This is a genomic window from Micromonospora sp. NBC_00362, assembly GCF_026342155.1.
GTDB lineage: Bacteria > Actinomycetota > Actinomycetes > Mycobacteriales > Micromonosporaceae > Micromonospora > Micromonospora hortensis.
Genome location: NZ_JAPENH010000001.1, coordinates 1205809 through 1431523, shown reverse-complemented (window position 1 = coordinate 1431523; position 225715 = coordinate 1205809). Strand labels below are relative to the sequence as shown.

Below are 225715 nucleotides of genomic sequence, written 5' to 3'. Positions count from 1 at the left end.
GTCATCGACGTACCCGACCCGAAGATCATGAACGCCCGGGACGCGATCGTCCGGATCAGCACCACAGCGATCTGCGGCTCTGACCTGCACCTCTACCACGGCTACATTCCCGCGATGCGCAAGGGCGACATCCTCGGCCACGAGTTCATGGGCGAGGTGGTGGAGGTGGGCCCGCAGGTTCGCAACCTCGCTCCCGGCGACCGGGTGGTGGTGCCCTTCCCGATCGCCTGCGGGCACTGCTCGTCCTGCCAGCGCGGCCTCTACTCGGTCTGCGAGAACTCCAACCCGAACGCCGGCATCGCCGAGAAGATCATGGGGCATTCGCCGGCCGGCATCTTCGGCTACTCGCACCTGCTCGGCGGCTACGCCGGTGGCCAGGCCGAGTACGCCCGGGTGCCGTTCGCCGACGTCGGCCCGGTCAAGGTGCCCGACGAGATCAGCGACGACCAGGCGGTCATGCTGGCCGACGTCTTCCCGACCGGCTACATGGGCGCCGAGATGTGCGACATCAAACCCGGGCAGGTGATCGCCGTCTGGGGCGCCGGGCCGGTCGGGCTGCTCGCCGCGGCCAGCGCCCGGCTGCTCGGCGCGGAGCGGGTGATCGTCATCGACCGGTTCCCGTACCGGCTGCGGCTGGCCGAGGAGCACATCGACGCCGAGACGATCAACTACGAGGAAGCCGACGTGCTGGACACCCTCAACGAGATGACCGCCGGTCGGGGCCCCGACGCGTGCATCGACGCGGTGGGCCTGGAGGGCCACCACGGCAACACCGCCATGTACGCGTACGACAGGGCCAAGCAGGCCGCGCGCGTCGAGACGGAACGGCCGTTCGCGCTGCGGCAGGCGATCCTCGCCTGCCGCTCCGGCGGGGTGGTCTCGGTCGTCGGCGCGTACGGCGGCTTCGTCGACAAGTTCCCGATGGGCGCGTTCATGAACCGCTCGCTGATCATGCGGACCGGTCAGTGCCACGTCCAGCGCTACACCCGGCCGCTACTGGAGCGCATCCAGCGCGGCGAGATCGACCCGAGCTTCATCGTCAGCCACCGGATGCCGCTACGCGACGCGCCCAAGGGCTACAAGATCTTCCAGAAGAAGCAGGACGACTGCACGAAGGTGCTGCTCAAGGTGTGACTGGCGGCCAGGCCCGCCGGCGGGGGAGTGCGTCGCGCGCTGCCTGTGGAGTTGATGTCGCAAACGATTCAGCTCCACAGGAGCCGACCACCACCCCGGGTCGCACTGCGCGAGGGCGGCCTACCAGCCCGACCACCGTTGCGATCAATGCACTAGTCGGGACCAACCAGGAGGACGAAGGCGCGTGCCAGGCCGAAACGGTCGGTACGCGGCCAGTCCAGGGCGGCGAGCGCCGCGGCGGACGGTTCGTGCCGCTGGCCGTTGATCCGGACCTCGCACTCGGTGGAGTCACCGCCCTGGCCGAGGAGCATGCGAACGCCGTTGAGGTACGGGCGGTCGAGCCCGGCCGCGATCACCGGCGCCAGGGTGGACCACGGCATCGCCTCGGCGAACCACTCCTGCTTAGCCTGCGATCCGTCAACGGACCACCCGGTCACGCTGCCGACTATCGCGTGCCAGCCGGCGAAGCCGCCCTGGTCACCGGACCTGAAGTGGTTCGCCAGTCGCCCTTGCTGCTCGATCATCTCCAGGACCGTCACCAGGCAGGTCTCAATCCACGCCTGGATCGCCTGACGGGCCGCCTCGACCGGATCAGCCGCGAGGCCAAGCGTGCAGTCGACGACCGTTGGCACGTCCGGCCGGTCGACGTTCAGCAGGATCTCCAGGTCCAGGTGGCGGTAGTCGTCGCTGTCCGACGGAAGAACCCGGACACCCAACGATCCCGACCGCAGCATCGGCCCTTCGGTCAGCAGCCACTCGCCACCGACCTCGGCAAGCATCGGCGCGGCAAGCTCCAGCACACGCTCGGCAGGGAGGGGCTGTGGGGTCGGCCGCTGGTCGATCATGGATGCACAGTACCGGGCCGGCTGCGGCCGGTTGCCGAGCCCGACCCGGCGCGACGGCTACCCGCACAGCCGGTTGCGCGACGACCCGCCCCCCGGGGACCCACGCCGCTGGTCTGAGGCCTAGCGCGGGCGGACCCCCGGCTCCACCGTCAGGGTGCCTGCCGTGGCGTCGATAGTGGCGCGCGAGCCCAGCGGAACGGTGAGCTGCCCGTTGCCGTGCCCCAGCCGTAGCCCGCCCAGGACCGGCACGCCAAGGTCGTACAGGCGGTCCTTGAGCACCGCCGCCGCGTCCCACTCGCCCGGTTCACCGACACTGTTGGTGATCTGGCCGATGACCACACCGGCGACCCTGTGCAGCACGCCCACCCGGCGCAGCTCGGTCAGCATGCTGTCGATGCTGTACGGAGCCTCGTCCACGTCCTCGAAGAAGAGGATCGCGCCGTCGAACTTCGGCGAGTCCTCCGCGCCGAGCGAGGTGGAGATCAGCGTCAGGCAGCCGCCGAGCAGGGGCCCCGATGCCCGCCCCGGCACCACCACGGAAGCGGCAGTCTCGGCCGGGTCCCGGGAGATCGTGACCGGTGCGGTGGTCATCACCGCCCTGCGGAGCGCCTCGGCCGACTCGGGGCCGGTGCGGGCGTCACTCCAGTTGACCATGGGGCCGTAGAAGGTCACCAGGCCGGTGTCGCGCCAGAGCTTGCCGTGGATGCTGGTGATGTCGCTGAAGCCGACGACCACCCGAGGGTCCCGGCGCAGAACGGAGACGTCGATCCGGTCGACGATCCGCTGGGTGCCGTAACCGCCACGGGCGGCGAAGACGGCCCGGATGCCCGGGTCGGTGAGGGCGGCGTTCAGGTCGGCCAGCCGCTGCGCGTCGGTGCCGGCCAGATAGCCGTACTTGGTGAAGACGTGCTTGCCCAGCTCGACCTCCAGGCCCCAGCTGCGCAGGATCTCGATGCCGCGGGCCATGTTCGTGGGGTCGGGCGTACTGCCGGGCGAGACGACCCGGACCCGGTCGCCGGCTGCCAGCGCCGGTGCCCGCAGGACGCGCTTCGCGCCAGCCGGCGCAGCCTGCGCGGACGTGGCCCCCGCCGAGCCGACGAGCACCGCGCCACCGGCCGCCGCTCCCATCCGCAGCATGTGTCGACGGGACAGGGGCAACCGCGCGGGCCCCTCGATCGCGGCTGGGTCTGTTCCAGAAGTGGCCACCGGCGTCCCCTCATCGTGATCAGACGATGCGTGCGAGCTGCCACAGCCTACGACGATCGCCGATCCCGATGGGGGTCCACAAGGGACACTGCCAGCCGACCGAGTACGCGTGCCCCTGCGGCAGCGGGCCGGGCTTCCGACCTGGCCCGATCTGACTCAGCTCGCGACCCGAGTGACGTGACTGGCATGTTTGTGCGGCCCCGCCCACCGATGGCGAAAAGTCCGAATCCGCCCGTGACCCCGTTTGTCGCCAGGGAGCCTGGGAACTCGCCCCGTTCGTCCGCAGGCAGGCCTGACGGCTGGCCGACGAGACCGAAGGAGCGGGGCATGGAGTACGAGCAGATGATCGCCACGGTACGACAGCGCGCGGGCCTCGGTGAGAACGAGGCCGTACGGTCCATACAGGCCGTCCTGTCGGTGCTCGGTGAACGGCTCGCCGGACAGGAGGCGGACCACTTGGCGGCACAGCTACCGGAGCGCCTGAACGGGTCCGTCACCCGCAACGCGCAGGGCCGCCGGTGGGACGTCGGCGAGTTCCTGAAGCACGTCGGGGACCGCGAACAGGTCGCGAACGCGGACCAGGTGCGTCAACACGCCCAGGCGGTGTTGCGTACCGTCGCCGAGGCGCTGAACGACGACGAGCGACACGACCTGCTCGCCCAGCTTCCCGGCGGCATCATCGACCTCTTCGGTGTGCCCACCCCGCGAGGCTGAGCCCCACGCCGACCGGGCCGACCATCCGGTGTGGTCAGGGGATCGGCCACTCGTGCACCGGCCGGTTGCTGTGCATCAGGTCGACGTAGTGTCGGACCACCTCGCGCAGCGCCTCCGGCCGGTCCAGGTGGTCGGCCGACTCCAACCGGTGCAGCGTCTCCACCTGCCAGGTCGCGCCGTTGCGGCCGGTCAGGCAGCGCTGCTCGATGATGCCGAGCAACCGGTCACGCTCGGCCGGGTCGAGCCCCCACCGGTCCAGACCGTGATGCGCCATCGGCAGCAACCGGCGCAACACCAACTCGGTGACGGGCAGGTAACCGAGACCGGGCCAGAAGACCTGGGCGTCGATGCCGTGCCGGGCGCAGCTGGTGAAGTTCTCCTCGGCGGCGCTGAACGACATCTGCGACCACAGTGGCCGGTCCGACTCGGCGAGGGCACGCACCAACCCGAAGTAGAAGGCGCCGTTGGCGATGGTGTCCAACACCGTCGGGCCGGCGGGCAGCACCCGATTCTCCACCCGCAGGTGCGGCCGGCCCCGTGACACGTCGTACACCGGGCGGTTCCACCGGTAGACGGTGCCGTTGTGCAGGCGCAACTCGGCCAGATTGGGCACCTCGCCGGCCGCCAGGGCCTGCGCCGGGTCCTCCGGATCGCAGACCGGCAGCAGCGCCGGGAAGTAGCGCACGTTCTCCTCGAACAGGTCGAACACGCTGGTGATCCAACGTTCGCCGAACCAGACCCGGGGGCGTACCCCCTGGGCTTTGATCTCCTCCGACCGGGTGTCGGTGGCCTGCTGGAACAGTGGAATGCGGGTCTCGCGCCACAACTCCCGCCCGAAGAACAGCGGCGAGTTCGCGCCGACCGCGACCTGGATGCCGGCCACCGCCTGGGCGGCGTTCCAGTAGTCGGCGAACTGGGCCGGACTGACCTGGAGATGGAACTGGGTGCTGGTGCAGGCCGCCTCCGGGGTGATCGTGTCGGCGGTGACCGCCAGACGTTCCACCCCGCTGATGGCGATCGGCAGGTCCTCGCCGCGGGCCGCGAAGATCTGCTCGTTGAGCAGCTTGTAGCGGGGGTTGGCCGACAGCGTCTCGGCGGTCAGGTGCTCGGGGCGCAACGTCGGCAGGATGCCGATCATGACCATGTGCGCGCCGATCGCGCGGGCCTTCACCTCGGCGGCGTTGAGGCTGGCGCGCACGTACTCCTCGAAGTCGGCGGTGCCGGTGCCGGTCAGCCGGCGCGGCGGCACGTTGATCTCGACGTTGAACTGGCCCAGCTCGGTCTGGAAGCTCGGGTCGGCGATGGCCGCCAGCACGTCGGCGTTGCGCATCGCCGGATTCGACGCCTCGTCGACCAGGTTCAGCTCGATCTCCACGCCGGTCATCGGCCGGTCGAGGTCGAAACGGGACTCGCGCAGCATCTCGGCGAAGACATCCAGGCAGCGGCGGACCTTGTCGCGGTAGCGGGCTCGATCCTCTCGACTGAAGGTTCGTACGCCGACGTCCTCGCCCATGGTCACCACCCCGTCACCGCTGGTCCCCCTAACCTCGCACGTGATCGGCGGGCGGGGGAAGACCCGAGGACCCTTTCCTACCCAACTGCCCGCCCCGTTAGCCCAGCCAGAGCGGACCGATAGCATTGCGGGCCGAGAGGTGGTGGCGTGCGGATGCGCGAGAAGGTGACCCGGCTGTTCGTCGCGGCGGCGATCGCCGAGGCCTGCTCCTGGCTGGCCCTGCTGGTCGGCATGCTGGTCAAGTACGGCCCGCCGGACAACGAGCTGGGCGTCAAGATCTTCGGGCCGATCCACGGCGGCCTGTTCGTCGCGTACGTCCTGCTGGTGCTTGCCGTGGCCCGGCTGCACCGGTGGAGCCTGCTGGCCACCGCGGTGGCCCTGGCCAGCGCGGTGCCGCCGTTCGCCACACTGGCCTTCGAGCGCTGGGCTCGCCGCCGCGGCATGCTCGGCGTCGACCGGCAGCCGGCCCGCGAGCCCGCCCCGGTCGGCTGAACTCGCCGACCCGTCGGCGCACCCCGTTGAGCTGAACCGCCGGGGCCGATCAGGTCAGCGCGGAGCAGGCCACGATGCCGGCCACCAGCAGCGTGCCCAGGAACGCCTGCAACAGCAGTGGCGGCCCGAGATGCGACCAGAGCGTCGCCGTGCGTGGCGTCAGCAGCTGCCCGGTGGTGAGATTGACGATCCGCTCGATCCGGGGCGGTAGCTCCGGGTCGCGTTGCGCGCGCAGGGTGAGCTGCACCTGGTCCGCCGGGTGTAGGGCGCTCTGCGGCAGGTGACCGTGCAGCTCCACCTCGCAGAGCTGACCGGCGGTGTTGCGGAGCCGCACCGGGGTGACCAGGTACTCCGGACCCTGCTTCAGCTCCTTCCAGCGACGGCGGGTGCCGCCGCCGCCGAACGAGAAGAGCGAGCGCAGCAGCAGGGCGGGTAGCCGGGCGAAGGCCGCCGCCGCGAGCACCGCCACCAGCACCGGCTGACCGATTCGTACCTCACGGGTGTAGCCGTCGAGCAGGCGGATCAGCCGCCCGGTGACGATTCGTTCCGTCGGGTGCACGATCCGTCGGGTATCAAGTCCGCTGTCCATCTCCACCACCGAGAGTCCGCTTGCGTTCACAGATCGTATCGACGTCCTCGGTTGAACGACGTGAATGAAACCTGGTCACGGGCTCACGGCCGCGAGGTGACATCCCCGGCGACCCGGGTAAGCGGGGGGCCGAGCTGGAAAGGGGTCGAGCATGCAGCTGTCCTTCCTGCGCCCGCTCTACGACCGTCCCGGGCCGTGGTGCTCGGTGTATCTGGACGCCTCCGCGGACACGGAGGACGCCCATCCCGCGTTGGATCTACGCTGGCGTGCCCTGGAACGCAGCCTGGCCGAACAGGGGGCGGACGAGGCGAGCATCGCCGCGCTGGACCGGGTGGTCCGAGGTCATGATCCGATGGTCGGGGACTACGGCCTGGCGCTCTTCGCAAGCCATGGACAGGTGGTGCTCTCCGAGTACCTGTCCGCGCCGCCACTGCGGGACCTGGCCCACGTCGGCCCGTTGCCGCACGTGATGCCGCTGCTCGCCCAGCGCGGCGAGCAGGTCGCCTGGGTGCGTGTGGTCGCCGACCGGCTCGGCGCCGACGCGATGGCGGTCAGCGCCGGCGGGGTGCCCCGACGAGCGCACGTCGCCGGCCGGGACGAGTACCCGCTGCGACGGGCGAAGCCCGGCGGCTGGTCCCAGTCGCGCTACCAGCGGGCGGCCATGGAGGCGTGGCACCAGAACGCCGGCGACGTCACCGCGGCGACAGTGCAGCTGGCCGACCGGGTTGGCGCGGACGTGGTGGTGGTCGCCGGTGACGTCCGGGCCACCGGAATGATCGCCGCCCAGATGCCGGAGCGCTGGCAGGACCTGGTGGTCCGTACCGATGCCGGGTCACGGGCCGGCGGCGCCGACCAGACGATGCTGGACGACCTCACGGTGCAGACCATCGCGGAGATCGCCGACCAGCGGATCAGCGACGCGCTGGACAAGTTCGGCGTGCAGGAGGACGTGGGCGGCGGGCTTGACGCCGTCGTCTCGGCCCTGCAACGCAACCAGGTCGACATGATGCTCATCGTGGACGACCCGTCGGCCAACGGTGAGCTGTGGATCGGCGCGCAACCCACCGAGATCGCCGTCGACCCGGGGCAGCTGGCCGCCATGTCGGTGGCCGACCCGCAGAAGGTACGCGCCGACGCGGCGCTCGTCCGGGCGCTCGTCGGCACGGACGCGGCACTGACAGTGCTCGGCGCCGACGAGGCGCCCGACCTCACCGACGGCGTCGGCGCGGTACTGCGCTACGTCGACCCCAGCACACCGGGGCGGGGCAATGGTTGACCGAACGGTCGCGGATGTCGTGGTGGAGCGGTTGCTGGCCTGGCGGGTGCCCCGCGCCTTCGGGTACCCGGGCGAGGCGATCGCTCCGTTGGTCGACGCGCTGGACCGCACCGGCGGCGAGCCGGCGTTCATTCCGGCCCGACACGAGGAGACCGCCTCGTTCATGGCCACCGGGCACGCCAAGTTCACCGGCGGCATCGGGGTCTGCCTCGCCACCCACGGGCCCAGCGCCGTCCAGCTGCTCAACGGCCTCTACGACGCCAAGCTGGACAGCAAGCCGGTGGTGGCCATCGTCGGGGAGGACATCTCGGGGCCGCTCGGCGGCGCGCACCAGGAAATCGGGCTGAGCCGGCTCTTCGGGGACGTGTGCAACCAGTTCGTCCGGTACGGCCGCAGCCCCGATGAGGTGGGGGCGCTGCTGGACCAGGCGTTCCGGACGGCGGCGGCGACCCGCAGCCCGACGTGCGTGGTGCTGCCCCGGCAGTTGCAGGAGGCGCTGGTGCCCGACCTGCAGTCGTACGGTGCCGGGGTGATCACGGCGACCCCGGGCGAACCGCTGGCCCGGGTCCTGCCGCACGAGGTGGACCTGGACGCCGCCGCGCAGCTGCTCGGCGGCGGCCAGCGGACGGCGATCCTGGTGGGCCAGGGCGGTCGGGACGCGGCCGCCGAGATCATCGAGATCGCCGACCGGCTGGGCGCCGGGGTGGCCACCTCGCTGCTCGGCAAGCCGGTGCTCGACGAGCGGTTGCCGTTCCACACCGGGGTGCTCGGCGAGGTCGGCACCCCGGCGGCGGCCGAGCTGATGGGTGGTTGCGACACACTGCTGATGGTCGGCACCAACGACCCGTGGACCGACTACTTTCCGATGCCCGAGCAGGCGCGCACGGTGCAGATCGACATCGACGGTCGCCGGATCGGCACCCGCTACCCGGCCGACGTGCCGCTGGTCGGTGATGCCGCCGAGACGCTGCGGGCGCTGCTGAGCCGACTGCGCGGGCGGCCCGAACAGCAGTGGCGCGCCACTGTGGAGAGTTCGGTGGACCGCTGGCGGGAGGTCGCCGCCGAGCGCGCGGCCGCCGCCGCGGACCCGGTCAACCCGCAGCTCGTCCTGCAGGAGTTGTCGGCCCGGATGCCGGGCACCGGCGCGGTCGCCGTCGACGTCGGCTCGGTCCTCTACTGGTACGCCCGGCACCTCACCCTGCCGCCGGGGGTCAACGCGCAGCTGTGCGGAACCCTCGGCTCGATGGGCTGCGCGCTGCCGTACGCGGTGGCGGCCAAACTGGCCGCGCCCGACCAGCCGGTGGTCGCGCTGGTCGGTGACGGGGCGATGCAGCTCAACGGCCTCGCCGAACTGATCACCGTCTCGCACCTCTGGCAGCAGTGGCACGACCCACGGCTGGTGGTGCTGGTGCTCAACAACCGGGACCAGAACGGCATGGGCGGCGGGCGACAACCGTCGTCCGACCCGACCCACCGCCGCCCCGACGTGCCGTACGCCGGGTGGGCCCGGCTGCTGGGGCTGCACGGGGTGCGGGTGGACCGTCCGGAGCTCGTCGGCGCGGCCTGGGACGAGGCCCTCGCCGCGGACCGTCCCTGCGTACTGGAGGCGGTCGTCGACCCTGCGGTGTCGCTGGCGCCGCCGGAGCCCGCCTTCGCCGACCTGCGGGGCCTGTACGCCGAGGGCGCTCCGGCCCGGAAGGTCCGCGAGCAGGTGGAGGTCACCGCGAACGCCGACGACCTCGTTTAACCACCCTGGACCAGGGCATCAGTAGCGGCCCGACGACGCTGGAGGTCTTATGTCCGAGCCCGCCGACCGCCGCTACGGTCCCGCGACCCTGCCGACGGCCCGGGGTCCGCTCTCCGCGGCGGTCGTGGCGGCTCTGCGGCACCCGCCGCATGACCTGCCGGTCGATCTCGGCGTTGACCTCTACCCGACGGACCCGTTCACCGACGAGGACCTGCAGCTGACGCTGTTCCTCTGCTACGAGCTGCACTACCGGGGCTGGCGCGGGGTGGACGAGTCGTGGGAGTGGCAGCCGACGCTGCTGGCGCTGCGGGCCCGCTGCGAACGGGTCTTCGAGGCGGCGCTGCGTCGGCTGGTCGGCGCGCCGTCGGTGCCCGCCGCCGGGGTGGCGGCCGGCCTGGCCGACCTGGTCGCGGCCGACGACGGGCCGTCGCTGGCCGCGACGCTGCAACGCCGCGCCGACCTCACCCAGTTCCGCGAGTTCGTCACCCACCGCTCCGTCTACCACCTGCGGGAGGCGGACCCGCACAGCTGGGCGCTGCCCCGCCTCGGCGGTCCGGCCAAGGCCGCGCTCGTGGAGATCCAGACCGACGAGTACGGCAACGGGCGGCTGGACCGGATGCACGCCGAGCTGTTCCGGGGCACCCTCGACCGGCTGGGCCTGGACACCGCCTACGGCGCCCACGTCGACGTGGCGCCGGCGGTGACGTTGGCGACCAACAACCTGATGTCGCTGTTCGGGCTGCACCGACGGTTGCGCGGTGCGCTGCTCGGGCACCTGGCCGCGTTCGAGATGACCTCCTCGCTGCCGAACCGTCGCTACGGCAACGGGTTGCGCCGGCTCGGCTTCGACGAGGTGGCCACCCGCTTCTACGACGAGCACGTCGAGGCCGACGCGGTGCACGAGCAGATCGCCGCGCACGACATGTGCGGTGGCCTGGTCCGCGTCGAGCCGGCCCTCGCCCCCGATGTGCTCTTCGGCGCGGCGGCCGGGCTCGCCGTGGACCGGCTGTTCGCCGTGCACCTGCTGAACAGTTGGGCCGCCGGCCGTAGTTCGCTGCGCGCAACCGCAACGCCGGCCGTGCCGCCCACGGTCTCGATTGTCGCGTCGCCCGAGGTGGCCCCGCCCGCGCTCGTCTGATCCGAGGGGCTTGGCGCATCCGGGAAGCCCTTCGGATCACGCGCGGGTGTGTGGGGTCGGCAGGCATAGACGCCCGACTGTCGGGTGGGGCGTGCCGTGCCCGGTCCGTCCTTTGCTCTGCACCCGCCCGCGCACCACGCACGGTCCGTAACTGGCGCATGGGCGGGTGCAGAGCAAAGGGGACGTGCCTCTGGTGTGGCCCCTCCGCGTCCTCCCGCACGCTGCCGCGGCGACGTGGGGTCAGCCCTCGCGGGTGGTGCCCGCGCGGAAGTTGATCGCCTTGTGGGTGCCGTCGCAGAACGGCTTGAGCGCCGACTTTCCGCACCGGCACAACGCCACAGTGCCCCGCCGCGCGTCGATCTGCTCCCCGTCCGGGGTGACCAACGCGAAGTCGCCACGGACCAGCAGCGGTCCGTCCTCGTACGGGGTGATCGTGGCGGCGGCTGGCTCGCTGGTGTCGTCGGTGCGCATGGCCCCGGAAGTGCCCGTCCTGACCCTGGCGAAACCCGCGCCGCCGAACGCCGGTCATGACCGGGGCACCCCGCTGACCAGCGGAATGTGCCGCCGGGTGGGTGATGCCCCGTTTGAACCCCATCGGGACGGGAAGCCGGGCCGCGTGGTGAGCGAACGAGGCAAGGTGGGGCCGGTGCACAAGGTGCACAAGGGGCTCACGGCCGATGGCGCCGGTCTCGCCGGCGACCGGGTCGTGGCCGCGGGCAGCTCCGCCCGGGTGCTGGTCGCCGCCACCGCCCGGGCGCTGCGCGGGGTCGACTGCGCCGACCTCGGGCACACCGGGCCGACGTCGCGGTTCCCCGGCGCCCCCGAGCCCGTACGCCGTGCCGCGGTCACCCGCGCCGCCGGCCGGGTCGCGCTCACAGTGGCCCAGATCGACGAGGTGGACGCCGCACGGGTGGCCCGCTGGTTCGTCGACCAGTACCCCCGTCGCCGCTACCCCGGGGTGCTGATCGGCTCTCCGCACGGCGCGGCCGCGCACCTCGCGGTGGCCCTCGGCGTGCCGTGGCTGCCGGCGGGCTTCGAGATGACGGCGCACTGGTCCGACGGCGGGGTGGACCGCCCGGCGGACGCCGCGGAGCATGGCGCGGCACTCGCCACCCGGTTGCTCGCCGGCAACGCCGACCTGCACCTGCGCCAGGTGCACTGCCCGGCCAGCCGGGGCGCGCTGACCGGGGCGACCGTGTCGCTGACCGCCGCGTGGAGGGCCCTACCGGCCGCGTACGCGCGGTTCCTGGCCGACCTGCTGCTGCCGGGTGCCCCCGTGCTGCTGGTCCGCGACGCGCGCACCTGGCCGGTGCTGGAGCGTGGACCGGGGCACAGCTTCCAGGTCGGCTGCCCGGGCAGTGGGCTGGACCCGGTGGACTTCCACCCGGACAGCCACGCGTTGCGGCAGGTGCTGCGCTCCGCCGGCGGCGACGCGACCCGGTGGGAGCCGCCGGAGGTGACAGTGCCCTCCGCGTACGCCGAGCACGGCGTCGACTCGGGCTTCGAACTGGCCGCGCGGGACTGGTCCACCCGGCACCAGCACCCGCTGCACCGGGTGTTGGTGCCCCGGCCGGCGGCGCTGAGCGCGGGCGTGGCCGACCTGTACCGGCGGTGGCTGCGGCGCGCCGGCAAGACCGGTGACCGGTTGGTGGTGGAGTGCGGTCGACTGCTCGACCCGTGGCAGGTGGTGCGGGCGGGGCTGGTGCCGTACTGGTGTGAGAACGCCACCCGCCGCAACGTCGACGAGGCCGAGTGGTGGCTCGCCGGCAGCGAGGCGTTCAGCTCGGTGGACGTGCTGCCCGAGCCGCCCGGGGTGCGCTCACCCGCGCTGGCCGGGCTGCCGCAGTGGCTGGCCGTGGCCGGGTTCGGCCGGCGGCGTCGGGCGCTGGACCGCACCACCGCCCGGGGTTACCCGGTCACCTCGGTGCCCACCCGCCGGGCCACCGAGGTGCTGCGCGCCCAGCCGTACGACCTGCCCGCGCCGCCCCCGCTGGGGGTCGCCGAGGCACTGGCCGTGCTCCGCGACAGCGGCGGTCACCAGGGGTTGTTGGTCTCCTGAGACGGAGCACGCCGAAACATCCTCGCGAACCCGGGGTCCCGTGATTGAGTACCTACGGAGCGGGAACATCGCTGGCTGCGACGGCCTGATTGCGCTGCGTAGATGCGGTGTCGCCCGCTGGCATCCCAGTCACTGACCCACTTTCCGGCCCGGTGCGTGGCTCGACCACGCGCACGACCGGTTTCCCGATCCGGGCGGGGGACCTTCCTGAGGGAGGCGCGGATGTTCGGACAGACGAGCACGACCACGACCACGACCCCACCACCACCCAACGATCGAGGTCTGGAGGATCTCGACGCGGCGGCGATGGCGTACGCGGCGCGGATCGCCGGGCTGCCGCCGGAGCGGCGGGGAGAGGCCCGGGACGACCTGGTGCGCTTCGCGCTGCCGTTCGCCGGCCGGCTGGCACGCCGCTACCGGGGGCGGGGGGAGCCGCTGGAGGACCTGGAGCAGGTGGCCCGGCTGGGGCTCGTCAACGCGGTCGACCGCTATGACCCGGAACGGGGCTCGTTCACCGCGTACGCCGCGATCACCATCGTGGGCGAGATCAAACGGCACTTCCGGGACCGCACCTGGGGTGTGCACGTGCCCCGCCGACTGCGGGACCTGATCCTCGAGGTGGGGCAGGCCACCGCCGCCCTCACCAGCGAGCTGTCCCGGGCCCCGTCGGTGGCCGAGCTGTCGGCCCGACTGGAGACTCCGCAGGAGGAGATCCTCGCCGCCCTGGAGTCGGCGGCCGGCTACAGCCCGGCCTCGCTGAACGCGCCGGTGGGTGGGGAGAGCTCCGCCGAGTTCGGGGACCTGGTCGGCGAGTCCGACAACGCCCTCGAATCCGTCGACGACCGGGTGACGGTGAGCGGCCTGCTGCACCGACTGCCCTGGCGTGAACGCCGGATCCTCGCGATGCGCTTCTACGGCAACCAGACCCAGGCGGAGATCGCCGCCCGGTTCGGCATCTCGCAGATGCACGTGTCCCGGCTGCTGTCGCGGGCACTCACCTGGCTGCGCCAGGCGATGCTCGCCGACGCGCCGCCGCCCTGGCAGAACGGCGCCGCCGAACCCGACCCGGGCAAGACCCGGATCTCGGTCAAACAGAACGGCGACTCCGTGGTGGTCGAAGTCGGCGGCGAGATCGACCGCGACGGCGCGGACCAACTGCGCCGGGCCATGCTGGAGGCGGTCACCGGCCAGCCCAGCGAAGTGGTCGTCGACCTGGTCGGCGCGGGTGGCTTCGACGCCGGTGGGATCGCCGCGCTGATGGCCGGTCGGGACGCGGCGGAGCGGACCGGGGTGCCGCTGCGGCTGACCCGGGTCCAGCCCGCGGTACGCCGCTCGCTCACCGCCGCCGGCCTGTCGCCGGCCCGGGACTGACGCACACGGACAAGCGAAGGGCCGACACCCCGTTGGGTGTCGGCCCTTCCGCGCGTACCCCCGGTCAGTGCTCTTCGGGGTTGCCGTCGCTGTGCGGGTGGCGCCAGCGCTCGTGCGGCTTCGGCGCGTCCTCGGCGTCCTGCGGTGGGTCGCTCTGCTCGAAGCTCGGCCGGCGAACGCCCTCGGGCTCCGGCACGTCCACCGGCCGGGCGCCGGAGCGCGGCGCCGGCTGGTAGTCGACAGCGTCGCGGGCGCCGTGCGCGCCCTCGGCGGACGGCGACTCCGGGGCGTGGTGCTCCATCCGGAACTCCTCGGCGAACTGCTGTGGCGGCTTGGTGGTGCGCTGCGGTAGGTCGCGGCCCAGATCGGCGACGAGCGGGCCGTACTTCAGGTCGAAGGCGGGGCGCTCGGAGCGGATCCGGGGCATCCGGTCGAAGTTGCGCAGCGGCGGCGGGCAACTGGTGGCCCATTCGAGGGAGTTGCCGAAGCCCCACGGGTCGTCCACCGTCACCACCGCCCCGTACCGCCAGGACTTCCAGGCGTTGTAGATGAAAAAGAGGGTGGACAGGCCGAGGATGAACGCGAAGATGCTGGAGATCGTGTTCAGGGTGGTGAAACCGTCGGTGGGCAGGTAGTCGGCGTACCGACGCGGCATGCCCTCGCTGCCCAGCCAGTGGTGCACCAGGAAGGTGCCGTGGAAGCCGATGAACATGGTCCAGAAGTGCGCCTTGCCGAGCCGCTCGTCGAGCAGGCGCCCGGTCATCTTCGGCCACCAGAAGTAGTAGCCGCCGAACAGGGCGAAGACCACTGTGCCGAACACCACGTAGTGGAAGTGCGCCACCACGAAGTAGCTGTCGTGGGTGTGCCAGTCGACCGGCGGGCTGGCCAGCAGGACGCCGGTGAGGCCGCCGAGCAGGAAGGTGACCAGGAAGCCGATGGCGAACAGCATCGGCGTCTCGAAGGTGAGCTGGCCCTTCCACATGGTGCCGATCCAGTTGAAGAACTTCACGCCTGTGGGCACCGCGATCAGGTAGCTCAGGATGCTGAAGAACGGCAGCAGCACCTGGCCGGTGGCGAACATGTGGTGCGCCCAGACCGTCATGGACAGCACGGTGATCGCGATGGTGGCCAGCACGATCCCCGTGTAGCCGAAGAGCGGCTTGCGGGAGAAGACCGGGATGATCTCGGTGATGATGCCGAAGAACGGCAACGCGATGATGTAGACCTCGGGATGGCCGAAGAACCAGAACAGGTGCTGCCAGAGCATCGGGCCGCCGGTGGCCGCGTCGTACACGTGCGCGTTGAGCAACCGGTCTGCCGAGAGCGCCAGCAGCGCGGCGGCCAGCAGCGGGAAGACGAGGATCACCAGCACGCTGGTGAACAGCATGTTCCAGGTGAAGATCGGCATCCGGAACATGGTCATGCCGGGCGCGCGCAGGGTGAGGATCGTGGTGATCAGGTTGACCGCGCCGAGGATGGTGCCGAGCCCGGAGACGACCAGGCCGAGCACCCACATGTTCGCACCCACGCCGGGGCTGTTCTCGACGCTGCTCAGCGGGACGTACGCGGTCCAGCCGAAGTCCGCCGAGCCGCCCGGGGCGAGGAACCCGCCGACGACCATGAGGCCGCCGAAGAGGTACAGCCAGTAGGCGAGCGCGTTGAGGCGGGGGAACGACACGTCCGGCGCGCCGATCTGGATCGGCACGATGTAGTTGGCGAACCCGAACGCCGCCGGCGTGGCGAACAGCAGCAGCATCACCGCGCCGTGCGAGGTGAAGAGCTGGTTGTACTGCTCGGAGGAGAGGAACTGCATCCCCGGGCGGGCCAGTTCGGCCCGGATCAGCATCGCCTCCAGACCGGCCAGCAGGAAGAACCCGAAGGAGGTCAGCAGATACAGCAGGCCGATCTGCTTGTGGTCGGTGGTGGCGAGGAACTTGATCAGGGAGTTGCCGGGGATCGGCGCCCGTACCGCTCCCGGGAAGCCCCCGAAACGTGCCGGTGCCAGGATCGCCGGGCCCCGATCGCGACCGGGTTCCGTGGTTACCCGCTTGGGCATGGCTGCTCACCCCGTCGTGACGGCAGAAAGGACGGGCGTGCCTACCCGACCCTCGCACCATGTAACCAGGCCAGAGCGGTAAATTCGGTCAGAACGCTGGTACCGGGCGCAAGCGCCTCGAACGCTCAGGTTGCCGGCAGCATCGCCCAGACGGCCTTGCCCTGACCGGCCGGCACGCTGCCCCACCGCTGGGTCAGCTCCCGGACCAGCATCAACCCTCGCCCACCCTCGGCGTGCAGGTCCGTCCCGCCCGCACGGGCCTGGGCGCTGCTGCCGTCCACCACCGCCAGGTGCAGATACGGCCGGCGCAGGGTCACCGTCACGTGCATCGGCGTGCCGGCGTGGCGCACCACGTTGCCCACCAGCTCACTGAGCACCAACGCGGCCGGGCCGGACGCGTCCGGCAGGTTCCACCGAGCACACGCCTCGGTGACCAGCTCCCGGGCCCGTCGGCAGGCCCCGGCTACCGGCTCCAGCCGGGCCCGCATCCGCAACGTGGACGTCGTGCCGGCCAACCGGGTCGCCTCCGCGCAATCCGCGGAGACCGAAAGCACCCGGCACGCGGTCGACTCGGCCAGCCATCGTGCGGCGACCGGCGACGGGGAGCAGAGCAGCACCGGCACCGCCGGCCACTCCTCGGCCCGGCGGGCGGTCGCGGCGAACACGGACAGCGCCAACCGGTCCTCCACGCTCACCCCGGCCATGTCGACGACCAGCGCCTCCGGCTGGTCGACCAGCGCGTCGCTGAGCGCCCGGTGCACCGAGCGCATCGTGCCCAGGTGCAGCGGGCCGGTGAGCCGGACGACCGCCACCGGTGCCGTGGTACGCACCTCGCAGGTGATCCCGCTCGACATCGGCGCCTCAATTCGCTGCTGGGTCGGGATCTGCCAACTACCCGAGGCCGCTCCCGACGAAACCGGGACCGACGGCGGGGCGACGCAGGTCACGGTGCGCAACACCCAGGTCACGGACGCGATCGGCCGGTCCGGCAGGGGCTCGGCGGTCAGCGACGGGGCCGGCCGGTCAGGAGGCCCAGTGCGATCATCCCGACGCCGAGACCCAGGTGCAGCCAGCCGTCGGCGTCGTTGACCGGAAGCACGTTCGCCCCGGTGTCGTGATCCACCGCCAGCCCGTAGAGCCACAGCACCAGGTAGACCGCGCCGCCGCCGATCAGGAACGCCCGAGCGCCGGTGACCGTCCGGGCCAACAGCAGACCCACCACCCCGTACGCCAGGTGCACCAGGTTGTGCAGCACCGACACTTGGAAGACGCCGAAGAGGAACGCGCCCGAGTCGTGGCCGGCGAAGCGCAGCGCGTCCATGCCGGTGGTGATCCCCGGCACGAAGCCGAGCACGCCGACCAGCAGGAACAGCACCCCCACCGTCGCCGCCGCGCGACGGACCGGCGGTTTGCCGTCGGCCGGGTTCGGTCGGGCCCGCGAGTGCGCCATCGGTCCGACCATTCCCGGCTCCTCGTCGCGCGGCGGGCATGAGCGCAGCCGCCTACCCGCTGGCGCGACCGGCAAACCGGCCGGCTCCGCCGTCGGTCAGGCCGGCAGCAACCTCGGCGCGCTCGCCGACTGCCGGACCCGCTCGTACAGCTCGACGTAACGCTGCGCCATGACCGCGGGCGTGAAACGCTGCGCGGCCACCCGCCGGCACTCGTCGGGGTCGAGCAACTCGGCGGCGAGGACGAGGTCGCCCAACTCCTCCTCGTCGGTGGTGAGCAGCCCGGTGCGGCCGTGCTCGATCAGCTCCGGCAGGCAGCCCCGGGCGGTGGCCACCACCGGCGTACCCAGGGCCAGCGACTCGACGACCGCAGTGCCGCCCGGCTCTTCCCACCGCAGCGGGAACAACGACGCGCGGGCGCTGGCGAGCAGGTCGTCGCGCTCCTGGCCGGCCACGGTGCCGACCCAGCGGACCAGGTCACCGTCGACGTGCGGTGCCACCTCGTCGAGGAAGAACCGCACGTCCGGGTTCTGCCGGGCCTCGTCGCCGGCCGCGGCCAGGTCGGCCGGCCGGTGGTACGGCCCGACGGGGCCGGCCAGCACCAGCGGAATACCGACCCGGTGCGCGAGCCGGGCGCCCACGTCCTGTCCCTTGCCCGGGTTGATCCGGCCCAGGATGAGCAGGTGCTCGCCCTTGTCCGGTCGGGGCCGCCGGTCGGCGTCGACGGCGAGCGGCGTGGACAGGTGCACGTGCCCCACCGAGTGCTCCCGCAGCGCCAGTGGGGCGCGAGCCAGCTGCGACGCGGAGACGCCGTTGACCCGGACCCGGTCGCCGCCGTCCAGGCTGCCGTAGAGCGCCGGATGCTTGGCCAGGTCCCAGTGCAGGGTGTGCAGGGTCGGCGGTCCGGCCGGCCCCATCGCGGCGAGGGTGGCCAGGCCGACCGCCTCGACGTGATCGTGCACCAGGTCGATGTCGTCGCGGGAGTGCAGCTCCCGGACCACCCCGGCCAGGTGTGCCTGGGCGATCCCGCAGACCTGGTTGTACGGCCGCTGCAACGCGGCGAACTGCCCGTCGGCGAACACCGAGAGCTGCTCGTCCACCGGCAGGGTGCTGCTGCCCACCGAGGCGAGCACCACCCGTACGCCGAGTCGCCGCAGCTCCGGCACCAGCGTGGCGATGACGTTCTCGATGCCCCCGTAGCCGGGCGGTGGCACCGACAGCCACGGGCCGGCGTTCATCAGCACGGTGAGGCTCGTCGCGCTCACGCGGCGGCCACCCGGCGGCGGGGCACCCGGTGGCGCAGTTCGGCCAACGGCGGACGCTCCTCGATCGACACGTCGCTGACCACGATCTCGCGGTCCAGGTTGGGCAGGGTGTCCGAACCACCGCGACGGAACTGGGTCAGCAACGCCTCCGGCGTGAACCCGGGGGTCGCCCACCCGCGCCGCTGCAGCCGGGACCAGGCGGTCAACATGATCTGCGCGGACATCCGACCCAGGGCGGCGGTGTCCTGGTGGCGGTGCTTGCGCTCACCGAGGTCGACCTGCGCCAGCGCGTCCAGACCGACCAGGTCCAGCAGGTCGATCATCATGGCCGTCTCCACCCCGTACCCGGAGACGAACGGCACCTGGGCCAGCACGTCCCGGCGAGCCGCGTACTCACCGGCGAGCGGCTGCACGAAGCCGGCCAGCTCGGGCCAGAAGAGGTTGAGCAGCGGCCGGGCCATCAACTCGGTCACCCGGCCTCCGCCGTCCTGCTCCACGCTGGCGGTGCCCACCAGGGGCCGGTGGTAGAAGCCCTTCACGAAATCGACCGACGGGTCGGTCAGCAGCGGGCCGAGCAGCCCGCTCACGAAGTGCGGTCGGAACTCCCGCAGGTCGGCGTCGATGAACGCCACCACGTCTCCCTCGGCGGCGGCCAGCCCGGCCCAGAGCGCGTCGCCCTTGCCGGTGAGCCGGGGCAACCCCCGGGTCATCGCGTCCTGACTGACCACCTCCGCGCCGGCGGCGCGGGCCACCTGGGCGGTCCGGTCCGTCGAGCGGGAATCCACCACGATCAGCTCGTCGACCAGGGCCACCCGATCCATCAGGTGCTCCCGGATGGTCGACACGATCGCGCCGACCGTGGCCTCCTCGTTGCGCGCCGGCAGCACCACGCTGACCCGGGTCTCACCCTTGGCGCGCATCAGCCGACGGGTCGGCCAGTCCGCCGCGGATGTCGTCCGGTACGTGGCCCACGCCTCCACCACCGGCGACACACTCGATGTCATATCCCGCACGGGCACCCCTCCGTTCGTGCGTGGAAAAACCGAATTTGGTTGTTCCCATTTCTCGTCACGCGCTAACCGCATTCTCGGCAACAGCTTGATCACAGAGGTGACGACAATTCGTTCCCGGGGGATGAACGTTTGATTGCGCACAGCCCAGGGGACTGCTCCCATCGCACATGAAACGTCTTCGAAGGGGTGTCGGGATGCGGAAATGCCGGGTGGGTCTGGTCGGGGCCGGCGGCGTGGCACAGCGTCACGCGCGGGTGCTGACCGGGTTCGACGACGTCGAGCTGGTCGGGGTCACCGACGTCGCGCCGGAGGCCGCGTCCGCGCTGGCCGCACAGCACGGCGGGCGGGCCTGCGCCGACGTCGCCGAGCTGCTGGCCGTCGATCTGGACGCCGTGTACGTCTGCGTGCCACCGTTCGCGCACGGTCCCGCTGAGGAGGCGGTGATCGAGGCCGGGCTGCCGATGTTCGTGGAGAAGCCCGTCGCTGTCGACCTGAGCACCGCCGAGCGGATCGCCGACCTGGTCGCGCGGCGTGGGCTGCGCACCGCCGTCGGCCACCACTGGCGCTATCTGAGCGTGCTCGACCAGGCCCGCGACCTGCTCGCCGACCGTCCGGTACGGATGGTCAGCGGCGCCTGGCTGGACAAGGTGCCGCCGGTGGCGTGGTGGTCGCGGCGGGACCGCTCCGGCGGGCCCGTGGTCGAGCAGGCCGCGCACGTGCTCGACCTGATCCGCGTGCTGGCCGGAGAGGTCACCGAGGTCACCGCGTACGGCAACGGCACCCCACCGCCGGTCGACGGCGCCGACATCGACTCGGTGACCACCGCCGCGCTGCGCTTCGCCGACGGCGCGGTCGGCACGCTCAGCGCCGCCTGCGTCCTGGGCTGGAAGCACCGCGCCGGCCTGGAGATCCTCGCCGACGGGCTGGCCCTCGCGATCACCGAGGACGGGCTGTCGATCCGCGACGCCGACGGCGAACGGCACGTCCCGGCCGACCCCGAAGCCGCCCGGGTGGCGGTGGACCGCGCCTTCGTCGACGCCGTCCGCGGCATCGGCGACGACGTGCGAGTCCCGTACGCCGAGGCCCTCGCGACCCAGCGCCTGGCCCTCGCGGTGTCCGACTCGGCCCGTACCGGCACCACGGTGCGGCTCGCCACCGCGACCGCGCCGGCGGCGCTCGCGACGGGGGTGACAGTCGATGCGTGACAAGGTCGTGGTGGTCACCGGTCCCGGCCGGGTCGACCTGATCGAGCAGGACGCCGCCCCGCTGCGCCCCGGCACGTTCCGGGTCGAGACGCTGTTCAGTGGTGTCTCCGCCGGCACCGAGCTGAGCTACGTCAAGGGCACGAACCCCTACCTGAACGTCACCTGGAACGCCGACCTGGGGCTGTTCCAGCCGGGCGCGGCCAGCACGCCCTACCCGGTCACCCGACTCGGCTACATGCAGGTCGGCCGGGTGGTGGAGAGCGAGACCCCGGCCGTCGCGGTGGGAACTGTCGGCGCGATGACGTACGGGCACCGCACCGGCTGGCTGGCCGACCCGGTCGCCGAACGGTTCGTGGCGCTGCCCGACGACCTGGACCCGCTGCTCGGCGTCTACGTCGCGCACATGGGGCCGATCTGCGCCAACGGTCTGCTGCACGCCGCCGCCGACCTGCACGGCACCGACGTCCGCACGCTCGGCGACGGGGTACGCGGCCGACGGGTCGCCGTCGTCGGCGCCGGTGTCGTGGCGCTGCTGACGGCGTTGTTCGCCCGGCGTAACGGCGCAGCGTCGGTGGTGGTGCTCGACCCCACCCCACACCGCCGCCAGGTCGCCGAGGCGCTCGGCCTGGAAACCCTCGACCCCGACGCTGACGACCCGGCGGTGGTGCTCAAGACCCGTTGGGCGCACACCGCCGGCGACCGGGGCGCCGACGTGGTGTTCCAGTGCCGGGGGCAGGCGTGGGCGCTGCACCTCGCCCTGCGGCTGCTGCGGCCCCAGGGCACCGTCATCGACCTCGCCTTCTACCAGGGCGGCGCGGACGCGGTCCGCCTCGGTGAGGAGTTCCACCACAACGGGCTGTCGCTGCGCTGTGCCCAGATCGGCCGGGTTCCGCGCGGGCTCGCACCCACCTGGGACCGCGAACGGCTCTCCGCCGAGACCGTCGACCTGCTCAGGACGTACGGCGATGGGATCCGCAAGCACCTCGTCTCGGCAGTGGTGCCGTTCGACGAGGCGCCCGCCCTCCTGACCGGCCTGGCCGACCGTCGTCGCCAGGAGCTTCAGGTGGTGCTCGCCGTCTGACCCGCCGTCGCCGCGTGCCGGGGGCGGCTACCGTTCGCGACATGAGCACCGTGCAGGACCGGCCGGTTCCCGGCGACACCTCGACCGACCGACCGGCCGGCGACAAGCCCGCGGGCCGGTCGGTCGGCCTGGCCGCGTTGCTGCCGTACCTGCGGGAGCATCGCGGCACCCTGGTGGTGGTGGGCGCGCTGTCGCTGATCGGCTCGGCGGCGTCGTTGGCGCAACCGCTGCTCACCCGCTCGGTGCTCGAGCGGATCGGCGCCGAGCAGGGCGTGTCCCGGCTGGTGGCGGTGCTGGTGGCCCTGGTGGTGCTCGGCGCGGCGATCGGTGGGCTGCGCGACTACCTGCTGCAACGCACCGCTGAGGGAGTGGTGCTGGGCACCCGGCGTCGGCTCGCCGGTCACCTGCTGCGGCTGCCCATCGCCGAGTACGACCGCCGACGTACCGGCGACCTGCTCTCCCGGGTCGGCTCGGACACCACACTGCTGCGCGCCGTCGTCACCTCCGGGCTGTTCGAGACGGTCACCGGGGCGGTGACGGTGGTCGGCGCCGGCACGGCCATGGTGCTGCTCGACCCGCTGCTGTTCGGCGTCACCCTGCTCGGGGTGGCGCTGGGGTTGGTCTTCGCCGCCACCTTCGCCCGCCGGGTCCGGGCGCTGGCCCGGGTCGCCCAGGAGCGGATCGGCGAGATGACCTCGGCGGTGGAGCGGGCCATCTCGGCGGCCCGGACCATCCGCGCCAGCCGCGCCGAGAGCCGGGAGACGGAGACCGTCACCGGCAGCGCGCGGGAGGCCTACGCGGCGGGGCTGCGGGTGGCCCGGGTGCAGGCGCTGGTCGGCCCGATCGGCTCGGTCACCGTGCAGGGCGCGTTCCTGCTGGTGCTCGGCATCGGTGGGGCGCGGGTCGCCGCCGGGGCGATCTCCGTCGGGGACCTGGTCGCGTTCGTCATGTACCTGTTCCTGCTGGCGCTGCCGTTGGGTCAGGTGCTGCGGGCGTACACCCAGTTGCAGTCCGGCCTGGGCGCCCTGCAGCGGATCGAGGAGATCCTCGACGTGCCCGCGGAGGGCGCTGACGACCGCCCGGCGTCCGCCGCCGCGACGGCGACCCCGCGCCGCCCGACCCCGATGATCGAGTTCGACCGGGTCGGCTTCGGCTACCCAGGCGGCGAGCCGGTGCTGCACGAGGTCAGCTTCGCGGTCCCCGCCGGCACCCGGACCGCCCTCGTCGGTCCCTCCGGCGCCGGCAAATCCACACTGCTGGCCCTGGTCGAACGCTTCTACGAGGTGAGCGCCGGCGCGGTCCGACTCGACGGCACCGACGTACGGGACCTGCCCCGCGACGCGCTGCGGGCCCGCCTCGGCTACGTCGAGCAGGAGGCTCCCGTGCTGGCCGGCACGCTGCGGGAGAACCTGCTGATCACCACCCCGGACGCCACCGACGACCGGTTGCGCGACGTCCTCGACGAGGTCAACCTGGGCCACCTGGCGCAGCGCACCGCGCTGGGCCTGGACGTGCAGGTGGGTGAGGGCGGCGTGCTGCTCTCCGGAGGTGAACGGCAGCGCCTGGCCATCGCCCGAGCGCTGCTCGCCGGCCCGCCGGTGCTGCTGCTCGACGAGCCGACCAGCAACCTCGACTCCCGCAACGAGGTCGCGCTGCGCCGCGCCATCGACGCCGTGGCCGTCCGCCGGACCCTGTTGATCGTGGCGCACCGGCTCGCCACGGTGGTCGACGCCGACCAGATCGTCGTCCTCGACGGCGGCCGGGTGGTGGCCGTCGGCACCCACGCCGAACTGACCGCCACCGACCCGCTGTACCGGGAACTCGCCAGCCACCAGCTGCTGGTCGGCTGACCGCGCCCCAGGAAGGCCGACTTGCCGGGCGGCCGGGCCGCGCGCGCCGCCCGGAATCGCGTACCGTTGCCGCTCATGGGTGTGTCGCAACGGTTCAAGAGCAAGTTCCGGCGGTTCCTCCAGCGCCCCGGCTCGACCGTGGATCTTGCTCCACTGGAGAAACTGCTCCCGGCGATCGAGGCGCGCGAGGCTGAGCTCACCGCGCTCGACGACGCCGAGCTGACCGCGGCCGCGGGTGCCGCCGTCGGTTACGAGGAGATCTGCGCCGTCGGCCGTGAGGCCGCCCGCCGTGGCCTCGACCAGCGGCCGTACGACGTGCAGCTGCTCGGCGCGATGTCGCTGCTCTCCGGCAAGGTCGCCGAGATGGCCACCGGTGAGGGCAAGACACTGACCGCCACTGTCGCCGCGTACGGGCACGTCCGGCTCGGCAACGGCCCGGTGCACGTGCTCACCATCAACGACTACCTCGCCCGCCGCGACGCCCAGTGGATGGAGCCGGTCTACACCCTGCTCGGTCTCACCGTCGGCTGGGTCAACGAGGCCTCCACCCCGCAGGAGCGGCGCGACGCGTACGCCTGCGACGTCACCTACGTCTCGGTCAGCGAGGCGGGCTTCGACTACCTGCGCGACCAGCTGGTCACCGACGTGGAAGACCGGGTGCAGCCCGCGCTGACCACCGCCATCGTCGACGAGGCCGACTCGATCATGATCGACGAGGCCCGGGTGCCGATGGTCCTGGCCGGCGCCGTGCCGGGCGAGCAGGACCCGGTGCACGCCGCCGCCGCGCTCGTGCGCGGCCTGCGCAAGGACAAGCACTACACGGTCGCCGAGGACGGGCGCAGCGTGGCGTTCACCTCCGCCGGCCTGGCCGCCATGGAGGCCAAGCTCGGCATCGACCTGTACGACGAGGAGCACGTCGCGCAGCTCTCCGCGGTCAACGTGGCGCTGCACGCGCACGCCCTGCTGCACCGTGACGTGGATTACATCGTCCGGGACGGCTCCGTCGAACTGGTCGACGAGATGCGCGGCCGGGTGGCCCAGCGCCGCCGTTGGCCGGACGGTCTCCAGGCCGCCGTCGAGGCCAAGGAGGGGCTGGACGCCACCGCCGAGGGCGAGGTGCTCGGCACCATCGCCATGCAGGCGTACATCGCGCTCTACCCGAAGGTCTGCGGGATGACCGCCACCGCGGTGCTGGTCGGCGACCAGTTGCGGGAGTTCTTCGACCTCGAGGTCGCGGTGATCCCGCCGAACACCCCGTGCATCCGCGAGGACGAGCCGGACCGCATCTACGCCACCCGGGCGGAGAAGGACGAGGCGCTGATCGACGAGATCCAGCGTTGGCACGCCAAGGGGCGGCCGGTGCTGGTCGGCACCCTGGACGTCAAGGAGTCCGAGGGGTTGGCCGCCGGGCTGAACGCCGCCGGGGTGCCCTGCGTCGTGCTGAACGCCAAGAACGACGACGAAGAGGCCGCGATCATCGCCGAGGCCGGCGCGTACGGCGCCGTGACCGTCTCCACCCAGATGGCCGGCCGGGGCGTCGACATCCGCCTAGGCGGCAGCGACCAGACCGACCAGGAGCGGGTCGCCGAGCTGGGCGGGCTCTACGTGATCGGCAGCGGCCGGCACGACAGCCGCCGGGTGGACGACCAGCTGCGCGGTCGGGCCGGCCGGCAGGGCGACCCGGGCGGCTCGGTCTTCTTCGTCAGCCTGGAGGACGACCTCGTCGTCCGGCACGCCGCCGACTCGGTGCCGGCCTCGCCGCGGATGAACGCCGACGGTCTGGTGACCGACGAGCAGGTCGACTACGCCGTGGAGCACGCCCAGCGTGTCGCCGAGGGCGTCAACCACGAGATCCACCGCAACACCTGGCGCTACAGCGTGGTGATCGAGCAGCAGCGTAAGGCGCTCGCCGCGCGCCGCGAGCGGTTGCTGACCAGTGACGTGGCCGCGGTGATGCTGCTGGAGAAGGAGCCCGAGAAGGCCGGCGAGATGGACGAGGACCTGCTCGCCCGTGCCGCCCGGTCGATCGCGCTCTACCACCTGGACCGGCTCTGGGCCGAGCACCTGGCCGAGCTGTCGGAGGTCCGCGAGGGCGTGCACCTGCGCGCGCTGGGCCGGCTCGACCCGCTGGACGAGTTCCACCGGGCCGCGGTGCCGGCGTTCAACGACCTGATCCCGGAGATCGAGGCCCGCACCATCGCCACCTTCACCGAGACCGAATTCGATGAGGACTGGCAGCCCGACGACGGCACCCTGGTCCGGCCCACCGCCACCTGGACGTACCTGGTGCACGACAACCCGTTCGGGTCCGAGCTCGACCGTCTGATCGCGTCGATCGGGCGGCGGCTCAGCGGCGCCTCGCGCTGACGTATCGACCATCGGGGCCCCGACCGCGCCTCCGCGGGCGACCGGGGCCCCGATTTACGCCGTTTCGACCCAGGTTTCCCAGGGTAGTAGGGCTGGTCGGTCGAGTCGGGAGAGAGCAGACGATGACACAGGTGACGATGCGTGCCGGGCAGGCGCGAGACGGCACGGAGGCTGCGAACCGGTGAATCTCGACACGCGCGAACCGGTGGTGCACACCCTCGGCGTCCTGGAAGCAGCCGCGCTGTTACGGGAGCTGACCGCCGGGCTGATCGCCCTGACCGACTTTGATGAGGCGCTGCTGGCCCTGGTCCGGGTCACCCGGGACGCCGTCGCCGGGGTGCGCTGGTGCGGGTTCACCGCCCTGCGGGCCGGCGAGCCGGCCGGGGTGGCCGCCTCCGACGAGGGGCTGGCCGGCCTGGACGACCTTCGACACGGGCCGGACACGCCCGCGCTGAGCGCGATCCACCGCCGCGAGATGATCCTCGCCGCCGACCTGACCGGTGAGCCCCGCTGGCCGGCCTGGACGGCGCACGCCCGCGACCTCGGCGTACGCGGGGTGATCTCCGCACCCGTCGACATCGACGACCAGGTCATCGGGGCGATCAACCTGTACGCCGCCGCGCCGGACCTGTTGACCCCGCAACACCAGTTGACCGCCATGCTGCTCGCCGAACACGCCGGCCTGCTGCTCGCCGCCGTCCGCGACCGCAACCGACAGCTCACCCTCGCCGGTGAACGGGACGCCTCACTCCTGCACGACGGGGTGGTGGGCCAGGCCGTCGGCGTGATCATGACGCAGCGCGGATGCCCACCAGCCGAGGCCCTCGACGTGCTGCGTACCGCCGCCTCGTCGCTGGACATCCCGCTGCGCGAGGTAGCCGAGCGCCTGGTCCGGACGGTCTCCCGCCAACGCGACAACTGACCCCGGCGGCGTCCTTCCCGTGGCCCCCGTCGGCTGGTCGGCCCGCCGGCCGCGTGGGCCCCGTGGGCCGTTGAGTCGCGTCGACGGGGTGACCGACTCGGTTTCAGCAAGTCGGGGTGTCACGCCCCGACGTCCTGAAACCCGAATCGACTGCCCCTCCCGCTGGCCCCACCCTGAACGGTTGATCATGAAGTTATTGCCCTCCGCTGCGGCGAGTCGCGGCAATAACTTCATGATCAACCGGGTGGGCGCCGGGGGGTGACCTTCCCGGAGACGTTTACAGCTATCGGTCTGGCCGTCCGGCCTTGGCAGGCGGCCGTGGTGCCCGTTCTCCCTGCCGGCGGCGAGTCGGGCGGCATCGTTTCGCCTCAACCGGCCCCGGGTAGCACTCTGGTCAGGTGAGCTGCGCCGACCCGGGGGAGGACCGATGCAGAGCCGGCTGCGGGTGCAGGGGCAACCGATCCAACCGATGCTGGTGACGTTCCCGCTCGGGCTCTTCGTCAGCGCCACCGTCTTCGACCTCACCGACGTGATCGGGGGGCCCGCGTTCCTCGGGGAGGTCGGCTACTGGACCGGCGTCGCCGCCCTCGTCGCCGCCGCGCTGACCGCCGTGGCCGGCATGGTCGACCTGTGGGACGTGCCGGGCGACCGTACCCGCCGCACCGCTGTCGCCTTCAACCTGGTGAACGCGGTGATGGCCGCGATGTTCCTGCTCACCTGCCTGGTCCGGTCGCACTCCCCGCAGCGCGGCGCGTCGGTCGCGATCCTGGTCACCGAGCTGGTCGCGCTGGCCGTCGGCGGGGTCGGCGTGCACCTGGGTGCCCGCCTGATGCGTCAGTTCGACAGCAGCCGCGCCGAGACCGGCGGCCTGGAGGCGCTGGCCGGCTCCACCGGCGAGATCGCCCGCCCCTGACCGACCTGCCGCCCTGGCCCGACCCACCCGTCGGGCCTGCTCGACCTGCTGCCCGCCCTGCCGCCCTGGCCCGACCCGCCTGTAGGGCCTGCTCGACCTGCTGCCCTGGCCCGACGCGCCCGTAGGGCCTGCTCGACCCGTGAGCCGGGCGGTCGGCCGGTCGGCGGGCCTGGTGCGCGGGGCCGGTAACCGTGCGACTGGTCGGTTTACCATCCCCGGATGACCTCCTCTCTGGACACGCTTCCGAAGATCGGCGCGCCCGCCACCCGGGCCCTGCACGGCGCCGGCTACACCGCGCTGCGCCAGCTCGCGGGCGTTCCTCGGACGGACCTGGCCGCGCTGCACGGCATGGGCCCGAAGGCGCTCGGGATCCTCCAGGCCGCCCTCGAGGAGCACGGGCTCGGCCTCGGCTGAGATCCACCGCGGACGCCCCGGCCGGACGCAGGCAAATGGGTTGCCGGCCGGGTGAGCGGCCGCAAGGCTGAGCGCCATGACCGCTGAGCGTGACGCAGAGGACTTGATCGCGGAGGCCGCCGCCGCGCCCGTCGATGGTTGGGGCTTCGGCTGGCTGGCTGGCCGGGCCACCGAGGAGCGTCCACACTGGGGGTACGCCCGGCTGGTCGCCGACCGGATGGCGCGGGCCGACGCGGCGCTGGACGTCGACACCGGCGGCGGGGAGGTGCTCGCCGAGGTGCCTCGTCCACCGAAGCTGCTGACGGCGACCGAGGCGTGGCCGCCGAACGTGGAGGTTGCCCGACGAACCCTGCGCCGGGTCGGCGCGTCGGTGGTCGCGGTCGCGCCGGACGGGCCGCTGCCGTTTCGTGGCGCCTCATTCGACCTGGTGGTCAGTCGGCATCCGGTGCGTACCGACTGGGTTCAGACGGCGCGGGTGCTGCGGCCGGGCGGGACGTTCCTGTCGCAGCAGATCGGGGCCGGCACCATGCGGGAGCTGAGTGAGGCGATCCTCGGGCCGCTGCCGCCTCCGACCCAGCGGCACCCCGAGCACGCGGTCGCCGCCGCCGAGGCCGCTGGCCTGCGGGTGGTCGACCTGCGTCGGGCCACGCTGCGGGCGACCTTCGCCGACATCGGCGCGGTGGTCTGGTTCCTGCGCAAGGTGATCTGGACGGTGCCCGGGTTCACTGTCGACCGCTACCGCGCACCACTGCGCGACCTCCACCACCGCATCGCCAGAGAGGGACCTTTCGTCGCCCACGCCCAGCGCTTCCTCATCGAGGCCACCCGCCCCTGACGGCCCACCCCCACCCGTCGATCTTGCACTTTCGGCACTCGCAAATGCCGCTGAACTGGGCAATTCGACAACCGAAACTGCAAGATCGGCGGAGAAAGGGCGAGGGCGTGGGTGGGGCGGGGCGGGGGTGAGGGCGGGAGTGAGGGTGAGGGTGAGGGCGGGGTTAGTGGTGGTGGGTTTGGTGGTGGGTTGCTAGGACGTCGGCGCCGAAGTCGCTGGCGGGGCGGCGCAGCACGGTGTGGGCGTGGTTGCCGTCCGCGGTGGTGTTGTCGTACTCGATCAGCAGGTCGTCGCCCTGCACCCGGTAGTAGTGCCGCCGCCCGGGGTGGGTCGGGCCGGCCCAGGCGAAGTGCAGCGGGCCGGCGTCCAGTCGGGTCGCCTCCCGGATGGCCAGCTCGGGCGGCAGCCGGTCGAGGTAGAGGGCAACCACCTGGTCGAGTAGCGCGCGGCCGGTCGGTCCCAGCCGCTCCGCCGGTACGCCGAGGGGCTCCAACGGCGCGTCGACCCGCCCACGGGTGGCGCTGATGATGTCCGCCGGCGCCTCGTCGGCGATGATCGCGGCGGCCCGCTCGGCGGGGCCCAGCGCGTCGAGCAGGGCGCGGGCCAGGTCCTCCTCCACACCGAGTGGGCGGGAAACCGGCCGGCCGGCGTAGCGGACCGCGGCCGGGTTGGCGCCGAAGAAGATCGGCGCGGGGGAGACCTGGCCGTCCACCACTGTCATGTTCACCGACAGGTGGTGCCCTTCGAGTCGCCACGCCCAACGGTCGTCGCGCGCCGGGTCACCGAACACGGCCACCCAGTAGTCGGCACTGTGTCGCCCGCGCTGCCAGCCCTCGGCCCGGTCCAGCACCTCCTCCAGCGAGATGATCGCCATCGCCTGTGCGTACGCCGAGGAGCTGAGTGCGGTGGCCAGCAGCCGGTGGGCGGCCTTGCGGGCGGTGACGTCGAGCTCGGCGAGGCAGACGCCCGGTCGGGGTCGGGGCCGGTATTCCAGCCAGCGTCGGGCCGCCTCGTCGTCGAACGCGTGCACGGCGCTCTCGCGGGCGGCGGGGTCGAGGGCGGTCAGCAGTGCGGTCGCGGCGGCCCGCATCTGCTCCGGCAGAGGATCTTCCACCGACCCTGTATACCGGCCGGCCGTGCCGGTGTCAGCCGACGCGCAGCAGCTCTGTCATCTCCGGCAGGTCGAAGAAGCGCGCGGTCTCGACGGCCGACGGGTTGCCGTGTGCCGGATCCGCGCCGGCGGCGAGGAGCGCGCGGACCGCTTCGGTGCTGCTGCGGAAGACCGCCGCCGCCAACGCTGTCTGACCTCGGTCGTTGGCCCGGGTGTGGTCGGCGCCGCGGCTGAGCAGGGCGGCCACCGTGTCCGGCTGGGAGTGGTACGAGGCCAGGATGAGCAGTGTGTCGCCCTTGTCGTTGGTGAGGTTTACCGGCAGGCCGGCGTCGATCTGCGCCGCCAGTTCGTCGGTGGCGCCGGCTCGGGCCAGGTCGAACATCCGGTGCGCGAACGCCAGCGTCTCGGCGTCGAGGTTCTCGGTCACCGGTCCAGGATAGGACGTGTCTTTCGGATCTTCGCCGGCCTACGACGGGCGCGGACGACGCCGTCCAGCCGCCTTGCCGGATCGCCGTCGGGGCCTCGTCTCGGCTCGACCAGATCCGGGAGACACGCCCCAGCCACACCGGTCCTGATAGGTTGCTCGGCCGGTGCGCTGGGGGAGGGTCCGATGGGTGAGACGGTGTACGTGGGCAACGCGGGCGTCGACGGCGCCACCAACGCTGGTTGGTTGCTCGGGCACTTCGCGCCGCCGGGGGAGATCCGGCACAGCACCGACGTCGAGGTGAAGTGGGGCGTGCATCCGCCCGGGCAGGCCCGGTCGCGGTGGGCGACCGGTGAGGTGCGCACCACTCTGCTCGTACTCGTCGAGGGGTGTTTCCGGGTGGAGTTGCCGGACCGGACGGTGCGGCTGGCCGCGCCGGGCGACTACGTGGTGTGGGCCCGTGGGGTGGACCATTCCTGGTTCGCCGAGCGGGCGTCGGTGGTGTTGACGGTGCGTTGGCCCTCGTTGCCGGGTTACCGCGCGGACCCACCGGTGCTGCGCTGATTCACCCGAGCGGCTGACCCTGCGTCCCATCAGACGGAATTACCTACTAAACCTATAGGCTTTGCCGTCTAGAGTACGAGGGCACCCCGCCGAACGACCCGCGAGGAACCGCCATGACGCACCACCGTCCGGAGCCCGACCTGCTCACCGTTGCCGCCGGATGGGCCGAACCGGCTTGCTGGCCAGTCGCGCTGCGTTTCGACCCCGCCGAGCGTTGGTACGCCCGCCTCGCCGTCACCGACGAGCACGAGGTGTGGGCGCTGAGCTGGCTGCCCGGGCAGGGCACCGACCTGCACGACCACGGCGGCTCCTCCGGGGCGTTCCGAGTGGTCAACGGCGCGCTCACCGAGGAGACGGTCAGCGCCGGTCGACTACGCCCCCGACTGCTGCCGGCCGGCGCGGGCCGCCGCTTCGGCCCCCGGCACGTGCACCGGGTGACCAACCGAGGCGTCGATCCAGCGGTCAGCGTGCACGTCTACCGGCCGGCGCTGCTGCGGATGACCCGCTATCACCTCCTCGACGGGCGGCTGCGGGTCGCCGAGGTCGCCGAGGCCGGCCGGTCCTGGTAGCCCGCGCACACCGAGAACCCCTGTCACCGGAAGGAACCGATAATGCAGACAACCGCCGAGCACTGTCCCGCCCCAGTGCCGCCACCGGGCTCCCGGGGCATCGACGAGATCCTGGCCGCCGCGCGGGCCCGGCTGCGCCGGCTGGACCCCGAGCGGGCGCACCTGGCGTACCGGGCCGGAGCGCTGCTGGTCGACATCCGCCCCGCCGCGCAACGGGCCGCGCACGGCGTGGTGCCGGGCTCGCTCATCGTCGAACGCAACGTGTTGGAGTGGCGCTTCGACCCACGCTGCGCGGCCCGGCTGCCGCAGGCAGTCGACTACGAACTGCCGGTGGTGATCCTCTGCCAGGAGGGCTACACCTCGTCGTTGGCAGCCGCCGCGTTGCAGGACGTCGGCCTGCACCGGGCCACCGATGTGGTCGGTGGGTTCGCGGCCTGGCGGATCGCGGGCCTGCCGGCCCTCGGCCCGACCCCACTGCACCACCCCTCTCCCCTCGCGTCCCCGGTCAACGCCGGCTGGGCGCGCCGCTGACCGTCACGCCACACCCGGCGTGGCGCGCGTACCGCCACTCAGGAGGCACCATGTCCGTCGTCGCCATCCCCACGCGCCGCCACCCCGGCGTGCGCCCGCCGGCCCGTCCGCGCACCAGCCCGACCCTGACCATCACCCTCGACCTCGTCCCCGGGCCGCTGAGCCCTCGGCTGGCCCGGCTGGTGCAGCTGCTCGGCGAGCTGGCCGAGTCGGGGGAGGGCCAACTGCGTGCCGTCGAGGACCCCGCGTCGGGGCCGCGACCGGCCCCGCGCCCCGCCGCGCCGCCCGCCGCACCGGACCACGTCCGCATCCTGGCCGGCTCGCGGATGGTCCGCCAAGGCGACCAGGTCATCGCGCTGACCCGCATCGAGTACGAGCTGCTGCTGTTCCTGGCCGAGCGGCCCCGCCGGGTCTTCACCCGCCTGCAACTGCTCTCCAGCGTCTGGGGCTACGAGCACGCGGTGGCCCGGACGGTGGACGTGCACGTCCGCCGGCTGCGGGCCAAGCTGGCCGGCTCGGAGGTGGTCACCACCGTCTACGGCGTCGGCTACCGGCTGGCCGACGAGGCGCCGATCAGCGTGGATCACAGCAGCTGAGCCCTGGTCCGGCGGCGATGTGACCGCCTGGTGAACCGGTCGGGGACCCCCGTAACGGGGCATCTCGACGACTCTGCTGTAATCATCAGGCCTCGTACGCAGAGCGAGCATTTGGCTCCGATGTGTTCGTCAATTGTCACATTCATGCAACGTAGCCGCCTCTTGACCCTCGCCCAGGCGCCGGGAAGCATCGATGAAGCGGCGTCCCGGGCCGTGGGGAGATACCCGGACCAGCCCAAGGAGGACCATGTCGGTCAGCCCCGCCTCGTCGCGCGCCGGATGGCATACGTCCCAACCCGCGGTGCCCGGTCGACCTCCCGGCGGCCAGCGTCGCCCGGCGAACACCGCAGCGCCCGTGCTCACCGTGACGCTGTCCATCCCACTGGCCTGTGAGGAGTCGCTGACCCCGGCGGCGCGCCGGCTGTTGGAGGCCGCTCGCGAGATGCTCGAGCGCGGCGAAGGCGTGATCATCGGCTCGGTCCCGGCCGAACGCCGCCCCGACCAGGCGCCCGCCAACCGGTCGCCGTCCCGCCCGATCAGCCCGACCATTCCCGCCCTGCACATCCTCGCCTCGTCGCGCTCGGTGCTGCGTGACGAGGAGCCGCTGCCGCTGACCCGGCTGGAGTTCGACCTGCTGCTGCATCTGGTCGCCCACCCGCGCCGGGTGTTCACCCGGCTGCAACTGCTCAACGCCGTCTGGGGCTACGAGCACGCCGGCGTGCGTACCGTCGACGTGCACGTGCGTCGGCTTCGCGGCAAGGTCGGCGTGGACGTCCCGCTGGTCACCACCGTCTACGGCGTGGGCTACCGGCTGGCCGACGACGCGCGGGTCACCATCGACCGCAGCGGCTGACCGGCGGCACCGCCGTACCCGGGCGCGGGGCAGGATGGTCCGGTGCGCATCCGCCCCATCTCGCCCGACCTGCTCGTCACCGAGCTGACCGGCCGGCTGGCCGACGCGGCGACCCGCGCCGCCGCCGGTCCCGCGCGGCTGCGGGTGGCAGTGGACGGCGCCCCCGCCGCCGGCGTCGACGACCTGGCCGCGGCGCTGGTCGACCCGCTGCGCGCCCAGGGTCACCCGGTGCTGCACGTCCGCGCCACCGACTTCCTGCGCCCCGCGTCGCTGCGCTTCGAGTTGGGGCGCACCAACCCGGACTCCTTCTACGAGGCCTGGGTCGACGAGGCCGGGCTGCGCCGGGAGGTGCTCGACCCGGCCGGTCCGGGCGGCAGCGGCCGGCTACTTCCGTCGCTCTGGGACGCCGACGCCGACCGGGCCAGCCGCGCCCGCTACGTCGACCTGGCCCCCGGCGGTGTCGTCCTGGTCAGCGGCTCGCTGCTGCTCGGCGGTGGCCTGCCCTTCGACGTGACCGTCCACCTGGAGGTGTCCCCGGCGGCGCTGCGCCGGCGCACCGAGCCGGCCCAGCAGTGGGCGCTGCCGGCCTTCGACAGGTACGCCGAGGAGGTCGTCCCGGCGAGCTTCGCCGACGTCGTGGTACGCGCCGACGACCCCCGCCGACCGGCGCTCGTGGAGCCCGGCGGGAACGACTGACAACAACCGAGAATTTGTCGGTTTGCACTGCTGATTCGGCGGGTACTCGCCCGGCTCACAGAGCGCGGGTGACCGCCCGCGCACCGAACGCGACAGTGACCGGGGCCCCGCGCCGCCGGCACCCGGTTCACCTTGAGCCACAGGCCCAGGAAAGGCAGGCAGCGATGCTCGTCCACGACACGGTCGGTACGACCCGGTCCCAGACGGAGATCGATCAGATCCGACAGTCGCTCCAGGCGCGCTACGACGAGCTGACCGCGGAGTACGACCAGGCGGTGCTCCAGAGCCAGGTGCTGCGGCTGGTGGAGGTCGGCGACACCGCCGGCGACGACCAGGCCGACAGCGGCACCAAGACCGCCGAGCGGGACACCGCCCAGTCCCTGTTGCGGACCATCCTCGACCGCCGCGCCCAGTACGAGCACGCCCTCGGCCGGCTCGAGGAGGGCACCTACGGCTGGTGCGAGGGCTGCTCGGCGGCGATTCCGGTGGAGCGGCTGGAGATCTTCCCGTCCGCCACCACCTGTGTGACGTGCAAGCAGACTCGCGAGCGGCGGGCGGCCTGAGCCACCCCAGCGGTTGCCGGTCGGTCCGCGACGCGATGGACTTCAGCCATGGGTGACATCCTCGTGGGCACCGCGTCCTGGACCGACCGCACACTGCTGGACTCGGGGTGGTATCCGCAGACCGCCGACACCCCGGAGAAGCGGCTGGCCTACTACGCCAAGCAGTTCCCGCTGGTCGAAGTGGACGCCACCTACTACTCGCCGCCCGCCGAGGCGACCGCGCGGCTGTGGGCCGAGCGCACCCCGGCCGGCTTCACCTTCAACATCAAGGCGTTCAGCCTGCTGACCGGGCATCCCACCCGGGTCAGCGCGCTCTACAAGGACCTGCGCCCGGAGACCGACAAGAAGAACGTCTACCCCGACGACCTGCCCGCGCAGTCGTACGAGGAGGTGTGGACGCGCTTCCTGTCGGCGCTGGACCCGCTGGTCGAGGCCGGCAAGCTGGGCGCGCTGCTGTTCCAGTTCCCACCCTGGTTCACCATCAAGCGGGCCAACAAGCAGTACCTGCTGGAGGTGGCGAAGCGCTGCGCGCCGCTGCGCCCGGTGTACGAGTTCCGGCACGCCTCCTGGTTCGACGGCGACAACGCCGACGAGACCCTGGCCTTCCTGCGCGAGCACAAACTGCCGTACGTCTGCGTGGACATGCCGCAGGGCCACCGCTCGTCGCTGCCTCCGGTGCTGGCCGCCACCGCGGACCTCGCCGTCATGCGCTTCCACGGGCACAGCGACAAGTGGACCAGCAAGGACATCCACGAGAAGTTCGGCTACCACTACTCCAAGCGGGAGTTGGCCGACTGGGCGCCGAAGCTGCGCGAGCTGGCTGACGAGGCCGGGCAGACCCACGTGCTCATGAACAACTGCTACCGCGACTACGCGCAGACCAACGCGAAGACCCTCGCGGGCCTCCTCGACGCCAACTGACCTCACCCGATCCGGGTGGGGCCGCCTCACCCGCTGCGCGGGCATGGTGGACGCGGTGGGTACGGCCGTCCGTCGACGGCCGACGCCGGAGACGACACGGAGGTGACGGGGATGACGGCTCGAGTGGTGACGGATCGACGGCGTGGTGCCGTCCTGCACGTGGTCGGCACGGCCGACAACGCCCGGCGCGCCCCGCAGGGCAGCCCGGTGCGGGCCCGCCGTGGGCCGGTGGGGCCGCCCCGCCGCGCCGACGACCGACGGTGGGACACCACGGAACGGGGGTCGACCGATGGCTGACGCGATGATCTCGGCGTTCGAGTCCTCGCTGGACAAGACGAACCTCATTCTCAAGGACATCGAGAACGCCTACGGCTGGCCGAAGGAACGGCGCAACCAGTCGTACGCGGCGCTGCGCACGGTGCTGCACCTGCTGCGCGACCGGCTGCCGGTGGACGAGAGCGTGGAGTTCGCCCAGCAGTTGCCGGTGCTGGTGCGGGGCATCTACTTCGACGGCTGGGTGCCGTCGGACGTGCCGATCAAGCTCAACCGCGACGACTTCCTCTACGAGGTGCGGCAGGGCTTCCCGTACGACGCGGAGGGTGGCCCGGAGCGGGTGACGCAGGTGGTGCTGGACACGCTGCGCCGCCACGTCACCCAGGGTGAGTGGCAGGACGTGAAGGACACCATGCCCAAGGACCTCGCCACGATGATGCCGTGACAGCCCGACACCGCGAGCCCGCCCGACCGACGTCGGGCGGGCTCAGTCGTCGGCGACGGTCGTGGGCACCCGCGACACCGGGTGTCCGGCCTGCCGGGCCAGCGCGGCGAACGCCACGGCGTCCACGATCGCGGCGCCGCCCGGATCGTTGTTGAAATAGACGTACGTCGGCTCGTCCGCGCCGAAGGCGTCGGTCAGACGACCGACCCAGGACCGCAGCGCGGCCCGACCGTAACGCGGCCACGGCCGTGCCCGCCCCTCGTGCAGCCGCAGGTAGCCGAAGTCGGTGGTGCGCCATCGGGGGGCGATCGGGCGGCCCAGCCGGTCCGCCCAGACCAGCGCGGCCCGACGCCGCTCCAGCACCGCCCGGGTGGCGTCGGTCCACCAGGAGGGGTGCCGGGGCTCGACCGCTACCCGCACCTGCGCCGGGAACAGTCGCAGCGTCGCGTCCAGCGCCTCGACGTCCGCCCGCAGGTTCGGTGGCAGTTGCAGCAGCACCGGGCCGAGCCGGTCACCGAGCGCGGTGGCGCGGCCGAGGAACCGGGCCACCGGCTCCGCCGGGTCACGCAGTCGCTTGATGTGGGTGAGGTAGCGGCTCATCTTCACCGCGACGCAGAAATCCGCCGGGGTGCGTGCCCGCCAGGCGGCGAAGGTGTCCCGCTCGGGCAGCCGGTAGAAGGCGTTGTTGACCTCGACAGTGGCGAACCCGGCCGCGAAGTGCTCCAGCCAGAGCCGCTGCGGCAGCCCCTGCGGGTAGAAGCGGCCGCGCCAGTCCCGGTACTGCCAGCCGGACGTGCCCACCAGGATCACCACCCCATCCTGGCACTCTCCGCCGCCGCCCGCGAACTGCCCGTGTCGCCCCGGTTCGGCGTCTACGGTGAGGGTTAGAGAAGATCGCGCGTGGGGTACCACCCGCAGCACGACGGACCCCGGCGTACGGCGGGGCGGCACACCCGAGGGAGTACCGATGGCACTCAACGATGACGACATGCAGACCACCGGCGGCGGCGGCGCGGAGGGCCCGGCCGACGGCGGCGCGACGCCCGGTCAGCACGACGGTGGCGCCGATGGTGGCGCGGAGGGTCCCGCCGACGGTGGTGCCACCCCGGGTCAGCACGATGGTGGCGCCGACGGCAGCGCGGAGGGTCCCGCCGACGGCGGTGCCACCCCCGGTCAGCACGACGGTGGCGCCGATGGTGGCGCGGAGGGTCCCGCCGACGGTGGTGCCACCCCGGGCCAGCAGGACGGCGGCGCTGACGGCAGCGCCCGGTAGCGGCTCGCCATGACCTACCTCGACCCGCCGGGCGGCCACCACGGCCGCCCGGCGGTTCCGTCCCCCGAGGCCACTGCGGCGCTGGCCCGCTGCGTCTCGGTCGAGCCGGCCAAGTTCGCCGCCGCGCACTGGGGGCACACCCCGTTGCTGTCCCGAGCCGCCGAACTACCCGACCCGGCCGGCTTCACCGACCTGCTCAGCCCCGCCGACGCCGACGAGTTGCTGAGCCGGCGCGGCCTGCGTACCCCGTTCCTGCGCGTCGCCAAGGACGGCCAGTTGGTCGCGGCGTCGCGCTGGACCGGCGGCGGTGGCGCGGGCGCCGAGATCGGCGACCAGGTGCTCGACGAGCGGGTCCTGGAGCAGTACGCGTCCGGGGCGACCCTGGTGTTGCAGGGGCTGCACCGGATCTGGCCGCCGCTCGTCGACTTCGCCCGCGACCTGGGCCTCGCGCTCAACCAGCCGTTGCAGATCAACGCCTACCTGACCCCGGCCGGCAGCCAGGGCTTCGCCACCCACTACGACACCCACGACGTGTTCGTGCTCCAGGTCGACGGCCGCAAGCACTGGCGGATCCACCAGCCGGTGCTGCCCGACCCGCTGGAGAAGCAGCAGTGGGGTGGGCGCGCCGACGAGGTCGGTGCCACCGCGCAGGGCCCGGCCGCGCTGGACGTGGTGCTCGCCCCCGGTGACGCCCTCTACCTGCCCCGGGGGTGGCTGCACAGCGCGCAGGCGCAGGACGCCAGCTCGCTGCACCTGACAGTGGGCATCCGCGCGCTCACCCGTTACGCCCTGGTCGAGGAGTTGTTGACGCTGGCCGCCGAGGACCAGCGGCTGCGGGCCAGCCTGCCGTTCGGCACCGACGTCGCCGACCCGGACGCCATCGAGCCGGAGCTGACCGAGACCGTGGAGGCGTTGCGGGACTGGCTGCTGCGCGCCGACCCGGCCACCGTCGCCGCGCGACTGCGGCAGCGGGCCTGGCCGGCCGCCCGCCCGGCGCCGATCCGACCGCTCGCCCAGGCCGACGCGCTGGCCACCCTGGACGCCGACACCCGGGTCGCCCTGCGTCCCGGCCTGCGCTGGCAGTTGGTGCCGCACGACTCGGACACGGTGGCGCTGCGGCTCTTCGACCGCACCATCACCCTTCCGGCGACCTGCGAGCCGGCCGTCCGCGCAGTGCTCACCGGCACTGTCACCCGGGTCGGTGACCTGCCCGGCCTGCCCGATGACGCCGACCGGGTCACCCTGGCCCGCCGACTGCTCCGCGAGGCTGTCCTGGTTCCGGCCTGAGCTACCCGGCGGTGGCCGCGACCAGCTCGATCCTGAGCGTGTTCGTGATCTCGTCGGTCAGCTCGCCCTCGGCGCCGACCGAGATCGTGCCCTGCTCGGTGACCCCGAAGACGAGTTCCACAGCGCCGGCCTTCAGCACCAGCGGGTCGTCACCGCCGCTGCCGGCGGCGACCACCGCGCGGATCGTGGTGATCGCGTCCACCAGGGTCGCCGCGACCGCGCTGTGCCGCAGCTCGTGCCGATCCTGGAGATCCTCCGCGACGAGCGTGATGTCGATCGTGTGGGTCTTCTGGTGGGAGCGGCTGCCACCCACCTTCACCTTCCAGCCGATCACCGGGACCCGGAAGTCCACGCCACCGCCGGCCTTCGTGGTGACGACCGCGCTCAGGATCAGCTGAACGGAGGCGACCCGAAGATCCCGGCCCTCGTCGGTCGTGGAGATGCCGGCCTGCTCCACCGCGTACTTCACCGCCGACACCAGTTCCGCGACGGGCACGCTGTAGTCGGTCACGTCCATGCCGCAACACCTTTCTGCACGAGTTGACTTGCCGGCCGCTCAGACGGCGGCGGTGGCGAACGGGTCGCCGTACACCGTGTAGGCCAGCCAGGTCGGGTCGAGCGGGTCGTCCTGCTGCTCGATCCGTGCGGCGAGGGCGGCCGCCCCGAGCGTGGCGCCGTCGGCGAGGGAGCGGTAGAACGCTGTCGCGAAGCGCGCCGAGCTGTCCGAGCGCACCGCCCAGAGCGTGCCGACGAAAGCGCCCGCTCCGGACGACATGAACTGCTGCGCCCAGCCGAGCATCTTGGTGTACGTCGGGGCCACGCCCGCGCTCCGGCACGCGTTGATGAACACGAGGGGACCGGTCTCCGCCAGCAGTTTGCGAATGCTGGCCTCGGCGAGCAGGGTCGGCTTGAACCGGCCGCCGTCCATGTCGATGTATGAGCCGTCCGCCGAGAAGGTGTTGTGGCAGGCGAAGTGGGTCGCTCCCAGCGCCCCCGAATTGATCAGGGTGAGGAGTTCGTCGGCCCTGGTGATGGGCTCGCTGTGGGCCGCGCCGAGGATGGCGCGGATCGCGGTGACCTCCTCGTGCGCGCCGGTGGGAGCCTTCGCCGGCACGACGAAACGCGGGTTGCGCAGGCCGACCTTCGCGTTCCGGTGTTGACCGTAGGTGCGACGGACCACGGGGACCTGCTCGACCAGGAAACCGGCATCGCGTTGGGCGCTGAGCGGATAGAGCAGTTCCCACGGGACCACGTCGTGGTCGGTGGCGATCGTGAAGGCGCTCATGTCGCCGCCGACCTGCCAGAACTGGTCCTGCACGTCGGCCGGCACCAACTCCGACCACAGCTGGATCCCCGCCGACCGGATGACCTCGCGGGTCATCGCCGCGGTGTAGCGGGAACCACCGCCGGCCAACTGCTGCATCTCTCGGATGGCGTTCTCCACCGCGGCGTTGGGCGTGTTCGTGACCGACTCGACGACCGGGGCGAACAGCGCCGCGTCGGACCGCAACTGGAACGTGTACCGGCTGCCGTCGAACCGGACCTCCATGGTGACCTCGCCCGGCCGTGCCCGCGGGGCACCCAGTGGCGCGACCTTCGGTTGTCCGTCGCGGAACGGCCCACCGTCGGCGACCGAGACCTCGACCGAAACCTCGGTGAGGAACGTGCCGCCGGCCCAGGCGGTCACGTCGACGCGATGCAACCCTGGGGTACGCGCCCCGAAACCGAACCGGATCGGGTCCGGATCGTCGTCCGGCGTGACCAGCACGGTCTGCTGGAGTGGGCCCTCGGCGTGCAGGCCGGCGGGCGCGTGGACGGTCACGGTTACCGGTGTGCCGGCCTCGGCGACGAGGAAACTCCGCATCCGTGCCGCCACGGCGTCTGCGGGAACCGATCGTCCCTCGGTGACGAGCCGGACCTCGACGCTCAGATCCTGCCCCGCCGGGACCTGCGTGGGTGCGCGTGCCACCAACAGCCGCTCTGCTTTCGGAATGGTCTCCGAGGAGGGAGGTCTCGCCCCTGGCTCCGATCCCACGCTCTGCCAGGGCGCGGCGCTGCCCGCCGTGTGGGGCAAGGTCGGTGGTCCGGTAAACGTCGGTGTCGCCCCGATTTCGACGTTCACCGCACGGTCCGCCTGGACATTCGCCCAGAGGCTCAGCCTCCGCGCCTCCCATCGCTCCAAGGGGTGCTCGGCGCGTTCGCGCATGGCGTCTGTTTGCCGCTTCGACGTGCGCTCGCGCACATAGCGACTGGTGCGGTCGTCGAGGGACAGCCGGGTGCTGCTCAGGTGGAGGGTGATGCCGCCGAGCGCCGAGGCGTCGTCGGTGAGCCGTCGGTCCAGGGCGGTCTGGGCCGCGAAAATCTCGTCGATGGCGTACTGCGCACTGATCGGCCGGCAGGTGTCCAGCAGGAACTCGCGGACCAGGACCCCGGCGTCCGTGATCGCGTGTCGGACGATCAGCGCTGGGTCGGTCACCCGGAGGCCGACGGTGATCGACGCCTCGAAGTGGTACGCGGCGGTCCCGGCCGGGAGCCGGAGGTTGACGACGATGGAGTGGTCACTGGTGTCCACCTCGTAGCGCGTCGAGTAGTGGGCCACGAACCCGGGGTGCCACCACCTCAGCCGGTCACTGTCGGCGGCCTCCAGATCACCCGTGCGGGTCGAGTAGACGATCGCCGCCGAGGGCCCGTGGCTGGGGGGCGGCATGAACCCTCGCACCGGCTCTACGCTGAGGATCAGCGGGATCGCGGGCCCGGCTGGTGCGGCCTCCCGACCGAAGGCCGTCGCGAGGTCGTCGACCAGGTGGTCGATGTCCGCTTGGACGCTGCTCGTATGGATCCGCCGGTAGTGCTGCTGGCCGAGCGGTCTGCGCGCTTCGGGCAGGGGCCCCGCGGATGGCAGTTCGGCGTCGTCCACAAGCACCGGAATGACCGGAACCTGCTGTCTGAAGGCGGCGGCGATCGTCCGGCGGCTGAAGCCCGGTAGGCGCTCCACGCGGCCTGCCGACTCGCCGCGCGAGGGAGTTTCGATCACGACGATGAGCGCCGCCGAGGCAGACAGGCGGCGCCCAAGCTCGGCGAAGGGCAGGATCACGCGGGGATCGTCGCGAACGACACTGTCGCTGCCGAATCGAGTGGTCAGCACGTCATCGAGCAGGCGCGCGACGGGGTGATCGTCGTCGGAGCGGTAACTCATGAAGAAGCTGACCATTTGACGTACCGTATCGAAGATCGCGCCCTGATTTTCGCCGCGCCGACGGTCGGCTTCTCGACAACCCTCTGTGGACGCTCCGACCGGCTCAGCGGCCGAGTGCCAGCAGCAACGCGGTGGTCAGCAGGCCCGCCCCGAGCACCACGGTGATCGGTCGGGGGCCGAGCACCGCGTGCCGGCGGTCGGCCAGCACCCGCGCCGGCGCCAGCCCGACCAACGGCCCGAACAGGGTCACCACCAGCGCCAGCACCGGCAGTCCGACCGCCAGGTCGCCGCCATACCCGACGCCCAACGCCCGCGCCCCGACCCCCAGCGCGTACGCGAGCACCGCGCCGCCCACACCGCAGAGCGCCAGCAGGGGATTTACCGAGCCCGGCAGCTCGCCCGGTTGCCCGGCCCGGTCGAGCAGGTCACGGGCCTTGGCGAGCAGCGGCACAGCGTCGGTGGCGCCCACCCCGTTCGCCGGTGCGGGCGGGCCGCCGAGGCGGCGGGCACCGAGGCGCGAGCGGACCTGCTGCCACAGGTGCGCCACCTCGGCGTCGACCCGTTCCTGCTGCTCCCGGGCGGCGACGAGCTCCTCCTCGGCGCTCTGGAGCTGCTCGACCGCGTCGGCGACGGCCCGCTCGGCGGCGGCGCACTGCCGCTCGTGCCAGGTGTGCGCCTCGGCACGCTGCTCACCCACCCGCGCCGTCAGCTCGGCCAGTCGCCGCAACTGCGCCGCGTACGTCTCACTGGCCACCGGTTCGTTCATCGCGTCGGTCCATAAGGGATGATCACCTGTCCGGTGCGGTGCACCGCCCGGTCGAAGAAGAGCCCCCGCCAGGGGCGGGGATACCAGTCCGGGCCGCCGGTGCCCGGGTAGAGCGACGAGCCCAGCTCGCCGCCGTGCGCGTCCAGGGCCACCCAGGCGCCGATCTGGTCGGTACGGGCGGCCGGCCCACCGAGATCGGCGCGCATCCGGGCCACACCCCGCCACCAGGCCAGCACGTGGGTGCGTCGTTCCGGCCCGTCGTGCATGATCCGGCGCAGCTGCTCCAGCCCGGTACGCCGACCCGCGCGGACGGCCAACGCACCCGCTGCCGCGTCGACAGCGAACAGCAGCAGGTAGTGCGGGCTTCCCGGGCCGCCGAGCCCGTCGGCCGTCTCGGCCATCAGCTCGCCGACGGTCTCCTCGTCGTACCAGGCGGCGTCGTCGGCCAGGTCGTCGTAGAGGGCGCGGGCGATCGGGTCGGCGTCCGGGTCGAGGCAGGCGATGGAGAACCGGGCGGTGCCCGGCGGGTGCTGACGGGCCAGCGACCGGGCCGCCGCGTCGAGCACCGCGCACGCCTCGTCGACGCGGGTGCCGAGCACAGCGAGGTTGCGGCCCGGTGCGCGCGGCAGCCGCAGTGACGCCGAGCGGGACTGCACGTCGATGATCTCGCCGAGCAGGGCCACCGGGTTGCGCGGCACGGTCCCGTCCGGCGGTACGGCAAGCGCCCGGTAGTCCGGGGCGTCCGCCAGTCGGGGGATCGCGTCACCGTCGAAGAGCCGGGCCGGTGCCGCGTCGGGGGCTCGCATCCGCCACAGCCGGTGCTGCAACCCGCTCCAGGTCTCCCAGTCGCTGGCCGACGGGATGCGGGCCACCTCGTTGCCCTCGACCATTCCCGACTCGGCGTTGACCACCGCGTGCCAGCGCGGCAGCGACTGCGCCGCGTCGTTGCGCTCGGCGAGGATGCGCAGCGCCTTGGGCAACGCGATGCGGAGGGTGAACTGGGCGACGAGCGCGGGGCGGCCCCACAGCGCCTCGATGCCCCGCACGTCCTGCGAGGCCAGGACCAGGTGGATGCCCTGGGACCGGCCGCGGCGGGCCAGGTCCTCCAGCAGGTCGGCCGCCTCGCGGGCTACCACGTCCCGGCCGGCCAGCAACATCTGGAACTCGTCCACCACGGCGACGATGCGTGGCCAGTGCCCGGTCGGGTCGACCGCCCGCAGCTCGGCCAGCTTGGTCACCTCGTGTTTCTTGGCCGCGTCGGCGCGTCGGCGCAACTCGTCGGTGAGGAAGCGCAGCAGCGCCAGCCCGAACTCCCGGTCGGTGTTGACGTTGATGCCGACCAGCCGCATGTGCGGCAGCCAACTCGGGTCACGCCGGCCCTGCGCGAACCGCGCGAAGGAGACCCCCTCCTTGAAGTCCAGCAGGTAGAACTCCAGCTCGGCGGGGGAGTAGCGGGCGGCGAGGGCGCCGATCCACGCGAAGATCAGATTGGTCTTGCCGGTGCCGGACGGCCCGCCGATCAGCGCGTGCGGTGGGTAGTCGCCGAGCGTCAACCGCACCGGCCGGCCCTGTGGGCCCTCGCCGATCGGCGCGGTCAGCCCGTCGGCGGAGTCCTCCCGCCACATCAACTCGGGCGGGGGCAGCAGGTCGGTGAAGGGGGTCGGCGGCGGGCCCGCGTTCACCCGGGCGGCGACGTCCCGGCAGGTTTCGGTGACCAGCGCCGCCGGTGGCTGTGGGTCCAGTCGGACCGGCAGCCCGGCCGAACCGCCGATCCGCGCGCCGGACACCCCAGCCACCACCCGGGTCACCGTCGGATCCTCCGGCAACGGCACACCGTGCACCACAAGGTGTACGCCGCAGGCGGCGCCGGCCCGCACCACCCGGTCCAGTTGCCCGCGCTCGTGCCGGTTCAGCTCCTCCCCGCCGAGCAGCACCGCCACCCGCCACGGCTCGGGTCGTCGGCCGGTCGCCGCCGCCAGTTCGCGCAGTGACGCGTACTCGCCGGCGAGGACCGTCTCGTTGATACGGCGGATCTGCTCCACCAGGTCGTCCAGCAGTGGGCCCAGTCCGCCCGGGCCGACGAAGGTGAGCAGCCCGGCAGTGCCCAACGGGGCGAACCCGGCCAGTCCGCCGCCGAGTTGGTCCGGGTCGTACCCGATGAGTCGTACCGCCCCGGGGTTGGCGCGGCCGACGGCCCGCAGCAGCAACGCGGAGACCACCGCGTCGCAGCCGGCGCGGTCGTCCCCGGAGAGGTGGACGTGCCCGGCGTCGAGCAGCGGCACCAGCGCGGGCACCGGGTCCACGCCGTCGATCCCGACCGTGCCGACCCGCAGCGCGCCGGGCGGCTCGGCCCGGCGGGCGGGCGTCGGCGCCCACCCGGCCCAGTCGGCCCCCGCGCAGCCGGGCGCCTCCTGCCGGGCCGCGTCGGCGGCCCTCCGGGCCAGCTCGGCGATCCGGGTGGAGTAGCGGGCGTCGATCTCGGCGATGCGGCGGTCCCGTTGGGCGTCCACCCGCTCCGGCACGGCGGCCGCGGCCCGCTGGACCCGAGCCAGTCGTTCCCGCCCGGCGGTCAGGTCGGCCTGGGCGGCGGACAGCCGGGTACGGGTGGCGCCCAACGCCTCGGCGAGGGTGTCCCGGACACGGCTGGCCAGTTGACCGCGCCGGTCAGCCATCGGAGCCCCGACGCGTCGGCGCGTCCCGCCAGGGGCTGCCCGAGCGCGGTGGCAGCCCACCGGGGCGCGGCGGCAGCCCATCCGAGCGCGGCGGCGGCAGGCCACCGGAGCGCTGCGTGGTGGCGGTGCCCGGCCGCTGTGCCACACCGCCTGCGCGGGGAGCCGTGCTCGGCCGCCCGGCCCCGCCCGGTTGCTGAGCGCCCGCCGGTTGCCCGGCCCGCGCTGGCTTTCCCGCGTCGCCACGCTGCCCCGAGCCCGCCGGTTCTCTCGCTCCCGCTGGTTCTCCCGCGCCGCCGGCCGGCAGGTCCCGGCCGAGGCGGGCGAGCAGCAGCCCGGTCGCCACCCCGGCGGTCACCGCGGAGTCGGCGGCGTGCGGTGGTTCCCCGGAGGCGCGTGGCGGCGGCATCCGGCACACCCGGGTCAGCAGCGTCTCCAGTACCGGCGGCGGCAACCCGGGCAGCAGGTCGCGGACGCGTCCGTCCAACTCGCCGCGCAGCCGCCCGAGGTCGGTGGCGCGCGGCGGGTGCCCGAGCAGCTCGCCGGCCAGTTCGCGCAGCAGCGGCGGCGCCAGCGCCGCCATGCCCAGCCCGACGTCGGCCGGGGCCCGGCGCAGCTCCTTGCGGAGCCGGTCCCGGTCGCCGGAGCGGACACCACCCACCACTCGGCGCAGCAGTTCCTGGGAGTCGTCCACCCGCTCGTCGGGTTCGTCGTCGGCGCCCTCGCGCCCGCCGGTCAGCTCGGCCACCCGCACCGACCACCAGCGGCGCATTCGCACCTGCTCGGCCGGCTCCGGCGCGACCTCGGCGGGCCCGGATGCCGGTGGCGTGTCGTGTCGGGGTGCGCGTTGCTCAGGGCGGGGCGCCGGGCCGCCGTCCGCGCCGAGGCCGATCGCCGTCAGGTAGGCCGACAACTGCTCCTGTGCCACCCGCAGCGCGTAGCCGGCGCTCTCGGCGTGCTCGGTGGCGGCGGACAGCTCGGGCACCCCCATGGGGTTGGCCGACTCCTGTCGTACCCAGCGCAGCCGCTCCGCGGCCAGGCCGAACTTCTCCAGCGCCTGCCCGAGCAGCGCCACCGGGAACTCCTCGGTGGCGGCACGGACCTGCCCGCCGACATCCTCGATGATGGACATGGCGGCCTACAGGGTGGAGACGTAGAGCTGCGCCTGCTCCACCGCGACAAGTGTCGCGGCGAGACACTCCTCCAGCTCCTGGCTGGCCTGGGTCAGCGACGCCTGGGCCGCCTCCACCGTCTCGTGCCCGCTGCCCTCCAGCGCCCCGGCCAGGGTCTGCTGTGCCTCGGAGAGCTTCTCGCCGGCCGCCTGCACGGCTGTCTGCCCGTCTCCGATCTGTTGGAGGGCGACATCGATGGCAGCCTTCAACTCGGCGACGCTCGCCACGGCGGAACCTCCTGGGGGCGGGGAGATCTCCATTAGAGCCTATCGGCGGTTCCGAAAGAACATCCGCCCTGTCGGTGTTCCTGCCCGCCTGTCCGGAAGGCCCTCGGAAGTGCCGGGAGTCCGATCTGTGGGAGTCCCAGTGCGAGAATTTCTCAGTTGCTGGTCGGATTCTCGCGGAGCCAGCGCGGGCCGTACACCTCGGCGCCCAGCGCCGTCACCCGCCCGCGCAACTCCCGGTCGGCGGTGACCACCAGCCGCCGACGCCGCGGCGCGCCCTCCACCAGCTCGACCACCGTGTCGTCGCCGGAGCCGGCGGCGGAGACCACCCGGACCCCGTCGGTGCCCGGCACGTCCCGCGCGGCCCCCTCGACCACCAGGACCACCTCCACCGGGGCGGTCAGCCGGGCCGGCAACCCGATGGTCGCCACCGGGGCGAGCGAGTCGCGCAACCGGGCCGCGGCGCCGGCACGGTCACGCCACCACCCGTTCGGGCGCGAGCCCACCACGTTGGCGCCATCCACGATCAGCAGCGGGGTCTCATCCATCCCGTCAGCCTGCCACCATCGCCCGGCCCTGACCCGACGCCACTCCCGGAATGCCGGTCCTCCGCCACCTGCCGCGTTTGTCGGGGCGCGCGCCGGGTAGCCCCTGCCGACCGTGCCGAGCCCTACTGCGGAGGACAGACATGATGGGACCCGGTGACATCGGCTCCGACCCGTGGGACGAATTCCTGGCCAGGTACTTCGGCCGGGGCGAGGGAGGGCGCCGACCGCCGCACCGGGTCGACATCACCCGACTGATGACGGCCGACGCCCGGGAGATGCTCGCCGACGCGGCCCGGCGCGCCGCGCAACGGCAGAGCAGCGACCTGGACACCGACCATTTGCTCTGGGCGGCGCTGCAACGCGAGCCGCTGCGTGATTTGGTACGCCGGGCCGGTGCCGACCCGGACACCCTGCTCAACGCCTTGGGCGGAAAGGGCGACGGCGCGCCGCGCGGGGAGGTGCCGCCGAACCTGTCGTTGACCCCCGCCGCCAAGCGGGCGCTGCTCGACGCCCATCAGCTGTCCCGGGCGATGGGCGCGAACTACATCGGCCCCGAGCACATCCTGATGGCGCTGCCGCTCAACCCGGAGTCGCCGGCCGGGCGGATGCTGGCCGCCGGCCGGATCCAACCCGAGTCGTTGCAGGCGGCCAACGCCGAGCGCGGGCCGATGACCGGGCCGAAGCCGGACCGGGGCACCCCCACCCTGGACCAGTACGGGCAGGACCTCACCGACCTGGCCCGCAACGACCAGATCGACCCGGTGATCGGGCGGGCCGACGAGATCGAGCAGGCAGTGGAGATTCTGTCCCGGCGGACCAAGAACAACCCGGTGCTGATCGGCGAGGCCGGCGTCGGCAAGACCGCCATCGTCGAGGGGCTGGCCGAACGGATCTGCGACGGCGATGTACCGCAGACCCTGCTCGGCAAGCGGGTCGTCCAGCTCGACCTGGCCGGTCTGGTCGCCGGCACCCGCTACCGGGGCGACTTCGAGGAACGGCTGAAGAAGGTGATCGACGAGATCCGGGCGCACCGGGACGAGCTGATCATCTTCATGGACGAGATCCACACCCTGGTCGGTGCCGGCGGCGCCGGCAGCGAGGGCGGGATGGACGCGTCCAACATGCTCAAGCCCGCTCTCGCTCGCGGCGAGCTGCGGGTGATCGGCGCGACGACGCTGGACGAGTACCGCAAGAGCATCGAGAAGGACGCAGCCCTGGCCCGGCGCTTCCAGCCGGTGCTGGTGCCCGAGCCCAGCGTCGACGACACCATCGCCATCCTGCGCGGGCTGCGCGACCGGTACGAGGCCCACCACCAGGTGCGCTTCACCGACGAGGCGCTGGTCTCGGCCGCCGAGCTGTCCGACCGGTACGTCACCGACCGCTTCCTGCCGGACAAGGCCATCGACCTCATCGACCAGGCCGGCGCCCGGGTGCGGCTACGGACCCGCACCCCCGCGTCCGACGTGCGCGAGCTGGAGCAGGAACTCGACGAGGTACGCCGGGACAAGGAACAGGCCGTCACCGACGAGCAGTACGAGCGGGCCTCCGCGCTGCGCGACCGGATCTCCGAGCTGGAGGAGGACATCCGACGCGCGAACGGCGACGACGGCTCTTCCGGATCCCAGGTGCCCGAGGTGGGCCCCAAGGAGATCGCCGAGGTGGTCTCCCGGGCCACCGGCATCCCGGTCAGCCAGCTCACCGAGGAGGAACGCGACCGGCTGCTGCGTCTGGAGGGTCACCTGCACCAGAAGGTGGTCGGCCAGGACGACGCGGTCACCGCCGTCGCCGAGGCCGTGCGCCGTTCCCGGGCCGGGTTGGCCGACCCGGAGCGGCCGATGGGCAGCTTCCTGTTCCTCGGCCCGACCGGTGTCGGCAAGACCGAGTTGGCGCGGGCCCTCGCCGAGGCGTTGTTCGGCGAGGCGGACCGGATGGTCCGGGTCGACATGAGCGAGTTCCAGGAGCGGCACACCGTCAGCCGGCTGGTCGGCGCGCCGCCCGGATACGTCGGCTACGAGGAAGCCGGTCAGCTCACCGAGGCGGTGCGTCGCCGCCCGTACGCGGTGGTGCTGCTCGACGAGATCGAGAAGGCCCACCCGGACGTGTTCAACATCCTGCTCCAGGTGCTCGACGACGGCCGGCTGACCGACAGCCAGGGCCGCACTGTGAACTTCAAGAACACCGTCCTGATCATGACGAGCAACCTCGGTTCCGAGCTGATCACCGGCGCCCAGCGCTCGGTCGGCTTCGGCACCGGGGACGTGGGCAGCGAGCAGGAGAGCAACGAGCTGCGGGAGCGGCTCATGCGTCGCCTGCAGGAGAACTTCCGCCCGGAGTTCCTCAACCGCATCGACGAGGTCATCATCTTCCGCCGGCTGGAGGCCGAGCAGCTGCGCGACATCACCGCGCTGCTGCTGGAGGAGACCCGCCGCCGGATGCACGCCCAGGACCTCCAGGTCGAGTTCACCACCGCCGGCATCGACTGGCTCGCCGAGCACGGCTACCAGCCGGAGTTCGGTGCCCGTCCGCTGCGCCGGGTGATCCAGCGGGAGGTGGACAACCACCTGTCCCGGATGCTGCTGGAGTCGGCGATCTCGCCGGGGCAGAAGGTCACTGTGGACGTCCGCGACGGCGCGCTCACCTTCGACGTGACAGCGGGCGAGCGGGGGTACACCGCCGCCACGACCACACACCCGCGATGAGCGGGCCGGCGCGAAGGGACGAACACGAGGACCCGCACCAGCACGCGGAGTCCGCGAAACCCCGGGACGAGGACGACCATCCCGACCCGATCCTGGCGCCGCCCACCGCGAACCCCCGCCGCACGCGGGTCCCCGCGGAGGGCCTGCATCCGAAGACCGACCAGGACGACCCGGAGACGTCCGGGCCGCCGCCCGGAGAGGAGACCTGATGGTACGCGAAGCGCGGCTCGACCCCGAGGTGGAAGTGCTCTGGGAGGACTTCCACGCCGAGGTCAACGTCCCGTCGGAGCAGTTGCGGACGTGGCTGCTGACCAGAGGTTCGGGGGAGGAGTCGTTCAGCCCGAACCCGAACCTCGACCTGCCCCAGCCCGGCCGGGAGATCCTCAAGGTGCTCAACAAGCGCAAGGTGGACCTCACCCCGGAGGACATCGAGGTGATGCGGGAGGCGGTCGAGCGGATCCGCGAGCTGATGGACGCCAAGCCGTCGCGCGGCAACGCCGACGACAGCTGGCGGCACTCCCTGCTGGACCTGGGTCACGACCCGCTCGTCGAACGCTGAGCGACCGCACGACGGTGCCGTCCCGGGCAGGGACGGCACCGTTCGGCGTCCCGCTACTGGCCCTTGTCGGATTCCAGGCTCGCGATGGTCAGACCCGCCGCGTCGGCGGCGGCGTCCCGGTCGCCGCGGGTCTGGTCCTCCCGGGTGAGCAGGTTCGCGTACTCGGTCACGTCGGCCGGGTCGGGCACCGTCGGCAGCCGGCGCAGGAACGCCTCCACCTCTCGGGTGGCGGCGGTGTGCGCGGCGGCCGCCTGGCGCAGCAGTTCGCGGTCGTCGGCGGGCGGGTAGAGGTCGGTCATGTCCGCCAGATACCCGGCCCACGGCGGTTCGCACCGCCAACGGCCGGGAATACCGGCCGCTCAGCCCGGCCGGACCCCGGTGGGGTGCCGGACGCCGAATCCCGGGTTGCGGGGCAGCCAGGCCAGGTACGCCGGGTGCGGCACCAACGAGTCGACGTACGCCGCCTTGGCCGTTCCCAGCACCAGCTCCGCGCCCTGGGCGGCGGGGGAGTCCGGATGCCAGCCGAGCAGCAGCCGCCAGCGCAGCGGCGTCCCGGCGAGCTGACGGGTGACCAGACCGCTCACCGGGCGGAACGTCGCCTGGCACAGGGCCACCGCCACGCCGGCTTCCACCAGGTCGACGCAGCCGCGGATGTCGGTCTCGTACACCTTGCGGGGGGTGAACCCGGCGCGGGCGCACGCGGCGGCGAAGCAGTCGGCGAAGCAGCCGTCACCCGGCGCGGCGACCCACTGCTCGTGGCGCAGATCGGCCAGGCGGACCTCGTCCTGCGCCGCGAGGGGATGGGTCTCCGGCAGCAGCACCAGCACCGGGTCGACGGCCACTTCCTGCCAGCTCAACCCGAACCCGGCCGACGGACTGGCGTCGCCGCACACCCCGGCCAGCGCGAAGTCCAGCCGACCGCCGGCCACCAACTGCGCCAACTCGTCCACGGACCAGGACGCGTACGTGGTGATCTGGGCGGGTGGCTGCTCGGCCGCCAACCGGTGCACCAGCCGACCCAGGATCGGGCTGTTCACCCCACCGAACCGGTAACACGGCGGCGTGTCGCCCGCCCCGGCCAGCCGGGCGGCCTCGTCCTGCAGCCCCTTCATCGCCGGCAGCAGCACCCGGGCGCGGGCCAGCACCAGCTCACCGAGCGCGGTAGGTCGAGCCCCGCGCCGGTCCCGGTCGAACAGCGGGCCGCCCAGCGTCCGTTCGATGCGTTGGAGCTGGGCGGTGAGCGCCGGCTGAGCCAGGCCGAGCGCCGAGGCCGCCTTCGTCACACTTCCCGTCTCCGCGATCGCGCAGACCACCCGCAGGTGACGCAGCTCCAGGTTCATAGGGTGACGGTAGGACTACGCGTCTGCTGGCGGAATAGCCCAAGCGGATCGGTGATAATGAATGCATTGCCGGCGGTCGCCGGTCACCGGTCGCGCGGGGGCTCCGGCAGGTCCGTCAGGTACGTCGGCCGCCGGGTCACCGCGTCGAGGACCTTGTCCACCACCCCGACCGCCGGCTCCACGATCCGGTTCCACGGAGGCGTGGCCGGCGTGCCCGGGTGCGGTCGTGTCGGCGCGGCCTCCTCGGCGATCTCCAACCGGTTGCCCAGCCGGATCAGCTCCTCCTCGGTCGCGACAGCGCGCAGCTCGGTGACCAGCGCGCCCACCCCCTCGACATGCCGCCGGACCCGCTCGGCGACATCGGTCAGCGCCTCGTCCGTCAGCCCCTTCAGAGCGCTCAGCAGGGCCGCGTCGGCGTTGATCTCCGCATCCACCCGCTCGGTGGCCGCCGGCAGCGCCGCGCGGGCCGCCGGCAGCAGGTACTGCTCCTCGGCGGACAGGTGCCGCGACAGCGCTGCGGTGAGCACCGCCAACCCCTCCTGCGGCGTGGTCTCCGGGCCGGAGAACTGGTCCAGCAGCTCCAGCAGTTGCCGGTGCTCCCGGTCGACGATGTCGGCGATGCTGCGACCGGCGGGTCGGTAACCCTCCTCGGGTGCGGGCGCGGGCGGCAGCGGCGGCAGGGGAACAGCGGACATGGTGCCCTCCTCGACTGGCGGGCGGAAGCTCCGGCAGGGACGTACGGTCGTGGGCGGCGGTACCCGCACGCGGCAACGGCGAAACCGACCCTCGCCGGGGCTGCCAGTTCGGTCTCGACGAACGGCAGTGGCGCGCTCGGTCGGGCGCCGGAAGTCCCTTCCGGAACAACGGAAGGTCAGGTGCCGCAGCCACAGATCCGCAGCGCCTTGGCGAGGTCGGTGGCGGTGACCTCCCGGACTCCGCGGCCCGACAGGTTGTGCAGGGTGACGGCGGCCGCACGACGGAGATCGGGCGACGCCGTCGTGGTGTCGATGGTGGAACGCAGATCCGCGACGACCGCGCGCCGCACCGCCTCGCTCGCGTTGGCGGTGTCCGTGAGGGCCCTTTCGTGGGTGTTCCCCTGGAGCAGTTCGGTGAGCAGAGCGGCCCGCGCCGTCGACTGCTGACGCCTGGCCGTGAGGGCCGACAGGGTGTTCTGCGCGGCGGTGACGGCCTGCCGCGCCTGATCGGCGTACCGGCCGGCGATGGCGGGGATGTCGATCGTCGCCGTGAGGTCGCGGACCGCCGTGCTCATGGCCGCCTGCAACTCGCCCGACCGGGCCGAGATCTTCCTGACGAGCGGCGGCACCTGGGCTCGCAGCCGGTCCTGCACCTGGGTATCGAACGCTTCGGCGACGGCGTCGATCAGTGGCTTGGCCGCCGGGTGGTGGTCCTGGGCCCAATCGCCCAGTCGCTTCCACGCTGCCAGTTCGGTCGCGACCTTCGGCATCTGTACGAGGACTTCCTTGCCCCCGGCAGTGGCGACGCTGGTCGCCGCGACCGGCGTCGCCGTATCCGCCCAGCGTCGCGCCGTCTCGGCGTCCTCGCCGGTCAGATCGCCGGGAGTCGGCAGCGCCGGGGCGTCACCGGAGACGGTGATGACCGACTGGTCCGACAGGCCGCCCCGGCGGGCGACACGATCCTCCTCGGTGGCGACGACCGGGTCGTCGCGGGACCGGTCGCCGTCGGCCGCCCGGATCCGCTCCAGCTCGCTGATCACCTGGGCTGAGACGGTGCCGGCGAGCACCTGCTGGTAGTCCGTCGGCAACTGCTCGCGCAGCGCGCGGACCACCTGGTCGAGGACCTGGCCGGCCAGCCGCTCCTCGACCGCCGCGGCGGCGTGCCGGTAGTCGTCCGTCGTCCACTCGGCGGCCAGTTTTACCCGTCCACGGAGGGTGGCCACGGTGCCGGTGAGCAGGGTGAACACTGACAGCGCGGTAACCGTGGCAACCGCCGGCCCGCTGTAGCGTCCGTAGCCGCGGACGATCCCGTTGAGCCAAGCCCCCGCTGCACCGGGAGTGCCGGCCGCCGTCAGTAGGGAGGTCAGCAGCCACGTCCCGAGCAGCACGAGGGCCAGGCCCCACTCGGGCAGTTTCAGCTTGCCGACCATGTCGGCGGCGTCGTCCAGGACGTTCTGCGTGGCCAGGATCGTGTCCTGCGTCGCGGTCGGAACGATGAGCGATCCGAGCACCGCCGCGGCCACGAGGTACAACGCGAGCACCGCGCCCAGCGGCAACAGGTACAGTCGGGCGGTGCCGGCCAGGTTGTCGCGCAGCGCGGCCGCGAAGCCGCGCCGCACCGCCGGATCGAACCGGTCGACGTCGTGCAACCGGGCGTGCGCGCCGCTGACCGCCAGCGCCGCGCAGATCAGGGCCAGCGCGAACGCGTACAGCCACGCCTCCGCGATCAGGCCGGCCAGCACGCAGAGCGCGGCCAGGGCGTAGCGCCACCGCCAGTCGGGCACTGTGATCCGGACCAGTTGCTCGTCCGGCCAGTCGCGGCCCGGATGCTTCTTCTCGAGAGCCGCCCGGGTCAGCCGGAGCGATCTCCGGCGGGACGCGCCACCCGGGGGGATGTCGCACCGGACGACGAGGGTGGCGCCGCCGACGTCGGTGACCGCGACGCGGTGGCCTCGGACGCCAGCCCGGGCCTGGTCACGGGTGAGAACGGTGTGGGTTCGGGGGCGGCGCGGCGCGGACTCTGTCACATCGCATCCCTGCGTAGAGCGGCGGAGAGGCAGGCGCATCCAGTCGTCGCCAGAGCCTCGACTGTACGGTTCGTCAGTGGCTGAGCCGAGGTCCACACGGCGGCTCTTGCGACGTGTTTCCGACTGAGGTCCGAGGCGGTCGCGCGGAGCGGGGCCGGGAACACCTGTCGATGCGTCAGCCGAGGGGCGCGGGCGCGCCGGTCCGGCCGCACACCCGCGCCAGACCGTCCGCGTCGGTGCGCCGGCCCGTCGACCACCTCGGGCTGGTATGAAGAGGCGATGACGAGCGATGCCGCCTCCGCCCTTCCCGACCCCACCGCAGAGGTCGTGGACCTCTGCCGCGACCTGCTGCGCATCGACACCACCAACACCGGTGACAACGACACCAGCGTCGGCGAGCGCCGCGCGGCCGAGTACGTGGCGGAGAAGCTCGCCGAGGTGGGCGTGGAGTCCGTCCTGCACGAGTCCGCGCCGGGCCGGGCGAACGTGGTGGCCCGCATCCCGGGCACCGACCCGAGCCGGGGCGCGCTGCTGGTGCACGGCCACCTGGACGTGGTGCCCGCCGACGCCGACGAGTGGTCGGTCGGCCCGTTCTCCGGCGAGCTGCGCGACGGCTACCTCTGGGGCCGGGGCGCCATCGACATGAAGGACTTCGACGCGATGGTGCTCGCCGTGGTGCGGCACTGGCAGCGCACCGGTGTACGGCCCCCGCGCGACATCGTGCTCGCGTACACCGCCGATGAGGAGGCGGGCAGCGACTACGGCGCGCGCTTCCTGGTGGACAACCACCGGGGCCTCTTCGACGGCTGCACCGAGGCGATCGGTGAGGTCGGCGGCTTCTCCTACTCGGTCAACGACAGCCAGCGGCTCTACCTCATCGAGACCGCCGAGAAGGGCATCGACTGGCTGCGGCTGCACGCCAAGGGCCGCCCCGGCCACGGCTCGATGATGCACGACGACAACGCCGTCACCGCGCTCGCCGAGGCGGTCGCCCGGATCGGTCGGCACCGCTTCCCGGTGGTGGTCACCGACACCGTGCGGGCCTTCCTGACCGAGGTCTCCGACCTGCTCGGCATCGAGTTGGACCCGGACGACCCGGAGACGGCCATCGCGAAGCTCGGCCCCATCGCCAACATCATCGGCGCGACCATCCGCAACACCGCCAACCCGACCCGGTTGAGCGCCGGCTACAAGGACAACGTCATCCCCGGCCGGGCCACCGCCACCATCGACTGCCGCAGCCTGCCTGGCCAGTCCGAACTGCTGGAGCGGCAGCTGCGCGAGCTGGTCGGCCCGGACATCGCGATCGAGTACGTCCAGCGGCAGCCGGCGCTGGAGACCACCTTCGACGGTGACCTGGTCGAGGCCATGTCGGCGGCCCTGCGCGCGGAGGACCCGGGGGCGCGACCCGTCCCCTACATGCTCTCCGGGGGCACCGACGCCAAGGCGTTCTCGCAGCTCGGCATCCGCTGTTTCGGGTTCGCCCCGCTGCGGCTGCCCGCCGACCTGAACTTCTCGGCGTTGTTCCACGGCATCGACGAGCGCGTTCCGGTGGACGGACTACAGTTCGGCGTGCGGGTTCTCGACCGGTTCCTCCGCACCTGCTAGTCGTGTCCGGCGGTGGCCGCCGGCGCGCAACCTCCCAACGTGAAGGGACTGCCCCACATGACCGACCAGCATGGTGAGCTGGACGCCGCTCTCGAGCGGGTGATCGAAGCGGCCCGCCACCACCTGGCCGCCGTACGCGCCGCGCAGGGCCGCGTCGACGACGACGACGTCTGGCAGGCGTACGTGGCGTTGAACAACGCCTCCTTCGCGTACGACGAGCGGCTGCTCGACGCCTTCGGCGAGGTGACGCCGTGGGATGTCGACTCGATCGACCCGGACGAGGCCGACGAGCGTTTCGGCGGCGGCGAGGGCGCCGAGGCCAGCGACCCGCACCCCAGGGTGATCTCGGTGCGTCAGCGTCGTGACTACCGGGTGCCGAGCGTCGCCGCGCTGCTGCGGGTGGCCGAGGCTGCCCGCCGCGAAGGCACCCCGGAAGACGACGAGCCGGCGCCGGTGGAGGGCGTGGGCGAGGCGGTGCTGGAGCTGCTGCAGAGCGGTGACGGCTCGCTCGGCGCGTTGGACGTCCCCGAGTTGGAGCCGCTCGACGGGGTGGTCATGGTCAGCGAGGTGGGCACCCCGGTCGACCTTGAGTCGTTCGACGACGACGACGCGGTCGGCCCGTTCCAGCCGGCTGCCGACGACCGGCTGGTCGGTCGGCTCGACGAGCACCCGTTCCTGGAGCTCGACGACGACCACGACCACGCCGGGCACCAGCACTAGGCCGGGTGCCGCCCAAGGCCGACTCCGGCCCTGGGCGGCACCGCCCGGTCGTCAGTACGACAGACCCGGCTGCGGCTGGTTGACCCGCCGACGACGCAGCACCACCTGCCGCGTGCCGTCCCGGTACAGCCGCACCCGGGCCAACTCCCATCCGGAGAACTCCGCCTGGATCGCCAACTGCGCCGTGGCGGTCAACCGGTCGACGTTCGGCGGCAGCCGCAGTGGCGCGTACTCGTAGTCCATGCCTCCATGCTGCCCAGCCCAGCGGCCGTTCGCCACCCCCTCCGGAGTGACCAACGACGCCACCGCGGGCGGTTCGTGCCGCCCCGTGCCCCGTCGCGCCGATCTCGCGTTTCGGTCGCCGAGATGCCCCAGGTGGGAGGGCAGATCCTGAAGATGCCGGCCCAGTCGGGTCGATCATGGAGTTTTGGTGCCTGATTTGGCCCTGTTGCGGCGACCTTGTCGCTCACCACACCTCCGTGATCGACGAGGGGGTGCCGTGCGCTTCGTCGTCGCCCCGCCTTGGCGCGAACTCAGCCCGCGGGGGCGTTGGCCGTCAGCAGGGCGGCGAGGGCCGGGGCGGCCAGGGCGACCGCTCGGGCGCTGCCCGGGTCGACCGCCAGCCCCCAGGACGGGTCCGGCCAGTCCTCGAACAGCTCCGCGCAGGGCAGCGCGACGAACGGCACCCCGTCTCCGCTGAACGCGGCGAGCGCCCCCGGCGAGGTAAAGACTGGCAGCAGCGGCGCACCGGTCGCGTCGCCGACCACCGTCCACGGGAAGTCGGCGTCCGGCGTCGGCTCCCCGGCCAGGGGGACGCACACCGTGGTGCCGGCCAGCGCTCCGAGGTAGCCGGGCAGGTCGCGCCGGCCGACGGCCGCCGCGAGCACCGCCACCACCGCCGGCTCCGCGTCGACGGCGGACGCCGATCCAGGTCGCGTAGCCGGCACCGCTGGTCCAGGCTGAGTGGCCGGCACCGCTGGTCCAGGCTGAGTGGCCGGCGCGGTCGTTCTGGGCCGCGCGGCTGGTGGCAGCGCCCGGCAGGAGAGCCTTCCCGGCTCGTCGGTCAAGACCTCGGCGGCGGTACGGGTCACGAACACACTGAGCCGCTGCACCTGCTCCGGAGTGCGCTCCGCCTCGTACCACCAGCCCTCGTCACCGGTCGGGCGGTGCCAGCCGAGCGCGGCCAGGCGTGCCTCGTCGTGGCCGGGGCAGATCACCCGCACCACCCGGCGGCGCACCAGCAGCCGGATCCCACGTGGGCCGGTGGAGAGCTCTAGGTCGGTGTCCCGGTCGCAGCGGGCGACGGTGTCCCGCAGTCGAGCGGCGATCTCCGGCCAGGTCGGCGACGGCGACGTCACGCCGGCGCGCCCGGCAGGCGGTCGTCCAGCCGCCCGAGCCGGGCCACGGTCTCCTCCAGCCGGCCCAGCGCCGAGAAGTCCCCCGGCGTCCCGAACAGGTCGCCGAGCCCCGCGCCGAGCGCGACGTCCAACCCCTCGGTGTGCTCGTCGACGTGCCCGGAGGCGACCTCCCGAGCCCGCCGGTACGCGTCGAGCACCAGCTCGGCCACCCCCTCCGTGCCGACGCGCAGGGCGGCGGGCGCGAGGGTGAGGCCGGTCAGCGCGCCGGTGGCATCGACGGTCGCCGAGACCAGCCCGCTCTCGTCGACAGCGGTGCCGGACAGCTCGGCCAGGTCGTCGCGGAGGCCCGCGAACCGGCGCTCGATGTCGGCGATCCGCCCGGCGAGCGCGTCGAACGCGGACGTCGGGTCCGTCATGAGATCCCTCCCCGTGGATGGTGCGACCGGGTGGTGCCCGGCGGCCGGGAGATCGTATCGTCGGTGCGCTCGACTCATGGGGGAGGAACGGCATGCCACCGGATATCGATGTCGACGTGCAGGCGGTCCGTCGACTGGAGACAGCCGCCAAGCAGGTCACCAGCTCGCTGGCCGCGCTGGAGCGGCAGATCGTCTCGGCCGGCGACGTGCCGTCGGACGCCTTCGGTCACCTGCCGTTCGCCAGCGACATGCTCCGCGACAAGTACGCCGAGCAGGTCACCGGCGGCAAGGAGTTGTTCGCCACCGCGAACGCCGCGTTCGGCCGGGTCGCCACGGCGCTGGCCGACACTGTCGAGGCGTACGAGCACAACGAACGGGATCTCGACGCCGGGTTCAAGGCCATCCAGTCGGGCCTGCCCGGATGAGCGGTCCGGCCGGCAGCGCCGTCCAACTGTGGAACGGCCTGGACAGCGCGCTCTCCGGGGTGCAGGACGCCGTCGACAGTGTCTGCCGGACCCTTGCCTGGCCACTGATCCAGCTCGTCGACATGGTCGACGGCGAGCCCGCCGTGCTGCGCGCGAAGGCCGCCGAGTGGGACGCGTTGGCCGCGCAGGTGCGCGACCTGGCCCAGGGGCACCGCGGCGCCAGGGAGTCCGCGCAGGCCGGCTGGCGCTCACCGTCCGGTGTGGCGTACGGCCAGCGGTTGGCCGAGGTGGAGCAACAACTCCTCGACGTCGCCGAGCAGTTCGCCGCGACCGCGGAATACCTGCGCAGTGTCGCCGACGGCCTGCTGACCGTGCACGACGTGCTCGTGGACCTCTGCGTGGAGTTCGTGAACTTCCTCCTGGTGACGCTGGTGACGGCGTTGCTGATGGCTCCGGTGACCATGGGGGCGTCCTGGGCGGTCGGCGTGGGCGTGACAGTGGCCAGGGCCCTGGTCGTCGTCACCCGGATGCTGAAGGTCATCCGGCCACTGGCGGCGCACCTGCAGAAGGTCATCCGCCTGCTCCAGCGGGTCATGCTGGCCCTGCGCAAGCTGCAGGCACACCTCGACAAGCTGGTCACGTTGCAGGACAAGCTGCGAACCGGCAAGAAGTACGCCGACAAGCGGCACGCCGCCGGCAAGGCCGACAAGTGGTTCCACAAGATTTTCGACCCCACGAAGGGCACCTACAAGCTGGGCAAGTCCGGTGCCCCGTTCGACATGGGCGCCCTCGAACGGGCCGCCGCGCTGCGGGCGCACGGGGTCGCCGACGGGGCCCGGGTGATCGCCCGGGACTGGGCGACGAACCTGCCGTGGAACGTGCCGAACTCCGTCGTGCACGGTGTCACCTGGGGGACTGTCGCGTTGACCAGTGGGCTTTCCGTTCCCGGTAGCGAACAGGTCGGCGACCAGATCGACCAGGCGGTGCAGGGCGGGGCAGACTGGATCGACCAGAATGTCTTCGGGCAGCCGCCGGCGGGTCAGCCGGCGGGCCGGTAGAGAGGAACCCGTGATGTCAGGGGAGCGAGGCCGGCTCGGTCGGTTCACCGACGCGATGCTCGGCGGCGCGCGGGCCGCCCGGGACAAGGCCCGTGAGCTGCGCGACGAGTTCCGCACCAGCGACGAACCCGAACGCGCTCTCGTCGCACCGCTGCTGCCCGGGCAGGAGCTGCGCTATGTGGGGCTCGGCCCGGTCCGCGTCCCGCAGACCCACAAGGCAGGTCGGCAGCTCGCCGATGTGATGGCCGACGAGTTCGTCGACTCCCTCGACCCGAAGGTGCTGTTCGGGCTCCTCAACATCGTCAACCCGGTGGTCTGGGTGGACGCGGTGCTGACGCCGGTACGGCTGGCCGCTGGCGTGCTGCTGCTGCCCGGCGAGGCCGGTGCCATCGCCACCGGTGTGCCGGAGGCGGCCGAACCGGAGCAGGCCCCACCACACCAGCGGGTGCAGCGGGATCCCATCCCGCTCACCGAGGAGCAGGAGGCGTTCCGCGCCCTGTTCCGGCTCAGCCTGTACCGCCCGCTGGCCGAGCAACTCGCCGAGATCGCCTACCGTCGCCGGTTCGTCTTCAGCGGCGACCTCGCCACCCTCGCCGGCAGCCTGCTGCTCTTTCTGGAGCGTTACAACGGCACCCCGCTGGCGGTGACCGACACCCACCTGCACCTGCTGCGGATGGGCCCTCGTCCGGACGCCGACCGGCCCGACCGACGGCAGCCGCGGGTGCTGTGGAGTGTGCGACGCGACCGGGTGGCCCGGGTCGATTCGGAGCGCGGCGCGACCGGGCTCGTGCAGCTGACGTCCACGATCGTCTTCGACGACGGCTCGTGGATCCGGCTCACCCAGCCCGCGCTCCGCGACGACCAGTCGCGCTTCCTGACCGCGATCCACGACCTCCCCGGGCAGCGCCCTCAACCATGACCCGGCGCGCCGGGCCAGCCGTGACCGAGCATGCGGGGCCAGCCGTATCCCGGCGTGCGGGGCCACCCGCGACCCGGCCGGCCGGTCAGCCGTCGCGTTCGGGGTAGCCGACCGGCACCGCGGAGACATCGTCCAGCGCGGTGGTGATCTCCTCGGGCAGGGTTATCCGCTCCACTGTGAGAGCGCCGAGCAACTGCCCGACCGTCCGCGCGCCGAGGATCGGCGCGGTCACCCCGGGCCGGTCCCGGATCCAGGCCAACGCCACCTCCAGCGGCGACACCCCCAGCCCACCGGCCGCGGTCGCCACCGCCTCCACGATGCTGGAGCAGCGCGGCTCCAGGTAGGTCGAGACGAACCGTTCGAAGTGCGGCGACGCGGCCCGGGAATCGGCCGGACGGCCGTGCCGGTACTTGCCGGTGAGCACGCCCCGGCCCAGCGGCGACCAGGGCAGCACGCCGAGGCCGAGCGCGTCGCACGCGGGCAGCACCTCCCGCTCCACGCCCCGCTCCAGCAGCGAATACTCCACCTGGGACGCGACCACCGGCGCCCGCCCCGGCCAGGCGGTCTGCCAGGCGGCGGCCCGCGCGGTCTGCCAACCGGAGAAGTTCGACACCCCGACGTAGCGGACCTTGCCGCTGGCCACCGCGTGATCCAGGGCGGCCAGGGTCTCCTCCAGGGGGGTGTCCGGGTCGTACCCGTGCACCTGGAACAGGTCGACGTGGTCGGTGCCGAGCCGGCGCAGCGACGCGTCCAACGTGCGCAGCAGGTGCCCCCGGGAGCCGTCCCGACGTCGGCCACTGCCCGGGCGCAACCCGGCCTTGGTGGCGATCAGCAGCTCCTCACGGGGGACGAGGGAGCCCAGCAGCGAGCCGATCACCGACTCGGCGTCGCCGTCGCCGTACACGTCGGCGGTGTCGATCAGGTTGCCGCCCGCGTCGAGGTAACTCTTCAGCTGAGCGGCCGCATCGTCGGCGTCGGTGTCCCGGCCCCAGGTCATGGTGCCGAGCGCGAGCCGGGAAACCGCCAGCCCGCTTCGGCCGAGCGGTCGCTGTTGCATGGGTGAACCTTATTTCGAACCTGCCGCCACGGATATCCTCGCTCCCGTATCTCTGCCGGTTCTGCCGGTTCCGCCGCCCCGGGCTGCCCCGATGGAGGGGGGATCAAAGGGGTCGAGCCGGTGATCGAGTCCGTTATCGGCATTGCGTAACCTGGGGCGACCTGTGCCACGGATGGGGGAGGACCAGTGCGACTCGGGCTCAGTCTCGGATACCAGACGGCGTGGAGCACACCGGCCGACCACCTGGCGCTGGCCCAGGAGGCGGACCGGCTGGGCTATTCGGTGGTGTGGGCGGCGGAGGCATACGGCTCCGACTCGCCCAGCATGCTCGCCTGGATGGCCGGCCAGACCGAACGGATCGACGTCGGTGCCGCGGTGATGCAGATTCCCGCCCGTACGCCGGCGGCCACCGCCATGACCGCCGCCACGATCGACGCGCTCTCCGGCGGCCGGTTCCGGCTCGGCCTGGGTGTCTCCGGCCCGCAGGTGTCCGAGGGCTGGCACGGCGTGCGCTTCGCCAAGCCGCTCGCCCGGACCCGCGAGTTCGTCGACATCGTCAAGCTGGCCATCGCCCGCAAGGAGGTGGCGTACGACGGCGAGCACTACACGCTGCCGCTGCCGGACGGCCCGGGCAAGGCCCTGCGGCTGGGCTTCCACCCACCCCGCGAGCACATACCGATCTACCTGGCCGCTGTCGGCCCGAAGAACCTGGAGCTGGCCGGCGAGATCGCCGACGGCTGGCTGGCCGTGTTCTACGCCCCGGAGTTCGCCGAGGAGCAACTCGCCTCGGTGCAAGCCGGGCGGGCCAAGGTCGGCAAGGAGCTGGCCGGGTTCGACGTGGTGCCGTCGGTGCCCGTGGTGATCGGCGACGACGTGGCCTCCTGCGCCGAACTCGTCCGCTGGTACGCCGCGCTCTACGTCGGTGGCATGGGCAGCCGGCAGCAGAACTTCTACAACCAGCTCGCCACCCGGATGGGCTACGGCGACGCCGCCCGCGAGGTGCAGGACCTGTACCTGGCCAAGCGGCAGCGCGACGCCGCAGCCGCCGTACCCATGGAGTTCATCGACCGCACCTCGCTGCTCGGCCCGAAGGAGCGCATCGCCGAGCGGATGCGGGAGTACGCCGCGGCCGGCGTCACCACGCTGTCGGTGACCCTCTTCGTGGCCGACCGGGACAGCGGTGTGCAGACCCTGCGTACCGTCGCCGAGGCTCTTGACCTCTCGGGAGTCGGCGAGTGACCTGGGTCGAGGCCATCGTCCTGGGCATCGTCCAGGGACTGACCGAGTTCCTTCCGGTCAGCTCGTCGGGGCATCTGCGGATCACCTCGGCGATCTTCTTCGACCGGGACGCCGGCGCGTCGTTCACCGCGGTCACCCAGCTCGGCACCGAAGCGGCAGTGCTGATCTACTTCGCCAAGGACATCTGGCGGATCACCCGGACCTGGCTCGTGGGCATTCGGGACACGTCGGTCCGCTCCAGCCTCGACTACCGGATGGGCTGGTACGTGATCGTCGGCTCGATCCCGATCGGGCTGTTCGGTTTCGTGTTCAAGGACCAGATCAAGACCGCCGGGCGCAACCTGTGGGTGGTGGCGACCACGCTGATCGTGTTCGCCTTCGTGTTGGCGTTCGCCGAGTACTGGGGGCGGCAGACCCGCACCCTGGAGAACTTCCGGATGAAGGACGGCATCGTGATGGGCTTCGCCCAGGCGATGGCGCTGGTCCCCGGGGTGTCCCGCTCCGGCGGCACGCTCACCGCCGGCCTGCTGCTCAACCTGACCCGCGAGGCGGCGGCACGGTACTCGTTCCTGCTGGCCATCCCGGCGGTGGTGATGTCCGGTGTGTTCAGCCTCGGGGACGTCTTCGAACCGTCCGCCCCGGGCACGTCGGTGCCCACCGTGGCCCAGACGATCGTGGCCACCCTCATCGCCTTCGGCATCGGCTACGCGGCCATCGCCTGGCTGCTGCGCTACGTGGCCCACCACACCCTGTACGTCTTCGTGCTGTACCGGGTCGCGCTGGGCACCCTGGTCCTGGCGCTGCTGCTGACCGGCACCATCGACGCCACCTGACCGCTCTGCCGCCGGCCCCCGGCTCCGCCCACGGGCGGAGCCGGGGGCCGCAGTCGTCAGGTCGCCGCCCACGACGGCCCGGCGCGGTGCCCAGGTCATAGGGTGGTCCCGTGGCGACCCTTCTTCTTCTGCGACACGGCCGAACCACGGCGAACGCCGACGGCGGCCTGGCCGGTCGGCAACCGGTCGAGTTGGACGACACCGGGCGCGCCCAGGCCACAGCGGTCGGCGAGCGGTTGCGGGCGGTACCGCTGGCCGCCGTGGTGACCAGCCCGCTCATCCGCTGCCGGCAGACGCTGGAGCTGGCGCTCCCGCAGGCCGCCCCGGTCGTCGAGGACGGGTTGATCGAGTGCGACTACGGCAGCTGGGAGGGTCAGCCGCTGAAGAAGCTCGCCAAGGAGCCGCTCTGGCCGGTCGTCCAGCAGCACCCCAGCGCGGCGGTCTTCCCTGGTGGGGAGGCGATGGCGGCGATGGCGGCGCGTGCCGTGGCGGCGGTGCGTTCCTGGGACGCCCGGGTGAACGCCGAGCACGGGCCCGAGGCGGTCTGGTTGGCGTGCAGCCACGGCGATGTGATCAAGGCCATCGTGGCGGACGCGCTCGGCGTACACCTGGATGCCTTTCAGCGGATCGTGGCCGACCCGGCGTCGGTGACGGCGATCCGGTTCACGCCGTTGCGTCCTTTTCTGGTGCGACTCAACGACACCGGTGGTGACCTGGCGGCGCTGGTGCCGCCGCCGGCCAAGCGGCGTCGGCGCGCGAACCGCGTGGCCGACTCGGACGCGGCAGTCGGTGGTGGGGCGGGTGCGTCGCGGTGAGGCGCGTCACGACACCTCCTGCGCTCGGCGCGTCAGCGCACGCCGGAAAGGCCGCCACGCCCGGGTATAGCCCCTGGTACGCCGGGCGCGCCGCCGCTGCGGCGATTCGCGTCGGTGGGGTGCGCGACGCCGAGGCGGGCCGGATAGGGTCGTGGGTATGACCCACCAGGTGCACGCCTTCGAACCGCCGGAGCGGTTCGTCGCCGGGACTGTCGGGCCGCCGGGGGAGCGCACGTTCTTCCTGCAGGCCCGCGGCGGCGGCAGGCTGGTCAGCGTCGCGCTGGAGAAGGTCCAGGTGTCCCTACTCGCCGAGAAGCTCGAGGAGTTGCTCACCGAGGCGCAGCGTCGCTTCGGGGTGGACCTGCCCGAGCTGGCGCCGGTGATCGGCGACAACGAGCCGTTGGACACTCCCGTCGACGAGGAGTTCCGGGTCGGGACTCTCGGGCTGGCCTTCGACGTGGACACCGCGACAGTGGTGATCGAGGCGATCGCGGCGGGCGAGGTGGAGCCCGAGGTCGAGCTCGGCGACGAGGACGACGACGAAGACGACGACGAGGACGACGAGCCGGACGAGGACCTGGATCGGCTCCGGGTCCGGCTCACCCCGCAGGCGACCCGCCAGTTCATCGAGCGGGCCCGGCGAGTGGTCAACGCGGGCCGGCCACCGTGCCCGCTCTGCGGCCAACCGTTGGACCCCGCCGGGCACCTCTGCCCGCGGCACAACGGTTATCACCGGTGACCTCGTCCGGCCTCCAGCCTCGCCAGGACGGCGACGCCGCGCTGCGGCTGCTGCGTGACGGCGTCCTCGACCTGGAGGGTCGGCTGGTCGACGCGTCGAACACGACGCTGCGCGGCATCCTGACCCTGGACGGGTTGACCGCCCGGTGCGTCTACAAGCCGGTCCGTGGCGAGCGCCCCCTCTGGGACTTCCCCGACGGCACCCTGGCCGGTCGGGAGGTCTCGGCGTACCTGGTCTCCCGGGCCACCGGCTGGGACCTGGTGCCGCCCACAGTGCTGCGGGACGGTCCGTTCGGCCCCGGTTCCTGCCAGCTGTGGATCGACGAGCCGGAAGACGCCGAACCGCTTGTCGGTTTCCTGCCCGCCGGGGAGTTGCCGCCGCGCTGGATCCCGATCGCCGCGGCCCGCGACGACGACGGCGCGGCGTACGCCCTCGCCCACGCCGACGACCCGCGGCTGGCCCGGCTCGCGGTGCTCGACGCGGTGCTCAACAACGCCGACCGTAAGGGCGGTCACGTGCTCGTCGGTGCCGACGACCGGATCTATGGCGTGGACCACGGGGTGAGCTTCCACGTGGAGGACAAGCTGCGCACTGTGCTCTGGGGTTGGGCCGGTAAGCGGCTACCCGCGGACGCCGTGGAGATGCTCGACGCGCTGGCCGGGCAGGTCGCCGGTGCGCTCGGTGCCGAGTTGGCCGACCATCTGACGATCAGCGAGGTGGCCGAGGTGGCCGCCCGGGTCGGCCGGCTGCGCGAGACTGGCTGCTTCCCTCAGCCTCCGGAGGACTGGCCGGCGATGCCCTGGCCGCCCATGTGACCCGCTGTCATCTTGATCACCCGTGGGGTGCTCCGGCGTTGTCGCCGGGCTGGCTAGGCTGATCCCATGGAGTCTTGGGCGGGACACGAGGTGCCACGGCTGCCGGGCAGGGGCGAGCCACTGGCGTTGTACGACTCGGCGCGGCAGGGCGTCCACCCGAGTGAGCCGGCCGACGCGGGCAGCATGTACGTCTGCGGCATCACCCCGTACGACGCGACCCACCTCGGCCACGCCGCCACCATGATCACGTTCGACCTGGTGCAGCGGATGTGGCGCGACGCCGGCCGCCCGGTGCGCTACGTGCAGAACGTCACCGACATCGACGACCCGCTGCTGGAGCGGGCCGCCCGCGACGGCGAGGACTGGGTGGTCCTGGCGATGCGCGAGACGGCGCTGTTCCGGGAGGACATGGAGGCGCTGCGGATCATCCCGCCGGCGCACTACGTGGGCGCTGTCGAGTCGATCCCGGACATCGCCGACAAGGTCGAGGTGCTCCTCAAGGACGGCGCCGCGTACCGGCTCGACGACGGCACCGGCGACGTCTACTTCGACATCTCCGCCACGCCCCGCTTCGGCTACGAGTCGAACCTGACCCGCGAGCAGATGCTGGAGATCTTCCCCGAGCGCGGCGGTGACCCCGACCGGGCCGGCAAGCGCGACCCACTGGACCCGCTGCTGTGGCGCGGCGCCCGCGAGGGCGAGCCGTCCTGGCCGGGCGGCGAGCTGGGCCCGGGCCGACCCGGCTGGCACATCGAGTGCGCGGTGATCGCGCTCAACCTGCTCGGCGACCGGATCGACGTCCAGGGCGGCGGTAACGACCTGCTGTTCCCGCACCACGAGGCCTCCGCCGCGCACGCCGAGCGGCTCACCGGCCAGGCGCCGTTCGCCGAGCACTACGTCCACGCCGGCATGATCGGTCTGGACGGCGAGAAGATGTCCAAGTCCCGCGGCAACCTGGTCTTCGTGTCCCGGCTGCGCGCCGACAAGGTCGACCCGATGGCGGTCCGGCTGGCGCTGATCTCCGGGCACTACCGCAGCGACCGCACCTGGACCGACGACCTGCTCACCGCCGCACACGAGCGCCTGGACCGTTGGCGGCGGGCCGCCGCCGCGCCCGCCGGGCCGTCCGGGGCTGAGCTGCTGGCCGAGGTACGCGCACGCCTGGCCGACGACCTGGACACCCCCGGAGCCCTGGCCGTAGCCGACCGCTGGGCCGAGGCGACCCTCGCGGGTGCCACCGACGACCCCGAAGCGCCCGCCCTCTTCGCGAACACTGTCGACGCCCTCCTGGGCATCCGCCTCTGACAGCCCACGGGCGGCGTGCCGTGCGCCGTTGACCGACTCGGTTTCCAGGAAGTCGCGGTGTCCGGAGCCCTGCGATACCCCGACTTCCAGGAAGCCGAGTCGATCAAAAGGCTCGGCCCGGGCGCGCCCTCGATCGGGTCAGATGAACGCCACCTCGGGGAAGGACCGGCTCGGACCGTTCAGTAGGTGGCCGCCCCGGTGCCTCAGGTGCAGGTCGAAGAACGCCAGCGGGTACGCCTGCCCGATGCGGACCGCGCGGGCGGGGTCGAGCGTGCCGACCCAACCGAGGAGATCCTCGTCGCTCATGCCGATGAGCTTTGCCAGTTGCGGCACGAGCCACTGGTTGTCGCCGTAGGACGAGTGGACCGCTTCGGCGGCCTGGATGTTGAGTCGCCATCCGCGTAGGTGCGTGAAGAACTCGGCGACGGCCGGCTCCGCTGCCCGGGTGAACTCCGCCGTCATCAGCATGAACGGCCGGTACAGGTCGGCGGAGGGCATCGGCTGCGACAGCATCGGGGCGTCCAGGCTCAGCCCCGCCCGGACCCGTCGGTCGGTGCCCATTGTCAGGGCCGTCGCGGTGCCGCCCTTCGACCAGCCGAACATGCCGATCCGGCTCAGGTCGAGGGCGGCGCCCAGCCCGGTCGGCAGCAGCGCTTGGTCGACGTCGGGGTTGCCCCCGGCGGCGAGGTCGGAGATCTGATCGAGGACGAATCGGACGTCCCGGGTGTAGGTCCACGGGGTCGAATCGACGTCTTCCTCCTGGACGGTGACTCGGCCGTCGGGGAATTCGCCGAACCCGTCGTACGTGTGGTCCACGGTGACCACCGCGTACCCGTGGCTGGCGAGTTCCTGCACCACGATGGTGGTGTCCGAACGGTGGCTGCCCGCGCCGTGCGAGTACAGCACCACCGGCAACCGCCGGCCCGGATGCCGCACCGGGGCGCCCTCGTGCCCGGCCGTCAACGGCGCCAGCGCGGCGTGGGGGTCGAAGCCGGCGGATTCCAGCAGCATGCGCATCGAGGCGGCGGTCATCCACTCGGAGCGCGGGTAGCGCCGCTCGTTCCGGGCGGGATACCAGACGCTGACCATCAGTTCCCGATACCGCCCCGGCCCGGCCAGCGGTTCCGGCCTCGACCGGTCGACCAGATGCAGCGGCACCACACCCACGCGGTACGGCCCGGTCGGCCGGGGGAGAGTGAGCCGGACCGGGCCTGAACGGGCCGCTGCCGCCCGGGCGCGGCCGGCGATGCCCATCGGTACACCGGCCCCGACCGCCAACGCGGCTCCGACAAGGCCACGGCGCGTGATCCCCCGTGCGCCAACACGTCTCACGGTTGGCATTGATCCTCCAGTGGGTTGCTCGACGCCGGAACCGGGCCGCCCGACCATCGATATACCCGCAGTATATATACCGAGTGTATAGATGCAACGGTGGTGGCGCGCTTCGACATCGGAGAATTCGCAGGGGTCGCCCTGGCCCGCCCATCGCCCCGCGATCTTGCAGTTTCTGTCCCAGCGAAAGGCGCAAAAACGGACGTAAGTACGACCGAAAGCGCAAGATCGCCGGGCCGGGCCGGGCCGGGCAGGGCAGGGCAGGGCAGGGCAGGGCAGGGCAGGGCAGGGGGCGGGGGGCGGGGGCTAGCCCAGGACCAGGCCGGGGTCGGGTTCCGGATCGGGGGTCGGGCCGGGGATCTTGTACTCCTCGGTGAGGGTGGTCATGGGGCCGGGCCAGGTCGCCTGGGACACCTCGATCGGCTTGCGGTGCGCGTCGTACGCGACGTGCAGCAGGTGTAGCACCGGTGTGTCCGGCCGGATCTGGAGGGTCTCGGCCTCCTCCCGGCTCGGTTGGCGGGCGCTGATCGTGTCGGTGGCCGAGACGTACCGTCGTCCGGTCGCTTCCTCGGCCTCCTGGTAGAGCGGCCGGCCGAACGCCTCGGTGCGCTCCAGCGAGGTGCCGGCGGCGTCGCGGGGCAGGAACCAGGAGGCGCCCACCTCGACGGGGGAGTCGTCGGTGCGGACGAGGTGCCGCCGGCAGAGCAGGTTGGTGCCGTCGGACACGCCGAAGGCGTCGGCCACCTCGGCGGGGGCGGGGGCGTGCCCCACGGAGACGAGCTGTTGACGGTATCGGGCGGCCAGGTCGGTGTGGTAGCCGCGGAAGCCGCCGTACCGGCCTCGGGAGAGGCGGTTGAGGCGGCGGCGGGTGCCGCGGACGTACGTACCGGAGCCGGGCTTGGTGATCAGGATGCCCTCGACCCGCAGCTGGTCGACGGCGCGTTGCACTGTCTGCTTGGCGACGCCGAACATCTCGGCGATGGCCGGGATGGACGGCAGCCGCTCGCCCGGCCCCCAGTCCCCACGGCGAACCTGGGCCTTGAGCTGCGCGGCGATCTGTCGGTGCGGGAACTCGGCGGCCCCGGGATTGATCTGCACACCCGCCTCCTTGATCACATCTAGGTTCCTAGGATGCCCCAGCGGGTGTGACGGCGCCACCCCGGACACGCGAAAACGGGCCCCCGGACCAGAAAAGGTCCGAAGGCCCGCAGCGAAACAGTGCTACCAGGAACCGGCGGTGGGGCCGGCCGAACCGCCTCGGCGGCGCAGGTACTTCTCGAACTCCTGGGCGATCTCGTCACCGGTCAACGGGGTGATCCCCTCGTCGCCGACCCGTTCCTCCAGCTCGCGGACGTACTCGCCCAGCTCGGCGTCCTGCTCGGCGGCGCTGCGGACCCGCTGCTCCCACTCGGCGGACTCCTCGGCCAGGTCGGCCATCGGCACCGGCAGGTCGACGACCTCCTCGACCCGGTGCAGCAGGGCGAGGGTGGCCTTCGGGCAGGGCGGGTTGTTGGCGTAGTGCGGCACGTGCACCCAGAACGAGACGGCGTCCACCTCGGCGCGGGTGCAGGCGTCGTGCAGCACGCCGACGATGCCGGTCGGCCCGTCGTAGCGGGTGGGGGTGAGCTGGTAGCGCTCCGCGGCCTGCGCGTCGGAGGCGCTGCCGCTGATCGGCAGCGGCCGGGTGTACGGAACGTCGGCCAGCAACGCGCCGAGCAGCACCACCCGTTCCACCTCCAGGCTGTGGCAGATCTCCAGCACCTGCTCGCAGAACGTCCGCCAGCGCATGCTCGGCTCGATGCCGCGGATCAGCACCACGTCACGGTCGGTGCCCTCCGGGCTGGCCACCATGAACCGGGTCGTCGGCCACTCCACCCGCCGGGTCTCCCCGTCGGCCATGGTGATGGTGGGTCGGCTGACCTGGAAGTCGTAGAAGTCCTCCGGATCCAGCTCGGCGATCTGCCGGGCGTTCCAGACCTGCTCGAGGTGCTCGACCGCGGCGGTGGACGCGTCGGCGGCGTCATTCCAGCCCTCGAACGCGGCGATCGCCACCGGGGACCGCAGCACCGGCAGTCCGTCGAACTCGGTCACGCCGTCACCTCACCCTGCTCGTCGCGGCTGGCGCCGGGACCGCGCCCGGTCGTCATACCGTGTGGCACGGCGGCGTCCCTGTTGTCCTTCACGTCCGTCAGCCTACGTGCAGGGCGAGGGTGCGGCCCGTCGGCCGCGCCGGTCGGCCGCTCCGGCAGCAGGTCATACCCGAACGAACCAGACAGGGTGATCCCCGTGACACAATAGGGGATCGCTCGAGGAGAGTCGTGGAGTCCGACCGAATCGCACTAACCTGAACGGGTGCGGACTTCATTGATGGATGTGCTGGCTGATCGCATTCTCATCGCCGACGGGGCGATGGGCACGATGCTTCAGGCCGCGGACCTCACGCTCGACGACTTCGACGGGCTGGAGGGGTGCAACGAGATCCTCAACGTCACCCGCCCGGACGTGGTGCGCGGGGTGCACGACGCCTACCTGGCCGTCGGTGCCGACTGCGTCGAGACCAACACCTTCGGGGCCAACCTCGCCAACCTCGCCGAGTACGACATCCCGCACCGCATCCGCGAGTTGTCCGAGGCAGGCGCCCGGATCGCCCGGGAGGCCGCCGACGCGGCCAGCACCCCGGAGCGGCCCCGGTTCGTGCTCGGCTCGATCGGGCCGGGCACGAAGCTGCCCACCCTCGGGCACGCCGCCTACTCGACCCTGCGCGACGCCTACCAGGAGAACGCCGCGGGTCTGATCGTCGGCGGCGCGGACGCGCTGATCATCGAGACCTGCCAGGACCTGCTCCAGGTCAAGGCGGCAGTGGTCGGGTCGAAGCGGGCCATGGCCGAGCTGGGCCAGTCGGTGCCGATCATCTGTCACGTGGCGGTGGAGACCACCGGCACCATGCTGGTCGGCAGCGAGATCGGGGCGGCCCTCGCCGCGATCGAGCCGCTCGGCGTGGACCTGATCGGGCTCAACTGCTCGACCGGCCCGGCCGAGATGAGCGAGCACCTGCGCTACCTGTCGCAGCACTCCCGCATCCCGCTGTCGGTGATGCCGAACGCCGGCCTGCCGGTGCTGACCGCCGACGGGGCGTACTTCCCGCTGACTCCCGTGGAGCTGGCCGAGGCCCTGGAGCGGTTCATCACCGAGTACGGCGTGGGGCTGGTCGGCGGCTGCTGCGGCACCACCCCGGAACACATCCGGGTGCTGTCCGAGCGGCTGCACGGCGTCACCGCCCCGGCCCGCGAACCCCGGCACGAGGCGGGCGTCTCCTCGGTCTACCACCCGGTGCCGTTCGCCCAGGACGCGTCGGTGCTGATGGTGGGGGAGCGGACCAACGCCAACGGCTCGAAGGCGTTCCGGGAGGCGATGCTCGCCGGCGACTGGCGGGCCTGTGTGGAGATCGCCCGCAGTCAGGCGCGCGACGGCTCGCACCTGCTCGACCTGTGTGTGGACTACGTCGGCCGCGACGGCACGCAGGACATGCGCGAGTTGGCCGGCCGGTTCGCCACCGCGTCGACCCTGCCGATCATGTTGGACTCCACCGAGCCGGCGGTGATCGAGGCCGGGCTGGAGATGCTCGGTGGCCGGTGCGTGGTCAACTCGGTGAACTTCGAGGATGGCGACGGCCCCGAGTCCCGGTACGGGCGGGTGATGCCGGTGATCCGGGAGCACGGTGCCGCAGTAGTCGTGATGTGCATCGACGAGGAAGGGCAGGCGCGCACCGCGGCGGACAAGGTCCGCATCGCCTCGCGCACCATCGACGACCTGACCGGCCGGTGGGGGATGGACCTGTCCGACATCCTGATCGACACGCTGACCTTCCCGATCGCCACCGGGCAGGAGGAGACCCGCCGCGACGGCCTGGAGACCATCGAGGCGATCCGGGAAATCGCCCGGCGTTACCCAGGGATCAACTTCACCCTCGGCATCTCGAACATCTCCTTCGGGCTCAACCCGGCGGCCCGGCAGGTGCTCAACTCGGTGTTCCTGCACGAGTGCGTGCAGGCCGGCCTGACCTCCGCGATCGTGCACGCCAGCAAGATCCTGCCGATGGCGAAGATTCCCGACGAGCAGCGCGAGGTCGCCCTGGACATGGTCTACGACCGGCGCCGCGAGGGCTATGACCCGTTGCAGCGCTTCCTGGAGCTCTTCGAGGGCGTCGACGTGACCAGCGCCCGAGCCAGCCGGGCACAGGAGTTGGCCGCGCTGCCGTTGGACGAGCGGCTCAAGCGGCGGATCATCGACGGTGAGCGCAATGGCCTGGAGGCCGACCTCGACGAGGCGATGGCCGGCGGCCGGTCCCCACTGTCGATCATCAACGACATCCTGCTGGACGGTATGAAGGTGGTCGGCGAGCTGTTCGGCTCCGGCCAGATGCAGCTGCCGTTCGTGCTCCAGTCCGCCGAGGTGATGAAGACCGCGGTGGCCTACCTCGAGCCGCACATGGAGACCATCGAGGACGGCGGCAAGGGCCGCATCGTGCTCGCCACAGTGCGCGGCGACGTGCACGACATCGGCAAGAACCTTGTCGACATCATTCTGTCCAACAACGGCTACGAGGTGGTGAACATCGGCATCAAGCAGCCGATCAGCGCCATCCTGGACGCCGCCGAGCAGCACCGCGCCGACGCGATCGGCATGTCCGGGCTGCTGGTCAAGAGCACTGTCATCATGAAGGAGAACCTGGCCGAGATGGCCACGCGCGGGGTCGCTGAGCGCTGGCCGGTCCTGTTGGGTGGGGCGGCGCTGACCCGCGCGTACGTCGAGGACGACCTGCGGTCGACGTTCCCCGGGCAGGTGCACTACGCGCGGGACGCGTTCGAGGGTCTGTCCCTGATGGACAAGGTGATGACCGCCAAGCGCGGTGGCGCCCCGGTGATCGACCCGGAGCGGGAGGCGGCTCTCGCGGCCCGGCGGGCGCGCCGGGAACGGCAGCGCTCGATGGTCTCCACGTCGCTGCCGGAGCTGCACGACTCGTCGGTCCGCTCCGACGTGGCCGCCGACGTGTCGGTGCCCACCCCGCCGTTCTTCGGCACCCGGGTCGTCAAGGGCGTGCCGATGGCCGACTACGCGGCGCTGCTCGACGAGCGGGCCACCTTCTCCGGGCAGTGGGGGCTGCGCGGCGTCCGGGGCGGCAGCGGACCCTCCTACGAGGAGCTGGTCGAAACCGAGGGCCGACCGCGGCTGCGGTACTGGCTGGACCGGCTGATCGCCGACCAGGTCCTTGAGGCAGCCGTGGTGTACGGCTACTTCCCCGCGTACTCCGAAGGCAACGACCTGGTGGTGCTCGACGAGAACGGGCACGCCGAGCGCGCCCGGTTCTCCTTCCCCCGGCAACGGCAGGAGCGGCGGCTCTGCCTGGCGGACTTCTTCAGGCCCCAGGGCGACCAGCTCGATGTGGTCGCGTTGCAACTGGTCACCGTCGGCCAACCGGTCAGCGAGTACGCGGCGAAGCTGTTCGCCCGCAACGAATACCGCGACTACCTGGAGGTGCACGGTCTCTCCGTGCAGCTCACCGAGGCCCTCGCCGAATACTGGCACCAGCGCATCCGCGCCGAGATGACCCTGCCCGACGGTCGTCCGCTGGGGCACGACGACCCGGCGGACCTGGCCGGCATCCTGCACAACGACTACCGGGGCTGCCGGTACGCGTTCGGCTACCCGGCCTGCCCCGACCTGGAAGACCGGGCGAAGATCATGGATCTGCTCGGCGCGGACCGGATCGGGGTCGAGCTGTCCGAGGAGTTCCAGCTCATGCCGGAGCAGGCAACCGACGCGATAGTGGTCCACCACCCGGAGGCCAACTACTTCAACGCCAAGTAACGGCGGCAGGCCCCCGAGCTGCACCTCAGGCCGTCGGCGGCCCGGACCAGGCCGTCAGCTGCCTCCGAGCTGTGCCCGGTGGCCTGGTCCGCATGGGTTGAGCCGAGGTCGGGCTCCACCGTGGCCAGTCCACGAGCGCCCGCTGGGGTGTGGTCCCGACGGTGCGCGCGTCGAACGCCTCGGCTGAGATCAGGAGCACGTCGCCGACGGTGGTCCAGCTCATGAGCGACAAAGCTAGGAATGACACCGCGGGGCGTCAAGCGTCGTGGTTGTTGCCTGGGGTTCAGGGGGTCGTCGGGCTACCCGGGCACCGGCAAGATGGTCGTGTGAAGACCGAGCCCGTCAAGGCAGGCAGGGCGGAGTTGGTGGACGCCCTGGAGGGCTTGCCCGGGAGTTCCGACGGCTGTCGCGTTGCCCTGACGTTGGCATCTCCCGTCTTCCTTCGTGCCGGCGACGTCTGGTGGGTTGAGGATGAGGTGCTGTACGTCCAGCGTGGAGACGTCCCGACCGTGGCGTATCGGGGTGCCCTCGAATGGCGTCGGCAGTGGTAGCCGCGGGAGCCGGGACTCAGGGCCTGTCTTGAAGTCGATTGTCAGGGCTGGCCGCATCGATGAACATCCGACAGGTCGCTGAGCTCTGACGGATGGGCAGTGGGTGCGTTCCCGCTACGGTCTCGTCATGTCTCGATTCAGCATGATGGCTCGCGTGGACATCCCTCATGAGGTGGCCGACGCCGAGAGTTGGATCGCGCGATATCGCGGGTCGTTGACGTCGATCGCGGAGACGGGCTGCGGCTGCTGCGTACGTGCGTGGCAGATCGAAGGACCGCAAGAGCTGGCCGACACCATCCCGCTCGTGCTCAGCGCTTCGACGGAGTGGGACCGGGACTGATCATTCGCACAGCGCGGCCCGCTCAACCAGCGGACGACGGAGGACGCGACTGCCAGCAACGGCTGCGGACTTAGCGGAAAAGCTCAAGCCCCGCCAGCGCGTCGATCGCTATCACCACGTCGGCCATGCTGAACGCCGCAACCCCAAGCAGCCACAGCCGGAACGACGATAGCCGAACCCACCAGGGTTGGTTGTCTCCAAGACGCTCGCGTACAGCCGAGTGCGGTGGCAGCCCAAGCATCTGGTCCAAGCCCAGCTGTTGCTCGATCCGCTCCAACAGCCGGCTGTCGGACAACTCCAGGCGCCGGTACTTGATCATGAGTTGGGCGGACAGGCCGGTCAAGGCGGCAGCCAGGGTGGCCGCCACCGCTTGGGCCGGACGCGCCGTCTCCGGACCGAGCGCGAGCGTCAGAAGGAACGCCTGAGCCGCGGTGGCCAGGGCGGGTACCTGCCACGTCATTGTGTCGAAAGCGGTCCGGCGAGCTGCGACGACCGCGTAGGTTGCCGTGAGCACCTGTTCGGAGATCTGAGTCTCGTCCGGCCTCGCGTCTGGGCTTGGCACCATGACGTCATCGTGTCAACGCGTCGCAACGCGGACGAGTGGAGCGCAGCCCGAGGCCGCGAGCAGCCACCGAAGCCATCGAGTGCCCAATGAATGCCCATTCAGCAGGGGGCGACAAGGGCCAAGGACGATGCCGTTGCCAGGCCTCCGTGACAAGGGCAGGATTGAGTACGTGGGACCGGTCGGTAGCCCGTGGTGGCAGACAGCGAAGACACCCAAGCAGGGGTTCATCCTGGGGGGCTTCTGCCGTGCTGGCAGCACTGCTTGGCGTTGGCTACCTGGTGACGGCCGTGCTGCTGCGCCGACGCCAACGCTCACAGATGACACGCTGGATGGATGCGACAGGTCACAGTGCTCGGCAGTTCCGGTGCCTTTCCCGAGCCAGGTCGGGCCTGTAGCGGCTTCGCGGTGGACTGGGATGGCTTCCGCGTAGTGCTTGACCTGGGCTACGCCACACTGCCGCGGTTGCTCAGGCACTGGCCCGACGGTGCGGTGGACGCTGTCGTCATCACCCACGAGCACCCGGATCACTGCGTCGACCTGCACGGTCTGTTCAGGATGCGGTTCTACGGTCAATCGGGGGGACCACGGCTGCCGTTGTTCTGCCCGCCCGGCGTGCTCGACCGGCTCAGCGGCGTGGAGCCCGATGTCGACCTGCACGCGGTCTTCGACCTGCACCCACTACCCGGCAGCTACCGGGTCGGGCCGTTCGACCTCACCGGGCTGTCCCTGCCGCACTTCGTGCCCAACGCCGGCATCCGGCTGCAGGCCGACGGAATTGCCCTGGCCTATTCCGGGGACACGGGGCCGACTCCCGCGTTGGCCGAACTGGGCCGTGGCGCCGACCTGTTCATCGTCGAGGCGACGGACCACGACGGCGAGACCAGCCGTCCCACCCGTAACCTCATGACCCCCACCGAAGCCGGTCTGTGGGCTCGCCGCGCGGGTGCCCGCCGCCTGATGCTCACCCACTTCTGGCCAGGTAACGACCGGGCAGCCGCGGTGGCCGCCGCGCAGGTGGAGTTCGACGGTGCCGTACTGGCGGCTGAGGAAGGGCTCACCCTGATGCTTGGGGCACCAGACAGCTGATCTCCCTCACTCGACGAATGTGCCGTCCGGATTCATGATCTCGTCTCGCACCAGCGGTACGAAGGCCGACCAGGTCCCGTCATCCACGGCGACTGACATGCGGATGCGCCCATCGCCGTCGTCAAGGGCGTAGCTGACCACGCGGTACCGCCTGCCGTCATCGCCGGTGGCGTGGCGTGCATCCTTGTCATCGAGCATCGCGCGCCAGTCGCCGTAGTTGACGCGTCGCCACTCAGCCAGGCGCGCCTCGGCGAGCCCTGCCGCCGACTCGTTCTTCAGCCTCACCTGCTCAACCTTCCAGCCGCCGTGCGGCCGACGCTAGGGCGGTGGAGGAAGCGTCTGCAAGCTTTGACGGAAGGCCGGCTCCGGCCACGTGGGCGCGGTCAACAGGAGGACGAAATCCGGCAACGCGCATGGTGAGGGGTCCCCAGTCGGTGCCCGCGAGTCCGGCTCGCTCTCCCAGTCGATGAGGTTGACCGTCACCGCGTAACGGCCGGCGGGCGCGGCCACGTGTCGGGCCTTTTCGTCCGGGATTGCGGAGACGTCTTCCAGTCCGCTCAGGTAGAGCGACCCGGCTGAGGTGATGAGGTACGGCTCCGATGCGACGACGAGACGATCTTGCTCGCGCTCTGTCAGGTCCGCAGCCTGCTGGGAGTCGCCGACACGGACCACGAACTGGAACGCCGAGTCCCCCAGGTTGATCGGCACGAGCACGCCGGCCAGGACGTGCTGGAGGATGTCATCGTCGTTGAGCAACGAGCGTTCCCATGAGTCGTCGTCGACGATCGAGGCGAAGCCCTCGGGGTTCCAGAGCACCTGCATGCCAGCATCAGTCATGACGGGTCCCGTCACCTCGAACATCCGGCCTCCTACACGTCCCTGGCCCGTCGCCGGGCCGTCGAAGGCTAGCCAATGGCGACCAGCGACGACCAACGCCCGCGCCGCGGTCACCGTGCCCGCCGAAGTGCGGACGCTGATGGATGGCTAGCGGGCCCGTCACGCGAAAAGGCAGTCCGCTCTGGATGTCGAGAACGGCTGAGCGGCTCCGTCCTCGGGGAGGATGCGGTCACCGTGACCGCACCAGAGCAGGGCGATCCAGCATGGCGATCCAGCGGATGGACAACGTCCTCATCGTTGTCGAGGACCTCGACGCGGTCATCGCGTTCTTCGTCGAACTCGGCATGGAGTTGGAGGGGCGAGGACCGGTCGAGGGGCGGTGGGTGGAGCGTGTCATCGGGATCGACGACGTCCGGCAGGAGGTCGCGATGCTGCGGACCCCGGACGGCCACGGCAAGGTCGAGTTGGCGATGTTCCACCGGCCGACGGCGATCGGCGGGGAACCGAAGAACGCGCCGGCGAACACGCTGGGCATCCGGCGGATCATGTTCGCCGTCGACGACATCGAGGACGTGATCACCCGGGTGCGTGGCCACGGCGCCGAACTCGTGGGGGAGTTGGAGCGGTATGAGGACGTCTACCGGCTCTGCTACGTCCGTGGCCCCGAGGGGATCATCGTCGGCCTGGCCGAACAGCTCCGCTGACGGCCGCCGCAGCTCGAGCCCACCCGCAACGTCAGGGATGTAGGGGCCTCGCGGGCGGCGGAGGCCACCACATCCCTGACGTGATGCGGAACCTGAAGGAGCAGCAGCAGCGGGCAGGCGGCGGGCTCAGGAGATCAGGGTGCCGCCGTCCACGGTCACCACCGTGCCGGTGGCGTAGGTCGCCCGCAGGAGGTAGACGAACGCCTCGGCAACCTCCTCGGGCTCGCCCACCCGACCGAGCGGAAGCGACCCGCTGAGCTGCGCGTACATCTGCTCTCGGGTGTCGTTCGGTAGTGAGTCCCAGAGCGGTGAGCGGATCACGCCGGCCGAGACGGCGTTGACCCGGATCGGGGCGAGTTCGACGGCGAGCGCGCGGACCAGCGCGTCGATCGCCCCGGTGATGCTGGCCGCGACGGACCAGCCGGCGCTGGGCCGGTGGTTGGCGGTGCCGGTGGTGAGGGTGATCGACCCACCGGGGCGCAGGTACGGCAGCGCCGCGTTGACCGCCGACAGCGAGCCGAAGTAGCGCAGGTCGAAGGCGGCCCGGGCGGCGGCGAGGTCGAGGGCGTCGACGGACATCAGCGCAAGGGGTTCACCGGCGGTGAAGACGAGATGGTCGAACGACCCGAGATCGTGGAACAGCCGGGACACGGCGTCGGGGTCGGTGAGGTTGGCGACGTACCCCTGGGTGGTGGTCGGCAGGGTCGTGAGGGCGCGGTCCACGCTGCGCTGGTTGCTGGAGGCGACCACGACCTGGGCGCCCTCGCGGGCGGCGCGGGCGGCGGTGGCGAGGCCGATCCCCGAGGTTCCGCCGAGTACGACGACGCGCTGGTCGATGAGGGTCATGATCGTGTCCTTCCGGATCGGGTGGTGGGAACGGTTACCACCGTGCTCCGCCGGGACCGCCGGTGTCCAAGACCTCTTTCACCACCTGTGATGCCCGTTGAGCATCACTACAGTCATACCTTGCGGGTATCGTGGAACCGCCCGGAGCGGAACCGGACGGGGGCAGGGTGGACGTTGATCTGCGCAAGCTCCGCTACTTCGTGGCGGTCGCGGAGGAGCTGCACTTCGGCCGGGCCGCCGCGCGGCTGCACATCGCCCAGCCGGTCCTGTCGCGCCAGATCCGGGCCTTCGAGCACGAACTGCGCGCCGAGCTCTTCGTCCGGGACCGCCGCTCCACCGTGCTGACCGACGCCGGCCGTCAGCTGTTGACCGATGCCGGTCCGCTGCTCGCCTCGGCCGAGGCCCTGCGGCGGCGGGTGCAACGGGCCGCACACGGTAGGCCGACGTTCACCATCGCGTTCATGCCGGGGGTTCTCGTCACCGCCGAGGCCCGTGCCATCGGTCAGCGGCACCCGGACCTGGCCGTCAACGTTGTCCGTACGTCCTGGGACGACCAGGCCGAGATCGTCCGCGAGGGGCGCGCGGACGTCAGCTACGTGCGACTCCCGGTGGACCAGCGTGGCCTGCGCCTGCGCCCCCTGTTCACCGAACCCCGCGTCGTCGTCCTACCCACCGATCACCGCCTGGCCGGCAAGGAGTCGGTCGACCTCGCCGAGTTGGTCGAGGAACGGCTCTTGCAGGACCCGGACGCGGTGCCGGAGTGGCGGGACCTACCGAACCGCCCGACGGAGCCCGACCCCCGCCCCCGGCCCGAGCTGAACTCCGTGGAGGAGAAGCTGGAGCATGTCGCCGCGTACGCCGGGATGGCGATCCTGCCGTTGTCGACGGCGACGTTCTACACGAGACCCGACGTCAGCCACGTGCCCGTCGCCGACCTCGGCCACAACCAGGTGTGCCTGGCCTGGGCCGAGGACAACCGGTCACCTCTGGTGCACGAGTTCGTCGAGATCGCCGCCCGGCAGGCGCCACAACCCGACGATCGACGCCACGGGGAGTCAGGCGGCGCCGATGGGGAAGGTCTCGCGTAGGGCCGGGTCCAGCGGTCGACCGCTCGTCGGTTCGATGAACAGGTCGGCGAGCAGGAGGTCGGCGAGGTAGCTGGGGTTCACCCCCGACTCCTTGCGGCCGAGGGTCTGCGCCAAGCCGCCGAGTCGCAGCGCGGCCTTCGCTGCGCCGGACGGCATCCGCGCGACTCGGCGGGGTCGGCCCACCGCGTCGGCGATGCGCCCGATCATGTCGTGCCAGGTGAGGTTCTCGTCGGCGACCGGGATGTCCGCGCCGCTGGCCTGCTCCAGGGCATCGACCGCGACCTCGGCCACGCTGCGGGCGGAGGCCGCGGCGCTGCCGCCGGTCGGGGCGACCAGCGGGGTACGCGAGCGGGCCCACCGGTCCAGCGGACCGGCCCAGTTGGGCAGTCGGTCGCCGGCCCGACCGAAGACGAAGGGCAGTTCGAGTACGGCGACCGGCAGGCCCTCGCCAGCGGCGGCCCGCCCCTCCCGGGCCTGCTCCAGGCGGCACCGGATGTACGTGTGCCGTTCGGCGAGGCGCCACTGCGGGTGGAGTCGGTCGAAGTAGGTGTAGTAGGAGCCCATCACGACGCCCCGGGTGAGACCTTCGAGTCGGGCGGCGGTGAACAGGCGTACCACCGGGTCGACGTTGTCGCGGCGAAACGCGGGGTAGATCGGTTTGGGCAGCGGCCGTTGCTCCTCGGTGCGGGTCGCGTACACGACGCCATCGTGACCGGCGAGCAAGGACCGCAGTTGCTCGATCGAGGCGGCCCCGACATCGAGCAGATGGTCGATGCCCGGCTGGGCGGTTCGCGCCACAGTGGTCGCGGCATGGCCACGCTCCCGAAGCACGTCCGCGACGTGAGCGCCGATCAGGCCACTGCCACCCACCACAAGAATTCGCACGGTGCATCGTCCACTCTGGAACCCGCCCTTTGTCAAGCCGCTGCCGCTGTGGCGAGGGCGTCGAGGGGTTGCTGGTCCAGCATGAGCGCGTGCTGCGCCTCGGCGGCCGGCTGCTGTACGACCGCGTCGACGACCCGGACGAGCCTCTGCGCGTGTACGCCGACCTGGCCGGGCACCCCTTCTGCGTCTTCGTCGGCTGAGCGGGTTGCGGCTACCTCGCCGCGGCGCAGGTTGACAACGGGCGAGGATGGCGTCGGCAACCCCGACGTTGGCCTAGGTTCGAGGTACGGAACACCGCCGCTGTGAAACGGGGATGAGGATGCCGGAACCGCGCGCCTTCTGGCTGGACGAGCAGTTCGACCGCGAGCACGGCACCGACGGGAGCGGCCGGTACGAGGCCGAGGTGTTTCGTCGGATCGACGAGTTCGCCGACACCTGGGGTGACTTCGCGCCCGTGGCGTTCGCGGTGACCGCCTGGCGGCTGGCCACCGAGCTGTCGCCGGGCTTCGTCCGGTGGCATCGGCGGATCATCTCGGCGACCTGCGCGCGCAGCCCGTGGGACGGCAGCCTGGTCTGCGCGGTGACAGTGGCCTCCCGCTGGCCGGCCGAGCTGACCTGGACCAAGCAGTGGCAGCGCGACCGTGGTTGGCAGAACTGGCCCCAGATGTTCGGCCAGTTCACCACACCCACCGAGCAGGACCAGACGCGCCGCCCGCATCTACGCGCGTTGCTCCAGGTGGAGGCGCCGGTCCCGCTCGACGACCTGCCGCCGACGCCGGACGGTCCGGACGACGAGGTCGCCGCGGCGGCGCGCCGGGCCGTGGCAGTGCTGGCCCGGGAGCTCAACGACCTCCTCGCGCCGATGATCGGGCAGCTCGACGCCGGGGTGCCGGCGGACTCCTGAGAAGCCCGTCGGCCGGTATGGTCGTCGGCGTGGATCTGGACGACACCGCCGCCCGGCTCGGGGTGCCCGTCGAGGAGGTCGACCGCGTGCACCGGCTCGCCGGTGACGGGCCGTCAGCTCCGTTGCCAGCCAAGGCCGACGCGCCCGCGCTCCTCGACCAGCTCGCCGTGCCGCCGGACGACGCCGCCGAGATCATGGCGGGCTGGCCCGACCCCGACTCCCCGCTCTGGACTCCGGAGCTGCGCTGGCTGCTCGACCGCTCGACCGCCCTGGTCCGCGCCGACCTCGCGGGCCACGACTGGCTGTCGCCCGGCCCGGAGCTGCCCCGAGAGCGAGGCCCCGCCTGGCGCCATCTCTACGTGTACGCGTACCTGGCTTTGGTCGACGTGGTGCGCGGGTACCACAGCGACCACGGCATCCCCGACGCCGTGACCTGGGTGACCCTGGCCGACCTGGGCCGCAACCTCGCCATCGACCGGCGGATGCGCGGCGAGGGCTGGCCGATCATGCAGAGCTGGCTGACGCTGCACTCACGCGGCAGCGTCTACGAGCTGGGCCGGCTACAGCACCAGCGTGGCGACGGCGCCATCGGCCTGCACGTCCCCGATTCGGGGCCGTTGACCCCGGAGGCGGTCGAGGCGTCCCTCGACGAGGCCCGCGCGTTCTTCCCCAGGCATTTCCCCGACGAGCGCTACACCGCGTTCTCCTGCGCCTCGTGGCTGCTCGACCCGCAACTGCGGCAGTACCTTCCGGAGGACTCCAACATCGTGCGGTTCCAGCGCCGGTTCGAGCTGGCGCCCTACGACGAGTCGGCGGGGCCGGACGCCGACATCGAGGTGTTGCGGTTCGGGTTCCGGACCCTGACCACGCCGCTCGACGAGCTGCCGCGCCGCACGGTGCTCCAACGCGCGATCATCGACCACCTCCGGGCCGGCGGCCACTGGCACTGGCGCCACGGCCGCTTCCCGATCTAGGCACCCGCGTGCCACCAGGCGCCGTTGGCGGCGGTGTGGGCCGCCGGTTCGATGACTTCCCACACCTCCGCGATCAGTCCGTCGGCGACCCGCAGGATGTCGACGACCACGATCTCCGGCCCTCCGTCGGGGAGTCGGCGTCGCGAGTGCACCACGACGTTGTCACCGTCGGCCAGTAGGTGCAGGATGTCGACCCGCATGCCGGCGGTCGGGCCCAGCGCGGCGCGGACCGCGGCGAGCCACTGCGCTCTGGTCGAGGTCGTCGAATCCGACCGGTGATGGGTGAAGTCCTCGCTCAGGTACGACGCGAGCGTGTCGACGTCGCCGGTGTCGACCAGCCCCGCCAACGCCCGCCCGACGATGCTCTTGTTCTCGGTGGTCATGGCCGCAAGTGTTTCCCCGGCCTCGTGCGCTTGTCGATGACATCGCACTTCATGGCGTCCCGGGCGACGTTGAGTAGGCTCATGATCGTGTATGCGGTCGGGGAACTCCTGCGCCAGTGGCGCAAGCGTCGAGGGCTCAGCCAACTCGACCTGGCGATCGCCGCGGATGTCTCGGCTCGGCACGTCAGCCTGGTCGAGACCGGCAAGTCCACGCCGAGCGCCGACATGGTCCTCCGGCTCGCCGAGCAGCTCCACGTGCCACTGCGTGATCGCAACCAGCTGTTGCTCGCCGCCGGATTCGCGCCCCGGTACGCGCAGCGCCCGCTCGACGACGCCGCCCTGTCGGGTGCCCTCGACGCGGTCCGCAGGGTGCTCCGGGCGCACGAGCCGTATCCGGCGCTGGTCTTCGACCGCCGGTGGAACATCGTGCTGACCAACCGCGCGGTCGACCCGTTCTTCGCCTACGCGGCACCCGACCTGTTGCGGCCACCGGTCAACCTGGTTCGGCTGGGCCTGCACCCGCGCGGGCTCGCCCCTCTGGTCGTCAACCTGGCCGACGTACGGGCGGTGTTCCGCAGCCGGATCTCGCGCCAACTCGCCGCCGCGCCCGACCCGGAACTCACGGCGCTCTACGAAGAACTGCTGAGCCCGCTGCCCCAGGAGCCGCCGGACGAACGGGTCGACGCCGACGTGGTGATCCCGATGATCCTGCGGATCGGTGGACGCGAGCTGCGGCTGTTCTCGACCATCACCACGTTCGGCACCCCGATGGACATCACCGTCGAGGAGATCGCTGTCGAGTCCTACTACCCCGCGGACCAGCAGAGCGCCGCCTACTTCACACGGTAGGGCCCGGCCTGGTAACCGCCCAGGCCGGGCCCATCACATGCTGATCAGCCGGTGGTCAGGACGAACCTCTCCCAGGACCCGACCGACGTCCGGTTGGCGATCAGTGATCCGGCCCCGGCGTTCTCGGCGGCCACGATCTGGTTGTTGGCCAGAGCCCGCAGACCGACAGTCCCGTCGGAGTTGTTGATGATCTGGAACGTCTCCCATGGTCCGATCGTCGTGCGGTTTGCGATCAACGGATTGGCGCCGGCGTTGTCGGCGCAGACGTACAGCCCGTTGGCGCGCGACCGCAGGGCGATGTTGCCGTTGCCGGCGTCCACCCGATCGAACTGCTCGGACGTCGAGACGCTCGCCTTGTTGGCGATCAGCGGGTTGGTGCCGACGGCCGACACGTACTGGTTGTTGACCTGCGCCCGCAGCGTGATCCCTCCGCTGGGGGTGCTGGTACCGGTGGTGAAGGTGAACGCGTCGACGTCGAACAGGTTGCCCGAGCCACCCTTGAAGACCAGGTACAGAGTGGTCGACGCGCTCGGCGGGTTGCTGATGGCGGTGGAGACGTCGACGAACGTCTCCCAGCTACCGGTCACCGGCACCGTGGCGGTGCCCAGCAGGGACCCGGTGGCCGACCCTGCGCGAACCTCGATGGTGCCGCCGGCACCGGCCGACGAGACCCGCGCGGTGAACCGGTTCGCGTTGGACAGGTTGTACGGCTGGTAGGAGATCCAGTCGTTGTTCTCGATGAACCCGGCCGTGCGGCCACCCTCGGCATTGGTGTGGTCGGTGGCCTGGACACCGGACTGGGCGCTGAAGTGCTCACCCTGACGGTGTTTCGGTTGCAGCGTCTTGATGCTGTGCGTGGTGAGCCCACCGTTGTCGGTGTACGCGGCGTCGAAGACCCCGTAGATGTTGGCCGCCGAGTCGTGCTCACCGTCGGTCGGGACGGTGATCGTGCCGCTGCACCCGGTCTTCGAGGTGATCTGGTGGGCGTGGCTGTCGTGGCCCAGCGCGTACGTCAGGCTCACCTTGGAGCAGTCGATGGTGCCGTCCTGCGGGTCGCTCACCGAGATCTGGTACGGCACGGTGTCACCGAAGGTGAACAGCTGGCCGTCGGTGGGCGCGGTGAGGGACACCGTGGGTGCGGTGTTGCCCACTGTGACGATCAGGCTCGCCGTGCCGGACAGGCCGGTCGGGTCGGTGACCTTCAGGGTGGGGCTGTACGAGCCGTTCGTGGTGTACGTCTTGGTGGGGTTGGCCGCCGTCGACGTGGTGCCGTCGCCGAAGGTCCACAGGTAGCTGAGCGCGCCACCCTCGGGGTCGGAGCTGCCGGCCGACGAGAAGTTGACGGTCAACGGGTTGGCCCCCGACGTGGGGTTCGCCGAGGCGACAGCGATCGGGCTGCGGTTGCCACCACCGATGTACTCGATCCGGAAGAGCGCCTGGTTGTTCGAGCCGGTGCCGTAGTCCAGCACGTACAGGGCGCCGTCCGGGCCGAAGGTCATGTCCATGACCTGGGTGCCGGTCCACGGGAAGTTGGAGATCTCCCCGCGCGAGCCGTCGGAGTTGACAGCGATGGCCTTGATCCAGCGGCGGCCGTACTCACCGGCGAAGAACTGACCGTTCAGCGAGGCCGGGAACTTGATGCTGGAGTTGAGCGAGGCATCGTACCGGTAGACCGGCCCACCCATCGGCGACTCCGAGCCGCTGCCGAACTCCGACGGTGAACCGGAGTCGCCCGCGTACTTGATCCAGGCCGGCTTCGCCGCAGGCAGCGTGCCGAGCCCGGTGTTGCGGAACGAGTTGTTGGTCGGCCCACCCGAGCAGTTGTACTTGGACTGCGACGGCCCGGACGGGAAGGTGTATTCATTGTATGTTTCCGTGCTGGTGTTGCTGCCGGTGCAGTACGGCCAGCCGTAGTTACCGGGCGCCGCGATGCGGTTGAACTCGACCTGACCGGAGGGGCCACGGCTCGAGTTCGTGGACCCGGCGTCGGGGCCGTAGTCCCCGAGGTAGACGACACCGGTCGCCTTGTCGACGCTCATCCGGAACGGGTTGCGCAGACCCATCGCGTAGATCTCCGGGCGGGTGCCCGAGGTGCCGGGCGCGAACATGTTGCCCGACGGGATCGTGTACGTGCCGTCCGCCTGCGGTTTGATCCGCAGCACCTTGCCCCGCAGGTCGTTGGTGTTGCCCGCCGAGCGTTGGGCGTCGAACTGCGGGTTGCGGTTGGTCCGTTCGTCAAGTGGCGCGTAGCCGGACGACTCGAACGGGTTGGTGTCGTCGCCGGTGGTCAGGTACAGGTTACCGGCGGCGTCGAAGTCCAGGTCACCGCCGACGTGGCAGCACTGCCCACGGTCGTTGGCGACCTGAAGCACGATCTTCTCGGTGCCCAGGTTGAGCGTGTCGTCGCTGTTGAGAGTGAACCGCGACAACCGCAGATGCCCCTTCCACCGGTCCCAGTCAGACTGTGAGCCGGTGGTCGGGGCGTCTCCGGACGGGGTGCTCAGCGTGGGGGAGTAGTACAGGTAGACCCACCGGTTGCTGGCGAAGTTGGGGTCGACGGCGACGCCCTGCAACCCCTCCTCGTCGTGGGTGTAGACCGACAGGGTGCCGGAGACCTTGGTGTTGCCGGCCACGTCGGTCACCCGCAGGACACCGTTGCGAGCGGTGTGCAGCACCGAGCGGTTCGGCAGGACGGCCAGGGACATGGCCTCACCGAGTTCGCCCGAGCCGGTGGCGAGCTTGACCTGCTGATAGTCGGAGGCGGGGATCACCGCCGCCTGGGCGGTGGACGGTGCAGCCACAGCGAGGGCCGCGCTCGCGACGGTGAGGACCGCCGCGAAGAGCGCCCGGGGCCAGCGCCGGGGGTACGAGAGCATGATCGTCCTTTCTCGACGACCGGTGGACGGGCGCGCGGGGGCGCACCACGACCAGGTGGGGTGGTGGAGACGAGCGGGGGGACCAGGTCAGTTGGTGGTGACCAGGTCGAACTTCTCCCACTGACCGATGGAGGTCCGGTTGGCGATCAGCGGGGACCCGCCACCGTTGTCAGCGGCGACGTAACGGTTGTTCACGGTGGCCCGCAGGCTCACCGTGCCGTCGGAGTTACGGACCAGCTGGAAGGTCTCCCAGGAGCCGGCGGTGGCCCGGTTGGCGATCAGCGCGGCGGCACCGGCGTTCTCGGCGGCGACGAACTGCCCGTTGCCCTTGGCGCGCAGCGCCACGTTGCCGTTGGCGAGATTCACCAGGTCGAACCGCTCGGTGGTGCCCACCGAGGTCTTGTTGGCGATCAGCGCGGTGGTGGCGTTGGGGGAGCTGACGTACTGGTTGTTGGCGCGGGACCGCAGGGTGGAGCCGCTGGCGGTGGGAGGCGGGGTCGTGGTGCGCGGCGAGCAGTCGGCAGTCACGGAGCCCGCGGCGACCTGGAGGCCGCCGAGCAGCATCCGGGTGAAGTTCGGGTCGGTGTACGACGCCTCGGTGTGGCCGAGGCCCGTGTACCAGGCACGCCCGCCGCCGTACGCCTTGCACCAGGTGATCGGGTGGTCGCCGCTCATGTTGCCGCCGCTGTAGGACGACTCGTCGAGGCTGGCCAGCACCCGGGCGCTGGACCGGGGGTTGGTGCGGTAGTTGTACCACTCGTCGGAGCGGACCCAGGTGGTGCCGAGGTGGGCGGTCGAGGGGTTGGTCTGGTCCTCGATCTTCACCGTGGCGTTCTGGATCGCCGGGTGCGAGTCGAACCATGCTCCGACCAGCGAGCCGTACCACGGCCAGCTGTACTCGGTGTCGGCTGCGGCGTGCACGCCGACGTAGCCACCACCGGCGGCGATGTACGACTCGAACGCGCTCTGCTGGCTGGCGTTGAGGACGTCGCCGGTGGTCGACATGAAGACCACCGCCTGGTACTGGGCCAGGTTGGAGGTGGTGAACTGGGCGGCGTCCTCGGTCGAGGTCACTGTGAAGCCGTTGGCCGAGCCGAGCTGCTGGATCGCGGCGATGCCGTTGGGGATGGACGAGTGCCGGAAGCCGGCGGTCTTGCTGAACACCAGGACCTTGGTCAGGGGTGCCGCCGAGGCGGGGGTCGGCAGTGCGACCAGGCTGGCCAGCATGACGGCCAGGCCGGTGACGAGTGCCAACAGGCGGGGACGGGAACGCATGGTCTTGCTCCTCTGCTGAGCGTCGACCTCAGGCTGTGCACACGGGCAGGCCGGGGCCGCGATGGCGGTGGTGCGGAAGCCGGGCCGCCGATGCTCGGCTGAGGTGGTGCGGGATGGTGGGGGTGCGGGGGTGGGCTTGCTGAAACCAGCCGATGACGGAGACCACCCACATTGGACGATCAGAATTCATCGACTGGCATCGTTGACGCAGTAAACCTCCGATGTCTACGCCCCGTCAAGCCCAGGCGCCTCGGGCCGAGCGCGCCCGCGCACGGCCGACGGCACTGCTGAGGTGAGACGTATGACGTATGGTCGGTGTATGGCCACCGACGAAGATCGAGAACGGCTCGCCGGGCACCTCGTGGCGCTGCCGGCTGGCCGTCGCGCGTCCGACCGCTGCGGCCCTACGCGGGACTGCGGGTGCCGCGGGTCGCCATCAGGATGAGGTCGGCGATCGTCTCCGGGTGCGTGACCATGGCCAGATGCGATGATTCGACCTCGATGGTCGTGGCGTTCATCCGATCGGCCAGAAACCGCTCCAGCTCCGGCGCTGTAGTGCGGTCCCGAGTGGAGATCGAGTAAAAGCACTGCCGATCCCGCCAGGCGGCCGTGGTCGTGCGGCCCTGGAAGAGGTCCTTGGCGATCGGACCCTGCACCGCGTACAGGGCGCGGGCGCGGGCCTCCTCGATTCCACCGGCGAAGTCGGCCAGGAAGGCGCTCTCGCTGAGCTGCGCGTACCCGTCGTGGTGCACGAGGCCGGCGTTCGCCGGCGGCGTGGGATATTTCGCCGCGAGCGCGTTGTAGTCCTCGCCGGCGTCCGGCGCGCGGGCCGCCACGTACACCAGGGCGGTGACCCTCGGGTGGTTGCCGGCCTCGCTGATGATCGTGCCGGCCCAGGAATGGCCCACCAGCACCGTCGGGCCGTCCTGGCGGTCGAGGGCGCGGTTGGTGGCCGCGACGTCGTCGGCCAGGGAGGTCAGCGGGTTCTGCACCGCGGTGACCGTCAGCCCGGCCCGCTGTAGCAGCGGGATGACGTCGGACCAGGACGAGCCGTCGGCGTACGCGCCGTGGACCAGGACCACGTTGCGAACGGGCGTGGCCGAAGACGTGTCGCTCATCCGAAGAACCTCCGCACGACGCCGTGCCGTCGCTCGCTGGTCGACGACAGCTCTCGCCCGCCACTCTTCCCCACGCCGGTCGGGGCGGTGGGTCAAACGCCCAGGCTTCAGCCCTTCAACGCGCCGGCTCGGGTGCGAGGGCGCGCCAGTTCAGGCGGTCCCGGTAGTGGTGTCGCAGGACCAACCAGCTGACTGTGAACGGGATGGCCCCCATGGCCACCACGCCCAGGACGTCCGCGCCGACCACGTCGAAGACCGCCCCGACGTCGCCGAACAGCTGAGCGACAGTTTGGAACGCGACGTGCAGGCCGATGCCGGCCCAGATGTCGCCGGTGGCGGCGCGGAAGGCGCCCAGCAGCAGCGCGAAGACGAAGAAGAGCGCCAGTCGGTCGACGGATCTCGCCGACCCGACGAGGAACCCGAACACTGTGAACAGCACCGCCTGTCCGACGGCGGCCTGCCAGGCGGGCAGCCGGGTGGCGAGGTTGTGTTGCAGGTACCCGCGGAAGATCAGCTCCTCTGGCAGCGCCTCCTTCAGGAAGACCAGCACGACCAGCAGCGCCGCCACCCGCAGCACGTCCCCGACGGACGTCCGGACACTGATCTCAACCCAGCCGAGACCGAGGCAGAGCGCGAACCCCACCGCGGCGGGCACGAGCCAGCAGGCCATGCCGAACAGCAGACGCCGCCAGCCGGCGCGCAGCGACGGCAACCCGAGGCCGGCCCACGGCCGCCGGTCCAGGACGCGACGGGCGACGACCACCAGGGGTACGACGACAACTGTGGTGAGGACAGCCCCGATCGCATGGGTGGGCCGGTCGTAGTCACGATCGAGCAGGACGCCCAGGAACAACCACACCAGCACGGCGGCGGTGGCCACGACGAGGATCCGCCAGGGCAGGGCGAGACGAGATCCGGCGCTCACCACGCGCAGCGTAGCCAGCGGCGTCAACTGCGGACGGTCAGCGGCGTCAACTGCGGACGGTCAGCGGCCGAGGACGAGGTAACCGAGGCCGAGGACACCCCGGTAACCGCCGACGTACTGGCGCAACCGGTCGTCGAGTTCCGCCCGGACCTCCGGCGCACGGGGATCCTCCGGATACGCCAGCAGCCACTCCTGCCGGCCGGCGAGCCAGGTGGACTCGAAGTCGTCCCATTCCCGCTGGTCGGCGGTGCTCAGGTGCAGCAACCGCCAGCCCCGCTCGCGGGCGGCCTCGACCAGCCCGGCAAGGGTCGGCACCTCCGGGCCGAAGACCTCGGCGATCTCCGTGCTGGGGGATCGCTCCCAGTACGCGTCACCGAACAGCAGCCGCCCACCGGGCCGGACCACTGCGCCGAGGGCGTCGAGGGCGGCCTCGGTGCCCCCGAAGGCGTGTGCCGAGCCGATGCAGAGAACCCGGTCGGCCGGCTCCTGCCAGGCCGCCGCTTCCCCCATCACGAAGGCGACGTGCCGGTTCAGTGACCGCCCCGCGGCCAGCCGCCGTCCTCGGGCGAGCGCTGCCTCGTCGGTGTCGACGCCGACGCCGCGCGTCGCGACCGGGCCGGAGACACCGCCGGCGGCGACCGCCCGCAGCAGCAGCTCACCCCAGCCGCAGCCGAGGTCGAGCACACGCGCGCCGGGGCGGACGTCGAGCCGTTGCAGCAGCAACGCGGCGTGCTCCGGCGAGAGCGGAGTGTTCCAGCGCATCCGCGAGTAACGGCTGGCGGCGAGGTGGTCGGTTGACTGCATCCGTTGAGGGTCCCAAGCCGTGTGTCGGGTCCGGCACCGGGGCTTACGGCAGGATCGGTGGGATGGACGCGGAGCGTGCGGGGCCGGCGCGACGGCCGACCCCGCAGGAGGTGGCGGTGGCGGCCGGCCGAGGTCTGCCGGACATCATCGGACCCGGGCTGCGCGTGCTGTTCTGCGGCTACAACCCGGGCCTCTACTCGGCCGCCGTGGGGGAGCCGTTCGCCCGCCGGGGCAGCCGATTCTGGCCAGCCCTGCACGGAGCCGGGTTCACCGACCGCCAGCTGCACTCGTGGGAACGCGACGAGCTGCTGCGGCAGGGCCTGGGCATCACCAGCCTGAGTAACCGGGCCACCGCCCGCGCCGCCGAGCTGACCCCGGAGGAACTGGTGGCCGGTGTGACCGGGTTGGCGGTGAAGGCCGAGCGATACCGGCCGCGCTGGGTGGCGATCCTCGGGGTGACCGCGTACCGGATCGCCTTCGCCCGACCGCAGGCGGCGCTGGGCCCGCGACCGGACCGGCTGGGGCCGGCCCGGGTCTGGGTGCTGCCGAACCCCAGCGGCCTGAACGCGCACTTCCCGCTGCCGGCGTTGACCGCCGAGTTCGCCAAGCTGCGGCGGGCCCTCGATCCCTAGCCGGCCGTGGCGACCAGCCCCTGGTAGTAGGGCTGCATCGCCGGGTGGTAGTCGTCGAACTCCGGGCGGGGCGAACCGTCCCGGGAGGCGACGAGCAGGTCCAGGTAGTACTCCCAGCCGGCGCCGACCTCGGCGATGCCCTCCACGCTGGTGAGGTGCTGGACGAACCGCAGCTCGGTGGTGCCGTCGGTCTCGGTCAGCGACAGCTCCAGCAGCCAGCTGCCGTAGTCGTCGACCATCGACACGGCGAGGCGCTGCTGCGGTTCGCACGCGTCGATGCGCATCTCGCACCAGGGCTGCTGCTCCTCGTACGCCATCTGGACCCGGATGGTCCGTCCGGGCCCGGCGTCGCCCTCCCACGGGCCGAACCAGCGGGCCGTACGCTCCGGCTCGGTCAGGCTGGCCCAGACGTCCGCCGCCGGAGCGCGGAAGGTCCGGGTGAGGACGAGATCGTGGCCGGTGTCGGTCTGAAACAGGCGTCCGGCGGGTGTGCGGGTCATGCCGTGTGCTCCCTTCGGTGCTCCGCCGGGCCGCGGCTGCGGCGCTCTCGGCGGGTGCGATAGACCTCGGTCTCCAACGCGTCGAGGTGCCGGCCCCACCTGTCGACTGTGGTGAGCCCGGTGAGCCAGTCGAGCAGCGGGGCGATCGGGCCCGGGTCGAGCCGGTAGATCCTCCGCCGTCCGACCAGCTCGTCACGGACCAACCCGCTGTCGCGCAGCACCCGCAGGTGGCGGCTGATGGCGGGTCGGCTGATCGTGAACCGCTTGGCGATCTCGCCGGCGGAGAGGGGTTCGGCGCGCAACATGGTCAGGATGTGCCGCCGTACCGGGTCCGCGATCGCGACGGCCACCTCATCCACCCCTGAAGCGTAACCCATAAGTTACGGGTTTTGCCGCTGTGGACCACCGCCACCCCGCACCGATGCGTCGATGGTGGGCACATGATCACCTGACCTGGCACCCTGTACGGCATGGCCGCCCTGCTTCGCTCCCGCCTGACCGACTGGACCTTCGCCGTACCCGTGCTCGCTGTCCTGGTGTTGATCGTGACCTGGGGGCGGAACCTGCCCGGCCCGATCATCGTGGTGGTCGCGGTGCTGCTGGGGGGTGCCGTGCTCGCGGCCGTGCACCACGCGGAGGTGGTCGCCCACCGGGTGGGGGAGCCGTACGGGTCTCTGGTGCTCGCCGTCGCGGTCACCGTGATCGAGGTCGCCCTCATCGTCACGCTGATGATCAGCGGGCCGGAGAAGACCCAGTCGCTCGCCCGGGACACCGTCTTCGCCGCCGTCATGATCACCTGTAACGGGATCCTCGGCCTGTCCCTGCTGCTCGGGGCGTTGCGCCGTCGCGTCGCGGTGTTCAACCCGGAGGGCACCGGCGGGGCTCTGGCCACCGTGATCACCCTGGCCACCCTGAGTCTGGTCATCCCGACCTTCACCACCGCCCGGCCAGGCCCGGAGTTCAGCCCGGCCCAGCTCGCCTTCGCCGCCGTCGCCTCGCTGGCGCTCTACGGGTTGTTCGTGCTCGTGCAGACCGGCCGACACCGTGACTACTTCCTGCCGGTCGACAGCCGGGGCCAGGTGATCGACGCCGAGGAGCACGCCAAGCCGCCCACCACCCGCGCGGCGCTGATGAGCCTGGGGCTGCTGCTGGTGGCGCTGGTCGCGGTGGTCGGCGACGCCAAGACCGTCTCGCCGACCATCGAGGCCGGTGTCGCCGCGGCGAACCTGCCGCACGCCTTCGTCGGCGTGATCATCGCCCTGCTGGTGCTGCTGCCGGAAACCCTGGCCGCCGCCCGCGCCGCCCGCCGCGACCGCGTGCAGATCAGCCTGAACCTCGCGCTCGGCTCGGCGATGGCCAGCATCGGCCTGACCATCCCGGCCATAGCGATCGCCTCGATCTGGCTGGACGGCCCACTGCTGCTCGGCCTCGGCGGCACCCAGCTCGCCCTGCTCGCGCTCACCGCCGTGACCGCCGTGCTCACCGTGGTGCCCGGCCGGGCCAACGTGCTGCAGGGCGGCGTACACCTGGTGCTGATGGCCGCCTTCGTCTTCCTGGCCGCCAGCCCGTGACCCGCACGGGCCTGCGGCTCCGGCCCTGATCCGCACGGCCCCTGCGGATCAGCCGGCGGGCGGCGGGTCGCCCGCCAGGCGCTCCGCGCGGGCGTTCAGGTAGCGCTGCTGCGCCAGGTTCGTCGAGCGCGCCGCCGCCATCCGGTACGCCTCCCGCGCGGTGACCCGCTCACCCTCCAGCTCCCACAGGTGGGCGCGGGCGGCCGGCAGTCGCGGGTCGTCGGCGAGACGAGGGTCGTCGGCCAGGTCGGCGAGCAGCGCCAACCCGGCCGGCGCGCCCCGGCTCATGGCCACCGCCACCGCGTGGTTGAGCGCCACCACCGGGTTGTCGGACATCCCGAGGAGCACCTCGTACAGGGCCGTGATCTGCGCCCAGTCGGTGGCCGCCGCGCTGGGCGCCTCGTCGTGCACGGCCGCGATGGCCGCCTGGAGCTGGTACGCCCCGACCACGCCGCGCGGCAGGGCCCCGGTGATCAGCTCGACCCCCTCGGCGATCTGGTCGGCCCGCCACCGGGAGCGGTCCTGCTCGGCCATCGGCACCAGCTCGCCGTTCGGACCGATCCGCGCCGGCGCTCGGGCATCAGTGAGCAGCATCAACGCGAGCAGCCCGGTGACCTCGGGGTCCTCGGGCACCAGCCGGCGCACCAGACGGGTCAGTCGGATCGCCTCGGCGGTCAGGTCGGCGCGCACCAACCCCGGCCCGGCGGTGCGGGCGTACCCCTCCGTGAAGATCAGGTAGAGCACGTGCAGCACGGCGGCGAGCCGGTCAGCCCGCTCCGGGCCGGTGGGCGGCGCGAACCGCAGCCCACTGTCACGGATCCGCTGCTTACCCCGACTGATCCGCCGGGTCATCGTCGCCTCCGGCACCAGGAACGCACGCGCCACCTCGGCGGTGCTCAGCCCGCCCACCGCCCGCAGGGTGAGCGCGATCTGCGACGCCGCCGACAACGCCGGGTGGCAGCACAGGAACAACAGGATGAGCGTGTCGTCGGCGTCCGCCGACGGACGGTCGGCGGCGGGGGCACGCCACTGCTCCGGGAGCACCCACCGGGCCACCGTGTCCTCCCGCCGCATCCGGGCCTGCTCGCGACGCAGCAGGTCGGTCAGCCGACGGGACGCCACGGTGATCAGCCAGCCACGCGGATTCTCCGGTACGCCATCGCGCGGCCAACCCTCCGCCGCGGCGATCAGCGCCTCCTGCACCGCGTCCTCGGCCGTGTCGAAGTGCCCGTAGCGGCGGACCAGCGCGCCGAGGACCTGCGGCGCCAGCTCGCGCAGCAGGTCCTCGGCGGGAGTCTCCGGCACCGCGTCAGCCGGCCAGGTCCTCGACACCGTCGAGCACCGGCCGCACGTCCACGTACCCACCGGGGGCGTCCGGGTCGACCAGGCCGGCGGCGATCTCGGTGGCCCGGTCGAAGCTGGCGCACTCCACGATGGTGTAACCGGCGAGGACCTCCTGCGTCTCCGGGTACGGGCCGTCGGTGACCACCGGCGCCCCCTCGCGCACCTGCACCCGACGGGCGTGCACCGGCTCGCTCAGGCCCCGGGCGTCGACCAACTCGCCGGACTCGGCCAGCGCCTGGTGGAAGGTCTCCATGTGCTTGTGCATCGCCGCGATCTGCTCGGCCGACATCGCCGGCCGGTCGGAAGCCCGCCCCGACAACACGTCGTAGTCCTGCTGCGACCCGTAGAGCAAAATCATGTACTTCATGGTTCTTCCCCTCCTCCTGCGAGGACACCACCCCGGCGCCCCACAGGAAACGTCGAACCCCAACTCCCCACCCGGACACCCCACCCACGCCGGGTCCTCCCTCCACCCGAACCGGTGATCATGAAGTTAGCGTCACGACACGCCGAGTGGGATGACACCAACTTCATGATCACCGGGGACCAGGGGTGGTGGGCGCGGCCTAGGGTGGCCGGATGACGGTGGTGTGGGTGGTGGTGGGGATCTTCGTCGTCGTGGCGGGGGTGGCGTTTGGCGTTGTGGTGCGGCGGGGGCGCGTCGGTGAGGTCGGGGGCGACGACTCCCGGGCTGGGCGGGACGCTCGGGTGCGGCAGCACCGGTACGAGGCCGACCGGCACGGCGACCAAGGCGACACGTGGCATCGCGGTCGGGAGTCGGGTGGTTGAGCGACCCTACTGGCCGTACGAGCGGCGCAGCCGGTCGTTGATCAGGTAGTTGAGGCGGTGGCGTAGGTGGCCGAGGGTGCTCTCGCACGGCAGTTCCCCGTCGGTGGTGAGCGTCCAGCGCAGCGTGCAGTCCCCGCCGGGCAGCCCGGGAGTCAGGTCGAAGCGGATCCGGTCCAACGGTCGGCGCGGCCACAGCGACGACCACACGAGCAGCATCGGCGCGTAGCCCGCCACCACCCGGGGCAGTACCTCGTCGTCGCGCAACTCCAACCAGGGCCGGCTGCCGGCCTCGTACGGGTAGCGCAGCGACCGCCACACGACGTGCGCCGGCGCCGGTTGACGTCGGCTGCGACTGCCAAGCTCGTGCACCAGAGCCTCTCCTTTCCTGGGCGGCGACACCCGCCCCGGAGCATTGTGGCGGCCCCACAGCGGCGCCCCGCGCCCGCCGTGCGACACCACCCAGCCAACCGGGCCCGCTGCGCCGCAGCCCATCCGCCCCGCAGCACCCGGTCCAGATCCGCCTCGATCGGCACGCCCGGGTCCGGTGAACCGTCCGGCCGTGCCGTACGTGAAACCGGTGACGGGCGTTTCGGTCCTCTCGTCGGGGTACTACCAGCCTGAGCACCGATGTCTGGGGAGGCACAGTGGGGGCACGGTTCGGTCGCGACGCGCGGGGCCCGCTGGCGGCTCTGCTGATCGCCGCCCTCGTCTCCCTCGCCTGCGCCGGCGGTGGACTGGCCGAGCCGGAGGCCGAGCGCCCCGGGGCGAACCCGTCGGCCGCATCACCGGGCCCGAGGACCACCCGGGCCGACAGCACCACCAGCGTCGCCGAGTTCGAGCAGGACGTCGCCGACGCGCAGGCAATCGCCGAGCGGTACTGGGCGGCCCAGTTCAAGGAATCCGGGCAGCGGTTCCGACCGATCCGGCGGATCATCCCGTACCAGCGCGACGGCGAGGTGTCCTGCGGCGGCCAGTCGTTGCCCCGCAACAACGCCGTCTACTGCTCGCAGGGCGACTTCATCGCGTACGACGTCGCCTGGTCGGTGGCGGCGTTCCGCCAGGTCGGCGACGCGTTCGTGTTCTACCTGCTCGGGCACGAGTACGCGCACGCCATCCAGGTGCGGCTCGGCATCAACTACAGCTTCACCATCCAGCAGGAGTTGCAGGCCGACTGCATGGCCGGGGCGTACCTCGGCGACTCGGTGCGCTCGGGGACCCTGACCCTCGCCGAGGGCGACCTGGACGAGTTCCGGGAGGGGGTGGCGGCGGTCGGCGACGACCCGGACCAGCCGTGGTTCGCGGAAGGGGCACACGGCACCGCCGAGCAGCGCACCGACATGTTCTTCCGGGGTTACGAGGGTTCCCTGAAGGAGTGCGACCTCGGCTGAACGGGGTTGCCCGGATCACCCTGGCGCCCGTTGCCGCCACCGGCCTTGGCGGCTGCTGGCAGGATCGCCCGTGTCGGTCACGACCCTGGAGGTTCCGCTGAGCAGCCATCACCCCGCCGCTGTGCTCTTCGACATGGACGGCACGCTGGTCGACAGCGAGAAGCTGTGGGACGTCGCGTTGCAGGAACTCGCCAAGGAGTACGGCGGAGAACTCTCCGTCGAGGCCCGCCAGTCGATCATCGGTACCGCCATGGCCGAGTCGATGCGCATCCTGCACGACGACCTGGGGCAGCCCGAACGGGATCCGGCGATCAGCGCGGCGTGGATCAACACCCGGATCCTGGAGCTGTTCCGCACCGGCCTGCCCTGGCGGCCGGGCGCGTTCGACCTGTTGCGTGCGGTCCGGGCGGCGGGAATCCCCACCGCGCTGGTCACGTCAAGCCCTCGGGCGTTGGTCGAGATCGCCCTGGACACCCTCGGTCGGGACAACTTCGACACGGTGGTCGCCGGCGACGAGGTGGTGGCGGCCAAGCCACACCCCGAGCCCTACCTGACCGCCGCCCGGCTGCTGGGTGTGCCGATCGAGCGCTGCGTGGCGATCGAGGACTCACCGACCGGGGTGGCCAGCGCGCTCGCCTCGGGCGCGGCGGTCCTGGCCGTACCGGCGGAGGTGGCGTTGCCGAGCACTGTCGGCGTACACCAGGTGGAAAGCCTGACCGGCGTGGACCTGGCGCTGCTCGCGGCGCTGCTGACCGATCGGGCAGCGGCGACCGGCTGACCCGCCCGGCGCGGGTCGGCGCCGCTCGGCTCCCGACCGGCCGGGGTCACCGGCGCTCGGCGAAGACCGCGGCGACCACCTGGTAGCTGTCGAACGCCCGTGCCGCCCCCGCGTACGCGGCCAGGTGGATGAACAGCTCGACGATCTCCTCCCGGCTCACCCCCGAGGTCAGCGCGATGCGCAGCTGCCCGCGCAGCGGTTCGTGGGTGCCGAGGGCGGCGGCGATCGCCACCGAGACCAGACACCGGCTGCGCAGGTCCAGGCCCTCCCGGGGCCAGGCCGCGCCGAAGGTCTGCACTGTGGCGAGACGACGGAAGTCGTGCCCCACCTCCGGCTCACCCTCGCCGAGCGGCAGAACCAACGGCTGCCCGAGCAGCCGCTCGGCGTTGTCGAGTGCCAGCTGGTACGCGTCCTGATCGGTCATGTCACCGGCCCCGGATCTCCGGCCGCCCGGCTCGCGGGCGGGCCGGCGCCCTGCCGGCAGCACCAGCCTGGCAGTCGCGCACGGGTGGCCGAGGGCGAATGGGACAGGCCGAGGCCCCCGGCGCGGCGACCGGGGGCCTCGGAAGTGCCGATCAGTCGTGGGCGATGGCACCCAGGACGTTGATCCGGGCCGCCCGGACGGCCGGGAGCACCGCGGCCACCACGCCGATGATGGCGGCGAGACCGAGGAAGACACCCATCTGCCCCCACGGCAGGATCAGGTCGGTGATGCCCTCGTCCTTGAGGGCCTCGACCACAGCGGCGCCGAGGCCGGTGCCCACCACCACGCCGAGCAGCGCGCCGAACACCGAGATCACCACCGCCTCCACGGTGATCATCCCCATGGTCTGGGACCGGCGCAGGCCGATGGCCCGCAGCAGACCCAACTCGCGGGTCCGCTCCAGCACCGACAGGGCAAGGGTGTTGATGATGCCCAGCACGGCGATCACGATTGCCAGCGCGAGCAGGATCTGGATCATCGTGAGCAGCCCGTCGAGCGAACTGGTCTGCTGCTTGATGAACGCGTCCCGGTCCGCCACCGACACCTCGGGGCTGTCCGCGAGCAACGCCTCCACCTGCGGCTGCACGTCGGACACGCGGGTGCCCGGGGCCAGCTGGATGAAGCCCTGGATGGGCTGCGGGATGGCGAAGTCCTTCGCCGCGGTCGCCGGCAGCGTCACCGGGTTGGTCAGCTGCGACGACTCGTAGATGCCGCTGATCGTGTAGGTGCGTGCCTCGCCCCGGGTCAGCTGCACGTTGACAGTGGAGCCCACCGACCAGCCACGGGACGTGGCAGTGTCCGAGCTGGCCAGCATCTGGGTCGGCCCGAGCCGGTCGATGTCACCGGCGGTCGGCTTCGCGCCGAAGATCTGCCGCAGCGACGCGATGTCGCTGCTCGCCGCCACCCAGGTGCTCTCGCCGTCGATCCGCCCCATGTCGCCGTACTCGCCGTCGACCAACCGCACACCGGGCAGGGCCTTTGCCTGGTCCAGCACACCCGGGTCGAAGGTCGGCGGACGCGGGCCGCCCTGCTGCCCGGCGATCACCAGCTCGGCCTTGATGGTGTCCTGGGCGAGCGCGCTGATGCTGCCCTTGGCCGAGTCGAGGATCACCGTGACGCCGGTGACCAGCGCGATGCCGACCATCAGCGCGGCGGCCGTGATCGCCGTGCGACGCGGGTTGCGCCCGGAGTTGAGCCGGCCCAGCTTGCCCGGCACCGACCAGGAGAAGATCGCGCCGAGCAGGCTCACCACCGGCCGGCTGATCAACGGGGTCAGCAGCGCCACCCCGATGAAGGCGAACAGCACGCCACCGAGGATGGTCGACAGCGTCTGACCGCCGGCGTTGCCGCTGAGCCCGAGGAACAGCAGCACCGCGCCGACGCCGGTGACCAGCGACCCGGCCACCGTGATCTTGGTCAACGGCCGGTCCGGGGTGGCCACGTCCTGCATGGCCGCGATCGGCGGGATCCGGGACGCCCGCAGCGCCGGCAGCAACGCCGCCACCACGGTGATCACCAGACCGACGGCGAACGAACCGATCACCGCGGCCGCCGGCACGCCGATCCCGGCCAAGGTGAGCCCACCGGCGAGCTTGCCGAACAGGAACGCCAGCAGCGCGCCCACCCCGATACCGGCGGCGAGGCCGAGCACCGACGCGATCAACCCCACCGCGATGGCCTCCAGCACCACCGAACCGATGATCTGCCGGCCGCTGGCCCCGATGGCGCGCATGAGCGCCAACTCCCGGGTCCGCTGCGCCACGATGATCGAGAAGGTGTTGAGGATCAGGAAGGTGCCCACCAGCAGTGCCACCGCGGCGAAGCCGAGCAGGATCTTGTTGAAGAAGGACAGGCCCTCCTTCAGGCTGGCCGAGGCGTCCGCGGCCACCTGCTCGCCGGTCTTCACCTCGAAGTCAGCGCCCAGGGTGCGGGCAACGTCGTCGCGCAGCTTCTCGTCCGAGACCCCGTCGGCGGCCTGCACGGTGATGCTGTTGAACACGTCCGGCTCGCCCAGCATCAGCCGCTGCGCCACCGGAGTGGTGAAGAAGACCTCGTTGACCCCGCCGATCGAGTCCCGGTCACCGCTGTAACCGAAGACGCCGACCAGTGTGAAGTCCCGCTTCTTCGACTCGAACGCGGTGAGCACGCCAACCTTCTGGCCGACCTGCACCTTCGCGGCCGTGGCCAGCGCCTTGTTGATGACGATCTCGTCCTCGGCCTGCGGCGCGCGCCCCTCGCGCAGCTTCAGCAACTCGCTCTCGCCGGTCCAGTTCTCGCCCAACTGCGGCGGACCGAACGAGGTGACGACCTTGCCGTTGCTGCCGATCACCCGGGCGCCGTCGGCGTTGACCACACCGGTCGCCGAGGCCGCCCCCGGCACCTGCTTCACCCGGTCCACCAGCGCGGCCGGCAGCGGGGCGACCGTCTGCTCGCCCTCCATCTCGTTGACCTGCACCTTCGGCTTCGCCGCGACGTTCACGTCGATCTCGGAGAAACCGTCGGCGAAGACCGAGTCGAAGGAGCGACCCAGCGTGTCGGTGAGCACGAACGCGCCGGAGACGAACATCACCCCGAGCACCACCGCCAGGCCGGACAGGATCAGCCGGACCTTACGGGCCAGCAGACTCTTCAGCGTCGCGCGGAACATCAGTTGCCCACCTCGGCCGCGGTGTCCAGCTTCTTCATGGTGTCCAGCACCGTCTCGGCGGTCGGCTCGATCAACTCCGAGACGATCTCGCCGTCGGCGAGGAAGACCACCCGGTCGGCGTACGCGGCGGCCGTCGGGTCGTGGGTGACCATCACGATGGTCTGGCCGTGCTCCCGGACCGAGTTACGCAGGAAGTTGAGCACCTCCGCGCCGGAACGTGAGTCCAGGTTGCCGGTCGGCTCGTCCGCGAAGATCACCTCGGGGCGGGAGACCAGCGCCCGGGCGCACGCCACCCGCTGCTGCTGCCCACCGGAGAGCTGCGCCGGCCGGTGGTCCAGCCGATCCTTCAGACCCACCGTCTCGATCACCGTGTCGTACCAGGCCGGGTCCGGCTTGCGCCCGGCGATCGACAGCGGCAGCAGGATGTTCTCCTTGGCCGTCAGCGTCGGCAGCAGGTTGAACTGCTGGAAGATGAAACCCACCTTGTCGCGGCGCAGCTTCGTCAGCCCCGCGTCGCCCAGCCCCGTGACCGTCGTCTCACCGATCGACACCGTCCCCCGGGTCACCGAGTCCAGGCCGGCCAGGCAGTGCATCAGCGTCGACTTACCGGAACCCGACGGGCCCATGATCGCGGTGAAGCGGCCACGTTCGAACTCCGCGCTGACCCCCCGCAGCGCGATGACCTGAGCCTCGCCGCTGCCGTACACCTTCCACACGTCGTTCGCCCGGGCCGCGGCCTGCGCCTGCTGGCCTACCGTCGCGGTCACGTCATCTACCTCTTCCGTCTGTCCGAAAACGCACGCCGCCCCCCGATGGTCCGGCGCGACTGTTCAATCATCGGTGCTGACTACGCCCGCCCCGTCCGACCCTGGGGGGACCCGGCGCGGATTTCCCGCTGCGGGTGCACCCCCATGCCGCATCAGGGTTGCCCCTGAGTCGACGGCCGGTCGACCGTTTTTTCCCATGGCGGCGGGCGGCAGCACCGACACTTGCACCTGACGCCACAGGAGGGTCAACCGAACCAAGCCATCTCCGGTCACGGTAGGTGACGACGGCAACGGCAGCCGTCCCCCCACGGAGGGATCTTCGAGTACGCCGGGTGAGGTACCCGGGCCGGCGGAACTACGCCCGGGGGCGGACCAGCCCCGACTCGTACGCCAGCACCACCGCCTGCACCCGGTCGCGCAGCCGCAGCTTGGTCAGCACATGCCCGACGTGCGTCTTGATGGTGGTTTCGCTCACCGACAGGACCGTCGCGATCTCGGCGTTGGACAGCCCTCGGGCGACCTGCACGAGCACCTCGCGCTCCCGGTCGGTGAGCGCGTTGAGCGCCGCCGACGGCGTCGCCTCCGGGTCGGGCAGCAGTTCGGCGAAGCGGTCCAGCAGTCGCCGCAGAATCCGAGGTGACACCACCGCGTCCCCGCCGGCGACAGTGCGGATCGCCGCGATCAGATCCTCGGCCGGCACGTCCTTGGCCAGGAACCCGCTGGCGCCGGCCCGCAACGCGCCCACCACGTACTCGTCCAGGTCGAAGGTGGTGAGCACCAGCACCCGTACCGGTAGCCGGGCGTCGACGATGGCCCGGGTCGCCGCCACCCCGTCCATCCGGGGCATCCGGATGTCCATCAGCACGACGTCGGGCAGCAGCCGGCGGGACAGCTCCACCGCCTCCACGCCGTCACCGGCTTCCGCCACCACGTCCAGGTCGCTCTCGGCGCCCAGCACCATCCGGAACCCGGTCCGCAGCAGCGGCTGGTCGTCGGCGAGCAGGATCCGCACCGGCCGCGCCGAGGGCGCCTGATCGTTCATGTCGTCTCCCGTCCCGCCGACGTCGTGGCGCGCACCGGTCATCCTCGCGTACCGGAGCCGGTGCGTCGCGGATCACCGTAGAGGCCTGCCGGTCGCCGTGTCCCGACCGCTGCGGCACCGCTGCCGTCGGGTCCTCGGCGGCGTCGGCGTGCGGGAGGTGGTCCCCGGCGGGCTGCATCGCCGTGCCGGGCGTACGCGTCGCTCAGGAGGCCGTCACTCGTCGGCGCCCGGCGCCACCGCAGTGGCCCGGGAGTCGCGCAGCGGGTCGGCGTTCGCCGCGGCGACCGGGAACGGCGGCGGGGTGCCGCCGAAGCTGGGACAGAGCGCCTGGTGGCTGCACCAGTCGCAGAGCCGGCTCGGCCGCGGCCGGAAATCCTGCCGGGCGGTGGCCTGCTCGATGGCCCGCCACAGCGCCACCACTGTGCGCTCGAAGCGGACCAGCTCGTCGGCGTCCGGGGTGTAATCCAACACCTCGGCGTCGCGCAGGTAGAGCAGCCGCAGCACCCGGGGCACCACCCCCCGGGTGCGCCACAGCACCAGGGCGTAGAACTTCAGCTGGAACAGCGCCCGCGCCTCGAACGCCTCCCGTGGAGCGCCCCCGGTCTTGTAGTCGACCACCCGCAGCGCGCCGTCCGGAGCGACGTCGAGCCGGTCGAGGTAACCCCGGATCAGCAACTCCTCGTCGACGACCGCGGAGATCAGGCTCTCGCGTTCGGCCGGCTCCAGCCGGGTCGGATCCTCCACCGCGAAGTAACCCTGCAACAACCCGGCGGCGGAGCGGAGGAACTCCACCGGGCCGGCCGGCTCCGCGCCGTCGAAGATCCCCGCCAGCTCGGGCTGCTCGGTGACCAGCCGGTCCCACTGGGGGGCCACCAGGTCGCCGGCCGCCTCCGGTGTGCGGCCGGTGGCCGGCAGGTCGAACAGGCGCTCCAGCACCGCGTGCACCAATGTGCCCCGGGCCTGCTCGATGGTGGTGCGCTCCGGCAGCCGGTCGATGCTGCGGAACCGGTAGAGCAGCGGGCAGGTCTTGAAATCCGCCGCCCGCGACGGGGACAGCGAGGCCCGCACCGTCGGCGGCGCCTGCGCCGCGGGGGAGGGCTGGGAGGTGGTGACCGATTCCGCCGTCATGTCGGCAAAGGTTAGGGCACCGGTGTGACACCGACCGCCGCCCGCCCCACACAGCGACGGTCCGTAGCATCGTGGCGATGGAGCAGACAACCAGGCCGCCGCGCCGACCGGACCGACGCCTCGGCCTGAACGTCGGCAAGGTGTTCGGGGTGCCGCTGTACCTCAACGGCTCCATGGTCCTGCTCGCGGTGCTCATCGCGGTGCTGTACGGCGAATTCGCCCGCCGACAACTGGACCTGCCGCAGCTCAGTGGCTACCTGATCGGCTTCGGGTTCGTCGTGTCGCTGCTCGGCTCGGTGCTGCTGCACGAGCTGGGCCACGCCCTCACCGCCCGGCGGTACGGCATCGGTGTGCGCGGGATCACCCTGGAGCTGCTCGGCGGTTACACCGAGATGGACCGGGACGCCCCGTCGCCCCGCGTCGACCTGCTGGTCTCGCTGGCCGGCCCGGCGGTCTCCGCTGTGCTCGGCGTCCTGGCGGTCGCCGCCACGCTCGCCCTGCCCGAGGGGACCGTGGCGCACCAGCTCGCCTTCCAGCTCGCGGTCAGCAACGTCATCGTGGCCCTGTTCAACAGCCTGCCCGGGCTGCCGCTCGACGGCGGCCGGGCGCTGCGCGCCGCCGTGTGGGGGCTGACCCGTGACCGGCACCTCGGCACCGAGGTCGCCGGGTGGGCCGGGCGGGCCGTCGCCGTCGGCACCGCGGCCCTGGTCCTGCTGCTCACCGTCGAGCGGCGGCTGGCGCCACTGGCGCTGCCGCTGATGCTGCTGGTCGCCGTCACCCTCTGGCGTGGCGCCGGGCAGTCGATCCGGGCCGCCCGGGTCAGCCGCCGGTTCCCGCTGATCGACCTCACCCGGCTGGCCCGTCCGGTCTGGCCGGTGGCGACCGGTACGCCGCTGGCCGAGGCTCAGCGCCGACGCGCCGAGAGCGGGCAGCCCGCCGCCGCGCTGGTGGTCACCGACTCCACCGGTCGACCGGTGGCGCTGGTCGACCCGGCCGCCGCCGACGCGGTGCCCGTCGAGCGCCGACCGTGGCTGGCGGTGGACGCCGTCGCCCGGTCGTTGGGCACCCTTCCCACGTTGTCGGTCGGGTGGGACGGCGAGCGGGTGATGGAGGCCGTACAGACCTACCCGGGCGCACAGTACGTGGTGACGTCAGGCGAAGATGTCGTCGGCATTCTGCACATCGCGGACCTGGCACAGCTCCTCGAACCCAACCGGAAGATGACACCGTGACCGCAACTCCCTCCACCGTCGCCGCCGACCCCGCCAACCCGGCGCTGACACCCGTGCACCGCGGGCCGTTCCGGCCCGGCGACCGGGTCCAGCTGACCGACCCCAAGGGGCGGATGCACACAGTGACGCTGGAGCCCGGCAAGGAGTTCCACACCCACCGCGGCATCCTGGCGCACGACACGCTGATCGGGCTCCCCGACGGCAGCGTGGTGACCACCTCCGGCGGCGGCACCGCGTTCCTGGCCCTGCGGCCGCTCCTGTCGGACTACGTGCTGTCCATGCCGCGCGGCGCCCAGGTGATCTACCCGAAGGACTCGGCGCAGATCGTGGCGATGGGCGACATCTTCCCCGGCGCGAAGGTCCTCGAGGCCGGCGCCGGCTCCGGCGCGCTGAGCTGCTCCCTTTTGCGCGCCGTCGGCACCGAGGGCGAGCTGCACTCGTTCGAACTGCGCGACGACTTCGCCCAGATCGCCAAGCGCAACGTCGAGGCGTTCTTCAACGGGCCGCACCCCTCGTGGAACCTGCACGTCGGCGACGTCGCGCAGTGCCAGGAAACCGGCTTCGACCGGATCATCCTGGACATGCTGACCCCGTGGGAGACCCTCGACATGGTCGAGCGGGCGCTGGTGCCCGGTGGGGTGTTCATCGGCTACGTCGCCACCACACCGCAGCTCTCCGAACTGGTGGAGGCGCTGCGCGAGCGCGGCGGCTGGACCGAGCCGCGGGCCTGGGAGTCCCTGGTGCGCGACTGGCACGCCGAGGGCCTCGCCGTGCGTCCGGACCACCGGATGATCGCGCACACCGCCTTCCTGGTGTCCGCCCGCAAGCTGGCCCCGGGGGTCACCGCGCCGCCGCGCCGACGCAAGCCCAGCAAGGGCACCGAGGCGTACGCGCAGCGCCGCCAGGACCTGCGCGAGGCGGAGGCGGCCCGACAGGCCGCCGCCGCGCAGGCGGCAGGCGCGCAACCCAACGGTGCGGGGGAGATGGACAGGCCGTGACCATCGAGCTGGGTGTCGGCAGCGCCGAGCACGGGGAGACGCTGGCATGAGCCGACCGGGCTACGGCGGTGGAGACCTCCCCGCGGTCTTTCCCGACTGGTCGCCCTATCAGGACCTGGAGTCGGCGGCGCGGGCCTACCTGCGCGACCCGGACGTCGCCCTGGAGGCGCTCGGCGGCGTGCTGCGCGGCGCGTCGGTGCTCGGCTTCACCCTGGAACGCTTCGTCAACGAGGTCAACGGGGTGTGGCAGGAGGTAGTGGTCTGCGACGGCAGCCGGCTCATCCTCTGGCACGGCGAGGACGTGCCGCCGGAGGAGGGCCCGCCGGGCTCGATGACCTCGTCGCTGCGGGTGGTACCGGTCTCCACCGTCACCGAGGTCGGCTGCCGGCGGCGACTCAACCGTGCCGAGAGCGGCGAGATCCGGGTCGACAGCATCGACGTCTACCTGCTGCTCACCTCGTTGGACGAGGCGCCGCCGAGCGAGGAGATGGCCGGCACACCCCGGCACGACGCGTTGCGCTTCGGCAAGACCCTCGACGACGGCGGGGCCGGGCAGATCGCCCGGTTGGAGGAGTTCGCGCGGTTGGTCGCCTCGGTGGTCGGCCGTCCGATGCTCTGAGGCGTACCCCGTTTGGTGCCGGCCGGGCCTTCGCGGCCCGGCCGGTGGGTCAGTCTTCCTCGGCGTCCGGGCCGGCGACCTCGACGCCGTCGCCACGCACCACGTGGATGCAGTCGCCCGGGCACTCCTTCGCGGAGTCGATCACCTCGAGTCGCAGGTGCGCGGGGACGTCGACCCGGCTGCCCGGTGCCATCTTCAGCTCACCGTCGACGCCCTTGACGTAGGCCAGGCCGTCGATGTCGAACTCGAACACCTCTGGCGCGTACTGCACGCAGAGCCCGTCGCCCGTGCAGAGGTCCTGGTCGACCCAGACCTGCAATTCGTCGGTCGCGACCTCGGCCACCTGTGCACCCCCCATGTTCTCCCGTGCCACGCTCCGACGGTACCCGAACGCCGGTAACGGCCCGTCAGGCCACCCTTGGCGATCAAGGTTCGGTGACGAGGGTGTTGCGTGGGACCGAATCGGCCTCATAGCGGCTAGTGTTAGGGCAGAACGTTCAAGCCCCCCGGGGAGGTGGGACGTGGCAGCACGTAGCGACGACGCGGACTCGCGCGCCGCACGGTGGGAGAAGGAAGCCCACGATCTCTCCACGCAGGTCGCGTTCCTGCAAGAGGAACTCGCCCTGGTGCGGCGTAAGTTGACCGAAAGCCCCCGACACGTCCGGCAGCTCGAAGAGCGGCTGGCGGCCACCCAGGCACAGTTGGCGCGGCTGACCGAGAACAACGACCGGCTGGTGAGCACCCTCAAGGAAGCTCGCACGCAGATCGTGACGCTCAAAGAGGAGATCGACCGGCTCGCGCAACCGCCGAGCGGTTACGGAGTCTTCCTGGCCAAGCACGAGGACGGCACGGTGGACGTCTTCACCGGTGGCCGCAAACTGCGGGTCGCGGTCTCACCCTCGCTCGATGTGGGTGACCTGCGGCGTGGCCAGGAGGTCCTGCTCAACGACGCGCTCAACATCGTCGACGCGTTCGGTTACGAGCGGGTTGGCGAAGTGGTGATGCTCAAGGAGATCCTGGAGGGACCGAACGGCGGGCCGGGTGACCGGGCGCTGGTGGTCTCCCACTCCGACGAGGAGCGCATCGTGCACCTCGCCGAGACGCTCATCGGCTCGGCGATCCGGGCCGGCGACTCGCTCATGATCGAGCCCCGTTCGGCGTACGCGTACGAGCGGATCCCGAAGAGCGAGGTCGAGGAGCTGGTCCTGGAGGAGGTGCCCGACGTCGACTACGGCGACATCGGTGGCCTCCAGTCGCAGATCGAGCAGATCCGCGACGCGGTGGAGTTGCCGTTCCTGCACGCGGACCTGTTCCGTGAGCACCAGCTTCGCCCGCCCAAGGGCATCCTGCTCTACGGCCCACCGGGCTGTGGCAAGACGCTCATCGCCAAGGCGGTGGCCAACTCGCTGGCCAAGAAGATCGCCGAGCGGCAGGGCAAGGAGAAGCACACCAGCTTCTTCCTCAACATCAAGGGCCCGGAGCTGCTCAACAAGTACGTCGGTGAGACCGAGCGGCACATCCGGCTGATCTTCCAGCGCGCCCGGGAGAAGGCCGGCGAGGGCACGCCGGTGATCGTGTTCTTCGACGAGATGGACTCGATCTTCCGGACCCGCGGCTCCGGTGTCTCCTCCGACGTGGAGAACACGATCGTCCCGCAGCTGCTCAGCGAGATCGACGGCGTGGAGGGGCTGGAGAACGTCATCGTCATCGGCGCCTCCAACCGGGAAGACATGATCGACCCGGCGATCCTGCGCCCCGGTCGCCTCGACGTGAAGATCAAGATCGAGCGACCGGACGCCGAGGCGGCCAAGGACATCTTCTCCAAGTACATCCTCTCCGGGCTGCCCCTGCACCCGGACGACCTGGCCGAACACGGCACCGATCCCCAGGCCACCGTCGCGGCGATGATCGACGCAGTGGTGCTGCGGATGTACTCGGAAACTGAGGAGAACCGATTCCTCGAGGTCACCTATGCCAACGGTGACAAGGAAGTCCTCTACTTCAAGGACTTCAACTCCGGCGCGATGATCCAGAACATCGTCGACCGGAGCAAGAAGATGGCCATCAAGGAGTTCCTCACCTCGGGTCGCAAGGGGCTGCGCCTGCAGCACCTGCTCGACGCCTGCGTCGACGAGTTCCGCGAGAACGAAGACCTCCCCAACACCACCAACCCCGACGACTGGGCGCGCATCTCCGGCAAGAAGGGTGAGCGGATCGTCTACATCCGTACGCTCGTCTCCGGCGGCAAGGGCGCCGAGGCCGGCCGGTCCATCGAGACCGCCAGCAACACCGGCCAGTACCTCTGACCCCAACGGCGAGGGTGCCCACCATCCGGTGGGCACCCTCGCTGCGGGTATGCCAGGGCGTCGGTCAGGCGGCGAAGATCCACCGCTTCGACACCACGTAGTTCGCCGCAGACAGCGACGCCGTCACCAGTAGCTTCGCCAGCAGGTACGGCGTGCCCGCCCAGGTCAACGCGGATACCAGCACCACGTTGGCGGTCAGGTTGGCGAGGACCAGCGCGAAGTAGCGCCCCACCTGCGGCACCATCTGGGCGGACGAGCCGAACGACCACGCCCGGTTCAGCCCGAAATTGACCCAGAACGAGGTCAGGAACGACATGCCGGCGGCAACCGGCAGGACAATCCGGAGAACTCCGTGGTACACGAAGAGTGATCCCGTGTCCACGGCAACGCTCAGACCCCCGACGACCAGGAACCGCACAGCGCTGTGTCGGGACAGGTGGCGGACGGAATCGGCAACAGGTGACAGCAAAGAGTTCTCCAAGGGGGGACCCGGAGCGGTGAGGACGACGAGGGAGTCTATCGTCTGTCCATCCACCCAGCGGGGCCTGCCCGCGCGAGCCGCGAGGTTGACGTGCCTGATCCCGGAAGAGTGACGCCGCCGGCCACCGGCGGAAGCCCGGCGGCCACCATGAACACAGGCCGACGACACTGGGCCCTCGCCTTCGCCGCGTTCTTCCTGATCATCTTCGCCTGGTCGATGGCCACCCCCTACGACGGCACCCCGGACGAGCGGGAGCACATCGTCCGAGCGGCCGGCGTCGCCGCCGGGCAGATCGCGCCCCCGCCCGCCGACGCGAAGAAGGGCACGGGCGCCTTCCAGACCGTTCCCGGCGGTCTCGTCCGCGAGCAGTGCTGGCAGTTCAAGAAGGAAGTCTCGGCGGCCTGCGCCCAGCCCCCCGGCAGCGACGACACACCGACCCGCGCCGGCACCGGGGCCGGTCGTTACTTCCCCGCCTACTACGCACTCGTCGGCGCACCCACAGTGCTCTGGCCCGGCTGGTCCGGCGTCCTGCTCGCCCGCATGATCAGCGCCCTGTGCTGTGCTGCGCTGCTCGCCTGCGCGTACGTCGTGATCCGCAACCGATCCCGCCGCGGCCTCATGATGGGCGCCCTGCTCGTCGTCACCACCCCGATGGCCGTGCACATGGCCAGCGCGGTCAACCCGAACGGCCTGGAGATCGCCGCGGGCATCGCCTTCTTCAGCGCGGTCATCCCCCTGCTGCTCGGCCCACCCGGTCCACGGCGCGGTCTCATCGTCCTCGTCGGGATCAGCGCGCTGCTCCTCGCGGTGCTGCGCCAGACCGGCCCGCTCTGGCTGGCGACAGCCTTCATCGCGTTCGCCTTCCCGCTGCGCCGCAGCAACCTCCTCGGCCTTCTGCGGGACCGGGCCGCGCAGCTCTGGGCAGGTGGCATCGTGCTGTCCATCCTCGCCGTGCTCGCCTGGTCCGTCCGCCAACAGACCTCCGACCTCGGCAACTACTCCGCCGACCGGCTCACCTACGGGCAGGCGGCCCTGCGCGAGGCCGACCGGTGGCGGGGCTACCTCGACCAGATCGTCGGGGTCACCTCCTGGCTGGACACCCGGATGCCAGCCCCGCCGTACGTGATCTGGCAGCTCGTCGCCGGGGCGCTGCTGCTCATCGGGGTCGTCTGGGGCAGCAGGCTCGACCGGTGGCGCCTGCTCGTGCTGCTCGGCGGCGGCGTGGCCGTCCCCTCCCTCATGCAGATCGCCCTGGTCAACGAGAGCGGCTTCGTCACCCAGGGCCGGTACATGCTGCCCATGTTGGTCGGCGTCCTGCTCTACGCCGCGTGGGTCGCCGAACAACGCGGCTTCGAGGTCGCCCGGGCCCGCTCGTTCACCCGACTCGCCGTGCTGCTCCTTCTGCCGATCCAGCTGTTCTGCCTGGCGTACACGATGGTCCGCTGGCAGAACGGCCTGCCCGCCAACATCGGGCTGAGCAGCCTCAATCCCCTCGCCGGCGACTGGCACCCGGTGGTCGGCTCGGTGATCCCGCTGCTGAGCGCCAGCCTCGGCCTGGTGCTGTTCGGGTGGCTCGTCTGGACCACCCGCTCCGCCGCGACCGACGACCCGACGCCGCCCGCTGAGCATTCCGACACCGAATCCACCGAACTGTTCCGGCCCGCCGGCACTCACCTGCAGAGTGCAGGTGCTCAGGGCGGACTACGCTCGACCTGACGGGGGACCGGGTCGGGCGAGCGAAGCGGGTAGGTCGATGAGCGTAAGACGGATCATGGGCACCGAGGTCGAATACGGCATCTCCGTGCCCGGGCAGGCCGGAGCCAACCCGATGGTCACCTCATCGCAGGTGGTCAACGCCTACGGGGCGCGCCCGGAACTCAACCGGGGCGGCCGGGCCCGGTGGGACTACGAGGAGGAGTCGCCGCTGCGCGACGCCCGCGGCTTCACCTACTCCGGCGCCGCGTACGACCCCGCCGAGGCCCTCGCGGACGAAGACCTCGGCCTGGCCAACGTGATACTCACCAACGGCGCACGGCTCTACGTGGACCATGCCCACCCCGAATACTCCACCCCCGAGGTCACCACCCCCAGGGACATCGTGCGCTGGGACAAGGCCGGCGAGCGGGTGATGGCCGAGGCGTCCCGCCGGGCCGCGACCATCCCGGGCACCCAACCGATCCACCTCTACAAGAACAACACCGACAACAAGGGCGCCAGCTACGGCGCCCACGAGAACTACCTGATGCGCCGGCAGACGCCGTTCGCCGACATCGTGGCGTACCTGACGCCGTTCTTCGTCACCCGGCAGATCGTCTGTGGCGCCGGCCGGGTCGGCATCGGCCAGGACGGCGGCCAGAGCGGCTTCCAGATCTCCCAGCGTGCTGACTTCTTCGAGGTCGAGGTTGGCCTGGAGACCACCCTCAAGCGGCCGATCATCAACACCCGCGACGAGCCGCACGCCGACGCCGACAAGTACCGCCGGCTGCACGTCATCATCGGCGATGCCAACCTCTCCGAGATCTCCACCTACCTCAAGGTGGGCACCACCGCGCTGATCCTCACCATGATCGAGGAGAAGGCCCTCGGCGCCGACCTCGGCATCGCCGACCCGGTCAGTGAGCTGCGTGCCGTCAGCCACGACCCCGCCCTGACGCACCGCATGCGACTGCGTGATGGCCGCAAACTCACGGCCCTCGACCTGCAGTGGGCGTACCTGGAGCGGGTCCGGTCCTTTGTCGACGACCGGTACGGCACCGACGCCGACGAGCAGACCATCGACGTGCTCGACCGCTGGGAGAGCGTCCTGGACCGGCTCGGCCGGGATCCGATGCTCTGCGCCGACGAGCTGGACTGGGTGGCCAAGCTGCGGCTGCTGGAGGGCTACCGGGAGCGGGAGAAGCTCGGTTGGGGCTCGCACAAGCTCCAGCTCGTCGACCTTCAATATTCCGACGTCCGGCCGGAGAAGGGCCTCTACCACCGCCTGGTCAGCCGGGGGGCGATGAAGACGCTGCTCACCGACGACGAGACGCGCAGCGCGATGACCGAGCCACCGGAGGACACGCGGGCCTACTTCCGCGGCCGCTGCCTCGCTCAGTACGCCTCCGAGGTGGTCGCCGCGAGCTGGGACTCGGTGATCTTCGACGTGGGCCGGGAGTCGTTGGTCCGAGTGCCGATGATGGAACCCGAGCGGGGCACCCGCGCGCACGTCGGGGCGTTGTTCGATCGCTGCGCCAGCGCCAAGGACCTGTTGGAGACGTTGACCGGGGGCTGAGGCCCGGTGCCTCCACCGGGAATCACTCTGGCATGCCAGGCCGTCCCCGAGCCTTCACCGTCGTCCTGGCGTTCCTGTCCCGGCATCTGGTGGAGAAGCAGGTGTTGCGGTTCAAGGAGTGGACGCCCCGCCTGCGGCGCGGGGCACCAGTGGCGGAGGCGTCGGAAAAGGGGGCAGCCCGAGCCCGAGCCGGTGCCGGTCCCGGGCCTGGCCGACGCGTCGGCTCCCCGGAGCTGACCGCTTTACCGCAATCGGGCGCCCCCGAGCCGAACACGACGGACGTGAGGGCTTTCTGTCGCCTGCGCGGGGTAGATTTCATCCCAGACGATCGTGGAGGAGACAGCCATGGCCACTCATGACAGCGGCGGTCAGTCGCAGTCCGGCAAGTCCCGTCAGGGCGAGGAAATCGAGGACGTCACCACCGAGGCCAACCCCGAGGTGGCCGAGCGGCACGCCGAGATCACCGAGGACGTCGACGACCTCCTCGACGAGATCGACTCCGTCCTGGAAGAAAACGCAGAGGAATTTGTGAGAGGCTATGTTCAAAAAGGGGGGGAATAGGGGCATATGTCCGATTCGGTGTACCCCTCGGACAAGGTGTGCCCGCAATGCAAGAGAGCGCTGGCCAGTACGGAATTCCACCGTGATCGGCGGCGGGCAGACGGCCTCGCTTTCTACTGCAAAGCATGCGCCGCCATTCGGTCGGAGGCGAGCCGACGCAAGCGGGGTGTCGCTCCGCAGAAGAAGTCGCCAACGCTCGTAGGTGAGGGTCTCAAGTGGTGTCCGGACTGCGAGCAGATCAAGTCGCTCGACGATTTTCCTACCACGACGACCAAAGCCAGCGGCCGGCACAGCTACTGCAAACCCTGCCATAATGCCCGTGGCAAGGAGACAGCGCAGCGACTCTACGGTGGAACTCGCGAGTACCACCTGCGGCGGCGGTACGGCGTGGGTGAGAAGGAGTTTCAGGAGCTCCTGGCCGAGCAGGGCGGGGTCTGCGCGATCTGTGGCGGGGCCGACCCGCAACATCTGGACCACGATCATCGCACCGGATGGGTGCGCGGGATACTCTGCTTCAACTGCAACGGTGGTCTTGGCCAGTTCCGTGACAGTCCCATGAGGCTGGCCAGGGCGATCACGTACCTGAGAGGAACCACGTGGCAGCGGGCTTTGATCCATCCGGGCGTCTTCCAGATGTGTTCACCAACGCGGGGACGTCCTCCTTCACGACGTTTCTGAGTCGGGTGGCCCCCGAGATGTTGCCCGGTCGGCGACCGCTGCCGCCGGGCATGGCCGCCGACCTGGCGCCGCACGCGACCACCATCGTGGCCATCGCGGCCGCCGAGGGTGTGGTGATGGCGGGCGACCGACGGGCCACCATGGGCAACCTGATCGCGCAGCGCGACATCGAGAAGGTGCACCCCGCCGACGCGTACTCGTTGGTCGGCATCGCGGGCACCGCCGGCATCGGCATCGAGCTGATGCGACTGTTCCAGGTGGAGCTGGAGCACTACGAGAAGATCGAGGGCGCGATGCTCTCGTTGGACGGTAAGGCCAACCGGTTGGCCTCGATGATCCGGGGCAATCTGGGGGCGGCCATGCAGGGGTTGGCCGTGGTGCCGCTCTTCGCCGGGTTCGACCTGGCCGCCGCCGATCCGGCGCGAGCCGGCCGGATCTTCAGCTTCGACGTGACCGGTGGCCCGTACGAGGAGACCGGCTACGACGCGATCGGGTCCGGGTCGCTGTTCGCGAAGTCCGCGTTGAAGAAGCGGTTCCGAGCTGGGTTGTCCGTGGACGACGCGACGCGGCTGGCGGTCGAGGCGCTCTACGACGCCGCCGACGACGACACCGCGACCGGTGGGCCGGATCTGACCCGCCGGATCTACCCCGTGGTGATGACCGCGACCGCCGAGGGCACCCGCCGGTTGACCGACACCGAGACGGCGGCGATCGCCGAGGGTGTGGTTGCCGGCCGGATGGAGAACCCGGGCGGTTGAGACCCGCACCTCACCAGTCAGCAGTCGTCAGCACAGCGCCGTAAGGAGAACCGCCGACGTGGCCATGCAGTTCTACGCCTCTCCCGAACAGATCATGCGCGACCGCTCCGAGTTGGCCCGCAAGGGCATCGCTCGGGGCCGCAGCGCGGTGGTCCTCAGCTACTCCGGCGGGGTCCTCTTCGTCGCGGAGAACCTTTCCAGCGCCCTGCACAAGGTCAGCGAGATTTACGACCGGATCGGGTTCGCCGCGGTCGGCCGGTACAACGAGTTCGAGAACCTGCGCCGCGCCGGTGTCCGGATGGCCGACCTGAATGGGCTCAGCTACGACCGGCGTGACGTCACTGGTCGCGCCCTGGCCAACGCGTTCGCGCAGACCCTGGGTGCGATCTTCACCGAGCAGTCGAAGCCGTTCGAGGTGGAGATCTGCGTGGCGGAGGTCGGTGCCACCCCGGAGGCGGACGAGTTGTACCGGCTGACCTATGACGGTTCGGTGAACGACGAGCCGGGGCGGATGGCCATGGGTGGTCAGGCCGAGGCGATCACCGGCGTGTTGAAGTCGCAGCACCGGGCGGACATGTCCCTGGGCGAGGCGGTCAGGGTGGCGGTGCAGGCGCTGAGCACCGTCGGTGGTGAGGGCGGTGCCGCCCGGACGATCGCCGCGAACCAGCTCGAGGTGGCGGTCCTGGACCGTCAGCGGATCGGACGGACGTTCCGGCGGATCACCGGTGCCGCGCTGACGGCTCTGTTGGACGGGGACGCGGCGGCCGAGGGGCAGTCGGCGGAGTCGGCGGGCGGTCCCGCCGAGCCGGTCGTGCCGACCACGGAGGGGCACAAGCCGACGAGTTCGGCCGGCTCCGCGGACCTGGAGGACCGGCCCGCGGAGGGCGGCGAGCGCTAGGGTCTTGCCCGCTGGTGCCGGGCCCGTGTCCGGGGCCGGCACCAGCGGTCATCCTCGGCGCAGCAGGGGCCGGGCCAGGGCCCAGTAACCCCCGGCGACGGCGTTGAACGCGCCCAGGCCGGGTGTGGTCGGCACACCGGAGGGCGTGACTCGACCGGTCATCAGCTCCGCGATGACCCCGTCCGGCACCCGGCGTTCGGCCTGTAGCTGCCGTCGACGGCCGCGAACCCAGTCGCGGTTGCGCCACAACCAGCCCCAACCCCGCAGCTTCTGCCGGGACCAGCCGCCGACGACCGAGGCGGTGAGCATGGCGGCCTCGGTGAGTAGCAGCGCTGGGGCGAGCACCACGAGTGTCCGCGCCTCGTAGGCGGTGAGCAGGGTGACCAGTCGGTTCCGCTCGACCAGGTAGAGCTTCAGGGCGTTGCGGGAGAACTCGTAGTGGTGACGCACGACGGCGTCCGGCACGTACTCCAGTCGTAGTCCGCGCTGCCACAGTCGCAGGCTGAGTTCGGTGTCCTCGTGGTAGGCGAAGTATTCGGCGGCGAAGCCGTCGAGCTCACGCCAGAGCTGCCGGCTGATCACGAAGCAGCAGCCGCTGAGGGAGGCTACGGCCCGCCGCTCGGCGTGGTTCCTGGCCGGCTCGCCGTTGCCGCCGGCCCAGGAGAGGCCGGTGAAGTGCAGCGGGTTACCGCTGGTGTTGATCAGCTCGGGGGTGTCGGCCAACCGGATGGACGCCATGGCCGCGCCTACGCCCGCTTCGGCGGCTACGGCGGTGGTCTTGGCCAGGGCGTCGGGTGCGACGACGGCATCGGAGTTGACGAACGCGAGCCAGTCACCGGTGGCCTCGGCCGCGCCGACCCGGCAGCCGCCGGAATAGCCGGTGTTCTCCTCCGGTCGGATCACCCGCACCCCGGGGAGGCCCTTGACGATGTCGATGCCGTCCCCGGTGCAGCCGTTGTCGACGACGATGAGGTCGATCTCGACGTCGGTGCTGGCCAACACCGCCCGTGCGGCGTCGACGAGGTAGGGCTCCGGGCCGTAGGCGAGCATGACGGCGCTCACCCGGGGTCGGGTCATCGGATGCCTCCGGATGCGGCAGGGGCGACGGCCTCGGCGAGCGGCCGGGTGGGGGTGGTGGGTCGGCGGACGCCGCCGCGCAGCAGCAGGGCCATGGTGGCGGCCACGATGACGGAGCCGATGGTGTACGCCAGCTCGACTCGCAGGGTGACCGGAGCCGGGATCAGCGTCACGGCGATCAGGGCGGCGACGCCGGCGGTCCAGGCAAGCGCCTGGGCGCGGTGCCGGTCGAGGGCGAGCAGGGCTTGGCCGAGCACCATCGCCCACAGGTAGGCGAGCGTGGCGGCGGCCAACCAGGCGAAGTCGCCGTGGCCGAGAACGCCGGGTGCGTCGAAGAGGGTGCCGACCAGCCATGGGCCGAGCAGTACGGCGCCGAGGGCGCCGGTGAGACCGAGCGCGGTGACGATGCCGAGCGCCCGGCGCAGCAGGCTGTGGAAGCCGGCCTGGTCGCCGGTGGTGGCGGTGGTGGCCAGGCCGGGCAGCAGTGACGCCTGCAGGGAGCCGAAGACGAACAGGGGGATGCGGACCAGCACGAGGGCGGAGAGCAGTGCGCCGGCGGCTGCCGCGTCGGAGGGGGAGAGCAGCTGCACGTTGATCACGCCGATGTTCACCACGACCTGGGAGAGCAGGCTGGAGGCGGTGAGCAGGCCGAGGCCGCGGAGCAGGGTGGCCCAGGCCACCGGCGGGCCTCCGCCGATGGCGCGCAGCACCGGCGGCAGTGTGAGCAGGACGCTGACCAGTGGGGCGGCGACGAGCACGAGCCCGTACCAGACGGGCGACGTCACTCCGGCCAGCCCGAGCAGGGCGACCATGATGATCCGCAGGCCGCCGTCGATCCCGAGTTGAGCGCCGTACCAGGGGAACAGTTGCAGACCGGAGAGGACGCCGCGGGTGGCGTAGGCGACGGCCATCGCGGCAAGTGCGCCGATCAGCACGGTGACCAGGTTGCCGTCACCGGCGAAGAGCTTGTCGGCGAGCGGCTGACGGCCGATGGTGACGGCCAACACCAGCACCGCGAGCATCACGGCGGCGACGGTGACGCCGCGGGCCAGTACCGGCCCTGGGGGCAGCCCCTGGCTGTGTCGGGCGGCGACGACCCGGGCGACCTCCTGCTCGATCGGCATGAACACGCCGATGCCGAGGGTGAACACGATCGACCAGAGCACCGACAGGGACGAGTAGTCGGCCTGGCTGAGGCTGTGGCCGGCGACGGCGAGGTGAACGTAGGAGGCGAGCCCGAGAAGGGCCAGCCCGGCACCGACAGCGACGGTGCCGGGCGGGACCAGGCTCAGTAGCCGTCGGATCACCGGCGGATGAGCGCCAGCGTGAGAACGGCGAACGCGCGGCCGAGGTAGACCATCGCCTTGGCGGGGGAGTGGCTGGGTGTGCCCGCCATCCGCTTGCGCATGGCGACCGGCACCTGGCGGATGCGGTAGCCGCGGCGGGCGGTGTGCACCAGGGTCTCCACCGTGTCGCCGAGGTACTCGGCCGGGTACCAGCCGGCGAACATCTCGATGACCCGCCGGTTGGCGGCCCGGAAGCCGGAGGTGGTGTCGGTGAGCTTGGTGCGGGCGACCCGGGACAGCACGGCGGAGAGCATCACCATCGCCCAGCGGCGGGGGCCGCGGACGTTGTAGTCGCCCTCACCGGCGAAGCGGGCGCCGATGACCAGGTCGTTGTCGTCGAGCAGGTCGACGAGCTTCGGCACGTACCGGGGGTCGTGCTGGCCGTCGGCGTCGATCTGGATGGCGACCTCGTAGTCGTGGTCTCGGGCGTAGCGGTAGCCGAGGCGCATGGCGCCACCGACGCCGAGGTTGTACGGCAGTTTGGCGACCAGGGCGCCGGCGGCGGCGGCGACCGCGGCGGTGCGATCGGTGGAGCCGTCGTCGACGACGAGCACGTCGACGCCGGGCAGCTCGCCACGGACCTCGCCGACGACGTCGGCGATCGAGCCCGACTCGTTGAGAGCGGGGATGATGATCAATGTGCGCTTGCCGTTAACCATCGGTCGACACCAGTTCGTCTCGGGCTGCCCGGTCCGCGTCGATCTGAGCGCGGAGCAGGGCGAAGTCTTCGGCCAGGGTGCGGGTCTCTTCTTCCAGGGCGCTGACCTCCCAGCTGAGGTGTACGCACACCAGCAGCAGGAAGACGATGCCGAGGAAGAGCACCAGGCTGACACCGGAGGCGACGCCGAGGAGTTCGGCGACGTTGTCGAGCAGCCGGGGGAAAAGGGACAGCGGAATCACGATGATCAGTACGGCGAGCCAGAGCATGCCGTACTTCTCGCGCAGCTGACGGCGGCGCAACAGCTCGACGATGGTGCCGAGGAGCAGTAGGCCGGTCAGGCCGGTGACGAGGGTGAGCTTCATGCGACCTTCCACGGGGCGGGTGGAGCGGGGGAGTGGAACGCGTCAACCAGGGCGCTGTGCCAGTCTGGAAGCGGGGGTAGACCCACGGCTGCCCAGCGGCTGTGCCCTAGCACACTGTACGCAGGCCGTGGGGCGGGACGCGGATACCGGTCGCTGGTGGTGGGTCGGATCCGGTCCGGGTCCAGTCCGGCCAGCGTGAACGTGGCGCGCGCCAACCCGTACCAGGTCGTCTGACCGGCGCAGGTGCCGTGGTAGACGCCGGGCGCCGCGTGCCCGGCCAGCGCCGCGTCGGCGAGCGCGACGAGCCGCTCGGCGAGCGCGTACGACCAGGTGGGTTGGCCGTGTTGGTCGTCGACCACGTCGAGGTGGTCGCGCTGGGCGGCGAGTCGGAGCATGGTGGCCACGAAGTTCGGGCCGTGCGCGCCGTAGAGCCAGGCGGTGCGCACGACGTACCCGGTGTCGGGCAGCAGCCGCGCGACGGCCTGTTCGCCGACCAGTTTGCCGCGACCGTAGGCGTTGACCGGCGCGGTGGGCGCGTCCTCCGGGTACGGGGTGTCCGCGTTGCCGGCGAGGACGTAGTCGGTGGAGACCTGGATGAGCCGGGTTCCGTCGGTGGCGCACGCCGCGGCCAGGTTGGCCACGGCGTGGCCGTTGACGGCGGTCGCCGCGGCCTCGTCGGCCTCGGCGGCGTCGACGTTGGTCCACGCGGCCGCGTTGATCACCAGGTCGTGCCCGGCGACGGCGGCGTGGACCGCCGCGCGGTCGGTGACGTCCAGGTCGGCGCGGGTGGCGGCGGTCACCTTGAGGTCGGGCCGTGCACCCAGCACGGTGACCAGGTCCCGGCCGAGCATCCCGCCCGCGCCGGTGACGAGGAGTCGGGTCATGCGGTCGGCGCGGACTTGAGGGGTTCCCACCAGTTGCGGTTGTCCCGGTACCAGCGGACGGTGTCGGCGAGGCCCTGGTCGAGCGTGATGCTGGGGTGGTAGCCGAGCTCCTCGCTGATCTTGGTGATGTCGAGGGAGTACCGGCGGTCGTGGCCCTTGCGGTCGGTGACCGGGACGACCCGGTCCCACCCGGCGCCGCAGGCGTCCAGGAGCAGGCCGGTGAGTTCCTTGTTGGTCAACTCGGTGCCGCCGCCGATGTTGTAGACCTCACCGGCGCGTCCCTTCTGCTGGACGAGGGCGATGCCCCGGCAGTGGTCGTGCACGTGCAGCCAGTCACGGATGTTGCCGCCGTCGCCGTAGAGAGGGACGGTGCCACCGTCGAGCAGGTTGCTGACGAACAGCGGGATGACCTTCTCAGGGAACTGATAGGGGCCGTAGTTGTTGGAGCAGCGGGTGACGACCACGTCCATGCCGTGGGTGCGGTGGTACGACAGCGCGAGCAGGTCGGAGCCGGCCTTGGATGCCGAGTACGGCGAGTTGGGGGCAAGCGGCCAGGTCTCGGTCCAGGAGCCCTCGTCGATCGAGCCGTAGACCTCGTCGGTGGAGACGTGCACGAACCGCCTGGTGCCGTGGCGCAGCGCCGCGTCGAGCAGCGTCTGGGTGCCCAGCACGTTGGTGGTGACGAACGGCGCGGCGCCCGCGATCGAGCGGTCGACGTGTGACTCGGCGGCGAAGTGCACGATCACGTCGTGCTCGGCCACCACCTCGTCGACCACGACCGGGTCGCAGATGTCGCCCTGCACGAACCGCAGTCGCGGGTCGTCGCGGACGGGCTCGAGGTTGGCCAGGTTGCCCGAGTAGGTCAGTTTGTCCAGCACGGTCACGACGGCCGGCTCGAGCGGCGGCACGCCGTCCGCACTGCCGAGGGGCTTGCCCAGCAGTAGGCGAACGTACTCCGACCCGATGAATCCGGCTCCGCCGGTGACGAGGATCCTCACGGGTCCGGAAGTATACGCGACGGGCGGCGCGGCCCCTGGTATGCGACCCCCGCACAACGTTCACGGGTGCGGCTAGGCTTCCCCGATGCGCGGAATCCTACTTGCTGGCGGCACCGGGTCCCGGCTCTGGCCGATCACCCGGGCGGTCTCGAAGCAGCTGATGCCGGTCTTCGACAAGCCGATGATCTATTACCCGCTCTCCACCCTGGTGATGTCCGGGGTCCGGGAGATCCTGGTGATCACGACTCCGGACGACCAGGACCAGTTCCGTCGGCTGCTCGGCGACGGCAGCCAGTTCGGGCTGCGGCTGGAGTACGTCAGCCAGGAGCGCCCGGAGGGCATCGCGCAGGCGTTCATCCTCGGCGCGGACTTCATCGGCACCGAGTCGGTGGCGTTGGTCCTCGGCGACAACATCTTCCACGGCGTGGGTCTGGGTCGGCAGCTCGCCGACCACGGTGACCCGGTCGGTGGGCGCGTCTTCGCCTACCAGGTGGCCAACCCGCAGGAGTACGGCGTTGTCGACTTCGACGCCGATGGTCGGGTGCTCTCGATCGAGGAGAAGCCGGCCCGCCCGAAGTCCCGCTACGCGGTGCCCGGCCTCTACTTCTACGACAACCGGGTGGTGGACATCGCCCGCAAGCTCACCCCGAGCGCTCGTGGCGAGCTGGAGATCACGGCGGTCAACGAGGTGTACCGGGAGACCGGGGAGCTGGCGGTGACGGTGCTGGATCGGGGCACCGCCTGGCTGGACACCGGCACGTTCACCTCGATGATGCAGGCCGCCGAGTTCGTCCGGGTGGTCGAGGAGCGGCAGGGCCTCAAGATCGGTTGCGTCGAGGAGGTCGCCTGGCGGGCTGGCCTGATCGACGACGCGCAGCTGCGCGCGCTCGCCGAGCCGCTGACCAAGAGCGGTTACGGCAACTACCTGCTCGGTCTGCTCACCGATCAGGCCGGCAACGACGGGGGTTCCTGGTGAAGATCCGGGAGCTGAGCATCGAGGGCGCCTGGGAGATCAGCCCCCAGCAGCACGGTGACCCGCGCGGCATGTTCATGGAGTGGTACCGCTTCGACAAGCTCGCCGAGGTGGTGGGGCATCCGCTGCGGCTGGCCCAGGCCAACCTGTCGGTCTCCGCGCGTGGCGTGGTGCGCGGCGTCCACTTCGCCGACGTCCCGCCCGGGCAGGCCAAGTACGTCACGTGTGTGCGGGGCGCGGTCCTCGACGTGATCGTGGACCTGCGGGTGGGCTCGCCGACCTTCGGTCACTGGGAGGGCGTCCGGCTGGACGACACCGACCGCCGGGCGGTCTACCTCAGCGAGGGGCTGGGGCACGGGTTCTGCGCGTTGACCGACGACGCGACGTTGAGCTATCTCTGCTCGGCCACCTACAACCCGACCGGCGAGCACGCGGTGCACCCACTGGACGAAGAGTTGGGCATCGAGTGGCCCGCCGACGTTCCATTGCTGTCCGCGCGCGACGACGCGGCGCCGACTCTGGCGCAGGCCCGCGAGCGGGGCCTGCTTCCGGAGTACGACAGTTGCCGGCGGTTCGTGGCGAGCCTCGGTCCGGACGGAATGTCGCACTCAACCGGTATGTGACCGCGCTCGGAGCACGACCTGTGGTCTGACAGTGACGAACCGGGCCTCCGGGCGGCTAATGTCACACCATGGAGCGGCGAATCTTCGGCCTCGAGACCGAGTACGGCGTCACCTGCACCTATCGCGGGCAGCGGCGGCTGTCCCCGGACGAGGTCGCGCGGTATCTGTTCCGTCGCGTGGTGTCCTGGGGTCGGTCGAGCAATGTCTTCCTGCGCAATGGGGCCCGGCTCTACCTGGACGTCGGGTCGCATCCGGAGTACGCGACACCGGAGTGCGACTCGGTGACCGATCTCGTCGCCCACGACCGGGCCGGCGAGCGGATCCTGGAGGGCCTGCTCGTCGACGCGGAGAAGCGACTGCACGACGAGGGCATCGCGGGTGAGATCTACCTGTTCAAGAACAACACCGATTCGGCCGGCAACTCGTACGGCTGCCACGAGAACTACCTGGTCTCCCGGCACGGCGAGTTCGGCCGGCTCGCCGACGTGCTCATCCCGTTCCTGGTCACCCGGCAGTTGATCTGCGGGGCCGGCAAGGTCCTGCAAACCCCACGCGGCGCGGTCTACTGCCTCTCGCAGCGGGCCGAGCACATCTGGGAGGGCGTCTCCTCGGCGACCACCCGCAGCCGCCCGATCATCAACACCCGCGACGAGCCGCACGCTGACGCCGAGCGCTACCGGCGGCTGCACGTGATCGTCGGCGACTCCAACATGAACGAGGTCACCACGCTGCTCAAGGTCGGCACCGCCGACATCGTGCTGCGGATGATCGAGGCCGGGGTGGTGATGCGCGACCTGTCCCTGGAGAACCCGATCCGGGCCATCCGGGAGGTGTCGCACGACATCACCGGCCGGCGCAAGGTGCGGTTGGCCAACGGCAAGGAGGTCAGCGCCCTGGACATCCAGCAGGAATACCTGGCCAAGGCCACCGAGTTCGTCGAGCGACGCGGCGGCGACCAGGCCGCCAAGCGGGTGGTCGAGCTGTGGGGCCGGGTGCTCAACGCGGTGGAGAGCGGCGACCTGGAGCCGGTCTCCCGGGAGATCGACTGGGTCAGCAAGCTGCGGCTGATCGAGCGTTACCAGCGCAAGCACGACCTGCCGCTGTCGCACCCCCGGGTGGCGCAGATGGATCTGGCCTACCACGACGTGCGCCGCGGCCGGGGCCTCTACGGGCTCCTGGAGCGCCGTGGCGACGTCGACCGGGTGGCCACCGACCCTGAGATCTTCGAGGCCAAGGAGACCCCGCCGCAGACCACCCGGGCCCGGCTGCGGGGCGAATTCATTCGGCACGCCCAGGAGAAGCGTCGGGACTTCACAGTCGACTGGGTGCACCTGAAGCTCAACGACCAGGCGCAGCGCACCGTGCTCTGCAAGGACCCGTTCCGGGCGTACGACGAGCGGGTGGAGCGGCTGATCGCCAGCATGTGACCGGTTGCCGGCCCCGTCGGTGCGCTGCGCCGACGGGGCCGGTCAGCCCGATGCGCCGAGCGGTTAAGCTGAGCGCGCCATGACGACTTCTGGACCTTCCGACCGCCCTGAGCGCGGCACCGAGCGGCAGAACTGGATCGAACGCCGGCGGGAGAAGATTCGCGCCGAGATCGACCGTAACCGGCGCGGTGACTACACGGTGCCGACGTGGGTGCTGGCCCTGGCCCTGGCGCTCATCGTGGGCGGCTGGCTAGCCCTGATCTTCCTGGCCTGACCCACCCCCCACCCCCGGGTGCCCTCCCACCCCCTCCCACCCGTCCCACCCCGTCCCAGCTCGCGTTGATCATGAAGTTATTGCCATGACACGCCGGGGCGACGGGCAATAACTTCATGATCAACCGGGTCGGGGGTGGGGTCGGGGGTGGGGGGTGGGGTTGGGTCAGGGGAGGAGGGTCACCGCGTGGCGGCCGGCGGCGGCCGCCGCCAGGAAGTACGCGTGGTCGGCGTCGAGGCCACGGCCCATGGTGGACAGGGGCACGGCACTGGCCCGCAGCGCGGCGTCCAGACCGTCGGTGAGCACCCGGACGATCCGGTGCCGGGCCGCCAGGGGCGCCAACGCCGCGTGCACCTCGGCCGCGAGGGACGGCGTCAGATCCTCGGGCACCACCAGCTCCGCCGGGGCGAGCGCCACCCGGCCGTACGCGGTGAGGCTGTGGTGTGACACGCCCCGGTGCCGGGGACGGGGGTCGGCGTCGGAGATGCGCAACGAGCCGACCGGCCTTCCGCCCAACGTGGCGATCGCGTTGACGGCCTCGCCGACGGCGACGCCGGAGAAACCCCACCGGGTGCCGGTGCCCAGGTTGCCCGGTCCCTGAGCCACGATCGCCACGTCCGCGTGGAGCACGTACCGGGCGGCGAGCAGACCGCCGTGCAGGGTGGTGGCCTCCAGGTCGCCACCGAACGCCTGCCCGACGGTGATCGTGCCGGCCAGTTCGGCCCGCAGCCCGGCGAGGGTGCGGGAGAACCAAGCGGGCAACGCCCCGCCGTCGGTGAGCAGGTACGCCACCCGCGCCTGCGGGGCGTCGGCCCGGATACCGGCCAGGATCGCCGGGAGCGCCGAGTGCAGGTCGGCGGTGACCACCGGCAGGCCGCCCAGGTCGTCCGCGTCGGCCAGCACGTCGCGGTGCGGAGAGGCCTCCTCGTCGACACCGAGGAGGATCGGCTGCAACGGCGTGTAGCGGGCCTTGACCAGGTGCCCGGCGTCGCGGGTGTCGGCGACGTCCGGCGGGTCCGAGGGCAGCCGGTCCGGCAGGGCCACCACCAGGGCGTACCCGCCGGTGCCCAACCCCATCAGCAGCGCGCCGGCGTTGAGCAGCACCCGGTCGCCGGGCTCGGGCGTGCCGACCAGCTCCGGGTAGGCCAGCGCCCGCATCCGCGTGCCGTCGGGCAGGTCGACGTCCAGCTCCACCGCCCCGGTCCACTGCCGTCGCAGCGTCGCCACCGTCCCCGTACGCCATCGCACCATGACGGGCACGCTAGCCGCGCGGGCCCGGCGGCCCGCGCCCGGGTGCGGGTCAGGTCGGCTCGGGGCCGCCGGCGTCCGGTGTCGGCCCGGCCTGGGTGTGCCGGGCGGTGCCGGTGGCGCCGGGCATCGAACGGGTCGGGTCGAGGAAGACGAACCGAATTTCCGGGTACCGGTCGGTGAGCCGCCGCTCGGCCTCGTCGGCGGTGGCCTCGATCTGCGCGCCGGTGGCCTCGTCGCGGAAGTCGACCTTCGCGGCGACCAGGATGTCCTGCGGGCCGAGCTGCATGGTCAACAGGGTGTCGATGCGCTCCACCTCGGGCAGCCCGGCCAGGTCCTGCTCGATCTCGTGGCGCAGCCGCTCCGGGACGGCTCGGCCGACCAGCAGCGACAGGTTGTTGGCGGCGAGGACCCCGGCGACAGTCAGCAGCAGGAGCCCGATCAGGATCGACGCGACGCCGTCCCACACCTCGTCGCCGGTGGCGTGCGACAGGCCGACGCCGAGCCCGGCCAGCACCAGACCGATCAGGGCCGCGCTGTCCTCCAGGAAGACCGCCTTGACTGTGGTGTCGGCGGTCAGCCGCAGGAACCGCCGAGGCGTGGTCCGCCAGCGTCGCGACTCGCGGCGGACCTGCCGCACGGCCCGGGCCAGTGAGATCGACTCGATGACGAACGACACCGCGAGCACGATGTACGAGATGAGGTAGTCGCCGCTGTGCTCGTGCACGAGGATCGTGGTGACGCCGTGGGTGACGGCGAAACCGGCGCCGGCGACGAATGTGAACATGGCCGCGAAGAACGCCCAGACGTAGCTTTCCTTGCCGTACCCGAAGGGGCGTCGCTGGTCGGCCGGGCGGGCGCCGCGGCGCAGCGCCTGGAAGAGCAGCACCTCGGTGGTGGTGTCGGCGACCGAGTGTGCCGCCTCGGAGAGCATCGCGGCTGATCCGGAGATCAGCCCGGCGATCAGCTTGGCCACCGCGATGGCGAGGTTGGCGACGCCGGCGACGACGACGGTGCCGACGCTTTCGCTCTCGGGCCTGGCCTCCGCTTGCGACATGAGAATCACCCTATGACCGCGGACGGCGGCGCGCCGGGGGAGGCCCGATCCGAACAAGTGTGCGGCACGCCCGCGCGGGTGCACGGTGTGGGCGGGTCGGCTGCTAGCGTCTACCGCGTGTCGCGGACCCGCACCGAACGCCTGGTCAACCTGGTGATCTGCCTCCTGTCCACGCGACGGTTCCTGACCGCCGCGCAGATCGCCGCGACCGTGCCCGGTTACGAGCACGATCCGGACGACGCGCGCGACCACGAGGCGTTCCAGCGCAAGTTCGAGCGGGACAAGGCCGAGCTGCGGGAGCTGGGCGTGCCACTGGAGACCGGCACGGCGAGCGCCTTCGACGCCGAGCCCGGCTACCGGATCGCCCACCGCGAATACGCGCTGCCCGACATCCTCCTCGAACCGGACGAGGCAGCAGCGGTCGGCATCGCCGCCCGGCTGTGGCAGCACGCCGGGCTGGCCGCCGCCGCGTCGTCGGGGCTGGCCAAGCTGCGTGCCGCCGGGGTGGACGTGGACCCGCAGGCGACCCTCGGCCTGGAGCCGATGGTCACTGTCGACCCGGCGTTCGCGCCGCTGACCGCCGCCGCCCGGGACCGCCGCGAGGTGGGGTTCGACTACCGGGTGCCCGACCGCGACGCGCCCAGCCGGCGACGGCTGCAACCGTGGGGCGTGGTCTGCTGGCGCGGCCGGTGGTACGTGGTCGGCCACGACCAGGACCGGGAGGCGACCCGCTGCTTCCGGCTGTCCCGTGTCGTCGGCGCGGTCCGGGTGACCGGCGCCCCCGGCGCGTACGAGCCGCCGGCCAACGTCGACCTGATCAGCCACGTGGCCCGCTGGTCGGGTCCGGTGGAGCGCACCGGTCGGGCCACCGTGCTGGTGGCGTCCGGGCGGGCCGCCGGGCTGCGCCGGTGGGCGGTGGAGGTGACCGCCGGGCCGGACGGCGACCTGCTGGTCCTGCCGTACGCCGACCCGGACGGGCTGGCCGGTCATCTCGTCGGCTACGGCCCGGACGTGCGGGTCCTCGACCCACCGGAGGTCCGCGAGGCGGTCATCCAACGACTCAAGGAGATCGCCGTGCGCCACGACGAGTTGGCCGTCAGCGGGGGTGCCGGGTGACCCGCCCGGCCGCCCGTAACGGCTCCCGCGCCTCCGCCGACCGGCTGGCCCGACTGCTCAACCTGGTGCCCTACCTGCTGGCCCGGCCCGGCATCGAGATCGCCGAGGCGGCCGGTGACCTGGGCGTCACCGAGCGCCAGCTCCGGGAGGACCTGGAGCTGCTCTGGGTGTGCGGGCTGCCCGGGTACGGCCCCGGTGACCTGATCGACATGGCGTTCGACGGCGACCGGGTGACCATCACCTACGACGCGGGCATCGACCGGCCGTTGCGGCTGACCCCCGACGAGGCCCTGGCCCTCGTGGTGGCGCTGCGGATGCTGGCCGAGACGCCCGGGGTGGCCAACCGGGAGGCAGTCGAACGGGCCCTCGCCAAGATCGAGGCCGCCGGCGACCTGGTGGGCGCGCCGGTGGCGGTGCGGTTGCCCGGGGACACCCCGCGGGTCGAGGCGCTGCGCGCCGCCGTGGAGGGCGGCAAGGCCCTGCGGATCACCTACTACACGGCAGCCCGGGACGAGACCACCGAGCGCGTCATCGACCCGCTGCGGATGCTGATGGTCGGCGGCCGGGCGTACGTGGAGGCGTGGTGTCGGCGCGCGGAGGCCGTCCGGCTGTTCCGCGCCGACCGGATCGACGCGATCACCGAGCTGGACGAGCCGGCCATGGTGCCGCCGCAGGCCGTCCCGCACGACCTCACCGAGGGCGTGTTCCGCCCCTCGGCAGACCTTCCGTTGATCACCCTGCGCATCGGTCGGGGCGAGCGGTGGATCACCGAGTACTACCCGTGCGAGCGGGTGGAGGCCGGCGACGGCGACCAGTGGCTCGTCTCCCTTCGGGTCACCGACCTGGGGTGGGCCCGTCGGTTCGTGCTGGGCCTCGGCCCGGAGGTGGCGGTGGTCGCCCCGGTCGAGTTGGCCGAGCAGGTGCGGGCGACGGCGGCCGCAGCGCTGGACGCGTACGCCGTGCCCGCGCCCACGGCAGTGCCCCGGCCGCCCGAGAGCGTCCCGGAGCGTGCGCCGTCGGGTGACCCGGCGGTGGCCGGCCGCACCCAGTAGGCTGACCGCCGTGCTGATCTGGATCGTGCTCGCGGTGGTGCTGCTACCCCTCGTGGCGCTCGCGTTGGCTGTGCGCCCGGTGTTGGCCCGGCTGCCCCGACTGCGCCGCGCCGCCGTGGCGTTGCAGCGGCGGGCCGCCGAGGCTGAGGCGCTGCGGGAGACCGCCGAGGCGCTGCAACAGCGCGCCGAGGACGTCCAACGTCGGCTCGACACCACCTCCCAGCGACTCGCGGTGATCAGGGCCAAGCGCGGCTGATCGGGTACGCGCCCGGCGGTGGTTGACGGATCATCGCGGGTTGGTCAAGACTTCACCCTCCCGCCCAGACCACCACCACCCAGTGGGTGGCGGGCAGCCGATCCGCACGTACGATGGGCTGCGTACCACCCCCCGGACACAGAGCGACTGGAGCTTCTCATGGGTGCCCTCAAGCCGTGGCACATCGCTGTTCTCGTGGTTGTGCTGATCCTGCTCTTCGGTGCGAAGCGGCTCCCCGACGCGGCCCGTTCGCTGGGTCGGTCGCTGCGGATCATCAAGGCCGAGACCAAGAGCCTGCAGGACGACGACCGCGACCTCGCCGAGAAGGCCGACGCGCAGGCCGGCTACCAGCCGTTGCCGCCGCACGCCGGGCAGCAGGCGCCGTACGCTGGCCAGCCGCAGCAGGCCCCGTACCAGCAGACGCCGCCGCAGCAGCCGGTCGTCGACCCGGTGCACCGCGTCCGCGACAACTGACCGAAGGGCCCCACCACCGTGGCCTTCGCACTGCGTAAACGTGGCCCAAAGGCGTTCGAGCGGGCCGCCGACGGCTCGATGACGCTCATCGAGCACGTTCGGGAACTGCGCAACCGGCTGTTCCGCGCGTCGCTGGCGATCATGATCGGCTTCGGCTTCGGTATCTGGCTGGCCGAGCCGGTCCGGATCTTGCTATCGAAGCCGTACTGCGACCTGCCGGGGTCGATCGACCCGGAGACCAACAAGTGCCTCTTCGTTCAGCTCGGGCCGGCCGACCTCTTCCTGCTGAACCTGAAGATCGGCTTGTGGGTGGGCCTGATCATCGCGGCGCCGATCTGGCTCTACCAACTCTGGGCTTTCATCGCGCCTGGTCTGCATCGGCACGAGCGGCGTTACGCCTACGCCTTCACGGCCTTGGCGGCGCCGCTCTTCGCGGCCGGCGCGGTGCTGGCGTTCTTCGTCACCGCCAAGGGCCTCGAGTTCCTGATGAACGTGTCCGGCGATGACATCGCGACCACCCTGGAAGTCACCCGGTACATCTCGTTCGTCACCAACCTGATCCTGTTGTTCGGTGTGGCCTTCGAGTTCCCGCTCGTCGTGCTGATGCTCAACTTCGTGGGCATCGCCAGCGCGAAACGGTTGCTCAGTTGGTGGCGGGTGGCGATCTTCGTGTTCTTCGCCTTCTCCGCCGTGGTCACCCCGACACCGGACCCGTTCGGGATGACCGCGTTGGCGCTCTGTCTCTCCGCGCTCTACTTCGCCGCGGTCGGCGTCGCGTTCCTCAACGATCGGCGACGTGGGCGGGGCAAGGAGGTCTACGCCGGTATCGACGACGACGAGGTGTCGCCACTGGAGTTCGACGCGGACCCGGTCGTGGCCGGGCAGCGGGTCGACTCGACGGCGCCAATCGGCGTACCCGAACCGGTCGCGCCACCGGCGCCGATCGAACGCCGCTACGACGACATGACCTGACGGCCCCGCGCCGCCCGGTTCCACCGACGCCGTCCCCGTTTGCCGGGGGCGGCGTCGTCGCGTCACCTCGCGCGTTGGCGGCGGAACTGATGGTGACGGCGCCTGCCCCTGGTGAACGGCGGGTGTCCGACCGGTACGGTGCTGCCCGTGACCGCAGACGATCACCTGCCCGGCCCGGTCGCCGTGCTCGCCAACCCGACCGCCGGTCGTGGACGGCACCGCGCGTTGCTGCCCCGGTTGCTGGACGGCTTGTCCGCCGCCGGACGGCCGATCCGGTTGCTGCCGGCGTCCAGCCCCGCCGAGGCGGAGGCGGCGTGCCGGGCCGCCGTCGCCGAGGGCGCTGGCGCGCTGGTGGCGGTCGGCGGGGACGGCACAGTGCACCGGGCGTTGCAGGCTGTCGCCGGCACCGCCGTGCCGTTCGGCCCGATCCCGGCCGGCACCGGCAACGACTTCGCCCTGGACACCGGCTTCCCGGCCGACCCCCTCGCCGCGGCGACGGTGATCGCCGAGGCGGTGCGCGACGGCCGCAGTCAACCGGTCGACCTGGCCCGGATGGTCGGGGTCGACGGCGTCGAGCGCTGGTACGGAGCGGTCCTCGCGGCCGGGTTCGACGCGATCGTCAACGAGCGGGCCAACCGGATGCGCTGGCCGCGCGGCCCGCGCCGGTACGACCTGGCGATCCTGGTCGAGCTGGCCCGGCTGCGCCCACGCCGCTACACGCTGCGCCTGGACGGGGTGCCACACGACCTGGACGCGGTGCTGGTGGCGGTGGGCAACTGCCCCACGTACGGCGGTGGGATGCGGATCTGCCCGGACGCTGACCCGACCGACGGACTGCTCGACGTGGTGGTGGCGGGTCGGGTCAACCGGCGGACCCTGGTCCGGGTGAAGCCGCGCATCTACCAGGGCACCCACGTCAGCCACCCGCTGGTGCGCAGTTTCCGGGCCCGCACTGTGGAGTTGGCCGCCGAGGGCATCACCTCGTACGCCGACGGGGAACGCTCCCTGCGGCTGCCGGTGACGATCAGTGCCGTTCCGGGCGCCCTGCGGCTGCTGCGTTGACCCGTACCGCGCCGATGCTGGCGGCGATGACCAGCACGATGGCGGCGCATTCCAGCACTGTCAGCGCCTGCCGCAGCACCAGCCACCCGGCGAGCGTGGCGACGGCCGGGCCGAGGCTCATCAGCACCGCGAAGGTGGCGGTGGGCATCCGCCGTAGCGCCAGCAGCTCCAGGGTGTAGGGCAGCCCGGAGGCGAGCACCGCGAGGGCGGCGCCGAGCGCCAGCACCGGCGGGTCGAGCAGCACCGCGCCGCCGTCGACGATGCCCAGCGGCAGGGTGACCAGCGCGGCGACGGCCAGTGCCAGGGCCAGCCCGTCCGCGCCGGGAAAGCGGCCGCCGACCCGGGCGCTCAGCACGATGTACGCGGCCCACATGGCGCCCGCGCCGAACGCGAAGGCCACCCCGACCGGGTCCAGCCGGTCGAAGCCGCCCTGGCCGAGCAGCGCCACCCCGGCCAGGGCGAGACCCGCCCAGCCCCAGCTGGCCAGTCGGCGGGCGGAGAATACCGACAGGGCGAGGGGGCCGAGCACCTCCAGGGTCACCGCCGGGCCCAGCGGGATGCGTTCGATGGCCTGGTAGAACAGCGAGTTCATGCCGGCCAACGCCAGCCCGAACGCGCCGGCCGCGAGCCAGGCCGGCCGGTCGTGTCCGCGCAGTCGGGGCCGGCACACCACGAGCAGCAGCACCGCCGAGATGGTCAGCCGCAGGGTCACCGCGCCGGCCACCCCGGTACGCGGGAAGAGCAGCGCGGCCACTGCGGAGCCGAACTGCACCGACAGGGCACCGCCGAGCACCAGCCCCACGGCGGCGACGCCACCGCGCCGGGCCGGTCGTGTCTCGCCCGACCGGGGCGTGGGCAGCAGGATCTCGGTCACGGGCACGACGGTAGGCGCTCAGCTCCGGCTACCTGGCGGCGGTGCCCACCGCTGTGACCAACGGTGGGCACAGCACGGATCGGGCGGTGTCGTTCAGGCTGGCAGGGCGAGGTCGAGCACCGCGCCCAGCCCGTTCTCCCGGCCCGGCTCGGCTGCCGGGAGCACCAGCACCGAGCAGCCGGCGGCCACCGCGCCCGCGTCCGCCGGGGTGTCACCGACCATCAGGGTCTGCTCCGGGTCGACGCCCAGCATGCCGCAGGCCCGCCAGAAGATCGCCGGGTCGGGTTTGCAGCGCCCTACCTCGTACGAGAGCACGAACGCGCCAACCAGGTCGGTCAGCCCCCAGGCGTCGAAGTGTGGCCGCAGGTCGAAGCCGATGTTGCTGACCACCGCCACCGGCACCCCGGCGTCGCGCAGCGCGGTCAGCGTGGGGGTGGTGTCGGCGTACGGCAGCCAGCCCTCGGTGGTCAGCAGCCGCTCGTAGAGCGCGTCGGCGAAGCCGTCGATGCCGGCGTCGACGGTCTCGGCCAATCCGGTGTACGCGCCCCGGTGAGCGTGTTGGTAGAGGTCCCGGTCGGCCCACAGTTCGGCGAGTCGGGGCGGCACCCGTGCCGGCAGTGGCCCGCCGGCGCGCCCGGCGGTCAGCAGCCGGTCGGCCAGCGAGGTGGCGCGCACCCGGTCCAGGGTCACACCGCACGCCGCCGCGGCCTCCAGCACCCACCGCTGGGGGTCCTCCACCTGGGCCAGGGTGCCGTGGAAGTCGAAGAGCACCCCCTTGACGGGGCGTCGGGACGCCCGGCGGGCGGCGGGCGCCTCAGCGGTGCCCGGCGGACTGGTCTGGGGCGGTTCGGCATGGTCCGGCACGCCGTGCACCCTACCGACCGCCCCCGACCGCGCCTCCGGACGGCCTTGTGGGGTGACATGACGCGGCACGCACTAATCTTGGTGCCATGTCGAGCCCCGCCGAGCGGTACGCAGCGGCGCGCCGCAAGGCCGCACAAGCCGCACAGTTTCCGGCGCTGGACGAGTTCGCCCTCGAGTTGGGGTTCGACCTCGACGACTTCCAGCGGGAGGCGTGTCAGTCGCTGGAGCGGGGCAGCGGTGTGCTGGTCTGCGCTCCCACCGGCGCCGGTAAGACGGTGGTGGGGGAGTTCGCCGTCCACCTGGCGTTGCGGGGGCGGCCCGACGACCCGGTGCCCGCTGCCGACGCGACGACCCCACCGGCGCGGCGCAAGTGCTTCTACACCACGCCGATCAAGGCGTTGTCCAACCAGAAGTACCACGACCTGGTCGCCCGGTACGGCGTCGAGCAGGTCGGCCTGCTGACCGGTGACAACGCGATCAACGGCGACGCGCCGGTGGTGGTGATGACCACCGAGGTGCTGCGCAACATGCTCTACGCGGGCTCCAGCACCCTCCAGGGCCTCGCGTACGTGGTGATGGACGAGGTGCACTACCTGGCCGACCGGTTCCGCGGTGGGGTCTGGGAAGAGGTGATCATCCACCTGCCCGCCTCGGTCACGCTGGTCTCGTTGTCGGCGACCGTCTCCAACGCCGAGGAGTTCGCCGACTGGCTGGTCACCGTGCGCGGCGAGACCGCGGTGGTGGTCAGCGAGCACCGGCCGGTGCCGTTGTGGCAGCACATGCTGGTCGGCAAGCGGATGTTCGACCTGTTCCACGACGCCGACGCCGCCCGCAAGCACGACGTGCACCCTGAGTTGCTCCGCTACACCCGGGAGACCGCGCGGCGGCTGGAGTTGGGTGAGGGGCGCAGCGCCGGGCCCGGTGCCGGCCGGCGCGGCCCGCGCTGGCGTGGCCCGTTGCGCCCGGACATCGTCGACCGACTGGACCGCGAGGGTCTGCTACCGGCGATCCTGTTCATCTTCAGCCGGGCCGGTTGCGCCGCCGCGGTGCAGCAGTGTCTCGCGGCCGGACTGCGGCTCACCTCGGCGGAGGAGCGGGCCGAAATCCGCCGGGTCGTCGAGTCGCGGGTCACCGCCATTCCCGGCGAGGACCTGTCGGTCCTGGGCTACTGGGAGTGGCTGGACGGCCTGGAACGCGGCCTGGCCGCCCACCACGCCGGCATGCTGCCGGTGTTCAAGGAGATCGTCGAGGAGCTGTTCGTCCGCGGCCTGGTCAAGGCGGTCTTCGCCACCGAGACGCTGGCGTTGGGCATCAACATGCCGGCCCGCTGCGTGGTGCTGGAACGGCTGGTCAAGTACAACGGCGAGGCTCACGTCGACCTGACCCCGGGGGAGTACACCCAGCTCACCGGGCGCGCCGGCCGCCGAGGCATCGACGTGGAGGGGCACGCCGTCGTGGTGTGGTCCCCGGAGACCGACCCACGGCAGGTGGCCGGGCTCGCGTCCACCCGCACCTATCCGCTGCGCTCCAGCTTCCGGCCGTCGTACAACATGGCGGTGAACCTGGTCGGCACCGTCGGCGCGGAGCCGGCTCGGGCCCTGCTGGAGTCCTCGTTCGCCCAGTTTCAGGCGGACCGGTCGGTGGTCGGCCTGGCCCGGCAGGTGCAGCGCAACACCGAGACCATCGAGGCGTACGGCGCGGAGGCCGCCTGCCATCACGGCGACTTCGACGAGTACTTCGCGCTGCGGGTGGCGATCGCCGACCGGGAAAAGGCGATCGCCCGGCAGGGGCAGACCCAGCGCAAGGCCGCCGCGGTGGCCTCGTTGGAGCGGCTGCGGGTCGGCGACGTGATCCGGGTGCCGTCGGGCCGGCGGGCCGGGCTGGCCGTGGTGCTGGACCCGGCGACCGGTGGGTTCGGTGAGCCCCGGCCGCTGGTGCTCACCCAGGATCGTTGGGCCGGGCGGGTCAGCCCCGGCGACTTCACCACTCCGGCCGAGGTGTTGGCCCGGATCCGGGTGCCCAAGCACTTCAACCACCGGTCCCCGGGCGCCCGGCGGGATCTTGCCGCCGAGGTCAGCGGCACCGGTTTGGATCGGCACGGTGGTCGACGCGGGGGCCGTTCCCGGCAGGTGGCCGGCGAGGACCACCAGATCACCCAGCTCCGCACCGAGTTGCGTCACCACCCCTGCCACGCCTGCCCGGAGCGGGAGGAGCACGCCCGCTGGGCGGAGCGGCGTCGGCGGCTGGAGCGCGACACCGAGGAGCTGCGCGAGCGCGTCAGTGGTCGTACGGGGTCCCTTGCGCGAACGTTCGACCGGATCGTGGCGCTGCTGACCGAGCGTGGCTACCTCGCCCGCGACGGAGCGGTCACCGACGCCGGTCGGATGCTGGGCCGGATCTGGACCGAGGCGGATCTGCTGGTCGCCGAGTGCCTGCGCCGGGGGGTCTGGAACGGATTGTCCCCGGCCGAGCTGGCCGCCGCGGTGTCAGTGGTGGTGTTCGAGGCGCGCCGCGATGTCGACGAACGGGCGTCGCTGCCGCGCGGACCGGTGGCCGACGCGGTGGACGAGACGCTGAAGCTGTGGGGGGAGATCGAGGCCGACGAGGCGGCGCGGGGGCTGACGGCGACCCGGGAGCCGGATCTCGGTTTCGCCTGGCCCGTCTACCGGTGGGCTCGGGGTGAGGCGCTGGCGAAGGTGCTCGGCAGCGGTCACGAGATCGATGGTGAGATGCCCGCCGGTGACTTCGTCCGGTGGGCCCGACAGGTCGTCGACCTGCTCGGTCAGATTGCCGACTCTGGCGGTGCCACAACGGAGCTGCGGTCGACGGCTCGACAGGCTATAGCGGCCGTCAATCGAGGTGTCCTCGCGTACCAGACGTCAGCGTGACAGTCACGCTCAGTCATTTTCGGCTGTCGAATCGACGCAGCGGACGGTTACCGCAACCGCACGCCTCGGATGGCCCGGGGGGCACTGTTGCGCCTGATCACGGCACCCCTGATCATTGCCGAAGCGTCTTGTTGACGCGTGGGTAACGAATGGGGAGAAAGCCGCCGTGGCGGAGATCAATCACTTTGAGTACGGGTGGATCACGCCCGCGCTGAGCTACGCGCTGTCCGTGCTCGGTTCGATCCTCGGTCTGGTGTGCGCCGGGCGCATCCGCACGGCCCGCACGAACGGTCAGCGGGCGTGGTGGGGTCTGCTGTCCGCCTGGGCGCTGGGCGGCACCGCCATCTGGGCGATGCACTTCATGGCCATGCTCGGCTTCGCCGTCGAGAACACCCGGATCCGCTACGACGTGCCGCTGACCGCGGCCAGCACGGCCATCGCCGTGGTGGCGGTCGGCATCGGCCTGGCCATCGTGGGCACCGGCCGGCTGAATCCGGTACGCCTGATCGCCGGCGGCATCTTCACCGGCGCCGGCGTGGCCTCCATGCACTACACCGGCATGGCCGCCATGCGCCTCAACGGCAGCCTCGGCTACGACACGGTCCGGGTCGTGCTCTCGGTGGTCATCGCCGTGGTGGCGTCCACCGTCGCGCTGTGGCTCGCCATGACCGTCCGGCGGGGGTTGGCGATCTTCGCCTCCGCGCTGGTCATGGGGATCGCCGTCAACGGGATGCACTTCACCGGCATGAGCGCCCTGTCGGTGCACCGCCACGAACGGACGGGCGAGGTGACCGGCGCTGGGGTGAGCACCCTGCTGGTGCCGATCGTGCTGGCGGTGATCTTCGGGGTCGTCGGTCTGCTCTACGCGCTGCTCGCCGCCCCGACCGACGACGACCGGGCTGCCACCGCGTACCTGGACGGGCGGCGGCTCTCGGAGCCGGCGGCCCCGGCGCCCGCCGCTGCTCCCGACCCGGTCGGGTTGCGCGCCCGCTCCACCCTCGGCCAGCCCGGTACTCCGTTCCCGTCCCGCCGGGACACACCGCCGCGCTGACGTCGTGCGGCCGGCCCGCGCCGTGTTGCTGACGGCCTTATAGATCCGGCCGCCTCCGCGCCCGCTCAGGAGGCGGATCAGGCCGGCGGCCGGCCGGATCGGCTGCCGTCGATCGTGAGGGTGACCAGCAGTCCGGGGTGGTCGGTCGTCCCGTGCATGGGCACCAGACTGCGGCAGCAGAGCGTGATGTCGGTGGTCGCCGTGACGTGTTGCAGTCGGCCGTCGTCGACCCGCTGGTGGCCCGGCGGGGTGCAGGATCGCACGTCGGGGTCCTGGCCGGCGCGCAGGTTGAGGTCGCCACCCAGCACGGTGGGCTCGTACCCGTCGTCGCGGCCGATCGTCGGCAGGATGGTGTCGAGCAGGTGCTCGCACTGGGTGAGCGCGACGCGGTAGCCGGTGGCCGACAGGTGCGTGGTGCAGGCGAGCAGGACTCTGTCGACGTCGACGCAGAGCCAGGCTCGTTCCTCGGGGTCTCCGAGGTCCTGCGTCGGGTGGGTTCCGGCGTACACGGTGCGCGGGGTGGTTGGCGTCCGCACGTGGGTCAGCAGCCCGATGCCGAACCGTTGGCCGTTACGGCAGCGGGTGTCGTCGCCGCTCGGGCGGTCACCGGCGGCCTGGAACGCGGCCACGACGGTCCGCCCTGGGTGAACGGTTTGGAACACGCTCTGCAGGTCGGACACGTCGCCGGCGCAGATTTCGTTGAGGGTGACCAGGTCGGGCGCCTCGATGCTGATCACCTCGGCGGCCCTGGCCATCGCTCGACCGCTGTAGCAGCCGGCGCGGCCACTGTTGCAGAGGTTCAGCTGGAGCATCCGTAGGACCGTGGGCTGCGCGGCGTCGGTGGGCGCGGCCGGGGAGGCGGTCGGCCGGTTGGCCGGGAGCGCGGCGGCGGCGAGTAGACAGACCACAGCCAGGGCTCGGCGCAGGAACCGGTACGGACGGGCGGCCACACGAACTCCGGGGTGCATGAGGTGACAGTCATCGCCGGGGCGCCAGTGATCCTACTGGCGGCCGAATCGGCGATTCAGATCAGAGCGGTGGGTCGAGGGGGTACGCGCCCGGCGCGTACCCCCTCGGTTCGCTCAGTGGGCGCGGACCGCGACGGCCGTGTACGGCGTGGTGGGGGTCGGCGGTGTGGTGAACCGGGCGTTGGGCAGGTAGAGCCGGCCGAGCGCCTTGGCCACAGTGGTGGGTACGTCGAAGTTCGGATCGGTGATGGTGCTGGTGAGCGCTCCGGCGGTGCCGGCGTGGTTCAGCCGGACCACCGCGATCTGGTTGAGGCGGTTCTGCACGACGTAGAGGGTGCGGCCGAGCAGGAGAAGTCCGTCGCCGTTGGTGAAGGTGTGGCCCGGCACGTCCACGACTGTGCTCGCGCCGGTCGCCGGGTCGACCCGGTACAGCGTGCCGGTGCTGGACTGGACGACGATCAGCGCCCGGCCGTCCGGTGTGGTGGTAATGCCGTTGAGGTTCACCCCCGTGCCGACCTGCTCGTACGCGCCGGTCAGTGTGATCGTGCTGAAGGCGTCGGCGGGCGGCAGCGCCCCACGGCGACCGAGCGGCAGCCGGTAGAGCACCGGCCGGTTCGAGTCGGTGAAGTATGCCGCGTCGCGGGTCAGCACGACGTCGTTGACGAACGTCGGGGCGGTGGCGAACTGGTAGCGGGCCAGCACCTCGCCGGTGCGGGTGTCGAGCACGCGAGCGTCGCCAGCCGTGCCACCGGAGACGAAGAGCCGGCCACGTGGGTCGACCTTGAGGCCGAGCGACGGCGTGCCGGTGGCCGCGCCGATCGTCGTACCCCGGCCGGTGACCAGGTCGACGCGCTGGATGGCACCGGTGGCGCGGGAGCCGAAGTAGGCGTACCGGCCCGCGGTGGCGATGCCCTCGGGCTGGAACCCGTCGGGGAGGGCGAGGACGGTTGGCGGCCGGTCTACGGGGTGCGCCTGCGCCGGCGCGACGGCGACGGTGGCCAGCATGACGGCGGTCAACGCGCCGCCGAGCGTGGTGCGGAGGGGACGGTTCACTGTGCTCCTTCCGGGCGGAAGCGGCACGAGCCGACACGTCCGCCACGTTCACTGGGGCCAGGACCCTCCCCACTGTACGACCGCTGGCGGGCGCCCGCCCGGCGTCACCGGCGCGGCCTTCGGGTGACCGCGCCGGTGAGCCCGTTTGGCGGGACGGAGGTCAGGCGTTGCGGACCAGCCTCCACCGGTTGTCCGCGCTGCCGTTGTCCGAATCCTGCACGGCCTGTGCACCCCAGGCGGTCGACGCGTTGAGGATGCCGAGCAGCTTGTTGCTGTTGACGTTGCGGATCTTGTAGGTCCCGTCGCCGTTGTCCACGAGGATCCACCGGTGGTCCGCGGTGCCGTTGTCCGCCCATTGCAGGACGCGAGCGTTGTCGGCGGTGGACATGTTCTCCACACCCAGCACCTTGCCGCTGTGGACGTTGCGGAACCGGACCGCGTTGCCGTCGGTCACGACCACCCAGTTGTGGTCGGCGGTGCCGCTGTCGCTCCACTGCACGGCCAGACCACCGTCGGCGGTGGACATGTTCTGGACACCGAGAACCAGGCCCGTGCCGACGTTCTGCAGGCGGTAGCTGCCGCCGCCGCCGCTACCGCTACCCGTGGTGTTCCAGTAGACCGTGTAGTTGTAGCCGTGGGCGTCGTAGAAGGGGGCGAGGTTCACGGTGGACCCGTTGGCGCTGGCGGTGAACGCGAGCGAGCTGGTGCTGGTCCGGGTGATCGAGGAGACGGTGAGGGTGGGCAGGGTGCTCAGGGCCGTGTTGCCGTAGTTGCCGGCCAGCACCGTGGGGCCGTAGGTGACCGCGCCGACGTTGGCGTTGTCGTTGGCGGCCTTGACGGCGATCTGCATCGGCAGCCGCACGGTGATGGTGTCGCCCGCGGCCCAGGTGCGCGTGACAGTGGCGTAGCTGCCCGGGGTGGTGGTGACGTTCTCCACGGTGCCGTTGACGGAGATCGTCGCACCGCTGGTCCAGGACGGGATCCGCACCCGGATGCTCCAGGAGCCGCTCATCGAGCCGCTCAGGGTCAGCGTGGTGGTGTCACTGACCGGGAAGCTGGTGGTCTGGGTGACGGTGATGCCGCGCTGCGTCCAGTTCAGCACCGACGGCGTGAACAGGTTCACGCTCAGCGTGGTGCCGTTGTAGAAGTAGATGGAGTCCATCAACCTGGTGTTGATCTCCAGGCCGGTGCCCTGGCAGCACCAGAACGAGTTGTAGTCGGTGCTCCACGTGCCGCCACCCCAGGCCGGGCCCACACCCCGACGGCCACCCGGCCGCAGCGGGGTGAAGTAGGTGATGTGGCCGCGGCTGTCGGCCGAGTTCTGCCCGCCGATCAGGTGGTTCATCAGCGCGCGCTCGTAGTAGTCGAAGTAGTCGGCCCGGTTCGGGTCGAGCAGCCACAGCTCCCGGGTCAGTTTGAGCATGTTGTACGTGTTGCACTGCTCGCAGGTGTCGTTGGTGAGGTAGCCGGCGATCGCGTTGGGCGGCCGGAAGTGCTCCGCCTGGCTGTTGCCGCCGATGGCGTAGGTGTGCGCGCCGACGGTGATGTTCCACGCGTTGCTGGCGATGTTCCGGTAACGGGTGGTCCCGGTGGCCTTGAACTCCCGGGCCGCGCCGATCCACTTGGGCACCTGCGTGTTGGCGTGCTTGCCGTTGAGCTGGTCCTGGTTGTTGGCCAGCGGGTCGAACACGCCGGCGTGGTCGAACCGCTGCGCGGTGGCGAGCCACCGGCTGTCGCCGGTCTGCTGGTAGATGTCGGCGAGCACGTCGTTCATGCCCCCGAACTCGGTGCCCAGCATCGACTGCATCTGACTGGAGCTCAGTCGGCTCGTCCGGGTGTCGACCCAGCCGGCGAGGGACAGCAGCACCGTACGGGCCTGGGTGTTGCCGATGTAGCGCCAGACGTCGAGCAGGCCGGCGAGGGTCTTGTGGATGCAGTAGTAGGGCACGTTGCCGTTGGACAGCGTCCGTGCCTCGAGGGCGGTGAAGTCGGACTCCGGGAAGCCGGAGAGGTAACCCGCGCCGAACCCGGCGGCCCCGTTGTTCGCCTGGCACTTGGCCAGCTCGGCGACCATGTAGTTGGCCTTGTCCCGGCAGGTGGTGTCGCCGAGCACCGCGTACGCGTACGCCCACGCGCTCAGGAAGTGGCCCTGCATGTGGGTCCGGAACGGGAAGTTCGGCGCGTCCCAGCCCCCGTTGGTGGCGGCGCCGTTCGTGGACAGCCGGTGGTTGGCGCGGAAGTTGTAGAGCATCCGGTCGACGTCGACGAACCGCAGGTAGTTGAGCGTCCGCGACTGGTTGTCCATCCAGCGGCCGGAGGTCAGCCGCACCTGACCGAGGTCGAACGCGTACGCCGAGACGCCGATGTCGGCCCGGGCCGGGGGCACGATGGCGGCGGAGGCGCTTCCGGGGGTGACGGCGGCGCCGGTCGCGGAGAGCACCACTGTGGCGCCGGTGGCCTGAAGCAGGTTGCGGCGGCTGAGGGGCGGGGGTGGCATGGGGAACCTCCAGGTGGCCGGGTACGTCGGGGCCGCCATCGATGGCGGCGGGGGCGGTCGGCCGCAACGGGGCCGACAACGGATGCGGTGTGGTGGGGAACGCGGTCGCCGTGGACGCTGGGTGCCCACCCAAGCGCTTATCGCGGCACATCGATGTGATCGCTAACATAGTTCGTCGTTAACACACCCGCAACCCCCGGGGCGCCTCGTTGACTCATCCCGCGACAAGCTGACCCGGGGCGCGGGCCACCGGTGGCAGCTATGGTCCGAAACGGACACCTGCCCGGCTCGCGACCACCAAAATGTGACTGTGTGTGACGGATGGCGGTGGGTGCGGAGCGAGCGCCCTCCCGTTGACGCCCGCCCGGTCGCTCAGTACGGTGCATCGTAAATCTTGGATGTCAACGTCGATACATGAATGCTGCGATGTGGTTACGACGGACATCCCGCGCCGCACAAAAATCCAGGTCAGATGGGGGAGGAGGCGCCCGGGAAACGCTGTTAGCGCTAACACTGCTGCCGGTCGTACTGCTCGGCGTGCGGACGGCACGGCACGTTCGAGCGGCAGTCAGGGCAGCGGTGGCTCGCCGAGTCAGACATCGCGCACGGCGCACTCTCTGTGGGAGTAATCGTGAAGGTGAAAGATCGAACCACAACCCGGGCCACCCACCGGGCCAGGCGCGCCATCGCCTGGCTGGCGAGCATGGCTTGCGTCCTCGCACTGATCCCGGGCACGGCCAAGGCCGACAACCCCATCGTCCAGAACATCTACACCGCCGACCCGGCGCCGATGGTGCACAACGGCCGGGTCTACGTCTACACCGGACATGACGAGGACGGGTCCACCAATTTCACAATGCGTGAGTGGCGGGTCTACTCGTCCGCCGACATGGTGAACTGGACCGATCACGGATCGCCGATGAATCTGGCGACGTTCGCGTGGGCGGACGCCAACGCGTGGGCCGGGCAGGTCGTTGCGCGTAACGGAAAGTTCTACTGGTACGTGCCGGTGCGCCAGCGCTCCAACGGGCAGATGGTCATCGGCGTCGGGGTGGCCGACAGCCCGACCGGGCCGTTTCGCGACGCACTCGGTCGACCCCTGGTCGGCAACAACGAAATCGACCCGCACGCGTTCATCGATGATGACGGGCAGGCGTATCTGTACTGGGGTAACCCGGGTCTGTGGTACGTGAAATTGAACCCGGACATGATTTCGTTCTCCGGCAGCGCGACACGCATCCCACTGACGACGGCGGGGTTCGGTACTCGTAACGGTAATGCGAGTCGGCCGACCCTGTACGAGGAGGGCCCGTGGGTGTTCAAGCGCAACGGGTTGTACTACAACGTGTTCGCGGCGGAATGCTGCTCGGAGTTCATCGCCTACTCCACCGCGACCGGGCCGACGGGGCCGTGGACCTATCGGGGAACGATCATGCCCCGACAGGGTGCCAGCTTCACCAATCACGCGGGTGTGATCGATTTCCAGGGTGGTTCGTATTTCTTCTATCACAACGGAGCATTGCCGGGTGGTAGTGGTTACACCCGCTCGGTCGCTGTGGAGAAGTTCAGCTATACCAGCAATGGCCTGTTCCCGACGATCACGATGACGAACACCGGTGCCCCACAGGTGGGCACGCTGAACCCGTACGTGCGACAGGAGGCGGAGACGATCGCGTGGGGCTCGGGGATCGAGACCGAGGCGTCGAGCGAGGGCGGGATGAACGTCGGTTGGATCGAGAACGGCGACTACATCAAGGTCAAGGGCGTCGCGTTCGGCGCGGGCGCGACCTCGTTCAGCGCCCGGGTCGCGTCGGCCACCAGCGGCGGCCGGATCGAGGTTCGTCTCGACAGCGCCACCGGCCCGACCGTTGGCACCTGCGCAGTGGGTGGCACCGGCGGCTGGCAGACCTGGACCACCAGCACCTGCGCGGTCAGCGGAGCGACCGGCACCCATGATCTCTACCTGCGCTTCGCCGGCGGCAGCGGCAACCTGTTCAACATCAACTGGTGGCAGTTCGGCGGCACCGGCGGCGGCAGCGCCACCAACCTGCTCACCAACGGCGACGTGGAGAACGGCACGACGGGCTGGGGTGTGCACGGCAGCGGCACCCTCGCCAGGAACACCACACTCGCGCACGGCGGCAGCGGATCGCTGTCGATCACCGGCCGGACCGGTGCCTGGAACGGCCCCAGTCAGGACGTGACCGCCAAGCTCACCAACGGCAAGAGCTACACCACGAACGCCTGGGTACGAGCACAGAGCGGCACCCCGTCGGCGAAGGCGACGCTGTCGCTGACCGCGAATGGCACGACGAACTACCTCCAGCTGACGCCGGCGGTCGGGGTGAACGTCAACGGCTGGACCCTGCTCACCGGCACCGCGACCGTGTCGTGGAGCGGCACGCTGACCAGCGCCGCCTTCTACGTGGAGACGGCTGAGGGCACCGACAGCCTCCTGGTCGACGACGCCTCGTTCCAGTGAGGGTGCTGCCGGAGCCGTGATCGTACGGCTCCGGCAGCGACAGCGTCCCACCGGAGCGACCCGTGTTCGGTACGTCTGGTGACGACTTGACGAACGGCATGTTATCGCTCACAGTCGATGGTTGAGGGCGGCCGCTCCTGTGGTTCACCGGGCGAACCCGCTGTGGCCCCTCGGATTTCGACGTCCGCCCAGGGCATGCCGGACGTCGAGTCAGGACTTCCCGCACTGCTGCCGTGACGGCGACAGGTGCTGCCGTCTCCGATCTCGCAGCAGATTCGGCGCCGCGCCCCCATCGCTGCACCACCACAGACAAGGAATCCGCATGAAACACAGAAGAGTTCTGCGGGCGGCGGTGACCGTCGCGGTCACCGGCGCCCTCGCCGCGGGTATGACGATGGCGCTGACCACCTCGGCCAGCGCCGGCACCACCCTGCGAGCGTCCGCGGCCGAGAAGGGCCGTTACTTCGGCGCCGCCGTCGCGACGGGCAAGCTGTCCACCAGCGCCTACGTGACCGTCTTGAACCGTGAGTTCAACAGTGTCGTGGCCGAGAACGAGATGAAGTGGGACGCCACCGAGCCGCAGCAGGGCCAGTTCCGGTACACCGGTGGTGATCGTCTGGTCAGTCACGCCCAGGCCAATGGCATGAGCGTGCGGGGTCACGCGTTGCTGTGGTATCAGCAGCAGCCGGGCTGGGCGCAGAGCATGTCGGGCAGCGCGTTGCGCAGCGCGATGATCAACCACGTCACCCAGGTCGCCACGCATTTCCGGGGAAAGATCCACTCGTGGGATGTGGTGAACGAGGCGTTCGCTGACGGTAACTCCGGGGCGCGTCGGGACTCTAACCTGCAGCGCACCGGTAATGACTGGATCGAAGCGGCGTTCCGGGCGGCGCGGGCGGCGGATCCGGGTGCGAAGTTGTGTTACAACGACTACAACACCGACGGGATCAACGCGAAGTCGACGGGGATCTACAACATGGTGCGGGACTTCAAGTCCCGTGGCGTGCCGATCGACTGCGTGGGCTTCCAGTCGCACCTGGGCACCTCGCTGGCCGGTGACTACCAGGCCAACCTCCAGCGGTTCGCCGATCTCGGTGTGGATGTGCAGATCACCGAGCTGGACGTGATGACCGGCGGCAACCAGGCCAACATCTACGGCGCCGTCACCCGCGCCTGCATGAACGTCTCGCGCTGCACCGGTATCACGGTGTGGGGAGTGCGGGACTGCGACTCGTGGCGTGGCTCGGACAACGCCCTGCTGTTCGACTGCAACGGCAACAAGAAGGCCGCGTACACGAACGTCCTGAACGCCCTCAACGCCGGCCCGGCCATCCCGACGGACCCGCCGACCGATCCGCCGACCGACCCTCCGACGGACCCGCCGACCGATCCGCCGACGGACCCACCGGCGGTTGGTTGTTCGGCGTCGGTGTCACTGAACTCGTGGACCGGTGGATTCGTGGCCTCCGTGAAGGTGACCGCCGGCTCCGCCGGCACGAGCGGGTGGAACGTGGGCTTCACGCTCCCGAGTGGTGCCAGCGTCACCAACACCTGGAGCGCGACGGCCAGTGGCTCCACCGGCACTGTGCGGTTCGCCAACGTGAACTACAACGGCCGGCTCGGCGCGGGCCAGGTCACCGAGTTCGGCTTCCAGGGCACCGGCAGCGCCTCCGGCGTCACGCCGACCTGCACCGCCTCGTGATCACCCGATGACCGACTGAACGACCGACGTCGGCCGGTGCGGAGGACCCCTCGTGGCCCTCCGCACCGGCCGACGTCATGTCGCGCCGTGCCTGTCGATCAGGAGTACGGGAGCCGCAGCACCGACTGGTTGCCGATGCCCACTGTGGTCGGGTTGTTGCCGATCGCCGACCAGACCTCCACCCGGACCCTGCCGTTGCTCAGCGCGCCCAGCGTGCCGGTGGCCGATGACAATCCGGCGCTCTGGGTGTAGTGCTCGTAGCCGGTGACCGGGTCGGTGGCGAAGTAGCGCCCCGTCTCCACCCGGTCCCAACTGCCGTTGCCGGTGAGGTCGTAGGAGATCCGCACCTGCACGCCGTTGCCGACCGCCGTCCCGGCGTCCACGAACAGGTCGAACGCCGTCTGCCCGCCCGCGTAGGCGAGGTTGAGGCCGGTCGCCGTGAAGACCTGGGCGTTGGTGGGCGTACCGTCGTGGTTGCCGTTCGCCGCAGCGACAGTCGTCGTGGCCGCGCTACCGGCGGCGCCCAACCCACCCCCGGGCAGCAGGTACCGCGTGGGTGTGCCCGGGGTCGTCGGCGGGTCGGTCGTCGGCGGGGGGTCCGTCGGCGTCGTCGGGGGGACTCCGCCGGCCGCGTTGCCACCACTCCAGGTGTACGCCCCGGTGGTGGCCGTCTTGCCGGCGCCCACGGCGAGCGTGGTGCCGTTGGAGAACGTCACAGTGATCGGCGTCGCCGTCGGGTTCGACGCCACGTAGGTGCGGGCCCCGTTGCGGGAGAAGACCGCGGACAGCGGATGGTTGCCGGTCACCGTCGTGTCGACGTTGCCGAGGGCGGCGAGGTTACGGATCCAGTGGAACGTGTGCGCCCGACTCTCGCCCTCCTCCGGGGTGTAGCCCGGGTTCGCGCGAAGGTTCGCCAGCGCCGCGTCGGGGTCGCCGAGGGCCTGGAACTGCCAGAGGATGTCCTGCCACACCGTCGGTTGTCCGCCGTTGTTACGGACCAGTTCGGCGTAGTTGGTCCGCACGTACGCCGGGTTGTTGCCCAGGTAGAGGTGACCGCCGGTGACCGGCAGCAGATTGATGCCCTGGATCATCTCCGGCTCGCCACTGAACCAGGTGGCGTACGCGCCGCCGTCGCCCCAGACCATGCCGACCGTGGAGTGCCCGAAGGCGGCGGGGAAGTTCTGGTCGCTGACGTCGAACCAGTACTCCTGGATGGCGGCGGCCTGGGTGGTGTAGAGGAAGACGCCCGCGTCACGGATGGCGGTGTTACCCGTCGTCTGCCCCCACTGGATGAGAGCGCTTGCGAAGTTCATCCCCTCCGACGAGGACTCCTGGTTGTTGCCGGAGCCGAACGAGCCGTGCCCGGACGCCCAGTCGTGGCCGGCGTAGATGTCGAAGTCGCGCAGATACGGGAACTGGGTGTCGCCGCGGCGGTAGTTGTTGGCGTCGCGGATCAGCAGGTCGACCATGCCGCCGTAGCGGCTGGTGGCCGCCCAGGCCGGGTCGAACTTCGCCAGCGTCGCCGCGGCGGCGATGTAGTAGCCGTAGTGGAAGTGGTGGTCGTTGAGCTCCTGGTCCGACCCGTACGACGCCGGGTAGCCGATCAGGGTGCCCCAGTTGTTGTCGTAGTAGAAGACCCGACTGGTCTTGCCGCTGGACGCGGTGAACCAGTCGGTGAGCGTGCTACGGATCGCGTTCAGCGCGCTGTCGCGCGTCGTGGTGTCGTTGACCTGGTCGGCGATCTCGGCGATCCGCGCGGCCCGGCCGAGCCCCTTGCCGGTCCAGTAGGTGTCGTTGCCGCGTTGGTCCATCGGGTTGGCGCGGGTGGCGGCCAGGTGCCCGGTGAGCGTCGACAGGTCACCACCGGTGCCGTCGCCGACCGCCGGCAGTTCCGGCAGGATGCCCTGGAACTTCATGGCGGTGCGGAACTGGTTGACGCCGGTGAGCACCTTCATCCGGCCACGCGCCGACGGGTAGGTCGGCGTGATCGCGGTGGACCCGCTCAGCGACTTCCACTGGTGCGGGTAGAGGCTGACCACCGTCTGCGTGGCGGTGCCCTCGCGGGCGGTAGTGGTGAACGCGTACGTGGTGGTCAGGCCGCTGGTCGCCGGGTTGTACGCGTACGAGAGCTGGGTGCCGGTCACGTGGGCGTGCGCGTACTGACCGTAGGTCGCTGCCAGCGCGGCGCGCTCGGTCGCGCTGGACGTCGGCGGCAGCAGGGCGACCGAGAAGTAGCCGCGACCAGCCAGGGTGGAGGAGATCCGGCCGGAGGCCACTGTCCAACTGGCGCCGCTGGGCGCGAACCCGACGTAGTCGTGGCCGTTGACCCGGAAGCCGATGGTGGCGCCGCTGTTGGACCAGACGTCGGGGGTGCCGGCGGTGCTGATCTGCGCGTTCCCGCCGGTGGTCTGGAAGTACGCGAAGGGCAGACCGTGGCCGATGGTCGCGCGCATGGTGCGCGTGCCGTCGCTCCAGTGCGGGCTGACCGTCCAGTCCGTCCAGCCGTCGACCTTCACCAGTGGTGCGGCGAGCCCGGCCACACCGACCCGGATGTCCTGCACGTACGGGTAGTGGAACTCGCCGACACCGGTGGCGGTGCCGCTGATGGCGGGCGTGGAGTTGGCGGAGAAGCCCAGCCCGTCGCCGAAGGTGTCGTACGAGATCGGGTGGGCGTGCAGCGGCTCACTGAACGAGCAGTCGGTGCGCTTCCACAGCAGTGAGGACCACCAGTCGTTGGTGGGGATCGGCCCGGCGGGCGCGTTGGCGGTGGCGAACTGCCGGGGGTTGCTGGACATCGCCCCGCAGCCGCTGGGGAGCGCGCCGACCGGGGTGGTGGTGTAGCTGCCGGCGCCGACGGGCGCGGCCTCGGCCGCGCGGGTGACCGGGATCGTGAGGCCGCCGACGACCAGGGCCAGCGCGGTGGCGGCGGCCAGGGCCCATCGGCGGTGGGGGACGGGAGGTTTCATCGTGCCTCCATCGCGCGCGCCGGGTGCGGCCCTTGCCGGGTCCAGCGCTATGCGTCTGAATTGGGGGGAAGGTCAGGTGAGAGAGCGCTCTCTCGGCCACGGTAATGGAGTACCGAGATCCCCGTCAATGTGTCCAACCCGTTGCGTGCTGATGTCGCTATTTGCCGGCGCCCGCACGGTCGCCCAGCGGTTCGCCCGCACTGTCGTTCAACGCTTCGCCTTCACTGTCGTTCAACAGCGCGTTCGGCACGCGCATCCGCCACGCGTCGGTCACCAGCTCGGTCAGCCGGTCCAGGTCGACCGCCGCCAGACGCAGCAGCACGAGGGGCAGGCCCTGGTAGCCAGGCGTGGTGAAGAAGATCTCGGGCTCCCCGAGCAGGAGAGCCTGCTTCTCGGCCTCGTCGCCGACGAACAGCACCGCGATGTCGAACCGGATCACCCGAGGCTTGCCCGGCGTCCGCTCCGGATAGGACCAGACGAAGCCCTTGTCGGCCACCCGGAAGTCGAAGCCGTCACTGGGAATCTCCACCGCCTGCGGCAGGGCCAACGCCACCCGGCGTACGTCGTCCGCGTCAGCCACCGAACCGCCTCGCACCCCGCACCATCCGCATGGGCTGAGATTACGCGGTGGACAGCTCGATGGCCGTAGCGCCGACGATCGCCCGTTCGCCGCTCTCCTGGACGTAGCCGACCACGCTGGCGCTCCGCGGATCGAGACCAGGTGGTGTCGCCAGCTCCACCTGTCCCCGCTCGGCGTCCAGGCCCACCGACCTGAAGGCGCGTACGACGTTGTCCTGCCGCAGCGTCCGCCCGGCGTTCTCCCCCCGGGCGATCTCGCTGGTCAACTCCCGTTCCACGACCGCCACGTGCAACACCGCGCGCTCCGGCGGCTGTTCGGTCCGGTAGTCCACCATCACCCGGTCATTGCCCAGGTTGGCAATGGAGAGCGCCAGTGGTGTGGCGGCGGTCGAGGCCATGGCGGACATGATCGCGGCGGCCGCCCGGCGGCGATCGGAACCGACGAACTCGGCGGTGCCGTTGACGACCATCTGCGGGGTGTACAGACCTCGGGTACCCAACGCGCGGGCGTACGCCTCCTGCCGCGCGGTGTACGCCGCGTCCGCGAACTGGTCGGGCCAGCCCAGGTCGTCCCAGTAGTCGACGTGGAACCCGAGGGCGAAGACGTTCTGGCCCCGGTCCCGGGCGTCGCGCTCGATCTCGCTCAGCAACTCCTCAGCGGGAGGGCAACTGTTGCAGCCCTGGGACGTGAACATCTCGACGACGGCGAAGCCGCCGTCCGTCGATGGATTCGTCATGGTGGCGTGTCCCCTCCCACGGTGTGCCCGGCGGCGTCGCGTACTCCCGGTGCCCGGCGTTGCGTTTCCCGTTTCGGCCGAGACAATGCACGTGGGGTCGCGTCCCCTGCCGGCCTCGCAGCGAGCGCCGTCGGGCCGGGTGGTTGGATGGTCGGGTGCAGTTCACCGTGACAGACGCGCCGGCGCGGGAGCGTTTCGAGGCGCGCGACGAGGCGGGCGCGGTCGTCGGGTTCGTCACCTACCAGCTGACCGGCCCGATCATCGCCTACACCCACACCGAGGTCGATCCGGCGTACGAGGGCAAGGGCGTCGGGTCGACGCTGGCGCGGGCCGTGCTGGACGACGCGCGGAGCAGAAGCCGAACCGTCGTGCCGATCTGCCCGTTCATCGCCGACTGGGTGGTCAAGCACCCGGAGTACGAGAGCATCGTGGTCCGGTCCACCCGCAAGATCAAATAACTCCGCCCCGTCGGGCTGGTGTCAGGCGTCCGGTAGGAGCCTGGCGGCGAGGGTGCGGGCCGTGGCGGTCAGGGTGTCGATGTCCAGCCCCGTCCGCCCCATGAACACCAGGCCCTGCTGTGCGGCGAGCAGTGCGCGCGCCGTCTCGACCGGGTCGACGTCGTGCGGCAGGTCGCCCTCGTCCTGGGCCCGTCGGACGCTCTCGGCGACCAGGGCGGTCGTCGCCTCGTAGGTGCGCCGCGCCTCGGCGAGGACGTCGGGGTCGCTGGTGGCGAGTTCGTACGTGCTGTTGGCCATGAGGCAGCCGCGCCGGGCGGCAGCACCACCCGGGTCGTTCACCGGCGCCATGACGAACGCGCGCAGCGCGTCCAGGGCGCGGGGAGCGGCGGCGAGCATCTCGCGCAGGTAGCCGCCGCTGGTGTCGGTGTATTCCCGCAGCGCCCGCAGGAACAGCCGGTGTTTGTCGCCGAAGGCCCCGTAGAGGCTGCCCTTGCCCAGCCCGCTGACGCGGACCAGGTCCTCCAGTGAGGTCGCCGCGTAGCCGGCGTCCCAGAACTGGTCTCGGACGGCGCGGATCACCTGCTCCTCGTCGAACTGCCGTGGCCTGGCCATGTGACCAGCGTAGCGATTGTTGACCGGGTGGTCCACCAAGCGTATGGTGGACCGATCGGTCAACAATCAGGCGACCCCGCCGAGACCGCCGCGGGCATCGCGTTCCTGGCCAGCCCCGCAGCCTCGTACATCACCGGCGTCGTGCTTGACTCCAACGGCGGACACACCGCCTGAGTCCGCCCTCCGCAGCCCGTCGGGAGACCACAACGATGACAGCCTCCACCTTCCGTGCCCTGCACCACGACCGCGCCGCCGGTGACCCGCTCGTTCTGCCGGGCCCCTGGGACGCGGCCAGCGCCCGGGTGCTGGCCGACGCCGGCTACCCGGCACTCGCGACCCCGAGCGCGGGTGTCGCCGCCTCGCTCGGCTACGAGGACGGCGCGACCCCGCCGGACGAGATGTTCGCGGCGGTCGCGCGCATCGTCCGCGCCGTGTCCGTTCCGGTGTCCGCCGACGTCGAGGGCGGTTACGGCCTCGCCCCCCGCGAGCTGGTCGGACGGCTGTTGGAGGCCGGCGCCGTCGGCTGCAATCTGGAGGACTCGGAGGGGGACGCCACCCTCAAGGACCCCCGGCGGCACGCCGACTGGCTGGCCGAAGTGCGCGCGGAGGCGGGTGACTCCCTGTTCATCAACGCCCGCGTCGACACCTTCCTGGTCGGAACGGGTGACCCGGCCGAGGCGGTGGAACGCGCCCGCCTCTACGTGGCTGCCGGCGCCGACTGCGTCTACCCGATCCTGGCGCCACCGCAGGTGCTGCCGCAGTTGCGGGAGGGCATCTCCGGGCCGATCAACATGGCCGCCGGACCGGACCGGGAGTCCGTGGCAGAGCTGGGCCGGCAGGGCGCCACACGCATCACCTTCGGTCCAGGGATGCAGCGGTACGCGATGGCGTCGATCGGCGACCTCGCGGCCAAGCTGCGCGCCTGAGGCGGGCGTCACTCCCCGCGGTGCCGGCGCTCCGGCTCGGCAGCGTCGGCTGCCGCCCGTAAGATCGCGCAACATCGTGGATGTAGTGGCCTTCGCCGCACCTGACACCACTACATCCAGGATCGCGCGCGATCTCGGGGGAGGCGCGCCGGTCTCCGTGCACAAACCGCCGTGCACGAACCGCCGTGTGCCAGTCGCGGTGCGCCGACGGCGCGGGTAAGCGGCTGCCGGCGGGCTGATCGACTCGAGTTCTGGACGTCGGGGCGTCCCGCTCGGGTGGACCGCGGTTTCCTGAACGCCGAGTCGATCACTGCGCGCGGTGGGCGTCGGAGGATCTTCGGCAGCCACGGCCGAGCCCCCGGCGTGCCGTCGCGGTGGACGGCTGCCGGGGGCTCACGTGCAGGCGGTCAGGCCTGATTGCCACTCGGCAGCACCGCTGCCATCTCGTCGCCGGCGCCGGCGAGCACGCGTGCCTGCTGCGGCCAACTGGCCAGCCCAGGTGCGGCGCGCAGGCCGGCGGCCCGGATCAGGTCGCGCAGTGCCGGCTCGTCCAACTCGCCGAGCTGGCCGTACGTGCGTACGCCGGCGTCCTGCAACGCAGCCGCCATCTTCGGCCCGATCCCCTGGATCCGGCGGAAGTCGTCGGCCGGGCCGGTCGGGTCGGCGTCGACGCCGCTGTTCGTCGTGTCCGCGGCCGAACGAACCGGAGGGGTCGCGGCGGCGGTCGGGCGGACCGGAGGCGCGGCCACCGCCGCCCGCTCGTCGACGGCAGCGGCAACCGCGGGCTCGGCGTTCACGGAGCCGGCCTGCACTGGCTCAGCGGTCACGGAGCCGGCCTGCACCGGCTCGGCGGTCACGGAACCGGCCTGCACCGGCTCGGCGTCGGACGGTCCTGCGCTCGCCAACGTCTCTGCCGGCGTGGCATAGGCCGCAGTGGCCGTGGTCTCCACGTCGTCGGCCGGACCGACGGAGGCCGGCACATCGTCGGCCGGCGCATCGTCGATCAGCGTCGAGTCGATCGGCGTGCTGTTGACGGGCGCGGTCTCGACCGGCGCGTCGTCGGCGGGGGTGGTGTCGGCCGGGGTGGCCGCTACCGGCGCAGCGTCGATCGCCGCATCGTCGGCCGGCGTCGTGTCCAGCGGTGCCGCGTCGGCCGGCGGGAGATCATCCGCGGGCTGGCGGGGGGCGACCACGGCCGCCGGGGCGGGCTGGTCGTCGACAGTGACCGGCTCGGGGGTCGAGTCCACGCCCGGCTCCTGCCGCAGCTCAGCGGCGTCGGACTGCTCGGTGGCCGGCACCGGCGGCGGGTTCTCGGTCAGCGCCATGTCCGCCGGGTCGACGGCGCTCGGGGCGTCCGCCGGCACGGGCACCGGGGTGGGACCGTCCGGTTCGGTCAGCGCGGCGGGCGCGCTGACCGTGTCGACCGGCACCGGCTCGTCGGCGACCGCGGTGGGTGCCGGGTCGACGGCGGCCGCGGGCCGGGCCTCGTCGGTGGTGGCAGCCGGCGTGGGCGTGGTGATCACGGCCAGGCCGGCGACGGGGTCACCATCCACAATCGAATTGCCCTGTACGCCCCGTCGGCCGCGCAGCAGCCACCCGGCGGCCAAGCCCAGCAACAGTGCCAGTACCACTATCAGCGAGTGTCCGAAAGACCACGCCACGGCGAACCTCCCTCTCAGGTCGTTGGAAAAGTCACGAGAAAAACTCGCCGCAGCTTCGCACACGCGTATTGCCGACGACAGGCAGGATCGGCCGTCAGCGTTGCGGGTGGGACAGCCACCTCAGCCGGTGCCTGCCGGGTGACACAGCGTCGCCCGATCACCCGAAAAACCCGACCCGACGAGACCGGGTCGGGCATGGAGCGGGCAAGGCATGGATTGGTCGGGCAGAGCTCTCCGGAACGATGAGACCCGGGCCCGGCGCTGGACGCCGAGCCCGGGTCGGGCGATGCGGGGTTCAGTCCCGGTCGCCCTCGTAGGTGTGGAAGTCGTCGACGAATCGGCGACGGAGCCGTGGCACCCGGCTGGTCACTCCGAAGTAGCCGCGCGCGCCGAGCAGCGCGAGCCGACCCACCACCGGCCGGTACATCCGGTCGTCGCCGCTGGTGCCGCTGCGGTTCAGCGATTCGGCGACCCGGGCGAAGCCGTACGGCGCCATCACGGCCTCGTAGTCGGCGACCGCCTGGAGCAGCGTCTTTTCGCCGGCGGTGGCGCGGCTGAGCTGCGCGCAGAGCAGGCGGGCGTCGCGCAGCGCGGTGTTCGCGCCCACGCCCCGACCCGGGGTCATGGTGTGGATGGCGTCGCCGAGCATGGTGACGGTGCTGCTCTTCCAGGGCGGCACCGGCTCGGACGTGGACACTTTGATCGGTAGGGCGCTGGCCGGGTCCGCGTGGGCGAGCAGTTCCCGTAGGTGCGGGTGCCAGTTCGCGGTGAGGTCGAGGGCGACCTGCACCAGGTCCTCACCGCGGCGTTCCATGATGTCGGTCGGGAACCGGTCGGCCGCACTCCAGATGATCAGGTTGATGTTGTCGGTGGTGGTGTCGTGGGCCAGGCCGGGCCAGTCCCGGAGCACTGCGGCGTCGGGCTCGCTGACGCCCGGCTTGATCGCGCGTTCGGCGTCCCACTTGAACTCCATGACGTGCAGCACGCCCATCATGCCGCCGACGCCGAAGATCAGCGAGATGCCCTGCTGGACCCGCTCCGGAATGAGACCGCTGGTGTGCGGGGTCAGCGGGATCCGGGTGGCGATGTTGATCGTCCCGGCGTCGCGGGTGACGGCGTGCGGCAGGTACTGGCGGCGTACGGCGGAATGGGTGCCGTCGGCCGCCACCAGCAGGTCGCCGGTGGCGCTGGTGCCGTCGGCGAAGTGGGCGGTGACAGTGCCGTCGTCGCGCTGCTCGTACCGGGTGAAGGTCTTGTCGAAGTGCACCACGTCCTCCAGGCCGGTCAGCAGCACCTGGCGCAGCACCATCCGGGCCACCGAGTGTTCGGTGCGTACCGGGTCGGCGCTCGGCCGCAGCGCGAACGACGCGGTCTGACGGAGCCCCTGGGTGACGACGTTGAAGTAGTGCGGCGGCCGGGCGCAGGTGGCCAGGAAGGTGGCGAACAGCTCCGGAGGCAGACACTCCCGCAGCGCCCTGCTACCGGTGGGGCCGATGCCGACCCGGTAGCCGAGCAGCCCCTCGGTGCGGTCGCGGTGCCGCTCGTAGACGGCGACGCTGATCCCGGCCCGGCGCAGGCCGTGCGCCAGGCACAGCCCGCCCGTGCCCGCGCCGATGATCAGGACGTGCGGCGGCGCGGCGGACATGTCAGCCGGCCGGGTGCGCGGCGGGCGCCTCGGTGACGGCCGGGCGTGGCGCGGGTGCGTCGGTGCCGGCCGGGCGGGCCGTGGGCGCCTCGACGGCGTCCCACCGGTAGAAGCAGCCGGCGATCGCGTCCCGGGGGGAACGCCAGGTCGGCAGGTACGGCGACGTGTGCGCGGAGAGCCGCTCGTTGACCTGTCGGAAGAGCGGGTGGTTGCGGGCCGCCGCGAGCGCGTCCGGGTCGACGTCGTCCGAGGTCTCCAGCAGGTGTACGCACAGGTCGTGCAGGCAGTACAGGGATCGGTGCATGACGCCGGTCAGGCCGGGCAGGTCGGTGGCGTCGGACTCGGCGAAGATCTGCGCGACCCGCCCCTCCGCTCCCGGGATGATCCGGCTGACGATCAGTAGACGACTCATGGGACCCCTTCCGCCGGTGGCCTGTCCGACCCCGCGGGGGCCGGTGCCACGTGCTCTGTGCGCCCACCGTGCCGCAGGGCCTGTCACATCACCGTCACGTACGCCGACCGGGCGGTGACGGGCGTCGCCGTCACGTACGCCGAACGGCGGGCGACGGGCGGTCGGTGAGGGCCTCGCGGCTGGCCTGGCGGATCGGGGCGAGGGTGTCGTCGAGCAGGGCGCTCATGGCGGGGCTCGGCTCCAACCGCAGTTCCCGGCGCAACAGGTCGCGGTAGACGTAGAAGGCGTGCACGGCTTCGAAGGCGTTGCCCTCGGCCAGGTGTATGCGGACGACCAGCCGGTGTGGTGTCTCGCGTAACGGCTCGGCGGCCATCGCCTCCAACGCGGCTTCGAGGGCCTCGCCGTGCCGTCCCGCGGCCAGGTGGTGCCCCGCCACCTGTTCCAGCATGTGCAGGCGGAGTTGGCGCAGGCGTTCCCGGTCCAGCAGCACCCAGTCGTCGTACCAGCCGGGCAGGAGGTCGTGCCGCCCGGCGGCGAGCGCCCCGGCGGCGGTGCGTGGGTCGTCGCCGTCCCGGACCCGGGCCGCGGTGCCGACCAGGTCGTCCACGTCGAGCCGAACCGCCGGGCCGAGGCGTACGGTGTCGCTGGCCACTGTCATCGGGCAGCAAGGGTCCTGTCGCAGCCGCCACAGGGCGGTACGCAGGGAGGACAGCGCCCGTTCCTCTGACGCGTCGGGCCAGAGCAGCCCGGCGAGCTGGCTGCGGGTGGCGCCGGGGCGGAGCCCGATCAGCGCGATCACCCGTTGCAGGCCGCGTGGCACCACCACCGGCACCGCCTCGCGGAGGAGTCGAAAACCTCCGAGCAGGTGCAGTGAGACGCCCTCCTCGGGCGGGTCTCCGGCGGTCGGCACGGACGGATCAGCGGCCACGGCGGCACCCCCTGCGGAACGCTCGTCCCGACTGTCTGCTGTGTCCCGGATCGGTTGCCCTCGACGCCACTGTCGACCCCGCCGATCACGGCGTGGCCGGGCGCGGCCCCGCCCGCCGAGGCCGCCGGACTGACCACGCTGAAGATTATCAATGATGGTCACGTTGCGTCAATGTCAGCGTGGACCTTCTCTTGCCGACAGTCAACCCGAGATCGGTTCTGAACTGCATAAACATTAGCGCATCAAGCGCAGCAGGCACATAGCTGATACACAGGTTGCGTCAACGCAGCGTCACCGCCATTCGTCGCTGGCCGACCCGGCACGGTGACGCCGCCGTGACGAGGATCGGCGCATCGTGTCGGCAGTCGTCCAGCGCGTCCGGGGGCCACCCGTCGCCGGCCGGACGCTGTGGGGGGAGGCCCAACATGGACCGATCGCTGATCGTCGCGAAGGTCGATCCGACCGCCGAGGAGCGGGTCGCCGAGATCTTCGCCGAGTCGGACGCTACGGAGCTGCCGCGCCTGGTCGGTGTCCGACACCGCTCGCTGTACCGACTGCACGACCTCTACGTGCACCTTCTCGAGACCGCGCAGCCGGCGGAGGGCGCTGTGGAGGCCGCTCGTGACCACCCCGAGTTCATCCGGGTCAGCGACCGCCTACGCCCGTACGTGTCGCCGTACCTGTCGACCTGGCGCTCGCCGCGCGACGCCATGGCGCGGTGCTTCTACCGATTCGACGCCCCGGACGCCGGGCGGCGGTCGTGACGGCCACCGCGCCGCGCGAAGAGCAGCTCTGGTCCCGCTGCGCCGGCTGCGCCAGCCTGCTGTACCGCAAACGGCTGCGCCGCAACCTCGACGTCTGCCCGGAGTGCGGCGAACATGCCCGACTCGGCGCGCCGGAACGCCTGCGCCAACTGGTCGACCCGGGTTCCCTGCGCCTGCTGCCCGACCGGCTGCCGGAGGCGGACCCGCTCGACTTCGTCGACGTGCTGCCGTACCCACACCGGCTCACCGGCGCACGGGCCAGCACCGGTCTTGCCGAGGGGGTCGTCTGCGCCACGGCCACCATCGGTGGGCACCCGGTGGCCCTGGCGGTGATGGACTTCCGTTTCCTCGGTGGCAGCCTGGGCTGCGCGGTGGGCGAGCTGATCACCCGGGCGGCCGAACGGGCGCTGGACGACCGCACGCCGCTCGTCCTGATCACCGCCTCCGGCGGGGCGCGGATGCAGGAGGGCGCGCTGTCGTTGATGCAGATGGCGACCGTCAGTCAGGCCATCGCCGCGTTGCGCGAGGCGGGGTTGCTCACCGTGAGCGTCCTCACCGACCCGACCTACGGCGGGGTGGCCGCCTCGTTCGCCACCAACACCGATCTGGTGCTCGCCGAGAGTGGCGCGCGGATGGGCTTCGCCGGCCCCCGGGTGATCCGCCAGATCACCGGGCGGGCCCTGCCGGAGGGCTTCCAGACCGCCGACTTCCTGCTCCGACACGGGCAGGTCGACATGGTGGTGCAACGGCGGTCGCTGCGCGGACGGCTGACGGCGCTGCTCGCCGCGACCCGCGCCGGCCGTCCGGCGCGTCCGCCCGTACCCCGGCAGGAGCCGGCCTCGCACCGCGAGCGCCTCGCCGACGACGGCGCGGTCCTGGCGCGGCCGACGGACGCGGCGGCCGAGGGAGACGCCGGTACCCCGGCGATACGCGACGCGTGGGACACCGTCCGGATGGCGCGGCATCCGGGGCGACCCACCACACTGGACTACCTGGACTCGGTCTTCGACGGGTTCGTGGAGCTGCACGGCGATCGGCTCGGCGCGGACTGCCCGGCCATCGTGGGTGGGGTGGCCCGGTTGGCCGGCCGGTACGTCATGGTCATCGGTCACCAGAAGGGCCACACCACCGCCGAGTTGGTCGCCCGCAACTTCGGCATGGCCAGCCCGGCCGGGCACCGTAAGGCGCTGCGGCTCATGCGCCTCGCGGCCCGCCTCGGCCTGCCAGTGGTCACCCTGGTGGACACCCCCGGCGCCGACCCGGGGGTGAGCGCCGAGGAGCAGGGCCAGGCGGCGGCCATCGCCGAGAACATCCTCACCCTCACCGTGCTGCCCACCCCAGTGCTCGCGGTCATCACCGGCGAGGGCGGCAGCGGCGGCGCGTTGGCGCTGGCGGTGGCCGACCGGGTGCTGATGCTGGAGAACGCCGTCTACTCGGTGATCAGCCCCGAGGGGTGTGCGGCGATCCTCTGGCCGGACCGGTCCGCGGCGCCGCAGGCCGCCCGCGCGTTGCGACTGACCGCGCCCGACCTGCGCCGGCTCGGGGTGGTCGACGAGGTCGTGTCCGAGCCGTCGAGCGCCGCGCACGACGACCCGGCGGAGACCGCGCACCGGTTGCGCGCCGCGCTGCTGGCCAACCTCCTGCCGCTGCTCGACGTGCCGCCGGCCATGCTGGTCCGCCTGCGCCGGCAACGATTCCGACGGTTCGGCGCGAACCGCGTCGGCGTCCGGGCGGGCCTGCGATGACCGCCGGCGACCGGGCGCTGTCGACAGTCGACGCGTCCGACGACGTGGGGGTGGACGGCGAGGCGGCGCTGGCCGGACTGCGCCGGCAGGCGCAGCACCTGATCGCCGAGCTGGCCGGGCCGGTGCGCCGGATCCGGCTGCGCAGCGGGCCGGCGGTGCTGGAGGTCGAGTGGCACCCCGAGGACGTGACCCGACCGGACGTACCGCTGCCCCGCGCCGAGGCGGCACCGGCGGTCGGGCCGGAGCCCGGTGCCTCACCTTCGGTGCTCCGGCCGCCGGTGCCTGGGCGTGCCGCGGTGCGGGCACCGATCGTCGGCACCTTCTACCGGGCGCCGGAGCCCGGCGCGCGGCCGTTCGTCGCGGTGGGTGACCTGGTCCGCCCCGGCCAGCCGGTGGCCATCGTCGAGGCGATGAAGCTGATGAACGAGGTGACCGCCGACCGGGCCGGCCGGGTGGCCGCGATCCTCGTCGAGGACGGTCAGCCGGTCGAGTACGACCAGCCGATCGTCGAACTGGACCCGGCATGACGGCGCGGGGTGGTTGACCATGTTCGAGACCGTGCTGATCGCCAACCGGGGCGAGATCGCGCTGCGGGTGCTGCGTGCCTGCAAGGAGCTCGGTGTGCGAACGGCGGTGGTCTACTCCGCCGCCGACGCCGACTCGGCGGCGGTCCGCCTCGCCGACCAGGCCGTCCGGATCGGACCGGCGTCGAGTCGGCGCAGCTACCTCAACGCCGCCGCCATCGTGGAGGCGGCCCGGCAGGTGGGGGCGCAGGCCGTGCACCCGGGCTACGGCTTCCTCTCCGAGGACGCCGACTTCGCCGAGATCTGCGCCGACAACGGGCTGACGTTCATCGGCCCGCCGCCGGCGGTGATGGCCGCGCTGGCTGACAAGTCCTCGGCCCGGGCACTGATGAGCCGCGCCGGCCTGCCGCTGTCGCCGGGCAGTGTCGCGCCGGTGCCGACCGCCGCCGCGGCGGCCGAGGTGGCCGACGCCGTCGGCTACCCGGTGATCGTGAAGGCCGCCGCCGGTGGCGGGGGCCGGGGGATGACAGTGGTGCACAACCCGGGCGACCTGCGCCGCGCGTACACCCGGACCCGGGCCGCCGCCCAGGCCGCCTTCGGCGACGACCGGGTGTACGTCGAGCGCTACCTCACCGAGGCGCGGCACGTCGAGGTGCAGGTGCTGTGCGACGCCCACGGCAACGGGGTGCACCTGGGCACCCGGGACTGCTCGGTGCAGCGCCGGCACCAGAAACTGGTCGAGGAGGCGCCCGCCCCGGCGCTGCCCGCCGCCGTTCTCGACACCATCGCCGAGACCGCCCTGCGGGGTGCGCTCCAGGTCGGCTTCGTCGGTGCCGGCACGCTGGAGTTCCTGGTCGACGCCGAGGAGAAGTTCCACTTCCTGGAGATCAACTGCCGGATCCAGGTGGAGCATCCGGTCACCGAGATGGTCACCGGGATCGACCTGGTGCACGAGCAACTCCACATCGCCGCCGGCGTGCCGCTGCGGTGGCGGCAGGAGGAGATCCGCCTGCACGGCGTCGCTGTGGAGTGTCGGGTCAACAGCGAGGACCCCGCGCGCGGCTTCGCCCCCACCCCCGGCCGGTTGGAGCGGTTCACCCCACCCGGCGGCCCGTTCACCCGGGTGGACACCCACGCCAGCGCCGGTTACCTGGTCGGCCCCTGGTACGACTCGCTGCTCGCCAAGGTGATCGTCTGGGCACCCGACCGGGAGCTGGCCCTCAACCGGCTGGAACGTGCCCTCGACGAGTTCGATATCGCCGGTCCGGGCATGCACACCACCATCCCGTTCGTCCGGAGGGTGCTCGACGACGCCGCATTCCGCAAAGGCCGCTACACCACCGGCCTGGTCGACCGTCTGCTCGCCGCGCCCGCGCCGGAGCCGACCGTCCCTCCCGCACCGCGCACCGCGCCCGCCGCAGATCCCGACGCAACCCACAGGAGGACCCGATGACCGTCACCCATGGTCGCCCGATGACCGCCGAGATCACCGACATCCTGGTGGCGCACTGCGGGCTGGACGCCGACGCTGCGGCCCGGGCGCCCGCCGCGTCTCTGGAGGAGCTGGGCATGGACTCGCTCGCCCTGCTGGAACTGTCGGCGGTCGTCGCCGACCGCTGGCAGGTGGTCATCCCCGAACAGGCCGGACAGTTGAGTATCCCGGCGGTGGCCGACCTGGTCGCCCGGCGCGCCGACCCGCCCGGGCACACCGAGAACAGCGTGGTCATCGACGCGCCGCTGGGGCTGGTCTGGGAGGTCACCAACGACGTGGCGAACTGGACCGAGCTGTTCACCGAGTACGCCGTGGTGGAGATCCTGCACCGCGAGGGGCACACGGTGCGGTTCCGCCTCACCATGTACCCCGACGAGAACGGGGTGTCCTGGAGCTGGGTCAGCGAGCGCACCGCCGACCCGGTGACCAGGCAGGTCCGGGCGCACCGGGTGGAGACCGGGCCGTTCGAGTACATGCGCATCCACTGGCGCTACACCGAGGAGGCCGGTGGCACCCGGATGACCTGGACGCAGGACTTCGCGATGAAGCCGACCGCGCCGGTCGACAACGCCGCGATGACCGAGCGGATCAACACCAACAGCGTGATCCAACTCGCGGTGATCAAGGACCGGGTGGAGCGGATCGCCTGGCAGCGCGCCGACCAGGGCGGCCCGAGCGCCAGCGACGCACCGACGGGAGCCGACGATGAGTGACCTGAGCACCCGCCCGATCGCCGCACGGGACGTACCCGCCGACCGCCGTCGCGGCGGTGAGCTGCGGGTGCTGCTCGGCCCCCGCACCGTCGGCAGCACCTCGGGTTTCCTCGGGGTGGCCACGCTCGAGCCGGGGGAGCGGATCGCCGAGCACTACCACCCGTACAGCGAGGAGTTCCTGTACCTGGTGCGGGGCGCGATCACAGTGGACCTGGACGACCAGCCGACGCTGCTGGCCGCCGGTGAAGGGCTGTTCGTACCGGTGAATGTGCGGCACCGGCTGCGCAACACCGGCGTCGAGCCGGCCGAGGTGGTCTTCCACCTGGGCCCGCTCGCCCCCCGGCCCGAACTGGGCCACGTCGACACCGAGTTGGTCGAGCAACGGGGCACGTCGTGAGCGCGAGGAGTGAGCCGGGTTTGCGAGCCCCGCAGTCGCGAACAGAGGTGACGCGATGACCGGGCGCCGCACGGTGGTGACCGGTATCGGGGTGGTCGCCCCGGGCGGCGCCAGCCGGGACCGCTTCTGGAAGACCATCACCGAGGGGCGGACCGCCACCCGGCGGATCAGTTTCTTCGACCCGTCGGCGTTCCGGTCGCAGATCGCGGCGGAGTGCGACTTCGACCCGGTCGCGGCGGGGCTGAGCGAGGCCGAGCGACGCCGGGCCGACCGGTACGTGCAGTTCGCGCTGGCCTGTTCCGCCGAGGCGGTGGCCGACGCCCAGTTGGTGCTCACGGACGCGGAACGGGATCGCGCCGGGGTGGTGCTGGGCACGGCGGTGGGCGGCACGATGGCGTTGGAGCAGGAGTACGTCACGGTGAGCGAGCACGGTCGACGGTGGCTGGTGGACGGGGCGCGCGGTGGCCCGTACCTCTATCAGGCGCTGGTGCCCAGCAGTCTCGCGGCGGACGTGGCCTGTCGACACGGGCTGCACGGCCCGGCGCAGGTGGTGTCCACCGGCTGCACCTCCGGCATCGACGCCATCGGGTACGCCCACCAGATGATCGTGGACGGTGAGGCGGACGTGATGCTGGCCGGCGCGTCCGACTCGCCGATCTCGCCGGTCACCGTCGCCTCGTTCGACGCGATCAAGGCGACCAGCCCGGACAACGACGACCCGGCGCACGCCTCCCGCCCGTTCGACGCCGACCGGCACGGGTTCGTGCTGGCCGAGGGCGGGGCGGTGCTGGTGCTGGAGGAGGCCGGACACGCCCGGCGGCGGGGAGCGCACATCTACTGCGAGGTGGCCGGCTACGCCAGTCGCAGCAACGGCTTCCACATGACCGGGCTGCGGCCGGACGGGCTGGAGATGGGTCTCGCCGTCACCGACGCGCTACGGCAGGGCCGGATCCTGCCCGAACAGGTCTCCTACATCAGCGCGCACGGTTCGGGCACCCGGCAGAACGACCGACACGAGACGGCCGCGTTCAAGCGGGCGCTGGGTCAGGCCGCGTACCGGATACCGATCAGCTCGATCAAGTCGATGGTCGGGCACTCGCTCGGCGCGATCGGGTCGATCGAGATGGCCGCGTGCGCCCTGGCCATCGAGTTCGGTGTGGTGCCGCCGACGGCGAACTGGAGCACCAGGGACCCGGAGTGCGACCTGGACTACGTACCCAATGAGGCACGGGAGGTCCCGGTGGACGTTGCCCTCTCGGTGGGCAGCGGGTTCGGCGGTTTCCAGTCGGCGATGGTCTTCCGTCGGATGCTCGGCGCGGTGGCGGCGTGAGCGCCGCTTCGCACGGTGCCGGCGCGACGGCCCGGGCGGTGGTGACCGGCATCGGGGTGGTCGCGCCGAGCGGCATCGGCGCGGACGCGCACTGGCGCACGGTCCTCGCCGGCACCCGCCGGACCGGGCCGATCACGTTGTTCGACCCGGCCGGCTATCCGACCCGCTTCGGCGGGGAGGTGCCCGGCTTCACCGCCGACTCCTACGCCGACAGTCGCCAGTTGGTGCAGACCGACCGGTGGACACACCTCGGCTTCGCCGCCACCCGGCTGGCGCTGGCCGACGCCGGCCTGCCCGACCGGGCCCCCGACCCGTACGGCTACGCGGTGACCCTGGCCAGCTCGTCCGGGGGGAACCTGTTCGGTCAGCGGGAACTGCAACGGCTGTGGGGCGGCACGTCGCGGACCGTCGGGGCGTACCAGTCCATCGCCTGGTTCTACGCGGCCAGCGTCGGGCAGCTCTCCATCCACCACCAGTTCAAGGGCCCGAGCGGGGTGCTGGTCGCGGAGTCGGCCGGCGGGCTGGACAGCCTGGCGCACGCCGCCCGCGCGGTGCGCCGGGGCACCCCGGTCGTGATCGCGGGGGCCACCGAGTGCCCGTTGAGCCCGTACGCGCTCGCCTGCCAGCTGCGCTCGGGGCTGCTCAGTGACGTCGCCGACCCGGAGCGGGCGTACCGGCCGTTCGACGCCACGGCCAGCGGCTACCTGCCGGCCGAGGGTGGAGCCGTGTTCGTGGTGGAGGAGTTGGGGCACGCCCTGGCCCGGGGCGCCCGGGTCTACGGCGAGGTGAGCGGGTGGGGCTCCACCCACGACGCCGCGCACACCACGGCGGAGAGCAGCGGCGACCCGGCCCAGTACGCGCGGGCGATGCGGCTGGCCCTGGACCGCGCGGGCGTCGCCGCCGCCGGAATCGACGTGGTGCTGCCCGATGCTCTCGGCGTGCCCCGTTACGACCGCAGCGAGGCCGAGGCGCTGCGGGCCGTGTTCGCCGACCGGCCGCCCCCGGTGACCACGCAGAAACCGCTGACCGGTCGGGCGTACCAGGGCGGCTCGGCGTTGGACGTGGCCACCGCGCTGCTCGCCTTCGCCCACGACACGTTGCCCGCGTCGGCCGGACCGGACGAGGTGGCCGAGGGCTGCGAGCTGGACTTCCTGCGCGAGCACCGCCGACCGCGAAACCGACTCGCCCTGATCTGCGCGCGGGGCTTCGACGGGTTCAACAGCGCGCTGGTCCTGCGTGGGGCCGCGCCGATGAGGGGAGAGGCGTGATGAGCGACAAACGGGCCCGGGTGGTCTTTCTGGTACGGGTGCCGGTACCGCGCACCGAGCAGTTCCTCGCCGCGTACGAACAGGTGCGGCACCTGGTCGCCGGCGGTGTGCCGGGGCACCTGGTCGACCAGGTGTGCCGGTCGTCGACCGACCCGGAGCAGTGGTTGATCACCAGTGAGTGGGCGAGCCTGGCCGACTTCGAAGACTGGGAACGCAGCCCGGAGCACCGGGACCTCGTGCGCCCGATGCGGGAGTGCTTCACCAACGCCCGTTCGCTGCGCTTCCACATCCACGCCCAAACCCCAGCCCTAGCCTGACGGCTCCCCGCCCCGCCCCCGCCCCCGCCCGCTCTCCGCGATCTTGCACTTACTGTCGCGACATCATGGACATTCCACGCATCACAGCAACCGAAACTGCAAGATCGGCGCGGTGGGGCGGGCCGTATTTCTCGGGAGCGCGTAGGGTCCTGGAGCCATGAAGGTGCTGATCTCGGTGGACCTGGAAGGCATCTCGGGGGTCGTGCACCCCAGCGAGACGAACCCGGATCGGTACGACTACGAGCGGGGCCGGGCGTTGATGACGGCCGAGGCGAACGCGGTGATCGCCGGGGTCCTCGATGCCGAACCCGAGGCGGTGGTGTGGGTCGCCGACGCGCACGGAACGTTTCGCAACATCCTGCCGGAGGACCTCGACCGGCGTGCTCACCTCGTGCGGGGCAAACCCCGGCCGCTGGGCATGCTCGCGGGGCTGGACGAGCACACGGATGCCGTTCTGCTCGTCGGCTATCACGCTCGGGCCGGTGCCGGGCCCGCCGTCCTGGCCCACACGATAAGCGACGCCGTCCTCGACGTGCGGGTGGCCGGCCGGTCGTTGGGCGAGATCGGCCTCAACGTCGCCATGGCGGGCCACCTGGACGTGCCCGTCGTCCTGCTCAGCGGGGACGACACCGCCTGCGCGGAATTCCGTGAGCTGGTGCCCTCGGCGGTCACCGTCGCCGTCAAGCAGACCCTGGGGCAGGCCGCCGCGGTGGCAGTGCATCCGCAGGAGGCGCGGGAGCGGCTGCGCCGCGCCGCCGCCGACGCGATCGCCCGGCGCGCCTCGATTCCCCCGGCGACGATGGCCGGGCCGTTGGACGTCGAGATCGACCTCTACGGCCCGTACATGGTCGACCTCGCCGTCCTGGTGCCGGGTGTGGTCCGCGTCGGCGGCGGCCGGACGGTCGCCTTCCACGCCGTCGACGTGGCCGAGGCGTACCGGCTGGTTCAGCTGCTGGTCCACCTCGCCGGCATCAAACCCGCCTAGCGTCCGAGAGCCGTCGGGCTCGGCGGACAACCGCGACGCCATCGGCCGTCCGGCTGACACCGGCCCGCCGGTTGTGCGAGGGGTCATGCCTCGGTGACGCTCCGCCAAGTCGGCCGCCCGATCCTGCCCGCCGAACGGGCTGTCGGCAATCCGGCTGGCCGCTGCTTTTGATCCATCCATTCGCATCTAGCAATGCCGCCGTCGGTGGTCGTATGGTTCCCCGCAGCACCCCGACAAGCGTACGTGATGGGCGGATTCGCCCTCTTTCATGCTGGGCGGTGAACGGCAGTGACGGCAGAAGATCCTACGGCGACCGACCCCGGCTGGGTGGACGAAGTCCTCTTCGTCGGCCACCCGACCGACGTTTGTCTCCGTCTGCCCGAGCCCGTCGACCGGGCCACCCTGCACCGGCTGGTCACCGCCGCGCAGGACCGGTTGACCACCGCCGGACTGCGCCCCGGTGGTGCCGCGGCGCTGCGGTTGCCACCGTCGCTGGCGTACGTGGTGAACCTGCTCGCCACCTGGCGCGCCGGGGGGCAGGCGATCCTGCTCGACCACCGGCTCACCGACCACGAGGTCGACCGGGCGCTGGCCCGGTTGACTCCGCAGGTGGTGGTCGCTCCGGTGCGAACCGGTGGCGGCGCGCTGAAGATCTTCGTCGACGTCACCGAGGGCGTCACCCGGTACGCCGACCGCCCCGCGGTCAGCGGCCACGCCGTGATCCAGCTCAGCTCCGGCTCCACCGGCCCGTCCAAGGTGATCGGCCGCACCGCCGCCGACCTGGTCGCCGAGGTGCACCGCTACACCCGGATCGACGGGGTGGCGCTGCCCGGCGAGCGGATCATCCTGCTGCCCTCGATGGTGCACGTGCTCGGCCTGGTCGGTGGCCTGCTCTACGGGCTGCACGCCGGGGTCGAACTGGTGCCGCCGGAGCGGCTCAGCGGCGACGCCGTGCTGGCCGCGATCAGCGCCGGCACCACACCGGCCACGGTGCTCGGAGTGCCGTTCCACATCGGACTGCTCGCCTCCACCCGCCCGACCGGGCCACTGCCGCAGCTGCGGCGGATGACCACCGGGGGCGAGCTGGTCCCGGCCGCCGTCGCCCGGGCGTTCACCGACCGGTACGGGGTGCCGCTGGGCAACATGTACGGGATGACCGAGGTCGGGGTGATCGGCACCGACCTGCACGGGTCACACCGACCGTCGATCGCCCCCGCCCCCGGGATCGAGGTCCGCGAGTCCGGCGGTGAGCTGTGGGTGTCCTGCCCGGCGTCGCCGTACGTCGGCCTGAGCGACCCGACCCGCTGGTCCGACGGTTGGCTGCACACCCGCGACGCCGGCACCGTCGATGTGGACACCGGCCTGGTCACGGTGCGCGGTCGACTCGACTCGCAGGTCTCCGTCGGCGGGATGAAGGTCGACCTGACCGAGGTCGAGGCCACCGTCGCCGAGCTGACCGGGGTGGCCGCCGCCGTGGTGGTCTGGGACGACGGCATCACCGCGTACGTCCAACCCGACGGCCCGCTGTCGGAGGAGACGCTGGACAAGCTCCTCGCCGAGCGGCTGGCCGGCTACAAACGGCCCCGGGCGCTGCACCTGCTCGATCAGTTGCCCCGTACCACCACCGGCAAGCTGGTCCGCTCGACCGACGCGCTGCGTTCGGCGGTCACCCCGTGACCGGGCCGCTGCACCACCTCGACGTCGACCTGCGTGCTCGCCCGTATGGCGACCGCCAGGACGAGGCCCCCGCCCAGCCGCGGGTGACCGACCCGCAGGGGCTCGGCGCCGGGCACCTGTCGCAACGGCAGCCCCGGCGGCGGCATCAACCGGCGCAGCCCGCCGCCGCGCAACCCCCGCCCGAGCGCCTTGCCGACCGCCTCCTTGGCGGTCCACAACCGCAGGAAGTCCACCGTCCGGCCGGCCTCGGGCCGATCGCCCAACCAGGCCAGCTCGGTGGGCGGGAACCAGCGGCGGGCCAGCGCGAGCGCCGGCAGCGGGCGGATCCGCTCCACGTCCACCCCGACCGCGCCGGCCCGACTGGCGGCGACCACCACCAGCCCGGCGGTGCGGCTGACGCTGACCGCCAGCTCGACCGACCCGGTCACCTCGGCGACCCGGACGACCGGCCGTCCGTCGCGGTCGTGCGTCAGCACCAGCCCGGTCTCCGGGTGACCGAGCAGCAGAGCACCCGCTCGCCGCACCAGCACAGCGGCCCGATCCGGCTGACCGCCGGTGTCCCGGCCGACCCACACGTAGACGGTGTCCCGACCGGACACCGTCAGCTGAGCCACGCAGAGAGGGTATCCATGAGAGCCGAGGTCCGCGCCTTCGTCGTCGAGCAGCTCGCCGACATGAACTACGACGTCGAGGGGCTCGACGACGACACCACGCTCGGCCCGTCCGGCGTCGACCTGGAGTCTCTCGCCCTGGCCGACCTGTCCGTCCGGGTCGAGGACCGGTACGGCCTGACGTTCGCCGACGACGAGTCGGAGCAGCTCGCCCTCATGACTGTCGGCGAGTTCACCACGATGGTCGCCAATCGCGTCACCGAGGCGACGAGCGACAAAGGCTGATGAGCGGTCAGCCCGATCTGGGGCGAGCTGACCTGATGACCATGCTCGCCGAACTCACCGCGAAACCGGCTGCCGAGGTGTCCGACCGGATCGGCTCGATGGAGCTTGCCTGGCTGGTGCACCTCGTCGAGCAGCGCTACGAACGCCGGCTCGACCTCACCGACGACGAGCTGGCCGGCATCCGCACCGTCGACGACGCCCTGGTGGTGTTCCGGGCGTCGCTGACCGCCTCCGCAGATGGTTGAGGCGCGCGTCGCCCAGCTCACCGGTGTGTACGCGGTCAGCGCCCTGGGGCGGGGCGCCGACGCGCAGCTCGCCGGTGTGCTGGCCGGGGTGCCGGCGTTCGGACAGGTGCGACGATTCGACACCGCCGCCCGCCGGGTCACGGTGGCGGCCACAGTGCCCGAGGTCGGTCCGCTCGCGGACGAGCTGGTCGCCGCGATCGACACGGCCTGCCGTGCGGCCGGTCTTCACCGCGCGCAGCGCGCCGGGTGCGCCCTGCTGCTGGCCGTGCACGGCGGCCCGGCCGTGGGCCCGACGCCGGCAGTGCTCGCCGGTCAGCTCGCCGCCCGATGTGGACTGTCCGGTCACACCCGGGTCTACACCAGCGCCTGCGTGTCGGCGAGCACGGCGGTGGCCGACGCGACAGCCCGGATCACCAGGGGTGACGTCGAGCGGGTCGTGGTCGCGGCCGGCTACCTGGTGGAGCCGGACCAGTTCGCGCTCTTCGACGCCGGTCGTGCCCTCGCGGTCGACGGGGCGGTCCGCCCGTTCAGCGTCGGCCGCCGGGGGTTGCTGCTGGGCGACGGCGTGGCCGCTGTGGTGCTGGAGTCGAGCACCGTCCGACGACGCGGTGTCGATCCGGTGGCCACAGTGGTCGGTTGGGGGCGGGCCGGCGACGCGTTCCACCCCTGCCAGCCGGAACCCGGCGGCGCCGGGCTGGCCCGCGCGGTCGACGGCGCGCTGCGCCGGGCCGGGCTGCCACCGCAGGCCGTCGGCTACGTCAACGCCAACGCCACCGGTACCGCGCAGAGCGACGCCGCCGAGGCCGCCGCCCTGCGTCGGGCCCTCGGCGGGCACGCCACCCGGGTCCCGGTCAGCTCCACGAAGTCGGTGCACGGGCACGCGCTGGAGGCGTCCGGGTTGCTCGAACTGGTGGTCACCGCGCTCGCGCTGCGCCACGGCGAACTGCCGGTCAACGCCGGCTGGCTGGGCCCCGACGACTCCTGCCCCCTGAACGTCGTCAAGGACCGTCCGCAGAAGACGGAAGCCACCCATGCCCTGACCCTGAACGCCGCCTTCGGCGGCGCCAACACCGCTCTCCTGGTCGGCGTCGGATGACCGCCCCCCACTCCCCGCGATCGTGCACTTTCTGCCCCGACGAATCCGACCAACGACTCGAAACGACGACCGAAACCGCAAGATCGCCGGGGGAGCGGGCCGGGGAGCGGGCTCGGGCCTTCTGGCCTGAGGGTGGGGACGGTGGCGCGGCGGGGGTGCCGGGGTTTGTGCACTCGGACTTCGCGCCGGTGGTGGTGGCCGTCGCCGAGCGGTGTCTGCGGCGGGGGTACGGGTCGGCGGGAGTGCCCGCCGGAGTGCGGACGGGGATCGTGCTGGTCAGCGCCAGCGGTGATCTCGCCAGCGCCCGACACGTACGGGCCACCGTCGAGGCCGGCGGGCGGATCGGCCCGCTGTTCTTCTTCCAGTCCGTGCCCAACAGCGTCGCCGGGCACCTCGCGGCCCGCTGGGACCTGCGTGGGCCGGTGGTCTGCCTCTGCCCGACCGGCGACCCATACACCGACGGTGTCGCCGAGGCCGACCTGCTGCGCGATGACGGCGACGCCGACGAGGTGTTGCTGATCCTGATCGAACAGGCACCCGACGGGCCGACCGAGGCCGTCGCGGTGCTACTGGGGGGAGGAGCACGACAATGAGGACACGGGGACTGCGCGGCGCACTGGCCGCCGACACCGAGCTGGGTGCGGGCAACGTCCTGGCCCGGGTACTGGCGCACGGCGCCGACCCGGACGGGCCCGGCCTGACCTTCGACACCGCCGTCGACGGGCACCCCGCCGAGACGCCACTGACACTGGGGCGGCTCGACGAGCGGGTCGCCGCCCGCGCCGCCTGGCTGCACGAACACGGGGTACGCCCCCGCGACCCGGTCGCGGTCTGGGCCACCGCCGCCGCCGACATGGTGCTCAGTTACCTGGCGCTGGCCCGGCTCGGGGCGATCCCGGCGCTGATGAACGGCAAGCTCCGCCCGGAGATCGCCGCCGAGTACATCCGCCGCCTGCGGGGCGTCGGTGTGCTGGCCGACGGCGAGCACACCGCGCTGCTGGCCGGGCACGACCTGGGGGTACCAGTGCTCGGCACCCCCGCGCAGGCCGGCACGGGTGACCCGGACACGGCCCCGACGCACTACCGGCACCACCCGGACGACCCGATCGTGATCACCCACACCTCCGGGACGACCGGGGTGCCCAAGGCGGTGCTGCACTCGCACGCCAGCCTCTTCGCTGCCACCCGGCACCTGCTCACCATGCCGCAGGCGCAGGGCACCACCCGGATCCTCAACGCGCTGCCCGCACCGCACACCGCCACTGTGCTGATGGTCAACCAGGCGCTGGGCAACCGCGCGCAGATGTTCCTGCTCTCCGAGCAGGGCGGCGAGCGGGTGCTGGACGCCATCCAACGCTGGCGCCCCGACGGGGTGTTCGGTTTCTCGGTCACCTGGGCGGAGCTGGCCCGCTTCGACCTGTCCGGGTACGACCTGGACTCGGTGCGGCTGTGGTTCAACACCGGCGATGCCTCGCACGAGCCGCACATCCGCCGCCTCGTCGCTGTCGGTTGGCACGACACCGTCACCCGCGACGGGGTGGCGAAGGTGCCCGGTTCGGTCTTCATCGACGGGCTGGGCTCCAGCGAGATGGGGCACTCGATGTTCCACATCACCCACCGCGCCGACACCGACCGGTACGGCCGCTGCATCGGCCGCCCGTACCGGTTCGCCACTGTCGCCGTGCTCGACGCCGACGGCGAGCCGGTGCCGGTCGGCGAGGTGGGTTTCCTGGGCATCGACTCGCCGTCGCTGTTCCGGGGCTACTGGAACGACTCGGTCACCACCTACCGCTTCCGCCAGCGCGGCTGGTACCTCACCGGTGACCTGGTCCGCGCCGACGCCGACGGCCGCTACTACCACCTGGACCGGGCGGTGGACTCGGTCGACGCCGGTGACGGGCGGCGCTTCTACACCGCGCTGTCCGAGGAGCGCATCCTCGCCGCCTGCCCGGACGTCACCGACTGCACCGTGGTGATCGTCGCCGAGACCGGCGCGGTCGTCACCGACGTGCTGCTGGAGTTGGCCGCCGGCGCCGACGAGGCCGAGGACCGCACCGAGCGGGTCCGCGCCGCCCTCGGCCCGGACGTCGGCGCCACACTGCGTCGGGTCGTGCCGGTGCGCTCGGCCGACATCCCGGTCACCGTGACCGGCAAGGTCCGCAAGGTGGTCCTGCGCGAGCGCTACCTCACCGAGGCCAGCTCGTGACCGCGTTGATCACGGGGATGGGTCTGTTCACACCGGTCGGGCGGGGTGTCGAGGAAACCTTCGACGCGCTGACCACCGGTCGGTCCGGGCTGACCCGCCCGCCCGAGGGGCACCCGGCGAGCACGTCGCTGGACGTGGCGGGCCTGCTGCCCGACATCGACCCACGCACAGTCGCGTCCGGGCCGGAGACCCGGGTGCTGGACCGGATCGTCGTCCTCGCCCTGCTCGCCGCCGCCGACGCTCTCGCCGACGCCGGCATCGAGGTGGGCCGCGACGTCGACCCCGAGCGGATCGGTGTGATCGTCGGTGGGGTCGGCGGGATGGCCACACTGGAGTCGCAGGTGCTGGCCCGGGCGGCCCGGGGTCGGGCGGCGGTCAGCCCGTACCTGCTCACCGGGATCCTGCCGAACATGCCGGCGGCGCGGATCGCCATCGCGCACGGTATTCGGGGCTACAGCTCGTCGGTCGGCACCGCCTGCGCCTCCGGTGCCCAGGCGGTCGCCGACGGGGTGCGGCTCATCGCGACCGGAGAGGTCGACGTGGTGATCTGTGGAGCCAGCGAGGCGCCGCTCTTCCCGACCTTCGCCGACACCTTCGGCAACGCGCGGGCGTTGGCGCGCGCCGGCACCGACCCGGGCCGGGCGAGTCGCCCGTTCGACACCTCCCGCAGCGGGTTCGTGCTGTCCGAGGGTGCCGCGCTGCTGGTGCTCGAACGCGCCGAGCACGCCGCGGCGCGCGGCGTCGCCGGGTACGCCGAGGTGGCCGGCCACGGCGCGACGACGGACGCCTACCACCCGACCGCCCCCCGCCCGGACGGCACCGGAGCGGCGGCGTGCATCCGCCGGGCGCTGCGCAGCGCCGGTGTGCCGGCGGCGGCGGTCGGCTACGTCAACGCGCACGGCACCGGCACGAAGCTCGGTGACATCGCGGAGACCACCGCCCTGGCCGACGTCTTCGGCGTCGGCGGTGTGCCGGTCAGCTCCACCAAGGCGCTCACCGGTCACCTGCTCGGCGCGTCCGGGGTGCTGGAGGCGGCGGCCACCGCGTTGGCGCTCGGTCGGGGGCTGCTGCCGCCGACGTACCACCTCGACGATCCGGATCCGGCCTGCCCGGCGGACCACATCCGTGGCGCGCCGCGCAAGGCCGACCTGGAGTACGCGGTCACCAACTCGTTCGGGTTCGGCGGCCAGAACGTGAGCCTGCTGCTGGCGCGCGTCGCCGAGCCGAGGGGGTGATCGAGGCGGCAACCCGGGCGGGGTGTGCCCGGACGGCAACACAGGGGGAATCGGGTGGGAAGGGTTTCAGGGGACATGGACATCCGTGGTATCGACCACATCGAACTCTATGTGGGGGACGCCCGACAGGCGGCCTTCTACTTCAGCACCGCCGTCGGCTTCGAGATCTGTGGCCAGGGTGGTCCGGAGACCGGGCTGGCGGGACAGCGCTCGCTGCTGCTCTGCCACGGCGACATCCGGTTGCTGCTCACCTCCGGGCTGAGCGCCGAGCATCCGGCGTCGCGGTACGTGCAACGCCACGGTGACGGCATCGGGGTCGTCGCCGTCGAGGTCGACGACGTGTCGGCCGCGTACGCCGAGCTGGTGGGTCGGGGCGCGATCGGGGTGACGCCGCCGACCACCCGCACCGGCGCGGACGCCGAGGTGGTGATCGCCGAGGTGGACGGCTTCGCCGACGTGCGGCACCGGCTGGTGCAGCGCCGGGGCGAGGGGGGCGAGTTCCTGCCCGGCGCGATCATCGCGGCGCCGTCCACGGCGGACGGCCACCCGCCGGTGCTCGCCGAGATCGACCACCTGGCGGTCTGCGTGCCACCGGGTCAGCTCGACGAGACGGTCCGGCACTTCGAGGCGCTGTTCGACTTCGCGCAGATCTTCGAGGAGCACATCGAGGTCGACGGGCAGGGAATGAACTCCAAGGTGGTGCAGAGTCCGTCCGGGCGGGTCACAGTGGTGCTGCTCGAACCGGACCGCACCCGGCGGCCCGGGCAGATCGACGCGTTCCTCGACCAGCACGCCGGTGGGGGAGTGCAGCACCTGGGGCTGCGCACCGACGACATCGTCGGCGCGGTCGAGGCGCTGGGCCGGCGCGGGGTGCGCTTCGCCGGCACCCCCGCCAGCTACTACGACGCCCTGGAGGCGCGGGTCGGTCGGATCGACGCCCCACTGGACCGGCTGCGCGAGCTGGGTGTGCTCGTCGACTCCGACCACGACGGCCAGCTGTTGCAGATCTTCGCCGAGTCGATGCACGTGCGTCGCACGCTCTTTCTGGAGCTGATCGAGCGGCGCGGCGCGCGGGGCTTCGGCAGCGGCAACATCAAGGCGCTCTACGAGGCCAAGGAGCGGGAACTGGCCGCCGTGGCGGCCACGCCACAGGGGGTGGGGGCGTGAGCGCGAGGAGTGAGCCGGGTTTGCGAGCCCCGCAGTCGCGAACCAAGGAGGCACAGTGACCGCGACGGAGTACGAGCCGACGTTGACCGCCGAGGAGCAGGCGCTGCTGCCGTCCGACGACGACGTGCGGCACTACGCCGAGCACGGCTGGTACCTGTCGAAAAAGGTGTTCACCGACGATGAGGTGGACGCCCTCGCCGCCGCCACGCAGCGCTACTACGACGGGGAGCGGGACCGGCGGCTGCCGGTACGACCACCGAAGTTGGCCTACTGGGAGCCTTCCAAGGGCCCGGTGCAGCGGCACAACGACTACGTCCACCACGAGCACGACGGGCTCGGCGCGATCCTGCGCAAGCCGCTGCTCGGCGCTGTCGCCGCCCGGCTCGCCCAGGTCGACGAGATCCGGGTCTTCCAGTCCACGCTGATCTACAAGCCGCCGATCTCCGGCGAGCCGAGCAACATCGTGCCCTGGCACTTCGACAAGCACTACTGGGCGTCCTCGTCGTCGGAGAAGATGCTCACCGCGTTCATCCCCTTGCACGACTGCGGGGAGGAGATGGGCACCATCACGATGGTCGACGGTTCGCACCGGTGGAGGGAGATCGGCGCGGACGACACCGTGGTGCGGCACTTCGCCGACCGGGACCACAGCCAGCTGGAGGAGATGCTGGCCGAGAACGCCGCGTACAACGGCGCGGAGATCCGCAAGATCCCGATGGTGATCCCCAAGGGACACATGAGCTTCCACCACTGCCGCACCTACCACGGCAGCGGCCCCAACGTCAGCGGTCGCCCCCGACAGGCGATCTCGCTGCACCTGCAGGACGGCGACAACGCCTGGCGGGAGTATGCGCTCTCCGACGGCACGTTCGCCGCGTACAACCACGACGTGCTGGTCCGCCGCACCCACGACGGGCGGCCGGACTACGCGGACCCCGACTACTGCCCGGTCATCTGGCGCCACCGCGCCCAGCAGGGAGGCTGACATGTCACGGTACGACTGGGGTAAGACGCACCCGGGCATCGAACGGTTGGAGCGGGCGGTGACCGACCGGCGCGACGCCGTGGTCAAGCACCCGCTCTACGCCAACCTCGACACCCACGAGGCGCTGGTCACCTTCATGCGGCACCACGTCTTCGCGGTCTGGGACTTCATGTCCCTGCTGAAGTCGCTGCAACGGCAACTGACCTGCGTCGCGGTGCCGTGGATCCCGACCGGCCCGACCGGCAGCCGCCGCCTCATCAACGACATCGTCATGGTCGAGGAGAGCGACGAACTGGGCGGCGGCTACATCAGCCACTTCGAGCTGTACGTGCAGGGCATGGCCGAGGCGGGCGCGGACACCACGGCGGTGAACGCGCTCATCGACCTGCTGCGCGCCGGCCGACCGGTCACCGAGGCGCTCGCCGAGGCCGGGGTGCCGGCCGCGTCGGCGAGGTTCGCCGCGACCACCTGGCAGATCATCGAGTCCACTCCGGTGCACTGCCAGGCGGCGGCCTTCGCGTTCGGCCGGGAGGATCTGATCCCGGACATGTTCACCCAGGTCGTCTCGGTCAACGAGCACAGCAACCGGCTGCACACGTTCGTCGACTACCTGGAGCGGCACATCGAGGTCGACGGTGAACAGCACACCCCGATGGCCATGCAGATGCTCGCCGACCTGTGCGGCGACGACGACGCCAAGTGGCAGGAGTGCGCCGACACTGTCAACACCGCCCTCGCTGCCCGGGCCCGACTCTGGGACGACATCCTGGCCGCCATCAAGGGCCCGGCGTGACCGACGCCGACCCGGTCCGGCTCTACCGCACGGTCCGGCTGATCCGCCGGTTCGAGGAACGGGCGGTGGAGCTGGTCCACGGCGGGCAGATCGTCGGCGGCATCCACCCGTACCTCGGTCAGGAGGGGATCGCCGCCGGCGTCTGCGCCGCCCTGGGTGCCGACGACGTGCTCGCCGGCACCCACCGCGGCCACGGGCACGTCCTGGCCCGTGGGGCCGACCCGGCCCGGATGCTCGCCGAGTTGTGCGGCCGGGTCACCGGCCTCAACGCCGGCCGGGGCGGTTCGATGCACGCCGCCGACCTGAGCATCGGCGTGCTCGGCGCCAACGCGATAGTCGGCGCCTCCGGGGCGATCATCACGGGCGCGGTCTGGGCGCAGCGCCGCCGGGGCCGCGACACCGTCGGGGTGAGCTTCTTCGGCGACGGCGCGGTCAACGAGGGGATGCTGCTGGAGGCGTTCAACCTGGCTGCGCTGTGGCGGGTGCCGGTGCTGTTCGTCTGCGAGAACAACGGCTACGCCACCACCATGCCGGTCGCCGGCGCGGTGGCCGGCAGCATCGCCGGCCGGGCCGCCGCGTTCGACATCCCGGCCGTGCGGGTCGACGGCCAGGACCCCGAGACGGTACGCGTCGCCGCGTGCGCCGCCGTCGACCGGATGCGCGCCGGCGGCGGCCCCGAGCTGATCGAGGCCCGGACCTACCGCTTCGACGTCCACCACACCTTCGAACACGCGGTACGCCTCGACTACCGGCCACCCGACGAGGTGACCCGTGGTCGGGCCCGGGACCCGGTGCGCATCCAGGGCGAACGCCTCACCGACACCGACCGCGCCATAGTGGACGCCGAGGTCGAGTCGACCCTCGACGCGGCGGTGCGGTTCGCCCTGGGCAGCCCGGAACCCGACCCGGCCGACGCGTTGACCTACCTGTACGCCAGCGGCCTGACCGCCCGCACCGGAGGTGGCTGAGGTGCCCCGACTGTCGTACCGCCGGGCGCTCACCCGGGCCCTCGCCGACGAGTTGGCCCGCGACGAGGCGGTGTTCCTGCTCGGCGAGGACGTCCAGGTCGGGGCGTCGCTGGTGACCACCGGGCTCGCCAAGAGGTTCGGCGTCGACCGGGTCCGCGACACCCCCCTGTCGGAGCAGGCGTTCACCAGCTTCGCCACCGGGGCGGCGCTGGCCGGGCTGCGGCCGGTGATCGAGTTCCAGATCCCGTCGCTGCTGTTCCTGGTCTTCGAGCAGATCGTCAACCACGCGCACAAGTTCCCGCTGATGACCGGTGGGCAGTGCAGCGTTCCCGTCACCTACCTGGTGCCCGGCTCCGGCTCGCGTACCGGGTGGGCCGGGCAGCACTCCGACCACCCGTACAGCCTCTTCGCCCACGTCGGCGTTGTCACTGTCGTGCCGGCCACCCCGGCCGACGCGTACGGGCTGCTGGTCACCGCGATCCGCCACGACGACCCGGTGGTGGTGTTCGCGCCGGCCGGCGCGATGGACGTGCGTGACGACGTCGACGACCTGGCGCCGGTGCCGCTGGGCCGAGGCCGGATCCACCGCTTCGGCGACGACGTGACTGTGGTCGCGATCGGGCACCTGGTGCACGACGCGCTCGCCGTCGCCGAGGAGTTGGCCGACCAGGTCTCGGTGGAGGTGTTCGATCCGCGCACCCTGTACCCGTTCGACATCGACGGTCTCATCGAGTCGGTTGCCCGCACCGGACGCCTCGTGGTGCTCGACGACGGCAACCGTGCCTGCGGAATGGCCGCCGAGATCATCGCGAGCGTGGTGGAGCGGGTCCGGCTGCTCGCCCCGCCGCGCCGGGTCACCCGCCCGGACGGGGCGGTGCTGCCGTTCGCCCCGGCACTGGACCGGGCCGTCCAGCCCGGCCGGGACCAGCTCGCCACCGCCATCCACCTGACACTGAAGGACGGATCATGATCGACCCGAACTATCCGTGGCCGGCTGCCGACCGGGCCTGGGCCGACCTTCCGGAGCCGGCCCGTCGGGCCATGGTGGCCAGTGGGGCGGCGGCCTGGGAGCAGGTCTTCCACGGCCGGGCCACCTACAACAAGCAGTGGCGGTTGGCCCGACCCCCGGTGCTCACCGCCGACGCCTGGCAGGAACTCAACGGGGTCTGCGACCGGCTCGCCCAGCTCATCCTCGACGCCTGCCGTCGGAGGGCCGACACCGCCGGTGACCTGCGCCGGCTGCTCGGCGTACCGGCGGGAGAGACCCGGCTGCTGGACGAGGCCGAGCCGCTGACCGAGGCGCTGCTGGCCGCGTACCGCCCGGACGTGATCTTCTCCGCCGGGGTGCCGAAGTTCGTCGAGTACAACATCGACAGCAGCCTCGGCGGCGGGTTCGACGCCGACACCGTCATCCAGCGGTACGAGGGCCTCTATCGGGAGCACGGCATCCTCGACGGCCTGCCGGTGCGGGCCGCGCCGTCGCTGTTGGACCAGCGGTTCGTGGCGATCCGTGAGGAGCTGCGACTGCCCGACGGCGCCCGGGTGGCGCTGCTGATGGACTTCGACGGCGACTATCCGGGCCTCGACGACCCGCAGACGTTCATTCGGATCCTCGACCCCCTCGCCGTACGGGCCCGCGACTTCGGCATCGATCTGGTCATCGCCCCGGTCGCCACGGCCGCAGTGGACGCCGACAACCGCCTGGTCGTCGACGGCGCGCCGGTCGACGCGTTGTTCCGGTTGTTCGTGCCCAACCGGGTCACCCCGACCGCCGGCCTGGACGCGGTGACCGTGGCCCTCGCCGCCGGCACCCTACCGATGTTCGTGTCGGCGGCGGCCTGGCTGCTGGGCAACAAGACCACGTTCGCCTGGCTGTGGGAGGACGTGGACGGGCTGCCCGCCGACGACCAGACACTGATCCGCCGGCACGTGCCGTACACGGTGCCGTTGACCGCGGCGGTGCTCGACCGGGCCATCGCCGAGCAGGCCGCGCTGGTGGCGAAGCCGGCCGACGGTTCGGCCGGGCATGGTGTCCTGCTCGGCCCGGAGTTGAGCGCGGCGGACTGGGCCGACGGTGTGCGGGCCGCCGTCGACCAGGGCGGCGCCATCCTCCAGGAGTACCTGCCGACCGACCGGGTGTCGATGGACTTCGTCCAGATCGAGACGGGTGAGACGGTCACCGCCGACGTCCCGTACTCCCTGGCCCCATACCTGTTCGGTCGGCGCGCCTCTGGTGGCCTGGCGAGGGTCGGCTACCCCGGCTGCGACGGCATCCTCAACCTGGCCCACGGCGTCCTCCTCACCGGAATCCTCCTCACCGACTGACCGCGCCCCGGCCCGCCTGGCCATCGTTGACCATGAACTTATTGCCACGACACGCCGCCACGGAGGGCAACAACTTCATGATCAACGGCGTCGGTCGCGAAGGGGACGGTGGCCGGAGAGGGTGCGGAGGGTTTGGGCTGTCGCTATGGCGTCGCTGCGGGCGCTGCCGTGGCGGCCGTCGGTGCTGTAGAGGGTGGGGTCGGCCGTCAGAGGATGGTCGGTCAGGTGGACGTGGATCGTCCTCAGGCGTTCGGCGAGGGTGGCCGTGTGGGCGGACAGGCGGCGCATTCGCTCGCCCAGACCGCGCCGGAGGTGCTCGGGCACCGCCGGGCTGTGCGAGACGTCGAACATGCCCACCGTGATCACGTCGGCGCCAACGTCGCGCAGCGCGGTGATCATCGCGGTCAGCTCGGCGTCCACCGCCTCCGCGTCGTACGCCGGGTGAAAGGCGTTGTTGCCGCCGCAGACGACCAGCGCCAGGTCCGGTGCGAAGGCCAGCGCCGGGGCGAGCTGGGTGGCCCGCACCTGGTGCGCGCGCAGCCCGCGTCGACCCAGATTCCGGTACGCCAGCTCGGGGCTCACGGCCGTCAACTCGGCGGCGACCCGGTCGACCCACTGCACGTCCGGGTAGCCCGGTGTCGGCTCACACATGCCCTCCACGACGCTGTCACCGAGCGCCACGAACCGCCGCCACTGGTGCCCGTGCAGCAGTTCGGCGGCCTCCCCGGGGCGCAGACAGTACGGGTCAGTCGATTCGGTGGGCGTCGATGGCATGCCGGCACGCTAGCCGACCGCCGGGCTGCCCGGCCAGGCTCAGCCGGTCAGGCTGACCTCGGCCAGGTAGACACAGGTCCGCCCCTCGTGCGACGAGTAGTAACTCACCCACAGCAGGTCGTCGTGCCAGACCAGGCCGGGGTAGCTGGTGTCACCGCCGGACGGCAACGCGACCAGCTCGGTCAGCTCGCCCCGGCCCGGGTCGACGACGCAGATCGCGGTGCGGATCTCACCGTCGTGCAGGCGCACCCCGGCCAGCAGCAGCCCGTCGGGCAGTCGGAGCAGCGTCGGCCCGCCCACCTGGACACCCAGATCCGTCCAGGTCCAGTCCCGGTACGGCGGCACGGCCCGGCCGAGTTGTGCGGTCGCGCTGCCCGCGTCCCGCCGCAGTAGGCAGAGGGCGGTGCCGTCCGGCGTGAAGACCAGACCGGACTCGTTGGGGTACCCGTCCTCGAACAGCGTCGGCACCCAGGGACGCAGGTCAACGCCGTCCGTGCTGCGGTAGAGCCGGGCGAACCTCGGCTCCCGGGTGGCATAGCCGACGCCGTACATCGCGTCGTCGTGCCAGGCCGCCCGCCACACCCAGACGCCCGGATCGCCCACCGGGGTCGGATCGCCCCAGGTGTGCCCGTCGGTGGAGAGCCAGGTCACCGTCTGGAACGTCGTGGTGACCGTGCCGGTGGCGGCCGCCGCCAGCAGTTGCAGCCGCCCGTCGGGTCGCGTCACGAAGCGCGGATCACGCAGGTCGGCGCCGGCCTGCGCGATGACCGTCGCGGAGGTCCAGGCCCGGCCGTCGGTCGACGTCAGCACCCGGATCACGCCGTCGTCGCTGAGGTGGGTGCGGGCCTCCCGGAAGGCGCAGAACCAACGTCCGGCGTACCGGACGAGGTCGGTGAACGCGCTGTGCGGCGCGCTGTCGCCGATCCGGCGTACGGCGGTGACCTCGGCGGTGCGGCGGCGGGTGGGTGACGACGTCATGCGCGGCGGCCTCCAGGTGCGGTGACGACGACCGACGCTAGCCGTCCCCGGCCGACGCCCGCGCGGCCAGCAGCCGAACGTCCGACGAACAACGCGCGGACGCTGTCGGATAGGCGTCGTGGACGACGCGGCGTCGGCGCGCTGGTGTCGGCTGTTGGCACCCACCGCCCACCATGGGCGGTGGGCCGACCGTGGAATCCATCGGCGACGGAGGTGACCGCATGCTCGGTTCGTTCCTTCAGGCCCTCGCGTCGAAACTGGTCGAGGAGATCCTCAAGCTTCTCGTTCAGTGGCTGGCCCCGAAGGCGTTGCGGTCGGTGCCGCACCGCGCCTCGCCGAACTGCCCACGCTGCGGCGGGTACGGGGTCCGCCGCTGGGCGCCCGGCGGCATGTGGATGTTCCTGCCGTCCCTGCTGGCCTTCGCCTGGGGTTTCGGGTTCACACTGCTCGGCGTGCCGGTGGTCGTGCTCACCGTGGTCGCCGCGCTGGTCTCCGACGGCGTCGGTGGAGTGCCGGCCGCGCTGCTCGCGCCACTCGGCCTGTTGGTCCCCGCCGCGCTGATGGTCGCGGGCGCGTTCGGCCTGGCCCACTACCACAGCTACCCACCGAAGTGGTGCGTCCGCTGCCACGGCCGGTGGCCACGCCGGGAGCGGGACGAATACCTACGGGCGTCGGCCCCGGTGGTGACCTGCGGCTGCGGTCAGCGGCTCCGGGTGCCCCGCACGGCAGCCGGGACGCGACTGCGCTGCCCGCGCTGCCGTACCGAACACGCCACCCCGGCTGCCGCCGGCCGCTGACGGCCCGGGGCCTCTACGGGTTCAGCGCGCCACCTGTGCTCGGCGAGGAGTTCGCCGAGCACCCGCCCGGCCCACTCGGCCGTGGCCGGGTCCTCATCGTCCAGGGTGATCAGGGCCTTCCACAGGGCCCAGCCTCGTCCTCGGGCCCAGGTGGCGTCGTCGAGACCGAGCGCGGCGCGGAAGGCGGCGAGCGGTTTGCGCGGTGTCCGGAGGAGGGTGACAGCAGGGGTAGCGCAGGTCGGGTCAAATGGAGGTCGTGGCGACCATCCGCGCTCGACTAGCCGCCGTCCGCGCCGCCTGGCGTGCCGGTGCCCCCACCGCAGCCCCCGTTCGCCCAACCCGCGGTGGACGGCCTCGGCCAGCTACCGTCGCACCGCGCGCCCTGCACCCCCGCCGACCGTCGACAACCCGGCTGGAGTTGGCCCCGAGCGCCCCCCTGGAACTCAGACCGGACCCGTGGCAACGGTTGCTCGGCCTGGGGAGCATCCTGTCGGTGATCGTCCTCGCCGTCGGGCTGTACGTCACCAACGCCGCCAACCGTGCGCAACAGGAGGCCGACCGTGAGCAGCGACGCCTCACCGCGCAGGGGCAGATCACCGATCGTTTCACCGCGTCGATCGAACAGTTGGGGCAGCCCGGCGCCGAGAAGGTGGACGTGCGCCTGGGTGCCATCTACGCCCTGCGACGGATCATGCGCGATTCCGCGGCCGACCGTCCTGCCGTGGTGCAGATCCTGTCGGCGTTCGTCCGTGTCCACTCCACCGGCGGGGTGTCCGCTCCCACCCCGGCCCGCCGCGACAAGGCCGCGGGGGCGGCCGCCGTCGAGGACACCCTGGCACTGCCCCCGGTGGACATCCAGGCCGCTCTGGCCGCGCTGGGCGACAGTGACTCGATCGGCGGCCGGCCGGATCTGACCCGCGTCGACCTGTCCCGCACCGACCTGCGCCGGATGGACCTGGCCGGAATGGACCTGACTCTGGCGAATCTGGAAGGGGCGAACCTCTCCGACGCCGATCTGACCGACGCGGACCTGGCCGGCGCCAACCTGACCGACGTCGAACTGATCGGCACGGACGTGCGCGGCGCCAACCTCAGCGGGGTGGACCTGCAGCACGTGCAGATGGACCGGGCGCGACTGGACCACGCCACCCTCACCGGGTCGAGCCTGGTCGAGGCGAGCCTGCGTTCTGCCGTGCTGACCGACGCGGACCTGTCCAGTACCGACCTGACCGACGCGGACCTGACGGGCGCGGACCTGACGGGCGCGGACCTGTTCGGCGTCGACCTGCTCGGCGTCGATTTGACCGAGGCGAACGTCGAGCGGGCGAGACTGCTCCTGGATTGGAACATCCAGTGCGCCGTCGTGAACGGGCAGACGCGCCTGCCGCCCGGAGTGACCCGGCCGGCAGCCGACGCCGACCGCGACGACCCCGAGTGCCGGGCCCGTCGGGCAGAGCGGGCAGCGGTGCGGTAGGACCTCGCGAGGCAGGTCGGGGTCGGTCAGGGTGTGGTGACGGGGGTGGGCCGGGCCGGTGTCTCCGGGCCGGAGGCCCTGCTCAGCAGCGGGTACGCGGTGACCACCAGGCACGCCGCCGCCATGATCAGGAGGGCCGGGGTGAGTCCCAGCGCGTCCACCGACCAGCCGCCGAGCAGCGCGCCGACCGGCAACCCGACGAACGCCAACGAACCGGCGATGCCGATCACCCGGGTCTGCAACTCCGGCGGCACCCGCTCGTAGAGCGCCACCCCGAGCAGCGGGTTGACCGCCGCGATGCCGATTCCGGACAGGAACGTCACCACGAGCACCACAGGCAGTTCGTCGCTGATCGCCAGCGCCACCAGCCGGGGCGTGCCGGCGACCAGCGCGCCGACCAGGAACGTCAGCCGCCGGGGAAGCCGGGGCCCGAGCGCTGTGAACACCAGGTTGCCCAGCAGCGCACCCGCCGAGAACGCGGCCAGCACCAGGCCGAGACCGCTCGGGCCGGGCAGTTCCCGGGCGACCCAGACCGGGATGTAGACGGCCACGCTGGCGTTGGCCACCATGTTCAGGGCCGAGATGACGGCGAGCATGCCGAGCAGCGGCCGGTCCCGGCCCAGGTAACTGAAGCCACCCCGCAGGGCGCGCAGGTAACTCTCCGGTTGGGCGGGTTGCGTCGGGACGGCCGGCGGGCGGACCAGGAGACCGATGAGCAGCGCGCAGACCCCGAAGCTGGCCGCGTCGATGAGGATCGCCTCGGTCACCCCGAAGACGGCGATCAGCAGACCGCCCACTGCGGCGCCGAACAGTGTCACCACGCGGCTGAGCCCGTCGTACGCGGAGGTCAGCCGGATCAGCGGCACTCCGGCGGCCTCCGCGACCGGGCGGAACATCACGTGCTTCACCCGGTCCCCGATGCCCCGCAGCGCGCCGGCCACCGCGACGAGCGCCACCAGCGGGACGAAGCCCAACCACGGGGTCAGCGCCACGACGACCATCACCACCGCGCTGCCCGCGTCGCAGAGGATCGAGGTACGGCGCAGGCCGATCCGGTCCGCCCACGGCGTGCCCAACGCGCTGGACAGCAGGTACGGCAGGGTCTCGGCGAACGCGACAAGGCCCATCTTGGTGGGGCTGCCGGTGGTGACCAGCACCAGCCACGGAATGGTCACCACCGAGATGCGGGTGCCCAGGTTGGAGATCAGGTCGGCGCTGACCAGGACGACCAGTTGCCGGCGGGGGGTCACGCCCCGACCGCCGCCGCCCGACGGGCCGCGTACCGCGTGCGCAGCGCCCGCTTGTCCACCTTCATCGACCGGTTCACCGGAAGCCGGTCGAGGAACTCCACAGCGGCCGGCGCCCACATCTCGTTGAGTTCGGCGGTCACCAGGTCGATCAGTTCCGCCCCGGTGACCGTCGCGCCCGGCCCGAGCACCACGTACGCGTACGGCACCTCGCCGACCGTCTCGTCCGGCACGCCGATCACGGCGGCGGCCCGTACCTGGGGGTGCCCGACCAGCACGTCCTCGATGGGACGGCAAAAGATCGCCCAGTTCCGGCGATGCGTGACGATCATGTCGTGCGCCCGGTCGACGAGGTAGAGGTAGCCGTCGTCGTCGAGGTGGCCGATGTCGCGGGTACGCACCCACCCGTCGACGAGCGTCTGCGCGGTCAGCTCGGGCTGACCGTGGTAGCCGGCGAAGCTCAGTCGGGTCCGCACCCACACCTCGCCGTCGCGGCCGGTCGGCAGCACCGCGCCGTCGTCGTCGCGGATCTCGATCCGCACGTCGCCGTAGGGTCGACCGCAGGACCGCAGCCGCTCCGGGTGCTCCGGGTCATCGGTCAACCCGGGCAGCGCGGTGATCACGACGGCTTCGCTGAGGCCGTACACGATGCGCAGCACCGGGCCGAACCGCGCGATGGCCTGGCGCAGCCTGGCGGGCGCGGCGGGCCCCGCTCCCACGTTGAACATGAACATGGCGGAGAAGTCCGCGCCGACCAGCGCCGGGTGGTCCAACACCTCGTAGAGCATCGGCGGGGTGACGAAGGTGGAGTTGATCCGCTCCCGTTGCACGGTGTCCACGAAGGCCACCGGGTCCCAGTCGTCACGCAGGAACAGCACCCCGCCGGTGAACAGGTTGAACAGGGTGGTGATCTGCCCGCTGGCCAGCCACATCGGCGAGTGCGACAGGTGCCGCAGCAACGGGAACCCGGCGGCGCGGAAGTCGGCGGCCAGGGTGAGGATCTGGGCGTAGAAGCTCTCCCGGTGGTGCACCAGCTTGGGGCTGCCGGTGGTGCCGCTGGTCTGCAGGAACGACTCGGGCGCCGGCACGGACGCCGGCAGCTCCGCCACGTCGGCGTCACTGTCGGCGGTGAGGTCGGGGCCGGCGCCGCCCGCGCCCAGACAGCAGACCGGTGTGCCGGGCAGCGCGGCGGCCAGACCCGGGCCCAGACTGGCCCGGTCCCGGGCGTCGTAGACCAGGGCGTCCGGGCGGGCCAGGCGGATGAATTCGTCGACCTCCCGGCGCGCGGTCACCGGGGCGACCCACATCGTCCGGCAGCCGAGGAGGTGCAGGGCGAGTTGCAGCAGTGGACCCTCCACCGCGTTCGCGACGGTCACCAGCACCGCCGACCCGGGCCGTACGCCGTGCCGGGTCAACGTCGCGGCCATCGCCCGGACCCGCGCGGCGGCCTCGGTGTAGGTGAGTCGCCGATCGGCGCCGACCAACGCCTCCCGATCGCCGAATTCGGCGAAGAGGTCCAACACCCTGTGCACGTAGCTAGTGGTGTGCCCGGGTCCGTCAGTCATCCGGCAGCCCCCATCCGAGAAAGCGGCGGTCCCCGGGCAGCTCCCGGTGACGACGCGACGGTGGCGCGCTCGGGCGACCGCACCGCCGCCGCCTGGAAGCCTAGGCGGGAAACGGCTGGTCGGAACCGTGCCGACGGGCGGTCCGAGCGGCCCGCCGGACATTTGATCGCGTCGATCAGGTTGATTGACGCCCGTCAGCGGCGGCGGCTAGGTTTCTGGACCATCGTCCAGGCGGGCGCCGTCAGCGGACGGCCCTGGGCTGCCACACGATGGAGGTTCCATGGCAACGGCAACCCCGAAGAGATGGCCTGTCATCGCCGCCGCGGCCGCGCTGTTGGTCGCCGGCGCACCTGCCGTCGTCGCCAGCGCCGGCCCGTCCGGCACCGCCGCCAGCCGACCCGACCGCGCCGAGTGGGCGGGCAGTTGGGCCACCGCTGTCACCCGGGGCAACTCGGTCGGGTTGACCAACACCGGCCTCAACAACCAGAGCGTCCGGATGATCGTGCACGTCTCAGTGGGCGGCCCGGCGCTGCGGGTCCGCCTGAGCAACCTCTACGGCGAGCAGGCGGTCTCTGTCGGTCGCGCCACAGTCGCCCGGCCGAACACCGCGACCCCCGACGACCTCTCCGACATCGACGCCGCCTCGGTACGCCCGCTGACCTTCACCGGTGCCACCACGGCGACCATGAACCGGGGCGCCGAGCTGCTCAGCGACCCGTTGGCCTTCCCGGTCGCGGACGACAGCGACCTCGTGGTCACAGTGCACTTCCCGACGCCGACCGGCCCGACCACGTTCCACGGGCAGTCCCAGCAGGCCAACTTCATCGGCGCCGGGGATCTGACCGGGGTGGCCGAGGGCACGGGGTTCACCACCCGTCCCACCTGCTGCTGGTTCTTCCTCTCCGGGGTCGACGTGCAGCGCAAGGGCAGCCCTGGCGCGCTGGTGGTGCTCAGCGACTCCATCGGTGACGGCAACGGCAGCACCGTCAACGCCAACCGGCGCTGGCCCGACCTGCTCTCCGACCGGCTGCTCGCCGACCGGCCCGACAAGCGCACCCCCGGCGTGCTCAACCTGAGCCTGGCCGGAAACCGGCTCAACCACGAGGGCACCGAGCCGGGCGACGGCAACTACCCGGGCTACTACCAGCTCGGCCCGAACGCGGCGGCCCGGCTCAACGAGGACGTGTTCGGCCAGACCGGGGTGCGTACCGTCGTCACCCACCTGGGCATCAACGACATCTGGATGTCGAACGACTCACCCGAGGCGATCATCGGCACGCTGCGGCAGATCAACCAGCAGCTCCAGCAGCGCGGGCTGACCAGTCTGGTGGCCACGCTGACGCCGTACGAGGGGCACGGCGCGCCGGGCGTGTGGACGCCGCAGAAGGAGGCCACCCGCCAGGCGGTGAACGCGTACCTGCGCGGCAGTCGGGAGTTCGACGGGCTGCTCGACTTCGACCGGGTGCTGCGCGACCCGGCACGGCCCAGCCAACTGCTGCCCGCGTACGACTCGGGGGACCACATCCACCCGAACGACGCCGGCAACCAGGCACTGGCGAACGCCGTGCCGCTGCGGCTGCTCGACCTGTGACACGGGCCGGGGCGGCGGGTGATCCCCGCCGCCCCCGGTCACCGACATCGGCGGGGGAGGAGTTGGCAGTGGACGTGGACGAGATACTCACCGGCCTGTACAGCGAGGAGGGCAGACAGGACCCGTACCCGTGGTACGCGGACCTGCACCGGCTCGGCCCGATCAGCGCGGTGCCGTCGCGCGCCGAGCACCGGACGGTGGCCGCCGTCGCTGTCGGCTACGACCTCGTCGACGGGTTGCTGCGCGATCCGGAGTGGACGAAACAGCCGCCGCCGGGCTGGGAGGCGCAGGAGATCCTGCGGACCTTCCAAACCTCGATGATGTTCGTCAACCCGCCCGATCACACTCGGATGCGGCACGTCTTCTCCCGTACCTTCACGCCGCGCCGGCTCGGCGCGCTGGAACCGGTGATCCTGCGGGTGGTCGACGAACTGCTGGACCGGATGGCGGACGCCGGGGAGGGCGTAGTCGACTTCGTGGCCGACTTCGCATACCCGATCCCGGCCCTGGTGATGGCCGAGTTCATCGGCATCCCGGCCGCCGAGTTGCAGTGGTACCGCGAGCGGGTGGAGTGGATCGACGAGTTCCTGGACGTGGCGGGGAAGACCCCGCAGCGGCTCGCCGCTGCCAACACCGCCGCGCGGGAGTTGCGGGCCTTCTACCGGGAGCTGCTCGGGCACCGCCGCCGGGTGCCCGGGGACGACCTGCTCAGCGCGTTGGTCGAGGCGCTCGACTCCGGGGAGGTGGAGCTGACCGAGGAGGAGCTGGTCAGCAACCTGATCGTGCTGTTCAACGCCAGCTTCGTCACCACCGTCTACATGTTCAGCAACGGGCTGCCGTTGCTGCTGGCCCACCCGGAGACCGTCGCGGCGCTGCCCACCGACGCCACGCTGGCGCAGGGTTGCGTCGACGAGGTGCTGCGGTTGGCGAGCCCTGTGCACTTCCTGGCCCGCGCCGCGCCGGCCGACACCGTGCTGCACGGCGTGCCGGTCGCCACTGACGACAACGTGCTCATCATGATCGGGGCCGCCAACCGCGACCCGGCCCGCTTCCCGGCGCCGGACACCTTCGACCCGACCCGTTCCGGCCCCCCGCCGCTGGCCTTCGGGGTGGGCCCGCACTTCTGCCTCGGCGCGGCGGTGTCGCGGTTGGAGGGCCGCCTCGCGCTGCCCCGGCTGTTCGCCCGGTTCCCCGCGCTGACGGTCACCGAGACGCCGACGTACAGCGGCAGCCTGTTTCTGCGCGGCATCGACACGTTGCTGGTCAGCACCGGTGGATAGGAGCGACATGGCAGTGCACCCGGAGGTGGCGGCCTACCGGGCGGCCCGTGCCGCGGCCGGCACCCCGCCGCTGTACGCACAGACCCTGTCCGAGGCGCGCGCCGCGGACCTGGCCGCGATCCGCGCCGGCAGCGGCGCGGTCGAGCCGGTGGCCGAGGTACGCGACGAGCGGATCCCCGGGCCCGCCGGTGAGCTGCGGCTGCGGGTGTACCGGCCGACGGGTTCGGGTCCGCTGCCCACAGTGCTGTACTTCTTCGGCGGCGGCTGGACGCTCGGCAGCATCGACACCGCCGACGGCATCTGCCGGCGCCTGGCCAACGCGGTGCCCTGTCAGGTGATCACCGTCGGCTACCGCCTCGCCCCGGAGCACCCCTTCCCGGCGGCGGTGCACGACTGCCACGCCGCCACCTCGTGGATCGCCAGGCACGCCGAGGAGCTGGGCGTGGACCCGACCCGGCTGGCGGTGGGGGGCGACAGTGCCGGCGGGAACCTGGCCGCCGCGGTCACCCTGCTCAGCCGTGGCGACGGGCCGCCGCTCGCCGCGCAGCTGCTGGTCTATCCGAACACCGACCAGAGCGGCGAACCGGCCGGGGACGACGACCCGGCGCTGTTCAACAGCCGTTCGGTCGCCTGGTACCGGAGGCTCTACCTGGCCGACCCGGCGCACGCCAAGAATCCGCTGGCCTCGCCGCTGCTCTCCGACGACCTGTCCGGGTTGCCGCCGGCGCTGGTGATCACCGCCGAACTGGATCCCCTGTGCGGCGAGGGACAGCGGTACGCCGAGCGGTTGCGCGACGCCGGTGTGTCCACCCGGTTGGAGCACTACCCGGGCATGATCCACGGATTCTTCGCCATGCCGGGCACCTTCACCGACGGGCGGCGCGCGCAGGAAAGCGCCGCGGCCTTCCTCCGCGAGCGCTTCGGGCTCCCGGCCAGGCCGAGCGGGGTGCGTGAGCCGGCCGAGCCGGATGCCGCGACGGGCCCGGGCGATGGGTGAGCGGGTGTTGGCCGACCTGCCGGCCGTGGCGCTCGCCGACTACGCCGAGCGCGCCCGGGCCGTGCTGCCGCCGGACGTGTGGGACTACCTGGCCGGCGGCAGCGCGTCGGAGGTGACCCTCGCCGCGAACCGTCGCGCGCTGGACCGGGTCGCGGTGCTGCCCCGGGTGCTGCGCGGGGTGGACACCGTCGACCTCGGCACCCACCTGCTCGGCCGTCGGTACGCCATGCCGGTCGGGGTGGCGCCGATGGCGTACCAGCGGTTGGTGCACCCGGACGGAGAGCTGGGTCTGGCGGCGGCGGCCGGCGCGGCCGGAATCCCGTACCTGGCCAGCACGCTGGGCAGCACCCCCATCGAACAGGTCACCGGGGCCGGCGCGGACGTCTGGTTCCAGCTCTACTGGCTGCGCGACCGGGCGCTCGTCCGCGACCTGCTGGACCGGGTCGTCGCGGCCGGGTGCCGGGCGCTGGTGGTCACGGTGGACGTCCCGGTGCTCGGCCGACGTCCCCGGGACCTGCGCAACGCGTTCCGGCTGCCGGCCGAGGTGGTCGCCGCGAACCTTCCCGACGGTCGCGACGCGCTGGCGCACTCCGGTGCCCCCGGGGTGTCCGCGATCGCCGCGCACACCGCCGCGTCGTTCGCGCCAGCGCTGCGCTGGGCCGACCTGGCGTGGCTGCGCGAGCAGGTCGACCTGCCGCTGGTGGTCAAGGGGCTGCTGGACCCGCGCGACGCGACCGAGGCGGTACGGGTCGGCGCGGACGCGGTGGTCGTCTCCAACCACGGCGGGCGGCAACTGGACGGCTCACCGGCGAGCGTCACCATGCTGCCGGAGGTTGTCGACGCGGTCGGGGACGACTGCCAGGTGCTGCTGGACAGCGGCATCCGGTGCGGCACCGACGTGCTGCGGGCGCTGGCGTTGGGCGCGGCCGGGGTGCTGGTCGGCCGGCCGCTGCTCTGGGCCCTCGCCGCCGGTGGCGAACCGGCCGCCCGGGACGCGTTGGGGCTGCTCGTCGCCGAGTTGACCGATGCGCTCACCCTGGCCGGCTGCGCCGACGTGGTGGCGGCCGGCGAGCTGCGCACCCTCGGGGTGGGCTGAGGGGTGAGCGCCCCCGAACCGGTCGACCTGACCGTCGCCGACCTGCACCCCGCGCTGGGCGATCCGGCGCTGACCTCGATGAACTTCCTCAACGAGGTGTCCGAGCGCTACCCGGCGGCGGTGTCCCTCGCGGCCGGACGGCCATACGAGGAGTTCTTCGACCTCGCGGCGGTGCACCGGCACCTGGACACCTTCCACCGGCACCTCCTCGACGACCTGGGGCACCGACCCGAGCAGGCCCGGCGGCTGCTGCTGCAGTACGGCCGGACCAAGGGCATCGTGCACCACCTGATCGCCCGCAACCTCGCGGTCGACGAGGGGATCACCGTCGACCCGGAGGACGTGGTGGTGACCGTCGGCTGCCAGGAGGCCATGTTCCTGGTGCTGCGGGCGTTGCGGGCCGGGCCGACCGATGTGCTGCTCGCTGTCGCCCCGACCTACGTCGGGCTGACCGGGGCGGCACGGCTGGTGGACCTGCCGGTGTGGCCGGTCGCCGGTGGGTCAGCCGGGGTCGACCTCGCCGACCTGGCCACCCAGGTGCACCGCGTCCGGGCGGCGGGGCTGCGTCCACGCGCCTGCTACCTCATGCCGGACTTCGCCAACCCCTCCGGGGTCAGCATCGACACCGCCGACCGCCAACGGCTGCTGGACCTGGCCGGGCAGGAGGACCTGCTGCTGCTGGAGGACAACCCGTACGGCCTGTTCCACAGCGACGACGGACCACGCCCGCCCACCCTGAAGGCGTTGGACACCGGCCGGCGGGTCGTCTACCTCGGCTCGTTCGCCAAGACCGTGCTCCCCGGCGCACGGGTGGGTTACGTCGTCGCCGACCAGCGGGTTGCCGGCCCGGACGGGCGGGTCGGCCCGCTCGCCGACCAACTCGCCATGATCAAGAGCATGGTCACCGTCAACACGTCGCCGATCGCGCAGGCGGTGATCGGCGGCCGGCTGCTGGAGCACGGATGCAGCCTGGTGGCCGCGAACACCCGGGAGCGGTCCGCGTACACACGGAATCTGCGCCACCTGGTGGCCGGGCTCACCCGGCGCTTTCCCGATCAGCCGGACCGGCCGGACCGACCCGCGGTGCGGTGGACGGTGCCGGCCGGCGGGTTCTTCGTGGTGGTGACAGTGCCGTTCCCGGTCGACGACGCGCTGCTGGACCGCTCGGGGCGCGACTACGGGGTGCTGTGGACGCCGATGGCGCACTTCTACGACGACACCGCGCCGGTCCACGCGTTGCGGTTGTCGGTCAGCGCTGTCACACCGGAACAGATCGACCTCGGGCTGGATCGGCTCGCGGCGCTGATCACCGACGAGGTGGCGCGCCGGGCGGGTTGACACACCGCGTTCATCGGATGGCAATGCGCGACGACCCGCGTGCCGCCGTCCTGGTTGGACGGTCATAATAAACCGCATGGTTGCCTGGGAGTACGCCCTGCTCGTCCGTCGCTATCAGGGACAGGGCCGCAATTTTCACGTCTCGTTCGTCTGGTACGCCCCGGACGGGTCACGCAAGGACATCACCGCCTACGGCGACACCGCCATCGCGCACCTCAACCGCGCCGGCCGGGAGGGGTGGGAGCTGGTGTCCGCCGCCGAGGACGTCAACAACGTCCAGGGCAGCACCGAGGTCCACCGCTACCACCTGAAGCGCCCGATGGACTGAGGACCCCCCCGCCCCCCGCGTCGATCATGGGATCGTGGTGGTGGACGACAGTCGTGCACCAGCCCGGATCGGGCACCACAACTCCATGATCGACGCGGTCGAGGGGCTAGCTCAGGTCGATACCGGGGTAGAGGGGGTACGTGGCCAGCAGATCGGTGGCCTGCCGGGCCACCTTGTCGGCCAGGCCGGCGTCCAGGTTGTACTTCGCCTTCGACGGGGTGCCGTCGGCGTTGGCGCCGGCGGTGGTCTGGGTCAGCACGGTGTGGATCAGCTCGGCGGTCTGGTCCATCTCGGCGGTGCCCAGGCCCCGAGTGGTCAGCGCCGGGGTGCCGATCCGGATGCCCGACGTGTACCAGGCGCCGTTCGGGTCCTGCGGGACCGAGTTGCGGTTGGTGACGATGCCCGAGTCGAGCAGGGCCTGCTCGGCCTGCCGGCCGGTGAGCCCGTAGCCGGACACGTCGATCAGCACCAGGTGGTTGTCGGTGCCGCCGGTGACCAGCGTGGCGCCCCGGCTCAGCAGCCCCTCGGCGAGCGCCTGCGCGTTGTCGACGATCCGCTGGGCGTAGTCGGCGAAGTCGGGCCGGCGGGCCTCGGCGAGCGCGACCGCCTTGGCCGCCATCACGTGCGGCAGCGGGCCGCCGAGCACCATCGGGCAGCCCCGGTCCACCTGGTCGGCCAACTCCGGCTGGCAGAGCACCATGCCGCCGCGCGGGCCGCGCAACGACTTGTGCGTGGTGGTCGTGACGATGTGCGCGTGCGGCACCGGGTCGAAGTCGCCGGTGAACACCTTGCCGGCCACCAGGCCCGCGAAGTGCGCCATGTCGACCATGAAGGTGGCGCCGACCGAGTCGGCGATCTCGCGCAGGATCCGGAAGTTCACCTTCCGGGGGTACGCCGAGTAGCCGCCCACCAGGATCAGCGGCTTGAACTCGCGGGCGGCCTCGGCCAGCCGGTCGTAGTCGATCAGGCCGGTCGCCGGGTCGGTGCCGTAGCTGCGCTGGTCGAACATCTTGCCGGAGATGTTCGGCCGGAAGCCGTGGGTGAGGTGGCCGCCGGCGTCCAGCGACATGCCGAGCATCCGCTGGTTGCCCAGTTCGCGGCGCAGCGCGAACCAGTCGGCCTCGGTGAGGTCGTTGACCTGGCGGACCTGGGCCTTCTTCAGCGCGGGAGATTCCACCCGGTCGGCCAGCACCGCCCAGAAGGCGACCAGGTTGGCGTCGATGCCCGAGTGCGGCTGCACGTACGCGTGTGCGGCGCCGAACAGCTCCCGGGCGTGCTCGGCGGCGAGCGCCTCGACGGTGTCGACGTTCTGGCAGCCGGCGTAGAAGCGGCGGCCGACGGTGCCCTCGGCGTACTTGTCGCTGAACCAGTTGCCCATGGCCAGCAGGGTCGCCGGGGAGGCGTAATTTTCGCTGGCGATCAGCTTGAGCGACTCCCGCTGGTCGGTCAGCTCGGCGCCGATGGCGTCGGCGACCCGCGGCTCGACAGCCCGGATCACCTCAAGGGCACTCCGGAATGCGGTGGATTCGGCGTTGCGGGACATGCGACCTCCAACAGACGTGCGGGAAGGCCCAGGCGCTCGGCAAACGTCCACGTGACGAGGCCGCTCCCCGATGGTTCTCCATCCCCACGCGCCAGTAACGGCCCGGAAGGATCCTACCGGGCCGGAACCGGCCGTTCGGGCCGCCCTCCGGGAGGCGACCCCGCCAACGTGATTGGGCGGTGCGTCGCGGGGCACACGGTAGGAGACCACCGCACCGTCACGGGTGCGGTCAGGGTTCGTACAGAAGGAGTCGAGAACATGACCACACCCACCTCCGACCGGCCGCTCGCCCTGGTGACCGGCGCCTCCAGCGGAATCGGGTACGAGCTCGCGGCGCAGTTCGTCGAGCACGGCTTCGACCTGGTGATCGCGGCCGAGGACGACGGCATCGAGGCGGCCGCGCAGAAGCTGCGCCGCGACGGGGGCCCGCAGGTCTGGTCGGTCCGCGTCGACCTGGCCCGCGAGCAGGGCGTGACGGAACTCGTGGCCGCCGTCACCGCGACCGGACGGCCGCTGGACGCGCTGGCGCTCAACGCCGGTCGGGGCGCCGGTGGCGCCTTCGTCGGCGGCACGGACCTCGCCGACGAGCTGGAGATCGTCGACCTGAACGTGCGATCGACGGTGCACCTGGCGAAGCGGCTGTTGCCCGGGATGGTCGAGCGGGGCGCGGGCCGGGTCCTCTTCACCTCGTCGATCGCCTCCACCATGCCGGGGCCGTTCCAGGCGGTCTACAACGCGTCGAAGTCGTTCGTGCAGTCCTTCGCCGAGGCGCTGCGCAACGAGCTGAAGGACACCGGCGTCACGGTGACCTCGCTGATGCCCGGGCCGACCGACACGGAGTTCTTCGACCGGGCCGACATGGAGGACACCCGGGTGGGCTCGGGCAAGAAGGACGACCCGGCAAAGGTCGCCGAGCAGGGCTTCGAGGCGATGATGAGGGGTGATCAGACGATCACCGCCGGCTCGCTGATGAACAAGGTGCAGACGGCCGCCGGCAAGATCATTCCGGACAAGCTCAAGTCCGAGCAGCACCGCAGGATGGCCGAGCCGGGATCGGGCACCTGACCCGTGACGCACGACGAAGGGCCCGGCACGGTGCCGGGCCCTTCGGTGTGAGCGGGTGCCTCAGGCCGTCACCGCATCGAGCGCCTTCTTGATCGCCTTCGGCGCGGTGGGGGTCCGCGGCGCGTCCGCGCGCAAGGCGATCATCTTCTCGCCGATCTCCTGGAGCTGCTTGCGGCCCAGCGCGTCGCGGACCTTGGGGAACCACTCCTGCTCTTCCTCCTCGACGTGGTGGGTGACGTTCTCGATCAGCACCGTCGTCTTGGCGTTGAACCGCTCGTCGTCGGCGTCCATGCTGGCCAGCTCGGCGCAGAGCACATCGGCGACGTGGTGTTCCTCGTACGACTCGAGGATGTCGTCCTCGAGGTCGGGCAGCAACCGGCGAACCTCCGGATACATCACCTCGTTCTCCAGGTAGGTGTGCACGGTCAGTGCCTCCAGGATCTGGTCCACCAGCTTCTGCCGCTGGCTCGCCGGCCCCTCCTCGGCGTCCTGGAAGGCCTTGAACAGGCGGCGCATTTCCTTGTGGTCCTCTTTGAGCAGGACGATGGCATCGGTCGACACCGGTATGACCTCCCTGAAGAGTCTCGGCTGGTGGAGTTCCGGTACCCCGACGCCGATTGCGGAAACAGGTGAAACCGCCTCAGACCATCGCCAGGGTGCGGGGGATCTCGTCGAGCAACTCCCGAGCCAGAAAGCCGATCCGGCCGTAGCGCGGAATCAGCCGCTGGCCGCTCACCGAGTGCGCGAACGAGCCCCAGCAGGCCGCCTGCGCCGGGTCGGCGCCCCGCGACAGCAGCCCCGCCAGCAACCCGGCGAGCACGTCCCCGCTGCCGGAGGTGCCCAGCCCGGCGTCGCCGCTCTCCTCCCGCCAACCTCGCCCGTCCGGGGCGGCCACGTGCCCGTACAGCGACACGACCGCCTCGTACCGCGCGGCCAACTCGGCCGCCTCGGCGTCCAGGTCGTCGCCCGGCTCCCGCCCGAGCAGGTGCCCGGCCTCGGTCACGTTGGGGGTGAGCACCACGGGCCGACCCGAGCCGACCAGCAGGTCCGGTGCGTGGCTGAGCGCACCCAGGGCGTACGCGTCGAGTACCAGCGACGTGTCCGGACGGGCCGCCTCCAGAACCAGGCCCAGCAGGCGGTTGGTCTCGTCGATCGCCTTCAGACCGGGGCCGACCGCCACCACGTCGGCCTGCGCGACCAGGTCGCCGAGCTGCCCGTCGCGATCCGCGGCCACCGCGCCGTCGGAGGTCTCCGGCAACCCGATCACCAGCGCCTCGGGCACCTGGATGCTCAGCGCGGCCGCGGTGGACTCGGCGGCGGCCAACTGGAGCACCCCGGCACCGGCGCGCAGCGCGGCCACCCCGGCGAGCAGCACCGCGCCCGGCGTGAAGCGGGAACCGCCGACCACCAGCACCGTGCCCCGGCTCTCCTTTCCCCCGACCGGCACCGGCAGCGCCCAGTCCCGCAACAACGCCGGGGTGATCACCTTCACCTCAGACCGGCTCGGCATGGATCTCGTCCTCCCTGGTCGGCTGGGCGCCCTGCTGACGCAGGTGCGCGACATCGTTGAAGGCGGTGAGGGCCAGGCGGTCCTCGCCGTCCGCCGACCACTCGGTGATCGAACAGTTGGCGATCACGTCCTGCCGGGTCAGCGCCATCAGCTCGTCCTCGGTCAACCCCTCCAGCAGATAGCGAAGCAGGAAGACCAGCGCGTCGTGGCCGAAGAGCAGCACCCGACAACCCTCGTGGTCGCGGCGCAGGTCGCCCAGCAGCGTCCGCAGCCGCAACGCCACGTCCGTCCAGGACTCCCCGCCCGGCGGCCGGTAGTAGAACTTGCCCAACCGCTCCCGGCGCTCGGCCTCGTCCGGGTACCGTCGGCGCACCCCGTGCCCGGTCAGCCCGTCCAGGACGCCCAGCTCCCGGTCGCGCAGCCGCTCGTCGCGGTGCACGGGAATGTCGGTGCCGGCCAGCGCCAGCCGCGAGGTCTGCACCGCGCGCAGGTACGGCGACACCACCGCCACGTCCGGTCGCCTCGCGTCCGGAAGCTCGGCCAGCCAACGGCCGGTCGCCCGAGCCTGCTCCTCGCCGGTCGGGGAGAGTGGCACGTCGGCGTCGCGGTGGGTGAGGTCGATCAGCTCCGCGCCCGACGCCTCGGCGTGCGTCGCCGCGACGTTCGCGGTGCTCTCGCCGTGCCGGACGATCCACAGGGTTGCCAGTTCCGCCATGCGGCCCCCCTACCCGGCACGAGCGTCCGGTAATCGGACCGCCGTCCGCCGCCTAGCGGCGGCTCTGCCAGGGACGCAGCCCTGCCTGGAGCGTCGACTCGTCGCGTCGGCGGAAGAGGTACGTGAAGGACTGGGCGGCGAGGGCCAGGAGTACCGCTCCCGTCCAGCCCCAGGGGACCATCGGAGCGGAGTGGCGTACCGCGAGGACGCCCAGCACCGGCGCGGCGGCGACGAAGACGGACAGCGCGGTTGTGCTGACGGTTTGTCGAAAGCGCGCCGAGATGGCGAAGGTCGACCTGTCGTAGACGAGCAGAGCGGCGCCGAAGAGGGCCGCGGCCGCCACTGCCACGCCCACCGAGGAGGTGATCTTCGCGAAGGTGACAGGTAGGGCGATGAGGAAGGGGAAGACACCGCCGAACTCCGACAGCACGTTGCCCCATTTGGTGTACCTGCCGAAGCTGTTGGTTCGCAGCCGGGCCAGCTCACCGGAGGTGTTGGCATAGATGATCAGCGACGCGGTGGTGGCCAGGGCCGAGCACATCAGCAGCACCCGGACCCCATCGGGATAGTTCGGGGAGGCGAACGACAGGCCGAGCACGAACGCGATCGAGGCGAGGATGCCGCTGGAGAAGGCGATCCCGGCGGCGCTCTCGTCGGACTGCAGGGCCGCGAAGTCCTCCTTCTCGAATCGGGACAGCTCCAGGGCCGGCCCGGCGGGCAGGTTCACCAGTCCGGTGATGACGTTCTGCTCGCTGGCCAGCAGGGTGGCGATCTGCGACGACGCGGCAACCGGGATCAGATAGCGCTCGTCGGCGTCGACGTACTCGACCCGTGACTTGTGCTGGCAGTAGTAGCGGTCGCGTCCCGGGCCGAAGTAGTCCGGCACGATGGTGCGCACAACGAACCCGCGAGACAGTAGGAGCCCGAGCATGGCCAGGTTCTCCGGGCTGGTCACCGTGGAGATGGTCGGGTGGGGCTGCACCCCGAACGCCCGCGCCCGGGCCACGAAGTCGTCGAGCAGTGCCGCACCCACACCGGTGCGCCGCCGATCCGGGTGCACCCCGAGCCCACTCAGGTAGAGGTGATGGGCGCTCGGCAACTCGTACTGGAGGAAGCCGACGATCTCCGTGCCGGCGCGGACCACCCGGACGTGCCCGGCCGCGACGCCGTTCTCGATCTCGCTCGGCGCCGCTGGCTCGTACGCCGGGTCGCCGGGCGGGAAACAGAGCGCGTCGAGGGCGAGCAGGGCGGGGATGTCCTCGGTCGACGCGTCGTCGATCCGGACGGTGGCTGCCCCGCCCGATCCGGTCTTCTGCTGGCGCACGACGCCATCCTGCCCGACCGGGTCAAGGAGTGCGATCGACGCCGGTCGGTGCCCGGGCGGCCGTCGGGTTCGGGACAGCGCAGCGACACCTCGATGGGGAACAATGTCCGCTGATCGCGGTTCGTGCGCTGCTGATCACCCGGCCGCCGCGTACTCTCGGGGCGTGGCCACGGCGGCGGAGGAGATCCAGGTGGGGGAGCGGCTCGTCCGCGTCTCCAGCCCCGACAAGCCGTACTTTCCCGAGCGCGGGCTGACCAAGCTGGACGTTGTCCGCTACTTCCTGGCGGTGGGCGACGGCATCCTGCGGGCGTTGCGGGATCGGCCGACCATGCTGGAACGCTGGCCGCGCGGTGTCTTCGAGGGCGCGACGATCGCTACCCGCCAGACCAACAGGGGCGACGCGTTCTACCAGAAGCGGCTGCCGGCCGGCGCGCCCGAGTGGGTACGGACCGCGCACATCACCTTCCCCAGTGGCCGTACCGCCGACGAGGTCGCGCCGAGCGAGTTGGCAGTGGTCATCTGGGCGGCCAACCTGGGCACACTGCGGTTCCACCCGTGGCCGGTCACCGCCGCCGACGTGGAACGTCCCGACCAGCTGCGCATCGACCTGGACCCGATGCCCGGCGTGGGCTTCGACCAGGTGGTGCCGGTGGCGCACGAGGTGCGGGCGTTCCTCGCCGAGCTGGGCATGACCGGCTACCCGAAGACCACCGGCGGTCGCGGGCTGCACGTCTACCTGTCGATCGAGCCGCTGTGGAGCTTCGGTGAGTGCCGCCGGGCGGTGCTCGCGCTGGGTCGGGAGATGCAGCGCCGGTTGCCGGACCTGGTCACCACCACCTGGTGGCGCGAGCAGCGGGACCGGCCGGTCTTCGTCGACTACAACCAGATGGCCCGCGACCACACGGTGACCTCGGCGTACTCGATCCGGCCGACGCCGGCCGCGCTGGTGTCCGCGCCGCTGGACTGGTCGGAGCTGGACCAGGTCCGTCCGGAGGAGTTCGACGTGCTCAGCATGCCGGCCCGGTTCGCCGAGCGCGGCGACCCGCACGCCGGCCTGGACGGTGACCGGCACTCGCTGGAACCGCTGCTGGAGCTGGCCGACCGCGACGGGCTGGAGGCCCCGCCGGAGCGCTGAGCCCGGCGCTCACGCCCAGGGGCTGCCGGCCCCGTCGAACTCCTCGAAGACCAGCCAGGTGCGGGTGGACAGCACCCCGGGAATGCTCTGCACCCGGCCCAGCACCACGTCGCGCAGCGCGGCGTTGTCCGGGGCGCGCACCAGCGCGAGCACGTCGTGGTCACCGCCGAGCAGCGCCGCGTGCTCGATGTAGCGCACCCGGGCCAGCTCGGCCGACACCTCCCGCCAGGTGTTCTGCTCGATGGTCAGGGCGATGTACGCCGAGGTGCCCAGCCCGGCCGCCTCGGGTGCCACCTGGGCCCGGAACCCGGTGATCACGCCGTCGCGGAGCAACCGCTCCACCCGCGCGTACGCGTTGGTGCGGGAGATGTGGATCCGTTCGGCGAGGGTGCGCACCGACGTCCGACCGTCGCGGACCAGCTCGTCGAGGATCCGCCGGTCGACCTCGTCCAGGGCTCGGGCCGATCGTCCCGATCCCGCGCCCCGGCTTGCTTCGTCGGCGGTCTCCTGGCTCACTGCTCGGCCCTCCGCATGCCAACCGTCCCGCCTTCCGTGTCGATCTTGAGTCAATCATCCACAAGCGGAAGCATAGGCTCACCACACGTCCCAGGAGGTTCCGCCGTGACGACCACTCCCCAGGCGGTCCGCAGGGCATCCCCGCGCGCCCGTCGAACGGTCACCCCGCCCGACCCGGCGCGCTCGTTGCTGCCAGACGCCGAGCCGGTCCGCCTGCTCGCCGAGAACGGCACGCCGCTGCCCGCCCGCGCCGACTACCCCGAACCACCCGCCGAGGTGCTGCGCGAGCTGTACCGCCGGATGGTGCTCGGCCGCCGCTTCGACACCCAGGCGACCGCCCTGACCAAGCAGGGCCGGCTCGCCGTCTACCCCTCCTCGCGGGGTCAGGAGGCGTGCCAGGTCGGCGCGGTCCTCGCGGTCCGCGACTCCGACTGGGTCTTCCCCACGTACCGCGAGTCGATGGCGCTGGTTGCCCGAGGCATCGACCCGGTCGAGGTGCTCACCCTGCTGCGCGGCGACTGGCACTGCGGCTACGACCCGACCGAGGTCCACACCGCGCCGCAGTGCACCCCCCTCGCCACCCAGTGCGTGCACGCCGCCGGGCTGGCGCACGGTGAGGCGTACCAGGGTCGCGACACCGTGGCGCTGGCCTTCATCGGCGACGGCGCCACCAGCGAGGGCGACTTCCACGAGGGGATCAACTTCGCCGCCGTGTTCAAGGCGCCGGTGGTCTTCTTCGTGCAGAACAACAAGTACGCCATCAGCGTCCCGCTGTCGCGGCAGACCGCCGCGCCGTCGCTGGCCTACAAGGGCGTCGGCTACGGCGTACCCAGCGAGCAGGTCGACGGCAACGACCCCGTCGCGGTGCTCGCCGTGCTCACCCGCGCGGTCGCCCACGCCCGGGCCGGCAAGGGACCGTTCCTGGTCGAGGCGCACACCTACCGGATGGAGCCGCACACCAACGCCGACGACGCCACCCGCTACCGCGACGGTGCCGAGGTCGACGCCTGGCGGGACCGGGACCCCGTCGCCCGCCTGGAGACCTACCTGCGCGCCCGCGGTGTGCTCGACGACGCGGCGGTCGCCGAGATCGCCGAGCAGGCCGAGGCGTACGCGGCGGACCTGCGGACCCGGATGAACGAACAGCCCACCGTCGACCCGCTGAGCCTCTTCGACCACGTCTACGCCGAGCCCACCCCGCAGCTGATCGAACAGCGTGAGCAGGTCCGCGCCGAACTGGCCGCCGCCCACGCCGAGGAGGGTGACGCCTGATGGCCACCACCATGGCGAAGGCGCTCAACACCGCGCTCGCCGACGCGCTCGCCGCCGACGACCGGGTCGTCGTCTTCGGTGAGGACGTCGGCGCGCTCGGCGGCGTCTTCCGGATCACCGACGGCCTCCAGGCCCGCTTCGGCGAGAACCGCTGCTTCGACACCCCCCTCGCCGAGGCCGGCATCGTCGGCTTCGCCGTCGGCATGGCCATGTCCGGCCTGCGCCCGGTGGTCGAGATGCAGTTCGACGCGTTCGCGTACCCGGCCTTCGAGCAGATCGCCTCGCACGTGGCGAAGCTGCGCAACCGCACCCGGGGCGCGCTGAGCGTGCCGATCGTCATCCGCGTGCCGTACGCGGGCGGGATCGGCGGAGTCGAGCACCACTGCGACTCGTCCGAGGCGTACTACGCGCACACCCCCGGGCTGAAGGTGGTCACCCCGGCGACCGTCGACGACGCGTACTCGCTGCTGCGCGAGGCGATCGAGGACCCCGACCCGGTGGTCTTCATGGAGCCCAAGAAGCTCTACTTCGCCAGCGCCGAGGCGTCTCTGCCGATCCGCAACGAGCCGTTCGGCCGGGCTGTCGTGCGCCGGCCCGGACGCGACGCCACCCTCGTGGCGTACGGGCCGGCGGTGCCGGTCGCCCTGGAGGCCGCCGAGGCCGCCCGGGAGGAGGGGTGGGACCTGGAGGTCGTCGACGTGCGCACCATCGTGCCGTTCGACGACGAGACCATCACCGCCTCGGTCCGCCGTACCGGCCGGTGCGTGGTGATCCAGGAGGCGCCCGGCTTCGCGGGCGTCGGCGCGGAGATCGCCGCCCGGGTGCAGGAGCGCTGCTTCCACGCGCTGCACGCCCCGGTGCTGCGGGTCGCCGGCCTGGACATCCCGTACCCGGCGCCGATGCTGGAGCACACCCACCTGCCCGGCGTGGACCGGGTGCTCGACGCGGTGGCCCGCCTCCAGTGGGACGACCAGCCGGACGCGCGTTGGGTGGCGGCATGACCATCGTCGAACGGACGCAGGTCTTCCTCCTACCCGACCTGGGCGAGGGGCTGAGCGAGGCCGAGATCGTCGAGTGGCGGGTCGCCGTGGGCGACGTGGTCACCGTCGACCAGAGCGTGGTCGAGGTGGAGACCGCCAAGGCCGTCGTCGACGTGCCCTGCCCGTACGCCGGGCGGGTTGTCACCCTGCACGGCGCGGCCGGTGAGGTACGCCCGGTCGGCCAGCCGTTGATCACCATCGCGCCGCTGGACGGGGGCGACGAGCCCGCCGGGCACGCCACCTACCGCGAGGAGGAGCGCGCCGGCTCCGGCAACGTGCTGATCGGGTACGGCACCGGCCACGGCTCCGCCACCCGCCGTCGGCGTCGGCCCCGACTGGCGGTGGCCCCCGAACCGGCCGACCTCGGCCCGACCAGCGCGGCTGCCGGCGGCGCGGCTGCGGCGTCCGGCGACCCGGCACCGCCTGCTGCCGCCCTGGTCATCTCACCGATCGTGCGGCGGCTGGCCCGTGAGCACGGCGTCGACCTCGACACGGTGCGGGGCACCGGACCCGGGGGTGTGATCCGCCGCGCCGACGTGGAGGCCGCGATGACCGCGCCCGCCGCCCGGCTCGCCGCCGTGCCGGACCCGCAGGTCGGGTCGGCCCCGGTCGCGGACGGCGACGTCATCGTCCCGCTGACCGGTGTCCGCAAGGTGATCGCCGACAAGCTCTCCCGCAGCCGGCGGGAGATCCCGGAGGTGACCATCTGGGTCGACGTGGACGCCACCGGGCTGCTGGAGACCCGCGCCGCGATCAACGCCGCGACACCCGACGCGCCGGTGAGCATCCTGGCCCTGCTGGCCCGGATCTGCCTCAGCGGACTGCGCCGGTTCCCGCAGCTCAACGCCCGGGTCGACACCGAGGCGCAACGCATCGTCCAGTCCGCCGGGGTGCACCTCGGCATCGCCGCGCAGACCGACCGGGGGCTCCTGGTGCCGGTGCTGCGCGACGCCCAGCGGCTCACCACCGCCGAGCTGGCCGCCGAACTGGCGGCGACCACCGCCGCCGCGCGGGCCGGCAGCCTGCCCCCGGCCCGGCTGACCGGTGGCACCTTCACGCTGAACAACTACGGGGTGTTCGGCGTCGACGGCTCCACGCCGATCATCAACCACCCCGAGGCGGCCCTGCTCGGGGTCGGGCGGATCGTGGACAAGCCGTGGGTGGTCGACGGGCAGCTCGCCGTCCGCAAGGTGACGCAGCTCAGCCTCACCTTCGACCACCGGGTCTGCGACGGCGGGGTGGCCGGCGGCTTCCTGCGGCACGTCGCCGACTGCGTGGAGCGACCGGCTCTGCTGATCGCCGCCGTCTGACGCGTACCCCCTCGGCCCCGGCGCCGCCCGTGCGGCGCCGGGGCCGGCGCACGTCCGGGGTTCCCCGCGGCGGTGTCGTCGGGCCGGCGATTCCCGGCGGCCTCACCGGGCCGGGTTTCCCGGCGGCGTCACCGGGAAGTCGGCCCCGCCGGAGCGCACCGAACGCGTCGAAGGGAGCCCGCCCATGGCCGTGGCGAACGAGCTGCTACTGAACTCGGTCCGGGTACGACGGCCCGCCTCGGCCGGCGCGCCGCTGTACTGCGACGCGCTGGAGTACGGGCTCACCGGTGACGGCGCGACAAACGACCAGCCGGCGCTGGCCGCGCTCGTGGACCGCCTCGGCGCCGGGTACGCCTCGGACGGACGGGCCCGGGTCATCTACTGCCCGCCGGGCATCTACTCGATCCGGGACGCGGGCACTGTGTGGCGCAGCGGTGTGTCGCTGATCGGTGCCGGCCCGGCGGCGACCCGGTTCATGCTCAGCAACGAGGGCAACCGGGCCGACCCCACCCCGTTGGCCTTCTGGACCACAGTGCAGCACGGCGCCGACCGGGACCGGCACATCGCCGACTGCACCTTCTCCGACTTCCAGATCGACGGCTCCGGCGTCGCCATGGCCGAGTACAACTACCTGGCCAAGGGCCTCGGCATCCAGTACATGGTGCGGGGCGTCTTCCGCAACCTCTACATCCACCACACCGCCGCCACCGGGCTGGGCTGCGACTTCCTCCAGGACTCCCTGATCGACGGCGTGGTGGTGGTCGGCTGTGGCCGACTGGACAACGGCGAGCAGATGGGCGGCGCCGGCATCGGGATCGGCATCGGCGGCTGGGGGACGGTGGAGCGGCTGACCATCGCCAACTGCACCGCCCTGGCCAACGGCACCAACGGCATCTTCCTGGAGCTGCAGAAGGACTACTGGCCGCCGCCGCGCGGCTACCGCATCATCGGCTGCCACAGCCAGGGCAACCGCTTCGGCATCTCCGACTGGGGCGCCGACGGTCTGATCGTCTCCGCCTGCACCATGACCGGAAACCTGGAGACCGGCTTCGACGTGTCCGCGCAGGGCACCTCGTCGGTCGCCGGCCGAGGCGGGCTGCTCACCGACTGCGTCATCGACGGCAACATGTGCGACGGGGTCAGCATCGGCAACAGCCCCGGCCCGTACACCGTCCGGGGCAACCGGATCAGCGGCAACGGCCGGCACGGCTATCACTCGCACGACCTCGGGCGCGGTTACCGGGGCTCGATCCGGGACGTGGTGATCGAGAGCAACGAGTTCTGGGGCAACGGCCTCGACGCGATCCGGATCGACCACCAGATGACCGACGCGGTGGTCCTGAACAACCGGATCCGCAACAACGGACGGCAGTACGGCGAGGGCACCGGCGGTACCGGCGACGCCGTCCGTTACAGCGAGCGGTGCCTGGTCGACAGGTCGGCCAACTGGCCGCACGACGGGCACCGGGGCAAGGTCCTGCGGGTCGGGAAGGCAGTGGCCATGGTCGCCTCCAACACCGGCGACGAACTCACCCTCGCCCCGGTCCGCCCGGACGCGTTCAGCGCGTGGAGCGGGGACGTGCCACCGCCGGGATGCGGATACGAGTTGGCCGCCGCGCCGAAGCTGCGGGCCGGGATCACCATCGACGCGCCGTTCGACTCGGCCACCATCCGAGGTAACCGGGTCTGGGACAACCACGACAACCCGACCCAGACACACGGGTTGTGGATCACCGAGCGGGGCAGCTGCGTGGACTGCCGGGTCGAGGACAACGACCTGGCCGGCAACGCCGACGAGGGGATGCGACTGGACACCCCGCCGGTGGGCGGACGGTGGCGGGACAACCACGTGGACAGCGACTGGAGCTGACCGGCCGCCGTCCGTGATGCCCCGGCGATGGTGCCGGCGAGATCTGGAGCTGAACGACATGCGGCGGCGGCCGGAAGGATCCGGCCGCCGCCACTGTCATGGTTGAGCTGATCAGCCGGCCAGACCCGCCACCGGGGTCGGGTCGAGCACCACGGTCGCCGAAGCGGACTGGGCGGGTACGCCCGGGTCGGTCGGCGCGTCGGTGTACTCCGCGACGAACACTGCGGTCAGGTTGTCCGCGCCGCTGTGTCCACCGTCGAGGAAGGTGGGAATGGTCCCGGAGCAACCCGTCGAGGTGGAGAGCGGGTGCCCGTGCTCATCGTGCCCGAGCACGTAGGTGACCTTCACCCGGGAGCAGTCCACCGGCAGGTCGTCGGTGACCTTCACCTCGTACGCGACCGTCTGCCCGAACTGGAACGGCTGCCCGGCCTCCGGGGTGACGAACTCGACGATCGGCGCGGTCGGCCCGACCACCAGCGGCAGGGACGCCGAGGCGGACCGTCCGGTGCGGTCGGTGACCTTCAACGTCGGCGTGTACGAGCCGTTCTCCGGGAACGTCCAGCTCGCGTTCGGAGCCGTGCTGTCCACCGAGCCGTCCGCGTTGAAGTCCCACGCGTAGCTGAGCTTGTCGCCGTCTGGGTCGGTCGTGCCGGCGCTGGAGAACGCGACGGTCAGCGGGGCCTGCCCGACGGTCGGGGTGCCACTGATCTTCGGGATCGGCGTCCGGTTGCCCCGGACGAAGTCGATCCGGGACAGCTGGGCGTCCGGGTTCTCGGCGAAGTAGCCGTCGCCGTACTCCAGGACGTAGAGCGCGCCGTCCGGGCCGAACTCCATGTCCATCGGGTTGTCCACCACCAGCGACGGCGCCACCGGACGGATGTCCGTCACGTCACCGTCGGAGTCGAGGCGGAACTCCTTGATGTAGTCGCGGGACCACTCGTAGAACAGCGGCACCCCGTCGTAGTAGGCCGGCCAGCGGGTGCGCGACGTGCTGGTCCCGTCGTACTCGTACGCCGGGCCACCCATCGGAGAGATGCCGCCGGTGCCCAGCTGCGGGAACTCGGCCGAGGGGGCGGCCGCGTACCAGACCTCCGGCTGCTCGACCGGCGGCAGTACGCGCTTGCCGGTGTTGTTCGGCGAGTCGTTGACCGGGCGCTTGCAGTTGAACTTGGCGCCGGACTCGCCGGTGGCGAAGTCGTAGTCGCGGTAGGCGATCGTCGGCGTCACGCAGTACGGCCAGCCGTAGTTGGCCGGCTTGTCGACGAGCATCCACCGGCCGTGCCCGGCCGGCCCGCGCTCCGGGTTCGGGTTGGAGGCGTCCGGGGAGTAGTCGCCCACGTACACGTTGTCGGTACGCCTGTCGACGGCGAACCGGAACGCGTTGCGCAGCCCCATCGCGTAGATCTCCGGGCGGGTCTGCGCCGTGCCCGGCTTGAACAGGTTGCCGGCCGGCACCGTGTAACCACCACCGGCCTTCACCTTGATCCGCAGCAGCTTGCCGCGCAGGTCGTTGGTGTTGGCCGAGGTGCGCTGGGCGTCGTACGCCGGGTGGCGGTCGGCCCGCTCGTCGATCGGGATGTAGCCGTCGGAGGCGAACGGGTTGGTGTCGTCACCGGTCGACAGGTACAGGTTGCCCTTGCTGTCGAAGTCGATCTGGCCGCCGACGTGGCAGCAGATGCCCCGGTCGGTGGGCACGTCGATGATCTGCTGCTCGCTGGCGAGGTTCAGCTTCATCCCGTCCAGCTTGAACCGGGACAGCCGCAGCGCGCCCTTGAACCGCTGCCAGTCCGCCTCGGTGCCGGTCTCCGGCGCGTCCCCCTCGTTGACACCCGGGGTCGCCGGGTCGTCCACCGGAGTGTCCATCGGCGGCGAGTAGTAGAGGTACACCCACTTGTTCTGGGCGAAGTTCGGGTCGATGGCGACGCCCTGCAACCCCTCCTCGTCGTGCTCGTACACCGGAATGTCGGCGGCGAGGGTGTTCAGCCCGGTGCGCGGGTCGTGGATGCGGACCTCACCGGTGCGGGAGGTGTGCAGCACGCGCAGGTCGGGCAGGACGGCGAGGCTCATCGGCTCGCCCGGGAAGTCGTTCAGTGTCACTTTCTGGAAGCTGCTGTCCGGCGGCGCGGCTGGCGCTGCGGACGCTGCCGACTGTGGTACGACCAGACCGGCCGTCACCAACAGCAGGGCGGACGCGAATGCGGTCCTATTCATCAGGTGAGTCCCCCGGGGTGGTTTCAGTACCGAAGTGAAGCGAGATAGTCGAAGCCGACGCGAGCGGTGTCCAGGGCGTCGGCGGGGGAGCGGGGCGCGGTGCCCGCGTCGTCACGCTCCACGATGTACTCCTCGATGCCGGCCTCCCGCTCGTGGGCGAAGATGCGGCCGAAATCGATGACGCCGTCGCCGAGGTCGGCGAAACCACCCTCGACGTCGAGGTCCTTGACGTGCACCTGGCGGATCCGACCGCGGTTGGCCCGGATCACGTCGATCGGGTCATGGGCGCCCCGCCAGGTCCAGTAGAGGTCGAGCTCGAAGTGGACCAGCCGGGAATCGGTCTGCGAGCTGAGGATGTCGAACCCGGTCGAGCCGCCGGTCAGCGGCACGAACTCGAGTTGGTGGTTGTGGTAGCCGAAGTCCAACCCCGCGCGTTCGGCGAGCCGACCGGCGCGGTTCAGGTCCCGGGCCAGGGCACGGTAGACGGCGGGGTCCCGGATCGGCTGACCGCTCGCGTCCCGACCGAAGTACGGGTGGACGATCTTCTTGCAGCCCACCACGTTGGCGTCGGCGAGAGCCTGCTCCCAGGTGGCCGCGTCGAACGGCTGCGGGATGCCGACGTGACCGGAGGTGGAACGCAGCCCGGCCTCGTCGAGCGCGGCCCGGAACTGTGCGGCGGTGCGTCCGACGAAACCGGCGTGCTCCACTCGCCGGTAGCCGATCCGACGCAGCGCGTCCAGGGTGCCGGGCAGATCGGCGGCGAGCTGATCACGCAGCGTGTAGAGCTGAATGCTGATCCGGTCCACCGGCACCCGGCGGCGGCCCTGGGCCTGCCCGGTGGATGCGGCGGGCGCGGCGACGGCAGTGCCGCCGAGTAGCCCGGCGGCGCCGACAGCGGCCGCGGAGACGGTCGCGGCGCGCAGCACTCCACGCCGGCTGACCGGCTCGGACGCCGGTGTCGGCCCCGGTCGGTTGAGTTGTTGATCCATGGTGGTGGTCCCTTCCTGACGGCTGGTACGCCGTCGGCGGCGGTCGACCTGACTGCCGTCCGCCGGGCGCGCCGAACCGGCCGGAGGCGGGCTCCGGCTGGACGGTGAGGACGGCGCGGGTGCGGCCCGGACCCATCGGGAGCGGAACGCGGCGACCCGGCAGAGGTGGCGGCAAGTTGATCGACGAATGGGCAACCCTCTATCTAGATCGAGACCTTACCCTTGCCTCCGGACGAAGGCAAAGCTTTGTCGCGTTCGCCGGAAGTTTCGCTTCAACTGACAAAAGTCCGCCCACGAGGTGCGCCACCCGGCCTGACCTTCTACTTCCCGTGCCCACCGCGCCGCGCGCGTTCCGCCCGGCCCGCCCCGGGGCGTGATCCACTCGGGTTCCTGGACGTCGCGGCGTCAGGGCGACCGGGATGCCACGACATCCGTGAAGGCGACTCGATCATGAAGCGGGGCCGACAGTGCCGCCGTCCCCCGCCAACCGGACAGTCGACGTTGCGTCGCTCAAGCGGAGCAAAGCGCATGACACAGGTCGGTTGAACCCCTGTTCCGGCCAAGCGGAGCATTGTCGGAAAATGCGTCGATAAATGCGCCGCCGATTATTTCTGAATGGCGCTAATGGCCCGCTGAAGCGGGCAAGAATGTGGCGGAGGGAAGTCGAAAACGGGGGGACTGAACATGACGTCTAGGCGGCGATTGACGCTGTTGGCGGTAACCATCGCGGCGGCACCACTCGTCCTGGGTGCGTGCACCGCCGACCGGGGTTCGGCGACCGGCTCGGCCAAGAAGCACGCCGCCCCACCGGAGCTCGCTGTGACGCCGGGGGACAAGGCCCGCGACGTCCCGGTCAGCGCCGAGGTGGGCACCGTGGTCACAGGCGGGCGGGTCACCGGCGTACGCCTCACCGACGACAAGGGCAAGCAGGTCAACGCCGAGCCTCGCGAGGACGGCTCCGGCTGGGTGCCGAGCGCCCCGCTGCTACCACGACGGACCTACACCGCCGAGGTGACAGCGACCGGTGACTCCGGCGCCACCACCACGCGCACCACCACGTTCACGACGATGGCCAAATCGACCAAACCGCAGATCACCAGCACTCTCTATTTCAACGGCAATCGGACGTACGGCACGGCGATGCCGGTAACGGTGGCGTTCGACCCAGGAATTCCGAAAGAGGCCAGAGCGGATGTCCAGCGGCGGTTGTTCGTAAAGACGAATCCGCCACAACCGGGTGCCTGGTCGTGGCTTGAGGATGGAAGTCAGGTCTATTACCGGGCCCCCGATTTCTGGAAGCCCGGGACCACGATCAGTGTCCGGGCCGGTCTGGAGGGTCTGCCGATCGGAAAGAAGCTGGTCGGCGACGCCGAGCGGACCGCGACGTCCAAGATCGGACGGCAGGTCTCACTGGAGATCGACAACGCCACCAAGCAGATGACGGTGCTGCGCGACGGCAAGCAGGTCCGCCGGATCCCGGTGAGCCTGGGTAAGTCGAGTACGCCGAGTTCCAGCGGCAAGATGGTGATCATGGAGAAGCACGAGCGGGTCACCTTCGACACCCGGGGTGAGCCGGACGGTGGCTACGTGGTCGACGTCGACGACGCCCAGCGCTACACCTGGGGCGGCGAGTTCATCCACTCCGCCCCCTGGTCGGAGGGGGACCAGGGCAACACCAACGTCTCGCACGGTTGCGCGAACGTCTCCGCCACCGCCGCCGACTGGTTGATGGGGGTGACGCAGGTTGGTGACCTGGTCACCGTCAAGGGCACCGAGGTGGAGCTACAGCCGGGCAACGGCTGGACCGCGTGGAACGTGAGCTGGGACGAGTTCGCCCGGGGCAGCGCCCTGCCGGTGCCGCCCGGGCTCAAGCCCGCTCCGGTCGCCCCGGCCCACCCGGGCGCGGTGGCCGGCGGCTCGCCCGCACCGGCGCCCTCGGTCAGCGGCCGCTGAGACACCACTGACGGCAGGACAGGGCCGGCCCGCCACCACGGCGGACCGGCCCCGTCGCCGCCCCGGCCATCACCCCACGGGCCGGACCGGCCCCGTCGCCATTTACCCCAGGGGTACGCGGGCCACCCCGCACCCGGTCAGGCTGCCCAGCCAGAGGTGGTCGCCGTGCTGGCGTACCCCGGTGATCATCGAGTAGTGCCCGTTCGGACCGTGCAGCGTCCGGCGGACCGTCCCCGCGTCGTCGACCAGCGCGACCAGCCCGTAGCGGCGTGGCTGCGGCTGCATCGCGTCGGGCAGCAGGGCGGCGATCTGGCGCAGCCGCGGATGGGGCAGCAGCCGTTCGGCGATCGGCACACGGGGGCTGGGCAGCGCGATCCAGTAGGTTCCGTCACCCACCGAGGCGAGATTGTCCGGGTACGCGGGCAGGTCGGCGAGGACCCGCACACCGCCGCCGAGCTCGACCCGCAGCAGACGGTGGGTGCTGGTCTCCACCAGCATCAGCGCCGACTCGTCCGGGGTCAGCGCTATCCCGTTGGGGAAGTACAGCCCGTCGGTCACCACCTCGGTGCGGCCGCTACCCGGATGATGGGCCAGCACCCGCCCGTTGGGACGGTGCTCCAGCAGGTCTCGCTTCCAGTGCGAGACCGGAAACCGGTCGGAGCTGTCGGTGAAGTAGATGGTGCCGTCACGGCCCACCGTCGCGTTGTTGGCCAGGTGCACCGGGGGTGCCGTGCCGGTCAGTTCGCGTACCGCGCCGTCCGGGGTGACCCGCAGCAGCCCGCGGTACGCGTCGCAGACCACCAGGGCCTCACCGGACGGGTCCAGCTCGATGCCGAGCGGCCGGCCCCCGGTCTCGGCCAGCAGGTGGGGTGGGGTGCCGGCCCGCGCGTCGACCGGCCACCACCAGAGCCGACCGTCCTCGTCGCCACTGATCACCCGCCCGGCGCCGTCGATCAGCACGTCCTCGGGGCCGACGGCGCCCGCCGGCAGGGGGAGCAACTCAGCCTCGTCGAGCCGGCGGTCGGTGGGGGCCCATGCGCCGGCCAGCGCCGGAGGGCTGGTCGCCGGCTCGCGGACGGGGCGGATCAGCCGGGGCGGCCGGGGCCGGGGGATCAGCATCGACCTATTCTCCACCCGAATGCCTGCCGACCCCCGGGTTCCGAGCACTCACGGCGCGCCGCGCGGGCTCGGACTCCACCCCCCGGGGAGGTCGGCGCGCCGCCCGGGCCCCTGACTCCACCCCGAGAGGGAGGTGGGGTACCTCGGGGTATGCCCCTGGGCGTACCCGGAATCACTCCGTGGAGGGGCGAAAGTGTCGGTGGTGGGGGCTAGATTTCTGAGCATGGAAGAGCACAGCGACCGGCTGGACGTGCAGGTCAGCGTGGGTGACCAGATGGTCCTCGTGCGGGTGGCGGGCGAGATCGACATCGCCACGGTGGCCGCGTTCCGGTCCGCGCTGTGGTCCGCGCCGGCCCGCCCGGTGCTTCAACTGGAGCTGTCCGGGCTGCGGCTGCTCTCCGCCGCCGGCATTCGCACGCTGCTCGCGGCGCATCTGCGCGTGCGGGCCCGTGGTGGCGAGCTGGTCCTTGTCGATCCGAGCCCGGTGGTGGCACGGGTGCTGCGCGTCAGCGGGCTGCACCGTGTGATGCCGATTCTGGAGCTGACCTCGCCGATCGAGGCGGCGCGTCGTCCGGTGGTCGCGACCACGGACCTGCAACTGGCCGCCTGACGCTGGTCAACGAGGTGGGCCCGCCGCCGTCGCACCCGGCGCGGGGCCGCCGGCCTGGCCGGCGACCCCGACAATCGGTCAGCTCACGCCGAGCAGGTCGACGACGAAGACCAGCGTCTCACCCGGCTTGATGACGCCGCCGGCGCCCCGGTCGCCGTACCCCAGGTGCGGCGGAATGGTCAGGCGGCGGCGACCGCCGACGCGCATGCCGGCGACGCCCTGGTCCCAGCCGGCGATGACCTGACCGCCGCCGAGCGGAAAGTCGAACGCCTCGCCCCGGTTCCAGGACGAGTCGAACTCGCCGCCGGTGGAGTGCGACACGCCGACGTAGTGCACGCTGACCAGTTGGCCCGGCTCGGCCTGCGGGCCGTCGCCCACGGTGATGTCCTCGATCACGAGGTCGGCCGGCGGTGCACCCTCGATCGGACCAACCTCGGGCTTGCCCGACTGGGCGCCTGCTGCCTGGGTCATGCGGGGATCTCCTGCCGTGTTGGGTGATGTGTCCGGTCACCGTCGATCCTGCCGGATCACCCCTCACCGATGTACGGCGGACCCGCAACCTGCCTCGCCGCCCTATTCTCCGGTCGTGCACCGACTTCGTTCGACCGTCTGATGCCGGGTCGGGCGTTCACCTAGGCTCGGAAAGGGCCGGCCGGCCTGGTTGACGGGCGGTGCGCGGTGGTCGATGCGGAGGGCGTCGGTGGCTGAGGCGACGGTCGCGGTCCCGCTGTGGGCCTGGGCGGCGGTCGGCGCGGTGATCGCGGTGCTGCTCGCCGTGGATGTGCTCCTGCACAGGGACAACCATGTCATCGAGCTCCGCGAGGCGCTGCTGTGGAGCGCCGTCTGGATCGGCGCAGGTCTGCTGTTCGGGTTGGTCGTCTGGTGGGGCCTCGGCGGTGACCCGGCCATCGCGTACTACTCCGGTTACCTGCTGGAGAAGGCGCTCTCGGTGGACAACGTCTTCGTCTTCGCGCTGCTCTTCGCCTACTTCCAGGTGCCGTCGGGCTATCAGCACAAGGTGCTGTTCTGGGGTGTCGTGGGGGCACTCGTCTTCCGGCTGCTGTTCATCTTCGCCGGTGCCGAGTTGCTGGACCGGCTCGCCTGGGCCGGGTTCGTGCTGGGTGCGTTCCTGATCTGGACCGGCTGGCGGCTGGCCGTACGCGGAAAGCCGGACGTCGACCCGGAACGCAACGTCGTGGTCCGGCTGTTCCGGCGGCTGGTGCCCACCGACGCCCGCTACCACGGCGACCGGTTCACCGCCCGGGTGGGCGGCCGACGGGTGGCGACGTTACTGCTTGTCGCGCTCGTCGCCATCGAGGCCACCGACGTGGTCTTCGCCATCGACTCGGTGGCGGCGATCCTTGCCATCACCACAAACACCTTCCTGGTCTGGACGGCCACGGCGTTCGCCGTCCTGGGGCTGCGCAGCCTCTACTTCTGCCTCGCCGGCCTGCTGCGCCACTTCGGCTACCTGCGGTACGGGTTGGCGCTGCTACTGGCCTTCGCCGGGCTGAAGCTGATTCTCGCCGAGACGCCGGTGGGCAAGCTGCCGGTCTGGTTGACCCTGGCCGTGGTGCTGCTGACCCTGGCCGTCTCCATCGGCGCCAGCACACTGGCCGCCCACCGTCGAACCGACGGCTGAGCCGCCGGGCCGTTGGTCGAGCCGCCGGGCCGTTGGCCGAGCCGCCGGGCCGTTGGCTGAGCCGCCGGGCCGCGTCCTCGGCCGTCGGGCGGCGGTCGGGGTCAGCCGACCAGCACCGGCCGGGACAGTTGGTCGGCGAGCAGCGCGGGCGCCTCGGCCAGGGACGGGCCGTACCAGGTGAGGTGCCGCCCGGAGAGCAGGGCGCACGGTACGCCGGGGAACGCCTCCGGCCCGTCGTCGGCGGTGAACCGGTACGGCTCGTCGGGCAGGACCACCAGGTCGGGCTCTCGTTCGCGGAGTTCGGTGAGGCTCGGGCGGGGATAGCGTTCGGGATCCTCGTGGTAGGCGTTGAGAACGCCGAGGCGGCGCAGCACGTCACCGGCGAACGTGTCGCCACCGAGCACCACCCACGGCCGACGCCAGACCGGCACCACAGCGCGGCGGGTCGTTGTCAGCCGCGGCGGTGTGGCCCACGCCCGCCGGGCGGCCCGCAGCCAGTCCGGTTCCGTCGGCGCACCCAGTTCGGTCAGCAGGTCGCCCAGCTCGGTCAACGCGCCGGGAACGGTCCGTGGGTAGGTGACCCGCACCGGTACGCCGGCCGCCCGTAGCGCCTCCGCGTCCGCCCGGCGGTTCTCCTCGACGTTCAGCAGCACCAGGTCCGGACGCAGCGCGCGCACCCGGTCCAGATCGGGGTACTTGCTGCCGCCGACCCGGGCCACGTCGAGACCGGTCGGGTGGCTGCACCAGTCGGTGGCCCCGACCAGCGCTCCCGGCACTGTCAGCGCCACCGCCTCGGTCAGGGACGGCACCAGCGACACCACTCGCACCCGTGTACCTCCGTTCGCCGCTGACACCGATCATGCCCCTCGGGTCGGCGTCGCGTCAGGTGCGGCTCGGCTCGATGCGGGCGGTCACGTCGAGGTGCGCGGGCTGGCAGTTGGTCGTCGCCGCGAATCGGCGGACCGCGGCGCGGACGTGCTCGCGTACGCCGGCGGTCGGCGCGTCGGCGGTGAGGTCCACCCGGATCCACACGTCGGGGTGCGGTGGCGCGCCGGTGAGCACCACCCGGGCCCGGCGCACCCCGGGGTTGCCGGTCAGGTCGCGTACCAGCGCGTCGACGAGGACGTCGGTGGCCAGCCGGGTTCGGCCCGGCCGACGTCCGGGGTGGCTCAGGGTGCCACGCAGCGTGCCGTCCGGGCCCCGCAGCTCCCGGGTCAGCAGGCGTTGCCCGGCCAGCGCGAACAGCGCTCCGGCGACGGCCGCGGCCAGGGTGCTCCACGGCGCGGCGAACCGCCACCGGTCGACCAGCGCGACGCTGAGCAGCACCGCCGCCGGGTCAGCACCGGGCAACGTGCCGAGGCTTGCCGTCAGCGCCGCCGCGCCGCCAGCGACCAGCAGCAGCGCGATGATGGTCCACAGCAGTCGGTGCCCGGCGTTGGTCACGCCGGCCGTCGCCGAGGCAGCAGCCGGACGTCGATCCGGGCCGGGCGGGGTGCGGTGAGGTGGCGCAACTCCTGGTGCACGGCGAACTCGACTTCCGCCCGGGCCGCCGGGTCGCCGGTCGCGCGAACCCGGGGGCGCCACTGGCCGCCGCGCCGTCGGACCCGGACCCGGGCGCGGCGGACGCCCGGCACCGCGCAGGCGGCGGCAGCGAGCCGCCGTTCCACACAGCGCCGGTGCAGGTACCAGCCGTCGCGCTCGTCGGCGGGCAGGCGGACCGGCGTCCAGCGGCGCAGTTGGGCCACGAGGATGAGCAGGCCCAGTAGGAGAGCCCCGCCAGCCACGACCCGGACGGTGGGGTCGTCCCACCGGGTGCCGCTCAGCGCGTCGAGCCAGCCGCTGGTGTCGAGCGGTGTCGGTCGGTGCGCTGTGAGCAGGAGCGCCTGGACGGCCACCGCCGCACCACCGAGAAGCAGGGCGGTGGCCAGCAGCAACGAGGCGACCCGGTTGGCGGTGCGCATCTCAGCCGTCCTCCGGTGTGGCGGTGCCGACGCCGGAGGAGTCGACGCCGGGGACGAGCAGATCGTCCACGGTGACGGTCACCACCGCCACGCTGAGCCCGGTCTGGGCGGCCACCCGCTCGGTGACGACCGCCCGCACCGTTTCGGCGATCGTCGGCACGCTGTGTCCGTACCAGGTGATCAGGTGCAGGTCGAGTGCGACGGACCGGTCATCCAGGCGCACCGCCGCCGGGCGGACGACGGAAACGCCCGGCACGAGGCTGGCGGCCTGCACCGCGATCCGCGCGACGTCCGCGGTGTCGCCCGCTGGGCGTTCCGCACCGGTCGCCCCGGCGGCCAGTCCGGTGCCGGGGTTCGTCCTCGCGGACGGGCGGGTGGTCATCGGGGCCGCCGAGCGTCGGGGCGGCGGTCGCCGAGACCGGTCACCGCGAGGTCGCCGTCGAGCACCCGGACGACCAGCCAGCCGAGCAGGCCGGCGAGTACGGCGAGGGCGGCCACGCCGACGCCGGCGAGCGCCCAGACCGCCACGGCGAGGAACCCGGCGAGGAAGCCGAACTGCTGTCGCGACATGGTCACCTCCGGGCCGGTCCGGTACCGGCGGTCGCTGGATACACCCGGCGGCCATTCCTGGAACGTCGGCGCTACTGTGATCCGCGTCACAGGGCAAGTCGGTGGCCCATGATCGACCACCTAGACTCGGCCCGGCTCGACCGACCGGCGGATGGATCAGGCAGATGACGAGCATCGGGAGCGACGACCGCGGTTGGCTGCGGGCGATGCCCGCCGAGGCGGGGCGCGACGCGCTGCTCAGCCGCGCCGGCCATCGGGTCCTGGCGGCACGCCGGCTCAGCGATCTGCTCCAGGGCCGCCCGCCCGGCGTGACCGGCAGCCAGTGGACCTCGGCGAGCCGCGCCAGCTTCGACTTCGTGGTCTACGCCGCCGACACCGGCCGTCCGGTCGTCGCCGTACAGATCGGCCCGGTGCCGTCTCCCGGCACGGCGGAGCAGCGCGTGGAGCGACTCACGGACGCGGTGGGCGCGGCCGCCGGCCTGCCCGTTCTGCGGATCGGGTCGCCTACGTTGAACGCCGCCGATCATGGCCGCCGCCTGGTCGAGTACGTGATCGACGCGCGCGCCTACGCCGCGGGCGGGTCCACCGCCGCCGGGACCGAACCGGCACCGGTGGGCTTTCGGGACATCCTGGGCCGGCTGCCGGACGGGCGTACCGGGCCGGTCAACGACCTCGGCGCGCTGACCCGCGCGGCGGCGGTCGAGGCGTACGTGGCAGGGCAGGTGGCCGACCCGATCGTGCGAGGGCTGCACGTCCGCTGGGCTGACGGTCCGGCGCAGGGGTGGAGCTGGGTGCAGGTACGCCCCGACGCGTGCCTCATCGAGCAGGTATCGGTGACCGAGCACCGTTTCTCCTGCGGCATCGACGCGGCCCGACTGGCCGAGGATCTCGCCGCCGTCGCCGTGGGGGAACGACTGCGAGAGAACGCCGTCGCCGACCTGCTGTCGCGCGCCGAGTGGACCGCGCAGATCGCCGCGCTGAGCCAGCGCCGCCACGAACTGGTCGGCGGGTTCGCCTTCGATCACCTCTGCGCCGACTGACCAGCGCCCGTTTCACCTGCTGATCCCTGCTCCGCGCCGGCTCCCGTGTCGGGTCGCGGCAATTTCCTGTGCGTCTGTTGAACCTTCCCGGCCGCCGCCCCGTACTCCTGCGCGAATGAACAGGATCTCCCCATCCGCGTCCACCGGGCGCGGGAGACGGTGCGGAAAGGGCATCGTCGGCCATCGACGCATTACCTGGTAGGTCACGGTGGGTCGCCACCGCGGCGTGCCACCTCACATCCGTCGGTCCGCCGAGGGCAGAAATCCACTACCGGATCGAGAAGGAGAGCAATTCGATGCGCAGGTCCACTCGGGCGCGCCGGCCTTCCGGCAACGCGCGGAGCAAGCGTCTGCTGGCAGTTGTCGGCACGCTCGCGGTCTTCGGCGGAGTTGTCGCCGTGACTCAGATTTCGTCGGCCCAGGACCGGCGGACAAATAAGCCACGTCCGGCTTCCGGGCAGTGCGTGGAGCCGAGCCCGGGCGCGACCGCGCCGACCGGTGGCGGCTCGACCAGCCGGACCTGGCAGAACGGTCGGTGGGTGCGTAACCACTGGGGTGACGGACAGCAGTCGGTCCCCGAGTGCGAGGACGGCAAGGACGGCACTGTGGGTACCGGCACGGCCATCGCCTGTCCGGACGTGGCGGCCAAGCTGCCGCAGGTGCCGAACCGGGCGCGAGCCGAGGTGGACCGCAACCTCGCCCAGTTGCAGACCCAGATCGCCGAGGCGGACCGCCGGCTCGCCGCCGAGGGCAACAAGGGTGAGGCGTTCATCCGCAACGCGATCCTCCAGCCGTTGGCCGGCAAGCGCCGCGCCGTGCTGGACCGGATCACGACCGCCATCGACCGGGCCGGACCTCGGCCGCAGGGCCTCGCGCAGCTCGCCGAGTGCCAGGTGCAGCCCACCGGCGGCACGGGCGGCAACAACGGCGGCGGCACCACGCCCACCACCACCCCCGGTGGCGGCAACAACGGCGGTGGCAACAACGGTGGCGGGAACAACGGCGGTGGCACCGCACCCGGCGCCGGGCTCGGCGTGCTCGCCAACGACTGCGACGAGAGCCGGCTCCAGCCGCACGACGGTTTCCAGAACGGCAACCGCTGCGTGAGCACCGAATTCGGTGAGGTCGGCGCGGCGGCCAACAACCCGTCGCTGCTGATCACCCAGTTCCCCGAGCAGGTCGGCCAGAACCAGCCCTTCACCCTGCGGGTCAGCACCCGCAACCTGGTCCGGGACCGATTCCTGGCCGCCGGTCAGGGTGGTTACTACGTGGAGAGCTCGCTCCTCAACGACCAGGGCCTGGTCCGCGGTCACTTCCACACCGCGTGCCGGATGCTGGACAGCCTGACCGCTCCGCCGGAGCCGCAGGAGGTGCCGGCGTTCTTCGTCGCGACCGAGGACGGCCGCGGTGGGGCCCAGCCCGACGAGGTGACGATCCAGATTCCGGGCCTGCCGGAGTCCGGTACCGCCCAGTGCTCCGTCTGGGCCGGTGACGGCTCGCACCGCCTGCCGATGATGGAGCGGGCCAACCAGACCCCCGCCTTCGACTCGGTGCGCATCGACGTCAACTGAGCTGACCTACCAACGGTGGCCGGCCACCCGGGGCGACAACCCGGGGTGGTCGGCCACCGCCTCACTTCGGGTGCCCGGACAAACGACGGGGCCCCGCCGTTTCCGGCGGGGCCCCGTCGAGTCGCGTCAGCGGCTCTTGTACGCCTCGACGACCTCAACCGGGATCCGGCCGCGCTCGGAAATCTTGTAGCCGTTCTTGACGGCCCATTCCCGGATGGCCCGGTTCTGCTCCCGATCCATTCCCGCGCCGGCGGGTCGCCCCGGTCGCCGGACTGAACGGGCGCTCTCCACCGGGCCGCGCCCGATCCGCCGACCCGCATTGATGTACGGATCGAGCGCCTTGCGCAGGACGCCGGCATTCTCGTCGGAGACATCGATCGTGTAGGCCACGCCGTCGAGACTGAACTCAACCGTTCGGTCGGCCTTCCCACCGTCGAGGTCGTCGGTCAGGACCGTGATTACTTTTCTCGCCATTGCCGATTACTCCCTGTGTGCGGCGGGATGTGTCCAAAGTCTGACCTACCACCCCGGTAATCCGCAACAATATGCCTTCCATTCATTCGGCGCGTCGCGATTCTGTTACCGAGCAAAACCGTGAATCGGTTCGGTGTCGAGGCGTCATTCCCCGAGGATGCCGCTGTGGCCGGCGACGGCAGCCGCCTCGGCCCGGTTCGAGACCCGCAACTTGCGCAGCAACGCGGCGGTCATCCGTTTCACCGTCCGTTCGGAGACGTGCAGTTCTTCGGCGATGTCGACGGTGCTGCGGCCGGACGCGATTCCCCGCAGCAGCCGCCGTTCCTCGCCGTCCAGGTCGACGGGCGGGGAGCGCGTGGGTCGTAGCATGGCGCGCAGCAGTTCGGCCGGCAGCACTGCCCAGCCGTCGAGGATCGCCAGCAGCGGTGGCAGCAGCTCCTCCGGTTCGCTGGTCTTGGGCAGGAACCCCTCCGCGCCGGCCCGCAGCGCCTCCACCGCTGGCCCGGCGTCGGCGGAACCGGACATCGCGACCACCCGTACCCGTGGGGTGGTCCGCCGGATCGCGGCCACCGCCCGGATGCCGCCCGGCGGCGGCATGTGCAGGTCGACCAGGGCCAGGTCGGGGCGGCAGTTGCTGACCAGGGCCGCCGCCGCGGCGGCGTCGCCGGTCGAGGCGATGACCTCGGCGCGGCCGTTTGTGGTGATCGGGAGCAGCAACTCCAGGCCGCGGACGAAAAGAGGGTGATCGTCCACGACGACGAGTCGCAAGGTGGAGGCTCCCGGCATGTCTGCGCCGTTCCCCAGCGGGTACCGATCATGCGGGTTCGCACCGAACGAGGGGAGTCGGGTGGATGCGCGTACGGCACGGTCTGCGGGACCTGCTGCGAGGGTTGCGCCCGATTGAGCCGACACCGGGCAGGAAACAACCGACGGCGGCCGATTCGGAGTTGCTGCTGCGGGTGTTGTGCCACGAGTTCCGGACGCCGATCAGCACCCTGACCTCGCTGACCCGCGCGTTGGCCGACGAGCGTCAGGAGCTGACCGGGGACGACCGGCGGGCGCTCACTGAGCTGGCCCGTGACCAGGCTGCCCACCTGCAGAGCCTGCTGCTTGACGCCGCTGCCGGCACCGGCGTGCTGACGCCGACTCCGCAACCGGAGCCGGCCGTCGCGCTGGCGGGCATCCTGCGGGAGGCCGCCGCGCTGGTGCCGGTCGGCCGCCGGCGGGCGCGGGCCACCCGGTGGGCGGCCTCCTGCCCGGTACCGGCCGGACGAACCCGTCAAGTCCTGGTCAACCTGGTGCAGAACGCGTTGCGGCACGGCCCGCCGGACGGACAGGTCGGGCTCTACGCGACAGTGCGCGGCCCCAGCCTGAGCATCCTGGTCACCGACGAGGGTCGGGTCGATGATGCGCTGCTGGTCGCGCTGCGGCGTCCGGCGCCGGCCGTCGGGATGTCCGGTCTGGGTCTGTGGATCGCGCGGCAGCTCCTCGCGACGGACGGGGGAGCGTTACGGGCGCACCGGCTACGGCCCCGTGGAGTGGCGTTGGAGGTGCTGCTGCCGGTGGCTCGCCCGGTGCGCTGACCCGAGCGGGACACCGGTTGGCCCGCTCGGGTCAGCGGGGCGGGAACGGCCTCGCTACCTGTTTCCGGTACCGAGGAGGTTGGATGTTCAGCCACGTCAAGGATCTGCAGTTCGAAGCCAAGCCGGACGGCCCGGACGCGGCGTTCGCCCGTCGTTTGCAGGAGGTGTTGGGCGGCAAGTGGGGCGAGATGACTGTCGCCAACCAGTATCTCTTCCAGGGTTGGAACTGCCGACTGCCCGGCAAGTACAAGGACCTGCTGCTCGACGTCGGCACGGAGGAGATGGGCCACGTCGAGATGATCGTCACGATGATCACCCGGCTGTTGGACAACGCGCCGCTTTCGCTGACCGAGGGGATCGCGGAGGACCCCGGAGGCGCCGCGACCTACGCCGGTGAGAACCCGGCGCACTTCATTCACGGTGGTGGTGGGGCCCTGCCCACCGATTCCAACGGGGTGCCGTGGAGCGGCGCGTTCATCACCGCCAGCGGCAACCTGTTGGCCGATTTTCAGCTCAACGTCACCGCCGAGGCGCAGGGTCGGCTCCAGGTCGCCCGGTTGTTCCACATGACCGACGACCCGGGCGTCAAGCAGATGCTGCGCTTCCTGCTGGCCCGCGACACGATGCACCAGAACATGTGGCTGGCGGCGATCGAGCAGCTCAAGGAGGACGGGCTGGAGGAGATGCCGGTGCCGGAGGCGTTCCCGGACTCGGGTGAGTTCACCGAGGAGTACGGCTACACCTACCTGGGTTTCTCCTCGGGCACCGACGCCGCCCAGGGGCGCTGGGCGTCCGGGCCCTCGCCGGACGGCAAGGGCGAGTTCCGGTACGACGACAACCCGCTGGCGAACGCGCCGGAACCGGTGCTGCCTCCGGGTGACCCTCGCCTGTACGGCACCAACCCCGGAGTGGCCGGCTCGGTGGTGAACGCGGTGAAGAGCAAGCTCACCTGAGGTGCCTCGTCGGGTCGCCCGCCGGTCCCGGGCGACCCGACGGCCGGGGAGAAGAGTGGTCTGGGTCACAGAGCGGAACAAGGGGAACGCTTTGTTACTTGAGTGAGACACGCTCAACTCAACGCGATGGCAGGTGTT

The 225715-nt window shown here is 71.8% G+C and carries 222 protein-coding genes, 1 pseudogene and 1 riboswitch (1 of these 224 cut by a window edge); of the genes and pseudogenes, 125 read left to right on the top strand and 98 right to left on the bottom strand.

The window, feature by feature from the left end; all coding sequences use genetic code 11:
* On the top strand, positions 1 to 1134 hold the 3' portion of the coding sequence (locus OG992_RS06500) for a zinc-dependent alcohol dehydrogenase (protein ID WP_238685904.1). Its footprint begins 39 nt before the window's first position; the window shows 1134 of its 1173 coding nt (coding positions 40–1173); its start codon lies off the left edge, out of view; the stop codon is at positions 1132 to 1134.
* Positions 1135 to 1286: 152 nt separating this feature from the next.
* Here the strand turns inward: OG992_RS06500 and OG992_RS06495 are convergent, their stop codons facing one another.
* Together OG992_RS06495 and OG992_RS06490 are read right to left on the bottom strand one after the other, a co-directional pair.
* Entirely contained in the window at positions 1287 to 1979 is a 693-nt protein-coding gene (locus tag OG992_RS06495) for a DUF6348 family protein (protein ID WP_266302662.1), read from the bottom strand.
* 120 nt (positions 1980 to 2099) lie between these two features.
* Complete coding sequence (locus OG992_RS06490; protein WP_266302661.1) at positions 2100 to 3116, bottom strand: LD-carboxypeptidase; 1017 nt, start codon at positions 3114 to 3116, stop codon at positions 2100 to 2102.
* Positions 3117 to 3512: 396 nt separating this feature from the next.
* Between OG992_RS06490 and OG992_RS06485 the strand changes: the two genes are divergently transcribed.
* The gene (locus tag OG992_RS06485) at positions 3513 to 3899 is read left to right on the top strand and encodes a DUF2267 domain-containing protein (protein WP_167457772.1); all 387 of its coding nucleotides are present in this window, start codon (positions 3513 to 3515) and stop codon (positions 3897 to 3899) included.
* A 34-nt stretch (positions 3900 to 3933) separates the two neighbouring features.
* Here the strand turns inward: OG992_RS06485 and OG992_RS06480 are convergent, their stop codons facing one another.
* Positions 3934 to 5412 carry a glutamate--cysteine ligase gene (locus OG992_RS06480; RefSeq protein WP_266302660.1) on the bottom strand — a complete coding sequence of 493 codons (1479 nt, stop codon included), beginning with the start codon at positions 5410 to 5412 and terminating at the stop codon, positions 3934 to 3936.
* 153 nt (positions 5413 to 5565) lie between these two features.
* On the opposite strand from OG992_RS06480, the gene OG992_RS06475 reads away from it, so the two are divergent.
* Positions 5566 to 5904 carry a DUF3817 domain-containing protein gene (locus OG992_RS06475; protein ID WP_112602008.1) on the top strand — a complete coding sequence of 113 codons (339 nt, stop codon included), beginning with the start codon at positions 5566 to 5568 and terminating at the stop codon, positions 5902 to 5904.
* Between the two features lie 49 nt (positions 5905 to 5953).
* On the opposite strand, the gene OG992_RS06470 is transcribed toward OG992_RS06475, so the two are convergent.
* Positions 5954 to 6502 (bottom strand): hypothetical protein, encoded by a 549-nt coding sequence (locus tag OG992_RS06470; RefSeq protein ID WP_238685985.1) that lies wholly within the window; start codon positions 6500 to 6502, stop codon positions 5954 to 5956.
* Positions 6503 to 6644: 142 nt separating this feature from the next.
* Here OG992_RS06470 and OG992_RS06465 point away from each other — a divergent pair, with 142 nt between their 5' ends.
* Genes OG992_RS06465 through OG992_RS06455 form a run of 3 tightly spaced genes read left to right on the top strand, consistent with a single transcriptional unit; the run spans position 6645 to position 10654 of the window.
* On the top strand, positions 6645 to 7769 hold the full coding sequence (locus tag OG992_RS06465) for a Vms1/Ankzf1 family peptidyl-tRNA hydrolase (protein WP_238685900.1): 1125 nt from the start codon (positions 6645 to 6647) through the stop codon (positions 7767 to 7769).
* A complete protein-coding gene (locus tag OG992_RS06460) occupies positions 7762 to 9516 on the top strand; it encodes a thiamine pyrophosphate-binding protein (RefSeq protein WP_266302659.1) in 1755 nt (584 codons plus the stop codon). Before OG992_RS06465 ends, OG992_RS06460 begins: the two co-directional genes overlap by 8 nt.
* 49 nt (positions 9517 to 9565) lie before the next feature.
* Entirely contained in the window at positions 9566 to 10654 is a 1089-nt protein-coding gene (locus tag OG992_RS06455) for an iron-containing redox enzyme family protein (RefSeq protein ID WP_266302658.1), read from the top strand.
* A 240-nt stretch (positions 10655 to 10894) separates the two neighbouring features.
* Here the strand turns inward: OG992_RS06455 and OG992_RS06450 are convergent, their stop codons facing one another.
* A complete protein-coding gene (locus OG992_RS06450; protein WP_238685897.1) occupies positions 10895 to 11125 on the bottom strand; it encodes a CDGSH iron-sulfur domain-containing protein in 231 nt (76 codons plus the stop codon).
* A gap of 145 nt (positions 11126 to 11270) precedes the next feature.
* Between OG992_RS06450 and OG992_RS06445 the strand changes: the two genes are divergently transcribed.
* The gene (locus OG992_RS06445; protein WP_266302657.1) at positions 11271 to 12713 is read left to right on the top strand and encodes a hypothetical protein; all 1443 of its coding nucleotides are present in this window, start codon (positions 11271 to 11273) and stop codon (positions 12711 to 12713) included.
* A 222-nt stretch (positions 12714 to 12935) separates the two neighbouring features.
* Complete coding sequence (locus tag OG992_RS06440) at positions 12936 to 14084, top strand: SigB/SigF/SigG family RNA polymerase sigma factor (protein WP_238685895.1); 1149 nt, start codon at positions 12936 to 12938, stop codon at positions 14082 to 14084.
* A 64-nt stretch (positions 14085 to 14148) separates the two neighbouring features.
* Here the strand turns inward: OG992_RS06440 and ctaD are convergent, their stop codons facing one another.
* The 5 genes from ctaD to OG992_RS06415 form a co-directional block, all read right to left on the bottom strand.
* Positions 14149 to 16140 carry a cytochrome c oxidase subunit I gene (ctaD, locus tag OG992_RS06435; protein ID WP_238685894.1) on the bottom strand — a complete coding sequence of 664 codons (1992 nt, stop codon included), beginning with the start codon at positions 16138 to 16140 and terminating at the stop codon, positions 14149 to 14151.
* 125 nt (positions 16141 to 16265) lie between these two features.
* A complete protein-coding gene (locus tag OG992_RS06430; protein ID WP_266302656.1) occupies positions 16266 to 16994 on the bottom strand; it encodes an STAS domain-containing protein in 729 nt (242 codons plus the stop codon).
* Between the two features lie 149 nt (positions 16995 to 17143).
* Positions 17144 to 17590, bottom strand: coding sequence for a DUF4383 domain-containing protein (locus OG992_RS06425; RefSeq protein ID WP_238685984.1), 447 nt, complete (start codon positions 17588 to 17590; stop codon positions 17144 to 17146).
* A 96-nt stretch (positions 17591 to 17686) separates the two neighbouring features.
* On the bottom strand, positions 17687 to 18826 hold the full coding sequence (locus OG992_RS06420; protein WP_266305164.1) for a glycosyltransferase: 1140 nt from the start codon (positions 18824 to 18826) through the stop codon (positions 17687 to 17689).
* Between the two features lie 23 nt (positions 18827 to 18849).
* Positions 18850 to 19866: a glucosyl-3-phosphoglycerate synthase gene (locus tag OG992_RS06415; protein WP_238685892.1), complete on the bottom strand. Its 1017-nt coding sequence runs from the start codon at positions 19864 to 19866 to the stop codon at positions 18850 to 18852.
* Positions 19867 to 20060: 194 nt separating this feature from the next.
* On the opposite strand from OG992_RS06415, the gene OG992_RS06410 reads away from it, so the two are divergent.
* The 8 genes from OG992_RS06410 to OG992_RS06375 all read left to right on the top strand — a co-directional run bounded on the left by OG992_RS06410 (position 20061) and on the right by OG992_RS06375 (position 29453).
* Positions 20061 to 21071, top strand: a complete 1011-nt coding sequence (locus OG992_RS06410; RefSeq protein ID WP_266302655.1) for a Gfo/Idh/MocA family protein — start codon at positions 20061 to 20063, stop codon at positions 21069 to 21071.
* The gene (locus OG992_RS06405; RefSeq protein ID WP_266302654.1) at positions 21064 to 22152 is read left to right on the top strand and encodes a zinc-binding alcohol dehydrogenase; all 1089 of its coding nucleotides are present in this window, start codon (positions 21064 to 21066) and stop codon (positions 22150 to 22152) included. The genes OG992_RS06410 and OG992_RS06405 overlap by 8 nt, the downstream gene beginning before the upstream one ends.
* A gap of 41 nt (positions 22153 to 22193) precedes the next feature.
* On the top strand, positions 22194 to 24002 hold the full coding sequence (locus OG992_RS06400) for an ABC transporter ATP-binding protein (RefSeq protein ID WP_266302653.1): 1809 nt from the start codon (positions 22194 to 22196) through the stop codon (positions 24000 to 24002).
* Positions 24003 to 24077: 75 nt separating this feature from the next.
* The gene (gene secA2 / locus OG992_RS06395) at positions 24078 to 26369 is read left to right on the top strand and encodes an accessory Sec system translocase SecA2 (RefSeq protein WP_266302652.1); all 2292 of its coding nucleotides are present in this window, start codon (positions 24078 to 24080) and stop codon (positions 26367 to 26369) included.
* Between the two features lie 181 nt (positions 26370 to 26550).
* Entirely contained in the window at positions 26551 to 27291 is a 741-nt protein-coding gene (locus tag OG992_RS06390; RefSeq protein WP_238685887.1) for a GAF and ANTAR domain-containing protein, read from the top strand.
* 427 nt (positions 27292 to 27718) lie between these two features.
* Entirely contained in the window at positions 27719 to 28204 is a 486-nt protein-coding gene (locus OG992_RS06385; protein WP_238685886.1) for a DUF2231 domain-containing protein, read from the top strand.
* Positions 28205 to 28423: 219 nt separating this feature from the next.
* Complete coding sequence (locus OG992_RS06380) at positions 28424 to 28618, top strand: DNA-binding protein (RefSeq protein ID WP_238685885.1); 195 nt, start codon at positions 28424 to 28426, stop codon at positions 28616 to 28618.
* Between the two features lie 76 nt (positions 28619 to 28694).
* Positions 28695 to 29453 (top strand): class I SAM-dependent methyltransferase, encoded by a 759-nt coding sequence (locus tag OG992_RS06375; protein ID WP_266302651.1) that lies wholly within the window; start codon positions 28695 to 28697, stop codon positions 29451 to 29453.
* Positions 29454 to 29616: 163 nt separating this feature from the next.
* On the opposite strand, the gene OG992_RS06370 is transcribed toward OG992_RS06375, so the two are convergent.
* The gene (locus OG992_RS06370; protein WP_266302650.1) at positions 29617 to 30567 is read right to left on the bottom strand and encodes a DUF3500 domain-containing protein; all 951 of its coding nucleotides are present in this window, start codon (positions 30565 to 30567) and stop codon (positions 29617 to 29619) included.
* Positions 30568 to 30598: 31 nt separating this feature from the next.
* The gene (locus tag OG992_RS06365; protein WP_238685882.1) at positions 30599 to 30991 is read right to left on the bottom strand and encodes an ankyrin repeat domain-containing protein; all 393 of its coding nucleotides are present in this window, start codon (positions 30989 to 30991) and stop codon (positions 30599 to 30601) included.
* A 183-nt stretch (positions 30992 to 31174) separates the two neighbouring features.
* On the opposite strand from OG992_RS06365, the gene OG992_RS06360 reads away from it, so the two are divergent.
* The 10 genes from OG992_RS06360 to OG992_RS06315 all read left to right on the top strand — a co-directional run bounded on the left by OG992_RS06360 (position 31175) and on the right by OG992_RS06315 (position 36999).
* The gene (locus OG992_RS06360; RefSeq protein WP_030490949.1) at positions 31175 to 31552 is read left to right on the top strand and encodes a signal peptidase I; all 378 of its coding nucleotides are present in this window, start codon (positions 31175 to 31177) and stop codon (positions 31550 to 31552) included.
* Between the two features lie 113 nt (positions 31553 to 31665).
* Positions 31666 to 32121, top strand: a complete 456-nt coding sequence (locus tag OG992_RS06355; protein ID WP_238685881.1) for a cysteine dioxygenase family protein — start codon at positions 31666 to 31668, stop codon at positions 32119 to 32121.
* Positions 32122 to 32163: 42 nt separating this feature from the next.
* The gene (locus OG992_RS06350; RefSeq protein WP_238685880.1) at positions 32164 to 32652 is read left to right on the top strand and encodes a rhodanese-like domain-containing protein; all 489 of its coding nucleotides are present in this window, start codon (positions 32164 to 32166) and stop codon (positions 32650 to 32652) included.
* A 50-nt stretch (positions 32653 to 32702) separates the two neighbouring features.
* A complete protein-coding gene (locus OG992_RS06345; protein WP_238685879.1) occupies positions 32703 to 33248 on the top strand; it encodes a winged helix-turn-helix domain-containing protein in 546 nt (181 codons plus the stop codon).
* Positions 33249 to 33495: 247 nt separating this feature from the next.
* The gene (locus OG992_RS06340; RefSeq protein WP_238685878.1) at positions 33496 to 34101 is read left to right on the top strand and encodes a winged helix-turn-helix domain-containing protein; all 606 of its coding nucleotides are present in this window, start codon (positions 33496 to 33498) and stop codon (positions 34099 to 34101) included.
* Between the two features lie 42 nt (positions 34102 to 34143).
* Positions 34144 to 34797, top strand: a complete 654-nt coding sequence (locus tag OG992_RS06335) for a uridine kinase (RefSeq protein WP_238685877.1) — start codon at positions 34144 to 34146, stop codon at positions 34795 to 34797.
* Positions 34798 to 34961: 164 nt separating this feature from the next.
* Positions 34962 to 35360: a TraR/DksA C4-type zinc finger protein gene (locus OG992_RS06330; protein ID WP_091408390.1), complete on the top strand. Its 399-nt coding sequence runs from the start codon at positions 34962 to 34964 to the stop codon at positions 35358 to 35360.
* 48 nt (positions 35361 to 35408) lie between these two features.
* Complete coding sequence (locus OG992_RS06325) at positions 35409 to 36281, top strand: DUF72 domain-containing protein (RefSeq protein ID WP_266302649.1); 873 nt, start codon at positions 35409 to 35411, stop codon at positions 36279 to 36281.
* 111 nt (positions 36282 to 36392) lie between these two features.
* The gene (locus tag OG992_RS06320; protein WP_238685875.1) at positions 36393 to 36578 is read left to right on the top strand and encodes a hypothetical protein; all 186 of its coding nucleotides are present in this window, start codon (positions 36393 to 36395) and stop codon (positions 36576 to 36578) included.
* Positions 36571 to 36999 carry a DUF2267 domain-containing protein gene (locus OG992_RS06315; protein ID WP_124775985.1) on the top strand — a complete coding sequence of 143 codons (429 nt, stop codon included), beginning with the start codon at positions 36571 to 36573 and terminating at the stop codon, positions 36997 to 36999. Before OG992_RS06320 ends, OG992_RS06315 begins: the two co-directional genes overlap by 8 nt.
* Positions 37000 to 37041: 42 nt before the next feature.
* On the opposite strand, the gene OG992_RS06310 is transcribed toward OG992_RS06315, so the two are convergent.
* Positions 37042 to 37809, bottom strand: a complete 768-nt coding sequence (locus OG992_RS06310; protein WP_266302648.1) for a DUF72 domain-containing protein — start codon at positions 37807 to 37809, stop codon at positions 37042 to 37044.
* A 157-nt stretch (positions 37810 to 37966) separates the two neighbouring features.
* On the opposite strand from OG992_RS06310, the gene OG992_RS06305 reads away from it, so the two are divergent.
* Positions 37967 to 38272: a hypothetical protein gene (locus tag OG992_RS06305; RefSeq protein WP_091408405.1), complete on the top strand. Its 306-nt coding sequence runs from the start codon at positions 37967 to 37969 to the stop codon at positions 38270 to 38272.
* 9 nt (positions 38273 to 38281) lie between these two features.
* Positions 38282 to 39559: a cupin domain-containing protein gene (locus tag OG992_RS06300; RefSeq protein WP_266302647.1), complete on the top strand. Its 1278-nt coding sequence runs from the start codon at positions 38282 to 38284 to the stop codon at positions 39557 to 39559.
* A 1-nt stretch (position 39560) separates the two neighbouring features.
* Here OG992_RS06300 and OG992_RS06295 read toward each other — a convergent pair whose 3' ends face one another.
* From OG992_RS06295 to OG992_RS06265, 7 genes are all read right to left on the bottom strand, one after another.
* Entirely contained in the window at positions 39561 to 40076 is a 516-nt protein-coding gene (locus tag OG992_RS06295) for a trypco2 family protein (RefSeq protein ID WP_238685872.1), read from the bottom strand.
* A 39-nt stretch (positions 40077 to 40115) separates the two neighbouring features.
* Positions 40116 to 42770, bottom strand: a complete 2655-nt coding sequence (locus OG992_RS06290) for a CHAT domain-containing protein (protein ID WP_266302646.1) — start codon at positions 42768 to 42770, stop codon at positions 40116 to 40118.
* Between the two features lie 88 nt (positions 42771 to 42858).
* A complete protein-coding gene (locus OG992_RS06285) occupies positions 42859 to 43521 on the bottom strand; it encodes a hypothetical protein (protein ID WP_266302645.1) in 663 nt (220 codons plus the stop codon).
* On the bottom strand, positions 43518 to 46193 hold the full coding sequence (locus tag OG992_RS06280; RefSeq protein ID WP_266302644.1) for an FtsK/SpoIIIE domain-containing protein: 2676 nt from the start codon (positions 46191 to 46193) through the stop codon (positions 43518 to 43520). Before OG992_RS06280 ends, OG992_RS06285 begins: the two co-directional genes overlap by 4 nt.
* Positions 46186 to 47322, bottom strand: coding sequence for a hypothetical protein (locus OG992_RS06275; protein ID WP_238685868.1), 1137 nt, complete (start codon positions 47320 to 47322; stop codon positions 46186 to 46188). The genes OG992_RS06280 and OG992_RS06275 overlap by 8 nt, the downstream gene beginning before the upstream one ends.
* 6 nt (positions 47323 to 47328) lie before the next feature.
* The gene (locus OG992_RS06270; protein ID WP_030332749.1) at positions 47329 to 47589 is read right to left on the bottom strand and encodes a hypothetical protein; all 261 of its coding nucleotides are present in this window, start codon (positions 47587 to 47589) and stop codon (positions 47329 to 47331) included.
* Positions 47590 to 47741: 152 nt separating this feature from the next.
* Positions 47742 to 48134, bottom strand: coding sequence for a hypothetical protein (locus tag OG992_RS06265; RefSeq protein ID WP_238685867.1), 393 nt, complete (start codon positions 48132 to 48134; stop codon positions 47742 to 47744).
* Positions 48135 to 48274: 140 nt separating this feature from the next.
* On the opposite strand from OG992_RS06265, the gene OG992_RS06260 reads away from it, so the two are divergent.
* The 3 genes from OG992_RS06260 to OG992_RS06250 are packed head-to-tail and all read left to right on the top strand — an operon-like array spanning position 48275 to position 51392.
* Positions 48275 to 50833, top strand: a complete 2559-nt coding sequence (locus OG992_RS06260) for an ATP-dependent Clp protease ATP-binding subunit (RefSeq protein WP_238685866.1) — start codon at positions 48275 to 48277, stop codon at positions 50831 to 50833.
* Positions 50830 to 51042 (top strand): hypothetical protein, encoded by a 213-nt coding sequence (locus OG992_RS06255; RefSeq protein ID WP_238685865.1) that lies wholly within the window; start codon positions 50830 to 50832, stop codon positions 51040 to 51042. Before OG992_RS06260 ends, OG992_RS06255 begins: the two co-directional genes overlap by 4 nt.
* On the top strand, positions 51042 to 51392 hold the full coding sequence (locus tag OG992_RS06250) for a DUF3140 domain-containing protein (protein WP_091408434.1): 351 nt from the start codon (positions 51042 to 51044) through the stop codon (positions 51390 to 51392). The genes OG992_RS06255 and OG992_RS06250 overlap by 1 nt, the downstream gene beginning before the upstream one ends.
* Before the next feature lie 53 nt (positions 51393 to 51445).
* On the opposite strand, the gene OG992_RS06245 is transcribed toward OG992_RS06250, so the two are convergent.
* The 4 genes from OG992_RS06245 to OG992_RS06230 form a co-directional block, all read right to left on the bottom strand.
* On the bottom strand, positions 51446 to 51691 hold the full coding sequence (locus OG992_RS06245) for a hypothetical protein (protein WP_210781671.1): 246 nt from the start codon (positions 51689 to 51691) through the stop codon (positions 51446 to 51448).
* Between the two features lie 60 nt (positions 51692 to 51751).
* Positions 51752 to 52732 carry a LysR family transcriptional regulator gene (locus OG992_RS06240; RefSeq protein ID WP_238685864.1) on the bottom strand — a complete coding sequence of 327 codons (981 nt, stop codon included), beginning with the start codon at positions 52730 to 52732 and terminating at the stop codon, positions 51752 to 51754.
* Positions 52733 to 52815: 83 nt separating this feature from the next.
* Positions 52816 to 53427, bottom strand: a complete 612-nt coding sequence (locus OG992_RS06235) for a hemerythrin domain-containing protein (RefSeq protein ID WP_238685863.1) — start codon at positions 53425 to 53427, stop codon at positions 52816 to 52818.
* 176 nt (positions 53428 to 53603) lie between these two features.
* Positions 53604 to 55454 carry a hypothetical protein gene (locus tag OG992_RS06230; protein WP_266302643.1) on the bottom strand — a complete coding sequence of 617 codons (1851 nt, stop codon included), beginning with the start codon at positions 55452 to 55454 and terminating at the stop codon, positions 53604 to 53606.
* Between the two features lie 279 nt (positions 55455 to 55733).
* On the opposite strand from OG992_RS06230, the gene OG992_RS06225 reads away from it, so the two are divergent.
* Both OG992_RS06225 and OG992_RS06220 read left to right on the top strand, forming a co-directional pair.
* Positions 55734 to 57062, top strand: a complete 1329-nt coding sequence (locus tag OG992_RS06225) for a M20/M25/M40 family metallo-hydrolase (RefSeq protein ID WP_124854659.1) — start codon at positions 55734 to 55736, stop codon at positions 57060 to 57062.
* Positions 57063 to 57119: 57 nt separating this feature from the next.
* Entirely contained in the window at positions 57120 to 57782 is a 663-nt protein-coding gene (locus tag OG992_RS06220) for a hypothetical protein (protein WP_091408864.1), read from the top strand.
* Between the two features lie 51 nt (positions 57783 to 57833).
* Here the strand turns inward: OG992_RS06220 and OG992_RS06215 are convergent, their stop codons facing one another.
* From OG992_RS06215 to OG992_RS06205, 3 genes are all read right to left on the bottom strand, one after another.
* Positions 57834 to 58025: a DUF5703 family protein gene (locus OG992_RS06215; RefSeq protein WP_238685861.1), complete on the bottom strand. Its 192-nt coding sequence runs from the start codon at positions 58023 to 58025 to the stop codon at positions 57834 to 57836.
* Positions 58026 to 58315: 290 nt separating this feature from the next.
* On the bottom strand, positions 58316 to 59140 hold the full coding sequence (locus OG992_RS06210) for an SseB family protein (RefSeq protein ID WP_266302642.1): 825 nt from the start codon (positions 59138 to 59140) through the stop codon (positions 58316 to 58318).
* Positions 59137 to 59556: a YbaB/EbfC family nucleoid-associated protein gene (locus OG992_RS06205; protein WP_266302641.1), complete on the bottom strand. Its 420-nt coding sequence runs from the start codon at positions 59554 to 59556 to the stop codon at positions 59137 to 59139. The genes OG992_RS06210 and OG992_RS06205 overlap by 4 nt, the downstream gene beginning before the upstream one ends.
* A gap of 92 nt (positions 59557 to 59648) precedes the next feature.
* Here OG992_RS06205 and OG992_RS06200 point away from each other — a divergent pair, with 92 nt between their 5' ends.
* The 3 genes from OG992_RS06200 to OG992_RS06190 are packed head-to-tail and all read left to right on the top strand — an operon-like array spanning position 59649 to position 61958.
* Positions 59649 to 59981, top strand: coding sequence for a hypothetical protein (locus tag OG992_RS06200; RefSeq protein WP_266302640.1), 333 nt, complete (start codon positions 59649 to 59651; stop codon positions 59979 to 59981).
* On the top strand, positions 59978 to 61039 hold the full coding sequence (locus OG992_RS06195) for a WXG100 family type VII secretion target (protein ID WP_238685857.1): 1062 nt from the start codon (positions 59978 to 59980) through the stop codon (positions 61037 to 61039). Before OG992_RS06200 ends, OG992_RS06195 begins: the two co-directional genes overlap by 4 nt.
* Before the next feature lie 13 nt (positions 61040 to 61052).
* Complete coding sequence (locus OG992_RS06190; protein WP_238685856.1) at positions 61053 to 61958, top strand: hypothetical protein; 906 nt, start codon at positions 61053 to 61055, stop codon at positions 61956 to 61958.
* An 85-nt stretch (positions 61959 to 62043) separates the two neighbouring features.
* On the opposite strand, the gene OG992_RS06185 is transcribed toward OG992_RS06190, so the two are convergent.
* On the bottom strand, positions 62044 to 63015 hold the full coding sequence (locus OG992_RS06185) for an aldo/keto reductase (protein WP_238685855.1): 972 nt from the start codon (positions 63013 to 63015) through the stop codon (positions 62044 to 62046).
* Positions 63016 to 63201: 186 nt separating this feature from the next.
* Here OG992_RS06185 and OG992_RS06180 point away from each other — a divergent pair, with 186 nt between their 5' ends.
* From OG992_RS06180 to mshC, 6 genes are all read left to right on the top strand, one after another.
* Positions 63202 to 64254 (top strand): LLM class F420-dependent oxidoreductase, encoded by a 1053-nt coding sequence (locus OG992_RS06180; RefSeq protein WP_238685854.1) that lies wholly within the window; start codon positions 63202 to 63204, stop codon positions 64252 to 64254.
* Positions 64251 to 65087 (top strand): undecaprenyl-diphosphate phosphatase, encoded by an 837-nt coding sequence (locus OG992_RS06175; protein ID WP_238685853.1) that lies wholly within the window; start codon positions 64251 to 64253, stop codon positions 65085 to 65087. Before OG992_RS06180 ends, OG992_RS06175 begins: the two co-directional genes overlap by 4 nt.
* A gap of 110 nt (positions 65088 to 65197) precedes the next feature.
* Positions 65198 to 65902 (top strand): MSMEG_4193 family putative phosphomutase, encoded by a 705-nt coding sequence (locus tag OG992_RS06170; RefSeq protein WP_238682281.1) that lies wholly within the window; start codon positions 65198 to 65200, stop codon positions 65900 to 65902.
* Between the two features lie 157 nt (positions 65903 to 66059).
* Positions 66060 to 66641 carry a DUF3090 domain-containing protein gene (locus tag OG992_RS06165; RefSeq protein ID WP_238685851.1) on the top strand — a complete coding sequence of 194 codons (582 nt, stop codon included), beginning with the start codon at positions 66060 to 66062 and terminating at the stop codon, positions 66639 to 66641.
* Positions 66638 to 67456 carry an SCO1664 family protein gene (locus tag OG992_RS06160; RefSeq protein ID WP_238685850.1) on the top strand — a complete coding sequence of 273 codons (819 nt, stop codon included), beginning with the start codon at positions 66638 to 66640 and terminating at the stop codon, positions 67454 to 67456. Before OG992_RS06165 ends, OG992_RS06160 begins: the two co-directional genes overlap by 4 nt.
* Before the next feature lie 66 nt (positions 67457 to 67522).
* The gene (gene mshC, locus OG992_RS06155; protein WP_238685849.1) at positions 67523 to 68761 is read left to right on the top strand and encodes a cysteine--1-D-myo-inosityl 2-amino-2-deoxy-alpha-D-glucopyranoside ligase; all 1239 of its coding nucleotides are present in this window, start codon (positions 67523 to 67525) and stop codon (positions 68759 to 68761) included.
* A 138-nt stretch (positions 68762 to 68899) separates the two neighbouring features.
* On the opposite strand, the gene OG992_RS06150 is transcribed toward mshC, so the two are convergent.
* The 3 genes from OG992_RS06150 to OG992_RS06140 form a co-directional block, all read right to left on the bottom strand.
* Entirely contained in the window at positions 68900 to 70015 is a 1116-nt protein-coding gene (locus OG992_RS06150; protein ID WP_323181785.1) for an acetylhydrolase, read from the bottom strand.
* Positions 70016 to 70399: 384 nt separating this feature from the next.
* Positions 70400 to 71191: a GntR family transcriptional regulator gene (locus OG992_RS06145; protein WP_238685847.1), complete on the bottom strand. Its 792-nt coding sequence runs from the start codon at positions 71189 to 71191 to the stop codon at positions 70400 to 70402.
* 123 nt (positions 71192 to 71314) lie between these two features.
* Positions 71315 to 72184 carry a PAC2 family protein gene (locus OG992_RS06140; RefSeq protein ID WP_030332815.1) on the bottom strand — a complete coding sequence of 290 codons (870 nt, stop codon included), beginning with the start codon at positions 72182 to 72184 and terminating at the stop codon, positions 71315 to 71317.
* Positions 72185 to 72445: 261 nt separating this feature from the next.
* On the opposite strand from OG992_RS06140, the gene metH reads away from it, so the two are divergent.
* Positions 72446 to 75961 carry a methionine synthase gene (metH, locus tag OG992_RS06135; protein WP_238685846.1) on the top strand — a complete coding sequence of 1172 codons (3516 nt, stop codon included), beginning with the start codon at positions 72446 to 72448 and terminating at the stop codon, positions 75959 to 75961.
* Between the two features lie 25 nt (positions 75962 to 75986).
* On the opposite strand, the gene OG992_RS06130 is transcribed toward metH, so the two are convergent.
* The gene (locus OG992_RS06130; protein WP_266302638.1) at positions 75987 to 76184 is read right to left on the bottom strand and encodes a hypothetical protein; all 198 of its coding nucleotides are present in this window, start codon (positions 76182 to 76184) and stop codon (positions 75987 to 75989) included.
* A gap of 455 nt (positions 76185 to 76639) precedes the next feature.
* Here OG992_RS06130 and OG992_RS06125 point away from each other — a divergent pair, with 455 nt between their 5' ends.
* Positions 76640 to 76852 (top strand): hypothetical protein, encoded by a 213-nt coding sequence (locus OG992_RS06125; protein WP_266302637.1) that lies wholly within the window; start codon positions 76640 to 76642, stop codon positions 76850 to 76852.
* A 70-nt stretch (positions 76853 to 76922) separates the two neighbouring features.
* On the opposite strand, the gene OG992_RS06120 is transcribed toward OG992_RS06125, so the two are convergent.
* On the bottom strand, positions 76923 to 77417 hold the full coding sequence (locus tag OG992_RS06120) for a hypothetical protein (RefSeq protein WP_238685843.1): 495 nt from the start codon (positions 77415 to 77417) through the stop codon (positions 76923 to 76925).
* Positions 77418 to 77750: 333 nt separating this feature from the next.
* On the opposite strand from OG992_RS06120, the gene OG992_RS06115 reads away from it, so the two are divergent.
* Entirely contained in the window at positions 77751 to 78503 is a 753-nt protein-coding gene (locus tag OG992_RS06115; RefSeq protein ID WP_266302636.1) for an MBL fold metallo-hydrolase, read from the top strand.
* Positions 78504 to 78509: 6 nt separating this feature from the next.
* On the opposite strand, the gene OG992_RS06110 is transcribed toward OG992_RS06115, so the two are convergent.
* Together OG992_RS06110 and OG992_RS06105 are read right to left on the bottom strand one after the other, a co-directional pair.
* Positions 78510 to 78788, bottom strand: coding sequence for a hypothetical protein (locus OG992_RS06110; protein WP_238685841.1), 279 nt, complete (start codon positions 78786 to 78788; stop codon positions 78510 to 78512).
* A 33-nt stretch (positions 78789 to 78821) separates the two neighbouring features.
* The gene (locus tag OG992_RS06105) at positions 78822 to 79340 is read right to left on the bottom strand and encodes a hypothetical protein (protein WP_266302635.1); all 519 of its coding nucleotides are present in this window, start codon (positions 79338 to 79340) and stop codon (positions 78822 to 78824) included.
* Positions 79341 to 79603: 263 nt separating this feature from the next.
* Here OG992_RS06105 and OG992_RS06100 point away from each other — a divergent pair, with 263 nt between their 5' ends.
* Entirely contained in the window at positions 79604 to 80044 is a 441-nt protein-coding gene (locus OG992_RS06100) for a VOC family protein (protein WP_266302634.1), read from the top strand.
* A gap of 126 nt (positions 80045 to 80170) precedes the next feature.
* Here the strand turns inward: OG992_RS06100 and OG992_RS06095 are convergent, their stop codons facing one another.
* The gene (locus OG992_RS06095) at positions 80171 to 80890 is read right to left on the bottom strand and encodes an SDR family oxidoreductase (RefSeq protein ID WP_266302633.1); all 720 of its coding nucleotides are present in this window, start codon (positions 80888 to 80890) and stop codon (positions 80171 to 80173) included.
* Between the two features lie 167 nt (positions 80891 to 81057).
* On the opposite strand from OG992_RS06095, the gene OG992_RS06090 reads away from it, so the two are divergent.
* Positions 81058 to 81978, top strand: a complete 921-nt coding sequence (locus tag OG992_RS06090) for a LysR family transcriptional regulator (protein WP_266302632.1) — start codon at positions 81058 to 81060, stop codon at positions 81976 to 81978.
* On the opposite strand, the gene OG992_RS06085 is transcribed toward OG992_RS06090, so the two are convergent.
* Entirely contained in the window at positions 81946 to 82863 is a 918-nt protein-coding gene (locus OG992_RS06085) for an NAD(P)-dependent oxidoreductase (RefSeq protein ID WP_266302631.1), read from the bottom strand. The genes OG992_RS06090 and OG992_RS06085 overlap by 33 nt on opposite strands.
* 319 nt (positions 82864 to 83182) lie before the next feature.
* Between OG992_RS06085 and OG992_RS06080 the strand changes: the two genes are divergently transcribed.
* Positions 83183 to 83767, top strand: coding sequence for a hypothetical protein (locus OG992_RS06080; RefSeq protein ID WP_266302630.1), 585 nt, complete (start codon positions 83183 to 83185; stop codon positions 83765 to 83767).
* Positions 83768 to 83796: 29 nt separating this feature from the next.
* Positions 83797 to 84741, top strand: a complete 945-nt coding sequence (locus tag OG992_RS06075; protein ID WP_266302629.1) for an acyltransferase domain-containing protein — start codon at positions 83797 to 83799, stop codon at positions 84739 to 84741.
* Here the strand turns inward: OG992_RS06075 and OG992_RS06070 are convergent.
* A complete protein-coding gene (locus tag OG992_RS06070) occupies positions 84738 to 85124 on the bottom strand; it encodes a nuclear transport factor 2 family protein (protein ID WP_266302628.1) in 387 nt (128 codons plus the stop codon). The two genes, OG992_RS06075 and OG992_RS06070, sit on opposite strands and share 4 nt — an antisense overlap.
* Before the next feature lie 81 nt (positions 85125 to 85205).
* Here OG992_RS06070 and OG992_RS06065 point away from each other — a divergent pair, with 81 nt between their 5' ends.
* Entirely contained in the window at positions 85206 to 85973 is a 768-nt protein-coding gene (locus OG992_RS06065; protein ID WP_238685834.1) for a helix-turn-helix domain-containing protein, read from the top strand.
* Positions 85974 to 86017: 44 nt separating this feature from the next.
* Here OG992_RS06065 and OG992_RS06060 read toward each other — a convergent pair whose 3' ends face one another.
* The 5 genes from OG992_RS06060 to OG992_RS06040 form a co-directional block, all read right to left on the bottom strand.
* The gene (locus tag OG992_RS06060) at positions 86018 to 88849 is read right to left on the bottom strand and encodes a PQQ-dependent sugar dehydrogenase (protein ID WP_266302627.1); all 2832 of its coding nucleotides are present in this window, start codon (positions 88847 to 88849) and stop codon (positions 86018 to 86020) included.
* A gap of 87 nt (positions 88850 to 88936) precedes the next feature.
* A complete protein-coding gene (locus OG992_RS06055; protein WP_266305163.1) occupies positions 88937 to 90076 on the bottom strand; it encodes a ThuA domain-containing protein in 1140 nt (379 codons plus the stop codon).
* 452 nt (positions 90077 to 90528) lie between these two features.
* Positions 90529 to 91242 (bottom strand): alpha/beta fold hydrolase, encoded by a 714-nt coding sequence (locus OG992_RS06050; RefSeq protein ID WP_266302626.1) that lies wholly within the window; start codon positions 91240 to 91242, stop codon positions 90529 to 90531.
* 115 nt (positions 91243 to 91357) lie between these two features.
* A complete protein-coding gene (locus OG992_RS06045; protein ID WP_266302625.1) occupies positions 91358 to 92167 on the bottom strand; it encodes a CPBP family intramembrane glutamic endopeptidase in 810 nt (269 codons plus the stop codon).
* Between the two features lie 60 nt (positions 92168 to 92227).
* On the bottom strand, positions 92228 to 92971 hold the full coding sequence (locus OG992_RS06040) for a cyclopropane-fatty-acyl-phospholipid synthase family protein (RefSeq protein ID WP_238685831.1): 744 nt from the start codon (positions 92969 to 92971) through the stop codon (positions 92228 to 92230).
* Between the two features lie 62 nt (positions 92972 to 93033).
* On the opposite strand from OG992_RS06040, the gene mug reads away from it, so the two are divergent.
* Positions 93034 to 93603, top strand: a complete 570-nt coding sequence (gene mug, locus OG992_RS06035; protein WP_266302624.1) for a G/U mismatch-specific DNA glycosylase — start codon at positions 93034 to 93036, stop codon at positions 93601 to 93603.
* Here the strand turns inward: mug and OG992_RS06030 are convergent.
* Together OG992_RS06030 and OG992_RS06025 are read right to left on the bottom strand one after the other, a co-directional pair.
* Positions 93600 to 94103: an SRPBCC family protein gene (locus OG992_RS06030; protein ID WP_238685829.1), complete on the bottom strand. Its 504-nt coding sequence runs from the start codon at positions 94101 to 94103 to the stop codon at positions 93600 to 93602. The genes mug and OG992_RS06030 overlap by 4 nt on opposite strands.
* Positions 94100 to 94462: a helix-turn-helix transcriptional regulator gene (locus OG992_RS06025; RefSeq protein ID WP_238685828.1), complete on the bottom strand. Its 363-nt coding sequence runs from the start codon at positions 94460 to 94462 to the stop codon at positions 94100 to 94102. Before OG992_RS06025 ends, OG992_RS06030 begins: the two co-directional genes overlap by 4 nt.
* Positions 94463 to 94573: 111 nt before the next feature.
* Here OG992_RS06025 and OG992_RS06020 point away from each other — a divergent pair, with 111 nt between their 5' ends.
* Positions 94574 to 95674: a calcium:proton antiporter gene (locus OG992_RS06020; RefSeq protein WP_238685827.1), complete on the top strand. Its 1101-nt coding sequence runs from the start codon at positions 94574 to 94576 to the stop codon at positions 95672 to 95674.
* A 48-nt stretch (positions 95675 to 95722) separates the two neighbouring features.
* On the opposite strand, the gene OG992_RS06015 is transcribed toward OG992_RS06020, so the two are convergent.
* Both OG992_RS06015 and OG992_RS06010 read right to left on the bottom strand, forming a co-directional pair.
* A complete protein-coding gene (locus OG992_RS06015) occupies positions 95723 to 97006 on the bottom strand; it encodes an RNA polymerase sigma factor (protein ID WP_266302623.1) in 1284 nt (427 codons plus the stop codon).
* Positions 96984 to 97385, bottom strand: a complete 402-nt coding sequence (locus OG992_RS06010; protein WP_210781700.1) for a YciI family protein — start codon at positions 97383 to 97385, stop codon at positions 96984 to 96986. The genes OG992_RS06015 and OG992_RS06010 overlap by 23 nt, the downstream gene beginning before the upstream one ends.
* Positions 97386 to 97597: 212 nt before the next feature.
* Between OG992_RS06010 and OG992_RS06005 the strand changes: the two genes are divergently transcribed.
* Entirely contained in the window at positions 97598 to 97807 is a 210-nt protein-coding gene (locus tag OG992_RS06005; RefSeq protein WP_266302622.1) for a hypothetical protein, read from the top strand.
* Between the two features lie 6 nt (positions 97808 to 97813).
* Here OG992_RS06005 and OG992_RS06000 read toward each other — a convergent pair whose 3' ends face one another.
* Positions 97814 to 98176, bottom strand: coding sequence for a hypothetical protein (locus OG992_RS06000; protein ID WP_266302621.1), 363 nt, complete (start codon positions 98174 to 98176; stop codon positions 97814 to 97816).
* Between the two features lie 275 nt (positions 98177 to 98451).
* On the opposite strand from OG992_RS06000, the gene OG992_RS05995 reads away from it, so the two are divergent.
* Both OG992_RS05995 and OG992_RS05990 read left to right on the top strand, forming a co-directional pair.
* A complete protein-coding gene (locus tag OG992_RS05995; protein WP_266302620.1) occupies positions 98452 to 99195 on the top strand; it encodes a neutral zinc metallopeptidase in 744 nt (247 codons plus the stop codon).
* Positions 99196 to 99316: 121 nt separating this feature from the next.
* Positions 99317 to 99973, top strand: coding sequence for an HAD family phosphatase (locus OG992_RS05990; protein ID WP_266305162.1), 657 nt, complete (start codon positions 99317 to 99319; stop codon positions 99971 to 99973).
* 46 nt (positions 99974 to 100019) lie between these two features.
* Here OG992_RS05990 and OG992_RS05985 read toward each other — a convergent pair whose 3' ends face one another.
* The 5 genes from OG992_RS05985 to OG992_RS05965 all read right to left on the bottom strand — a co-directional run bounded on the left by OG992_RS05985 (position 100020) and on the right by OG992_RS05965 (position 106041).
* Positions 100020 to 100397: a carboxymuconolactone decarboxylase family protein gene (locus OG992_RS05985; protein WP_210781704.1), complete on the bottom strand. Its 378-nt coding sequence runs from the start codon at positions 100395 to 100397 to the stop codon at positions 100020 to 100022.
* 151 nt (positions 100398 to 100548) lie between these two features.
* Entirely contained in the window at positions 100549 to 103104 is a 2556-nt protein-coding gene (locus tag OG992_RS05980; RefSeq protein ID WP_266302619.1) for an ABC transporter permease, read from the bottom strand.
* On the bottom strand, positions 103104 to 103871 hold the full coding sequence (locus OG992_RS05975) for an ABC transporter ATP-binding protein (RefSeq protein ID WP_210781706.1): 768 nt from the start codon (positions 103869 to 103871) through the stop codon (positions 103104 to 103106). The genes OG992_RS05980 and OG992_RS05975 overlap by 1 nt, the downstream gene beginning before the upstream one ends.
* Positions 103872 to 104226: 355 nt before the next feature.
* Entirely contained in the window at positions 104227 to 104913 is a 687-nt protein-coding gene (locus OG992_RS05970; RefSeq protein ID WP_266302618.1) for a response regulator transcription factor, read from the bottom strand.
* A gap of 213 nt (positions 104914 to 105126) precedes the next feature.
* Entirely contained in the window at positions 105127 to 106041 is a 915-nt protein-coding gene (locus tag OG992_RS05965) for a PD-(D/E)XK nuclease family protein (RefSeq protein WP_238685819.1), read from the bottom strand.
* Between the two features lie 77 nt (positions 106042 to 106118).
* On the opposite strand from OG992_RS05965, the gene OG992_RS05960 reads away from it, so the two are divergent.
* Genes OG992_RS05960 through OG992_RS05950 form a run of 3 tightly spaced genes read left to right on the top strand, consistent with a single transcriptional unit; the run spans position 106119 to position 108890 of the window.
* Positions 106119 to 107273 carry a site-2 protease family protein gene (locus tag OG992_RS05960; RefSeq protein ID WP_238685818.1) on the top strand — a complete coding sequence of 385 codons (1155 nt, stop codon included), beginning with the start codon at positions 106119 to 106121 and terminating at the stop codon, positions 107271 to 107273.
* Between the two features lie 44 nt (positions 107274 to 107317).
* The gene (locus OG992_RS05955; protein WP_238685980.1) at positions 107318 to 108271 is read left to right on the top strand and encodes a tRNA (adenine-N1)-methyltransferase; all 954 of its coding nucleotides are present in this window, start codon (positions 107318 to 107320) and stop codon (positions 108269 to 108271) included.
* Between the two features lie 46 nt (positions 108272 to 108317).
* Positions 108318 to 108890 (top strand): hypothetical protein, encoded by a 573-nt coding sequence (locus OG992_RS05950; protein ID WP_091408625.1) that lies wholly within the window; start codon positions 108318 to 108320, stop codon positions 108888 to 108890.
* Positions 108891 to 108939: 49 nt separating this feature from the next.
* Here OG992_RS05950 and OG992_RS05945 read toward each other — a convergent pair whose 3' ends face one another.
* Entirely contained in the window at positions 108940 to 109233 is a 294-nt protein-coding gene (locus OG992_RS05945; RefSeq protein WP_238685979.1) for a ferredoxin, read from the bottom strand.
* A 178-nt stretch (positions 109234 to 109411) separates the two neighbouring features.
* On the opposite strand from OG992_RS05945, the gene arc reads away from it, so the two are divergent.
* Positions 109412 to 111196 (top strand): proteasome ATPase, encoded by a 1785-nt coding sequence (gene arc, locus OG992_RS05940; protein WP_030332887.1) that lies wholly within the window; start codon positions 109412 to 109414, stop codon positions 111194 to 111196.
* 64 nt (positions 111197 to 111260) lie between these two features.
* Here arc and OG992_RS05935 read toward each other — a convergent pair whose 3' ends face one another.
* Positions 111261 to 111614 (bottom strand): GtrA family protein, encoded by a 354-nt coding sequence (locus OG992_RS05935; protein ID WP_266305161.1) that lies wholly within the window; start codon positions 111612 to 111614, stop codon positions 111261 to 111263.
* A 210-nt stretch (positions 111615 to 111824) separates the two neighbouring features.
* On the opposite strand from OG992_RS05935, the gene OG992_RS05930 reads away from it, so the two are divergent.
* From OG992_RS05930 to prcA, 6 genes are all read left to right on the top strand, one after another.
* Complete coding sequence (locus OG992_RS05930; RefSeq protein WP_238685817.1) at positions 111825 to 113393, top strand: DUF2142 domain-containing protein; 1569 nt, start codon at positions 111825 to 111827, stop codon at positions 113391 to 113393.
* A gap of 37 nt (positions 113394 to 113430) precedes the next feature.
* Positions 113431 to 114948, top strand: a complete 1518-nt coding sequence (dop, locus tag OG992_RS05925) for a depupylase/deamidase Dop (protein WP_353962152.1) — start codon at positions 113431 to 113433, stop codon at positions 114946 to 114948.
* Positions 114949 to 115293: 345 nt separating this feature from the next.
* Positions 115294 to 115509 (top strand): ubiquitin-like protein Pup, encoded by a 216-nt coding sequence (locus OG992_RS05920; RefSeq protein WP_088948111.1) that lies wholly within the window; start codon positions 115294 to 115296, stop codon positions 115507 to 115509.
* A gap of 6 nt (positions 115510 to 115515) precedes the next feature.
* Complete coding sequence (locus tag OG992_RS05915; protein WP_266302617.1) at positions 115516 to 116187, top strand: endonuclease VII domain-containing protein; 672 nt, start codon at positions 115516 to 115518, stop codon at positions 116185 to 116187.
* On the top strand, positions 116106 to 116945 hold the full coding sequence (gene prcB / locus OG992_RS05910) for a proteasome subunit beta (RefSeq protein WP_210781714.1): 840 nt from the start codon (positions 116106 to 116108) through the stop codon (positions 116943 to 116945). Before OG992_RS05915 ends, prcB begins: the two co-directional genes overlap by 82 nt.
* 58 nt (positions 116946 to 117003) lie before the next feature.
* Entirely contained in the window at positions 117004 to 117843 is an 840-nt protein-coding gene (gene prcA, locus OG992_RS05905; RefSeq protein WP_238685815.1) for a proteasome subunit alpha, read from the top strand.
* A gap of 48 nt (positions 117844 to 117891) precedes the next feature.
* Here the strand turns inward: prcA and OG992_RS05900 are convergent, their stop codons facing one another.
* The 6 genes from OG992_RS05900 to rfbB are packed head-to-tail and all read right to left on the bottom strand — an operon-like array spanning position 117892 to position 123171.
* The gene (locus OG992_RS05900) at positions 117892 to 118920 is read right to left on the bottom strand and encodes a glycosyltransferase family 2 protein (protein ID WP_238685814.1); all 1029 of its coding nucleotides are present in this window, start codon (positions 118918 to 118920) and stop codon (positions 117892 to 117894) included.
* Positions 118917 to 120227, bottom strand: a complete 1311-nt coding sequence (locus tag OG992_RS05895) for a lipopolysaccharide biosynthesis protein (RefSeq protein ID WP_238685813.1) — start codon at positions 120225 to 120227, stop codon at positions 118917 to 118919. Before OG992_RS05895 ends, OG992_RS05900 begins: the two co-directional genes overlap by 4 nt.
* Positions 120224 to 120925 carry a glycosyltransferase family 2 protein gene (locus OG992_RS05890; protein WP_238685812.1) on the bottom strand — a complete coding sequence of 234 codons (702 nt, stop codon included), beginning with the start codon at positions 120923 to 120925 and terminating at the stop codon, positions 120224 to 120226. The genes OG992_RS05895 and OG992_RS05890 overlap by 4 nt, the downstream gene beginning before the upstream one ends.
* On the bottom strand, positions 120918 to 121289 hold the full coding sequence (locus OG992_RS05885; protein ID WP_139584287.1) for a DUF2304 domain-containing protein: 372 nt from the start codon (positions 121287 to 121289) through the stop codon (positions 120918 to 120920). Before OG992_RS05885 ends, OG992_RS05890 begins: the two co-directional genes overlap by 8 nt.
* On the bottom strand, positions 121286 to 122173 hold the full coding sequence (gene rfbD / locus OG992_RS05880) for a dTDP-4-dehydrorhamnose reductase (RefSeq protein ID WP_266302616.1): 888 nt from the start codon (positions 122171 to 122173) through the stop codon (positions 121286 to 121288). The genes OG992_RS05885 and rfbD overlap by 4 nt, the downstream gene beginning before the upstream one ends.
* Entirely contained in the window at positions 122170 to 123171 is a 1002-nt protein-coding gene (rfbB, locus tag OG992_RS05875; protein ID WP_238685810.1) for a dTDP-glucose 4,6-dehydratase, read from the bottom strand. Before rfbB ends, rfbD begins: the two co-directional genes overlap by 4 nt.
* An 85-nt stretch (positions 123172 to 123256) precedes the next feature.
* Between rfbB and rfbA the strand changes: the two genes are divergently transcribed.
* From rfbA to OG992_RS05855, 4 genes are all read left to right on the top strand, one after another.
* Positions 123257 to 124147, top strand: coding sequence for a glucose-1-phosphate thymidylyltransferase RfbA (rfbA, locus tag OG992_RS05870; RefSeq protein ID WP_238685809.1), 891 nt, complete (start codon positions 123257 to 123259; stop codon positions 124145 to 124147).
* On the top strand, positions 124144 to 124767 hold the full coding sequence (gene rfbC, locus OG992_RS05865; protein WP_238685808.1) for a dTDP-4-dehydrorhamnose 3,5-epimerase: 624 nt from the start codon (positions 124144 to 124146) through the stop codon (positions 124765 to 124767). Before rfbA ends, rfbC begins: the two co-directional genes overlap by 4 nt.
* Positions 124768 to 124835: 68 nt before the next feature.
* The gene (gene pafA, locus OG992_RS05860) at positions 124836 to 126194 is read left to right on the top strand and encodes a Pup--protein ligase (protein WP_210781723.1); all 1359 of its coding nucleotides are present in this window, start codon (positions 124836 to 124838) and stop codon (positions 126192 to 126194) included.
* Between the two features lie 79 nt (positions 126195 to 126273).
* Positions 126274 to 126468, top strand: coding sequence for a hypothetical protein (locus OG992_RS05855; protein WP_238685807.1), 195 nt, complete (start codon positions 126274 to 126276; stop codon positions 126466 to 126468).
* Positions 126469 to 126633: 165 nt separating this feature from the next.
* Here OG992_RS05855 and OG992_RS05850 read toward each other — a convergent pair whose 3' ends face one another.
* Together OG992_RS05850 and OG992_RS05845 are read right to left on the bottom strand one after the other, a co-directional pair.
* Positions 126634 to 127719 (bottom strand): DUF3866 family protein, encoded by a 1086-nt coding sequence (locus OG992_RS05850; protein WP_266302615.1) that lies wholly within the window; start codon positions 127717 to 127719, stop codon positions 126634 to 126636.
* Positions 127720 to 127768: 49 nt separating this feature from the next.
* Positions 127769 to 128773 (bottom strand): cation diffusion facilitator family transporter, encoded by a 1005-nt coding sequence (locus OG992_RS05845; protein ID WP_238685805.1) that lies wholly within the window; start codon positions 128771 to 128773, stop codon positions 127769 to 127771.
* Between the two features lie 117 nt (positions 128774 to 128890).
* On the opposite strand from OG992_RS05845, the gene OG992_RS05840 reads away from it, so the two are divergent.
* From OG992_RS05840 to OG992_RS05815, 6 genes are all read left to right on the top strand, one after another.
* Complete coding sequence (locus tag OG992_RS05840) at positions 128891 to 129889, top strand: YafY family protein (protein ID WP_238685804.1); 999 nt, start codon at positions 128891 to 128893, stop codon at positions 129887 to 129889.
* The gene (locus OG992_RS05835) at positions 129886 to 130941 is read left to right on the top strand and encodes a YafY family protein (RefSeq protein ID WP_266302614.1); all 1056 of its coding nucleotides are present in this window, start codon (positions 129886 to 129888) and stop codon (positions 130939 to 130941) included. Before OG992_RS05840 ends, OG992_RS05835 begins: the two co-directional genes overlap by 4 nt.
* A gap of 10 nt (positions 130942 to 130951) precedes the next feature.
* Positions 130952 to 131197, top strand: a complete 246-nt coding sequence (locus OG992_RS05830; protein ID WP_238685802.1) for a hypothetical protein — start codon at positions 130952 to 130954, stop codon at positions 131195 to 131197.
* Between the two features lie 159 nt (positions 131198 to 131356).
* Positions 131357 to 131671, top strand: coding sequence for a Sec-independent protein translocase subunit TatA (gene tatA / locus OG992_RS05825; RefSeq protein WP_196922929.1), 315 nt, complete (start codon positions 131357 to 131359; stop codon positions 131669 to 131671).
* Between the two features lie 18 nt (positions 131672 to 131689).
* Complete coding sequence (gene tatC / locus OG992_RS05820; protein ID WP_238685801.1) at positions 131690 to 132643, top strand: twin-arginine translocase subunit TatC; 954 nt, start codon at positions 131690 to 131692, stop codon at positions 132641 to 132643.
* A gap of 138 nt (positions 132644 to 132781) precedes the next feature.
* Positions 132782 to 133705 (top strand): diacylglycerol kinase, encoded by a 924-nt coding sequence (locus OG992_RS05815; RefSeq protein ID WP_266305159.1) that lies wholly within the window; start codon positions 132782 to 132784, stop codon positions 133703 to 133705.
* Here OG992_RS05815 and OG992_RS05810 read toward each other — a convergent pair.
* Positions 133668 to 134579 (bottom strand): DMT family transporter, encoded by a 912-nt coding sequence (locus OG992_RS05810; protein ID WP_266302613.1) that lies wholly within the window; start codon positions 134577 to 134579, stop codon positions 133668 to 133670. The genes OG992_RS05815 and OG992_RS05810 overlap by 38 nt on opposite strands.
* A gap of 93 nt (positions 134580 to 134672) precedes the next feature.
* Complete coding sequence (locus OG992_RS05805) at positions 134673 to 135443, bottom strand: HAD family hydrolase (protein ID WP_266302612.1); 771 nt, start codon at positions 135441 to 135443, stop codon at positions 134673 to 134675.
* Positions 135444 to 135529: 86 nt separating this feature from the next.
* Between OG992_RS05805 and OG992_RS05800 the strand changes: the two genes are divergently transcribed.
* Both OG992_RS05800 and OG992_RS05795 read left to right on the top strand, forming a co-directional pair.
* Positions 135530 to 138331 (top strand): RNA helicase, encoded by a 2802-nt coding sequence (locus OG992_RS05800; protein ID WP_266302611.1) that lies wholly within the window; start codon positions 135530 to 135532, stop codon positions 138329 to 138331.
* Between the two features lie 166 nt (positions 138332 to 138497).
* Complete coding sequence (locus OG992_RS05795; RefSeq protein ID WP_238685796.1) at positions 138498 to 139382, top strand: MHYT domain-containing protein; 885 nt, start codon at positions 138498 to 138500, stop codon at positions 139380 to 139382.
* 77 nt (positions 139383 to 139459) lie between these two features.
* Here the strand turns inward: OG992_RS05795 and OG992_RS05790 are convergent, their stop codons facing one another.
* The 3 genes from OG992_RS05790 to OG992_RS05780 form a co-directional block, all read right to left on the bottom strand.
* Positions 139460 to 140332, bottom strand: coding sequence for an endonuclease/exonuclease/phosphatase family protein (locus tag OG992_RS05790; RefSeq protein WP_238685795.1), 873 nt, complete (start codon positions 140330 to 140332; stop codon positions 139460 to 139462).
* A 132-nt stretch (positions 140333 to 140464) separates the two neighbouring features.
* A complete protein-coding gene (locus OG992_RS05785; protein ID WP_266302610.1) occupies positions 140465 to 141403 on the bottom strand; it encodes a superoxide dismutase in 939 nt (312 codons plus the stop codon).
* A 160-nt stretch (positions 141404 to 141563) separates the two neighbouring features.
* Positions 141564 to 143900: a beta-L-arabinofuranosidase domain-containing protein gene (locus OG992_RS05780; RefSeq protein ID WP_266302609.1), complete on the bottom strand. Its 2337-nt coding sequence runs from the start codon at positions 143898 to 143900 to the stop codon at positions 141564 to 141566.
* 703 nt (positions 143901 to 144603) lie between these two features.
* Here OG992_RS05780 and OG992_RS05775 point away from each other — a divergent pair.
* Together OG992_RS05775 and OG992_RS05770 are read left to right on the top strand one after the other, a co-directional pair.
* Positions 144604 to 146382: a family 43 glycosylhydrolase gene (locus tag OG992_RS05775; protein WP_238685977.1), complete on the top strand. Its 1779-nt coding sequence runs from the start codon at positions 144604 to 144606 to the stop codon at positions 146380 to 146382.
* Positions 146383 to 146770: 388 nt separating this feature from the next.
* Entirely contained in the window at positions 146771 to 148084 is a 1314-nt protein-coding gene (locus OG992_RS05770; protein WP_323181942.1) for an endo-1,4-beta-xylanase, read from the top strand.
* A 98-nt stretch (positions 148085 to 148182) separates the two neighbouring features.
* Here OG992_RS05770 and OG992_RS05765 read toward each other — a convergent pair whose 3' ends face one another.
* From OG992_RS05765 to OG992_RS05755, 3 genes are all read right to left on the bottom strand, one after another.
* Positions 148183 to 151050 carry a glycosyl hydrolase gene (locus tag OG992_RS05765; protein ID WP_266302607.1) on the bottom strand — a complete coding sequence of 956 codons (2868 nt, stop codon included), beginning with the start codon at positions 151048 to 151050 and terminating at the stop codon, positions 148183 to 148185.
* A gap of 157 nt (positions 151051 to 151207) precedes the next feature.
* A complete protein-coding gene (locus OG992_RS05760) occupies positions 151208 to 151630 on the bottom strand; it encodes an MmcQ/YjbR family DNA-binding protein (protein ID WP_266302606.1) in 423 nt (140 codons plus the stop codon).
* A 40-nt stretch (positions 151631 to 151670) separates the two neighbouring features.
* Positions 151671 to 152366 carry a thioredoxin family protein gene (locus OG992_RS05755; RefSeq protein ID WP_266302605.1) on the bottom strand — a complete coding sequence of 232 codons (696 nt, stop codon included), beginning with the start codon at positions 152364 to 152366 and terminating at the stop codon, positions 151671 to 151673.
* A gap of 155 nt (positions 152367 to 152521) precedes the next feature.
* On the opposite strand from OG992_RS05755, the gene OG992_RS05750 reads away from it, so the two are divergent.
* On the top strand, positions 152522 to 152824 hold the full coding sequence (locus tag OG992_RS05750) for a GNAT family N-acetyltransferase (protein ID WP_238685789.1): 303 nt from the start codon (positions 152522 to 152524) through the stop codon (positions 152822 to 152824).
* A 21-nt stretch (positions 152825 to 152845) separates the two neighbouring features.
* Here the strand turns inward: OG992_RS05750 and OG992_RS05745 are convergent, their stop codons facing one another.
* Positions 152846 to 153436, bottom strand: a complete 591-nt coding sequence (locus OG992_RS05745; RefSeq protein ID WP_266302604.1) for a TetR/AcrR family transcriptional regulator — start codon at positions 153434 to 153436, stop codon at positions 152846 to 152848.
* Positions 153437 to 153645: 209 nt separating this feature from the next.
* Between OG992_RS05745 and OG992_RS05740 the strand changes: the two genes are divergently transcribed.
* A complete protein-coding gene (locus OG992_RS05740; protein ID WP_266302603.1) occupies positions 153646 to 154362 on the top strand; it encodes an isocitrate lyase/phosphoenolpyruvate mutase family protein in 717 nt (238 codons plus the stop codon).
* Positions 154363 to 154769: 407 nt separating this feature from the next.
* Here OG992_RS05740 and OG992_RS05735 read toward each other — a convergent pair.
* From OG992_RS05735 to OG992_RS05720, 4 genes and pseudogenes are all read right to left on the bottom strand, one after another.
* Positions 154770 to 155150: pseudogene (locus OG992_RS05735) on the bottom strand (hypothetical protein); the annotation flags it as partial.
* A gap of 1168 nt (positions 155151 to 156318) precedes the next feature.
* Positions 156319 to 157668, bottom strand: coding sequence for an NAD(P)/FAD-dependent oxidoreductase (locus OG992_RS05730; RefSeq protein ID WP_266302602.1), 1350 nt, complete (start codon positions 157666 to 157668; stop codon positions 156319 to 156321).
* 1 nt (position 157669) lies between these two features.
* Positions 157670 to 158080, bottom strand: a complete 411-nt coding sequence (locus OG992_RS05725; RefSeq protein ID WP_266302601.1) for a TcmI family type II polyketide cyclase — start codon at positions 158078 to 158080, stop codon at positions 157670 to 157672.
* 130 nt (positions 158081 to 158210) lie between these two features.
* The gene (locus OG992_RS05720; RefSeq protein WP_238685783.1) at positions 158211 to 159008 is read right to left on the bottom strand and encodes a BTAD domain-containing putative transcriptional regulator; all 798 of its coding nucleotides are present in this window, start codon (positions 159006 to 159008) and stop codon (positions 158211 to 158213) included.
* 425 nt (positions 159009 to 159433) lie between these two features.
* Between OG992_RS05720 and OG992_RS05715 the strand changes: the two genes are divergently transcribed.
* The 11 genes from OG992_RS05715 (at position 159434) to OG992_RS05665 (ending at position 170220) form a co-directional block, all read left to right on the top strand.
* A complete protein-coding gene (locus OG992_RS05715) occupies positions 159434 to 159772 on the top strand; it encodes a TcmI family type II polyketide cyclase (protein ID WP_238685782.1) in 339 nt (112 codons plus the stop codon).
* Positions 159769 to 161517: an acetyl-CoA carboxylase carboxyltransferase subunit alpha gene (locus OG992_RS05710; RefSeq protein WP_266302600.1), complete on the top strand. Its 1749-nt coding sequence runs from the start codon at positions 159769 to 159771 to the stop codon at positions 161515 to 161517. The genes OG992_RS05715 and OG992_RS05710 overlap by 4 nt, the downstream gene beginning before the upstream one ends.
* Positions 161514 to 162044 carry a biotin/lipoyl-containing protein gene (locus OG992_RS05705; protein ID WP_266302599.1) on the top strand — a complete coding sequence of 177 codons (531 nt, stop codon included), beginning with the start codon at positions 161514 to 161516 and terminating at the stop codon, positions 162042 to 162044. Before OG992_RS05710 ends, OG992_RS05705 begins: the two co-directional genes overlap by 4 nt.
* Before the next feature lie 19 nt (positions 162045 to 162063).
* Positions 162064 to 163494, top strand: a complete 1431-nt coding sequence (locus tag OG992_RS05700; protein ID WP_266302598.1) for an acetyl/propionyl/methylcrotonyl-CoA carboxylase subunit alpha — start codon at positions 162064 to 162066, stop codon at positions 163492 to 163494.
* Positions 163491 to 164246: an SRPBCC family protein gene (locus OG992_RS05695; protein WP_266302597.1), complete on the top strand. Its 756-nt coding sequence runs from the start codon at positions 163491 to 163493 to the stop codon at positions 164244 to 164246. The genes OG992_RS05700 and OG992_RS05695 overlap by 4 nt, the downstream gene beginning before the upstream one ends.
* Positions 164239 to 164643 carry a cupin domain-containing protein gene (locus OG992_RS05690; protein ID WP_196922953.1) on the top strand — a complete coding sequence of 135 codons (405 nt, stop codon included), beginning with the start codon at positions 164239 to 164241 and terminating at the stop codon, positions 164641 to 164643. Before OG992_RS05695 ends, OG992_RS05690 begins: the two co-directional genes overlap by 8 nt.
* 55 nt (positions 164644 to 164698) lie before the next feature.
* The gene (locus tag OG992_RS05685) at positions 164699 to 165973 is read left to right on the top strand and encodes a beta-ketoacyl synthase (RefSeq protein ID WP_112673494.1); all 1275 of its coding nucleotides are present in this window, start codon (positions 164699 to 164701) and stop codon (positions 165971 to 165973) included.
* Entirely contained in the window at positions 165970 to 167241 is a 1272-nt protein-coding gene (locus OG992_RS05680; protein ID WP_266302596.1) for a beta-ketoacyl synthase N-terminal-like domain-containing protein, read from the top strand. Before OG992_RS05685 ends, OG992_RS05680 begins: the two co-directional genes overlap by 4 nt.
* Positions 167241 to 167558 carry an antibiotic biosynthesis monooxygenase gene (locus OG992_RS05675; protein WP_266302595.1) on the top strand — a complete coding sequence of 106 codons (318 nt, stop codon included), beginning with the start codon at positions 167241 to 167243 and terminating at the stop codon, positions 167556 to 167558. The genes OG992_RS05680 and OG992_RS05675 overlap by 1 nt, the downstream gene beginning before the upstream one ends.
* Before the next feature lie 157 nt (positions 167559 to 167715).
* Positions 167716 to 168543 carry a M55 family metallopeptidase gene (locus OG992_RS05670; RefSeq protein ID WP_266302594.1) on the top strand — a complete coding sequence of 276 codons (828 nt, stop codon included), beginning with the start codon at positions 167716 to 167718 and terminating at the stop codon, positions 168541 to 168543.
* 288 nt (positions 168544 to 168831) lie between these two features.
* Positions 168832 to 170220, top strand: a complete 1389-nt coding sequence (locus tag OG992_RS05665; RefSeq protein ID WP_266302593.1) for a class I adenylate-forming enzyme family protein — start codon at positions 168832 to 168834, stop codon at positions 170218 to 170220.
* Here OG992_RS05665 and OG992_RS05660 read toward each other — a convergent pair.
* On the bottom strand, positions 170148 to 170834 hold the full coding sequence (locus OG992_RS05660; RefSeq protein ID WP_266302592.1) for a 4'-phosphopantetheinyl transferase superfamily protein: 687 nt from the start codon (positions 170832 to 170834) through the stop codon (positions 170148 to 170150). The genes OG992_RS05665 and OG992_RS05660 overlap by 73 nt on opposite strands.
* Positions 170835 to 170849: 15 nt before the next feature.
* On the opposite strand from OG992_RS05660, the gene OG992_RS05655 reads away from it, so the two are divergent.
* The 12 genes from OG992_RS05655 (at position 170850) to OG992_RS05600 (ending at position 182136) form a co-directional block, all read left to right on the top strand.
* Positions 170850 to 171116 (top strand): acyl carrier protein, encoded by a 267-nt coding sequence (locus OG992_RS05655; RefSeq protein ID WP_203119726.1) that lies wholly within the window; start codon positions 170850 to 170852, stop codon positions 171114 to 171116.
* On the top strand, positions 171116 to 171361 hold the full coding sequence (locus OG992_RS05650; RefSeq protein ID WP_112587240.1) for an acyl carrier protein: 246 nt from the start codon (positions 171116 to 171118) through the stop codon (positions 171359 to 171361). The genes OG992_RS05655 and OG992_RS05650 overlap by 1 nt, the downstream gene beginning before the upstream one ends.
* Positions 171354 to 172457, top strand: coding sequence for a beta-ketoacyl synthase (locus tag OG992_RS05645; protein WP_266302591.1), 1104 nt, complete (start codon positions 171354 to 171356; stop codon positions 172455 to 172457). Before OG992_RS05650 ends, OG992_RS05645 begins: the two co-directional genes overlap by 8 nt.
* Positions 172458 to 172624: 167 nt before the next feature.
* Positions 172625 to 173050, top strand: coding sequence for a beta-ketoacyl synthase chain length factor (locus tag OG992_RS05640; protein WP_266302590.1), 426 nt, complete (start codon positions 172625 to 172627; stop codon positions 173048 to 173050).
* Positions 173047 to 174663 (top strand): class I adenylate-forming enzyme family protein, encoded by a 1617-nt coding sequence (locus OG992_RS05635; protein WP_266302589.1) that lies wholly within the window; start codon positions 173047 to 173049, stop codon positions 174661 to 174663. Before OG992_RS05640 ends, OG992_RS05635 begins: the two co-directional genes overlap by 4 nt.
* Positions 174660 to 175898 (top strand): beta-ketoacyl synthase, encoded by a 1239-nt coding sequence (locus tag OG992_RS05630; RefSeq protein WP_238685769.1) that lies wholly within the window; start codon positions 174660 to 174662, stop codon positions 175896 to 175898. The genes OG992_RS05635 and OG992_RS05630 overlap by 4 nt, the downstream gene beginning before the upstream one ends.
* A gap of 75 nt (positions 175899 to 175973) precedes the next feature.
* Positions 175974 to 177065 carry a 4-hydroxyphenylpyruvate dioxygenase gene (hppD, locus tag OG992_RS05625; RefSeq protein ID WP_238685768.1) on the top strand — a complete coding sequence of 364 codons (1092 nt, stop codon included), beginning with the start codon at positions 175974 to 175976 and terminating at the stop codon, positions 177063 to 177065.
* Positions 177066 to 177120: 55 nt separating this feature from the next.
* The gene (locus OG992_RS05620) at positions 177121 to 178050 is read left to right on the top strand and encodes a phytanoyl-CoA dioxygenase family protein (protein ID WP_266302588.1); all 930 of its coding nucleotides are present in this window, start codon (positions 177121 to 177123) and stop codon (positions 178048 to 178050) included.
* A gap of 1 nt (position 178051) precedes the next feature.
* Entirely contained in the window at positions 178052 to 178843 is a 792-nt protein-coding gene (locus OG992_RS05615; RefSeq protein WP_266302587.1) for a DUF3050 domain-containing protein, read from the top strand.
* Entirely contained in the window at positions 178840 to 179811 is a 972-nt protein-coding gene (locus OG992_RS05610) for a thiamine pyrophosphate-dependent dehydrogenase E1 component subunit alpha (protein WP_266302586.1), read from the top strand. The genes OG992_RS05615 and OG992_RS05610 overlap by 4 nt, the downstream gene beginning before the upstream one ends.
* Position 179812: 1 nt before the next feature.
* Positions 179813 to 180781: an alpha-ketoacid dehydrogenase subunit beta gene (locus tag OG992_RS05605; protein WP_266302585.1), complete on the top strand. Its 969-nt coding sequence runs from the start codon at positions 179813 to 179815 to the stop codon at positions 180779 to 180781.
* On the top strand, positions 180778 to 182136 hold the full coding sequence (locus tag OG992_RS05600; protein ID WP_266302584.1) for a hypothetical protein: 1359 nt from the start codon (positions 180778 to 180780) through the stop codon (positions 182134 to 182136). Before OG992_RS05605 ends, OG992_RS05600 begins: the two co-directional genes overlap by 4 nt.
* An 81-nt stretch (positions 182137 to 182217) precedes the next feature.
* On the opposite strand, the gene OG992_RS05595 is transcribed toward OG992_RS05600, so the two are convergent.
* Together OG992_RS05595 and OG992_RS05590 are read right to left on the bottom strand one after the other, a co-directional pair.
* On the bottom strand, positions 182218 to 182910 hold the full coding sequence (locus tag OG992_RS05595) for an SGNH/GDSL hydrolase family protein (protein WP_238685763.1): 693 nt from the start codon (positions 182908 to 182910) through the stop codon (positions 182218 to 182220).
* Between the two features lie 39 nt (positions 182911 to 182949).
* Positions 182950 to 183888 carry a sialidase family protein gene (locus OG992_RS05590; RefSeq protein ID WP_266302583.1) on the bottom strand — a complete coding sequence of 313 codons (939 nt, stop codon included), beginning with the start codon at positions 183886 to 183888 and terminating at the stop codon, positions 182950 to 182952.
* Positions 183889 to 184109: 221 nt separating this feature from the next.
* Here OG992_RS05590 and OG992_RS05585 point away from each other — a divergent pair, with 221 nt between their 5' ends.
* Together OG992_RS05585 and OG992_RS05580 are read left to right on the top strand one after the other, a co-directional pair.
* A complete protein-coding gene (locus OG992_RS05585) occupies positions 184110 to 184685 on the top strand; it encodes a hypothetical protein (protein ID WP_266302582.1) in 576 nt (191 codons plus the stop codon).
* A 493-nt stretch (positions 184686 to 185178) separates the two neighbouring features.
* Positions 185179 to 186159 carry a pentapeptide repeat-containing protein gene (locus OG992_RS05580; protein WP_266302581.1) on the top strand — a complete coding sequence of 327 codons (981 nt, stop codon included), beginning with the start codon at positions 185179 to 185181 and terminating at the stop codon, positions 186157 to 186159.
* Positions 186160 to 186185: 26 nt separating this feature from the next.
* Here the strand turns inward: OG992_RS05580 and OG992_RS05575 are convergent, their stop codons facing one another.
* Together OG992_RS05575 and OG992_RS05570 are read right to left on the bottom strand one after the other, a co-directional pair.
* Positions 186186 to 187409, bottom strand: a complete 1224-nt coding sequence (locus tag OG992_RS05575) for an MFS transporter (RefSeq protein ID WP_266302580.1) — start codon at positions 187407 to 187409, stop codon at positions 186186 to 186188.
* A complete protein-coding gene (locus tag OG992_RS05570; RefSeq protein ID WP_266302579.1) occupies positions 187406 to 188971 on the bottom strand; it encodes an AMP-binding protein in 1566 nt (521 codons plus the stop codon). The genes OG992_RS05575 and OG992_RS05570 overlap by 4 nt, the downstream gene beginning before the upstream one ends.
* A 313-nt stretch (positions 188972 to 189284) precedes the next feature.
* On the opposite strand from OG992_RS05570, the gene OG992_RS05565 reads away from it, so the two are divergent.
* From OG992_RS05565 to OG992_RS05540, 6 genes are all read left to right on the top strand, one after another.
* Positions 189285 to 190562: an SGNH/GDSL hydrolase family protein gene (locus OG992_RS05565; protein WP_266305158.1), complete on the top strand. Its 1278-nt coding sequence runs from the start codon at positions 189285 to 189287 to the stop codon at positions 190560 to 190562.
* 68 nt (positions 190563 to 190630) lie between these two features.
* A complete protein-coding gene (locus OG992_RS05560) occupies positions 190631 to 191842 on the top strand; it encodes a cytochrome P450 (RefSeq protein WP_266302578.1) in 1212 nt (403 codons plus the stop codon).
* A 7-nt stretch (positions 191843 to 191849) separates the two neighbouring features.
* Complete coding sequence (locus OG992_RS05555) at positions 191850 to 192839, top strand: alpha/beta hydrolase (RefSeq protein WP_238685756.1); 990 nt, start codon at positions 191850 to 191852, stop codon at positions 192837 to 192839.
* Positions 192832 to 193935 carry an alpha-hydroxy acid oxidase gene (locus tag OG992_RS05550; protein ID WP_238685974.1) on the top strand — a complete coding sequence of 368 codons (1104 nt, stop codon included), beginning with the start codon at positions 192832 to 192834 and terminating at the stop codon, positions 193933 to 193935. Before OG992_RS05555 ends, OG992_RS05550 begins: the two co-directional genes overlap by 8 nt.
* A gap of 3 nt (positions 193936 to 193938) precedes the next feature.
* Positions 193939 to 195273 (top strand): PLP-dependent aminotransferase family protein, encoded by a 1335-nt coding sequence (locus OG992_RS05545; protein WP_238685755.1) that lies wholly within the window; start codon positions 193939 to 193941, stop codon positions 195271 to 195273.
* A gap of 67 nt (positions 195274 to 195340) precedes the next feature.
* Complete coding sequence (locus tag OG992_RS05540) at positions 195341 to 195601, top strand: hypothetical protein (RefSeq protein WP_238685973.1); 261 nt, start codon at positions 195341 to 195343, stop codon at positions 195599 to 195601.
* Between the two features lie 106 nt (positions 195602 to 195707).
* On the opposite strand, the gene OG992_RS05535 is transcribed toward OG992_RS05540, so the two are convergent.
* Positions 195708 to 197144 (bottom strand): glycine hydroxymethyltransferase, encoded by a 1437-nt coding sequence (locus OG992_RS05535; protein WP_238685754.1) that lies wholly within the window; start codon positions 197142 to 197144, stop codon positions 195708 to 195710.
* Positions 197145 to 197163: 19 nt separating this feature from the next.
* Positions 197164 to 197253: riboswitch (ZMP/ZTP riboswitch) on the bottom strand.
* Positions 197254 to 197402: 149 nt separating this feature from the next.
* Here OG992_RS05535 and OG992_RS05530 point away from each other — a divergent pair.
* Complete coding sequence (locus tag OG992_RS05530) at positions 197403 to 198209, top strand: SDR family oxidoreductase (protein ID WP_266302577.1); 807 nt, start codon at positions 197403 to 197405, stop codon at positions 198207 to 198209.
* A 60-nt stretch (positions 198210 to 198269) separates the two neighbouring features.
* Here OG992_RS05530 and OG992_RS05525 read toward each other — a convergent pair whose 3' ends face one another.
* From OG992_RS05525 to OG992_RS05510, 4 genes are all read right to left on the bottom strand, one after another.
* Entirely contained in the window at positions 198270 to 198770 is a 501-nt protein-coding gene (locus tag OG992_RS05525) for a hemerythrin domain-containing protein (RefSeq protein ID WP_238685752.1), read from the bottom strand.
* Positions 198771 to 198849: 79 nt separating this feature from the next.
* Positions 198850 to 199719, bottom strand: a complete 870-nt coding sequence (locus tag OG992_RS05520; RefSeq protein ID WP_238685751.1) for an NAD(P)H-hydrate dehydratase — start codon at positions 199717 to 199719, stop codon at positions 198850 to 198852.
* On the bottom strand, positions 199703 to 200434 hold the full coding sequence (locus OG992_RS05515) for a histidine phosphatase family protein (protein ID WP_238685750.1): 732 nt from the start codon (positions 200432 to 200434) through the stop codon (positions 199703 to 199705). Before OG992_RS05515 ends, OG992_RS05520 begins: the two co-directional genes overlap by 17 nt.
* 52 nt (positions 200435 to 200486) lie before the next feature.
* Positions 200487 to 201758, bottom strand: coding sequence for a GNAT family N-acetyltransferase (locus tag OG992_RS05510; protein WP_266302576.1), 1272 nt, complete (start codon positions 201756 to 201758; stop codon positions 200487 to 200489).
* Between the two features lie 163 nt (positions 201759 to 201921).
* Here OG992_RS05510 and OG992_RS05505 point away from each other — a divergent pair, with 163 nt between their 5' ends.
* Positions 201922 to 202893 carry a DNA polymerase domain-containing protein gene (locus OG992_RS05505; protein WP_266302575.1) on the top strand — a complete coding sequence of 324 codons (972 nt, stop codon included), beginning with the start codon at positions 201922 to 201924 and terminating at the stop codon, positions 202891 to 202893.
* 9 nt (positions 202894 to 202902) lie between these two features.
* Here the strand turns inward: OG992_RS05505 and OG992_RS05500 are convergent, their stop codons facing one another.
* The gene (locus OG992_RS05500) at positions 202903 to 203409 is read right to left on the bottom strand and encodes an Lrp/AsnC family transcriptional regulator (protein ID WP_238685747.1); all 507 of its coding nucleotides are present in this window, start codon (positions 203407 to 203409) and stop codon (positions 202903 to 202905) included.
* Between the two features lie 72 nt (positions 203410 to 203481).
* Between OG992_RS05500 and pdhA the strand changes: the two genes are divergently transcribed.
* From pdhA to OG992_RS05480, 4 genes are all read left to right on the top strand, one after another.
* On the top strand, positions 203482 to 204681 hold the full coding sequence (gene pdhA / locus OG992_RS05495) for a pyruvate dehydrogenase (acetyl-transferring) E1 component subunit alpha (protein ID WP_266305157.1): 1200 nt from the start codon (positions 203482 to 203484) through the stop codon (positions 204679 to 204681).
* The gene (locus tag OG992_RS05490) at positions 204678 to 205682 is read left to right on the top strand and encodes an alpha-ketoacid dehydrogenase subunit beta (RefSeq protein WP_266305156.1); all 1005 of its coding nucleotides are present in this window, start codon (positions 204678 to 204680) and stop codon (positions 205680 to 205682) included. Before pdhA ends, OG992_RS05490 begins: the two co-directional genes overlap by 4 nt.
* Positions 205667 to 207031, top strand: coding sequence for a dihydrolipoamide acetyltransferase family protein (locus tag OG992_RS05485; protein ID WP_238685971.1), 1365 nt, complete (start codon positions 205667 to 205669; stop codon positions 207029 to 207031). Before OG992_RS05490 ends, OG992_RS05485 begins: the two co-directional genes overlap by 16 nt.
* Positions 207032 to 207215: 184 nt before the next feature.
* Entirely contained in the window at positions 207216 to 208901 is a 1686-nt protein-coding gene (locus OG992_RS05480) for a right-handed parallel beta-helix repeat-containing protein (RefSeq protein ID WP_238685746.1), read from the top strand.
* Between the two features lie 111 nt (positions 208902 to 209012).
* Here OG992_RS05480 and OG992_RS05475 read toward each other — a convergent pair whose 3' ends face one another.
* Together OG992_RS05475 and OG992_RS05470 are read right to left on the bottom strand one after the other, a co-directional pair.
* Positions 209013 to 211112 (bottom strand): PQQ-dependent sugar dehydrogenase, encoded by a 2100-nt coding sequence (locus OG992_RS05475; protein ID WP_238685745.1) that lies wholly within the window; start codon positions 211110 to 211112, stop codon positions 209013 to 209015.
* 23 nt (positions 211113 to 211135) lie between these two features.
* On the bottom strand, positions 211136 to 212101 hold the full coding sequence (locus OG992_RS05470; protein WP_238685744.1) for a sugar phosphate isomerase/epimerase: 966 nt from the start codon (positions 212099 to 212101) through the stop codon (positions 211136 to 211138).
* A gap of 684 nt (positions 212102 to 212785) precedes the next feature.
* Between OG992_RS05470 and OG992_RS05465 the strand changes: the two genes are divergently transcribed.
* Positions 212786 to 214054 carry an Ig-like domain-containing protein gene (locus OG992_RS05465; RefSeq protein ID WP_238685743.1) on the top strand — a complete coding sequence of 423 codons (1269 nt, stop codon included), beginning with the start codon at positions 212786 to 212788 and terminating at the stop codon, positions 214052 to 214054.
* A 102-nt stretch (positions 214055 to 214156) separates the two neighbouring features.
* Here OG992_RS05465 and OG992_RS05460 read toward each other — a convergent pair whose 3' ends face one another.
* Entirely contained in the window at positions 214157 to 215173 is a 1017-nt protein-coding gene (locus OG992_RS05460; RefSeq protein WP_238685742.1) for an SMP-30/gluconolactonase/LRE family protein, read from the bottom strand.
* A 223-nt stretch (positions 215174 to 215396) separates the two neighbouring features.
* On the opposite strand from OG992_RS05460, the gene OG992_RS05455 reads away from it, so the two are divergent.
* Positions 215397 to 215783 (top strand): STAS domain-containing protein, encoded by a 387-nt coding sequence (locus OG992_RS05455; RefSeq protein ID WP_266302574.1) that lies wholly within the window; start codon positions 215397 to 215399, stop codon positions 215781 to 215783.
* Between the two features lie 78 nt (positions 215784 to 215861).
* Here OG992_RS05455 and OG992_RS05450 read toward each other — a convergent pair whose 3' ends face one another.
* On the bottom strand, positions 215862 to 216254 hold the full coding sequence (locus OG992_RS05450; protein WP_238685740.1) for an FKBP-type peptidyl-prolyl cis-trans isomerase: 393 nt from the start codon (positions 216252 to 216254) through the stop codon (positions 215862 to 215864).
* Between the two features lie 229 nt (positions 216255 to 216483).
* Here OG992_RS05450 and OG992_RS05445 point away from each other — a divergent pair, with 229 nt between their 5' ends.
* Positions 216484 to 217425 carry a TerC/Alx family metal homeostasis membrane protein gene (locus OG992_RS05445; RefSeq protein WP_238685739.1) on the top strand — a complete coding sequence of 314 codons (942 nt, stop codon included), beginning with the start codon at positions 216484 to 216486 and terminating at the stop codon, positions 217423 to 217425.
* A 101-nt stretch (positions 217426 to 217526) separates the two neighbouring features.
* Here OG992_RS05445 and OG992_RS05440 read toward each other — a convergent pair whose 3' ends face one another.
* From OG992_RS05440 to OG992_RS05420, 5 genes are read right to left on the bottom strand one after another with little or no spacing between them, the layout of a single operon-like run.
* Positions 217527 to 218252 (bottom strand): helical backbone metal receptor, encoded by a 726-nt coding sequence (locus tag OG992_RS05440; protein ID WP_266302573.1) that lies wholly within the window; start codon positions 218250 to 218252, stop codon positions 217527 to 217529.
* Positions 218253 to 218307: 55 nt separating this feature from the next.
* Positions 218308 to 218868, bottom strand: coding sequence for a hypothetical protein (locus OG992_RS05435; protein ID WP_266302572.1), 561 nt, complete (start codon positions 218866 to 218868; stop codon positions 218308 to 218310).
* A complete protein-coding gene (locus OG992_RS05430; protein WP_266302571.1) occupies positions 218865 to 219386 on the bottom strand; it encodes a DUF6286 domain-containing protein in 522 nt (173 codons plus the stop codon). The genes OG992_RS05435 and OG992_RS05430 overlap by 4 nt, the downstream gene beginning before the upstream one ends.
* Position 219387: 1 nt before the next feature.
* Positions 219388 to 219768, bottom strand: a complete 381-nt coding sequence (locus OG992_RS05425; RefSeq protein ID WP_238685735.1) for an Asp23/Gls24 family envelope stress response protein — start codon at positions 219766 to 219768, stop codon at positions 219388 to 219390.
* Complete coding sequence (locus OG992_RS05420; RefSeq protein ID WP_266302570.1) at positions 219765 to 219956, bottom strand: hypothetical protein; 192 nt, start codon at positions 219954 to 219956, stop codon at positions 219765 to 219767. The genes OG992_RS05425 and OG992_RS05420 overlap by 4 nt, the downstream gene beginning before the upstream one ends.
* A 164-nt stretch (positions 219957 to 220120) precedes the next feature.
* On the opposite strand from OG992_RS05420, the gene OG992_RS05415 reads away from it, so the two are divergent.
* Together OG992_RS05415 and OG992_RS05410 are read left to right on the top strand one after the other, a co-directional pair.
* Entirely contained in the window at positions 220121 to 220996 is an 876-nt protein-coding gene (locus OG992_RS05415) for a hypothetical protein (protein WP_266302569.1), read from the top strand.
* Between the two features lie 296 nt (positions 220997 to 221292).
* Positions 221293 to 222567, top strand: coding sequence for a hypothetical protein (locus OG992_RS05410; RefSeq protein WP_266302568.1), 1275 nt, complete (start codon positions 221293 to 221295; stop codon positions 222565 to 222567).
* 126 nt (positions 222568 to 222693) lie between these two features.
* On the opposite strand, the gene OG992_RS05405 is transcribed toward OG992_RS05410, so the two are convergent.
* Both OG992_RS05405 and OG992_RS05400 read right to left on the bottom strand, forming a co-directional pair.
* Complete coding sequence (locus OG992_RS05405) at positions 222694 to 223041, bottom strand: Lsr2 family protein (RefSeq protein ID WP_088989485.1); 348 nt, start codon at positions 223039 to 223041, stop codon at positions 222694 to 222696.
* A gap of 144 nt (positions 223042 to 223185) precedes the next feature.
* Positions 223186 to 223794, bottom strand: a complete 609-nt coding sequence (locus tag OG992_RS05400; RefSeq protein WP_266302567.1) for a response regulator transcription factor — start codon at positions 223792 to 223794, stop codon at positions 223186 to 223188.
* A 98-nt stretch (positions 223795 to 223892) separates the two neighbouring features.
* Here OG992_RS05400 and OG992_RS05395 point away from each other — a divergent pair, with 98 nt between their 5' ends.
* Together OG992_RS05395 and OG992_RS05390 are read left to right on the top strand one after the other, a co-directional pair.
* Positions 223893 to 224624, top strand: a complete 732-nt coding sequence (locus OG992_RS05395; protein WP_266302566.1) for a sensor histidine kinase KdpD — start codon at positions 223893 to 223895, stop codon at positions 224622 to 224624.
* Between the two features lie 83 nt (positions 224625 to 224707).
* Positions 224708 to 225577 carry a manganese catalase family protein gene (locus OG992_RS05390; RefSeq protein WP_238685729.1) on the top strand — a complete coding sequence of 290 codons (870 nt, stop codon included), beginning with the start codon at positions 224708 to 224710 and terminating at the stop codon, positions 225575 to 225577.
* Positions 225578 to 225715: the final 138 nt, after the last annotated feature.

Bases quoted from the DNA above. Each gene is read 5' to 3' on its own strand.
- OG992_RS05455 (WP_266302574.1), top strand. From the start codon at position 215,397: ATGGAAGAGCACAGCGACCGGCTGGACGTGCAGGTCAGCGTGGGTGAC.
- OG992_RS06410 (WP_266302655.1), top strand. From the start codon at position 20,061: ATGCGGAAATGCCGGGTGGGTCTGGTCGGGGCCGGCGGCGTGGCACAG.
- OG992_RS06215 (WP_238685861.1), bottom strand. From the start codon at position 58,025: ATGGACTACGAGTACGCGCCACTGCGGCTGCCGCCGAACGTCGACCGG.
- OG992_RS06235 (WP_238685863.1), bottom strand. From the start codon at position 53,427: ATGTCCGCTGTTCCCCTGCCGCCGCTGCCGCCCGCGCCCGCACCCGAG.
- OG992_RS05470 (WP_238685744.1), bottom strand. From the start codon at position 212,101: ATGGATCAACAACTCAACCGACCGGGGCCGACACCGGCGTCCGAGCCG.
- OG992_RS06475 (WP_112602008.1), top strand. From the start codon at position 5,566: ATGCGCGAGAAGGTGACCCGGCTGTTCGTCGCGGCGGCGATCGCCGAG.
- OG992_RS05745 (WP_266302604.1), bottom strand. From the start codon at position 153,436: ATGGCCAGGCCACGGCAGTTCGACGAGGAGCAGGTGATCCGCGCCGTC.
- OG992_RS06125 (WP_266302637.1), top strand. From the start codon at position 76,640: ATGTCTCGATTCAGCATGATGGCTCGCGTGGACATCCCTCATGAGGTG.
- OG992_RS05845 (WP_238685805.1), bottom strand. From the start codon at position 128,773: ATGTCGCAAGCGGAGGCCAGGCCCGAGAGCGAAAGCGTCGGCACCGTC.
- OG992_RS05405 (WP_088989485.1), bottom strand. From the start codon at position 223,041: ATGGCGAGAAAAGTAATCACGGTCCTGACCGACGACCTCGACGGTGGG.
- OG992_RS05885 (WP_139584287.1), bottom strand. From the start codon at position 121,289: ATGAAGCTCACCCTCGTCACCGGCCTGACCGGCCTACTGCTCCTCGGC.
- OG992_RS05725 (WP_266302601.1), bottom strand. From the start codon at position 158,080: ATGAGTCGTCTACTGATCGTCAGCCGGATCATCCCGGGAGCGGAGGGG.
- OG992_RS06420 (WP_266305164.1), bottom strand. From the start codon at position 18,826: ATGAACGCCGGCCCGTGGCTGTCGGTGCCACCGCCCGGCTACGGGGGC.
- OG992_RS06320 (WP_238685875.1), top strand. From the start codon at position 36,393: ATGACGGCTCGAGTGGTGACGGATCGACGGCGTGGTGCCGTCCTGCAC.
- OG992_RS05655 (WP_203119726.1), top strand. From the start codon at position 170,850: ATGAGAGCCGAGGTCCGCGCCTTCGTCGTCGAGCAGCTCGCCGACATG.
- tatA (WP_196922929.1), top strand. From the start codon at position 131,357: ATGGGTGCCCTCAAGCCGTGGCACATCGCTGTTCTCGTGGTTGTGCTG.
- OG992_RS06240 (WP_238685864.1), bottom strand. From the start codon at position 52,732: ATGAACCTGGAGCTGCGTCACCTGCGGGTGGTCTGCGCGATCGCGGAG.
- OG992_RS05590 (WP_266302583.1), bottom strand. From the start codon at position 183,888: ATGACGTCGTCACCCACCCGCCGCCGCACCGCCGAGGTCACCGCCGTA.
- mug (WP_266302624.1), top strand. From the start codon at position 93,034: ATGGACGCGGAGCGTGCGGGGCCGGCGCGACGGCCGACCCCGCAGGAG.
- OG992_RS06275 (WP_238685868.1), bottom strand. From the start codon at position 47,322: ATGTCCATCATCGAGGATGTCGGCGGGCAGGTCCGTGCCGCCACCGAG.
- secA2 (WP_266302652.1), top strand. From the start codon at position 24,078: ATGGGTGTGTCGCAACGGTTCAAGAGCAAGTTCCGGCGGTTCCTCCAG.
- OG992_RS06115 (WP_266302636.1), top strand. From the start codon at position 77,751: ATGCGACAGGTCACAGTGCTCGGCAGTTCCGGTGCCTTTCCCGAGCCA.
- OG992_RS06250 (WP_091408434.1), top strand. From the start codon at position 51,042: ATGGTACGCGAAGCGCGGCTCGACCCCGAGGTGGAAGTGCTCTGGGAG.
- OG992_RS06340 (WP_238685878.1), top strand. From the start codon at position 33,496: ATGTCGGTCAGCCCCGCCTCGTCGCGCGCCGGATGGCATACGTCCCAA.
- OG992_RS05915 (WP_266302617.1), top strand. From the start codon at position 115,516: ATGTCCGATTCGGTGTACCCCTCGGACAAGGTGTGCCCGCAATGCAAG.
- OG992_RS05685 (WP_112673494.1), top strand. From the start codon at position 164,699: ATGACCGGGCGCCGCACGGTGGTGACCGGTATCGGGGTGGTCGCCCCG.
- OG992_RS05675 (WP_266302595.1), top strand. From the start codon at position 167,241: ATGAGCGACAAACGGGCCCGGGTGGTCTTTCTGGTACGGGTGCCGGTA.
- OG992_RS05430 (WP_266302571.1), bottom strand. From the start codon at position 219,386: ATGCGCACCGCCAACCGGGTCGCCTCGTTGCTGCTGGCCACCGCCCTG.
- OG992_RS06100 (WP_266302634.1), top strand. From the start codon at position 79,604: ATGGCGATCCAGCGGATGGACAACGTCCTCATCGTTGTCGAGGACCTC.
- OG992_RS06245 (WP_210781671.1), bottom strand. From the start codon at position 51,691: ATGACCGACCTCTACCCGCCCGCCGACGACCGCGAACTGCTGCGCCAG.
- OG992_RS05965 (WP_238685819.1), bottom strand. From the start codon at position 106,041: ATGACGGCGGAATCGGTCACCACCTCCCAGCCCTCCCCCGCGGCGCAG.
- OG992_RS06290 (WP_266302646.1), bottom strand. From the start codon at position 42,770: ATGGTCAGCTTCTTCATGAGTTACCGCTCCGACGACGATCACCCCGTC.
- OG992_RS06030 (WP_238685829.1), bottom strand. From the start codon at position 94,103: ATGACCCGCACACCCGCCGGACGCCTGTTTCAGACCGACACCGGCCAC.
- OG992_RS05770 (WP_323181942.1), top strand. From the start codon at position 146,771: ATGACGATGGCGCTGACCACCTCGGCCAGCGCCGGCACCACCCTGCGA.
- OG992_RS05600 (WP_266302584.1), top strand. From the start codon at position 180,778: ATGATCGACCCGAACTATCCGTGGCCGGCTGCCGACCGGGCCTGGGCC.
- OG992_RS06425 (WP_238685984.1), bottom strand. From the start codon at position 17,590: ATGGCGCACTCGCGGGCCCGACCGAACCCGGCCGACGGCAAACCGCCG.
- OG992_RS06405 (WP_266302654.1), top strand. From the start codon at position 21,064: ATGCGTGACAAGGTCGTGGTGGTCACCGGTCCCGGCCGGGTCGACCTG.
- OG992_RS05700 (WP_266302598.1), top strand. From the start codon at position 162,064: ATGTTCGAGACCGTGCTGATCGCCAACCGGGGCGAGATCGCGCTGCGG.
- OG992_RS06070 (WP_266302628.1), bottom strand. From the start codon at position 85,124: ATGACCACCGAGAACAAGAGCATCGTCGGGCGGGCGTTGGCGGGGCTG.
- OG992_RS05850 (WP_266302615.1), bottom strand. From the start codon at position 127,719: ATGGTGCGATGGCGTACGGGGACGGTGGCGACGCTGCGACGGCAGTGG.
- OG992_RS06440 (WP_238685895.1), top strand. From the start codon at position 12,936: ATGTTCGGACAGACGAGCACGACCACGACCACGACCCCACCACCACCC.
- OG992_RS06200 (WP_266302640.1), top strand. From the start codon at position 59,649: ATGCCACCGGATATCGATGTCGACGTGCAGGCGGTCCGTCGACTGGAG.
- OG992_RS05970 (WP_266302618.1), bottom strand. From the start codon at position 104,913: ATGAACGATCAGGCGCCCTCGGCGCGGCCGGTGCGGATCCTGCTCGCC.
- OG992_RS05950 (WP_091408625.1), top strand. From the start codon at position 108,318: ATGAGCCGACCGGGCTACGGCGGTGGAGACCTCCCCGCGGTCTTTCCC.
- OG992_RS05585 (WP_266302582.1), top strand. From the start codon at position 184,110: ATGCTCGGTTCGTTCCTTCAGGCCCTCGCGTCGAAACTGGTCGAGGAG.
- pafA (WP_210781723.1), top strand. From the start codon at position 124,836: ATGGAGCGGCGAATCTTCGGCCTCGAGACCGAGTACGGCGTCACCTGC.
- OG992_RS05920 (WP_088948111.1), top strand. From the start codon at position 115,294: ATGGCCACTCATGACAGCGGCGGTCAGTCGCAGTCCGGCAAGTCCCGT.
- mshC (WP_238685849.1), top strand. From the start codon at position 67,523: ATGGAGTCTTGGGCGGGACACGAGGTGCCACGGCTGCCGGGCAGGGGC.
- OG992_RS05670 (WP_266302594.1), top strand. From the start codon at position 167,716: ATGAAGGTGCTGATCTCGGTGGACCTGGAAGGCATCTCGGGGGTCGTG.
- OG992_RS05890 (WP_238685812.1), bottom strand. From the start codon at position 120,925: ATGGTTAACGGCAAGCGCACATTGATCATCATCCCCGCTCTCAACGAG.
- OG992_RS06265 (WP_238685867.1), bottom strand. From the start codon at position 48,134: ATGGATGAGACCCCGCTGCTGATCGTGGATGGCGCCAACGTGGTGGGC.
- OG992_RS05460 (WP_238685742.1), bottom strand. From the start codon at position 215,173: ATGCTGATCCCCCGGCCCCGGCCGCCCCGGCTGATCCGCCCCGTCCGC.
- OG992_RS06130 (WP_266302638.1), bottom strand. From the start codon at position 76,184: ATGAGCTGGACCACCGTCGGCGACGTGCTCCTGATCTCAGCCGAGGCG.
- OG992_RS05650 (WP_112587240.1), top strand. From the start codon at position 171,116: ATGAGCGGTCAGCCCGATCTGGGGCGAGCTGACCTGATGACCATGCTC.
- OG992_RS05980 (WP_266302619.1), bottom strand. From the start codon at position 103,104: ATGTTCCGCGCGACGCTGAAGAGTCTGCTGGCCCGTAAGGTCCGGCTG.
- ctaD (WP_238685894.1), bottom strand. From the start codon at position 16,140: ATGCCCAAGCGGGTAACCACGGAACCCGGTCGCGATCGGGGCCCGGCG.
- OG992_RS06040 (WP_238685831.1), bottom strand. From the start codon at position 92,971: ATGCAGTCAACCGACCACCTCGCCGCCAGCCGTTACTCGCGGATGCGC.
- OG992_RS06255 (WP_238685865.1), top strand. From the start codon at position 50,830: ATGAGCGGGCCGGCGCGAAGGGACGAACACGAGGACCCGCACCAGCAC.
- OG992_RS06430 (WP_266302656.1), bottom strand. From the start codon at position 16,994: ATGTCGAGCGGGATCACCTGCGAGGTGCGTACCACGGCACCGGTGGCG.
- OG992_RS06010 (WP_210781700.1), bottom strand. From the start codon at position 97,385: ATGAAGTACATGATTTTGCTCTACGGGTCGCAGCAGGACTACGACGTG.
- OG992_RS06285 (WP_266302645.1), bottom strand. From the start codon at position 43,521: ATGAACGAACCGGTGGCCAGTGAGACGTACGCGGCGCAGTTGCGGCGA.
- OG992_RS05410 (WP_266302568.1), top strand. From the start codon at position 221,293: ATGCGCAGGTCCACTCGGGCGCGCCGGCCTTCCGGCAACGCGCGGAGC.
- OG992_RS05530 (WP_266302577.1), top strand. From the start codon at position 197,403: ATGACCACACCCACCTCCGACCGGCCGCTCGCCCTGGTGACCGGCGCC.
- OG992_RS06020 (WP_238685827.1), top strand. From the start codon at position 94,574: ATGGCCGCCCTGCTTCGCTCCCGCCTGACCGACTGGACCTTCGCCGTA.
- OG992_RS06120 (WP_238685843.1), bottom strand. From the start codon at position 77,417: ATGGTGCCAAGCCCAGACGCGAGGCCGGACGAGACTCAGATCTCCGAA.
- OG992_RS06305 (WP_091408405.1), top strand. From the start codon at position 37,967: ATGGCACTCAACGATGACGACATGCAGACCACCGGCGGCGGCGGCGCG.
- OG992_RS05765 (WP_266302607.1), bottom strand. From the start codon at position 151,050: ATGAAACCTCCCGTCCCCCACCGCCGATGGGCCCTGGCCGCCGCCACC.
- OG992_RS05535 (WP_238685754.1), bottom strand. From the start codon at position 197,144: ATGTCCCGCAACGCCGAATCCACCGCATTCCGGAGTGCCCTTGAGGTG.
- OG992_RS06080 (WP_266302630.1), top strand. From the start codon at position 83,183: ATGCCGGAACCGCGCGCCTTCTGGCTGGACGAGCAGTTCGACCGCGAG.
- OG992_RS05550 (WP_238685974.1), top strand. From the start codon at position 192,832: ATGGGTGAGCGGGTGTTGGCCGACCTGCCGGCCGTGGCGCTCGCCGAC.
- OG992_RS05695 (WP_266302597.1), top strand. From the start codon at position 163,491: ATGACCGTCACCCATGGTCGCCCGATGACCGCCGAGATCACCGACATC.
- OG992_RS05985 (WP_210781704.1), bottom strand. From the start codon at position 100,397: ATGACCGATCAGGACGCGTACCAGCTGGCACTCGACAACGCCGAGCGG.
- OG992_RS06485 (WP_167457772.1), top strand. From the start codon at position 3,513: ATGGAGTACGAGCAGATGATCGCCACGGTACGACAGCGCGCGGGCCTC.
- OG992_RS05570 (WP_266302579.1), bottom strand. From the start codon at position 188,971: ATGACTGACGGACCCGGGCACACCACTAGCTACGTGCACAGGGTGTTG.
- OG992_RS06065 (WP_238685834.1), top strand. From the start codon at position 85,206: ATGATCGTGTATGCGGTCGGGGAACTCCTGCGCCAGTGGCGCAAGCGT.
- OG992_RS05900 (WP_238685814.1), bottom strand. From the start codon at position 118,920: ATGACCCGACCCCGGGTGAGCGCCGTCATGCTCGCCTACGGCCCGGAG.
- OG992_RS06050 (WP_266302626.1), bottom strand. From the start codon at position 91,242: ATGAGCGACACGTCTTCGGCCACGCCCGTTCGCAACGTGGTCCTGGTC.
- OG992_RS05465 (WP_238685743.1), top strand. From the start codon at position 212,786: ATGACGTCTAGGCGGCGATTGACGCTGTTGGCGGTAACCATCGCGGCG.
- OG992_RS06345 (WP_238685879.1), top strand. From the start codon at position 32,703: ATGTCCGTCGTCGCCATCCCCACGCGCCGCCACCCCGGCGTGCGCCCG.
- OG992_RS05645 (WP_266302591.1), top strand. From the start codon at position 171,354: ATGGTTGAGGCGCGCGTCGCCCAGCTCACCGGTGTGTACGCGGTCAGC.
- OG992_RS06380 (WP_238685885.1), top strand. From the start codon at position 28,424: ATGACCTCCTCTCTGGACACGCTTCCGAAGATCGGCGCGCCCGCCACC.
- OG992_RS05715 (WP_238685782.1), top strand. From the start codon at position 159,434: ATGGACCGATCGCTGATCGTCGCGAAGGTCGATCCGACCGCCGAGGAG.
- OG992_RS06185 (WP_238685855.1), bottom strand. From the start codon at position 63,015: ATGCAACAGCGACCGCTCGGCCGAAGCGGGCTGGCGGTTTCCCGGCTC.
- OG992_RS06495 (WP_266302662.1), bottom strand. From the start codon at position 1,979: ATGATCGACCAGCGGCCGACCCCACAGCCCCTCCCTGCCGAGCGTGTG.
- OG992_RS06195 (WP_238685857.1), top strand. From the start codon at position 59,978: ATGAGCGGTCCGGCCGGCAGCGCCGTCCAACTGTGGAACGGCCTGGAC.
- OG992_RS06280 (WP_266302644.1), bottom strand. From the start codon at position 46,193: ATGGCTGACCGGCGCGGTCAACTGGCCAGCCGTGTCCGGGACACCCTC.
- OG992_RS05755 (WP_266302605.1), bottom strand. From the start codon at position 152,366: ATGACGAATCCATCGACGGACGGCGGCTTCGCCGTCGTCGAGATGTTC.
- OG992_RS06315 (WP_124775985.1), top strand. From the start codon at position 36,571: ATGGCTGACGCGATGATCTCGGCGTTCGAGTCCTCGCTGGACAAGACG.
- OG992_RS05775 (WP_238685977.1), top strand. From the start codon at position 144,604: ATGGCTTGCGTCCTCGCACTGATCCCGGGCACGGCCAAGGCCGACAAC.
- OG992_RS05555 (WP_238685756.1), top strand. From the start codon at position 191,850: ATGGCAGTGCACCCGGAGGTGGCGGCCTACCGGGCGGCCCGTGCCGCG.
- OG992_RS06295 (WP_238685872.1), bottom strand. From the start codon at position 40,076: ATGGACGTGACCGACTACAGCGTGCCCGTCGCGGAACTGGTGTCGGCG.
- OG992_RS06220 (WP_091408864.1), top strand. From the start codon at position 57,120: ATGACCGACCAGCATGGTGAGCTGGACGCCGCTCTCGAGCGGGTGATC.
- OG992_RS06375 (WP_266302651.1), top strand. From the start codon at position 28,695: ATGACCGCTGAGCGTGACGCAGAGGACTTGATCGCGGAGGCCGCCGCC.
- OG992_RS05520 (WP_238685751.1), bottom strand. From the start codon at position 199,719: ATGCCGAGCCGGTCTGAGGTGAAGGTGATCACCCCGGCGTTGTTGCGG.
- OG992_RS05855 (WP_238685807.1), top strand. From the start codon at position 126,274: ATGACGACTTCTGGACCTTCCGACCGCCCTGAGCGCGGCACCGAGCGG.
- OG992_RS06300 (WP_266302647.1), top strand. From the start codon at position 38,282: ATGACCTACCTCGACCCGCCGGGCGGCCACCACGGCCGCCCGGCGGTT.
- OG992_RS06260 (WP_238685866.1), top strand. From the start codon at position 48,275: ATGATGGGACCCGGTGACATCGGCTCCGACCCGTGGGACGAATTCCTG.
- OG992_RS05690 (WP_196922953.1), top strand. From the start codon at position 164,239: ATGAGTGACCTGAGCACCCGCCCGATCGCCGCACGGGACGTACCCGCC.
- OG992_RS05930 (WP_238685817.1), top strand. From the start codon at position 111,825: ATGAACACAGGCCGACGACACTGGGCCCTCGCCTTCGCCGCGTTCTTC.
- OG992_RS06150 (WP_323181785.1), bottom strand. From the start codon at position 70,015: ATGGGCATCGCCGGCCGCGCCCGGGCGGCAGCGGCCCGTTCAGGCCCG.
- OG992_RS06360 (WP_030490949.1), top strand. From the start codon at position 31,175: ATGGGTGAGACGGTGTACGTGGGCAACGCGGGCGTCGACGGCGCCACC.
- OG992_RS06105 (WP_266302635.1), bottom strand. From the start codon at position 79,340: ATGACTGATGCTGGCATGCAGGTGCTCTGGAACCCCGAGGGCTTCGCC.
- OG992_RS05615 (WP_266302587.1), top strand. From the start codon at position 178,052: ATGTCACGGTACGACTGGGGTAAGACGCACCCGGGCATCGAACGGTTG.
- OG992_RS06455 (WP_266302658.1), top strand. From the start codon at position 9,566: ATGTCCGAGCCCGCCGACCGCCGCTACGGTCCCGCGACCCTGCCGACG.
- OG992_RS05800 (WP_266302611.1), top strand. From the start codon at position 135,530: ATGTCGAGCCCCGCCGAGCGGTACGCAGCGGCGCGCCGCAAGGCCGCA.
- OG992_RS06205 (WP_266302641.1), bottom strand. From the start codon at position 59,556: ATGACGGACCCGACGTCCGCGTTCGACGCGCTCGCCGGGCGGATCGCC.
- OG992_RS06060 (WP_266302627.1), bottom strand. From the start codon at position 88,849: ATGCTCTCGTACCCCCGGCGCTGGCCCCGGGCGCTCTTCGCGGCGGTC.
- OG992_RS05450 (WP_238685740.1), bottom strand. From the start codon at position 216,254: ATGACCCAGGCAGCAGGCGCCCAGTCGGGCAAGCCCGAGGTTGGTCCG.
- OG992_RS05415 (WP_266302569.1), top strand. From the start codon at position 220,121: ATGACGAGCATCGGGAGCGACGACCGCGGTTGGCTGCGGGCGATGCCC.
- OG992_RS05395 (WP_266302566.1), top strand. From the start codon at position 223,893: ATGCGCGTACGGCACGGTCTGCGGGACCTGCTGCGAGGGTTGCGCCCG.
- OG992_RS05515 (WP_238685750.1), bottom strand. From the start codon at position 200,434: ATGGCGGAACTGGCAACCCTGTGGATCGTCCGGCACGGCGAGAGCACC.
- OG992_RS06465 (WP_238685900.1), top strand. From the start codon at position 6,645: ATGCAGCTGTCCTTCCTGCGCCCGCTCTACGACCGTCCCGGGCCGTGG.
- OG992_RS05740 (WP_266302603.1), top strand. From the start codon at position 153,646: ATGACAGCCTCCACCTTCCGTGCCCTGCACCACGACCGCGCCGCCGGT.
- OG992_RS06165 (WP_238685851.1), top strand. From the start codon at position 66,060: ATGACCCACCAGGTGCACGCCTTCGAACCGCCGGAGCGGTTCGTCGCC.
- OG992_RS05480 (WP_238685746.1), top strand. From the start codon at position 207,216: ATGGCCGTGGCGAACGAGCTGCTACTGAACTCGGTCCGGGTACGACGG.
- OG992_RS06330 (WP_091408390.1), top strand. From the start codon at position 34,962: ATGCTCGTCCACGACACGGTCGGTACGACCCGGTCCCAGACGGAGATC.
- OG992_RS06490 (WP_266302661.1), bottom strand. From the start codon at position 3,116: ATGCTGCGGATGGGAGCGGCGGCCGGTGGCGCGGTGCTCGTCGGCTCG.
- OG992_RS06095 (WP_266302633.1), bottom strand. From the start codon at position 80,890: ATGACCCTCATCGACCAGCGCGTCGTCGTACTCGGCGGAACCTCGGGG.
- OG992_RS06005 (WP_266302622.1), top strand. From the start codon at position 97,598: ATGACGGTGGTGTGGGTGGTGGTGGGGATCTTCGTCGTCGTGGCGGGG.
- OG992_RS05420 (WP_266302570.1), bottom strand. From the start codon at position 219,956: ATGTCGCGACAGCAGTTCGGCTTCCTCGCCGGGTTCCTCGCCGTGGCG.
- OG992_RS06355 (WP_238685881.1), top strand. From the start codon at position 31,666: ATGACGCACCACCGTCCGGAGCCCGACCTGCTCACCGTTGCCGCCGGA.
- hppD (WP_238685768.1), top strand. From the start codon at position 175,974: ATGGACATCCGTGGTATCGACCACATCGAACTCTATGTGGGGGACGCC.
- OG992_RS05960 (WP_238685818.1), top strand. From the start codon at position 106,119: ATGGAGCAGACAACCAGGCCGCCGCGCCGACCGGACCGACGCCTCGGC.
- rfbD (WP_266302616.1), bottom strand. From the start codon at position 122,173: ATGACCCGACTCCTCGTCACCGGCGCGGGCGGGATGCTCGGCCGGGAC.
- OG992_RS06400 (WP_266302653.1), top strand. From the start codon at position 22,194: ATGAGCACCGTGCAGGACCGGCCGGTTCCCGGCGACACCTCGACCGAC.
- OG992_RS06225 (WP_124854659.1), top strand. From the start codon at position 55,734: ATGACGAGCGATGCCGCCTCCGCCCTTCCCGACCCCACCGCAGAGGTC.
- OG992_RS05635 (WP_266302589.1), top strand. From the start codon at position 173,047: ATGAGGACACGGGGACTGCGCGGCGCACTGGCCGCCGACACCGAGCTG.
- OG992_RS05425 (WP_238685735.1), bottom strand. From the start codon at position 219,768: ATGACCACCCGCCCGTCCGCGAGGACGAACCCCGGCACCGGACTGGCC.
- OG992_RS05595 (WP_238685763.1), bottom strand. From the start codon at position 182,910: ATGCCATCGACGCCCACCGAATCGACTGACCCGTACTGTCTGCGCCCC.
- OG992_RS05780 (WP_266302609.1), bottom strand. From the start codon at position 143,900: ATGCCACCCCCGCCCCTCAGCCGCCGCAACCTGCTTCAGGCCACCGGC.
- OG992_RS06460 (WP_266302659.1), top strand. From the start codon at position 7,762: ATGGTTGACCGAACGGTCGCGGATGTCGTGGTGGAGCGGTTGCTGGCC.
- OG992_RS06385 (WP_238685886.1), top strand. From the start codon at position 27,719: ATGCAGAGCCGGCTGCGGGTGCAGGGGCAACCGATCCAACCGATGCTG.
- OG992_RS06350 (WP_238685880.1), top strand. From the start codon at position 32,164: ATGCAGACAACCGCCGAGCACTGTCCCGCCCCAGTGCCGCCACCGGGC.
- rfbA (WP_238685809.1), top strand. From the start codon at position 123,257: ATGCGCGGAATCCTACTTGCTGGCGGCACCGGGTCCCGGCTCTGGCCG.
- OG992_RS06190 (WP_238685856.1), top strand. From the start codon at position 61,053: ATGTCAGGGGAGCGAGGCCGGCTCGGTCGGTTCACCGACGCGATGCTC.
- OG992_RS05730 (WP_266302602.1), bottom strand. From the start codon at position 157,668: ATGTCCGCCGCGCCGCCGCACGTCCTGATCATCGGCGCGGGCACGGGC.
- OG992_RS05390 (WP_238685729.1), top strand. From the start codon at position 224,708: ATGTTCAGCCACGTCAAGGATCTGCAGTTCGAAGCCAAGCCGGACGGC.
- OG992_RS05475 (WP_238685745.1), bottom strand. From the start codon at position 211,112: ATGAATAGGACCGCATTCGCGTCCGCCCTGCTGTTGGTGACGGCCGGT.
- dop (WP_353962152.1), top strand. From the start codon at position 113,431: ATGAGCGTAAGACGGATCATGGGCACCGAGGTCGAATACGGCATCTCC.
- OG992_RS05705 (WP_266302599.1), top strand. From the start codon at position 161,514: ATGACCGCCGGCGACCGGGCGCTGTCGACAGTCGACGCGTCCGACGAC.
- OG992_RS06480 (WP_266302660.1), bottom strand. From the start codon at position 5,412: ATGGGCGAGGACGTCGGCGTACGAACCTTCAGTCGAGAGGATCGAGCC.
- OG992_RS06325 (WP_266302649.1), top strand. From the start codon at position 35,409: ATGGGTGACATCCTCGTGGGCACCGCGTCCTGGACCGACCGCACACTG.
- OG992_RS06450 (WP_238685897.1), bottom strand. From the start codon at position 11,125: ATGCGCACCGACGACACCAGCGAGCCAGCCGCCGCCACGATCACCCCG.
- OG992_RS06055 (WP_266305163.1), bottom strand. From the start codon at position 90,076: ATGCTGGCCAGCCTGGTCGCACTGCCGACCCCCGCCTCGGCGGCACCC.